Source organism: Citrobacter freundii complex sp. CFNIH2, assembly GCF_002880615.1.
GTDB classification, from domain to species: Bacteria; Pseudomonadota; Gammaproteobacteria; order Enterobacterales; family Enterobacteriaceae; genus Citrobacter_A; species Citrobacter_A amalonaticus_F.
The window spans coordinates 402,101-632,786 of record NZ_CP025757.1; the positions used below are offsets into that span (position 1 = coordinate 402,101).

Consider the following 230,686-nt stretch of genomic DNA (forward strand, 5'->3'; position numbering starts at 1 on the left):
GCTCGCCGTCGGGACCGGCCTGTTTGGGGCCCGGGTAACCTGGATTAACACGGCTGACCGGACAGGCGGTGGTACACACCGTGCATTTGATGCAACTTTCAAAACTCGTATCGCTCATTGCTCACCTCCTGCACGTGCTGCAATGTGATGGGCGGCGTGTAACGCGGTGACTGCGCAGACGCCGCCTCCGCATCCCTGGGCAATGGGGTCGAATCCGCCGAGAACCGAGCCAATAGCATAGAGGTTGTCTACGGTCTGTCCGGCCAGCGACGGGCGCAGCGCCTCATCGGTGGTAACACCAAACTGTTGCCAGGGTTGCGCATCAAAGAAATCGCGTTGATACCATTCGGCGCGGGTCGCCGCTTGCTGAACGTCCAGCCCCAGGATCGGCTCGCGGATCCCTTCACGTTCGGCAATCAGGCCACTGCTAAAGAAACTTCCGCTGGCGAGCACCGCGAAACGCGGGCGCAGTGGGATATCTGCGTGGTTGCGCGTCCAGATTTCGCTGACCACGCCATTTTTACAGGTGACGTTTTTCACCTCATCGCCGGGCATCCAGATCCCGCCCTGACGAACGAACTGTCGCTGTAGTTGATTATGCAGTCGGATCCCCAGCACCGATGGCGGTAGCGTAGGCAGTAGCATGAGTGAACAGGGCAGACGCTCGTTGAGCCAGCGCCAGAGGCTGTCATCCGCCAGACCAAAGCAGGCGGGCATGATGATCATTTCGCAGGTTTTTGCTACCGGCAACAGTGCGTCATACAACAAGGGCCATTTATCTTCGTTATCCAGAAAACGCGCAATATTAACCGCCCGAAATTCGGTGGCGTTGTCGCGCAACACATCCAGTTCCGGCAGGTCGATTTCGGCGGTATCAACCTCCCGATCGTGTTGCCGTAAAGAGGCCGCAGCCAGGTGCGCCTGAAAATCGAGTAAGCCGCTAATGCCCACCACGCAGAGGCGTTTTGCCGCCAGCGGCCAGACGGGAACTTCCGCTGAGCTGAGCCAGGTTGAACGCAGTGTGCCTAACGGGGTGACCCGCTGGTGCGACTGCTGAACCTCGCCCTGTAGATGCGCGCCGGATGCGTTCAGCAGCGTCTGTGCTTGCCCGGCGAGCGCCAGGACTCGCTGGGCACCAAGCGTGGCGTAAGGATGTGCAGGTGCCTGCTCACTCAGTGCGTTCAGGCCTGCAGTGATGTCATTCACCGGTTGTCCATCCGGCAGCGCGCTGAGCAGATCCAGCGAGCCGGAGGAGAAGTGCAACGCGCTCTGGCCGCGGGTGACCACCGCACAGCGTAACCCGCTCTTTTGTAACTGCAGACCGCATAGCAGCCCGGCAAGACCGCCGCCCATAATGACCGTATCAAATCTCATCGCGCGACTCCTTTTCCAGACCACATAATCCCTGGTATACCCAGCGGGTAAATTCGCTTTCGCGCAAGGCATCACCCCAGGCGATCGGTTGTACGCCTTTCCAGCGTTCGTTGAGGAAGTCTGACAACTGGGTAATGGACTGCGCGGCGGTGGTGATGTTAAAACGCTGCAGCAACCCGGCGGCACGGCAGGCGCAGAGTTCGCCCTGACAGGTGCCCATCCCCACGCGGGTGCGACGACGGAGATCCAACAGGCTGTTGACGTTTAAATTTTCGACGGCGTACTGCACTTCACCGGCGGTGACGGCTTCACATTCACAGACCAGACTGCGGTGCTGGCGACCATGACTCAGCCACGCCGGCGTGCGGTCGCCGTGGCGATACACCGCGGAGCCCCGCAGTGGGGCCGGCAGGGAGATCACGCGCTTCAGCGTGCTTTCCGTGGGCTCCTGCGAGCCCGGTAGCGGCGTGTCTGCAGTGATGCAAGGACGCGTGTTACCCAGTTTCCGGCAGACCGCGTCGGTGGCCCACTCCGCCATCAGACGATAAGTCATCAGTTTGCCGCCGGTAATCGTGATAAACCCGTCCAGGCCGTCGCGTTTCGCGTGATCGAACAGCACAATGCCGCGACTGACGTTACGACCGCTGGGATCGTCATCGCTTGCCACCAGTGGACGTACCCCGGAGTATGCGCGCAGAATGCGCGTTTTCGCCATGATCGGCGCCAGCTTTTCACCTTCACGCAGCAGAATATCGACCTCATCCGCGGTGACGCGGTTGCTGTCGATATCATTGTAATCAATGTGGGTTGAGGTGGTGCCAATCAGCGAAATGGTATCGCCGGGGACCAGAATATCGGCGTCGGAAGGTTTGCGGCAGCGGTTAATCACGTGCTGGTTGATGCGATGGTCCATAATGAGCAGCGACCCTTTCGCCGGGAACATGCGGATACTCAAATCGGCATATTCTGCGATCCGCTGTCCCCAGATCCCGGCGGCGTTAACCACCACCGGCGCATGCAGCGTTTGCGTTTCACCATTGAGATGGTTGCGCACATGGACGCCGCTGACGGTCGCGCCTTCGCGGATCAACCCGGTCACTTCGTGAGCGGTCAGGATAATGGCGCCGTGCTCTTTCGCATCGAGCATGTTGGCTGCAGTCAGGCGGAACGGATCGACCGTTCCGTCCGGCACTTTGACCGCGCCGATCAGTTGTGGATTCACCGACGGTTCGATAATCCGCGCCTGTTGCGGATCGATCGCTTCTGCCCGAATGCCTGCTTCTTCGCAGGCACGGATAAAGGTGGCCTGAAAGGAAAGCTCATCCTCGGGCAGGGTAATAAACAGACCGTCCGTCGGCTCAACGCAGTGGCGGGCGATACGTTTCAGAATTTGGTTTTCGCTGATGCATTCACGGGCAGATTCCGCGTCAGTCACGGCATAACGCGCGCCGCTGTGCAGCAGTCCGTGGTTACGGCCGGTCGCACCGGTCGCAATATCGTGACGTTCGACTAAGATGACACGCAGACCGCGCAGCGCGCAGTCACGGGCAATTCCTGCGCCTGTGGCACCGCCCCCAATGATAATCACGTCACTTGTTTGCGAGTCGCGAGTTTTCATTGTTTTCCCTCACAGTTCGTTTTTTATCATTTAGCCACATAAAAAGCATGGTTTGTTTGATTTCGCGCATATTCGCTCATGATTCGAAAATGAAACGTGATTTCGTGCGCCTTTCTGAACATTTGTCATAAATCTGTAACAATATGTGCTGTAATTCACATTCACGACATGTATCTTTGCATAACATCGCGACCACACTGGAAGCAGCGGGGTTGCGTGTACCACCTGCGGTGTTTACTACTTATAAAAGACGGGCCACGGAGGCTACATTATGTTGAGTATTTTTAAACCAGCGGCGCATAAAGCTCGCTTGCCTGCAGCGGAGATCGATCCGACATACCGTCGGCTTCGCTGGCAAATATTTTTGGGGATATTCTTTGGCTATGCCGCGTACTATCTGGTGCGCAAGAACTTTGCTCTGGCGATGCCGTATCTGGTTGAGCAGGGGTTTTCCCGAGGTGATTTAGGCTTTGCGCTGTCGGGGATCTCTATTGCCTACGGGTTTTCGAAATTCATCATGGGGTCGGTTTCGGATCGCTCGAATCCGCGCGTTTTCCTGCCGGCCGGTCTGATTCTGGCGGCGGCGGTGATGCTGTTCATGGGCTTTGTGCCGTGGGCGACATCGAGCATCGCCGTGATGTTTGTGCTGCTGTTCCTTTGCGGATGGTTCCAGGGAATGGGCTGGCCGCCGTGCGGACGTACCATGGTGCACTGGTGGTCGCAGAAAGAACGTGGCGGGATCGTCTCCGTCTGGAACTGCGCGCATAACGTCGGTGGCGGGATCCCTCCGCTGTTGTTCCTGCTCGGGATGGCCTGGTTTAACGACTGGAAAGCGGCGCTGTATATGCCAGCGTTCGGCGCCATTCTGGTGGCGATTTTCGCTTTCGCGCTGATGCGTGATACCCCGCAATCCTGTGGTCTGCCGCCAATCGAAGAGTACAAAAACGACTACCCGGATGACTACAACGAAAAAGCGGAAGAAGAACTGACGGCGAAGCAGATCTTCATGCAATACATCCTGCCGAACAAATTGCTGTGGTACATCGCTATTGCGAACGTGTTCGTCTATCTGCTGCGTTACGGCATTCTCGACTGGTCTCCGACCTATCTGAAAGAAGTGAAGCACTTTGCGCTGGATAAGTCCTCCTGGGCCTATTTCCTCTATGAATATGCGGGGATCCCGGGGACGCTGCTGTGCGGCTGGATGTCGGACAAAGTGTTCCGTGGCAACCGTGGCGCGACCGGCGTGTTCTTTATGACGCTGGTGACAATTGCCACCATCGTTTACTGGATGAATCCGGCTGGTAACCCGACCGTCGATATGATTTGTATGATTGTGATCGGCTTCCTGATTTACGGTCCGGTGATGCTGATTGGTCTGCATGCGCTGGAACTGGCACCGAAAAAAGCCGCGGGCACGGCAGCGGGCTTTACTGGTCTGTTTGGCTACCTCGGCGGTTCCGTGGCGGCCAGCGCCATCGTCGGCTACACCGTGGACTTCTTCGGCTGGGACGGCGGCTTCATGGTGATGATTGGCGGCAGCATCCTGGCGGTGATTCTGTTGATTGTGGTGATGATCGGCGAAAAACGCCACCATGCTGAGATGCAACAGAAACGCAACGGGGGCTAAGTGAATGAAAACAGCACTGAAAAACCTGAGTCTGACGCTGATGATGGCGGGCGCGGTGATGGGAAGCCATGCCCTGGCCGCCAGCAACACGGATAAAGTGGTGATTGCCCACCGTGGCGCAAGCGGCTACCTGCCGGAGCATACGCTGCCCGCGAAAGCGATGGCCTATGCGCAGGGAGCGGATTATCTGGAACAGGATCTGGTGATGACCAAAGATGACCAACTGGTCGTCCTGCATGATCACTATCTGGATCGCGTGACGGATGTCGCTGAGCGTTTTCCGAATCGTGCGCGCAAAGACGGTCGCTACTACGCTATCGACTTTACGCTGGACGAAATCAAATCCCTGAAGTTTACCGAAGGGTTTGATCTGGAAAATGGCAAGAAGGTACAGACCTATCCTGGTCGTTTCCCGATGGGTAAATCGGACTTCCGTGTGCATACCTTTGCTGAAGAGATTGAGTTTATTCAGGGGCTGAACCATTCCACCGGCAAGAACATCGGTATCTATCCGGAGATCAAAGCGCCGTGGTTCCATCATCAGGAAGGGAAGGACATTGCGACGAAGACGCTGGAAGTGCTGAAACAGTACGGTTACAGCGACAAGCAGGACAAGGTCTGGTTGCAAAGTTTTGATGTAGCAGAACTCAAGCGCATCAAAAATGAGCTGGAACCTAAAATGGGAATGGACCTGAACCTGGTGCAACTGATTGCCTATACCGACTGGAATGAAACCCAGGAGAAGCAACCGGACGGCAGTTGGGTCAATTACAACTACGACTGGATGTTCAAACCGGGGGCGATGAAGCAGGTGGCGGAATACGCGGACGGCATCGGTCCGGATTACCACATGCTGATTGATGAGAAGTCGACGAAAGGCAACATCGTACTGACGGGCATGGTGCAGGACGCCCATCAGAATAAGATGACGGTTCATCCTTATACGGTGCGCGCCGATCAGTTGCCGGACTACACGACGGATGTGGATCAGCTGTACGACATTCTGTACAACCAGGCGGGGGTGGACGGGCTGTTCACCGACTTCCCCGACAAAGCGGTGATGTTCTTACGTAAAGAGTAAAAACCGCGTTATCCCTCTCCACTGCACCCCAAAGGCGGGCAACCGCTGAGTAAGGTGCAGTTTTTTTTATCTCTTTTCCTGCCTGCTAAAGGCTAAAAAGCGCGCACCAGATCAAGAAATTCAGCCCACAGCATAAATATCTTAAGAAATCCTTAAGCAGAAGATTTATATTAAACGTCTGAACAGTTTATGCCGTTATTGTAACGGATGAGGCCGAAATGGTGCAGGAAGAGTTTAATCACTGGTGGGCAACGGAAGGCGATTGGGTCGAAGAACCGAATTATCGACGCAAAGGGATGAGCGGTGTGCAATGCATCGAACGTGACGGGAAGAAACTGTATGTGAAGCGGATGACACAACACCTGTTTCACTCGGTACGCTATCCCTTCGGACGTCCGACGATTGTGCGCGAAATCGAGGTGATCAACGAACTGGCCCGCGCAGGCGTTATCGTGCCGAAAATTGTCTATGGCAAAGCGACAAAAATTGACGGTGAGTGGCGTGCGCTGCTGATCACCGAAGATATGAAAGGCTTTGTGAGCATCGAGGAGTGGTATAAACAGCATGCGGTGACGCCGTATCCTGATGAGGTGCGCGAGGCAATGCTAAACGCGGTCGCGCTGGCCTTTAAAAAGATGCACAGCGTCAATCGTCAGCACGGCTGCTGCTACGTACGTCATATCTATGTGAAAACGGAAGGAACGGTGGAAGCCGGGTTTTTAGATCTGGAAAAAAGCCGTCGTCGTTTGCGTCGCCATCAGGCGGCACACCATGACTTCTCCCAGCTTGAGAAATACCTGAGTCCCATCCCGAAAGCGGACTGGGAACAGGTGAAAGCGTATTACTACGCGCTGTAACGCACGCTACATCTCAATTTCGATGTCGCCTTTTGCCCTGCAACAGCAGGGCAAAATTTCGCCTGGCTGAATGAACGCTAAAGGCTCGGCGATCCAGTCGACCTGCCCGGCAATCAGTCGGGTGCGGCATGAGCCGCAATAGCCTTCGCGACACTGGTATTCCACTTCAACGTTGTGCGACTCAAGCGCGGCAAGCAGGGAAGGGTGTTCATCCTGGCACAACAACTGTGTGCCAGTGATGCGCAGCGTGACGCGTCCCATCAGAGCTGGAAGTTACTCAGATCGTCGGTATCGACTTCAGCGTCGATCTGCCCGACCAGATAGGAGCTCACTTCCACTTCCTGCGGAGCCACCTGAACGTTATCGGACACCAGCCAGGTGTTGATCCACGGAATTGGGTTGGAGCGGGTCTGGAACGGCAGATCCAGACCGACCGCCTGCATACGAATATTGGTGATGTATTCGACGTACTGGCAAAGAATGTCTTTGTTCAGGCCAATCATCGAACCGTCGCGGAACAGATAGTCTGCCCACTCTTTTTCCTGCAGGGCGGCCTGCACAAACAGGTCATAGCACTCCTGCTTACACTCTTCGGCAATTTCCGCCATTTCCGGATCGTCAACGCCGCTGCGCAACAGGTTCAGCATGTGCTGAGTGCCGGTCAGGTGCAGCGCTTCGTCACGGGCAATCAGACGAATGATTTTAGCGTTGCCTTCCATCAGTTCGCGCTCGGCGAAAGCAAATGAGCAGGCGAAGCTGACGTAGAAGCGGATGGCTTCCAGCGCGTTGACGCTCATCAGGCACAGATACAGTTTTTTCTTCAGCGCGCGCAGGTTCACGGTGACGGATTTGCCGTTCACGGTGTGCGTCCCTTCGCCCAGCAGATGCCAGTAGCTGGTCATCTCAATCAGCTCATCGTAATAGCTGGAAATGCCTTCCGCACGTTTTTGGATCTGCTCGTTGGTGACGATGTCATCAAACACAATAGCCGGATCGTTAACGATATTACGGATGATATGGGTGTAAGAGCGCGAATGAATGGTTTCGGAGAAGGCCCAGGTTTCGACCCAGGTTTCCAGTTCCGGAATGGAGATCAGCGGCAGCAGCGCCACGTTCGGGCTACGTCCCTGAATAGAGTCCAGCAGCGTCTGATACTTCAGGTTACTGATAAAAATGTGTTTTTCATGTTCCGGCAGCGCCTGGTAGTCAATACGGTCGCGGGAAACGTCAACCTCTTCAGGACGCCAGAAGAACGAGAGCTGCTTTTCGATCAGCTTTTCGAAGATGTCATATTTTTGCTGATCGTAGCGGGCCACGTTAACCGGCTGACCAAAAAACATCGGTTCCAGCAGTTGATCGTTTTTCGTCTGTGAAAATGTGGTGTATGCCATTGAAGTGAGTCCTGTCAACTGTGTAATGCCGGATGGCGTTTCGCTTATCCGGCCTACAGCATCCGAGTGATTTTGTAGGCCGGATAAGGCTTTTTGCCGCCATCCGGCAACAGATTAAATCTTACATGCGCCGCTTTCGCAGCCATCATCCTGAATGGATGGCACCAGATCGTCCTGGGCATCTTCTGCGCCATCGCGGGTGTTCTGATAATACAGCGTTTTGACCCCGAACTTATAGGCGGTGAGCAGGTCTTTGAGCAACTGCTGCATCGGCACTTTTCCTGACGGGAAGCGTGACGGATCGTAGTTGGTGTTGGCTGAAATCGACTGATCGATAAATTTCTGCATCACGCCAACCAGTTGCAGATAACCGTCGTTACCCGGCATTTCCCACAGCAGCTCATAGGCGTTGCCCAGGTGCTCGTAGTCCGGTACGACCTGACGCAGGATCCCGTCTTTCGACGCTTTAATGCTGACGTAACCGCGCGGCGGCTCAATACCGTTAGTGGCGTTCGAGATCTGCGAAGAGGTCTCGGACGGCATCAGGGCAGAGAGCGTTGAGTTACGCAGACCGTGGGTCTTGATGGACTCACGAAGCGCTTCCCAGTCATGATGCAGCGGCTCGTTGGTGATGGCATCCAGATCTTTCTTGTAGGTATCGATCGGCAGAATGCCCTGTGCGTAGGTGGTTTCGTTAAACCACGGGCAGGCACCTTGTTCGATCGCCAGTTCGTTAGAGGCCTTCAGCAGATAGTACTGAATGGCTTCAAACGTTTTGTGCGTCAGGTTGTTGGCGCTGCCATCGGAGTAACGTACGCCGTGCTTCGCCAGATAATAAGCGTAGTTAATCACGCCAATACCCAGCGTACGACGCCCCATCGCACCACGTTTGGCGGCCGGGATCGGATAGTCCTGATAATCTAACAGCGCATCGAGGGCGCGAACGGCCAGCACCGCCAGCTCTTCCAGTTCCTCGAGGCTGTTAATCGCCCCCAGGTTGAACGCGGAGAGCGTACACAGGGCGATTTCACCGTTTTCGTCGTTCACATCCATCAGCGGTTTGGTCGGCAGGGCGATTTCCAGACACAGGTTGGACTGGCGTACCGGGGCGACCTGCGGATCGAACGGGCTGTGGGTGTTGCAGTGGTCAACGTTCTGAATGTAGATACGACCGGTTGAGGCGCGCTCCTGCATCATCAGCGAGAACAGTTCAACGGCTTTCACACGCTGTTTGCGGATGCTGTCGTCTTTCTCGTATTTCGTGTACAGACGCTCGAACTCGTCCTGATCGGCGAAGAACGCATCATACAAACCCGGGACGTCGGACGGGCTGAACAGGGTAATGTCTTCACCTTTCAGTAGGCGGGTGTACATCAGTTTGTTGATCTGTACGCCGTAGTCCATGTGACGTACGCGGTTGCCTTCCACACCACGGTTGTTTTTCAGTACCAGCAGGCTTTCCACTTCCAGATGCCACATCGGGTAGAACAGCGTGGCCGCACCACCGCGTACGCCGCCCTGAGAGCAGGATTTCACCGCGGTCTGGAAGTGCTTATAGAACGGGATACAGCCGGTATGGAACGCTTCGCCGCCGCGAATCGGGCTACCCAGCGCACGGATACGACCAGCGTTGATACCGATACCGGCGCGCTGGGAGACGTATTTGACAATCGCGCTGGAGGTGGCGTTGATCGAGTCCAGGCTGTCGCCGCACTCGATCAGCACGCAGGAGCTGAACTGACGCGTCGGAGTACGAACGCCGGACATGATCGGCGTCGGCAGAGAAATTTTGAACGTCGACACCGCGTCATAAAAACGTTTTACGTATTCCAGACGGGTGTCGCGCGGGTAATTCGAGAACAGACAGGCTGCCACCAGAATATAGAGGAACTGAGCGCTTTCGTAGATCTCACCGGTCACACGGTTCTGTACCAGATATTTCCCTTCCAGCTGCTTAACGGCGGCGTAGGAGAAGGTCATATCACGGTCGTGTACGATGAACGAGTCCATCTGCTTGAACTCTTCTTCCGTGTAGTCTTCCAGCAGATGATTGTCGTATTTGCCCATTTCAACCATTTTCACCACATGGTCAAACAGTTTCGGCGGTTCGAATTCGCCGTAGGCTTTTTTACGCAGATGGAAAATCGCCAGACGCGCAGCCAGATACTGATAATCCGGCGCATCACGGGAGATCAGGTCCGCCGCCGCTTTAATGATCGTTTCATGGATATCGGAGGTCTTGATACCGTCATAAAACTGGATGTGGGAGCGCAGTTCGACCTGAGAGATCGATACGTTATTCAGTCCTTCTGCCGCCCAATCCAGAACCCGATGGATTTTGTCGAGATTGATGCGCTCTGTACTACCATCACGCTTTGTCACCAGCAGACTCTGATTCATGTGGTTTTTTACCTGTCCGTGAAAGAAAAAATATCCCCTGCATTATCCACAATGCCACCTTGTGACTAACTCTGTGGATAAATACTATATGTAGGGGTTGAGTGTTAAAGTAAACGCTATATGGTGAGTATTCTAGTAGGGATTCTTTTCAGCACAAGAGTTGATTTTGAGGTTAAATTGAGGTTGCAAAAGGGTAAGAAAGGCTAAGTGCACGTGGTATAAGGCCTGGCGGGGATGTCAATAATTCATAAAAAAAATAGATAATTTGATCGAGTGCTGATTTCTTCAACGAAGGTGAAGAAAGTTCTCATGATCTGGCGCAAATTTTGTGACCTGGATCCAGGCGAGGGAGGCCGGATGGCGACGTAAATGTGTTATCCGGCCTGCAGGGCCTATTTCCGTAGGCCTGATAAGCATAGCGCCATCAGGCATTGTTCCCGTCAGCATGCCGGATGGCGGCGTTGAACGCCTTATCCGGCCTACAAGAGCGGCTAACCAACCCTGGCGGTAGTGTGCACCATATAGTTAACATCAACGCCGGGGCCAAGCTTGAAGGTGTTGGTGATGGGGTTGAAATGCAACCCGGTCATATGGCGCTCCTGCAATACCGTCTGATCCACCCAACCTAACAGCTCCGCAGGTTTAATAAATTTTTTCACATCATGGGTCCCTTTCGGCACCATACGTAAAATATATTCCGCACCGACAACGGCCATCAGCCAGGATTTGCCATTGCGGTTGAGCGTTGAGAAGAACACCTCGCCGCCGGGTTTCACCAGTTGCGCACAGGCTCTGACCACCGATTGCGGATCGGGCACATGTTCCAGCATCTCCATACAGGTTACCACGTCATACTGATGGGCATGTTTTGCCGCGTGTTCTTCCACGGTTTCCTGCACGTAATCCACCTGAATACCACTTTCCAGCGCATGCAGTTTTGCCACCTGTAAGGGCTCAAAACCCATGTCCAGACCGGTCACCGTGGCGCCTTCACGGGCCATGCTCTCTGCCAGAATGCCGCCGCCGCAGCCGACGTCGAGCACCTTTTTACCAAACAGGCCGCCTGAGCGTTCAGCAATGTAACCCAGCCGTAGCGGGTTAATACGATGCAACGGCTTAAATTCGCCTTCCAGATCCCACCAGCGCGACGCGACTGCTTCAAATTTGGCAATTTCTTCATGGTCAACGTTGTGGTTTACCGGTGGTTTTACGGCATTCATCGGGGCTTTTACTCCTTATAGGGCAAGACGAATGAGTATATCAGGCATTCACTCTGAATAAAGCGTATAGGTTTACCTCAATCTCTGCGGTTGTGTTATAATTTGCGACCTTTGAATCCGGGATACAGTAGAGGGATAGCGGTTAGATGAGCGACCTTGCGAGAGAAATTACACCGGTCAACATTGAGGAAGAGCTGAAGAACTCTTATCTGGATTATGCGATGTCGGTCATTGTTGGCCGTGCGCTGCCGGATGTCCGAGATGGCCTGAAGCCGGTACACCGTCGCGTACTTTACGCCATGAACGTATTGGGCAATGACTGGAACAAAGCCTATAAGAAATCAGCCCGTGTCGTTGGTGACGTAATCGGTAAATACCACCCGCATGGCGACTCTGCGGTATACGACACCATTGTCCGTATGGCTCAGCCGTTCTCGCTGCGATATATGCTGGTGGATGGCCAGGGGAACTTCGGTTCCATCGATGGCGATTCCGCAGCGGCGATGCGTTATACGGAAATCCGTCTGGCGAAGATTGCCCATGAGTTAATGGCCGATCTGGAAAAAGAGACGGTTGATTTTGTCGACAACTATGACGGCACGGAAAAAATCCCTGACGTTATGCCGACCAAAATCCCTAACCTGTTGGTGAACGGTTCGTCCGGTATCGCAGTAGGTATGGCGACCAACATCCCGCCACACAACCTGACGGAAGTGGTTAACGGCTGCCTGGCATATATCGACGATGAAGACATCAGCATTGAAGGGCTGATGGAATACATCCCGGGTCCGGACTTCCCGACGGCGGCGATCATCAACGGTCGTCGCGGTATTGAAGAAGCCTATCGTACCGGTCGCGGTAAAGTGTACATTCGTGCCCGCGCGGAAGTGGAAGCTGACGCGAAAACCGGTCGTGAAACCATTATCGTGCATGAGATTCCGTATCAGGTGAACAAAGCGCGCCTGATCGAGAAAATCGCGGAACTGGTAAAAGACAAACGCGTTGAAGGCATCAGCGCGCTGCGTGACGAGTCTGACAAAGACGGTATGCGCATCGTGATTGAAGTGAAACGCGACGCGGTCGGGGAAGTGGTACTGAACAACCTCTACTCCCAGACTCAACTGCAGGTCTCTTTCGGTATCAACATGGTGGCACTGCACCATGGCCAGCCGAAGATCATGAACCTGAAAGACATCATTTCAGCGTTTGTGCGCCACCGCCGTGAAGTGGTGACCCGCCGTACCATTTTCGAACTGCGTAAAGCCCGCGATCGTGCGCATATCCTTGAAGCACTGGCAATTGCGCTGGCGAACATCGACCCGATCATTGAGCTGATTCGTCGCGCGCCGACCCCGGCGGAAGCGAAAGCGGCATTGATCGCACGTCCGTGGGATCTGGGCAACGTGGCTGCGATGCTGGAACGTGCCGGTGACGACGCTGCGCGTCCGGAATGGCTGGAGCCAGAATTCGGCGTGCGTGACGGTCAGTACTACCTGACAGAACAGCAGGCCCAGGCGATTCTGGATCTGCGTCTGCAGAAACTGACTGGCCTTGAGCACGAAAAACTGCTCGACGAATACAAAGAGCTGCTGGAACAGATCGCGGAACTGCTGCACATTCTGGGCAGCGCCGATCGCCTGATGGAAGTGATTCGTGAAGAGCTGGAACTGATCCGCGATCAGTTTGGCGATGAGCGTCGTACCGAAATCACCGCCAACAGCGCCGATATCAATATCGAAGATCTGATCAACCAGGAAGATGTGGTTGTCACCCTGTCTCACCAGGGCTACGTGAAGTATCAGCCGCTGACCGACTACGAAGCACAACGTCGTGGTGGGAAAGGCAAGTCGGCTGCACGTATTAAAGAAGAAGACTTTATTGACCGTCTGCTGGTGGCCAACACCCATGACACGATCCTCTGCTTCTCCAGCCGGGGTCGTCTGTACTGGATGAAGGTTTATCAGTTGCCTGAAGCGAGCCGTGGTGCGCGTGGTCGTCCGATCGTCAACCTGCTGCCGCTGGAAGCCGACGAACGTATTACCGCTATCCTGCCGGTTCGTGAGTACGAAGAGGGCGTGAACGTCTTTATGGCGACCGCCAGCGGTACGGTGAAGAAAACCGCGCTGACCGAATTCAGCCGTCCGCGTTCTGCCGGTATCATCGCGGTGAACCTGAACGATGGCGACGAACTGATTGGCGTGGATCTGACCTCCGGTTCTGACGAAGTCATGCTGTTCTCGGCGGCGGGCAAAGTGGTGCGCTTTAAAGAAAATGCCGTCCGTGCAATGGGCCGTACTGCGACCGGTGTACGTGGTATCAAGCTGGCGGGCGAAGACAAAGTCGTCTCCCTGATTATTCCACGTGGCGAAGGCGCGATCCTGACCGTGACGCAAAACGGTTACGGTAAGCGTACGGCGGCGGAAGAGTATCCGACTAAATCTCGTGCGACGCAGGGCGTTATCTCTATCAAAGTGACCGAGCGCAACGGTTCTGTTGTTGGCGCGGTGCAGGTTGATGATTGTGACCAGATCATGATGATCACCGATGCCGGTACGCTGGTGCGTACTCGCGTGTCGGAAATCAGCGTGGTAGGGCGTAATACCCAGGGCGTGATCCTCATCCGTACTGCGGAAGATGAAAACGTGGTGGGCCTGCAGCGTGTGGCTGAGCCGGTGGATGACGAAGACCTCGACTCCATCGACGGTAGCGCGGCGGAAGGGGACGATGATATCGCCCCGGAAGCGGAAACCGACGACGATGTCGCCGATGACGCAGACGAGTAATCTGCGGGTTTAACGACCACACAGAAGGGAGGCGCTGCCTCCCTTTTTTACGTCCTGAATTCACCCTTTCCCCTTGTCAAAAGTCATGTTCGGGGAGTTTTGCTTTCAATGTATAAAAATACAAAATAAAATGAATAATTATAACTCTGTGAAGGTGCTCACTGTTTGTTCAGCCATTTACCGTTAACTTTCCTGTTACCAAATCGCGATATTTACGATCCCTTACTGGCAGGAGAACTGAAAAATTATTAAATAAAATCCCCTAAAAATTTAAAGACAAAAGCGTTGGCTGCCTTCATCTGTCAGTTCACTTCTGACGGATGAATATACTTATACCTACACGTTGGGAGTTAACTATGATAGTTGAAATTGCAGAAGGCTTTATCCATCTTTTCCAGAGCGCAGGAAAGATATTCTCCGGGATGATCGTCAGTACCATTCCGATGCTGATAACCTTAATTTTGACCGTTAATTTTATTATGAAATTAATTGGCCAACAGCGAATGGAAAAAGTCGCCACCCTGATGGGGAAATCAAAAATATTAACCTACGGAATTTTGCCGAGTTTTGCCTGGTTCTTCCTTAGCAGTCCGGGCGCGCTGACGATGGGGAAATTTCTACCCGAACGTTGTAAACCCGCTTATCAGGATGCGCTGGGTAGCACCGTACACCCGCTGACGTCTCTGTTCCCACACATTGTGCCATCTGAACTCTTTATCTGGCTGGGGGTAGCCGCTGGTCTGACGCGACTCGATTTGCCGGTTGCCGACCTGGCATTACGCTATATCGCCGCGGGTATTCTGCTCGGCTTTATCCGTGGTTTTCTTACGGAATATATCTTCACCCGGCTGGAGAAACGCGAACTTAATCAGGAATAAGGGAAAACAATGAAAGTACTATTTTCGGCTGACGTCGTAAAGGCTGGAAGAAAAGTGGAAGAGGGACTGCTTAATGGCATGTTGATTACCTTTAATGACCGCGCTCCGGAAGATTATCTCGATTATGTACTGGTCATTAAGAATATTGTTTGTGATGTTACCCCATTACAAAAAGCAATGGATTATGTTCTGCAGATTAATCATCAGACCTGGAATATAACCTGCTGGGGAGAGGCGGCATGGCAAAATTTATGCGAGTTAGGTCATGTGACGGTGGTATTTGACGGGGCTGAAAAGCCAATAGCCTATGGTTCATTACACGTAAAAAGTCATTGTTCTCCATCCGTAAATGAATTGATTGGCCCATTGACAATAATGAGGAAAACCAATGAAAACCGTACTGATTAAAAAAGGTCATTCAGGGATTGGCGATGACATGTATTTATATCGCGATACCCGCATGGTGATCCTGTCGCTAACCGGGAAAACCATTGATCCGGTCGCGAAAAAACTGGGTGAAATGCTGGAGATGACCGTGGTTAACGGCTTTGACGCCATGCCGGATGATAAGAAAATCCTTTGTGTGGTCATCAACTGTGGCGGTTCATTGCGCTGTGGCATTTATCCACAGAAAAGAATCAAGACAATCAACGTGCTACCGACTGGCGCGATGGGCCCGCTGGCGAAATATATCACCGAAGATATCTATGTCTCTGATGTCAGTCTTGAATCGCTTTCGCTGATTGAAACCATTAATCAACCGGTCACAGGGGAGGAAAACGTTGAGCTCAGTGAGCCTCTTCCGGCAGGCAATGCCGGTGCCGTAGCACACGATCGGGTGGAGGCAAAACCACGCGGTTCCGCGACCAACACCGCGCTGGAGTTGATGACGCGTTTTGCGACGGGGATCGGTAACTTTGTCAGTCTGCTTTACTCCTCGGCGCGTGAATCGGTCGAGCTGTGTATTAAAAACGTGATCCCTTTTATGGCCTTTATCTCGGTTCTGATCGCTCTGGTTCAGGAGACCGCGATTGGTCAGTGGACCGGGAATGCGCTGTCGCCGCTGGCCGGCTCGTTAACCGGCCTGTTTGTGATTGCCATTATCTGTGGTCTGCCCTTCATCTCTCCCATTCTGGCTCCTGGCGCGGCGATTGCGCAGGTCGTTGGCGTACTGGTAGGAACGCTAATCGGTAGCGGGGTGGTCTCACCGCTGATGGCGTTACCGGCGCTGTTCGCGATTAACGTCCAGGTCGGTGCCGACTTCATTCCCGTAGGGCTTTCCATGCAGGAGGCGAAAGAGAAAACCATTCGTCTTGGTGTGCCCTCTTTCTTGTTGTCACGGATGATTACCGCGCCTCTGGCGGTGGCCATCGGTTATCTGTTTTCGTTTGGTTTGTTTAACTGAGGAAGTGCGTAATGAACAAAATCAATGCTGCGGTGGTGGGGGCCGGTATTTATGGCAAACATCATATCAATGCGTATCACTATAATCCGTGGGTGAACCTGGTGGGGTTTTGTGAGATCAATCCGGATATCCGCGCCAACGTTGCGGCGGAGTTTCAGGTGCCTGGCTATGCCTCACTTGAAGAGTTGTTTGCCGCAACGGACGTTGATCTGGTGTCAATCGCTACGCCGGATCCGTTCCACTTTGATGCCACGATTGAGGCCATCAGCGCGGGCAAACATGTGCTGATTGAAAAACCGATGGCGACGACGTCAGCGGAATGTCGGGAAATCATCCGCTGTGCGCAGCAACAAGGCGTGAAGATTGGCGTCGATTACCACAAGCGTTGGGACGGGATGGCACAGCATATTCACCATGAGCTGTTGAAACCCGAAACTGGCCAGGTCCTGCGTGGCTATATGAGCATGGACGATATTATCGACGTGCCGAAAAACTGGCTGTCATGGGCGAATGAGAGTTCTCCCGTTCATTTCCTCGGAACGCATTGTTTTGATTTAATTCGATATTATATGAACGGCGCCAATGCTGTGAGCGTCTATGCGATAGGGCAGAAGAAGAAGCTGGTAGCGGAAGGCATTGATTCCTGGGACACCATTCAGTCTTTCGTCACCTTTGATAATGGCGCGCAGTGGACCGTTGAAGTGGGGTGGTGCTTACCACCTTCATTCCCCAAAGCAAATGATGGTCGCAGTTTTGTTATTACCGAGAATAACTATTATCGTGCCGACGCACAGTTGCGGGGATATGAAATGTTCACCCCTCAGCGCAGTGCAACGCCAAATTATAATTTTATTAATTACGTTAATAATAAAGCCAGTGGCTATGGGATTCAGCCAATACATGATTTTGTTGAACACATATTATTTGATACCCCTTATCTGGCAACCGCAGATGATGGGCTGCAGGCGACCTTAATTTGCGAAGCCGTGCATCATTCGTTATCGACAGGACGTATTGTGCAGTTATAATTAATCAGTAGTTTACGCCTCATAAACAGTTTTTCTGGCTTTAATTTCTCTGATTAAGGCAGGGTTATTTATTCCCCCACAACCCGGTCGATGATCAGCGTTTATGAGGCGCCTTTTCATTATTCATATTCAGATAGCAATATTGCAGCGCGTGGAAAAAAAGCGTGTGTAATGACATTTTCAGTGCGGCGAAGCTGAGGGGGCTGACGCTGGACTGGGGCGTATATAAGGTTACATCGGCAAGCGTCGCGCCGCTCTGATGGCTGGCGACAGCCAGTGAGGCGGCTTCATGCTCACGAATCAAGGTAATCAATTGATTATCCGGCTCATCTTTGAGTCCAGGCAGCAGGATCACGGAATCACAATCCGTCAGGGTGTTTGTCAGCAATGAATGGGCATTCTGGTACTCCACGGGAATGCAGACTTTGCCAATATCACTATAGTCCTGAATGATATTGCTGAGTAATGAACTCAGTTCTCGCGGATGACAGAAATAGAGGTTACGGCTGGAATTAATAATTTCAAAGAAAGTATTAAGGGCCGCAGGGTTATTATTATTAATAAACTCGCCAAGAATAACATTGTTTTTCGTTGCCTGGGCCGGAAGCAGTGCCTCAGGTTCGCTGCGCAGACACTTAATTAAATCATATTTAAATGAAGTAAAACCGGTATAACCGAGAGATTGTGCAAAGCGAACGATGGAGGGTTGACTGGTTTGCGTCTTTTTTGAAATTGCCGTCGACGTCAGTTTTTCCGCGCCCGATAATGTAGCCAGAATGTAACGGCTAATTGTTTGTTCCGCGTGCGTACCTGTTTTTACCAGTAACTGAAGTTGTTCGATAATGTTCATTGAGGTCCCTCGGTTTTGTTTATTATGACAGATACACTTTATCCTTCAAGCAGCCTCTGTATTGGCTGCGGAACGACTCGGTTCATCCATGAACCTCACCCTGACGGCCCGTCGCTTTGCGACGTATAAATCTGTACCTGACAGATTTGTCAGAATCCCCGGCCACAGCGTGATCTCAGTGTCCGGGGATGACAGGAGAGGCGTCCATGCCATCTGAATGATTTTGTGTATAACCGGGGGACGCAGGAGTTAATTCATCCTTTCCACAATCATTGCAATACCCTGACCGCCGCCGATGCACAGCGTCGCCAGCCCTAACGTTTTATCCCTGGCGGAAAGCGCATGCAGCAATGTTACCAGGATCCGCGCGCCGCTGGCGCCGATAGGATGCCCAAGCGCAATCGCGCCTCCGTTCACGTTCACCTTTTGTGGGTCGAAGCCCAGCGTCTTGCCGACGGCAAGGAACTGCGCGGCAAAGGCCTCATTGGCTTCAATCAGATCGATATCTGAAAGCTGCAATCCGCATTGTTGCAGTGCCTTCTGCGTGGCGGGTACCGGCCCCATCCCCATCAGCGCTGGCGCGACGCCGCCGCTGGCATATGCCTTAATGCGCGCCAGCGGTTTCAGCCCTGCCGACAGGGCGGCGGATTCTTCCATGACCACCAGCGCCGCCGCGCCGTCGTTGATCCCTGAGGCATTACCGGCGGTGACGGTACCGGCCTTATCAAACGCCGGGCGCAGTGCGGCAAGACCTTCCGCGGTTGAGTCAGCCTTGGGGAATTCATCGCGGTCAAAGACAATGGTTTTTTTACGCGACGTGACGCTGACCGGCACAATTTCGGCCTGGAAGGCACCAGAATGGATGGCGGCGACTGCTTTTTGCTGAGAGAGTAGCGCCAGCTCATCCTGCATTTCGCGGCTGATACCGTATTCGCGGGCGACGTTTTCGGCGGTGATCCCCATGTGATAGCCATGGGTGGCACAGAGCAGACCGTCACGCAGAATCACATCCGACAACTGGCCGTCGCCGAGACGATAACCCCAGCGGGCTTTCGCATCCAGCAGATAGGGGGCCAGACTCATGTTTTCCATGCCGCCAGCGACCAGCGCCTGTGCCTGACCGGCCTGAATCGCCTGGGCGGCCAGTGCGACGCTTTTAAGCCCTGAACCGCAGACTTTGTTGACGGTAAACCCGCAGACGGTTTCGCTAAGGCCGCTTTTTAACAGCGCCTGGCGTGCCGGGTTTTGTCCCAGACCGGCCTGCAACACGTTGCCCATGATCACTTCATCCACACGCTGCGGATCGAGGTGCGCGCGTTCCAGCGCGGCGCTAATCACGGTTGCGCCAAGTTCGATGGCGCTGGTGGTAGCCAGCGCGCCGTTGAAACTGCCGATGGCGGTACGTACCGCGCTGACGATGACACAATTTTTCATCTTCTGTTCCTTAAAAGTGAGTCGCTGCCGTCAGAAAAAGGTCAGGCCGACAACAAAAATGACGCCGGAGAAAAGCAGGGCGGTGATGCAGTACCCCATTATGTCGCGAACCCCCAGCCCGGCGATGGCCAGTGCGGGAAGCGCCCAGAAGGGTTGCGCCATGTTCATCCACTGCTCGCCGTAGGCAATCGCCATCACGGATTTACCGAGATCGGCACCTAGCGCCTGCGCGGCTGGCATGACAAACGGTCCCTGAATAACCCAGTGACCGCCGCCTGACGGCACAGCAAAGTTGATCAGCGCAGAGCTAAAGAAGGTCATGACCGGGAAGGTGTCTTTATTGGCGACGTTGATGAAGAATTCGGTGATGAGTCCTCCGAGACCGGAGTGCTCCATCATCAACTGGATACCGGCATAGAACGGGAACTGCACCAGGATACCGGCGGTGCTGCGCGCGGCGGCACTAATCGCGCGCATATAGGCCATCGGCGTTTTGTGCAGCAGCAGACCGGCAATCATAAACATCAGGTTGACAGTGTTGATGGTGATGTTGAACCCTTTCTCGGCGAAGTAGATCCCGAGATAAGCGATGCCTAACGCCCCAATGATCAGCGCCAGGATACGGCTCTCTTCCAGTTTTTCTGACGGAGGCGCATCTGCCGGCAAGGTTTTCTGGAAATCAGGCTCTTCCATCAACAGTTTCGGATCGACGCTGACAACATCCGACGGTTTTGGCGTCATCATGCGAGTGATAAACGGCATGACCACAATCAGACCGAGGGTGATGAAGAGGTTGAAACCGGTAAACAGGGTGTCGCTGACCGGAATCAAGCCCGCAATGTGTTCAACCGGGTTACCCGGCGTTGCCGCCAGCAGGGGCATCGAGCCGGAGAAGCCGCCGCCCCAGGTCAGAAAACCGATATAGGCGCAGGCAATCAGTAGCGGATAATCGGATCCTGGCACGCGACGGGCAACTTCACGGGCAAACATCGCCCCCACCACCAGACCGAAGCCCCAGTTGATGACGCAGGCGACGGAGCCGAAGAACGTCACCAGCATCACGCCCTGCGCGGGCGTTTTCGCGGCAGAGGCAGCGGTGCGCAACAGGTTTTTCACCGGACCAGAACTGGCCAGCGCGTGACCTGTTACGATGATCAACGCCATCTGCATCCCGAAGGCCAGCAGATTCCAGAAGCCATCCCCCCAGAAACGCACCATACTGATCGGCGTTTGCGGCGTCAGCCACAGCGCGATGCCGAACGTCAACAGCGTCAGCAGCATGGCGAAAATCAGGGGATCGGGCAGCCAGCGGCTGACGAAGCGCGTCATGAAACGCGAGATGCGGCCGATCATGCTTCACCTCGCTGAACGACCAGATCGGCGGCAACGTCAAACTGCGCTTCTGTTTTTGCTCGCAGAGTATCGAGGTCGCACCCGTCGACGATTTCCGTCAGCCACATTTTGCCGTCGATAAAGCGGAACACGGCGAGTTCGGTGACCAGCATATGCACCGCATGCTGGGCCGTCAGCGGCATGGTGCAGTGGCGAAGGATTTTCGCCGAGCCGTCTTTCGCGCAGTGTTCCATCGCGATAATCACTTTGCGCGCTCCGGTTACCAGATCCATTGCGCCGCCCATACCAGGGACCATTTTGCCGGGCACCACCCAGTTCGCGAGGTTAGCCTGTTCATCAACCTGCAACCCACCCAGTACGCAGGCATCCACATGACCGCCACGAATCAATGCGAATGACATCGCGCTATCGAACATCGCCGCACCCGGCAAAATCCCGCAGGGTTGACCACCGGCGTTCACCAGATCGGGATGCGCGGTCGTGACCGGTCCCAGTCCGAGAAATCCGTTCTCTGATTGCAGGGTGATATGAATGTCATCCGGCAGATAGTTGGCGACCATCGTCGGCAGGCCAATGCCTAAGTTCACAACATCACCATCGCGAAGTTCTTGCGCCACACGGCGCGCAATACGTTGTTTCGCATCCATTATTTGCTCTCCTGTGGAATGACGATATGGTCGATAACGGCGCCGGGGGTGACTATCTGGTCAGGCAACAGATCGCCTGTCTCCACGAGTTCGTCAGGTTCCACCAGGGTGATATCGGCGGCGAGGGCAATAAGCGGGTTGAAATTGCGGGCGCTGAGTTGGTAGGTCAGGTTGCCGAGAGGGTCGGCACGGTGCGCGCGGATGAGTGCCAGGTCGGCGCGCAATGGTCGCTCCAGCAGCCAGGTTTTGCCGTCGAGCGTCAGGGTTTGTTTGCCATCTTCCACAATGGTGCCGACGCCGGTAGGGGTCAGGAAACCGCCGAGCCCAGCGCCGCCGCAGCGGATCTGTTCAATCAGCGTACCCTGCGGCACCAGCTGAACGTCCATCTCTTTGGCAATCATCCGACGCCCGGTTTCCGGGTTGGTGCCGATATGGGACGCAATGACTTTGTTCACCCGGCCATTGACGATCAGTGGGCCAATACCGGTATCGACAAAGGCGGTATCGTTGGCGATCAGTGTCAGGTCTCTGACGCCGGATTCAAGCAAGGCTTCGACAAGGCGGGGCGGGGTCCCTACCCCCATAAAACCGCCAACCATGATGGTCATGCCGTCACGAAAGAACCCGGCAGCGTTCTGTAAGGTAATCAGTTTTGTTTTCATTATGTTTCCCTTTTGCATACTCCATTTTGGGTACGCAAAGGGAATAGCAAGCGGGATGCCAGAATGGCTAACGGATGAGAAAATTAATTAATTTGTTGAATAACAAAGATTATTTAAACTGGTTTTGCGCGGGGAGTCAGCGGAGGCTATGCAGAATTTTGCGCACTGTGCAAAATTCTGCATAGCAGATTCTGGTGCTATAAACCTGCCGTATCGATACCGTATTCCTGCAGTTTATACATCAGGGCGCGTCGACTGATGCCTAACATCAGGGCGGCGCGGGTGCGGTTTCCTTCATGTTGTTCAAGCACCTCGATAATGATCCGCTTTTCTTCGCGTTTAATCTCTTCTTTCAGATTGCGCTCACTGGGCTGCGTGGCTTTTATCTCGCTGCCACCACTCACCGGCTGGCGGAGCGGGGCGGGCAGATCTTCTGCAAAAATGACGGCACCGGTATTCATCACCACCGCCCGCTCAATGACGTTCGAGAGTTCGCGGATGTTTCCGGGCCAGGGCCAGGTAGTAAGCATTGACATGGCCGCCGGATCGATCTCAATAATGTCACGCTGATTTTCCGAACTGAATTTCTGCAGGAAGTGGTTAGCCAGCAGCGCAATGTCTTCCCGTCGTTCGCGCAGCGGGGGAAGTTGCAGATGAATCACATTCAGACGGTAGAACAGGTCTTCACGGAAAGCGCCTTCTTTCACCATCGCATGGAGATCCCGGTTGGTGGCGGCGACCATGCGGATATCCACCTGAATCGTCTGATGTCCGCCCACGCGTTCGAATTCCCGTTCCTGTAGGATGCGCAACAATTTTGCCTGGAGCACCAGCGGCATTTCGCCAATTTCATCGAGCAGCAGCGTTCCCTGATGGGCGCGTTCGAACAGCCCCTGACGCTGAGTTTGTGCGCCAGTGAAGGCCCCTTTTTCATGACCGAACAACTCGCTTTCCAGCAGTGACTCCGGTAACGCGGCGCAGTTGATTTTGATAAACGGACCGTTTGCCCGGCGCGAGTTGTAGTGAATGGCGCGCGCAATCAACTCCTTACCGGTGCCGCTTTCACCACTGATCAGGACGTTGGCCTGTGACAGGGCAATTTTCGCTGTGTCTTTGCAGATATCCATCATCCGTGGGCTGTTGGTCAGAATATGTCCCCATTGCCAACTGGTGCTCAGAGCCTGATGCAGGCTGCGGATCTCCTGTTTCATCGCCTGCAGCTGCAGGGCGCGTTGGATCAGTAAATTCAGTTCATCGAGATCGAAAGGTTTGATCACGTAATCAAACGCCCCGCTGCGTAACGCTTCGACGGCAGTTTCGACTTCGGCGTAAGCGGTCATCAGGATCACGGGGATGCGTGGTTGCTGAGTGCGCATGACTTTCAGGGCGTCAATCCCGTTCATTTCCGGCATGCGGATATCCATCAGCACCACATCCGGCGGGGCGTCGGCAAAGCGCTGCAACGCTTCCTCCCCGTTGCTGGCACAGTGTGTTTCATGCCCCTGTAGCGAAAAGGCGGTGGTAAGCATGCGACGAACGTTATCTTCGTCATCCACAATCAGGATACGGTAGCGGGTTTTCATACTGACAAGTTTCCTTGCGGGTTAACCGGTAAAATAAGGGTAAACGTCGCGCCACATCCGGGTATGCTGGCAACGCGAATATCGCCCTGATGGGCATTAATAATGCGCTGGCTGAGCGCGAGTCCAAGCCCCGTGCCAGAGGCTTTGGTCGTGAAAAAGGGATCAAAGATCTTTTTCTGTAGCGCGATATCGATCCCACAGCCGTTATCTTCAATCATGACGGCTTGTTGTGTGGCGGAGTATTGCCAGGTGCGAATGCGGATTTCGCCGCGTGCGCTGATGGCTTGCACGGCATTTATCAAAATATTGAGGATCACCTGTTTTAACAGTTCACGATCGGCAACGATGGCTGGCAGCCCTTTATCCTGTTCGACGTTGAACGCGATCCGCGCCTGTACGCCGGAGGTTTGTACCAGAATCAGCGTCTCTTCGATCAGCGAATTGAGCAGTACTTGCTGCCACTGGCTTTGTCGTGGTCGGGAAAAATCCAGCAACTGTTGAATGACACGATTAATAGAATCAATTTCTTTCAGCACCACAGACAGATATTCCTGATGTACCGGCAGGCTGGTTTGCTGACGAATGATCTGCACATAGCCACGGATGGCGGTGAGCGGATTACGCACCTCATGCGCTACCCCGGCCATCAGTTCACCCAGCGTGGCGAGTCTCTCGGTTTGCGCCAGACGACGCTGCGTCTCTTTACGCGCGGTCAGATCGGAAAAAATCACCAGCGCTCCGATCAGTTCACCATCAGGGTTATGGATCCGGCTGGTGGTGACGCTGAGTTCAATGGTGCGATCACGCGCCGGAAAGCTAACTTCCTGTGCCAGATGCTCCGTCCCATGCGCCAGGGTATCGAGAACCGGGCTGGCAAAATGAGGGTCGGAGAAGAGGGTGGCATAGGGGCGACCAACCAGTTCATTGAGCGTATACCCGGTAATCATTTCTGCCGCAGGGTTCATGGTGGTGACATCGCCCTGTCTGTCGATTGCGATCACCCCGTCGGCGGCGTTTTCAATGATCAGATCGTTAAGGGTTTTGGTTTCACGCAGCGTTTGCGCCAGTGCGTTAACGCTGCGGCTAATTTGCCCCAGTTCGCCAGGCAGATTGGGAAGTTGTGCCGGCGTTTTCTGCGCCAGCGTCGACAGACCGTCCGTGATGATGTCGATATTGGCGCTAAGGCGTCGGGAAAACAGCACGATCAAGAGCAGGCTACAGAGCAGACCTGCCGCCAGCACCGCAATGATGCGCACGTCCATCCTCCACGCCTGACGCTGGATATCTTCCGTCAATTCATTCGCCCAGATGTAGCCCAGCACGTCGCCATCCCGGGTGATGGGGATCATGGAGTTAAGAATATCGCCGCGCACCTGGCGGCCGGAAAAGACGACCGGGGCATTGCTGCGCATCACTTCGCGTCCGGGGTGATCGGCAGCAATCGTCACGCCAACGTTATTTTGGTACAGCGCGGAAGGGGCGTAGGTCACAATCGCATCCAGCGCTTTGTTATAGTAGCCCGCCCCAATGCCCGGAAACGCCTGGGTGATCCGCTCGGTGATGGGGCCGAGTTCGGCATTCAACGCCTGAATACGTTCGTCCCGCGGCAGCGCCGTAAAATGGGTAAAGCGATCGCCCAGCGCCTGATCGAGCAGGTGTACAACGGCAGATAATTTTTTCTCTTTTTCAGATAAGACTGCTGACCGTCCTTCGGTTTCTACGATATAACCAATCGATAGCGTCGGCACGATGACCATCAGGATCGCCATCAGGATCATCTGATTGCGTAAGCGTCGCGGGTATAACCCTCTCAAAAAGCGCATGCTGGCATCCCTGTGACCCATTTTCTGACAAACGCCAATTATCGGGGGTTGCGGCAACGGTTTCTCAGCGGTGTATCATATTCCCGCAAACGCAGGCGCGGGCATTGCGACGCCGCGCATTTACCGCTACCTTAACCACACTCCATTTATCGCCTGAGGCGGAGCTTCGCCCTTTTGAAATACCTTGCATCCTTTCGCACGACCCTGAAAATCTCGCGCTACCTGTTCAGAGCGTTGGCGCTGTTGATTTGGCTGCTCATTGCCTTTGCCTCGGTGTTCTACATCGTGAATGCCCTGCATCAGCGGGAGTCTGAGATCCGCCAGGAGTTTAACCTTAGTTCCGATCAGGCCCAGCGTTACATTCAGCGCACGTCGGATGTGATGAAAGAACTCAAGTACATCGCGGAGAATCGCCTGACGGCGGAGAACGGCGTGTTGTCTTCGCGGGCGCGTGACGATAAAACCGAGGTGCCGACCTTTCAGCCGCTGTTTGCCGATTCCGACTGCGCGGCAATGGGCAACGCCTGGCGCGGATCGCTGGAGTCGCTGGCGTGGTTCATGCGCTACTGGCGTGACAACTTTTCTGCTGCGTACGATCTGAATCGTGTTTTTCTCATCGGCAGCGATAACCTCTGCATGGCGAATTTCGGCCTGCGCGATATGCCCGTCGAGCGCGATAATGCGCTGAAAACGCTGCACGAGCGGATTATGAAGTACCGCAATGCGCCACAGGATGAATCCGGAAACAATCTCTACTGGGTGGCGCAGGGGCCGCGTCCGGGGATCGGCTATTTCTACGCGCTGACGCCGGTTTATCTGGCAAATCGCCTGCAGGCGCTGTTGGGCGTTGAACAGTCCATTCGGATGGAAAACTTCTTTACGCCGGGCAGTCTGCCGATGGGCGTGACCATTCTGGATGAAAATGGGCATGCGTTGATTTCACTGACCGGGCCGGAGGGCACCATCAAGGCGGAACCTCGCTGGATGCAGGAGCGCTCCTGGTTTGGCTATACGCCGGGCTTTCGTGAGCTGGTGCTGAAGAAAAATCTGCCGCCGTCTTCGTTAAGCATCGTCTATTCCGTTCCGGTCGATCTGGTGCTGGAACGGATCCGGATGCTGATTCTGAATGCCATTCTGCTGAACGTGCTGGTGGGGGCGGCGCTGTTTACCCTCGCGCGGATGTACGAACGACGGATCTTTATTCCGGCGGAAAGCGACGCCCAGCGTCTGGAAGAGCATGAGCAGTTTAACCGTAAGATTGTCGCGTCCGCGCCTGTCGGGATTTGTATTCTGCGCACCGTTGACGGTATTAACATCCTCAGTAACGAGCTGGCGCACACCTACCTGAACATGCTCACCCATGAGGATCGACAGCGGCTGACGCAAATCATCTGTGGGCAGCAGGTGAACTTTGTCGATGTGCTGACCAGCAATAACACCAATTTGCAGATTAGCTTCGTCCATTCTCGCTATCGCAATGAAAACGTGGCGATCTGCGTGCTGGTGGATGTCTCCGCCCGCGTCAAAATGGAGGAGTCGTTGCAGGAGATGGCGCAGGCGGCTGAACAGGCGAGTCAGTCGAAATCGATGTTCCTGGCGACCGTCAGCCATGAGCTGCGCACCCCGCTGTATGGCATCATCGGTAACCTCGATCTGCTGCAAACCAAAGAATTGCCAAAAGGGGTCGATCGCCTGGTGACGGCGATGAATAACTCCTCCAGTTTGCTGCTGAAAATCATCAGTGACATTCTCGACTTCTCGAAAATTGAATCGGAGCAGTTGAAAATTGAGCCGCGCGAATTCTCGCCACGTGAGGTGATGAGTCACATTACGGCGAACTATCTGCCGCTGGTGGTGCGCAAGCAGCTCGGGCTGTACTGCTTTATCGAACCGAATGTGCCGGTTGCGCTTAATGGCGATCCGATGCGCCTGCAGCAGGTGATTTCTAACCTGCTGAGCAATGCGATTAAATTCACTGATATTGGCTGCATTGTGCTGCATGTCAGCCGCGACGATGATTATCTCAGCATCCGGGTACGGGATACCGGCGTCGGGATCCCGGCGAAAGAGGTGGTGCGCTTGTTCGATCCGTTCTTCCAGGTCGGTACGGGCGTGCAGCGCAATTTCCAGGGAACGGGGCTGGGACTGGCGATTTGCGAAAAGCTGATCAGCATGATGGATGGTGACATCTCGGTCGATTCCGAGCCAGGGATGGGTAGCCAGTTTACGGTGCGTATTCCACTGTATGGCGCGCAGTATCCGGCGAAAAAAGGGTTTGATGGACTTGCCAGAACACGCTGCTGGCTGGCGGTGCGTAATGCTTCTCTGTGCCAGTTTGTTGAAAACAGCCTGACGCGTAACGGTGTCGAGGTGATGCGTTATGAAGGGCAGACACCGGCGAGTGACGACGTGTTGATCACCGACGATGCCCTGGAACAGCCGTGGCAGGGGCGGGCGGCGGTGATTTTCTGTCGGCGCCATATTGGCATTCCACTGGAAAGGGTGCCGGGTGAATGGGTGCACAGCGTGGCGTCGCCGCATGAACTGCCGGCGCTGCTGGCCCGGATCTACCGTATTGAGCTGGACGATGAGGCGCTCTCCTCCGCGTTACCGGCCCCGGAAAAAGCGGCGGCCACCAATGATGACATGATGATCCTGGTGGTTGACGATCATCCGATTAACCGCCGCCTGCTGGCCGATCAGTTGGGATCGCTCGGATATCAGTGCAAAACCGCCAATGACGGCGTGGATGCCCTGAACGTGCTGAGCAAAAACCATATCGATATCGTGCTGAGTGACGTTAACATGCCGAATATGGATGGCTATCGTCTGACGCAGCGCATACGTCAGTTGGGGCTGACTTTACCGGTTGTTGGGGTGACGGCCAACGCCTTAGCCGAAGAGAAGCAGCGCTGTCTGGAGTCGGGGATGGACAGTTGTCTGTCGAAGCCGGTTACGCTGGATGTTATCCGGCAGACGCTGGCGGTGTATGCGGAGCGGGTCAGGAAAACGCGAGGGTAAAAATGCCGGATGGCGGCTTTGCCTTATCCGGCCTACAGAACGTGTATGTTTTCCGTAAGTAGGCCTGATAAGCGGAGCGCCATCAGGCATTTTGCAACTGAAAGAGGAATTAGTCTTTATCTGCCGGGCTCAGGGTCACGGAAGAGAGATAGTTCAGCAGTGCAATATCGTTTTCAACGCCCAGTTTCATCATCGCTGATTTCTTCTGGCTGCTGATGGTTTTGATACTGCGGTTCAGCTTCTTGGCGATTTCAGTCACCAGGAAACCTTCAGCAAACAGACGCAGAACTTCACTCTCTTTCGGAGAGAGACGTTTGTCACCGTAGCCGCCCGCGCTGATTTTTTCCAGCAGGCGAGAGACGCTTTCCGGGGTGAACTTTTTGCCTTTCTGCAGTGCTGCCAGCGCTTTCGGCAGGTCTGTTGGCGCGCCCTGTTTCAGGACGATCCCTTCGATATCAAGATCCAGCACCGCGCTCAGGATTGCCGGGTTATTGTTCATGGTCAGAACAATGATCGACAGGCTCGGGAAGTGACGCTTGATATATTTGATCAGAGTGATCCCATCGCCGTACTTGTCGCCCGGCATAGAGAGATCGGTAATCAACACGTGTGCATCTAATTTTGGCAGGTTGTTGATCAGTGCTGTGGAGTCTTCAAATTCGCCAACAACATTCACCCACTCGATTTGCTCAAGTGATTTGCGAATACCGAACAGTACAATCGGATGGTCATCGGCAATAATTACGTTCATATTGTTCATGTAAAGGCTACCTTGCTACAGCAAGCTCTTGACGTAGGCGTCAATGTCGCTGATGTATTTTTCTATTCCTGGAGCATCTTTCTCACGAATCAGATGTTCCAGCGTTTCACATAACTGCTTGCCGGGTACCAGATTTAGCATGGCAAACACGCCTTTCAGGCGGTGAGCCGTTTGGGCTAGCGCAGCAAAATCGCTGATTGCAGCCTCAGTATACAACCTCTTAACATCATCCGGTACTGTGTCTACAAATAGTGCGTAATAACCGCTGGCATGAAGTTCGGCGTTTTCATTACCTCCCAGAGGGGATTCCGGGATCGCTTCCTGCGCCAGTTGCTCTTCAATTAGTTGTAGTACAGCTTCCTGCATAGCGTTGCTCATATTAAAGTTGACGCGAAGCTGGCCAGGGCCAATTTTCCGCACGCCTGACTCATCATCGCTTAAAAGCAAGCCGGAGGCAGTAAGATTAGACGGATTATCAGTTAAAAAGAGATCATATTCTTGACTTATGAGTCTCTCATCCGGAGTGATGCAGGTTGCTCCCCAGTTTTCCAGTTGGCGAAGCACGATGTTGCGCACCTCGTTAGAGGTCACGTCGATCATTACGCTGACATCATCCAGCAGACGCTCTTCGTCTTCTTTATGCTGGTCGAGCGGCGTCATTTTAACATGGACTGTATAGCGTGTACCCAGCGCATCTCGCGCTTTTATGCTCAAATGTCCGCCAAGTTTACGCGCCAGCTGGTCGCATAACCAGAAGGCCAGCGGATTGGCTTTGCCGTAACGGTCTTTCTGCGTCTCACTGATGAACGGGAAATGCAGGTTGTCGATTTCGCTTAACGTCACGCCTTCGCCGGTATCCAGAATGCGGAACGTCAGGCGCTCGGCCACCGATTCATCCTGATCCACCTCGAGCGTGATTTTGCCAATCTGGGTGGTTGTTACCGCGTACTGCATCAACAGCAGTAAGATCCGTCGCAGTGCATCGCGATCGCCATGTCGTTCGTCGTTTGCCTTCAGATGGTTGTTGATGAGCAGTTGCAGCCCTTTACGCTTCATCGCGGGCAGCACTTGCGGGACGACTTCGTCAATCAGCGCCTGAACCGAGAAGAGGGTCGGCTCGCTCTTCCAGCTGTCACTTTCCAGCATATTTGCCAACTGAATTTCATCAATCATACGGACCATCACGTCAGCATGATTCGCCAATTGCTGGGCATCCGGCGTTTGCAACTGGGCAACCTCTGCCGCCAGCGTTTTGACCGGCTCTTTTAACGCCTCGCTGATGTTTTGCATAAAGGCGACGCGGCCCTGCTGATTTTTTTCGTATAACCGCTGTGCCTGTTTAAGCTTTTTGTTCACCAGTACTTCACGATCCTGGTCGCGGATAATAAAGATCTGGGTACGCGGGGCGACCTGGCTGCGGAACAGGCGAATCTCATACAGCTCGTTATTGACGGTTGCCTGGATCACGCCCTGATGCTGTTCCGCCATGCTGGTGATATTTTGCAGATTCAGATGCGGTAACAGATGGTCGGCAATTTTGTTGCTCATCACCGTGCGGTTCGCTTCCTGATCATGCACCAGCAGACCCAGCGGCAGTAGGGAAACAATCTCTTCGTTAATCGCGCGCAGAATACGTAGCTCATTATTTGCTGCGGTATTCGGCGCGACTTCCGTTGTGCGTCCAGGCTGGTTACGAAAGGTGGTATAGCCAAACAGCGCGAGGGCCAGCAGGCCGATATTCAGCAACAGCGGCAACAGGATGTTTTGCAGCGTATCGAGCAGCAGGGTGCCAAACGGCACCTGCCAGACCAGGCGCATTCCCGTCGAGTTCAGCGCCGACGAGATTTCAATTTTCGAACTGTTAAAGCTGATACTTACGCTGTCGGGTGATTCTTTATCTGCATTGCGTGCGCTGACGGGTGTCGTGTCAGGCTCAAGACGGAAGCTGTCCAGCGGCATGCCGGGAGGAATTAAGTCATTGATGGGCAGATCAAATGCGACAACGGTCGCCAGGTGTCCCGGCTGGTTAAAGGTGGTTCGCAGCGTAAAATAGTGGCCGTTTTGCCATGCCAGTCGACGCAGCGATGAGAAACTTTCCCGTTCGTCCAGCGCATTGGCCTGCTGGAGCATCTCCGCCCGACGGGAATCGACAATACTGCCGATGGTCGACTCTTTAAATCCCGAAGAGAGATCTTTTAACGGCAACGTCGAGATGAGCGTCAGGCTGTTATCCTGCCCGTTGAGATAATACATGGACCACGGCACCGTCTCCGCGCCCCACAGCGTGTCGAGGTAGGACGAGATGCGCTGCGTCATTTCCAGCGTTGAACTGTCATGCGAGCCAAAGATCAGCGCTTCGGTTTTACGCCGCGGTTTTTCAAGATAGTAAACGTCCTGTTTCAGGCGCGTTTCCTGCAATCCTTCGCTGCTTGAGGGATTCGTGGTCGCGGCGATGTTGTCATAGATTTGCCAGGTCGCGTAACGCCAGGTATCGATCCGCTTATGGATTGCATGGGTGATATCGACGATTTGATAGCTCTTATCTTTCAACCAGGCGTTAACCGCGCTTTGCACCATCACGCCCATCGTCACCAGCAATACAATGATCAGTAATAAAAAGAAACGGGTAATGCTTCCCGGCAGGAGGGAAAATCGGGACGTAGCCGTTGTATCAGACTGACTCATTCGTGGTTATGACCTGTAAAACAACGCAGAAGGTGAAAGGGCAGTATAAAGGGTACGGTGTGAATTTCCACACTCTCTACTCATTGATGTTCTGCATTTTTTGCCAAAAAGAATTCATCAGTTAAATGGCGTAAAAGTGTACAGACCCACCAGAGGCGTACAAATATTGCCCGTTCAGTGAGAAGAAATAGCACGAAATAACAAGAAATCGGTTTCTGATATCAGTCAGTGACTGAATGAAGGTAAATAGTTAATAGTTGTTATTATTTTTGTGCGGTAGCACATAAAGCGAAAGTAAGTGTAAAGAAGGGTAAAAAAAAACCGGACGCATCGCATCCGGTTGAAATAGGGGTAAACAGACATTCAGAAATGAATGACGGTAATAAATAAAGTTAATGATGATAGCGAGAGATATTTTAGTGATGCATGACGATTTTGTTTTGTCATTCAGTGCTATCAAATTTATTTATGTAATTAATTGTTTTTTATGGTTTTTTTATATTTCTTGAGTGATCGTGCTTATTTTTTATCTTTTTGAAGCAAAAAAAAAGTTCCCTCGCATTTACATTTTGAAACACCTATGTGGATAAATGAAACATCTTAAAAGTTTTAGTATCATATTCGTGTTGGATTATTCTGCAATTTTGAGGAGAATGAACTTGCCGACTGGTTAATGAGGGTTAATCAGTATGCAGTGGCATAAAAAAGCAAATAAAGGCATATAACAGAGGGTTAATAACATGAAAGTTAAAGTACTGTCCCTCCTGGTACCAGCACTGCTGGTAGCAGGCGCAGCAAATGCGGCTGAAATTTACAACAAAGACGGCAACAAATTAGACCTGTTCGGTAAAGTCGACGGTCTGCATTATTTCTCCGATGATAAAAGCGCTGATGGCGATCAGACCTATATGCGTATCGGCTTCAAAGGTGAAACCCAGGTTAACGATCAGATCACCGGTTACGGCCAGTGGGAATATCAGATCCAGGGTAACGCGCCTGAATCCGAAAACAACTCCTGGACTCGTGTCGCATTCGCAGGTCTGAAATTCGGCGATGCGGGTTCTTTCGACTACGGTCGTAACTACGGCGTTGTGTATGACGTCACGTCCTGGACCGACGTCCTGCCAGAATTCGGTGGGGATACCTACGGTTCTGACAACTTCATGCAGCAGCGTGGTAACGGCTTCGCGACTTACCGTAACGCTGATTTCTTCGGTCTGGTTGATGGCCTGAACTTTGCCCTGCAGTATCAAGGTAAAAACGGTAGCCCGTCTGGTGAAGGTGCTGATGGCTTAGCTTACACCGGCGTGACTAACAACGGTCGTGAAGCTCTGCGTCAGAACGGCGACGGCGTTGGCGGTTCCGTCACTTATGACATCGGTGAAGGCTTCGGTCTGGGTGCAGCAGTGAGCAGCTCCAAACGTACTGATGAGCAGAACAAAGCGGCTTATCTGGGTAACGGCGATCGCGCTGAAACCTACACCGGCGGCCTGAAATACGACGCTAACAACGTTTATCTGGCAGCACAGTATACCCAGACCTATAACGCAACGCGTGTAGGCGGCGAAGGTTGGGCAAACAAAGCGCAGAACTTCGAAGTGGTTGCTCAGTACCAGTTCGACTTCGGTCTGCGTCCGTCCGTTGCTTACCTGCAGTCCAAAGGTAAAAACCTGGGGACTCTCAACGGTCGTAACTACGACGATGAAGATCTGCTGAAATATGTTGATGTAGGCGCAACCTACTACTTCAACAAAAACATGTCCACCTACGTTGATTACAAAATCAACCTGCTGGATGACAACAGCTTCACTCGTGATGCCGGTATCAGCACCGACGACATCGTTGCACTGGGTCTGGTTTACCAGTTCTAAGTTTGCTTAATGTCGATAAAAGGCCCTGCGGGGCCTTTTTTTTGTGTGGTTTTACGGCGTACAACCGCCGGTTTTTGGTGTACTCTTGCGCCTCTTTCGCAGGAGGACAATCACGTATGGAAATGAACATTGCTCGTGTGGCCTTATTGGCGGCGACGATCTTTTTTACCGGGTGCGATAACGCGCCGGACGCAGCGAAAACGCCTGTCGCGGCTCCGGTCGTGCTGGAAGGGAAAACAATGGGCACCTTCTGGCGCGTGAGCGTGGTCGGAGTCGATGCCAAATCAGCATCGGCGCTACAAACGAAAATTCAGACGCAACTGGATGCTGACGACCAACTGCTCTCCACTTATAAAAATGATTCGGCGCTGATGCGCTTCAACCAGTCGAAAAGTCTTTCTCCCTGGCCTGTCAACGAGGCCATGGCGGACATTGTTACCTCCGCGCTGCGCATTGGGCAAAAAACGCAGGGGGCGATGGACATCACCGTCGGGCCGTTGGTGAATTTGTGGGGATTTGGCCCCGACAAGCAGCCGGTCCAGATCCCGACGCAGGCGCAAATCGATGCGGCAAAAGCCAACAGCGGGTTGCAGCACCTGACGGTGATCAACCAGGCGAAACAGCAGTACCTGCAAAAAGATCTGCCGGATTTATTTATTGATCTCTCCACCGTCGGCGAAGGTTACGCCGCCGACCACCTGGCGCAGTTGATGGAACGGGAAGGTATCGCCCGCTATCTGGTCTCTGTCGGCGGGGCGCTGAACAGTCGCGGGATGAACGCTGAAGGGCATCCGTGGCGGGTGGCGATCCAGAAGCCTACCGACCGTGAAAATGCGGTTCAGGCGGTGGTGGATATTAACGGGCACGGTATCAGTACCTCCGGCAGCTATCGCAACTATTACGAGCTGAATGGCAAACGCCTCACTCATGTTATCGATCCGCAGACGGGACGCCCCATTGAGCACAATCTGGTGTCAGTCACGGTGATAGCGCCAACGGCGCTGGAAGCGGATGGCTGGGATACCGGGCTGATGGTACTCGGCACGGAGAAAGCCAAAGAGGTCGTACGCCGGGAAGGGCTGGCGGTGTACATGATCATCAAAGAGGGGGAGGGATTCAAAACCTGGATGTCTCCGCAGTTTGAAAGTTTCCTCATCCGTGAACAAAATTAGAAAGCAAGATTGCGGGTTTTCGTGTGATGGGTTTCGGACACACTGCCGCTAAGCAGGCACTATGCTTAACGAAGGAGTCCAGTATGAAAAATTCTCTATGCGTAAATGACGATCAGCGCTGGCAGTCGGTGTTAGAACGCGATTCTGATGCTGACGGACAGTTTGTCTTTGCGGTGCAGACGACCGGCATCTTTTGTCGACCTTCCTGCACGGCAAAACATGCGCTGCGTAAAAATGTCCGCTTCTTTCCCGACGCGCAGGCCGCGTTGATGGCCGGATTTCGCCCGTGTAAACGCTGTCAGCCGGATAAAGCCAACGCCCGGCAGCATCGGCTGGATAAAATTACACTTGCCTGTCAGCTTCTGGAGCAGGAGAACCCCATCACGCTCGATGCGCTGGCTGAACAGGTGGCGATGAGTCCGTACCATCTGCATCGCGTGTTCAAAGCCACGACCGGGATGACGCCAAAAGCGTGGCAGCAGGCGTATCGCGCCCGCCGCCTGCGCGACGCCCTGAGTCACGGCGAAAGCGTGACGCAGGCGATTCTGAATGCCGGATTCCCGGACAGCAGCAGCTACTATCGTAACGCCGATGCGACGCTTGGGATGACGGCAAAGCAGTTCCGTCGTGGCGGTGACAAGCTGGCGGTGCGCTATGCACTGGCGGATTGCTCGCTTGGGCGTTGTCTGGTGGCGGAAAGCGAGCGGGGGATCTGCGCCATTTTGTTAGGGGATGACGATGCGGCGCTGATGGCTGAACTGCAGACGTTGTTCCCGGCCGCTCAGGCTCAACCCGCCGATGCCGTATTCCAGCAGCGCATTCACCACGTTATCGCCAGTATTGACGGGCGTGACGTCGCGCTGTCGTTGCCGCTGGATATTCAGGGTACCGCATTTCAACAACAGGTCTGGCAGGCGCTGCGGGCGATCCCTTACGGTGAGACCATCAGTTACCAGCAACTGGCAAAAGCTATCGGTAAGCCGAACGCGGTTCGTGCCGTCGCCAGCGCCTGTGGCGCGAATAAACTGGCGATCGTCATTCCTTGTCACCGCGTTGTGCGGGGCGACGGTTCGCTTTCCGGCTATCGCTGGGGCGTGTCGCGTAAGGCGCAAATCCTGCGACGAGAGTCGCCAGATGAGGGGGCATAATGCTCGATCTGTTTGCCGATTCGCAGCCCTGGCAGGAACCGCTGGCGCCCGGTGCCGTCATTTTGCGCCGCTTTGCCTTCAGCACAGCGCTGCAACTGGTACAGGAGATTGAGGTGGTCGCCCGTCGGTCTCCGTTTCGCCAGATGATCACCCCTGGCGGTTACACCATGTCGGTGGCAATGACTAACTGTGGACGGCTGGGCTGGACGACCGACAGCCACGGCTACCTCTATTCGCCGATCGATCCGTTGACGGGGCTCGCCTGGCCGGATTTTCCGCCGTCTTTCCTGAGGTTATGTCAGCAGGCGGCAACGGCGGCAGGCTATGCGGATTATCAGCCGGACGCCTGCCTGATCAACCGCTATGTCCCTGGCGCAAAGCTTTCGTTGCATCAGGATAAAGACGAGCCGGATCTGCGGGCGCCGATTGTTTCTGTTTCGCTGGGATTACCGGCTGTCTTTCAGTTTGGCGGCCTTAAACGTAGCGATCCGCTGACGCGCGTTCTACTGGAGCACGGCGATGTGGTGGTCTGGGGCGGTGAATCGCGCCTGTTTTACCACGGTATTCAGCCGCTGAAGGCCGGGTTCCATCCGGCGACCGCCGACTGTCGTTATAATCTGACTTTTCGCCAGGCGGGTAAAAAAGAATAAAAATAAGAATTATTATTGCTGAACGCGTTGAGACGTTTAAACTGCGGGCTGTTATTCCTTGTCCGGGTTGTATGAATGGAACTACTTCTTCTTGTCTGGCGGCAGTATCGCTGGCCATTTATTAGCGTGATGGCGCTCAGCCTCGTCAGCGCGGCGCTGGGGATTGGCCTTATCGCTTTTATCAATCAGCGTCTTATTGAGACTGCGGATCCCTCTCTGCTGGTTTTACCGGAATTTCTGGGGCTACTGTTACTGCTGATGGCGGTGACGCTGGGTTCACAACTGGCGCTCACCACGCTGGGACACCACTTTGTCTTCCGTCTGCGCAGTGAATTCATCAAGCGTATTCTTGATACGCACGTGGAACGTATTGAACAACTGGGCAGCGCCTCTCTGCTGGCCGGGTTGACCAGCGACGTGCGTAATATCACCATCGCTTTTGTTCGTCTGCCTGAACTGGTGCAGGGGATTATTCTGACCGTCGGTTCGGCGGCGTATCTGGCGATGCTGTCGACTAAAATGCTGTTGGTGACAGCTATCTGGATGGTGATCACTATCTGGGGCGGTTTTATGCTGGTGTCGCGGGTTTACCGGCACATGGCGACGCTGCGCGAAACCGAAGATAAGCTGTATAACGACTATCAGACGGTGCTGGAAGGGCGCAAAGAGCTGACGCTCAACCGCGAGCGAGCAGAGCATATCTTCAACAACCTCTATATTCCGGATGCCAAAGAGTATCGTCACCACATTATTCGCGCTGATACCTTCCACCTCAGCGCAGTAAACTGGTCGAACATTATGATGCTCGGCGCGATTGGCCTGGTGTTCTGGATGGCAAACAGTCTCGGCTGGGCGGATACCAACGTCGCGGCGACCTACTCCTTAACGCTGCTGTTCCTGCGTACGCCGCTGCTGTCGGCGGTGGGAGCACTCCCTACGCTGCTGACGGCGCAGGTTGCTTTCAACAAGCTGAACAAATTCGCGCTGGCGCCGTTTAAAGCGCAATTCCCGCGCCCGCAGGCGTTCCCGGGATGGAAAACCCTCGAGCTGCGTAACGTCATGTTCCACTATCAGGACAACGCGTTCTCCGTGGGGCCAGTGAATCTGACGATTAACCGCGGTGAGTTGCTGTTTTTAATCGGCGGTAATGGCAGCGGTAAATCGACGCTGGCGATGCTGCTGACGGGGCTGTACCAGCCGCAATCCGGGGAGATCCTGCTGGACGGTAAGCCTGTCATCGCCGAAAAGCCGGAAGATTATCGCAAGCTTTTTTCAGCGGTGTTCACCGACGTCTGGCTGTTTGACCAACTGCTGGGACCGGAAGGCAAACCGGCCGATCCTGCACTGGTTGAGAAGTGGCTGGAGCACCTGAAAATGGCGCACAAACTGGAACTGAGCGATGGCCGGATCCTGAATCTGAAACTGTCGAAGGGGCAGAAAAAGCGAGTGGCGCTGCTGCTGGCGCTGGCGGAAGATCGCGACATTATCCTGCTCGATGAGTGGGCGGCCGATCAGGATCCGCATTTCCGCCGCGAATTTTACCAGGTCTTGTTGCCGCTGATGCAGGAGATGGGGAAAACCATTTTCGCCATCAGTCACGACGATCACTATTTTATTCACGCCGATCGTTTGCTGGAAATGCGTGACGGACAGTTGAGTGAACTGGTGGGCGATGAGCGTGATGCTGCGTCACGCGATGCGGTCGCGCGCACGGCCTGATTCATCTGACCGTTGTCCCGATGGCGCAAGGCTTTTCGGGGCAACGGTTGTTTTTTTATCCATCTGACGCCCCCGTTTATTGTTATTTACAGAACCTCGCGCCATGCTTAATGGCATCTCGTATCATGGATTTATGATTAATGTTCGCAAAACACCAAAACAGCGCAAGGCTGCGCGATGAAGAGCGTGCGCGGCTGATCTGGCTGCTCACCACCGATAAAGCCATTGTTTCCACCCTGTTAGGCAAGCTCACCCTGGCTGAGCAATATGATGTCGGAACGCTATCCGACGATATTGCTGAGGTAGGCGCGCTGGTCGACCATCTTCCACCACCTGACCTGGCGGATACCCTTGAAGCGCTCCCGTCAGAAGAACGTCACGCCCTCTGGCGGCTGATCGAAAGCGAAAAGCGCGGTTACGTCCTGCTCGAAGCCTCGGAAAATGTCTGGGACGACCTGATCGATGAAATGACCGACCGGGAGCTACTTGAGGCGCTGCAATATCTCGATATCGACGAACAGATTTACCTGGTGCAGCACCTGCCACGTAACCTCACCGGCCGGTTACTGGCGACGCTGCCGCCCGAAGAACGGGCTCGCGTGCGTCAGGTCATGCATTACGAAAAGAATCGCGTCGGCGCGATCATGGAGTTCGAGGTTATTACCGTCCGACCGGACGTGACGCTGGAAGTGGTGCAGCGCTACCTGCGTCGTCTGGGCAAGATGCCGGAAAACACCGATAAACTGTTCGTCACCCGCCGCGACAAAACGCTGGTCGGCGAGCTAACCCTGACCTGTATTTTGCTCAATGACGTGCAGCGCAAAGTCAGCGAGGTGATGGATGACGATCCGCTGACCTTCGCCCCGGAAGATAAAACGGAAAATGCGGCGCGTACCTTCGAACGTGACAACCTGGTCAGTGCGGCGGTGGTCGATCCTGCCGGTAAACTGATGGGGCGCTTAACGATCGACGAGATCGTCGACGTGGTGTATGAAGAGACGGACACCGATCTGCGTCGGATGGGCGGGTTAAGCGCCGAAGAGGACGTTTTTGCCCCCGTTCCCAAAGCGGTGAAAACGCGCTGGGCGTGGCTGGCTATCAACCTGTGTACTGCGTTCATCGCCTCCCGCGTGATTGATGGCTTTGAACATACCATTTCACAGCTGGTGGCGTTAGCGTCGCTGATGCCCATTGTCGCCGGGATCGGCGGGAATACCGGCAATCAGACCATCACCATGATTGTTCGGGCGCTGGCGTTACAAAACATCCAGCCGGGCAACCTGACGTTTCTTATTCTGCGCGAGATGGGGGTGGCGTTGGTCAATGGTCTCGTCTGGGGCGGGATTATGGGCGGGATCACCTGGTGGCTGTACGACGACATGGCGCTCGGCGGGGTGATGACCCTGGCAATGATGCTGAACCTGTTAATGGCGGCGCTGATGGGGGTCATCATCCCGATGACGATGGTGAAGCTCGGACGCGACCCGGCGGTCGGCTCGAGCGTGATGATCACCGCGATTACCGATACCGGCGGGTTCTTTATTTTTCTTGGGCTGGCGACGCTGTTTCTGATGTAGCGCGTCGTTTACGCTTCACGACGCGAGGCAGTAATCCCATCGCTACCACTCCGGCAACCACGCCAATCGCCAGGTTGCCGGTGGAGACCGTTGCGCCAACGGTAATGACCATCACCAGCGTTTCCACCACGGGCAGTGTCGTCAGGGTGGCGGGCCGGATGCTGTGCCAACTGAACGTTTTCACTGCCACAATCACCATGATCCCGGCCAGAACCGACATCGGGATTTTCGCCATCACGTCGCTTAGCGCAGTGACCAGCAGCAGTAAAACCAACCCGGCAGCAATCGTCGACACGCGGCTGCGGCCTTTTCCCATCTCCACGTTTACGATGGTCTGGCCGATCATCGCGCAACCGGCAATGCCGCCGTAAAAGCCCGCCAGAATGTTGGCGAACCCCAGACCCGCGCTTTCACGATTTTTGTTCGACGGCGTGACCGTCAGGTCATCAACCAGTTTTGCCGTCAGCAGCGACTCCATCAGGCCCACGAAGGCGATACTCAGTGCGCAGGGCCAGATAATTGTCAGCGTTTGCAGATTCAGCGGCACCAACAGCTGCGTCAGTCCCGGTAGTCCGCCGCTCATTGCGCCTTCATCGCCGACGGTCGGCAGCAATTGCCCGCTGGTTGCGGTAAACAGCGTCAATAAAACAATGGCAATCAGCGGCGCAGGAATGCTTTTAATCACCCGCGGCACCCACAACACAATGAGCAGCGTTAAGGAAAACAGTCCCCAGATGAGTGGACTTTTGCTCCAGAAATGAGGGACCTGGGCGAAGAAAATCAGAATACCGAGGGCGTTCACAAACCCGGTCATGACGGCGGCGGGAATAAAACGCATCAGGCGCGCCATCCCGGTAACACCAAACAGAATCTGGATAAATCCGGCTAACACGACCGCCGGCAGAATGTACTGTACGCCATGCTGGTGCACCATCGGGCCTATCACCAGCGCAACGGAACCGGCAGCCGCTGTGACCATCGCCGGGCGACCGCCCATGAAAGACATTACCAGACAAAGAACCACGGAGGCGATCAGGCTGACTTTCGGGTCAACACCGGCAATCACCGAAAAAGAGATCACTTCCGGGATCAACGCCAGCGCGGTGATCACCCCTGCCAGCGTTTCGCGTACCAGCAGACGTGGGGCGCGAAGGACGCCACTGACAGTGTGTTCTGCTGCCAGAGCAGGAGACGAAGGGGTTACAGACATATTTACTCTCAGGTCGGAAAAGGCCTGATAACAGCAGACCGACAGGCGTCCGTGCGGTGAATAACAAAGCGCCGCATAGTACCTTTCTGGAGCGTCTGTTTCCAGAAAATATTGCGAATAACCCTATAAAGATTCAACGTATTTTTAACGTTTTAAAATCTTAATATAATTTATAAACAATATTTAAATATTATTGCTGAAATGTTAACGTTGGTGCCGCTCGATTTTCACCTGCAAAAAGCAAAAAAACGATACTAAAAGTAAGGCATTAACAATATGAAAAAAGTGACTGCCATGCTCTTCTCGATGGCCGTAGGGCTGAATGCTGTCTCGATGGCGGCAAAAGCGAAAGCGACGGAAGAGCAGGAGACGGACGTACTGTTGATCGGCGGCGGCATCATGAGCGCCACACTGGGAACTTATCTACAGGAACTGGAACCCGACTGGTCGATGACCATGGTGGAGCGCCTGGACGGTGTCGCGCAAGAGAGTTCAAACGGCTGGAACAACGCCGGTACCGGGCACTCCGCGCTGATGGAACTGAACTACACGCCGAAGAAAGCCGACGGAAGTATCAGTACCGAAAAGGCAGTCGAAATTAACGAAGCTTTCCAGATTTCCCGTCAGTTCTGGGCCCATCAGGTCAAGAACGGCGTGATGCACGACCCGCGCGCCTTCATCACCACCGTCCCGCACATGAGCTTTGTCTGGGGTGATGAGAACGTTAACTTCCTGCGCGCTCGCTATACGGCACTGCAGCAGAGCACGCTGTTCCGTGGTATGCGCTATTCCGAAGATCACGCGCAAATCAAAGAGTGGGCGCCGCTGGTGATGGAAGGGCGCGATCCGAAACAGAAAGTCGCCGCCACGCGTACTGAAATGGGAACGGACGTGAACTACGGCGAAATTACGCGTCAACTGATTGCTTCGTTGCAGAAAAAACCTAACTTTGCACTGGAGTTGAGCACTGAAGTTCGGGGTTTTCAACATAACGACGACAACACCTGGACGGTGACCGTCGTCGATCTGAAAAACGGCGAAGCGGAACATAAAATCAAAGCCAGATTCGTCTTTATCGGCGCGGGCGGCGCAGCGCTGAAACTGCTGCAGGAAACCGGTATTCCGGAAGCCAAAGAGTATGCGGGCTTCCCGGTCGGCGGTCAGTTCCTGGTCGCAGAAAACCCGGACGTAGTGAATCGCCATCTGGCGAAAGTGTACGGCCAGGCTTCCGTCGGGGCGCCACCGATGTCGGTTCCGCATATCGATACCCGTATTCTGGACGGCAAACGCGTCGTGCTGTTTGGGCCGTTCGCCACCTTCTCCACCAAATTCCTGAAAAATGGTTCACTGTGGGATCTGCTGAGTTCAACCACGCCTTCCAACTTCATGCCGATGGTCAACGTCGGGATGGATAACTTCGATCTGGTGAAATACCTGATTAGCCAGGTGATGCTGAGCGATGATGACCGCTTCGACGCGCTGAAAGAGTACTATCCGCAGGCGAAGAAAGCGGACTGGCGTTTGTGGCAGGCGGGCCAGCGCGTCCAGATCATCAAGCGTGATGAAGACAAAGGGGGCGTGCTGCGTCTGGGGACGGAAGTGGTGAGCGACAAAGAGGGGACCGTTGCCGCATTGCTGGGCGCATCACCGGGCGCATCCACTGCGGCGCCGATCATGCTCCACCTGATGGAAACCGTCTTTAAAGATAAGGTGAATACGCCGCAATGGCAGGCGAAGCTGAAAACGATTATTCCGTCTTACGGTACAAAACTGAACGGCAACGTTGAGGCGACGCAACAGGAACTGCAATACACCAGTGAAGTGTTGGGACTGAAATATGACAAGCCGCAAACGGTAGATATCCCACCGAAAGCGCAGCTCAAGCCTCAGGCTCAGCCCGCGCGTAAAGAAGTCGCCGATATCGCACTGTAACCGCATTGCCGGATGGCGTTGCGCTTATTCGGCCTACGTTTAGTTCCTGTAGGCCGGATAAGGCGGTACGCCGCTATCCGGCATCATTAGCGACTTATCGCGTTACCGCGTTCTGCACGTTGTCTTCCGCTTTCCAGATGCGGAATTTCACATCAACATTTGCCGGGGTATACACCACGATTGGCAACTTGCTGTTGTAACGCAGCATGCCGTCATCACCCAGATATGCGGTCACAAATTTCTGCTCTTTTTTGCCGTCCGGGCAGGCCATCATGGTCGAGACCGGGGAGGTAACTTTGTCAAAGACGTAGTAGTCATAGCCCCAGCCTTCCAGCGTTTTGCTTTCCAGTTCCCCTCCCAGACGATGCTGGTTGCAGTCAACCTCCAGCGTCTGGCCGATCATCAGTTCCACTTTCAGAGTAGATTCATCTTCCTGATGGGGTAGCTGAATAACCTGGCGTTTCATTCCTTTTTCCGCCTGCGGATAAGGGGCGATTTTTTCCAGTGGTTGCGGGTTAGTCTCAGCGGATGCCGCCCACGCAGAGGTGCTGGCGAAGGCAGCGAACAAAACGGCAGGGACCATTGTCTTCATTTTTGAGTTCACAGGTTTTCCTTTTTTATCTTATGAACGATTTCACGGCAGATTAACATGTTCACCAGAGTCATTGATCTGTCTTTACGTATTTTTAAAGTTCATTGGTTGTGATTGTATAAAATGAGTAGTCATTTATTCTGTTTTTTACCTTTGGGTATGAGTGATTATCCTGACGGTCATTTCGATATATAAAATATTACATAACCCTTTGATATGTGCGGAGAAGCACATTCTGACAAGCTTCATTAACACTCTTTTGATCCAACCACTGGTTTTACCCCGATTGGGGTATGCACCTGGAACCCATCCTTTACTATCTTACCGATCATAATAATGACTTAGTAGTAACACGGTTTTTATTGTCGTTCACCCAGCCGGGGGAGCGTCGTTTATGGAAGGGCGATGCCATGGTTGATCTATCCCGTCGAGGCATACTGACTGGCAGTTGGCGTAATGCCAACCGTGGGATCCGTCCGCCATGGAGCATGGAAGCCTCTCAGTTTCTGTCCCAGTGCACCCGTTGCGACGCCTGTATTCAGGCTTGTGAACACGATGTTTTGCAGCGTGGTCCGGGTGGCTATCCGAGCGTTAATTTCCAACAAAACGAATGCACCTTCTGCTACGCCTGTGCGCAGGCTTGCCCCGAATCTCTCTTTTCTCCGCGCCACACCAGGGCATGGGATCTGATTTTCACCATTGGGCAAGCGTGTCTGGCGTATCAGTCCGTAGAGTGCCGCCGCTGTCAGGATAGCTGTGAACCGCAGGCGATCCTGTTTCGCCCAACGTTGTCCGGCATTTATCAGCCACAACTCGATAACCAGAACTGTAACGGATGCGGCGCGTGCGTCGCCAGTTGCCCGGTGTCAGCCATTACCGCGGAGTATAACCATGCACATTAACTGGCAGGTCTGCAGCCTGATTGTTCAGGCCAAAGGCGAACAGGTACAGGATATCAGCACGCAGTTAAATGCTTTGCCGGGCTGCGAAGTGGCCGTAAGCGACGAGCAAAGCGGTCAGATGATTGCCGTGGTTGAAGCAGAACACAGCGAAACGCTGATGCAAACAATTGAGTCGGTACGCAACGTTGCGGGCGTGCTGGCGGTGTCGCTGGTTTATCACCAGCAGGAAGAACAAGGTGAGGAAACACCATGAAACTCAGTCGTCGTAGCTTTATGAAAGCTAACGCCGTTGCGGCCGCTGCGGCGGCTGCCGGGCTAAGCGTGCCGGGCGTTGCCCGCGCAGTTGTCGGTCAACAGGAAGCCATTAAGTGGGATAAAGCCCCGTGCCGTTTTTGTGGTACCGGCTGTGGCGTTCTGGTCGGAACTCAGCAGGGGCGTATTGTCGCCTGTCAGGGCGATCCGGAAGCCCCGGTTAACCGTGGTCTGAACTGCATCAAGGGCTATTTCCTGCCCAAAATTATGTACGGAGAGGACCGTTTAACGCAGCCGCTGCTGCGTATGAGAGACGGTAAGTACAGCAAAGACGGTGAATTTACGCCGATAAGCTGGGATCAGGCTTTCGATGTGATGGAAGAGAAGTTTAAAACCTCACTGAAAGAGAAAGGCCCGGAGTCTGTCGGCATGTTTGGCTCCGGTCAGTGGACCATCTGGGAAGGGTACGCTGCCTCTAAACTGTTTAAAGCCGGTTTCCGCTCGAACAACCTCGATCCGAACGCGCGTCACTGTATGGCGTCAGCGGTGGTAGGCTTTATGCGTACCTTTGGCATGGACGAACCGATGGGCTGCTACGACGATATCGAGCATACCGATGCGTTTGTTCTGTGGGGCGCCAACATGGCGGAAATGCACCCGATCCTCTGGTCGCGCATCACCAACCGTCGTCTCTCCGATCCGAATGTTAACGTCTCCGTGCTGTCCACCTTCCAGCACCGTAGCTTTGAGCTGGCGGACAACGGGATGGTGTTTACGCCACAGTCTGACCTGGTGATCCTCAACTACATCGCTAACTACATTATCCAGAACAACGCGATTAACCAGGACTTCTTCAGCAAGCACGTTAACGTCCGCAAAGGGGCAACGGATATCGGCTATGGCCTGCGTCCGACGCATCCACTGGAAAAAGCCGCGAAAAACCCAGGTTCTGACGCCTCCGAGCCGATGAGCTTTGAAGACTACAAAGCGTTTGTGGCGGAGTACACGCTGGATAAAACCGCTGAAATGACCGGCGTGCCGAAAGATCAGCTGGAGCAACTGGCGAAGCTGTATGCCGACCCGAACAAGAAAGTCATCTCCTACTGGACGATGGGCTTCAACCAGCATACGCGCGGCGTGTGGGCCAACAACCTGATCTACAACATCCACCTGCTGACCGGCAAAATTGCGCAGCCGGGCTGCGGACCGTTCTCGTTAACCGGTCAGCCTTCTGCCTGTGGTACCGCGCGTGAAGTGGGAACCTTTGCTCACCGTCTGCCTGCGGACATGGTGGTCACCAACGAAAAACACCGTGAGATCTGTGAAAAGCACTGGAATATCCCGGCCGGGACGATTCCGGCGAAAATCGGTCTCCATGCGGTTGCTCAGGACCGGGCGCTGAAGGACGGCAAGCTGAACGTCTACTGGACGATGTGTACCAACAATATGCAGGCCGGTCCGAACATCAATGAAGATCGTCTGCCGGGCTGGCGCGATCCGCGCAACTTTATCATTGTCTCCGATCCCTATCCGACCGTCAGCGCGCTGGCCGCGGACCTGATCCTGCCAACCGCAATGTGGGTAGAGAAAGAAGGGGCTTACGGTAACGCCGAGCGTCGTACCCAGTTCTGGCGTCAACAGATTAAAGCACCGGGCGAATCGAAATCCGACCTGTGGCAGTTGGTTCAGTTCTCACGTCGTTTCAAAACGGAAGAGGTCTGGCCCGAAGAACTGCTGGCACAGAAACCGGAACTGCGCGGCAAAACCCTGTATGACGTGCTGTTTGCGACCCCGGCGGTAAGCAAGTTCCCGCTGACGGAGTTGAAAGAGGATCAGCTTAACGACGAATCCCGCGATCTGGGCTTCTATCTGCAAAAAGGGCTGTTTGAAGAGTACGCCTGGTTTGGGCGCGGACACGGTCACGATCTCGCCCCGTTCGATGACTACCACAAGGCGCGCGGTCTGCGCTGGCCGGTGGTTGACGGGAAAGAGACGCAATGGCGCTACAGCGAAGGTCACGATCCGTACGTCAAAGCGGGTGAAGGCTACAAGTTCTACGGTAAGCCAGACGGTAAAGCGGTGATCTTCGCGCTGCCGTTTGAACCGGCCGCAGAATCGCCGGATGCCGAGTACGACCTGTGGCTTTCCACGGGGCGTGTGCTCGAGCACTGGCATACCGGCAGTATGACGCGCCGCGTGCCGGAACTGCACCGCGCGTTCCCGGAAGGGGTCCTGTTTATCCATCCGTTAGATGCGAAAAAACGGGATATGCGCCGTGGCGACAAGGTCAAAGTGATCTCACGTCGTGGCGAGGTGATTTCCATTGTTGAAACCCGTGGACGTAACCGTCCGCCGCAGGGGCTGGTCTACATGGCGTTCTTCGATGCCGCACAGCTGGTGAATAACCTGACGCTGGATGCGACGGATCCGCTCTCTAAAGAGACGGATTTCAAGAAGTGCGCCGTGAAACTGGCGAAGGTGTAACACGCCATGTCCAGGTCAGCGAAACCCCAAAATGGCCGCCGCCGCTTTCTGCGCGATGTTGTTCGCACAGCGGGTGGGCTGGCTGCCGTTGGCGTGGCGCTGGGGTTACAGCAGCAGACCGCACGCGCTACGGGCGTGCGGTTGCGCCCGCCTGGGGCCGTGAACGAGAACGCCTTTGCCAGCGCCTGTGTGCGCTGCGGGCAGTGCGTTCAGGCATGTCCGTATGACACCTTAAAACTGGCGACGCTTGCATCAGGGTTGTCGGCGGGTACGCCGTATTTTGTTGCCCGCGATATTCCTTGCGAAATGTGCGAAGACATTCCGTGCGCCAAAGTCTGCCCCAGTGGGGCGCTGGACCGGGAGATTGCCTCCATTGACGATTCGCGGATGGGACTGGCGGTTCTGCTGGATCAGGAAAACTGCCTGAACTTCCAGGGATTACGCTGTGACGTCTGTTATCGCGAATGCCCAAAAATCGATGAGGCCATCACGCTGGAACTGGATCGCAACATGCGAACCGGCAAACATGCGCGATTTATCCCGACCGTTCACAGCGACGCCTGCACGGGTTGCGGGAAATGTGAAAAAGTCTGCGTGCTGGAGCAGCCGGCAATAAAAGTGTTGCCGCTGGCGCTGGCGAAAGGGGAGTTGGGTCACCATTACCGCTTCGGCTGGCTGGAGGGGAACGATGGCAAATCGTAAACGTGACGCCGGGCGTGAAGCGCAGGCGAAAAAAGGCCTCTGGCGGAGTCATCGCTGGCTGATTTTCCGCCGTCTCAGTCAGTTTATGGTGCTGGGGATGTTTCTGAGCGGCCCGTGGTTTGGCGTGTGGATCTTGCACGGGAACTACAGCAGCAGCCTGCTGCTGGAGTCGATCCCGCTGACGGATCCGTTGATTACCCTGCAAAGCCTGGCGAGCGGTCATCTGCCCGCAGCGGTAGGGCTTACGGGCGCGGCGATTATTACGGCGCTGTACGCTCTGGCAGGAAAGCGATTGTTTTGCAGTTGGGTCTGCCCACTGAACCCGATTACCGATTTTGCGGCCTGGCTACGCAGAAGGTTTGACCTGAATCAGTCCGCAACCATTCCACGTCATATACGGTACGTACTTCTGGTTGTCGTGCTGGTGGGTTCAGCACTGACCGGGACGCTACTGTGGGAATGGATTAACCCTGTTTCACTGCTGGGGCGTAGCCTGGTAATGGGATTCGGTAGCGGCGCACTGCTGATTATCGCTCTGTTTTTATTTGATTTGCTGGTCGTTGAACACGGCTGGTGCGGGCATCTTTGTCCTTTAGGCGCACTGTATGGCGTGCTGGGTAGCCAGGGCGTATTAACCGTTGCGGCAAAAGACCGACAGAAATGTAACCGCTGTATGGACTGTTTTCATGTTTGCCCGGAACCGCATGTATTACGTGCCCCGGTGCTGGATGAGCAAAGCCCGGTACAGGTCACCAGCCGCGATTGCATGGCCTGCGGTCGCTGCGTGGATGTCTGTTCTGAGGACGTATTTACAATAACTACACGATGGAGTTCGGGAGCGAAATCATGAAAAGCCATGACCTGAAGAAAGCGCTGTGTCAATGGACAGCCCTGCTGGCCCTGGTGGTGAGCGGTGCGGTTTGGGCGGCAAACGGAGTGGATCTTAGCCAGTCTCCGGAAGTGTCGGGGACACAGGAAGGGGCGATTCGTATGCACAAAGAGCAAGAACGTATGCCGCTGAACTACGTGAATCAGCCGCCGATGATTCCCCATAGCGTCGATGGTTACCAGGTGACCACCAACACCAACCGCTGCCTGCAATGCCACGGCGTTGAAAGCTATCGTACCACCGGTGCGCCGCGTATTAGTCCGACGCACTTTATGGACAGCGACGGCAAAGTGCTGGCCGAAGTGGCGCCGCGTCGATACTTCTGCCTGCAGTGCCATGTGCCGCAGACTGACGCCCCGCCGATTGTGGGTAACAGCTTTACCCCATCGAAAGGTTACGGGAAATAAGAGGTCATTATGGAAAATTCTAACCGTAAACCAGGCCGGATTAAGCGCCTCTGGCAATGGTGGCGTCGCCCCAGTCGTCTGGCGCTGGGTACGCTGCTGTTAATCGGGTTCGTCGGCGGGATTATTTTCTGGGGTGGGTTTAACACCGGGATGGAAAAGGCCAACACCGAAGAGTTCTGCATTAGCTGCCACGAAATGCGCAATACCGTGTATCAGGAATACATGGAAACCGTGCACTACAACAACCGTAGCGGTGTGCGTGCGACCTGTCCTGACTGCCACGTACCGCACGAGTTTGTGCCGAAAATGATCCGCAAGATCAAGGCCAGTAAAGAACTGTACGCAAAAGCGTTGGGACTTATTGATACACCGCAGAAGTTCGAAGCGCATCGTCTGACGATGGCGCAGAATGAATGGCGAAGAATGAAAGATAACAATTCTCAGGAGTGTCGTAACTGTCACAACTTTGAGTTCATGGACTTAACGGCCCAGAAGAGCGTCGCCGCGAAAATGCACGATCAGGCGGTGAAAGACGGGCAAACCTGTATTGACTGCCATAAGGGGATTGCGCACAAGCTCCCCGATATGCGTGAAGTCAAACCGGGCTTCTGACGGGATGATAATGAGTGGGTAGTATGCTTGAAGCCAGAAAGCTCCTCTGTGAGCGGGATGAACGAGTCCTGTTTAGCGATTTGTCGTTCCAGGTCAACGCAGGGGAGTGGATACAGGTCACCGGCGGCAACGGCGCAGGGAAAACCACCCTGTTGCGGTTGCTGACAGGGCTCTCTCGTCCTGATGCCGGGGAGGTGTGCTGGCAGGAGCAACCGCTACATCGTGTGCGGGACAGCTACCATCAAAATTTGTTGTGGATTGGACATCAGCCGGGGATCAAAACCCGGCTGACGGCGTTGGAGAACCTGCGTTTTTTCCATCAGGACGGCGACATTGCAAAATGTCTCGCGGCGCTGGCGCAGGCCGGCCTTGCCGGTTACGAAGATATCCCTGTGAACCAGCTTTCTGCCGGACAGCAGCGCCGGGTAGCGTTGGCGCGTCTCTGGCTGACCCGCGCCACGCTCTGGATCCTCGACGAACCCTTTACCGCCATTGATGTGAACGGCGTTGAACGCCTGACGCAGCGGATGGCGCAGCATACCGAAGAGGGGGGGATTGTCATCCTCACCACCCACCAGCCGATGAACGTCGCTACAGACCGCATTCGCCGGATTGCGCTGACTCACGAGAGGGCAGGGCAATGATGTGGCGTATCTTCCGTCTTGAACTGCGCGTTGCCTTTCGCCATAGCGCTGAGATTGCCAACCCGCTGTGGTTCTTTCTGATTGTTATTACGCTGTTCCCGCTGAGCATTGGGCCGGAACCGCAGCTGCTGGCGCGCATTGCGCCGGGCATTATTTGGGTTGCTGCGCTGCTGGCCTCGCTGCTGGCGCTGGAGCGACTGTTTCGCGATGACCTGCAGGACGGCAGCCTTGAGCAACTGATGCTGCTGCCGATCCCACTGCCGATGGTGGTGCTGGCAAAAGTGATGGCCCACTGGATGGTCACCGGTCTGCCGCTGTTGATCCTCTCTCCGCTGGTGGCGTTGCTGCTGGGGATGGACATCTACGGCTGGAAAATTATGGCGCTGACCTTACTGTTGGGGACGCCAACGCTCAGCTTTCTCGGCGCACCGGGGGTAGGGTTAACGGTCGGACTAAAACGCGGCGGCGTATTGCTGAGCGTACTGGTATTGCCGTTGACCATCCCGTTGTTGATTTTTGCGACCGCCGCGATGGATGCGGCATCCATGCATCTTCCTGTGGATGGATACATGGCGATTTTGGGCGCGTTACTGGCGGGGAGCGCGACGTTGAGTCCTTTTGCGACGGCCGCAGCGTTACGTATTAGTTTGCAGTAATGAGTTGCCTGATGGCACTGCGCTTATCAGGCCTACAAGAGCAGAGTATGTAGGTCGGATAAGGCATCAGCCGCTATCCGGCATGACGGTAACTTTATTCGTTTGAGTCTGGTGACTGAACTATGTGGAAAACACTTCATCAACTGGCTATGCCCCCACGGCTGTATCAGCTTTGCGGCTATTTTGTGCCGTGGCTGGCCGTCGCCTGCGTCCTGGTTCTGGCTACGGGCTGGATCTGGGGATTCGGTTTTGCGCCAGCGGATTACCAGCAGGGGCAGAGCTACCGCATTATTTATCTGCACGTTCCGGCGGCGATCTGGTCAATGGGGATTTATGCCTCAATGGCGGTAGCGGCGTTTATCGGTCTGGTCTGGCAGATGAAGATGGCAAACCTGGCGCTGGCTGCGATGGCGCCGGTTGGCGCGGTGTTTACGTTTATTGCGCTGGTCACCGGCTCGGCCTGGGGTAAACCGATGTGGGGTACCTGGTGGGTGTGGGACGCGCGGCTGACGTCGGAACTGGTGCTGCTGTTTCTCTACGTCGGCGCGATTGCCCTGTGGCATGCCTTTGATGACCGTAAGATGGCGGGGCGTGCGGCGGGGATCCTGGTGCTGATTGGCGTGGTGAACCTGCCGATCATTCACTATTCGGTGGAGTGGTGGAACACACTGCATCAGGGCTCAACCCGTATGCAGCAAAGCATCGACCCGGCCATGCGCACGCCGCTGCGGCTGGCGATTATCGGCTATCTGCTGCTGTTTATCACGCTGTCGCTGATGCGGATGCGTAACCTGATTCTGATAATGGAAAAACGTCGCCCGTGGGTGAGTGAACTGATCTTAAAAAGAGGCCGCCAATGACCACTGCATTTGCATCCTGGAGTGATTTTTTTGCGATGGGCGGCTACGCCTTTTACGTCTGGCTGGCCGTGGCGCTGAGCGTCATCCCGCTGGCGGTACTGGTCATTCATACCGTGACGCAGCATCGCGCGATTTTGCGTGATGTCTCCCGACAACGGGCGCGTGAAGCCCGCCTGCGTGCGGCGCAGACACAACGGGAGGCGGCGTGAATATTCGACGTAAGAACCGTTTATGGATTGCCTGTGGCGTGCTCGTCGGGTTAGCGCTGACGATTACGCTGGTGCTTTACGCGCTGCGCGCCAATATCGATCTGTTCTATACGCCAGGCGAGATTCTCTACGGCAAGCGCGAAACGCAGCAAATGCCGGAAGTGGGCCAGCGCCTTCGGGTGGGCGGTATGGTTATGCCCGGTAGCGTGAAGCGCGATCCCAACTCGCTGAAGGTGAATTTCAGCATCTATGACGCCGAAGGCGTTGTGGATGTTACCTACGAAGGCATTCTGCCGGACCTGTTCCGTGAAGGGCAGGGCGTGGTGGTGCAGGGGGAACTCGGCGAGAAAAACCATATTCAGGCGAAAGAAGTTCTCGCCAAGCACGATGAAAACTACACGCCGCCGGAAGTTGAAAAAGCGATGCAGGAAAACCACCGCCGTCCGGAGAGCGTCTATAAGGATAAAACATCATGATGCCTGAAATTGGCAATGCGCTGTTATGCCTGGCACTGGGCGTTGCGTTGTTACTCTCAGTCTATCCGCTGTGGGGCGTGGCGCGTGGCGATGCGCGGATGATGGCGTCGGCAAGACCGTTTTCCTGGCTGCTGTTTATCCTCGTTATGGGTGCCTTTCTGGTGCTGGTCAACGCCTTTGTCGTGAATGATTTCACCGTAGTTTATGTCGCCAGTAACTCCAACACGCAGCTGCCGGTCTGGTACCGCGTCGCCGCTACCTGGGGGGCGCATGAAGGCTCGCTGCTGCTGTGGGTGTTGCTGATGAGCGGCTGGACCTTTGCCGTCGCGCTGTTTTCCCAGCGGATGCCGCTGGATATCGTCGCCCGCGTGCTCGCAGTGATGGGGATGGTCAGCGTCGGTTTCCTGTTGTTCATCCTGTTTACCTCCAACCCGTTCGCCCGCACGCTGCCGAATTTCCCGATAGAAGGGCGCGATCTCAACCCGTTGCTACAGGATCCTGGGCTGATCTTCCATCCGCCGCTGCTGTATATGGGCTATGTCGGTTTCTCGGTCGCCTTCGCGTTCGCTATCGCGGCGCTGATGAGCGGTCGCCTGGACAGCACTTTCGCCCGTTTTTCTCGTCCGTGGACGCTGGCCGCGTGGGTTTTCCTGACGCTGGGGATCGTGCTGGGTTCGGCATGGGCTTACTACGAACTGGGCTGGGGCGGTTGGTGGTTCTGGGATCCGGTGGAAAACGCCTCGTTTATGCCATGGCTGGTGGGAACCGCGCTGATGCACTCGCTGGCGGTCACTGAACAGCGCGGCAGTTTCAAGGCGTGGACGCTGCTGCTCTCCATCTGCGCGTTTTCGCTCTGTCTGTTGGGGACGTTCCTTGTGCGCTCGGGTGTGCTGGTGTCGGTGCATGCGTTTGCTTCCGACCCGTCTCGCGGGATGTTCATTCTGGCCTTCATGGTGCTGGTCATCGGCGGCTCGCTGCTGCTGTTTGCTACGCGAGGACATAAGGTTCGATCCCGGGTGAATAACGCGCTCTGGTCACGCGAATCGCTGCTGCTCGGTAACAACGTGCTGCTGATTGCCGCCATGCTGGTGGTGCTGCTCGGAACGCTGCTGCCGCTGGTGCATAAGCAGCTTGGATTGGGCAGCATCTCCATTGGCGAGCCGTTCTTTAATACCATGTTTACCTGGCTGATGGCGCCGTTTGCCCTGCTGCTGGGCATTGGCCCGCTGGTCCGCTGGGGACGCGATCGACCGCGTAAACTGCAACGACTGCTGGTTATCGCGCTGGTCAGCACTTTTGTGCTCTCTCTGCTGCTGCCGTGGCTGTTTGAGAACAAGATTGTTGCCATGACGGTGGTCGGGCTGGCAATGGCCTGCTGGGTGTTTGTACTGGCGATGGCAGAGCTTGCGCAGCGTATTTCGCGTGGCACGAAAACAACTCTTAGCTACTGGGGAATGGTGGCCGGGCACGTTGGTCTGGCGGTGACGATTGTCGGGATCGCCTTCAGCCAGAATTACAGCGTCGAGCGCGATGTCCGCATGAAAGCCGGTGATAGCGTCGATATTCATGAATATCGCTTCACCTTCCGTGAAGTGAAAGATATCACCGGACCAAACTATCGCGGTGGTGTGGCGATTATCGGCGTGACCCGTGATGGCAAGGCGGAAGCGACGTTGCATGCCGAAAAACGGTTCTACAACAGCACCAGCTCGATGATGACGGAAGCGGCGATTGACGGTGGCATCACCCGCGATCTGTATGCCGCGCTCGGTGAAGAGCTGGATAACGGCGCGTGGGCTGTCCGTCTGTATTACAAACCGTTTATTCGCTGGATCTGGGCGGGTGGGATATTGATGGCGCTGGGGGGGCTGCTATGCCTGTTTGACCCGCGTTATCGCAAACGCGTACAACCGCAAAAATCGGTGTCGGAGGCGGTATGAAGCGCAACGTACTTTTGATTCCTTTTGTGATTTTTCTCGTGATTGCCGCGGCGCTGCTGTGGCAACTGGCGCGTAATGCTGAAGGCGATACGCCGACGAATCTGGAGTCGGCGCTGATTGGCAAACCGGTACCAACCTTCCGGCTTGAGTCGCTGGAGAACCCCGGTAAGCATTATGAGGCGGACGTGCTGACTCAGGGTAAACCGGTCTTACTCAACGTCTGGGCGACGTGGTGTCCCACCTGCCGCGCTGAGCATCAGTATCTGAACCAGCTGTCGGCGCAGGGGATTCGCGTGGTGGGGCTGAATTATAAAGACGATCGCCAGAAGGCCATCGTCTGGCTGAAAGAGTTGGGCAATCCCTACGCGCTGAGCCTGTTTGACGGCGATGGTATGCTGGGTCTGGACCTTGGGGTCTATGGCGCACCGGAAACCTTCCTTATCGACGGTAAAGGCATTATTCGCTATCGCCATGCCGGGGATTTAAACGCCCGCGTCTGGGAGAGTGAAATCAAGCCGCTGTGGGAGAAATACAGCAAGGAGGCCGGGCAATGAGAATTTTGCTGAGTGTGTTGATGCTGCTGTTTTCTGCCAATGCGCTGGCCACCATTGATGTGATGCAGTTTAAGGATGAGACCCAGGAGCAACAGTTCCGCCAGTTGACTGAACAACTGCGCTGTCCGAAATGCCAGAACAACAGCATCGCGGATTCCAATTCGATGATTGCGACCGACCTGCGACAGAAAGTTTATGAGCTGATGCAGGAAGGGAAAAGTCAGAAAGAGATCGTCGACTATATGGTGGCGCGCTATGGTAACTTCGTCACCTATGATCCGCCGCTGACCCCCCTGACTGTCCTGCTGTGGGTGCTTCCTGTGGCGGCAATTGGCGCGGGAGGCTGGATTATCGTTGCCCGTTCGCGTCGGCGGGTACGCCTGAAACAGGAGGTGTTCCCGGATGAGATGGCGTTACCGGAGGGTAAACGAGCCGGGTTGGCGGTTTATCTGCCGGGGATTGTGATTGCCGTCATCGTGGGGGCCGTCAGTTATTACCAGACCGGGAGCTATAAGCAAGTGGAAATCTGGCAGATGGCGACGGCACAAAGCCCGGCACTGCTGGAACGCGCGTTGGATCCAAAAGCACAGCCGCTGGATGAGGAAGAGATGACGCGTCTGGCGCTGGGGCTACGCACTCGTCTGCAAAGTGATGCGACGAACGTGGAAGGCTGGATCATGCTGGGGCGGATCGGTATGGTGCTCGGCAATGCCAGTACCGCTACCGAAGCATATGCCAATGCCTATCGACTCGATCCAAAGAACAGCGATGCGGCGCTGGGCTATGCCGAGGCGCTGACCCGTTCTTCCGATCCTGATGATAACCGTCGTGGAGGGGAGCTACTGCGAGAACTGGTCCGTAGCGATCACGCTAATGTGCGGGTTCTGAGCATGTACGCCTTCAATGCCTTTGAGCAGGAACGTTTTGGCGACGCGGTTGCCGCCTGGGAGATGATGCTGAAGATGCTGCCGGCGAACGATACGCGTCGTGCGGTGATTGAGCGTAGTATCGCGCAGGCGATGCAGCACTTATCGCCTAAGAGTGAGTAACCACCCGGCCGGATTGAATGCTCCGGCCGGGTGTCGCTGATTCACTGTAATCCGCGGGTTTGTAAAAATAAAATAGTCGCGGCAACGCGTGAGCGTACGTTGAGCTTGCGCAGCAGGTTGCGAATATGCACTTTTACGGTTTGTTCGGAAATGTTGAGGACCGAGGCAATCTGCTTGTTGGACAGTCCCTGTGCCAGCTCGTGCAGAACATCCAGCTCCCGCTCGGTCAGCATGCTGAACGGATCGTCCTCCTCACCAAACATTTCGCGCTCGCGCAGATAATCACTGACGCGTTCGCTGAAAACCTTGCCGCCATTGGCGCCTGTGCGAATGGCGTCCAGCAGAACTTCCGGATCGCTGTCTTTCAGCAGATAGCCATCTGCGCCGGCGTCAATCAGGGCGTAGATGTCGCTGGCCGAATCCGAAACGGTGAGAATGATAATCTGCGCCGTGATCCCATCGCGTCGCAGGGCGTTCAACGTATCCAGACCGCTCAGCCCTTTCATATTCAGATCAAGCAGGATTAAATCCAGATCGAGACGGTTTGCCAGATCAATCGCCGTTGCGCCATCGCCCGCTTCGGCAACCACCTCAAATGTCGGATCCAGCTCCAGTAATTGACGGATACCACGACGCATAAGAGGGTGGTCATCTACCACCAGCACCTGAAAAGGCGTTGCTTCAGGCATAGTTATCTCCCGAGATTTTATTAGAATCATTATTGTTATTCGATCGCGAATCGTCCAGATTCACCGCATCGATAAGAGGGAGAAATATTACCCCAGATTACGCATGGGTAAGAAGTAAAACCTGTCGGGAAAAGGGGGGAGCCTCTCATCGCGATGAGAGGCTCTTGCATTCAGGGCAGCAGCGCGACGTGAGTCACTTCTGCTTTTGGGATGGCGCTGAAATACCAGTATTCATCGTTAATTTTCGCGGCGGTAAAGCGCGCAAGCGAACGCGACGTGTCGGACGATTCAGTCTTCACCTGCACGGTACCGGCTAACGGATGTTTGCTCACCAGCATTAAATCGCCGCTGTTATTGAACCAGGCCACGGTATTGTCATCGATGGCTTGTTGTTTACCGTTTACGAGTACGGAATAGTCGAAGTTAACTTTTTCCTTTGCCACATTCCCTGCGCCAAAATAACGGCCATAGACCTGCGGATCGTGAAAGAAACCGAAATGTCCTCCGCTGTTTTGCATTTTCAGGAAGTGGAAGTCAGGCACCGTAAAGTCCTTGTGACCCTGGCTGAGTTGGTGCTTAACGATATTCACACGAACAAAATCCTGCTCATAAACGCGCGTATAAGCGGCATACATTAAGGCGTATGACCAGATGAATACCGCAGCCATCAGGCCCGTAACGGCATAGACTCCCTTCATGACACGCGGTCCGGCTACCGTGACGACTTCCCGCGCAAGGAACGAGAGGGCAAGCAGGAAAAATAAAAATGTCGACAGCATGACCCGGTCAGGATACGACGGGGAGGCCACCATAATTAAAGAGGTCCCCAGCCCCACCAGCAGCATTAACCCGACCATACCCAAATTCGCACTTTTAATGCGATGTCCTTGCCGTTTCGCCACGAACAGAAGAATTGCGAGCAAGACCAGTACGACATAAGAAATCCAGACCAGCGCCAGGTGGTTAAAGAAGCGCTCGCTCAGATGAATCGTGATTCTTTCAAGGAGCGATTTATCGTACCAGACGGTATGGGCGCCCTGAGCGCGAATAAAATTGCCTGGCGAGAAAATCAAAATACTGGCGCCCACCAGTGCGGACAAAAAATACGCGACCTTGTTCGCGTAGACGCGTTTCGCTTGCCAGTAATCGTACACGATAGCCAGAAGGGCGAGACCCACGACAAATGGCGCGACGCTTTCATTGGAGCAGCCCGCCAACAGTCCGAGCAACAGCATACCAACGTGCGTACGCTCTTCGCGCTGGAGCTGTATGCGGTACAGGTTCCAGATCCATGCGGCGACGAACAGATTCGTCCACAGGTAGTTCGCGCTGCCAACGATCCAGAAAACCGTTTGTCCGATATTCGGATTAGCGACCCAAAAGGTCAGAAAAATAAGGGTAAAAATCAGCGCGTCATGTTTTTTCCATTTCAGCGTGCCCGTCGGCGTTTTCACAATGAAATAGCAGAACGCGACGACGACAAGGCCGGTCATGGTTGAGATAAATCCGCGAGAGCCGGTGGTGAGCAAAAGCGAGCTGACAAAATCAGCCACCACGCGCCCGCTCCAGGTCAGGTAGTGATGCAGGTGCGCATCAAATGAGATGCCAAGCAGGGCATAACGGTAATCATCGGAGTGAATAGGGGTGAACCACTCCAGGATAAATACCGCAAAAAAGGCAATTAAAAGAATGCTTTTATTAACATGCTTTAACATCAGTTATCCTTGTCTGAATCGTGGTCCACAGTTTTACGTTTTTTCAGGATGTATCGAGGCCGCTTCTTGGTTTCGACATAGATTCGTCCGATATACTCACCCAGCACGCCAATGCCAATAAGCTGCACGCCTCCCAGAAACAGGATTGACACAATCAGGGAAGAATAGCCACGCACGGGATTTCCCCACAGAAGCGTATCTATCACCATTCCCGCGCCGTAGGTGAAAGAAAGCAGGGCAACCGCCAGACCAATGTAGGTCCAGATACGCAGAGGGAAGGTGGAAAAAGAGGTGATCCCTTCCAGTGCCAGGTTCCACAGTTTCCAGCCGTTGAATTTACTTTTCCCGGCACAGCGAGTGCCGCGCGCGTAGAGGACGATGTCAGTATTGCCGCCAACCCAGGATAAAATCCCTTTCATGAACAGATTTCGTTCTGGCATTTGTTTAATGTTATCCACCACTTCACGACTCATCAGCCGAAAATCGCCGACGTTTTCTTCGATATGCGGCGTACTGATTTTATTGTGCAGCTTATAGAACCACTCGGCGGTTTTTCGCTTCAGGCGACTATCGACGGAGCGATCGGAACGTTTAGCCAGCACGATGTCCGCCCCTTCCTGCCATTTTTGAATCAGGTGCGGCAGGACTTCGACAGGATCCTGGAGATCAACATCCATCGGAATGACGGCATCGCCACTGGCATTGTCGAGCCCGGCGAGCAGTGCCGGTTCTTTGCCAAAATTTCGCGTAAACGAGAGCGGGACAACGAGCGGGTCGGCAACGGCGAGGGCGTTGATGATGGATTCCGTTGCGTCGGTGCTACCATCGTTGATGAACACAATTTCGACATCATGTCCTTTCAGCGCGTCATATTCGCGCACTGTCTTGTAAAAGAGGCCAATGGTTTCTTCTTCGTTGAAGACAGGAACGACCAGTGAAATTTTCATCGTGCGTCCTTGAATACAATGAATCTGGAATAGATAAAGCCACAAATGAGACTAATGGCGGAGAACGCGACCAGCGTCACCAGCGGCGGGAAACCGCACTGTTCCGCCCCCCAGCCCGTCAGGATACTGAGCAGGCCCATAAAGCCGACATACAGCAGATAGCGACGCGTTGTGGTCGATTGCTTAAAGGTAAACCGGGCGTTGGCGTAAAAAGAAAAACTGACCGCCACACTGAAGCCCAGGAAATTCGCCAGCGCCTGATGGGTATGAAAGGCGTAGATGCAGATAGCAAAAACTATCCAGTGGATCAATGTGTTGATCACGCCTACGGAGGTGTACTTGATGAAGTGATGCCACATAAGCAATAAGGTCGGCTGTGCAAAACCGGAAGTGTAACATCATTTCCGTCCATAACTCGAATCGAATTCAATTCCGGTGGATGGAAATAATAAAAAAAACCAGCCATAAAAGGCTGGTTCTTAAGGGGAATTTTGGTCGGCACGAGAGGATTTGAACCTCCGACCCCCGACACCCCATGACGGTGCGCTACCAGGCTGCGCTACGTGCCGACTTGTGGGAGGTAATACTACCGCTTTCCGCACCGAATGCAAGGGGACATCCAGCTAACTGATTAATAATAAATCAGTTAGCGATAAAACGCTTCTCGTCAGTCAGCACCTGTAATAACAGACTCAACTGCGGCTTCTGATCTTTAATCTTCTCGCCGCGTAAATCGTAAGTCTGGTACTTGCCATTGTTGTTCAAAACCAGCGTCATTTCAGGCGTGGTGATCGCCAGCGTACTGAGATCGGCCGCCGTTACCCAGTAGTGACGACGATTGGCATTGAACAGATCCTGCCCCTGCGAATATTCATTGGCAGGCGTGCTGACGTGGAGCAGACGCTGCATCAGTGTGGTCATGACGTCTGTGTGATCGGTCAGGCTGTTGATCCGCTGCGCGGGAGTCCCCGGCCAGTGAATGATGAGCGGAACCTGCAGGTGGCCGCGCGACCAGGCGAAGTTTCTCTCTTCATCGCTCAGCGCAACGCCGCGACCAGCGGTGATTATCACCACCGTGTTATCCAGTTTGCCGGACTCACGCAGCGCGCCAAGCACACGGTTGATCTGCTTATCAACATCTCCCGCTGCGCGAGCGTAGCGGCGAACGAAGTTAGTCTGGTTGCTGTCGTCAACGTTGGTGCCGTTAAACGAAACCCACGAGAACCAGCGGTTGTCTTCCTGTGCGTAACGCCCAAGCCAGTTAATCCACTGGCTGGCGGTCTGTTCGTCAGACTGCGTCTGTACGCTTGGCATCGAGAAGTCAGACAGCAACGCCTGGCGGTATAGCGGACTGGTAAAGCCGTCGGAAGAGAACAGTCCCAGCTGATAGCCTTGCTGATTCAGTGCCGAAATCAGCGCAGCGGGCGTTCGGGTGGACAGAATCCCGTCCATATAGCTCGGCGACACGCCATAGAACAGGCCAAAAATACCGTTATCGGTAGAGTTGCCGGAACTCATATGTCGCGTGAAAGCAATGTTCTGCTCGGCAAATCCGGCGAGGGCAGGCATCTGCTTTTCATAGCGCGAATAGTTCAGGCCATCGACTGTGATCAGCAGGACGTTTTGCCCGGTGCCCATATCGCGATAGCGTAATTCGCTCAACGGATACTGCACGGACACCGCTTCTGGATTTCCCTGTTCGACCAGACGGCGCTGATACTCCTGCGCATCCAGCAGACCATGTTTTTCCAGAAACCGGCGCGCGGTCATCGGATAGGAGAGTGGCAGATTAGCGCGTTGCATGGTGATCGGACGATAGAAATTGGCATCCGCCCAGATATAGACCACATGGGAAGCAATAAATGACACAAAGAAGAAGGCGGCCAGCGGCTTGGCGAAGTGACGACGACGCGTCAGGCTGCGCAATTTTTGCCAGCTCCAGGTCGCAAACAGCATTTCAATCAACAAGATAACCGGCACGCTGATAAACATCAGCTGCCAGTCGCGCGCCATCTCGTTCTGGTCGGGGTTAATCACCAGTTCCCAGACGATGGGATTAAGATGCAGGTGGAAACGGGTAAACACTTCGCTGTCGATCAGCAGAAGCGTCATTCCGGCCGTCGCCAGAATGGCTGACAGGAAACGCATCAGCCTCTGGGACATCACAATGAACGTCAACGGGAACAGAATCAGCAGATAGGTGGCAAACACCAGAAAGCTGAAATGGCCGACGATACTCAGATAAGAGTAAACGCGACCGGCCAGCGTTGTCGGCCAGTCGGCGACAAACAGGTAACGGCTGCCGAGCACGATAGCCAGCAGAATGTTGAACAGTGCAAACCAGTGCCCCCAGCTAACCATCTGGGAGACTTTTTCACGGTAGCGCTGACGATGAGTTACCATAACTTGTCGTTCGTTTCCCCGAAGTCGGCTTTTAGTGCGCGTTGTCGTCGTTAACCGAGGACTGCAATGCGCGGGCAAAAGAGTTCGCAATCGCCTGGCGCTGAGCCGGGGCAATGCTGGTATTAATAAGGTTGGTGACCATGTTTCCCAGCACCATCAGGGAAAGGTCAGTCGGTGCCTTATGTTTTTCCAGTACGTTGAGCATCTCGGTGAGCAGTTGTTCAACGTGTTCGTCACTATAGCGGGAGATTTGTGGCATAAATCGAAATCAGTTTATTCATGAAAGGGCAACATATTACCGTAGCAACAGTTTTTTTTCCGCTTTTTTATCCTCAATAATTCGCGTTACCGTGCGACAGGCAAAACGGCGCAGCATCTTCTGTTGCGTCGCCTCGCCGGTGGTGGTTGAATACCGCCCGGTCTTTAAGGAGAGTTTATCATGAGTCTGGATATCAACCAGATTGCCCTGCACCAGCTTATCAAGCGTGATGAGCAAAACCTTGAGCTGGTCCTGCGCGATTCATTACTGGAACCGACAAACACCGTTGTCGATATGATGGCTGAGCTGCATCGGGTCTATAGCGCGAAAAACAAAGCGTATGGTCTGTTCAGCGAAGAGAGCGAACTGGCGCAAGCGCTGCGCTTACAGCGCCAGGGTGAGGAGGATTTTCTCGCCTTTAGCCGTGCGGCGACCGGACGTTTGCGTGACGAGCTCGCCAAATACCCGTTTGCCGACGGCGGCATTGTGCTGTTCTGTCACTATCGCTATCTGGCGGTAGAGTATTTACTGGTGGCGGTGCTGAACAACTTAAGCAGCATGCGCGTCAATGAGAATCTGGATATCAACCCGACGCACTATCTGGATATCAACCATGCGGATATCGTCGCGCGTATCGATCTGACCGAGTGGGAAACCAACCCGGAATCCACCCGTTATCTGACCTTCCTGAAGGGGCGGGTAGGGCGTAAAGTGGCCGACTTCTTTATGGATTTCCTCGGGGCCAGCGAAGGTCTTAACGCTAAGGCGCAAAACCGTGGACTGCTGCAGGCGGTCGATGACTTCACCGCTGAAGCGCAACTGGATAAGGCCGAGCGTCAGAACGTGCGCCAGCAGGTGTACAGCTACTGCAACGAGCAGCTTCAGGCCGGTGAAGAGATTGAGCTGGAGTCGCTGTCAAAAGAGCTTTCTGGCGTCAGTGAAGTGAGCTTTAGCGAATTTACGGCAGAGAAGGGCTATGAACTGGAAGAGAGCTTCCCGGCCGATCGCAGCACGCTGCGCCAACTGACCAAATATGCTGGCAGCGGCGGCGGGTTAACCATTAACTTTGACGCGATGCTGCTGGGCGAGCGTATTTTCTGGGATCCGGCAACGGATACGTTGACCATTAAAGGCACGCCGCCGAACCTGCGCGATCAGCTTCAGCGTCGTACGTCAGGCGGTAATTAAACGCCATAAAAAAACCCCGCCGGAGCGGGGTTTTCTTCAACTTGTTGGCGATTACGCGCGAACGAAGTCGATGTGAGTCAGCTTCGGCTTGAACGCGTGACGCTGTACAGCCTGAGCTTTAACTTTTACTTCTTTACCGTCAACAACGATGGTCAGAACGTCGCTATAGAAACCTTCTTTAGCTTGCATGTTCATGATGGAATCGTGGTCCAGTTCGATAGCAATCGGGGCTTCTTTGCCACCGTAGATGATTGCCGGGAACTTGTTAGCGGCACGCAGGCGGCGGCTCGCACCCTTACCCTGCTCTTTACGTACTTCAGCGTTGATAGTAAACATTTAAATCTCTCTTTAATAATTCCTGCTACAGGCGACCCAGCAACAGGTAAGTGATCTGCTTTGCGTATGCAAAAGCGGGCGAGATTCTATACTCAAACGCCCGTTACATCAATCAAAAGTACGATTATCCGCGTAATTCATGTGCCCGACGGAAGCGTCCCTCATAATCGAACACTTTTTCCCGCACCTGCCAGTACTGACCTTTCATCCGTGCTACCACAAAGTCGGGATGGCGTAACAATGGTTGCTGCGCGAGGATATCCGCCGCCGTGATCCAGCGTAGCGGCACGCCTGGCGTGCGGGTATGCGGGCGGATAAACAGTTGTTCAAATGCCGTACGCTGGGCAGGAGTTTGCAGGCGAAAGCGTTCGCTGACGTCCGCACCGTCTTCGTCATAGTAGGTGATTTTCAGCCATTCGCCTTTCTCGTCATGGCCGTGCTGCAACGTCATGCCGCTACAGCGGAGCACCAGGGCGTCTTTCAGTTTCAGCGCGGCTTTCAGCATGTCGTCGGGATCGACAAGGATCGTATCGCATTCCCGGCAGCGGCGGGCGGCAATGTCGTTTTCGGCATTGCACTGCGGACAGTTTTTAAAGCGGAAGCGAAAATCGCACTGCTCGCGGTGTCCTTCATCATCTTCAAACCAGCCCTGACAGCGGCGGCCGAAATGTTCGATCAGCGTACCGTCAGCGGTGGTTTTGCCCCAGAAGGTATTCGCGAAACCGCAGGCCGGGCAGAAGACCTGGACCGGCACATTATCACTTTTGCCTTTCGGACTCCCCACCTCTGGAGAATAGAGATCGTGCGGGTTACCGGCGTAATCAAGAATCAAACAGTCCGTTTTTCCCGGTGCGAGACGCAGGCCACGGCCCACAATTTGTTGGTACAGACTGACTGACTCGGTGGGGCGCAGAATGGCAATGAGATCGACATGCGGGGCATCGAAGCCAGTGGTTAAGACGGAGACGTTGACCAGATAACGAAAACGCTCGGCTTTAAACGCGTCTATCAGCTCATCGCGTTCAGGACCCGGCGTGTCGCCGGTAATCAGCGCGGAATCCTCTTCAGGCAGCAGCCCGGCAATCTCTTTGGCATGCTCGACGGTGGCGGCAAAAATCATCACCCCTTTGCGGGTCTGGGCGAATTCAACAATCTGGCTGATGATGTGCGGCGTGATGCGCTGCTGCTTTTTCAGCTCACGGTTCAGATCGGCTTCGCTAAACAGACCGTTGCTTTGCGCCTGCAGGCGGCTGAAATCGTACTGCACCACCGGCATGTCGAGGCGTTCCGGCGGTGTGAGATAGCCGTGCTTAATCATATAGCGCAGCGGCAGTTCGTAAATGCAGTCGCGAAACAGTGCCTTATCGTCGCCGCGTACCATACCGTGGTAGTGAAAATGATAGATCCAGCCTTTGCCCAGACGAAAAGGGGTAGCGGTCAGCCCCAGCAGGCGAATGTGGGGATTGGCGTTGCTCAGATGGGTGAGGATCTGCTGATACTGGCTCTCTTCGTCATCACCGATACGATGGCATTCATCAACAATCAGCAGCGAAAACTCGCTCTGGAAGGCGTCCAGATTGCGAGCCACGGACTGAACGCTACCGAACACCACTTTACCGTGGCTCTCTTTGCGCTTGAGTCCGGCGGCAAAAATATCGGCTTCCAGCCCCAACGCGCAGTATTTGGCATGGTTTTGCGCCACCAGCTCTTTCACGTGTGCCAGTACCAATACGCGACCTCTGGCGACGCGCGCCAGTTCGGCAATCACCAGGCTTTTACCGGCGCCAGTAGGCAGCACAATCACCGCAGGCGTGCGATGGCGACGGAAATGGTTGAGCGTGGCATCCACGGCTTCTTGCTGGTAGGGGCGAAGTGTAAAAATCATGGTCTCACAATACGTAACGAACTCGGGTATAGTATGCCACGAATCGTTTTCCCTTGAGGGATGTTGTTAGCCCGCTATACTGGGCAGATAACGGCTCCACTTTTCGGGTGATGCGCCCGATTCCCGTATTTTTACAGGCAAAATCACACTCATGCGACTTGATAAATTTATCGCTCAGCAACTCGGCGTCAGCCGCGCTATTGCCGGGCGTGAGATCCGCGGTAGCCGTGTTACCGTGGATGGTGAAATCATCCGGAATACCGCGTTCAAACTGCTGCCAGAACACGACGTAGAATATGATGGCAACACGCTGGTTCAGCAAAACGGCCCGCGTTACTTTATGCTTAATAAACCTCAGGGCTACGTATGTTCGACCGATGACCCGGATCATCCGACGATCCTGTATTTCCTGGATGAGCCGGTCGCGCATAAATTACACGCTGCGGGTCGTCTGGATATCGACACCACCGGTCTGGTGCTGATGACTGACGATGGGCAGTGGTCGCACCGCATCACCTCTCCGCGTCACCACTGCGAGAAAACGTATCTGGTCACCCTGGAGTCGCCCGTCGCCGAAGATACCGCAGCGCAGTTTGCGAAAGGCGTGCAGTTACATAATGAAAAAGATCTCACGAAGCCGGCTGTGCTTGAGGTTATCACCCCGACGCAGGTGCGTCTGACCATCAGCGAAGGACGCTATCATCAGGTAAAACGGATGTTTGCCGCCGTGGGTAACCATGTGGTCGAACTGCACCGCGAACGGATAGGCGCTATTACCCTTGATGCTGACCTTGAACCTGGTGAGTATCGCCCATTGACTGACGCAGAAATTGCCAGCGTCGGCATGACGTCCAGCTAAATTCAGGAGTTTTTTTGTGACCACCCGGCAGCACTCGTCCTTTGCCATTGTTTTTATTCTCGGTCTGCTGGCTATGTTGATGCCGCTGTCGATCGATATGTACCTTCCGGCGCTACCGGTGATCTCCGAGCAGTTTGGTGTGCCGGCGGGCAGTGCGCAGATGACGCTAAGTACCTATATTCTGGGCTTCGCCGTCGGGCAGTTGCTGTACGGGCCGATGGCGGATAGCCTCGGGCGAAAACCGGTGATCCTCGGCGGCACGTTGGTATTCGCTGCTGCCGCCGTAGCCTGTGCGCTGGCGCAGACCATCGATCAGCTGATTGTGATGCGATTCTTCCACGGTCTGGCGGCGGCCGCTGCCAGCGTGGTGATCAATGCGCTGATGCGCGATATGTATCCTAAAGAAGAGTTCTCCCGCATGATGTCGTTCGTCATGCTGGTGACCACGATCGCGCCGCTGATGGCGCCAATCATCGGCGGTTGGGTGCTGGTGTGGCTGAGCTGGCACTCTATCTTCTGGATCCTGGCGATTGCCGCGGTTCTGGCCTCAGTCATGATCGCAACGCTCATTAAAGAGACGTTACCGGTTGAAAAGCGCCAGCCGTTTCATATCCGCACGACGATAGGTAATTTTGCTTCGCTTTTTCGCCATAAGCGGGTGCTGAGCTATATGCTGGCAAGCGGCTTTAGCTTTGCCGGGATGTTCTCCTTTCTCAGCGCCGGGCCTTTCGTATATATCGAAATCAACCACGTATCGCCGCAGGATTTTGGCTACTACTTTGCGCTGAATATCGTCTTTTTGTTCATTATGACGATTTTTAACAGTCGCTTCGTGCGCCGGATCGGTGCGCTGAACATGTTCCGTACTGGATTGTGGATCCAACTGGCGATGGCGGTGTGGATGGTGCTGAGTGCGCTGTTTGGCGTCGGTTTCTGGGCGCTGGTGCTGGGGGTGGCGGTCTTTGTCGGCTGCGTGTCGATGATCTCCTCCAATGCGATGGCAGTGATCCTCGATGAGTTCCCGCATATGGCGGGAACGGCCTCATCGCTGGCGGGTACCTTCCGCTTTGGCATTGGCGCGCTCGTTGGCGCATTACTCTCCCTGGCAACGTTTAACTCAGCCTGGCCGATGATTTGGTCTATAGCCTTCTGTGCAAGCTGTTCAATTTTGTTCTATCTCTATGCGAGCCGCCCGAAAAAACGGTGATCAAATACACAACATGGAAGCCGTTTGGCTTCCTTTGTTGATGTACGTCAACGACGATTCCATCATTTCCCCGATATATGTTTATTTTATGTAAAATCAATTTATGTAAAAAGTCACATCATTGTAGTTAAAAAGGTTGAGTTAGATCGCAGAAACGGGTACATATAGCCCGCGCTCCTGTCCCGACTGGAAACATCTATTTTAATAAAGGCCATACCGACCATACTGGCCACGCGGGATAAGGATTGCCACGTTATGCAACCGTTTAAGGACGGATTGTCAATGATGTGTTAATATGGATGTAAATAAATTGTGAAGTGATTGTACTTCCGGGGAAAGAAAGTGACAACATTACAGCTCTCAATCGTTCATCGCTTACCACAGAACTATCGTTGGTCAGCGGGTTTCGCAGGTTCGAAAGTTGAACCGATTCCGCAAAATGGCCAAAGCGTTGAAAACAGTCTGGTGGCGCTTAAACTGCTGAGTCCGGATGGCGATAGCGCCTGGCCGGTGATGCATAAACTCAGTCAGGCGCTCAGTGATATCGAAGTGCCATGTTCCGTACTGGAATGTGAAGGCGAACCGTGCCTGTTTGTGAATCGTCAGGACGAATTTGCCGCGACCTGTCGTCTGAAAAACTTTGGCGTGGCCATTGCCGAACCGTTTTCTAACAACAATCCATTTTGAGCGTCAGCTTAGCGTGAGAAGCTGACGCGTATACGCCTGTTGCGGTGCGCTAAAGACGTGCTCGCATTGCCCCTGCTCGATAACCTCTCCCTGTCTCAGTACAATCACCTGATGGCATAACGCGCGCACCACGTGCAGATCGTGGCTTATGAAGATATAGGCCAGGCGATGCTTTTGCTGTAGCGATTTCAACAGCGCGAGAATTTGCGCCTGCACGGTCCGGTCGAGAGATGACGTCGGTTCATCAAGAACAATCAATGACGGCTTCAGGATCAACGCTCTGGCAATCGCAATCCGCTGGCGCTGACCGCCGGAAAACTCCGCTGGATAGCGGTGGCGCGTGTCGGCATCCAGTCCCACTTCCGCCATCACCGCCATGACCTGCTGCTCGCGCTGTTCGGCTGAGAGTGCTGGCTGGTGAACGCGCAGCCCCTCTTCAATGATTTGCAACACGCTCAGTCGCGGATTCAACGAGGAGTTGGGATCCTGGAAGACCACCTGGATACGATGACGCACGGGCAACAGCTGTCGGCGTTTAAGATGTTGTAACTGTTGGCCGTCAAACTCTATGCTGCCCTGGGAGCCGATAAGCCGCAGGAGCGCCAGCCCGGTGGTACTTTTCCCCGAACCTGACTCACCGACCAGCCCCAGCGTTTCACCCGGTTGCAGACTGAAACTGATGCCTTTCACTACCTCATTGTTTGCCACCACACGCTTAAGGATGCCTTTACGAATGGGAAAGGCGACGCGTAAATCCTCGACCCTGAGAAGGGGGGACTGCCCCTCCGTCAAAGGGACTGGATCGCCCGCCGGTTCGCTGTTGAGCAATTTCTGCGTATAGGGATGCGCAGGCGCGTGGAGCAGGGGAGCCGCCCGGTTTTGCTCAACGCATTGCCCGTTTTGCATCACTGCTACGCTGTCGGCAAGTTTCCTGACAATACTGAGGTTATGGGTGATGAATAGCATCCCCATATTCAGCTCGCGCTGGAGTTCACGCAGCAGTTGCAGGATCTGCGCCTGTACCGAGACATCCAGCGCGGTAGTCGGTTCATCGGCGATGAGCAATTCGGGTCGCGTTAACAGCGCCATCGCAATCATCACTCGCTGACGCTCGCCGCCGGAAAGCTGGTGTGGATAATCGCCCAGCCGGGTTGCCGCCTGCCGAATACCGACCCGATCGAGACAGCTTAATATCTCTGCGCGTGCCGCTTCCCGGCGCATACCCCGGTGTAGGGAAAGTACTTCATAGAGCTGTTTTTCGAGGTTATGGAGCGGGTTCAGCGACACCATCGGCTCCTGGAAAATCATGGCGATCTTGTTGCCGCGCACGCCGCGCAGGGTCTGCTCACTGGCGCGCAGTAAGGACTCGCCGTGAAAACGGATATCGCCGCCGAGATACACGGCGGGCGGAGTCGGTAGCAGGCGCAGAATCGACAGCGCGGTAACACTCTTGCCGGAACCGGATTCTCCTACCAGCGCCAGCGTTTCGCCGGCCTCCACGCGCAACGACACCGCGTTAACCACCGTGCGGACGGTTTCCTGCTTACGAAATCCCAGCGTCAGATTGTCAATGGCGAGCAAAGGTTGCGTCATGTTACACCGCCTTGTTGGGATCGAATGCGTCACGGACGGCCTCGCCAATGAAAATCAGCAGCGAGAGTAAAATGGCCACGGACAGGAAGGCGGTAATGCCCAGCCACGGCGCCTGGAGGTTATTTTTGCCTTGCAGGAGCAACTCGCCCAGTGAAGGAGAGCCTAACGGCAGACCGAAACCAAGGAAATCCAGCGACGTCAGAGTGGTAATGGAACTGCAGAGAATGAACGGCAAAAAGGTTAGCGTGGCGACCATTGCGTTGGGAAGCATGTGACGAAAAATGATACTACGGTCGCTGACGCCGAGTGCCTGGGCGGCCCGGATATAGTCGAAGTTCCGCGTGCGTAAGAACTCCGCACGCACCACGCCTACCAGACTCATCCAGCCAAACAGCACCGTAATCGCCAGCAGCCACCAGAAGTTGGGTTGTACGACGCTGGAGAGCAAAATAATCAGGAACAGCGTCGGCATACCCGACCAGACCTCGATAAATCGCTGGCCCCAGAGATCCACTTTGCCGCCGTAATAGCCCTGTAGCGCCCCGGCCAGCACACCCATGACGCTTGAACACAAGGTCAGCATCAGGCCGAAAAGAATGGAGATACGCGTGCCGTAAAGCACTCGCGCCAGCACGTCGCCGCCGTTGGCATCGGTACCCAGCCAGTTCTGCGCCGAAGGGGGCGAGGGAAAGGGTTTGTCAGTTGCAAAGTTGATGCTGTTCGCCCCAAAGCGCACCGGTGCCCAGAGGACCCAACCTCGGTTTTCCAGCTGTTGCTTCAGCCACGGATCCTGGTAATCCGCCCTCGTCGCCAGCGGGCCGCCAAAATCGCTCTCACTGTAGTTTTTGACCAGCGGGAAATACCAGCTTCCGTCGTAGCGCACTAACAGGGGTTTATCGTTAGCAATCAACTCAGAGCACAGACTCAGACCAAACAAGACGAGAAAAATCCACAGCGACCAGAAGCCACGACGATTATGGCGAAAACGCGCCCAGCGGGCCTGATTGACGGGGCTTAAATGGGCCATTAACGTCCCTCAAAATCAATACGCGGGTCGACCAGCGTATAGCTGATATCACTGAGAATATTCAGTAGCAGGCCGATCAGGGTGAAGATGTACAGCGTGCCAAACATCACCGGGTAGTCCCGTGACACCGTTGCCTCATAGCCCAGCAGTCCCAGACCGTTGAGTGAAAACATCACTTCAATCAGCAGCGAACCGGTGAAAAACATACTAATGAAGGTGGCAGGAAAACCGGCGATCACCAGCAGCATGGCGTTGCGAAAAACGTGCTTCCACAGGATATTCCCTTCACTGACCCCTTTGGCACGGGCGGTGACGACGTACTGTTTACGGACTTCATCGAGAAAGGAATTTTTGGTCAGCATGGTCAGCGCGGCAAACCCGCCAATGACCGTCGCCAGGACGGGTAAGGTGATGTGCCACAGATAGTCGGTGATTTTCTGATACCAGGGCAGCGAGTCAAAATTCGCCGAGACCAGACCACGCAGCGGGAAGAGGTCGTAATAACTGCCGCCGGCAAAGAAGACTATCAGCAGTATTGCGAACAGAAACGCCGGGATAGCATAGCCGATGATAATAAACGCGCTACTCCAGACGTCGAACCGGCTGCCGTTATGTACGGCTTTGCGGATCCCTAACGGAATCGACACCAGATAGATGATGAGCGTACTCCACAGCCCCAGGGTGATCGACACCGGTAGGCTCTCTTTGATGAGCGTCAGTACCGACGCGCTACGAAACAGGCTGTCGCCAAAATCGAAGCGGATATAGTTCCACAGCATGGTGAAATAACGCTCGTGCAGTGGCTTATCAAAACCGTAGCGTTGGGTGATTTCGGCTATCACTTCCGGATCAAGGCCACGTCCTCCGCGATAGTTACTGTCGCTGATATTTCCCACCCCGGTTCGGGCATGGCTGGCGCGAACACCTTCGCTCCCGGCGCCGGGCAGCGCGCTCGTCTGACCAAATTCGATGGCGGCTATCGCCTGATCGACCGGGCCGCCGGGGGCAATTTGCACGATAAAAAAGTTGATGGTGATGATCGCCCAGAGCGTCGGGATAACCAGCAACAAACGACGAATCAGGTATGCGCCCATTTATTCTCCCTGTCGTCTGGCGGCAGGTAACTTCGCTGCCCGGTTTACGTCATACCACCAGTTATCCAGGCCAATGGTATAAATTGGACGAATGCCCGGACGGGAAAATTTATCCCACCAGGCCAGTCGATCTTCCGCCATGTACCACATCGGCAACATGTAGTAATTCCAGGTCAGCACGCGGTCCAGCGCGCGTCCAAGCGGCAACAGTTTGTTTTTATCGCCCTGCGCGGCGATGATTTGCTTGATCAGTTTGTCGACCACCGGACTTTTCACGCCAGGAGCATTATAGCTAGAGTCGATGTACTCGGACGCCCAGGAGATTTGCAGATCGGAACTGGGCCAAGGCATCGCCCGCCACAGGGTCGGCATCATGTCGTAGTCCCGGCTGCGCAGGCGATTGGTGAGTTGTGAGTTATCGACCTGACGAATGGTCATCGTAATCCCCAGACGCTGGAGATTATGCTGGAAGGGCAGGACCCACTGGCTGTTACTGGCGGCGGAAATGAGCAGTTCAAAGTTCAGCGGTTTGCCGGTGGCGGTGTTAATCCGTTGCTGACCTTTCAGTTCCCAGCCCGCGTCTTTCAGTAATTCATCGGCTTTTAACAGGTTTTCCCGATCGTAACCGTCACCTTTGGACACGGGAGGTTGATAAATCTGGCTGAAGACCTCCGGCGGCAAATCCTTTTTCATCGGCGCCAACAGGACCAGTTCGGCCGCATCGGGGTAGTTTCTGGCCGCATACTCAGTGTTCTGGAAATAGCTGTTTGCCCGGCTCCAGGCGTTGTAGAACAGCGCTTTATTCATCCATTCAAAATCAAATGCCAGCGTAACGGCTTCACGGACGCGTCGGTCGTTGAAAACGGGGCGCTGCGTGTTGAACGCCAGCCAGCGCGTATCCTGCGCCGATTCATTTTTCTGCTCATCTTTGATGATGTACTGATTATCAAAGTTTTTACCGACATAGCGCGTCGCCCAGTTTTTGGCGTCGCTCTCCAGACGCAAATCAAACGCGCCAGCCTTAAAGGCCTCAAAGGCCACGTTGTCGTCGAGATAATAGTCGTAGCGAATGACATCGAAGTTCCAGCGGCCACGATTGACCGGCAGATTGGCCGCCCAGTAATCCTTCACGCGCGTATAGACAATATACTGACCCATCTTCCACTGGCTAATGCGATAAGGACCACCACCCAGCGGCGGTCTGGACAACGGGTCGCTGAGCTTATGATCTTTCCAGTACGCTTGTGGCATCACGGGTAATGAGAACAGACTGAGCATATCCTCTTTACCCGGCTTCGCGAGCTCCATGCGTACGGTTAGTGGGGCAATGGCTTTAACCGTTGTGCCTTTGTAGACCAGACGAAACTGTGGCACGCCTTCGGTCATAAATTTGTTGAAGGTGAAGGCGACATCTTTGGCCATGACGGGCGAGCCATCATGAAAACGGGCGCGGGGGTTGATCGTGATTTCAACCCACGAATAATCCTCCGCATAGCGTGCGCTCTCGGCGATCAGCGGATAATAGCTGCCGGGCTCGTCATCAGAGGTGGTAAACAGAGTGTCGTAAAGCTGTTCGGTCCGGGCACCGGGATTACCTCGCAGGGCGTAGCGGTTGAAGTTGTCGAAGGTGCCGAGAGCGGAAAGGGTGATCTGACCGCCTTTGGGGGCGGCGGGATTTGCGTAATCAAAATGATCAAAATTGAACGCGTATTTAGGCTCTCCCAATACCGCGAAGGCATAGCTCTCTTTGATCGCCTGCGCCTGGGCACTTGCGCTCATCAACATGACAAACAGCAGCAATATGCGAACGATTATCTGCAAAGGGATTCCTTGTCTTGCTTACCTGCCTGCGCAGGTCACTCTGATGCCTGAATAATAGGGCAGGTGGCGTCTGTTGTGAATCCGCGCGTCGGTGCTTTACCATTTCAGCGCGTGTGGCTGTGAAACCCAATCGACAAATTCGTCGAGCGGCAGCGGGCGGCTAATCCAGTAGCCCTGAAGGAAGCGAACCCCGCGTTCATGTAGCCATTTTGCCTGCTCAGGCGTTTCCACCCCTTCGGCTACCGTCATCATATTGAGGCGTTTAGCGAGTGTCAGCACCGCATCCAGCACCGGCGAGGTGACGGTTTCTGTACCAATGGCGTTAATAAAACCGCGATCGATTTTCAGATAATCCAGGGTGTAGCGTTCCAGATAAATCAGCGCGCTGTGGCCGGTACCGAAGTCGTCTATCGCAATTTCGAAGCCTGCGGCGTGCAGCCACTCAAATAACTGTGACGCTTCATGCTGCTGAAGCATGTCGCGTTCAGTAATTTCCAGCACGATCTGGAAGTGGTTGGGTGGCATCGCGGCGACTAACTGACGAACGTCGTCTTTAAAACTGTTGCTGTGCAGGTGGTCAGGCGCAATATTAATACCGTACTTAGCGCCGACCGGAAGGACTTTTTGCAGCGTAGGGGCGTCCCGCGCCACCAGCTTAAACAGATGCTGGGTCAGTGGCACAATCATGTGCTGGGCCTCAGCGTAATGAATAAACGCATCAGGCGGGATTTCTCCTGCAGTTGGATGTTTCCAGCGTAGCAACACTTCCAGCCCGGTGACCTTCAGCGATTGCGTATCCACGACGGGTTGATAGACGACATAGAACTGATCGCGTTTGATCCCGGTGAGGATCTCTTTTCCGGGCCGCAGGCGAATGCTCATGACGTAGTAGCAGAGTAAACCCGCAATGATGCCCCCCATCCCGCCGAGAAGCAGAGCGTACCATAAGTCGGGCCAGGTCCAGTTGGTTGCGTATAGCCTGATCGTCACCGGAACACCGTTGATTTTTGCTTCGCGCTCCGGTGAACCGTCGAGTTCATCAACGGTGAGCAGATGGTCGGAAAAGGTCGACAAGACGGTGTTGCCGACGATGATGGCAATCCCGTCAAAGTCTTCCTGGCGGGCGGTATAGAGCAGATACGGCGTAAGATTGATATTCAGGGAGGTGAAAACGCCGCTATTCACCATCAGGGGATTACGATACCAAATCACCATTGCGGGTTTATTGGGCATCATCGGCGTTCCCGGGATAATCGCCATATCGATATCTTTACCAATATCGAGGCTGGGGACCAGTTCAGTCAGCAGCGCATCCATGCCCCCGGTTGCTGATGAGCAAAAGGCTTTCTTATCCTTGACCAGCAAAAAGGCACGAACGTTCAGGCTAAAGGCAGCACGGGAAGTGAGCTCTGCGCCGACTTGTTTACAGGTATTTAAAGTCAACGGCTGGAGAATGTCGGCAGTACTTTTGAGATCGGCAAAATAGCTAACCAGGTAATGCTGAATGTCAGAAACCAGCGTGTCGTATTTAACTTCCCGCTTATGCCACGCCATCACGAATTGTAGGCTACTGATAACAATAGCAACGACAACCCCGGTAATCAGGCAGGTAAGCACGATTTTTCGACCAGTCGTTAAGGCGTGTGTGAACATGATGCCTGGCTTTACCCTGAGATTGCGATGATGATAAATGTGATGGAATAACAAGACTATAGCCTGGATTGATTCAGCGAGTCATGCTTTTCCACAGGGACAAAAAGGGAATCAAAAAAAAAGCACCGCCGAAGCGATGCTTTTCGTCTGTCTCGTCAGGGTCGCCAAGGGATAGCAACCAAACGATTAACTGCGGCTCAGAACCCGACGCGCTTCGTTATAGCGCTTCTTCCAGTATGGCTCGTTCATGCTGGAGATGATAACACCGCTGCTGGTAGAGGCATGAACAAACTGGTTGTTGCCAATGTAGATACCAACATGACGGCCCGTCGAACCTGCGCGGAACAGAACCAGATCGCCGGTACGCAGATTAGTGCGTGAAACGGACTTACCGGTTTCCTGTTGCTCGTAGGTGGAGCGTGGGAGTTCTAAACCAAACTGTTCACGGAATGTACGCTGTACAAAGCTGGAACAATCAATACCTTTTTTGGAGTTGCCGCCGAGACGATAGCGCACGCCTTTCCAGTCAGCATACTGATCCATAATCCGCGATTTAACATCGAGGTTACGTACCATACTCTCAAATTCATCCTGAGAAGCTTGCAGTGAGGAAGCTTCTTGATTCACACCAAGCGTCTCAGAATGCGTGTTCTTTGCGGTGTTTGTGGTAGTGCTACATGCAGAAAGCAGTACCGCGACTGCTATCGCGGGAATCCCGCGCAAGATATATCTCAAGATCGGTTGAGATTTGACCATTTTGTTTGTTTTCCCTTGAAGTCCTTAACGATAAATATCGTTATAAAAAATGCCAAACGTGACGAGACTAATTACCTGCGCACAATGAGACAATTCTTTAAGCGCAAAACTGTGGCAGAACGCACAAATTTATTCGCGAAGAGAATAATAACCCAGCGAGGCAAAACGAGTTCGAGGTTACCCGATCGTTACAGGCTTGGCGAGTGATTTTATCTGAATTTTAATAAGAAAATGTGATACAGAAAGTGAATAAACGGGATTGGTCAATTTAAGCGCAAAATGGCGGAAAAACAGGCAACTTATTCATTCTCAAGGGTAATGTTATGACTAAATAATGACGATGAGATGAATAATTTATCTTAACGCATCATCAGGGCGTAAGAATAAACCCTGATGATGTTAATAACTGTGAGTTATTTGTTTAAGATTTGTTTGTTTTTGCCAGGAAGATAATTGTCGAAAAGCGCGATAAGACGATCGCTTAACGGGGTCAGGAGACACCAGGGCAGGCCAATTAGAACCACGGTTAATGATCCTACTGCGATATCGGTGAACCAGTGGGCGCCGATCATGACGCGCGGAAAAGCAAAAACCACAACAATAATAAGGCCGATAAACCCTGCGGCTTTTCCGAAATAGCGCAGCATAAATGCGGCGAAAATAAGCAGCATCATCCCATGATCGCCAGGGAAACTGTCTTTGGATGCATCCTTCGTCGAAATATGCAGCAATTCGCTGACGCGATAAATATTCGTGAAACTGAGCGTCGGACTTGCGCGTTTGACGGGCAGCAGCGCCTGACCGGCCTGGTTCAGAACCACGGCGGTAAGCAGCATCACCAGACCGATGATGACAATACGTCGGCGGCCTGCGGGCGTCTCTTTCAGCCAGAAACTCAACATCAGACAACCCATCGCCAACAGAGAACAGGCATCAAACGCCCGATTATTGGTGATGGCGACCAGCCACAGGAAGGCCTGGCTCTCTACCAGTTTCTGGTTAAAGAAGTGGAAAATGCCGGCGTCAACCGGGAACCAGAATCCATGATTCACGGGCATATACCAGCTCATGAATAAAGCCAGACCGGCAACATTCAGCAGAAGTATCAGTGGTAACCGGATTTTCATATTTAACGTGTTCACTGTTCAATAAATCGCAGGCAACCTTACGCGTGTTCAGCTAAACGAAGCTTCAACAATGCGCTCTGCAACGTATTCCAGTCTGCCTCGGTACTGGAAATCAGTTCAATACGACTGTCCGGCGGCGCGACGTTCTGCGTTTCAATGTGCAGATCCTCGCCCTGGCGATTAATGCGCACGAGGCCTTCCGGAATACGCATGACTCCCTTCACCCGGCCAACCGGCGCCAGTCGCGCCCATTCCAGCAGTCCGATGGTGTCAAAGACCGTATCGGCATCAAAAATCCAGCCGCAGGCCTGATGCCCTTGGCCGCTGTTCAGGCTGCGACGCCAGCGTTGTTGAGTTGGCAGGCTCAGCGCCGCCAATCCTCGCTGTTCTGGATGGCTGTGCGAATGCGCAGCGCTGGTGGGCAATTCGGCCAGATTCAGACGCGGTAAATCGAGTAACTGTCCGTCAATCTGACCGTGAGCGGCCTGCACCAACTGACGGTTGCCGCCAAACTGTTGCCACCAGGTTTGCAGCGCGCGTTCACTTTCCGTAGTCGCACGATCGGTTTTATTCGCCACGATGATATCTGCAGCAGCTAACTGATCGCGGAAGTTCTCATTGGTGACGCTTTTTTCATCCAGCAATCCGCGTGGGTCAAGAATGCACAACGTGGCGCGCAGGTCGATCCAGGGCTCATACACCGGTGCGGTGAGGAGGGAGAGGATCTGTTTCGGGTGCCCCAGTCCAGTTGGTTCGATCAGCAGGCGGTCGGGTTTCCCCTGTCGCAACAGAGTATTCAGTCCAACCTGCATGGGCAGGCCGTTCACGCAGCACATGCAGCCGCCAGGGATCTCTTTGAGCAACGCGCCGCTATCAGCAAGCAGAGCGCCGTCAATGCCGACCTCACCGAACTCATTGACCAGTACCGCCCATTTTTCGGCGGGGTCTTTATGTGCTAACAGATGAAGGATCGAAGTGGTTTTTCCGCTGCCGAGGAAACCAGTGATGAGGTTAGTTTTGGTCACGCCTGCTCCAGAATAATGTACCGTAACGGTTTCCATTAATCCTGGCGAAAAAAAGTGAAAAAGAGAAGGGCGGGGCGAACGAAGACGGTCTCCGTCCGCCTTAATGGCAGAAATTGTTAACTTTTTAACGTATCAATCACCGCCTGATGTGCACCGTGTTGCGCGATACGCTGCCAGGCCGCTTCAATCGCCTGGACAAAAACAGGATTGTGCGGGAGGTCGTTGCCAAAAATTTCCGATAAGGAGAGCAGTGCCGACACGCGCTGATCTTCATGATGGGTGGCCACGATAGCGCGGATTTTATCATTCAGCGGGTCGCGAACGTCGATGGTCACACCGGCGTCATCGACGCCGCTGACGTAGCGCATCCATCCCGCCACGCCCAGCGCCAGTAATGGCCATGCACTTTCGCGCGCCAGATGAAGGTGAATACCCGCCAGCATCCGCTGAGGCAGCTTCTGACTGCCGTCCATCGCGATTTGCCAGGTTTTATGCTTCAGTGCCGGATTCGCAAAGCGTTCAATCAGGCTTTGCGCGTAGCCGGTCAAATCCACGTCAGTAATAGTCAGCGTCGGCGCCTGTTCATCCATCATCAGTCGGTACGCGGCTTCGCGGAACGCGCTGTCCTGCATGCACTCATTAATATGCTGAAATCCGGAAAGATAACCGAGATACGCGAGAAACGAGTGGCTGCCATTAAGCATCCGCAATTTCATCTCTTCCCAGGGACGCACATCGCTGACCATCTGCACGCCAGCCGCTTCCCATGCGGGACGACCGGCGACAAAGTGGTCTTCAACCACCCATTGAATGAACGGTTCACAGCTGATGGCGCAAGGATCGGTCACGCCCAGTTCGCGGGTGATTTCAGCCAGAGAGTCTTCCGTGGCGGCCGGAACAATGCGGTCGACCATCGTGGCAGGAAAGCTGACGTGCTCGCGGATCCAGTCTGCCAGCGCGGGAGAGCGTTTTTCCGCCATCCCTAGCACGGCGTTCTTCACCACGTGGCCGTTATCAGGAATGTTATCGCAGGAGAGTACAGTGAAAGGTGCCAGGCCGCGTGCCTGTCGACGCGACAGCGCTTCCACCAGAATACCCGGTGCTGAATGGGGTTCATCAGGCGATTGCAGGTCGTGAATAATGCGCGGATTTGTCAGGTCCAGCGCGCCGGTTGCCGGATCGATGCAATACCCTTTTTCGGTGATAGTCAGCGAGACAATCGCCACCTGAGGTTCGCAGAACTTTTCGATAATGGCGACGAGCGAATCGAGTTTCGCATTCAGGCATTCGTTGACGGCACCGACGATAATCGCCTGATTGCCGTCTGCGCCTTTTTCCAGCACGGAGTATAAATGATCCTGTTCGCGGAGTTGACGCATCAACGTGTCGCCGCTGAACAGGCTGATTTCACAAATTCCCCAATCTCCGCCCTGGGCATTCAGCACCCGATCGGTCAGTAATGCCTGATGCGCACGATGAAAGGCGCCAAAACCGAAATGCACCATGCGGGTTTTCAGCTGCTGGCGGTCATAGCGTGGCGTTTGTACGCCATCCGGCAATATTGCTGAGGCAATTGTAGTCATTTATTACACACCTGATTAACCATAAATTAACAACGGCAGTGTAAAGTTATATGACAACAAATTAAATTGGTAAGCCGAATTTATCCGGGTAATGTGAGCTGGATCAATCAATCACGCCCCTTTTATTGATCAGTGCGCAGAAGCCTGTATGGTAGTCGTCATTCAGGTAAACTAATTTGGTATAACAACTTTGTGAGGTAAAGCAATGGAACAAACCTGGCGTTGGTACGGGCCTAACGATCCGGTATCGCTTGATGATGTGCGTCAGGCTGGCGCAACGGGCGTTGTGACAGCATTGCACCACATTCCGAACGGCGAAGTATGGCCGGTCGACGAGATTAAAAAACGTCAGGCGATTCTGGCGGAAAAAGGATTAACCTGGTCGGTCGTCGAAAGTATTCCGGTTCATGAAGAGATCAAGACCCGCTCCGGTCAGTATCAGACATGGATCGCGAATTATCAGCAGAGCATCCGCAATCTGGCGGCCTGCGGCATCGACACCGTCTGCTATAACTTCATGCCGATTCTGGACTGGACGCGTACCGATCTCGAGTTCGAATTGCCGGACGGCTCGAAAGCGCTGCGTTTCGATCAAATAGCCTTCGCCGCTTTTGAGTTACATATCCTCAAACGTGCGGGCGCGGAAGCAGACTATAGCGAAGAAGAACAGCGTCAGGCGCTGGCTTATTTCAATGCTATGAGCGACGCGGATATCGAAAAACTGACCCGTAATATCATTGCCGGTCTGCCTGGCGCGGAAGAGGGTTATACGCTCGATCAGTTCCGTGCGCGTCTGGCCGAGTATGACGGCATCAGCAAAGACGATCTGCGTGACAATATGGCCGTGTTCCTGCGTGCGATTGTACCGGTGGCTGAAGAGGTTGGCGTGCGTCTGGCGGTGCATCCTGACGATCCGCCGCGCCCGATTCTCGGGTTACCACGCATTGTCTCCACCATTGAAGATATGCAGTGGCTGAAAGAGACCGTCGACAGCATCTACAACGGTTTCACCATGTGCACAGGCTCTTACGGCGTTCGTGCGGATAACGATCTGGTGAAAATGATTGAAACCTTTGGCGATCGTATCCACTTTACCCACCTGCGCTCGACGTGCCGCGAAGCGAATCCGAAAACCTTCCATGAAGGCGCGCATCTGCAGGGTGATGTGAATATGGTGGCGGTGGTGACGGCGATTCTGACCGAAGAGCAGCGCCGCAAGAAGGCGGGGGATTTGCGTCCGATTCCGATGCGTCCCGATCACGGTCATCAGATGCTGGACGATCTGCATAAGAAAACTAATCCGGGTTATTCCGCGATTGGCCGTCTGAAAGGGCTGGCGGAAGTGCGCGGTGTTGAACTGGCGCTGAAAATGACCCAGTTCCGCGACCTGCTGTAATGGTTGATGAAGGGGCGAGTTTATCGCCCCTTATCGCTCACTAAAGCGGTAATAATGCCCGCATTTCCTGCTCAAGAACGCTCAGTACTTTTCTGAGTTGTTGCACCTGTAACCCGCCAAAACCGAAGAACATCACCCCATCCTGATTATTTTTCCGCCATGGCGTTTCTGAGCCGTTTTCAATTTCCTGCAATGTATCAAACCGTACGCCGGCCAGCAGGCAGCGCTGGCGCAATTGCGTCACGCGATCCTGCGACCAGGGCAGACGCAGGGAGAGATGCAATCCGGCACAAGCGCCGTCGATCTCGCCTTCCGTGAATAAAGAGGAGAGGCCATCCCGCAATAAGGTGAGACGCAGTGCATAGTCGCAGGCCAGTTTGCTGAGATGGGTATAGAACACCTGATTTTGCATCAAATCGGCCAGAAACTGCTGCAACAACCACTGACTGCCGTTGTTATTGAGTGCTTTGATCGTATGCAGGGTTGGAAGAAGTTCATCCGGACAGATCAGATAACCCAGTCGAGCACCTGGACCAAGCGTTTTGGAAAAGGTCCCCATGTAGATGACCCGATCGTGAAAATCCATCGTTTTCAGCGGCGGTAAGGGATTTTCTCCATAGGAAAATGCTGAGTCATAATCATCCTCGATGATATAAGCCCCGACACGTAAGGCCCAGGTCAGCAGTATCTTACGTCGTTCGAGCGAAAGTGTGCCGCCCATCGGATATTGATGTGCGGGTGTGACATAACACAGTTGCGTATCGCTCTCAGGCAGTTTATCTGTACAAAGACCGTTTTTATCCACTTCAATTGCGGTAACAGTGGCACCATGATAATTAAACAGATGCCACGCACCAGAATAGCAAGGTGACTCGGTCACAATGTGACATTTCTTTTTATGACGAATTGTGTAATGTGTAATAAATATCTGACTGAGAAGAGAGAGTCCCTCCTGAATGCCATTGGTAATAATGATGCTTTCTGGATTGCAATTAATCCCTCTTGATAAATTCAGATAACGAACGACCTGCTCACGGAGAGAAAGCAATCCATTTGGTGAATGATATTGGGTAAATAATTGTTCCTTGAGTGCCGTGGGTGCATTATTCCATTTTCGCCAACTAGACCATGGAAACGCATTCGGATCCGGGATGCCCAAACGACAGTAATATTCCCGACTGGCCTCAGCATAAACATCCGTTGAGATCCCTGCAGGCTCAGGCTTCGCAGGAGGAGAACCCGTGTCAGAAATGGCATGAAAAGGGATATTCCGCATAGGCGTCGCGAACACGACCTCATAGCCTATACCCTGCCGACTCTTGATCAATCCTGCGCTGACAAGTTTTTCGTACGCCATGACGACCGTAATCTTCGCCACGTTTAATCTCTGGGCTAGCTCGCGTATTGACGGAAGTTTATCGCCACGGAGAACATCGCCATGCTGGATTGCCTGGAAATAATACTGAAAAATTTGTAGTTGCAAAGGGAGATGGCTTTCTCTGTCCAGAGGTAACGTTAGCATGAGGAAATCCTTGTTTGAGCATTGATAATACATTATGCGTTTTCCTTTCGCCTTATTTTGATGTTCCTCATAGACGATGGGCTGTTCCTATTCTCTGAGGCGGGTGTCACTATTATTACGATTTAATATCCCTTAGCGTTCCGTAATTAAAATAACGGAGGCCGCTATGTCGAGGATTAGGAAAAATGCCCTTTGGTATGTATTAGGAGGCGCGATAGCAATGGCGCTTGTCCTGTGGGGAACGTGGCAAGGCGTTCATTACACCAGCAGTACCGAATTTTGTGTATCGTGCCATTCGATGCGCACGGTCGGCCAAGAATACGAGAGCAGTATTCACTTCCGTAATGCTTCAGGGGTACGTGCAGAATGCAAAGATTGTCATATTCCGCCGGGCGTTATCCCCACCCTTGAGCGCAAGACGGAAGCATTAAGCGATCTGTACCACACCTTTATCTCACCCTCTATCGACACGCCTGAAAAATTGAGCCAGAAGCGTGCAGAACTGGCACAGCGGGAGTGGACGAGAATGAGTGCCAACCATTCCGCAGCGTGTAAATCCTGCCACAGCTATGACGCCATGGATCACGCAAAACAGTCATCCAACGCGATGGCGCAAATGACCGCTGCGGCGGCAAAAGACAGTAACTGCATTGATTGTCATAAGGGGATCGCGCACCACAAGCCAGACATGAGCAGTGGTTTTCGCGAGCGCTATAAGCAATTGCAGAAGCAGGGAGAGCAATTCCCGGATGCGACCACGCTTTATTCGCTGACGGAAAAAGCGCTGACCGCCACGGCGGAGGAACCGGCAGGGAAAGCCCTGCTTTTTCCGGCGACCGAAGTCAGGATCCTCAAAAAAGTGGGCAATCAGGTGCAACTTGAGCTGACGGGTTGGCGAGAGAGTAAAGGGCGCGGGAGAGTGATTACACAGTACCGGGGAAAACGCGTGTTTTCTGCCGTCCTGGATGCCGCGCTGATGGCGAATGTCAAAATCCTGCAGACCCAAACCGACCCCGATTCTCATGCGGAGTGGCAGCAGGTCAGCATCACGGCCTGGACTTCTGCAGATGGGCTTATCGATCGCATCGACCCCGTCTGGCAATACACCGATCAGATGTTGCAATCCACCTGTAGCGCATGCCACAGCACGCCACCGACCGACCGTTATACCGCTAATGGCTGGATCGCCGGGTTGAAAGCGATGTCCAGCTATTACCGGCTCAATCCGGTAGAGGAACGGACGCTGTTGAAATACCTCCAGACACATGCCAGCGACGTATCGGCAACCACAGATAAATGAGGATAACGTATGGATAGTTACGATTTTAATCCGGCACGACGCCGTTTCTTGACCGGCATGCTGGCCGTCGGTGCCGCCAGTGCATTAGGGCCAAATCCACTCATCAAAAAAGTCTGGGCGGCAGGTGAAAACCCGCAGCAGTGGATCCAGTCCGGTTCGCATTTTGGCGCGTTTGAAGCGCGGGTAGAGAACGGTGAGTGGGTTGAAACTCGCCCCTTTAAACATGATAAATACCCCTGCGATATGCTTAATGCCGTGCGTGAAGTGGTCTACAACCCCTCCCGAGTCCGTTATCCGATGGTTCGGCTGGACTGGCTGCGTAAGCGTGAGAAATCAGATCGCAGCCAGCGCGGGAATAATCGCTTTGTCCGTGTGAGCTGGGATCAGGCGCTGGACCTGTTTTATGAAGAGCTGGAGCGAGTACAAAAAACGTATGGATCCTCTGGTGTATTTACCGGGCTGGCCGACTGGCAGATGGTGGGAAAATACCACAAAGCGGGCGGAGCGATGGATCGTGGGCTGGGGTTGCACGGCAGTTACGTGACGACCGTCGGCGATTACTCGGCCGCAGCGGCACAGGTTATCCTGCCGCGTGTCATCGGTGCGCTGGAAGTTTACGAGCAGCAAACGTCATTGCCGCTGGTCATTGAACACACGGATACCATCGTGCTGTGGGGATGTGATCCGATTAAAAATTTACAGATCGAGTTCCTGGTTCCCGATCATGACGCTTTTGGCTACTGGCAGCAGATAAAAGAAGCCATCGTGCAGGGAAAAATGCGCGTTATCAGTGTGGATCCTGTTCGCAGTAAGTCGCAGAACTTCCTCAACTGTGAACAACTCGCGCTTCGGCCGCAAACTGATGTTGCCCTGTTGCTCGGGGTTGCGCATACCCTGTATGACGAGAAACGGTATGATGTCGGGTTTATCAATGACTACACTGTGGGTTTTGAGCAATTTATCCCTTATCTGACGGGGGAAACCGACAAGCAGCCGAAAAACGCCGAGTGGGCGGCGGAAATTTGTGGACTGACGGCAGATCAGATTCGTCAGTTTGCCCGTCAACTGGTGAAAGGGCGTACGCAGTTTATGGGGGGATGGTGCGCGCAGCGTATGCACCACGGCGAACAATATCCCTGGATGCTGGTGGTGCTTGCCAGCATGGTGGGGCAAATTGGTTTGCCGGGGGGAGGCGTGGGCTTTGGCTGGCACTACAACGGCGGTGGGACGGTCACATCTGCCGGTCCTGTATTGTCGGGGCTTGGCAGCATCAACAATCCGCCAGCGGCGAAATATCAGGCCGATTTCCGCGGCGCCTCGGAGCATATACCTACCTCACGTATTGTTGACTGCCTGCTGGACCCAGGGAAAGCCATCGCCTTTAACGGCGAAACGATCACATATCCGGACATTAAAATGGCGATTTACAGCGCCGCCAATCCTTTCCATGCGCAACAGGATCGTAACCGGATGATCGAGGCATGGAAGAAGCTGGAAACCGTGGTGGTGCTGGATCATCAATGGACGGCGTCCTGCCGGTTCGCCGATATTGTCTTGCCCGTGACGACGCGTTTTGAGCGCAACGATGTTGAACAGTTCGGCACGAACTCGAATAAAGGGCTGATGGCGCTGCATCAGGTGGTGAAACTGCAGTTCGAGGCGCGGCATGATTTTGATGTGTTCGCCGGGCTGTGTAAGCGTTTTGGTCAGGAAGCGGTTTACCGTGAAGGCCGTGATGAAATGCAGTGGATAAAAGCGATTTATGACGAAGGTGTAAAAATGGGAAGCTCGCTCGGCATCAACATGCCCGAGTTTGACACCTTCTGGCAGGGAGAGGGCTATTTCGAATACCCGGCCGGGAAACCCTGGGTTCGTCACAGTGAATTTCGCGATCAGCCCGATTTAAATCCATTGGGCACGCCTTCCGGTCTGATCGAAATTTACAGCAAAACGATCGCTGATTTTCAGTATCCGGACTGTCCGGGACACCCTGTCTGGATGGAGCCTTTCGAGCGCAGTCATCGCGATAGCAAAGATAACTATCCACTGCATCTGCAGTCTTGTCATCCTGACAAACGCCTTCATTCGCAGCTTTGTTCCAGCGATGCGTTTCGCCATACCTACGCAGTCGCGGGGAGAGAACCGCTGTACATCAGCGAACAGGATGCCACCGCGCGAGGCTTAAAGGCTGGCGATATTGCCCGTGTATTTAACGCGCGAGGCCAGATACTGGCTGGCGTGGTGATTAGCCCTGACTATGCACCTGGCGTCATTCGTATCCATGAAGGGGCATGGTATTCGCCGCTGGAAGGTGGAAAAGCGGGAACGCTTTGTACCTATGGTGATCCGAATGTGCTGAGTGCGGATATCGCCACGTCGCAACTGGCGCAAGGGCCTTCAGCGCATACGTTGCTGGTTGAGGTGGAGCGGTATACGGCGCACGTTCCGAACGTCACCGGATTTGGCGGGCCGGAAGAGATCAAAGAGGAGGGGGCGCATGCAGGCTGAAAATATCGTACAGCAACGGGCCTCGATATATCAGTGGTTCTCCCAACTGCTGTTTCAGGAACTGACGGAAGAGCAGCTTGTAGGGCTGGCGAGTCCTCAACACCGCGCCTGGATTGCATCGCTGGATTCTGTTCCAGGATTGTCGCGTGATGTTAAGCGTTTCGAGCATAGCCTGAATCAGGCGCTGCAGCGAGATTGCCGACAACAGGAACTGGCGGCGGATTTCGCGTCCTTATTCTTGCTTGCTCCGCCACAGGGGATTTCACCCTACGCCGGTCATTATCCGCATACGTCTGCGCCGCAGGAGCGCCGGCAGATGAATGGATTGCTGGTTGAATACGGGCTGGCTCCACGGGATAACGAAACGAGCGATCACGTTGCGGTGCAACTGGCCCTGATGGCAAGGATGGTTGAAAAAGACAAGCCCGTTTCTGTGCAGTATGGTTTCTTACACCACCACCTGCTGCGCTGGTTGTCGCTGTTTCGTGATGGTTGCCTGCAGAGGGATACGTTGGGGTTTTATGCCGAAGCGGTCAGCATCATTGTTGGTTTTATGTGCGAGGATGAGCGGTATCTGCAGTCGCTGCTGATGGAGGATTTTTATCGCAGCAGCCAGAGTTAGACATGAAAAGGGACAGCATTTGCTGTCCCTTCCGATATCGTTATCCTGGCTGGTGTTAATCCGCGCGGCCCATATAGCGGCGCTCTTCGATATGAATGCGGATTTTCTCACCGGCGCTCAGGTATTCTGGCACCTGAATAACCAGACCGGTGCTCAGCGTCGCGGGTTTGTTACGTGCACTGGCGGAAGCGCCTTTAATGCCTGGAGCGGTTTCTACGATTTCCAGATCTACCGTCTGCGGCAGTTCGAGCGCCAGCAACTGGCCGTCCCAGATCAGCACCTGCATATCCGGCATTCCGCCTTCCGGGATAAACAGCAGCTCTTCTTCGATCTGATCTTTGGTGAAGGTATAAGGCGTGTAGTCTTCTTTATCCATGAACACGTATTCGTTGCCATCGATATAGGAGAAGTCGACGCCACGGCGGCTCAGGGTCACGGTATCTACAATGTCGTCGCCCTTGAAACGTTCTTCCACTTTCAGACCGGTACGGACATCGGAGAAACGCATTTTGTACAGCGTAGCCGCGCCACGGGCGGACGGGGATTGAATATCGATATCTTTCACAATCAGCAGTTTGCCGTTGTAATTCAGTACCATACCTTTTTTGATTTCGTTCGCTCTTGGCATCGAAAAGATCCTGTTATAGAGATTCGCTAAATTATCGCGTCAAACTACTCGCGCCGGGCCATTCAGGCAAGTGGAATTCACCTTTAGCTGGTGCAAAAAAGGTGGTACTGTGCGCGCCTGTCCGGTGGTCACAATAAAGAGAGTCAGATGATGGAATGCCGTCCGGATTGTGGGGCGTGTTGTATTGCCCCTTCTATTTCCAGCCCCATCCCCGGCATGCCGCAGGGTAAACCGGCAAACGTCAGGTGCGTCCAGCTCTCGGATGACAACCTGTGCCGCCTCTTTGGCTCCAGTCTCCGCCCCAACGTCTGTCGCAGCCTCAAACCATCCCTGGAAATGTGCTTAACGAATCGCGACGAGGCGATGACCTGGCTTATTGATCTTGAAGCGCTGACCGCGCCCTAAACATCCTTAATGCGCGTCAGGCAGGCCATAGTGGCGATAATCATCACCAGCGCAAACCAGAAAACGGCATGGTAGTTCCAGATTTCAGCGGCAATGCCCGCCAGCGATCCGGCGATAATCCAGCCGACGCGGATGGTGTTGGTGTAGAGCGTGGTGGCGGAACCTGCCTGACCTGGCATCAGATCCTGAAAATAGAGCATACCGATGCCGCCGAGAATACCGATATAGATGGCATTCAGCAGTTGTAAACCCAGCAGCACAACAGGGGAGTGCGCGACCAGCATTCCGGCGTAAAAGCAAAAACCGGCAGCGACCGCAATGCACATCAGCAGACGTTTACCCAGACGTTTTGCGAAGTAGCCCGCAATCAACATTGTCGGGATCTCCAGCCCGGCCGCTGTCCCCATCATCACGCCCGCCAGTTTCTCCGGCAGGTGCAGTTCATTAATAATAAACAGCGGCATATTAATGATATACAGGCTGTTGGTACCCCACATTAAGGTACAAATGGCAAACAGCAGCAGGGTATCGCGACGGTTGCGACGCGGCGCTTCCAGCGTACCGGTCGCCAGCGCGGTCTCTTTGCGCATGGACGGTAAGAAAAACCATACCATTGCCCCGCAAACCACAAACGCCACCGCGGCACTGAGGTACATCACCGTAAAGCTGAAGCCCATTGCCAGCGCGTAAGCCAGCGGCGGGCCGATCACCCACGCGAGTGAAACCTGGGCGCGCAGTATGGAGCTGAACATCACCGCTTCACGGCCTGTGCGGTCAGCATGTTCACGGGCCAGGGCAAACATTTGTGGGTTGGCGGTCGAACCAAAACTGCTGAGAAACACCCCGACAAACAGCAAAATAAAGTAGTTACGATTCCAGGCAAATAACACGCACGCCAGCATGCCCAGCGCACAGCAAAAGACGATCAGCTTTTTGCGATCGCCTTTTTTATCTGAACGCCCCGCCAGAAACTGACTCACCAGGATGCCGATCACTGCACTGCCGGTAAAAAAGAAACCGACCATTGCTGGGCGCGCATGGACTTCATCGGTCAGAAAAAGGCTCAGCGTAGGGGTCTGTAGCGCACCGGCGATACCGGTGAGAAAGGCGACAATAAGGAAAGCCGTAGACGTCAGGTCAAACGCTTTTGGCGAGGCGGCAGCGGGGGTATTGTGCATGTTCGGATATCAGTAGTGTGACGAGACGCGGAGTTTACGCCGCTTAGTGAGAAATAAACAGATGACCAAATCAAAATCGCCACGAAAAATCAAAATGGCATTTCACTCTGTCAATGTTGTTAGCTGACGCTGCTGAACCTTAAGCAAAATAGCGCTGATTTGACTTCAGCAACATACCGCCTGTGAGGCAAAAATGTGCATTGCTTCTAAATTTTGCGATCAAAAATGCAACTTTACTTGCGTGCTGATGCAGAAAGCGCAAGACTCCTTGAAACGTTTCAGCGCTGTCGAGTTTCAGTTGAGTGAACCGTATAGCGTCTTTTTTCTCATGTAAGCTGAATCGTTTCAATTCAGCAGGAGAGGAGAACCATGTTTCAGTTATCCGTTCAGGACATTCATCCGGGCGAGCAGGCCGGAGACAAACAGGAAGCCATCCGTCAGGTTGCCGCTGCGTTAGTGCAGGCTGGTAACGTTGCGGACGGCTACGTAGACGGCATGCTGGCTCGCGAGCAGCAGACGTCCACTTTTCTCGGCAACGGGATTGCGATTCCGCACGGCACCACCGACACCCGCGATCAGGTGCTGAAAACCGGCGTTCAGGTTTTTCAGTTCCCGCAGGGCGTAACCTGGGGTGATGGTCAGGTGGCTTATGTGGCGATTGGTATCGCCGCCAGCTCCGATGAGCACCTGGGCTTGCTGCGTCAGCTGACGCACGTGCTGAGCGATGACTCCGTGGCTGAACAGCTTAAGTCAGCGACCACGGCTGAAGAACTGCGTGCGTTGTTGATGGGCGAAAAGCAGAGTGAGCAGCTGAAGCTCGACAACGACACGCTGATGCTGGATGTCGTCGCGACCGATTTAGTGACGTTGCAGGCGCTGAACGCGGCGCGTCTGAAAGAGGCTGGCGCAGTAGATGCGGCGTTTGTCGCGAAGGTAATTAACGAACAGCCGATGAACCTGGGTCAGGGGATTTGGTTGAGCGACAGTGCTGAAGGCAACCTGCGCAGCGCCGTGGCGGTGAGTCGCGCGGCAAATGCTTTTGACGTACAGGGCGAAAAAGCGGCACTGCTGGTGACCGTTGCCATGGCTGACGACCAGCCCGTCGCAGTGCTGAAGCGCCTGGGCGATCTGCTGCTGGAGACCAAAGCTGACCGTCTGCTGAACGCCGACGCGGCGACCGTTCTGGCGCTGCTGACCAGCGATGACGCACTGACTGATGATGTGCTGAACGCCGAGTTTGTGGTTCGCAATGAACACGGCCTGCATGCCCGTCCGGGGACCATGCTGGTCAATACGATTAAACAATTCAACAGTGAAATTACCGTGGCAAACCTTGATGGAACCGGCAAACCGGCAAATGGACGTAGTCTGATGAAAGTGGTGGCGCTGGGCGTGAAGAAAGGACATCGTCTGCGCTTTACGGCGCAGGGGGCTGATGCTGAACAGGCGCTGAAAGCGATTGGCGATGCCATCGCTGCCGGTCTTGGGGAGGGCGCGTAATGAGCAGACGTGTTGCGACCATCACGCTAAACCCGGCCTACGATCTGGTGGGGTTCTGTCCTGAAATTGAGCGTGGTGAAGTTAACCTGGTGAAAACGACCGGTCTGCATGCGGCGGGGAAAGGGATCAACGTAGCCAAAGTGCTGAAGGATCTCGGGATCGACGTGACGGTCGGCGGTTTCCTCGGCAAAGATAACCAGGACGGTTTTCAGCAGTTGTTCAGCGAACTGGGCATTGCTAACCGTTTTCAGGTGGTGCAGGGGCGTACCCGCATCAACGTTAAGCTGACGGAAAAAGATGGTGAAGTCACCGACTTCAACTTCTCTGGTTTTGAGGTCACGCCTGCAGACTGGGAGCGTTTTGTTAATGATTCCCTGAGCTGGTTGGGTCAGTTCGACATGGTGTGCGTCAGCGGCAGTCTGCCATCCGGTGTGAGTCCGGAAGCATTCACCGACTGGATGACGCGCCTGCGCAGTCAGTGTCCATGCATTATCTTTGATAGTAGTCGTGAAGCCTTGGTTGCGGGACTGAAAGCCGCGCCGTGGCTGGTGAAACCGAACCGCCGTGAACTGGAAATCTGGGCCGGTCGCAAACTGCCAGAAATGAAAGATGTGATTGAGGCGGCGCATGCGTTACGTGAACAGGGTATCGCACATGTGGTGATCTCCCTGGGGGCAGAAGGCGCGCTGTGGGTGAACGCCTCGGGAGAATGGCTCGCTAAACCGCCTTCGGTTGACGTGGTCAGCACCGTGGGCGCCGGGGATTCGATGGTTGGCGGCCTGATTTACGGTCTGCTGATGCGCGAATCCAGCGAACATACGCTGCGTCTGGCGACAGCCGTCGCTGCGCTGGCAGTCAGTCAGAGCAATGTGGGTATTACCGATCGTCCTCAGTTGGCCGCAATGATGGCGCGTGTCGACTTACAACCGTTTAACTGACAGCAGGAGAGGCATAATGAAAACGCTGCTGATTATTGACGCTAATCTCGGGCAGGCTCGCGCTTACATGGCGAAAACTCTGCTCGGTGCGGCGGCGCATAAAGCAAATCTGGATATCATCGACAATCCAAATGACGCTGAACTGGCGATCGTACTGGCCGATGCCATCCCTAATGACAACGCGTTGAACGGCAAAAAAGTCTGGCTGGGTGATATTGCCCGGGCGGTGGCGCACCCTGAGCTGTTTCTTAGCGAAGCCAAGGGGCACGCGAAGCCTTACAGCGCACCGGTTGCTGCTGCACCTGTTGCCACAACCAGCGGTCCGAAACGTGTCGTGGCCGTGACGGCGTGCCCGACCGGCGTGGCACATACCTTCATGGCGGCGGAAGCGATCGAAACCGAAGCGAAAAAACGCGGCTGGTGGGTGAAAGTCGAAACCCGCGGTTCTGTGGGCGCTGGCAATGCCATTACTCCGGAAGAAGTGGCGCAGGCGGATCTGGTGATTGTGGCGGCAGACATTGAAGTGGATCTGGCGAAATTTGCCGGTAAACCCATGTACCGTACCTCTACCGGTCTGGCGCTGAAGAAAACCGCGCAAGAACTGGACAACGCCGTGGCGCAAGCCGTGGTATATGAGCCCACCGGCAAAGTGCAGGCGGCGGCGAATGAGGGGAAAAAAGAGAGTGCCGGCGCGTATCGTCACCTGCTGACGGGCGTGTCATACATGCTGCCGATGGTGGTTGCCGGCGGCTTGTGTATCGCACTCTCCTTCGCCTTTGGTATCGAAGCGTTTAAAGTCGAAGGGACGCTGGCGGCCGCGCTGATGCAGATTGGCGGTGGTTCAGCCTTTGCACTGATGGTGCCGGTTCTGGCGGGATACATTGCCTTCTCGATTGCTGACCGTCCGGGTCTGACGCCGGGTCTTATCGGCGGTATGCTCGCCGTAAGCACGGGTTCTGGCTTTATTGGCGGGATCATTGCAGGTTTCCTTGCAGGATATGTGGCGAAGGCCATCAGCACGAAGCTGAAGCTGCCGCAGAGTATGGAAGCGCTGAAACCGATCCTGATCATTCCGCTGATTTCCAGCCTTGTGGTGGGTCTGGCGATGATCTACCTCATCGGTAAACCGGTCGCCGGGATCCTCGAAGGGTTGACGCACTGGCTGCAAACCATGGGGACGGCGAATGCGGTGCTGCTGGGTGCGATCCTGGGCGGGATGATGTGTACCGACATGGGTGGTCCGGTTAACAAGGCGGCATACGCGTTTGGCGTCGGTCTGCTGAGTACACAAACGTATGCGCCAATGGCGGCCATTATGGCGGCAGGCATGGTGCCACCGCTGGCGCTGGGTCTGGCAACGATTGTTGCGCGTCGTAAGTTCGACAAGGCGCAGCAGGAAGGGGGTAAAGCGGCGCTGGTACTGGGCCTGTGCTTTATCACCGAAGGGGCCATTCCCTTCGCCGCGCGCGATCCAATGCGTGTTCTGCCGTGCTGTATTGTTGGCGGCGCGTTGACGGGGGCGATCTCAATGGCGGTCGGGGCGAAACTGATGGCACCGCATGGTGGTCTGTTTGTTCTGCTGATTCCTGGGGCGATTACCCCGGTGTTGGGATACCTGATTGCCATTGTTGCCGGTACGCTGGTTGCGGGTCTGGCCTATGCCTTCCTGAAACGTCCGGAAGAGGATGCTGTCACCAAAGCGGCATAACGTCATCACTTCACACGAGGGCAGAGATTTCTCTGCCCTTTTTTTATCTTCGTTTTGTGCCCTTCCTCGCAAATATTTCCGCGCTTGCAAACTGTATCTATAAAAAATTGTGATTCTGTTCATGTCTGGCGGTTTTTGCTCTTGCCAGTGCGTTTACTTTCATAAAAACAAGCTTACTATAAACACATGTTTGAATATAAACATGTGCTCTAATAAGTCGTTTGAGCCGTGAATAGTCTTAACAATCTCAAAGTCATGGTATTTTCGTACCAGGAGATGTGCTATGCGCGAAAAGGAATACATCATCACGATTGGTTCCGCCAATATGGACGTTGCAGGATATTCGCATGCTTCCTTGAATTATGCGGACTCAAATCCGGGGAAAATTAAATTTACGCCTGGCGGGGTCGGTCGCAATATCGCCCACAATCTTGCTCTGCTCGGGAAAAATTCCTGGTTAATGACGGCGGTTGGCAATGATTTCTATGGACAATCGTTATTGGCGCAGACGAATCAGTCGGGCGTGCATGTGGATAATTGCCTGATTGTTGCCGGTGAGAACACCTCAAGTTATTTATCGCTTCTCGATAATACCGGTGAAATGCTGGTGGCAATCAATGACATGAGCATTACGGAACATATTTCGGCGGCGTTTCTGGCGCAGCATCTCGATTTTATCCGGGGTGCCCGTGTCATTGTGGCGGATTGTAATATCAGTGAACAGACGCTCGCCTGGTTACTGGATAACGTCGGGGATGTCCCGGTGTTTGTTGACCCGGTATCGGCGTGGAAATGCGTCAAGATCCGCGAGCGTCTGGCCCAAATTCACACCCTCAAACCTAACCGTCTTGAGGCGGAAACTCTCAGCGGCATTGCGCTTTCAGGGCGTGAAGATGTTGCGAAAGTCGCTGCCTGGTTCCATGCGCGTGGCCTGCATCGCCTGGTTCTCAGCATGGGGGGTGATGGGGTTTATTACAGTGAGAGAGACGGTGACAGCGGTTGGTCGCTACCGATAAAAACCCATGTCGTTAACGTTACCGGAGCGGGAGATGCCATGATGGCGGGACTCGCTTCCTGCTGGGTTGAAGGCATGCCTTTCATTGATTCTATTCGATTTGCGCAGGGTTGTTCCTCCATGGCGCTGGCCAGTGAATATACCAACAACCCTGAATTATCTGTTGCGAACGTTAAAACCCTTGTGGAGAACACAGAATGTCTGAATTAACGATTTCCTCTGAATTACTGCATATTTCGCCAGAAGTCCAGGACGCTATTAACAGTAAAAAACCGATTGTTGCGCTTGAATCGACAATTATTTCTCACGGTATGCCTTTTCCACAAAATGCGCAGACGGCAATTGAAGTCGAAGAAACTATCCGTAAGCATGGTGCCGTGCCGGCAACGATTGCCATTATTGGCGGAGTAATGAAAGTCGGCTTGAGTAAAGAAGAAATTGAATTATTAGGTCGCGAAGGACATAGCGTAACTAAAGTCAGTCGTCGTGATTTACCGTTTGTGGTAGCCGCCGGAAAAAATGGCGCGACTACCGTCGCTTCAACCATGATTATTGCCGCCCTTGCCGGTATTCACGTTTTTGCCACCGGGGGTATTGGCGGTGTTCATCGCGGTGCTGAACATACGTTTGATATTTCCGCCGATCTTCAGGAACTGGCTCATACCAATGTGACCGTGGTTTGTGCCGGCGCGAAATCTATTCTCGATTTAGGTTTAACCACGGAATATTTAGAAACGTTCGGTGTGCCGTTAATTGGTTATCAGACCACTGCGTTACCGGCATTTTTCTGCCGTACGAGTCCGTTTGAGGTCAGCATTCGTCTCGACAGCGCGAAGGAAATTGCCCGCGCGATGGCAGTGAAATGGCAAACCGGCCTGAACGGAGGTCTGGTGGTCGCCAATCCAATCCCGGAAACCTACGCCATGGCGGAAGAGAAAATCAACGCGGCGATTGACCAGGCCGTCCGGGAAGCGGAAGAGCAGGGCGTTATCGGTAAAGAGAGCACGCCGTTCCTGCTGGCGCGCGTTGCTGAATTAACCGGAGGCGACAGCCTGAAGTCCAACATCCAACTGGTGTTTAACAACGCCGTACTGGCCTGCGAGATCGCGAAGGAATATCAACGCCTCGCCTGATCGAAACGAACGGGCAGCTTGCGGTCGCCCGAAACCACCAAAACCTGGCTTCGCGCCGGGTTTCCTGGCATGAAGGGAAATCATTATGGATATAATGAGAAGTGTTGTGGGTATGGCGGTACTGCTGGTGATCGCATACTTACTGTCAGTGAATAAAAAGCACATCAGCTTACGTACCGTGGGCGCCGCGCTGGTGCTGCAAATCGCGATTGGCGGGATTATGCTCTATTTCCCGCCGGGCAAATGGCTGGTTGAACAGGCCGCGCTGGGCGTGCATAAGGTCATGTCATACAGTGACGCGGGCAGTGCCTTTATTTTTGGCTCTCTGGTTGGGCCAAAAATGGATGTGTTGTTTGATGGCGCCGGCTTTATCTTCGCCTTTCGCGTGCTCCCGGCGATCATTTTTGTCACCGCGCTTATCAGTCTGCTGTACTACATTGGCGTGATGGGACTGCTGATTCGCCTCCTGGGTGGGATTTTCCAGAAAGCCCTGAACATCAGTAAAATTGAATCATTCGTTGCGGTCACGACGATTTTCCTCGGGCAAAACGAGATCCCGGCGATCGTGAAGCCGTTTATTGACCGTCTGAACCGCAACGAACTGTTTACCGCGATCTGTAGTGGGATGGCCTCGATTGCGGGCTCGATGATGATTGGTTACGCCGGTATGGGCGTGCCGATTGATTATCTGCTGGCAGCCTCGCTGATGGCGATTCCTGGCGGGATCCTGTTTGCGCGTATTCTGAGTCCGGCTACAGAAGTGTCAAAAGTCACTTTCGAAAACCTCTCTTTCACCGAGACGCCACCAAAAAGCATTATCGAAGCCGCGGCAAGCGGGGCGATGACCGGGCTGAAAATTGCCGCAGGCGTGGCAACGGTGGTCATGGCGTTTGTCGCGATTATCGCGCTAATTAACGGCATTATCGGTGGAGTTGGCGGATGGTTCGGCTATGGTCATGCAACGCTCGAAGGGATCTTCGGCTGGGTGTTAGCCCCGCTGGCGTGGATTATGGGCGTTGACTGGAGCGATGCCACCCTGGCAGGGAGCCTGATTGGGCAGAAGCTGGCAATCAACGAATTCGTTGCTTACCTCAATCTCTCGCCTTATTTGCAGGATGGCGGCACCCTGGATGTGAAAACCATCGCTATCATCTCTTTTGCGCTGTGTGGGTTTGCCAACTTTGGTTCCATTGGCGTGGTGGTCGGGGCGTTCTCGGCTATTTCACCTCAGCGCGCGCCGGAAATCGCCCAGTTGGGTATGCGAGCGCTGGCGGTAGCCACGCTCTCTAACCTGATGAGTGCAACCATTGCCGGGTTCTTTATTGGTTTAGCGTAGCCATTGAGATTGTCGGATGGTGACGCTGTGCGTCTTATCCGGCCTACAGGGATGGGCCTGTAGGCCGTGTCGTCTTCCAGTATTAAGTTCAGTTCTGGCTTGTTTTTAACAGATACAGCGCGTTATCGGCGGAAAGGGTGGGGTTGTTGATACTGACGCTGGCGCGTGACAGGGCCGCACAGGCCATTGCGAAATTCGCGCTTTCACGAAACGCGCTTCCTTCCAGAAAGCAGTAAATCAGCCCGGCCATAAAACCATCGTCGGCGCCGAAGCTGTCGACCACCGTATGAGCAGGCGGCGTGAGTAAGAACTGTTCGCCATCTTTCTCGCTACAGAAGACCGATTCATCTTCCAGACAGACAAAAATCTGCTGAATGCCCTGTTGATGCAGGGCGTTCACCGCATCGCGTCGATCGGCATCGCTGTTGATGGGATGGCCCCATAAGATCTCCAGCTCTTTTTGCGTCGGTTTCAGCGTATGGATGCGCGTAAACCAGGTTTTCACCTTCGTCGCCTTGAACTCGGAAACGGTATCAATAAATACCGGAATGTCATCAGCAACCGTAAAGACCCATTCGATGGCTTCGGGCGTCAGGTTACAATCCGCCAGTACCACACCGGCGTGACGGATTAAATCCCGTGAGCTGTTCAGCAACTGCGGTGTCAGCTGTTGCAGGATATGGGTATCGTTAATTGCCAGCACCGTCTCTTCCTGCTGATTGGCGATGGAGAGATAAGTCGAGGTGTTATGTCCGTGCAGGCGAATACAACTGGAGATATTGACGCCTGCCTGGCGCGTTTGCTCCAGCAACGTCTCGCCGTAAAAATCACTGCCGACAGCGGAAATCAGATGCACATCGCGACCCAGTAGGGCGAGGTTATGGGCAATGTTGCGCCCGACGCCGCCCGCAGAACAGTGGATACTGCCCGGGTTAGACGCGGCCTGCGGGTAGTGGATATCCGCCATCCCGCGAATATCCATGTTAATCGCCCCCACCACCACGCAATAGGCCTGTTCGGTAAGGATGTAACCTTTTCCTTTGATCGCCCCTTTACGCATCAGGTCCATGATGTGCGCGGCTACGCGTGAACGGCTGATCTGCAAAATATCCGCGATTTCGTTTTGCTGAATCAGCGGGTTGCGGCGCAGAATTTTGAGTATCTGTTTTTCCCTGTCGTTCATGATTACGCAACCGCCTTTTCAGTCTGCTGCGCTTTCAGCCAGGCGATCTCTTCTGCCCAGATGTCGGGATTGATGGTTTCCAGCACCAGCGGAATGCCGTCGAAACGGGCGTCCTGCATGATCCAGCGGAACGCGTCATGACCAATGTTGCCTTCACCCAGACTGTGGTGACGGTCGACCCGGCTGCCAAAGGCACTCTTGGCATCGTTCAGGTGCATACCGCGCAGATACTGAAAGCCGACGATGCGCTCGAATTCGGCAAAGGTTTTTTCGCATTCGGCGGCGGAACGCAAGTCGTAACCCGCGGCGAAAGCGTGGCAGGTGTCAATGCAAACGCCGACGCGTGATTTGTCTTCCACGCCATCGATGATGGCGGCAAGGTGCTCAAATTTGAATCCGAGGTTGCTGCCCTGACCGGCGGTATTTTCAATCACCGCAGTTACCCCTTCGGTCTGGGCGAGTGTGATGTTGATAGACTCGGCAATCTTTGCCAGACACTCGTCTTCCGAAATTTGCATCAGGTGGCTGCCTGGATGGAAGTTCAGCAGGGATAAACCGAGCTGTTCACAGCGCTGCATTTCATCAAGAAAAGCGGCGCGGGATTTTTCCAGCGCCTCGCCGACCGGGTGACCCAGGTTGATCAGATAGCTATCGTGCGGCAGGATTTGAGCGGATGTGAAGTGGTATTTCTCACAGGCGGCTTTAAAGTCATCGATGATTTGCGCGGTAAGAGGGGCGGCGCGCCATTGACGCTGATTTTTCGTGAAGAGTGCAAACGCGGTTGCCTCGATTTCAGCGGCGCGAATTGCGGCATTTGCCAGCCCGCCAGCTGCGCTGACGTGTGCTCCGATGTATTTCATTAAAGACTCCTGTTAACCCGCCAGATATAGCCTGGAGGCTTTGTGTATCCGGAAATTGAATCTTGCCAATCATAGCGGGTTAACAGGGTCAGGATGTAGCGAATTATGCAATAACGTGCTGGACCAGGACGTTAATCACGCCACCGCCGACAATCAGCCAGATGAACAGCACCAGCGCCATCAACAGCGGTTTCGCCCCGGCTTTTTTCAGCGCGCTGACGTGAGTCGTCAGCCCCAGAGCCGCCATTGCCATAGCCAGCAGTACCGTATCCAGTGTGACCAGCATGCTCACCACCGCCTGCGGTAACAGGTGGAACGAGTTGAAAATGGCGACCACAATGAACAGGATGGCAAACCACGGAATGGTGATTTTGCTTTTTTCCCCACTGTTGGCGGGTGACAGTTGCTTAACGCGAGCGGCCATAAAGATGAGGAACGGAGCCAGCATCATGACGCGCAGCATTTTGGCAATCACCGCCGCGTTTTCGGCGTCCGGGCTAATCGCGTGTCCTGCTGCCACAACCTGAGCAACTTCATGCATGGTGGAGCCAATGAAGATCCCGTAGGTTTCCGGACTAAACCAGTGCGCCAGCAGCGGATACATTGCCGGGTAGAGGAAAATCGCCATTGTCCCGAAGATCACCACCGTCGCGACGGCGACCGTGACTTTGCTGGCTTCGGCTTTCACGACCGGTTCTGTCGCCAGTACCGCCGCCGCGCCGCAAATGCTGCTACCCGCGCCGATCAGCCAACTGGTCTGGCGATCCAGACCAAAGACTTTCTGACCCAGAAAGCACGCCAGCATAAAGGTGCTGGACAGCGTCAGGATGTCGATCAGAATGCCACTGACACCTACGTCAGCAATTTGCGCGAAGGTGAGGCGAAAGCCATAGAGGATGATCCCCAGGCGCAATAAATGTTGTTTGGCAAACAGGACGCCGCCGTCACAGCTTTTCCAGATCTGGGGGTAGACGGTGTTACCGATCACCATCCCCAATAAAATCGCTAAGGTGAGGGCGCTGAATCCGGCACCTGCCACGGCGGGAATGGACCCGCCCCATAAGGCAACTCCGGTAATCACTGCACTCAGGGCAAGCCCCGGAATAAAATGCCACATTGTTCGACGATGATTCGTTAAGGTGAGTTCTGTCATTGCCTTCTCCTCTTTTATGGGCAAAAGGTTACGGCGAACTGGCTTAAAAATAAAATTGATTATATATTTATAATTAATCTTTATAAGTGGTAAGCGACCATGCACATCACCCTGCGACAACTTGAAGTATTCACCGAAGTTTTGAAAAGCGGCTCAACCACGCAGGCATCGGTGATGCTGGCGCTGTCGCAATCGGCGGTCAGCGCGGCGCTGACCGATCTGGAAGGTCAACTGGGCGTTCAGCTTTTCGACCGCGTGGGTAAACGGCTGGTGGTGAATGAGCACGGGCGCTTGCTCTACCCGCGGGCGCTGGCGTTGCTGGAGCAGGCGGTGGAGATCGAGCAGTTGTTTCGCGAAGACAACGGCGCGATCCGCGTGTATGCCAGTAGTACCATCGGCAACTATATCCTTCCGGGGGTGATTGCCCGTTATCGTCGCGATTTCCCCGCGCTTCCGCTGGAGCTCAGCGTCGGCAACAGTCAGGATGTGATAACAGCGGTGCTCGATTTTCGGGTCGACATTGGGCTTATCGAAGGGCCGTGCCACAATACGGAAATCATCTCGGAGCCGTGGCTGGAAGATGAACTGGTGGTATTCGCCGCGCCATCCTCGCCGCTGGCGCAGGGGCCGGTGACGCTTGAACAACTCGCATCCGCCCCCTGGATCCTGCGCGAACGCGGTTCCGGCACGCGCGAAATAGTGGATTATCTGCTGCTGTCGCATTTACCCAAATTTGAAATGGCGATGGAACTGGGAAACTCCGAAGCCATCAAGCATGCCGTACGTCATGGGTTGGGAATTAGCTGTCTGTCACGACGCGTCATTGATGAACAACTCCAGGCGGGAACGCTGAGCGAAGTCGCGGTGCCGCTTCCGCGGCTAGTACGTACGCTCTGGCGGATCCATCATCGCCAGAAACACCTCTCTAATGCGCTCCAGCGCTTCCTCAGTTATTGCGAATAATGCCTCCCGGGGACCGATCGCCTGACGGTGATAAGTCCTGGGGGCAGTAAGTTCACCATTCTCTGCTATTACTTATAATCCGCGGCCAGTCATGAAGGTCTCTTATAACAGCGCATTTGTGCCAGAAGACGAGCGTTTCGTCTGCTACAATCGCGCCTCATTTTTTGGATGGATAGCATTTTCACATGGTTTCCGAAACTAAAACCACAGAAGCGCCCGCGTTACGTCGCGAACTGAAGGCGCGTCACCTGACGATGATCGCGATTGGCGGTTCTATCGGTACAGGTCTTTTCGTGGCATCTGGCGCCACCATTTCCGCAGCGGGTCCAGGCGGTGCGCTGTTTTCCTATATTCTGATTGGCCTGATGGTGTACTTCCTGATGACCAGTCTTGGCGAACTGGCGGCGTATATGCCGGTGTCCGGTTCGTTTGCGACCTACGGTCAGAACTATGTTGAAGAAGGCTTCGGCTTCGCGCTGGGCTGGAACTACTGGTACAACTGGGCGGTGACCATCGCGGTTGACCTCGTGGCGGCACAACTGGTGATGAGCTGGTGGTTCCCTGATACGCCAGGCTGGATCTGGAGTGCGCTGTTCCTCGGCGTCATCTTCCTGCTGAACTACATCTCGGTCAGAGGCTTTGGTGAAGCGGAATACTGGTTCTCTCTGATCAAAGTGGCGACCGTGATTATCTTCATCATTGTTGGCGTCATGATGATTGTCGGTATCTTCAAAGGTACTCAGCCAGTGGGCTGGAGCAACTGGACGACGGGCGATGCGCCGTTTGCCGGTGGCTTTGCGGCGATGATTGGCGTGGCGATGATTGTCGGTTTCTCTTTCCAGGGGACGGAGCTTATCGGTATTGCCGCCGGTGAATCTGAAGATCCGGAGAAGAACATTCCGCGTGCGGTGCGTCAGGTGTTCTGGCGAATCCTGCTGTTCTATGTCTTTGCGATTCTGATTATCAGCCTGATCATCCCGTACACCGATCCGAGCCTGCTGCGTAACGATGTGAAAGACATCAGCGTCAGCCCGTTCACGCTGGTCTTCCAGCATGCCGGTCTGCTCTCTGCGGCGGCAGTGATGAATGCGGTGATCCTGACGGCGGTGCTGTCGGCGGGTAACTCCGGGATGTACGCCTCTACCCGTATGCTTTACACCCTGGCCTGTGATGGCAAAGCCCCGCGTATTTTCGCGAAGCTGTCTCGCGGCGGTGTTCCGCGTAATGCGCTGTATGCCACGACGGTGATTGCCGGTCTGTGCTTCCTGACCTCGATGTTCGGTAACCAGACGGTGTACCTGTGGCTGCTGAATACCTCCGGGATGACGGGCTTTATCGCCTGGCTGGGGATTGCTATCAGCCACTATCGTTTCCGTCGCGGGTATGTTCTGCAAGGGCATGACGTGAAGGATCTGCCGTATCGTTCCGGTTTCTTCCCGCTGGGGCCGATCTTCGCGTTTGTTCTGTGTCTGATCATCACGCTGGGCCAGAACTACGAAGCGTTCCTGAAAGACACCATTGACTGGGGCGGCGTGGCGGCAACCTATATTGGTATCCCGCTGTTCCTGATTATCTGGTTCGGCTATAAGCTGACCCGCGGGACTCACTTCGTACGTTACAGTGAAATGCACTTCCCGGAACGCGTGAAGAAATAGTCGTCACCGCGTGAATGAAGCGATAAAAAAAGCCTCCGTTGCGGAGGCTTTTTGTTGGGGGAGACTCAGAAGTTGTACGTCAGACCTACCGTATAACGACGACCATCGAGAATGGTGTCGTAGGTATCGTAATCAATCTGTTTATCCAGCGCGTTGTACACCCCGGCGGTCACCAGCAGGTTTTTGTTCGCGTTGTAACGCAGACCGACATCTACCTGCGTATAGGACGGCGTGCCCTGCGACATTGAGGTGCGGCTCAGGTATTCAGACGTTTTACCGCGGAAGTTCAGACGACTCCAGAAGCCGACGGTCTCAGTCGCCTGCCAGTCCAGCGTGGTGTTAAACATATGCTTTGGCATTTTGTTTAACGGTTTGCCCTCGAACTGACCGCTTTTCTGTTCTGACTCGGTATAGGTGTAGTTAGCCGTCCAGTTAAGGTCGCGGGTCATCTTCCAGCCGAATGTGGATTCCACGCCGCGCATGTTGGCTTTATCAACGTTCACGCGATCGCTGACAAAATCATAGCTTTCGCTGCCAATCGTACAGGCCGGATCGGCGCTGCTGTTACAACGGCGAACTTCGGTGATCTTGTCTTTGAAATCGGTATTGAACAGGGTGATGCCGGCGTTAAGGTTATCGCCATTATCCCACAGCAGTCCCAGCTCTTCGCTCAGGCTCTTTTCCGGCTTCAGATCCGGGTTACCGACAATAATGCCATTCAAACGACCACCACCGGTGACCTGACCCCAGTTTGCGGAGGACTGACGCAGATCGGGTGCGCGGTAGCCTGCGGAGACGCCGCCTTTTAAGGTCCATTGATCGCTCAGATGCCAGACGCCATAACCGCGCGGCGTCCAGTTGTCGCCGTAGTTTTCATCTTTATCCATGCGGATCCCGCCGGTCAGGGTAAAGCTGTCGGTCATCGCCCATTCGTCTTCTGCAAACAGCGCCCAGCTCCAGCGGGTCAGCTTATTCAGACCGTCCGCCGCTTTCAGTTGGTTGCCGTTATCGCTCAGTTTTTCATAACGGTACTGACCGCCCAGCGTCATAGTATGGGCGCCGAGGAAAATCTGGTTCTGGTTATTGAAGATCGTGTTGTACGACTTCATTTCACGACCCGGGTTGTTGGTCTCTTCCTGCTGGATATAGCTGGTGCTGTTGAAATCATCGTAATAGCCGCTGTGCGTCAGTGAATATGTGGTGTGTTCATAGCGGTTTTCACTTTTCGTGTTTGGCTTACAGGAGCCATTCCGGCAGGTTTCCTCGGCCATAGACTTGCCGGGCGTACTGTCGCGATCCTGCAATTCACGAGCGATATCAAAATCGATGTCGTTTTTATCGTCCGGTGTAAAGTTAAGGGTCAGACCGCCGTTACGCAGGCGTTGCTCATTGTAACCGTTGACGATCTGGTCTTCTGCGCGGCGAGACAGCAGCCCGGTGACTTTCGCGCCCAGCAAACCGTCGATCAGCGGACCCGAGGCATAGGCATTAGTCTGGAACAGATCGCCGGAGTCGCTGTTTTCCTGGAAGGTCGCGTCGCCGTGCAGAGAGCCAGTCCAGCCTTTGGTGTTAGAGACTTTTTTGGTGATCACGTTAATCACGCCGCCCATCGCATCGGAGCCATACAGCGAGGACATCGGGCCACGGATGACTTCGATACGCTCGATGGACTCCAGCGGCGGCAGCCAGCCCTGCTCGATCCCAGAATTATCGCTATTCGGACGCGTACCGCGAGTGCTGATGCGTTTACCGTTCACCAGGAACAGCGTGTATTGCGACGCCATCCCGCGGATGCTGATATCACTGCTGCTGCCCCCGCCGGTGACGACCACGCCAGGGACATCTTTCAGTGCATCGGTAACGTCACGGTAAGCTTTGTCTTCAATTTGCTGTTTTGAAATAACCGAAATCGAAGCTGGGGCATTCTGGATTTTCTGCTCAAATCCCGTCGCGGTAACAACAACGGTATCCTGATCGGCAGCATGAACGAGCGATGGGAGGCATGCCGCGCTGACGACGACGGCAATAGCCTTAACGTGAGGTATGGTCATTTTGTCATTCCATTAAACGAGTAAAAACCGCGTGTCATGTAAAAAGGCCATGACAACTGTATGTGTTTGTCTTTTAAGAACTCTTAGCGGTAAAGAAGCGGGGGAAATTGTACAAAAGAATGAATATTTGTAAACACTAATGATAATTGAAATCATTTGCGTTTGGTTGATTTTTAAGAGAAAACCTTTGAAGTCAATAAGATAGAGGAACGTAAATGTGAGGAAAAAATGAAGAAATCATGGAGAAGTGGAGAAGAAAAAGGAGGGCACATTGCCCTCCTGCGGTTATTTCATCAAATGTTCGGCATGGAAGCGCAGATGATCCTCAATGAATGAGGCAATAAAGTAATAGCTGTGATCGTAACCAGGCTGAATACGCAGCGTCATCGGCCATGCGGTCTGGCGTGCGGCTTCAGCCAGAACGGCGGGTTGCAACTGATCGGCCAGAAACTGATCGCTGTCGCCCTGGTCAACCAGCGTCGGGATAGCGTCTTCCGGTTGGCTGGCGTACATCAACGCGCAGCTGTCCCATTGGGCCCATGCGGTGCGATCCTCGCCCAGATAGGCGAGAAACGCTTTTTCGCCCCACGGGACGCGGCACGGGTTAACGATGGGAGCGAAAGCAGAAACGCTGGTGTATTTGCCTGGATTTTTCAACGCCATGATCAGCGCACCGTGACCGCCCATGGAGTGTCCACTGATCGCGCAGCGATCGCTGACGTTAAAATGCGCCTGAATCAGCGACGGGAGTTCGTCCCGCACGTAATCATACATGCGGAAATGGGCAGCCCAGGGTTGCTGGGTTGCATTGAGATAAAAACCGGCCCCCTGACCCAGATCATATCCCTCATCGTTGGCGACCTGTTCGCCGCGTGGGCTGGTATCCGGCATGACTAAAACGATACCTAATTCAGCCGCGATACGCTGCGCACCGGCTTTGGTGGTAAAGTTTTCATCATTACAGGTTAACCCGGACAGCCAATACAGAACTGGCGGAGGGGTAGTATCGCGAGGGGGAGGGAGAAAAATGCTGAACGTCATTGCACAGTTCAGCGTGGTGGAGTCGTGACGCCAGCGTTGCTGCCAGCCTTCAAAACAGCGGTGCTCTTCGAGCATTTCCATGCGTGGCTCCTTGTTGTGTTGAACCTGAATGTGTTCGCAAACTCCCCATAATACAGATAATTCATGGCACTGTGAGTAACTTTCACTTCCGCATCACGCAGACTTGCTTCATCATCGAGAACACGCCGATGTAACCCTTCCCGTCGCCTTTTGCGAAACACAGTTTGAAAGGCAACGGCGATTTCAATAATTATCGTTGTGAATACTGGATTATGTGCGCGGCCTCACGCACAATAATCAGGCTGTCTACAGCCTACAAACTTTGCCCCACGTAGGGCAGAGGCGCCACACCTGCAGGAGAAGAATAAATGTCATCACTCAGTAAAGAAGCGGCCCTGGTTCATGAAGCGCTGGTAGCGCGAGGGCTGGAAACGCCGCTGCGCCCGCCCGTGCATGAGATGGATAACGAAACGCGCAAACGTCTTATCTCAGGCCATATGACCGAGATCATGCAGTTGCTGAACCTCGACCTGAGCGATGACAGCCTGATGGAAACGCCGCATCGTATCGCCAAAATGTATGTCGATGAGATTTTCTCAGGCCTGGATTACGCCAATTTCCCGAAAATCACCGTCATTGAAAACAAAATGAAAGTCGATGAGATGGTCACCGTACGCGACATCACTCTCACCAGCACGTGTGAACACCATTTTGTGACCATTGATGGTAAAGCCACTGTGGCCTATATTCCGAAAGAGTCGGTGATTGGTTTGTCGAAGATCAACCGCATCGTCCAGTTCTTTGCCCAACGTCCGCAGGTACAGGAGCGTCTAACGCAACAGATCCTGACCGCGCTGCAAACTCTGCTGGGAACCAATAACGTGGCTGTATCGATTGATGCGGTGCATTACTGCGTGAAAGCGCGCGGTATTCGCGATGCGACCAGTGCGACGACCACCACCTCGCTTGGCGGTCTGTTTAAATCGAGCCAGAATACGCGTCAGGAATTTTTGCGCGCTGTCCGTCATCACAACTGATTAAGGCAGGAGCTATGGAGCGTAATGTCACGCTGGATTTTGTTCGTGGCGTTGCCATCCTCGGCATCCTGTTATTGAATATTAGCGCCTTTGGCCTGCCAAAGGCGGCTTACCTCAATCCCGCCTGGTATGGAACTATCACGGCTTCCGATGCCTGGACATGGGCCATTCTGGATCTGTTCGCGCAGGTAAAATTCCTCACTCTGTTTGCACTGCTGTTTGGCGCGGGCCTGCAAATGCTGCTGCCACGCGGCAAGCGCTGGATCCAGTCTCGTTTGACCCTGCTGGTGCTACTCGGTTTTATTCATGCCTTGCTGTTTTGGGATGGTGATATTCTGCTGGCCTATGGGTTGGTAGGGCTGATCTGCTGGCGACTGGTACGCGATGCGCCATCGGTGAAAAGCCTGTTTAACACCGGCGTGTTGCTCTATCTGGTCGGCATTGGCGTTCTGCTGTTGCTTGGCGCGATCTCTGGCAGTGAAACCAACCGCGCCTGGACACCGGATGCCTCGGCGTTGCTGTATGAACGATACTGGAAGGTGAATGGCGGCGTGGAAGCCGTCAGCAACCGGGTCGATGCCTTATCGAACAGCCTGCTGGCGTTGGGAGCGCAGTACGGCTGGCAACTGGCGGGTATGATGTTGCTCGGGGCGGCACTGATGCGCAGTGGCTGGCTGAAAGGGCAATTTCGTCTTTCGCATTACCGGCGCAGCGGTTTTTTACTGATCGCCGTGGGTCTGCTGATTAACCTGCCTGCCGTGGTTGCACAGTGGCAACTGGACTGGAACTATCGCTGGTGCGCGTTCTTGTTACAGGCTCCGCGCGAGCTTAGCGCACCGTTTCAGACGCTCGGCTATACCGCCCTGATGTTTGGTTACTGGCCGCAGCTAAGCCGCAGTAAAATCGTTCTTGCGATTGCCTGCGTCGGGCGAATGGCGCTGACAAATTATCTGCTGCAAACCGTGATTTGCACCATGCTGTTTTATCAATTCGGCTTATTTATGAAATTTGACCGACTGGAACTTCTGCTGTTTGTCTTCCCTGTGTGGCTGGCAAACCTGCTTTTCTCCGTGATCTGGTTACGATTCCTGCCTCAGGGCCCCGTGGAGTGGCTCTGGCGGCAATTAACCCTGCGTGCGTCAGGGACATCATTGTCCCATACATCCAGATAACGATCTGGATCACAATCATTAACAAAATGGATGTAAGCGCTTTCATCGCTGTGACCGCACTCACGTAGTCCTTTTCCCTCCGCTGACAAAATAGCCGCCAGTTATGCAGCGAGTGGCTGCAATTCCAGACAGGGTAGTGAATATGATCACCATTCGTGATGTGGCGCGTCAGGCAGGCGTATCCGTAGCGACGGTTTCCCGCGTATTAAATAACAGCGCGCTGGTCAGTCCCGATACGCGCGAGGCGGTAATGAAGGCGGTGACGCTGCTGGGCTATCGACCAAATGCCAATGCCCAGGCACTGGCCACGCAGGTCAGTGAAACCATTGGCGTGGTGGTGATGGACGTGTCCGATGCGTTTTTTGGCGCGCTGGTGAAAGCGGTGGATCTGGTCGCCCAGCAGCATCAAAAATATGTGCTGATCGGTAACAGCTATCATGAAGCCGAAAAAGAGCGTCACGCCATTGAGGTGTTGATCCGCCAGCGCTGCAACGCGCTGATCGTCCACTCAAAAGCGTTAAGCGATCGGGAACTGGGCGAGTTTATGGATCAGATCCCCGGTATGGTGCTGATCAACCGCATTGTCCCCGGCTACGCCCACCGCTGCGTCTGTCTGGACAATATCAGCGGCGCGAAAATGGCGACCCGCATGTTATTGAATAACGGTCATCAGCGCATTGGCTATCTGGCTTCCAGCCACCGCATTGAAGATGACGTCATGCGCCGGGAAGGGTGGAGCAGTGCGCTTAAGGAGCAGGGCATTATTCCCCCGGAAAGCTGGATTGGCATCGGATCGCCGGATATGCAGGGCGGTGAGGCGGCAATGGTTGAGCTGCTGGGGCGCAACCTGCAGCTAAGCGCCGTGTTTGCCTATAACGACAATATGGCCGCCGGCGCGCTGACCGCGCTAAAGGACAACGGCATTTCCATTCCCTTACACCTTTCAATCATTGGTTTCGACGATATTCCCATCGCCCGTTACACCGATCCCCAGTTGACAACGGTGCGCTATCCCATTGCTTCTATGGCAAAACTGGCGACAGAACTTGCCTTGCAGGGGGCCGCCGGAACGCTGGATTTATCCGCGACCCACTGCTTCATGCCGACCCTCGTACGGCGTCATTCGGTTGCTGTACGACAGAATGCGGCGGCGATCACTAACTTATGATTTCGCCGGATGTAACCGCTTTCAATATGTGAGTAAATTCACAGTATCTTAACATTGTCGTCGCTATGATGGCACCGCTTGTCGCACTGTAACTACGATGTAACTGTGAGTAATCACTTTTACCGAGGTAAAAGCGCTTTAAGCGAAATTAAAGCCTATTTCTGGAGCGTTACCGGGCAAGGAAGAGAGATTTTTTTAAAATGAGCTTCGGCGTTCACATAACACTTCATTAACGTTTTGTCCCGCCGGGCATTTATCTTACGTACTACCCTGCATAATAAAACCGGAGTTACCATGAATAAGAAGGTGTTGACCCTTTCTGCCGTTATGGCAAGCATGTTATTCGGCGCGGCTGCGCACGCTGCTGATACTCGCATCGGTGTGACAATCTACAAATATGACGATAACTTTATGTCCGTGGTGCGTAAGGCTATCGAAGCAGACGCAAAAGCAGCGCCTGACGTTCAGCTGCTGATGAACGACTCCCAGAACGACCAGTCCAAACAAAACGATCAGATTGACGTGCTGCTGGCAAAAGGTGTGAAAGCGCTGGCCATCAACCTGGTTGACCCGGCGGCGGCGGGCACTGTTATTGAGAAAGCGCGCGGTCAAAACGTTCCTATCGTATTCTTCAACAAAGAACCTTCCCGTAAAGCGCTGGACAGCTACGACAAAGCTTTCTATGTGGGTACCGACTCCAAAGAATCCGGTATTATCCAGGGCGATCTGATTGCCAAACACTGGGCGGCAAACCAGGGCTGGGATCTGAACAAAGACGGTCAGATTCAGTTCGTGCTGCTGAAAGGCGAGCCGGGTCATCCGGATGCTGAAGCGCGTACCACTTACGTTATCAAAGAGCTGAACGACAAAGGCATCAAAACCGAGCAGCTGCAGTTAGATACCGCAATGTGGGACACCGCAATGGCGAAGGACAAAATGGATGCGTGGCTTTCCGGTCCGAACGCCAACAAAATTGAAGTCGTTATCGCCAACAACGATGCGATGGCAATGGGTGCCGTTGAAGCGCTGAAAGCGCACAACAAAACCAGCGTACCGGTATTTGGCGTCGATGCGCTGCCAGAAGCGCTGGCACTGGTGAAATCCGGCGCACTGGCCGGTACTGTGCTGAACGATGCGAACAACCAGGCGAAAGCGACCTTTGACCTGGCGAAAAACCTTGCCGATGGCAAAGGTGCGGCTGACGGCACTGAGTGGAAAATCGAAAATAAAATCGTCCGCGTTCCTTACGTAGGCGTTGATAAAGATAACCTGGCCGAGTTCACCAAGAAGTAAGTTTGTGGGGCGCGATGTTATCGCGCCCTTTCATCACGCACTCTGCGAGGCCAACAAGGTATAATTATGGTCAGCACAACTACTCAGCCGTCAGGCGAATTCTTGTTGGAAATGAGCGGCATCAACAAGTCTTTTCCCGGCGTTAAGGCACTTGATAATGTTAATTTAAAAGTCCGCCCACATTCGATTCATGCATTAATGGGAGAGAATGGCGCAGGAAAGTCGACACTATTAAAATGTCTTTTTGGGATCTATCAAAAAGATTCTGGCAGCATATTATTTCAGGGTAAAGAAATCGATTTTCATTCAGCCAAAGAAGCGCTGGAGAATGGTATTTCAATGGTACACCAGGAGTTAAACCTGGTATTACAACGTTCTGTTATGGACAACATGTGGCTGGGACGTTATCCCACCAAAGGCATGTTTGTCGATCAGGAGAAAATGTACCGCGATACCAAGGCGATTTTTGACGAGCTGGATATTGATATCGATCCGCGTGCGCGCGTTGGAACATTGTCCGTGTCGCAAATGCAGATGATCGAAATTGCCAAAGCGTTTTCGTATAACGCGAAAATTGTGATTATGGATGAACCGACCTCTTCGTTAACCGAAAAAGAGGTCAACCATCTGTTCACCATTATTCGTAAGCTGAAAGAACGCGGCTGCGGTATTGTCTATATCTCCCACAAAATGGAAGAAATTTTCCAGTTGTGTGATGAAATTACCGTGCTGCGCGACGGGCAGTGGATTGCGACGCAACCGCTGGAAGGGCTGGATATGGACAAGATCATCGCCATGATGGTTGGTCGTTCCCTGAACCAGCGATTCCCGGATAAAGTTAACAATCCGGGTGAAGTCATTCTGGAAGTGCGTAACCTGACCTCGCTGCGCCAGCCGTCGATTCGGGATGTTTCCTTTGATTTGCATAAAGGCGAGATCCTCGGCATCGCAGGACTGGTCGGCGCTAAGCGCACTGACATCGTTGAAACGCTGTTTGGTATCCGTGAGAAATCATCGGGTACGATTACGCTGCACGGCAAAAACATTAATAACCACAGTGCGAATGAAGCCATTAACCACGGTTTCGCGCTGGTCACAGAAGAGCGTCGTTCCACCGGGATTTACGCTTATCTGGACATTGGTTTTAACTCCTTAATTTCCAATATTCAGAATTACAAAAATAAAGTGGGTCTGTTAGATAACTCGCGAATGAAAAGTGATACCCAATGGGTTATTGACTCCATGCGGGTAAAAACGCCAGGTCACAAGACGCAAATTGGTTCGCTTTCGGGCGGTAACCAGCAGAAAGTGGTTATTGGTCGCTGGCTGCTGACGCAACCGGAAATTTTAATGCTCGACGAACCCACCCGTGGGATCGACGTCGGTGCGAAGTTTGAAATTTATCAGTTAATTGCGGAACTGGCGAAAAAAGGTAAGGGGATCATTATTATCTCCTCCGAAATGCCGGAATTGTTAGGGATAACGGATCGTATTCTGGTCATGAGCAACGGCCTCGTTTCTGGAATTGTTGATACAAAAACGACAACGCAAAACGAAATTCTGCGTCTTGCGTCTTTGCACCTTTAAGATCAGGGGCTCCTCATGAGTGCGTTAAATAAGAAAAGTTTTCTTACTTATCTGAAAGAGGGCGGTATTTACGTCGTTCTTTTAGTCTTGCTGGCCATTATTATTTTCCAGGATCCCACGTTCTTAAGTCTGCTTAACTTAAGTAATATTCTGACCCAGTCTTCCGTGCGTATTATTATTGCACTGGGGGTCGCCGGTCTGATTGTCACCCAGGGGACAGACCTGTCAGCGGGTCGTCAGGTAGGTCTGGCGGCGGTGGTAGCGGCAACGCTGCTGCAGTCGATGGAGAACGCCAATAAAGTGTTCCCCGAAATGGCGACCATGCCGATTGCGCTGGTGATCCTGATTGTCTGCGCTATTGGCGCGGTCATCGGTCTGGTGAACGGGATTATTATTGCTTACCTGAACGTAACGCCATTTATTACGACGCTCGGCACGATGATTATCGTCTACGGGATCAACTCCCTGTATTACGACTTCGTGGGGGCCTCGCCGATTTCGGGCTTTGATAGCGGCTTCTCGACGTTCGCGCAGGGCTTTATCGCACTGGGCAGCTTCCGGCTTTCGTATATCACGTTCTATGCGCTAATCGCCGTCGCGTTTGTCTGGGTCCTGTGGAATAAAACTCGCTTCGGTAAAAACATTTTCGCCATCGGCGGTAACCCGGAAGCGGCGAAAGTATCAGGCGTGAACGTGGCGCTGAACCTGCTGATGATCTATGCGCTGTCCGGTGTGTTCTATGCCTTCGGCGGTCTGCTGGAAGCGGGGCGTATCGGCTCGGCAACCAACAACCTGGGCTTTATGTACGAACTGGATGCGATTGCGGCGTGCGTGGTTGGCGGTGTGTCGTTTAGCGGCGGGGTGGGTACCGTGTTCGGCGTGGTGACCGGTGTGATCATCTTTACCGTCATCAACTACGGTCTGACCTACATCGGCGTTAACCCGTACTGGCAGTACATCATCAAAGGCGGCATCATCATCTTCGCGGTCGCGCTGGATTCACTGAAATACGCGCGTAAGAAGTAATCCCTTCAGGGCAGAATCAAACCGGTGCAGACATGTTCTGCGCCGGTTTTTTTATTTGATAAAAACCAACCAGATGCCGACAAGCAGCGCACCGACCGAAAGGCCAAAGTAGACGCCAATATAGCTCCAGTAAGCGCCAGGTTCCGCAGCGCGCTGAATTAAGCGCGGCGTTTGCGAACCTTTAACCGTTTTCTCAACGACGCCGGAGCGTAACCCTTTAATGCCTTCCCGCAAGGTCCAGGCGACGATCATCAGTACGCCAATCACGATAAAGAGAGTTTTGTCTTCCATGCTTATTTTCCTTGTCTCTTTTGCAGTTCAAGCAATTGTTCTGGCGTCACGGCCGGATATCCCTGGGCATCGTCGGGAACCTGATGCAGGGTGGGGATGGGCACTAACGGGCCGAGAAACCGGGGTTCACGTTTAAACAGATACAGATCGGCCAGCGCGCCAAAGCGTGCGCCAAACTCGCGTACCCGAACCGTCAGCATATCTTTTGGCGACGGCACGGCGTAGCACTGCGCCTGAATCCCCATATGCAGGGCGATAAACAATGCGCGCTCGCAGTGGAAGCGCTGGGTAATGATGATGAAGTCATTAGTGTCGAAGACTTTACGGGTGCGGACAATCGAATCGAGCGTGCGGAATCCGGCGTAATCTAACACGATGTCGGCAGGATCGACGCCAGCGGCAATCAGGTCTTTGCGCATCGTCATCGGTTCGTTATAGCTTTGCAGGGCGTTGTCGCCGCTGAGCAGCAGATAGTTAACCTTGCCGCTGTTATAGGCGTTCAGCGCGCCCTGAATACGGTAGCGATAATACTGGTTGATCACCCCGGTGCGATAATATTTAGCCGTGCCGAGCACCACGCCAACCTGGCGGTAGGGCAGGTCCTGAAGCTCGTCGTAAATATAGGGGGCGGTTTTCCAGCTCATCCAGCGATCAAGGCCCAGCACGATCAACAGCAGCAAGCCGATCAGGACCAACAGGCTGTAGAGTGCGCGCTTTAGCATGAAGAAAACTCTGTCACTGGATGAAATTTCAATCAGGCTACTGTACCCGCTGGCGAAGCGCAAGAAACAGCAGTCTGATTGGGGGGATTTTCAGCAATACCGCATGAAACAAACGTAGGCCTGATAAGCGTAGCGCCATCAGGCGGTTAGACCGGATAGCGGTGAAAACGCCTTGTCCGGCCTGTGAACGGGCGTCATTAGACCTTTAACCCAACAGCACGCGATCGATGTTGCTGCAGCCCAGCGCTTTCAGCGTCGCGGCGGTGGCATCCCACTGGATCAGCGGCGCATCGGCTTTTTCCGCCAGAACCGCACGCTGAATATCGGCATAACTGTAGCCGTTCAGATTCAGCATAATCAGTGCCCCCTGCAACGGTGGCAGCGTCGGGTTAAACGCGGCGTTTTCGCCATAGCTTCCACTAAAGATACGTCCGTCTTTGCACTCCAGCGCCACACCGCTCGGTGACTGGCTGTATGGCATATGACTACGGCTCGCGGCGGCAATGGCCGCTTGCGTCAGCGCATCTCCCTGAGGGGCAAAACCGTGATCCTGTTCGTCCATCAGCAGCGTCTTGATGTCGAGATCTTTCGGCCCAAACGCGTCCGGCAAATAGTCGCGCAGCGTATGCGGTTCACGACCGGGCAGATGAATGCGCAGATCCAGTCCGCTGTTCAGTTCGTTCATAAACTGGCGGCAGTGGCCGCACGGCGTGTAGTTAACGGTGATCGCCGCGAGACCTTTTTCTCCGCGCAACCAGGCGTGGCTGATGGCGCTTTGTTCCGCATGAACCGTTTGTTGCATGGTCGCGCCGAGGAATTCCATGTTGGCACCGAAATACCACGTTCCGCTCACGCCGCGCGCAATCGCGCCAACGTTGAAGTTCGACAACGGCGTACAGGCGCAGGCCGCCGCCAGCGGCAGCAGCGCGAATGCCAGCGCGTCTTCGTCCAGTCCCGTTGCGCTTTTAAGCATTGATACCTGCTCAGCCGTCAGCGAAGCGGGGAAATGCGTATCTGCCAGAATGGGCGCCAGCGCGGATTGCAGGTTGTCCGCGAGTTGGCTAAAGGCAGTTTGAAAACGTGGGTGCATGGCGTTGCCTCATAACAATGTATTGGGATCGTAGTGTACGGGCCTGTTACGGCTATATGTGTGATATTATTCTCATTGTGTATGCAACTTATGAAACATAAATTAAAAATGTGCGACGTATCGCAAATTTTAGCCCGCGACCGCGAGAATAATCGGAAACAGGAACGGGGCGATCAGCGAGGTAATAATCCCGCAAATCACCAGCGCCAGCGAACTGAACGCGCCTTCCTGATAATCCAGCTCCGCGCAGCGGGCGGTGCCGAGGGCGTGGGACGCGGTGCCCATCGCCAGTCCGCGCGCGGCTTTAGTTTTAATGCGCATCGCGTTTAACAACGTATGACCAAAGACGGCGCCGAGAATACCGACGAAAATCACGCACACGGCGCTAACCGCCGGGATACCGCCGATGCTGCCGCCCACGGCCATCGCAATCGGCGTAGTGACGGATTTCGGTAACACGGAGGCGGCGATTTCAGGCGTGGCGCCCATCAGCAGCGCCACCGAGGTGCCGGTGACCATAGCCACAACGCTGCCGACAAAGCAGATGGTAATGATTGACTTCCAGCGGGCGCGAATCTGATGCAGCTGTTCGTACAGTGGATAGGCCAGCGCCACGACTGCCGGTTGCAGCAGGTCATTCAGTACTTCGCTACCTTTAAAATAGCTGGCGTAGGGGATACCGGTCAGCAGAAGGAATGGGATAATCACCACCATCGCCACCAGCAGCGGATTCAGTAAAGGAAATTTAAACCGTGCAGCCAGTTTGCGCGCGCCGAAAAAAACCGCCAGCGTCAGCGGTAAAGACCACCAGATTGACGACATCATTCTTTAGATCCTTTCTGACCGACCACTTTCCGTTCACCGTGAACCAGGTGTGAACTCCAGCTCACTACCAGAAACACCACCAGCGTACTGATTGCACACGACACCACCACCGGGCCGAACTGCGCGCGCAGCAGATCGAAGTACTGCATCACGCCGACGCCAATCGGCACAAACAACAGCGCCATATAGCGAATCAGCACATAGCAGCCAGGGTTCACCCATTTCGCCGGGATGATTTGCAGCGCCAGCAGCACAAACAGGATCAGCATCCCGATGATGCTGCCAGAAATCGCGACGGGCAGCAGGGACGCAATAAAAATTCCTGCATACAGACAGGCATAAATCAGCACGAAAGCGCGTAAGTATTGCCAGATGATATTCAGTGTCTTGCTCATGTTGAAATTCCTTGAAGCGACGGATTCATCATACAATTAAACTTTAAAACGTGCTATCGATCACATCATGAATTCTTAGCATACTGAACATAGACAGCGGGAACATTGGGCAATATCCCCAATACGTGATGCTAAACTTGTGCCAGCAGTTGCAGAAAACGACTCAGCGCGCTGGACGGCGTCTCATTATTGCGCCAGAACACGCCCACGCTGCCTTTCTGTTCAATCTTCGGCAGGTTGAGGATCACCAGCTGTCCCTGACTGGCATAGCGCTGCGCCAGCCGTAAAGAAAGGATAGAGATCATATCGCTGCTTTGCAGCAGGTTAGTACTGACGTTCATTGATGCCGACTCGATGGTGTTTTCCGGCAGCATCACGCCGTTATCGACCAGCGCGTTATCAATACTCAGGCGGATAGGCGTCCCCGTCGGCCAGACGATCCAGCGCCAGTGCGCGAGATCGGCCCAGCTCAGGGTGTCAAACTTCGCTAGCGGATGGTGGGGACGGGCGACAAAGCAAACGGGTTCGGTATACAGCACCTGATAATTGAGCGGAAGCTGCAGCGCTCGCCCACCGACGCGGCCGACCACGACATCCACGGAACCGGCAAGCAGGTCGTGTAACAGCGGCGTCATGACCTTTTCTTCAATGTTAAGGTGCAGCGTCGGCATCTCAACGAGCAGATTGAGGATCGCCTGCGATACACAGTCGGTCGCCACCGGCGAGCAGCCAATCTTCAGACTCCCTACCAGCCCGCCTTCTTTAAAGCGCGCCATTTCATACTGCGAGCGCTCCATGTCATTGATTAAACGCTGGGCGTGTTGCAGCAGCAACTTGCCGCCTTCCGAGGGGCGCAGGCCTTTACTGTGACGCTCAAAGAGCGTGATCCCCATCTCATCTTCGAGCTGTGAAAGCCATTTCGACAGCGCGGGCTGGGTGATATTCATCATTCGCGCTACGTGCGTGAGATTCCCTTGTTCGCCCAGCGCCACCAGCATTTGCAGATGGTGCAGCTTCAGTTTTTGCGCCCAGTTTGCCATCAGCGATAACCTCCAGGTTATGTCTCTGCATGAAATGTCATTGTACATTTTATCGCCCAGTCTACAAACTCGTAACATACCAAAAACAAAACAACATCTGTCCCTACCTGCACCGAGGCATTCACTATGACTCAACGACGTGAACTACAAGCCCTGATCGATGCTGCTCCTGTCAGCAAGACACAGTGGCGGGTGATCATCTGCTGCTTTCTGGTGGTCATGCTTGATGGTTTTGATACCGCAGCCATCGGCTTTATTGCACCCGATATTCGTACCCACTGGCAGTTAACTGCCGGAGACCTCGCCCCGCTGTTTGGCGCAGGTCTGTTAGGCCTTACCGCCGGCGCCTTACTTTGTGGACCCCTGTCTGACCGCTTCGGTCGCAAACGGGTGATTGAGCTCTGCGTGGCGCTGTTTGGCGCGCTGAGCCTGATTTCCGCCTTTTCGCCGGATCTGCAAACGCTGGTTATCCTGCGCTTTCTGACCGGTCTTGGCCTGGGCGGCGCCATGCCCAACACCATCACGATGACCTCTGAATACCTGCCCGCCCGCCGCCGCGGCGCGCTGGTCACCCTGATGTTCTGCGGCTTTACGCTCGGTTCAGCGATGGGCGGGATTGTCAGCGCGCAGCTGGTGCCGGTTATTGGCTGGCACGGGATTCTGGTCCTCGGCGGCGTGTTACCGCTGATGCTGTTCTTTGTCCTGCTCGCGGTCCTGCCGGAATCTCCGCGCTGGCAGGTACGTCGTCAGCTACCGCAGGCAACCATCGCCAGAACGGTCAGCGCGATCACCGGCGAGCGTTACGACAATACTCAGTTTTACCTCCAGGAGGCGGCGGCGATTGCCAAAGGCAGCATTCGTCAGCTGTTTGTTGGCCGTCAGTTGCCCATTACCCTGATGTTATGGGTGGTGTTCTTCATGAGCCTGTTAATCATCTATCTGCTGTCGAGCTGGATGCCGACGCTGTTGAACCATCGTGGGATTGACCTGCAGCAGGCTTCCTGGGTGACGGCGGCGTTCCAGATTGGCGGTACGCTCGGCGCGCTGGCATTGGGCGTGCTGATGGATAAACACAATCCCTTCCGGGTGCTGGCCGTGAGCTACGCGCTGGGAGCGGTATGCATCGTCATGATTGGTCTGAGCGAAAACGGTTTATGGCTGATGGCGCTGGCGATTTTTGGTACCGGGGTGGGTATCAGCGGATCGCAGGTGGGCCTCAATGCTTTAACCGCCACGCTCTATCCCACCCAGAGTCGGGCGACGGGCGTGAGCTGGTCCAACGCGGTGGGGCGCTGCGGAGCGATTGTCGGTTCGCTTTCCGGCGGCGTGATGATGGCGATGAATTTCTCTTTCGACACCTTGTTTTTCATTATCGCTGTTCCGGCGGCCATCAGCGCGGTGATGTTAGCCGTACTCACGGTCGTTGTCCGCCAGTCAGCCTCTGTCCCTGATGTTATGCCGCACGCAAGCGTCGTGAACGAATAAGGAGAATCCCTATGTCAGAACATAATCAGGATGTTAAAAACAGCCGTCAGCAGTTTTACCAGCATATTTCGGGGCAGAATCTGACCCCGCTGTGGGAATCGCTGCACCATCTGGTTCCGCAAACGCCGAATCCGACCTGTGCGCCAGCCTACTGGAACTACCAGGAAATTCGGCCGTTGCTGCTGGAAAGCGGCAACCTGATTGGCGCGAAAGAGGCGATTCGTCGCGTGCTGGTCCTGGAAAACCCGATGCTGCGCGGTCAGTCCTCTATAACGTCAACGCTCTACGCGGGACTGCAGCTAATCATGCCGGGCGAAGTCGCCCCCAGCCATCGTCATAACCAGTCGGCGTTACGCTTTATTGTGGAAGGGAAAGGGGCATTTACTGCCGTGGACGGCGAGCGGACCCAGATGCACACTGGCGATTTTATTCTGACCCCACAGTGGCAATGGCACGACCACGGCAACCCTGGTGATGAGCCGGTGGTCTGGCTGGACGGTCTGGATCTGCCGCTGGTTAACATTCTGGGCTGCGGCTTTGCCGAGGATTACCCGGAAGATCAGCAGGCGGTCTCGCGTAAAGAGGGAGACTACTTGCCGCGCTATGCCGCCAACATGCTGCCGCTGCGCCATCAGAAAGGCAATTCATCACCGATTTTCAACTATCGCTATGACCGCAGTCGTGAAGCGCTGCACGACCTGACTCGTCTCGGCGATGCCGATGAGTGGGATGGCTACAAAATGCGCTATGTCAACCCGGTGACTGGCGGCTACCCGATGCCATCGATGGGGACGTTCCTGCAACTGTTGCCAAAAGGCTTTACCTCGCGGGTGGCGCGTACCACTGACAGCACCATTTATCACGTGGTTGAAGGGGCGGGGGATGTCACCGTCGGCAACGAGACGTTCCATTTCTCAGCCAAAGATATTTTTGTGGTTCCGACCTGGCACGACGTGTCGTTCAACACCACCGATGAAACCGTTTTATTCAGTTTTTCGGACCGACCGGTACAGGAAGCCCTCGGGTTGTTCCGCGAAGCCCGCTATTAATTTGGGAGAGAGCTATGACTCAGTATGTATTTGCACCACAGGCCCCCATCAGCGTACCGGTTGTCGGCAGCGATGCGCAGTTCCCCGTTCGTCGCGTGTACTGCGTAGGGCGTAACTATGCCGCCCATGCCCGCGAAATGGGGTTTGATCCGGACCGTGAGCCGCCGTTCTTTTTCTGTAAGCCTGCCGATGCGATTGTGCCGGTAGCCGCAGGCGAAACGTTAGCGCTGCCATACCCGGCGCAAACGGATAACTATCACTATGAAATTGAGCTGGTGGTCGCCATCGGCAAAAAGGGCAGCGATATCCCGTTAGAAAACGCCCATGAGTATATCTGGGGCTATGCCACCGGGCTGGATATGACCCGCCGCGATCGCCAGATGGAGATGCGTCAGATGGGGCGTCCGTGGGAAATCGGCAAAGCGTTCGATCTTTCTGCGCCCATCGCGCCGCTGCATAAGGCGGATGAAATTGCAGATATCACTTCCGCGCCTATCTGGTTACAGGTGAACGGCGACGATCATCAGCGCAGCGACATCCGCCATCTGATCTGGTCGGTGAATGAAACGATCAGCTATCTGTCCGGCTTCTTCGAACTGCAACCGGGCGACCTGATCTTCACCGGCACGCCGGAAGGCGTTGGCGCCGTGGTGAAAGGGGATGTGATCACCGGTGGCGTGGACGGACTGACGCCTGTCGCTGTGAAGATTGTCTGAGGTGATGTATGAAGCTGTACAGTTTTTTTAACAGTTCGGCGTCGTACCGCGTGCGTATCGCGCTGGCATTAAAGGGGATCGACTACCACACGGTGGGCGTCAATATCCGTATCGGTCAGCAAAATGAACTGGCCTACCGGCGGATGAATCCGGTGGGGCTGGTACCGACGCTGGTGACCGATGATGGCGAAGCGCTGGGCCAGTCGCTGGCGATTATCGACTGGCTGGACCGGCATTTTCCGCAATCACGTTTGCTGCCCGTCAGCGATCCGGCGCGCACGCAGGTGCTGGAGATCGTCTATGCCATCGCTTGCGATATTCACCCGGTGAATAACCTGCGGGTGTTGCGCTATCTGAGCGAGGAACTGAAGGTCAGTGAAGAAGAGAAAAAACGCTGGTACGCGCACTGGATCCAGCAGGGGTTAAGCGCCGTCGAACAACTGTTGCGTCAGAGTCAGTCGCAGAACTACTGCGTGGGTCATGCACCGACGCTTGCCGACTGCTGCCTGGTCCCGCAATGGGCGAATGCGTTAAGAATGGGGTGCGATCTGAGCGGCTATCCGCGCTGCAAAGCCGTGTATGATGCCTGCACACAGCTCCCGGCGTTCATCGCCGCCGCCCCGGAAAATCAACAAGATAAAATCTCAGCCTGAGAAGGAGAATGACAATGGCTAAAGTGACGAGCGCAATTATTGTCGGCGGCGGAATTGGCGGGGCAGCCACCGCGCTTTCGCTGGCGCGTCAGGGTATCAAAGTGATGCTGCTGGAAAAAGCCCATGAAATTGGCGAGATCGGCGCGGGTATTCAGCTCGGTCCAAACGCCTTCTCTGCGCTGGACAGCCTCGGCGTCGGCGACGTCGCGCGTCAGCGTGCGGTGTTTACCGATCACATCACCATGATGGACGCCGTGAACGCGGAAGAAGTGGTGCACATCGAGACCGGACAGGCCTTTCGCGACCACTTCGGCGGTCCGTACGCGGTCATCCACCGGGTCGATATTCACGCTTCCGTCTGGGAATCAGTACTGACGCATCCGAACGTTGAGTACCGGACCTCGACCAATGTGGTCGACATTCGTCAGACGGCGGACGACGTAACGGTGTTCGACGAGCAAGGGAATAGCTGGACCGCCGATATTCTGGTCGGTTGTGACGGCGTGAAGTCGGTGGTGCGTCAGAGTCTGCTGGGCGATTCGCCGCGGGTGACCGGTCACGTAGTCTACCGTGCGGTCATTGACTGTGCGGATATGCCGGAAGACCTGCGCATCAACGCGCCAGTGCTCTGGGCCGGACCGCACTGCCACCTCGTGCACTACCCGCTGCGCGGCGGTAAGCAGTACAACCTGGTCGTCACCTTCCACAGTCGTCATCAGGAGGAGTGGGGCGTGAAAGACGGCAGTAAGGAAGAAGTGCTGTCGTATTTCGCCGGGATCCATCCGCGCCCGCGGCAGATGCTGGATAAACCCACGACCTGGCGTCGCTGGTCAACCGCCGATCGCGAACCGGTGGAGAAATGGGGCACCGAACATATCACGCTGGTGGGCGATGCCGCGCACCCGGTGGCGCAGTACATGGCGCAGGGGGCCTGTATGGCGCTGGAAGATGCTGTCACGCTGGGTAAAGCGCTGGAGCAGTGCGACGGCGATGCGGCGAAAGCCTTTGCGCTGTATGAGTCGGTGCGCATTCCACGCACGGCGCGCATCGTCTGGTCGACCCGCGAAATGGGGCGCGTCTATCACGCGGCAGGCGTGGAGCGCCAGGTGCGAAATCTGTTGTGGAAAGGCAAATCACAGGCGGAGTTTTATCGCGGCATGGAATGGCTGTACGGCTGGAAAGAAGATAACTGTCTTCTGCCACGCTGAGAAAAAGGGCCTTTGCCGGGAGGCGCTTCGCTTACCCGGCCTACAAGCAGGATGGAATGTAGGTGCTTCGCTTGCCCGGTCTACCAGCAGGATGGAATGTAGGCCGGATAAGGCGCTTTACGCCGTCATCCGGCAAAAGGTTTTGCTCATCGCACAGAGGCGCTATGATAGCGCCTCTTTTTTTTGCGGGTGACGATATGCGGGTTTTACTGGCGCCGATGGAAGGCGTACTGGATTCACTGGTGCGCGAACTTCTGACGGAAGTGAATGATTATGATCTTTGCATCACCGAGTTTGTGCGCGTGGTGGATCAACTCTTACCAGTAAAAGTCTTTCATCGTCTCTGCCCTGAGTTGCTCAACGGCAGCCGGACCCCTTCCGGCACCTTAGTCCGTGTGCAACTGTTGGGGCAGTATCCCCAGTGGCTGGCGGAAAATGCGGCTCGCGCCGTGGAACTGGGATCTTACGGCGTCGATTTAAACTGCGGTTGCCCGTCAAAAATGGTGAACGGCAGCGGCGGCGGGGCGACGTTACTCAAGGATCCTGAACTCATCTACCAGGGCGCGAAAGCGATGCGTGAAGCGGTGCCCGCGCATCTGCCGGTGACGGTAAAAGTGCGTCTGGGCTGGGACAGCGGCGACAAGAAGTTTGAGATTGCGGATGCCGTCCAGCAAGCCGGGGCGAGCGAACTGGTCGTACACGGGCGCACCAAAGAGCAGGGCTATAAGGCGGAGCACATCAACTGGCAGGCGATTGGCGAAATTCGCGAGCGGCTGTCTATTCCGGTGATTGCCAACGGTGAAATCTGGGACTGGCAAAGCGCTCAGAAATGTCTGGCCGTTAGCGGCTGTGACGCGGTGATGATTGGTCGCGGAGCATTGAACATTCCCAATCTCAGTCGGGTGGTGAAGTATAACGAGCCGCGAATGCCATGGCCGCAGGTTGTCGAGCTACTGAAAAAGTATACCCGTCTGGAAAAACAGGGCGACACCGGCTTATATCACGTTGCGCGTATTAAACAATGGCTGGGTTATTTGCGTAAGGAATACCGTGAGGCCACGGATGTCTTTCAGGATATTCGCGCGTTAAATCATTCACCGGATATTGCCCGCGCGATCCAGTCGATTGAAGTTTAATATTATTGAAGTGTTTATATTCCGCTGGAATATATTTTGCCAGGTGTGACTTTTCATTGCCGAAGATGTTATGCCACGCGTAACTAAAAAACCGGTCACAACAACGGGTAAGCTCCGCACACCTTTTCTTAGCAGAATATCTTCATGACTCGTTACTCTTTTCACGCGCTGACAGCGTGCTTTCCGCTGGCTGTTTTGCTCGCGGGATGTGCCCCCATGCATGACAGCCAACCGACGCTGACTCAGCGACCTCCCGCCTCTCATGTGGATTCAACGCTGCCTCCGGCGCTGAATAACGGGTGGCCCGGGAGCCAGTGGTGGCAGGATTATCATGACGCACAGTTGAACGAGTTAGTGAAGAACGCGATCGCCAGTTCCCCGGATATGCAGGTGGCGGAACAGCGGATCACGCTGGCCGAAGCGCAGGCCAAAGCGGTCGAAGCGCAGGGGGGGCCGCAGGTTGATTTCTCTGCGAATGCTGAACGGCAGAAAATGTCAGCAGAAGGGGTCATGGGGCCGTTTGCGCTTACCGATCCGGCCGCAGGCACGACCGGGCCGTGGTACACCAACGGTACGTTTGGCCTGACAGCCGGTTGGGATCTCGATTTGTGGGGTAAGAACCGTGCGGAAGTGACGGCGCGCATCGGGGCGGTGAAAGCGCGGGAAGCTGAACGTGAGCAGACCCGCCAACTGCTAGCCAGCGGCGTTACGCGGCTTTACTGGGAATGGCAAACAGATGCGGCGCTCAGCAAGCTGCTGACTCAAATTGAACGGGAGCAGCGCAACATCATTGATACCGATCGCCAACTGTACCAGAACGGCATCACCTCTTCGGTGGAAGGTGTGGAAACGGATATTGATGACGGTAAAACTCAGCAGCAGTTGAATGATATCGCCGGGAAGATGAAGGTCATTGAGGCGCGTCTGAGCGCGCTGACCAACACGCAATCGACATCGCTGAAACTGCATGAAGTGAGCCTGCCGCAGGTGGAGAGCCAGCTTCCTGGACAACTGGGCTACGCCCTGCTGGCGCGCAGAGCGGATTTGCAGGCGGCGCACTGGGTGATTGAATCCTCCATGAGCAGCGTGGAGGCGGCGAAAGCGGCGTTCTATCCCGACATCAATCTGATGGCCTTTTTGCAACAGGATGCGCTGCATCTGAGCGATCTGTTCCGCAGTTCCGCCCAACAGATGGGCGTGACCGCTGGCCTGACGCTGCCGATCTTCGACAGTGGCAGACTGAATGCAAACCTTGATATCGCCCAGGCGCAGAACAATTTGTCGATCGCCAGTTATAACAAAGCGGTGGTTGATGCGGTGAACGACGTGGCGCGCACGGCCAGTCAGGTGGCGACGCTGATGCAGAAAAATCAGCATCAGCAGCAGATTGAACATGATGCCGATCGGGTGGTCAGCCTGGCGCAGGCGCGCTATGACGCCGGGATTATCGCTGGCTCTCTCGTCAGCAAGGCCAGAATACCCGCGCTGCGCGAGCAGGGTAACGGACTGATTTTACACGGTCAGTGGCTGGATGCGTCCATCCAGCTTACCAGCGCGCTCGGCGGCGGCTATCATCACTCCTGAGCCTTCTTCGCCTTACTGCGGCGCTTCAGCCACCAGCGAGCGCCGATCACCAGCACCACCGCCAGAATCAGCCAGATCCAATGTTTGAGATGCTGATCGAGGTGATGTAACCATGGCGCGACCACTTCACCTCCCACATAACCCAGGGTGGTGAAGATCAGCGCCCAGACCAGTGCGCCGAGGATATTCAGCGGTAAAAATATCTTTGGCGGCAGATGGCTGGCGCCAATCAACAGCGGGCCGATCACGCGAAACCCGTACATGAAACGGGTGCCGATCACGAACAGGTACGGGCGACGCTGAATCATCTTCTGCGCCTGACGAATTTTGTCACGATGACGTGCAAAGCGGCGCAGGATCCTGCCACCAAAGCGGCGTCCCAACAGGTACAGTAGCTGATCGCCTATCATGCCGCCTAAGGCCACGGCCACGACCACGAGGGGGAACTTGAGTAATCCCTGATGTGCGGCAACGCCCCCCAGCAGGGTGATGGTTTCGCCTTCAGCCAGACTCCCGACCACCAACGCGGCATAACCGTATTGCGCAATAAGACTGTTTATATCCATACGTCTGTATGACCTCCACGAATGTAAGCATACACCCTCTGAATTCGTGATGCTCAAAAAGGGCCATCAGGCGCGGCGGCATTTCTTTGTCTGTACAATAAATAATCGCAAAGCTGAATTATACTTGAAGTGTTAGGTCCACAGCTGACAACAAGGGGGCGGTATGAACCATGTCTGGGGGCTGTTTTCCCATCCCAATCGTGAAATGCAGGTGATCAACAGCGAGAACGAAACGGTTTCGCATCACTACACCCACCATGTGCTTTTGATGGCGGCCATCCCGGTCATTTGCGCCTTCATTGGTACGACCCAAATCGGCTGGAATTTTGGCGACGGCACTATCCTGAAGCTTTCTCTGTTTACAGGCCTTGTGCTGGCAGTCCTGTTCTATGCCGTGATGCTGGCGGGCGTGGCGATCATGGGGCGCGTGATCTGGTGGATGGCGCGGAGTTATCCACAGCGTCCGTCTTTGACGCACTGTATGGTGTTTGCCGGTTATGTGGCGACGCCGCTGTTTCTCAGCGGTCTGGTGGCGCTGTATCCGCTGGTGTGGCTTTGCGCATTTGTCGGGACGGTAGCGCTGTTCTATACCGGCTATCTGCTTTATCTGGGCATTCCGACATTCCTGAATATCAATAAGGAAGAAGGGCTGAGTTTCTCCAGCTCGACCCTGGCTATCGGCGTACTGGTACTGGAAGTGCTGCTCGCGCTGACCGTCATCCTCTGGGGATACGGCTATCGCTTGTTCTGATTACCGTGCTGCATTGTTGGTGCAAAAGCCAGCAATGCAGCATTTCCTGACGATTCTCTTCTGGCGGCAAGGTCATTAGCTCGCTATGATTCCTCTGCTAGCCTGAGCCATCCTGACTCCGGCGGTGCGTGTCATCACGCGTGAACCATTTTCTGAAATCTCATCATGCTGAAATTCCGAGTTTCCATACTGAGCCTGGCGCTGATGCTGGCTGTGCCTTTTGCACCGCAAGCGCTGGCAAAAACGGCGGCGACTGCCGCGGCGTCTCAACCTGAGATTGCCTCCGGTAGTGCGATGATCGTGGATCTGAACACCAATAAGGTGATCTATTCGAACCATCCGGACCTGGTGCGTCCGATTGCGTCGATAACCAAATTAATGACGGCGATGGTGGTGCTTGATGCACGGCTGCCGCTGGACGAAAAACTGAAAGTGGATATCAGCCAGACGCCAGAGATGAAAGGGATCTACTCTCGCGTGCGGCTGAACAGTGAAATCAGCCGTAAAGATATGTTACTGCTGGCGCTGATGTCCTCGGAAAACCGGGCCGCAGCAAGCCTGGCGCATCATTATCCGGGCGGCTATAACGCGTTTATTAACGCCATGAACGCGAAGGCAAAAGCGCTGGGTATGACCCAGACCCGTTTTGTGGAACCGACCGGTTTGTCGATTCACAACGTGTCGACCGCGCGCGATCTCACCAGACTGCTGATCGCCAGTAAGCAGTATCCGCTGATTGGGCAACTGAGCACCACGCGTGAAGATATGGCGACCTTCGCCAACCCGGCGTATACGCTGCCGTTTCGCAATACCAACCATCTGGTGTATCGCGACAACTGGAATATTCAGCTTACTAAAACTGGCTTCACCAACGCTGCAGGGCATTGCCTGGTGATGCGCACGGTAATCAATAATAAACCGGTGGCGCTGGTGGTGATGGATGCATTCGGCAAGTACACCCATTTTGCCGATGCCAGTCGTTTACGCACGTGGATCGAAACCGGGAAAGTAATGCCGGTTCCGGCAGCGGCATTGAGCTATAAAAAGCAAAAAGCCGCACAGATGGCCGCGGCGGGCGGCAATGCGGGTGAGCAAACCGCGCAAAACGACTGATGCGGCTATAGGCCGAATAAGGTGAAGTCGTCCTGGGAAATAGCCTGATGACGCTTCGCTTATCAGGCCTACGAAAATATCTCAACCGTAGGCCGGATACGGCATTTATGCCGTCATCCGGCATGGATAACAAAACCTTACTCCGGCAGCGTCCAGTCACCTTCGTTGAGTGGGCGCTGCATAATCAACGTATCCCGCCAGTCTCCCTTCTTATACCCGACGCTACGCAATTGTCCGGCAATCTCGAAACCGTGTTTTTTATGCAACCGCAGCGAGCCGGGATTGCTATGCCCGTCACCTATCACCGCCACCATCTGCCGCCACGGCCCTTCCTCGCAGCGGGTGATTAACGTCTGCATCAACAGGCTGCCGATGCCGCGTCCGGTCATGCTGGCATCGACATAAATCGACTCTTCCAGGGTAAAGCGATAGGCCGGGCGCGGGCGATACTGCGTGGCGTAGCAATAACCGACCACCACGCCGCGATAGAGCGCCACCAGCCACGGCAGACCATACTGCGCGACTGTACGCATACGTCGGCGCATCTCATCGATTGTCGGGGGCGTTTCTTCAAAAGAGGCGCGACCATTCAACACATGCCACGCATATAACGAGGAGATCGCCTCTACGTCGTCGGGCAGCGCGTCACGCACTGCGATATCGTGATCAGAAAGCGTATCGGCAACAGACATGGTTCTCACCTTTGCGAAGAAAAACCGGAGTCATTACGACTCCGGTACATCTCATTACTTTTGCACGATATTTCGCGCAAATCCAGCCCATGCCATCAGGCCTGGTTGCTGGAGCTAATCAGAAGAGGGGACTTTCCAGAATTTCTGCTTACTGGTTTTGCCTATTCCGGGATTCATACTGTTGGTCGGGTCATTTTCGCGATAAAAACGGGTCAGCGCGGGCGGTGCTTCATACAGATGCCCGACGTTATGCTCAGCCGGGTATTGCGCGCCACGCTGTTTCAACAGTTCCAGCATTTGCTCTTTCAGCGCGTGAGCATCCACGCCTTTCTTCACGATGTAATCCTGGTGGAAGACGTAGCACATAAAGTGACCGTAATAGAGTTTATGCACCAGTTGGCTGTCAATTTCCGCTGGCAGATGTTCATACCACTCGGTGTCATTGCGGCGCAGAGCGATATCCAGCGCCAGAATATCCTCCACCTCATCGGCATGAACCGCCTGGTAGCGAATGGCCGCGCCAGCCGCTGCAAAGCGGTGCAGGAAGGCCTTGCTGCCTTCTTCCGGCGTGCAGGCAAAGAAGTCGCCTTCTGCGGTTTTAAAGAATTCCGTGAGCCAACTTTGTGCTTCAGCGACGCCATCGCCCGCCATTTTTAACAGCAGATGATGTTCATATTTATCGCGCCAGCTTTTCATGCGCGGCGGCAGATGACTCGGGAACAGGTGACCAAACTTTTGCATCGCGCGGTCGGTAAAGTGCGGACGGAAGAATTTCACCTTTTCCAGCATCGCATCGGTGCGGCCTTTCAGCGTGAAGAAGAACGGCATTTTGTCGGTGCCGAGCTTGTCAATCATCAGGAAGGTGTCTTTGCCGTACTGTTCAGCAATGTCGTAGATATCGCGGTGCATGTATTCACCCGCTACCGGCAGATTGTTGAACGTCGCCAGAATATGACGGCGGATCTCCGTCAGCACCTCGGGTTGGTTGGTGCCAATGTAAAACACCTGCTGGTTTTTTTCCGCTTCAAAGGTGTCGAGACGCACGGCGAAGACCGCCAGTTTCCCGGCACAGCCAGAGGACTCGAACAGGCGATCCGGATCGGCGTTATAGCGCGCCGGGGTGTCGGCATCAATGTCTCTGACGCGGGTGACGTAGTCGTGATCGTGCGCGTGACGCCCGTCGTGGCGGACATTTTCTTCTTTGATCCGCTCATCGTCCAGCTGACTCAGGATCTGCTCAGGCGTTTGCCCCAGATCGATCCCCAGATGGTTAACCAGCTGCAGCTTGCCGTTTTCATCGATGCGGGCAAACAGGGACATTTCGGTATACGCCGGGCCTCTTTGCACCAGCGAGCCGCCGGAGTTATTACAGATCCCGCCAATGACCGACGCGCCGATACATGATGAACCAATCACCGAGTGCGGTTCACGTCCCAGTGGTTTCAGTGCTTTTTCCAGTGAGTACAGCGTGGTGCCTGGATACGCCAGCACCTGTTCGCCTTTGCCCAGCACGTGCAGTTTGTCGAGACGCAGGGTGCTGATAATCACAATTTCGCGGTCATAATCATTGCCGTTCGGCGTGGAACCTTCGGTCAGGCCGGTATTGGCGGCCTGCATCAGGATAATTTTATCGGCGTTGACGCAGGCGTTCAGCACGCGCCAGAGTTCCAGCAGCGATCCGGGAAAGACCACCGCCAGGGCGTCGCCCTGACCGGAACGGAAGCCCTTGCGATAGCGGGCGGTTTTAGCAGGTTCGGTCAGCAGGTGTGAATGTCCCACCAGGCGGGCGAGCTCATTCAGGAAGGTTTTATTATCAGTTGTTGTAATGGAAGACATTCTCCACTCCTTGTGGTGGGACAAAATATCAGGTTCAAGCATAGCGCTTTGTATGACAATACGCTTTCTCATTCGCGCTGTCTTTGAATTGGCGGCGTTGAAAATTAAGAGAATAACCTTAGCTTTCTGCCGCGCTGCCGTTTAGGCTTATGGCAAAATGCGGTTTTTGTTATATTTTCGCTGCCACGTCGGGCTTTAGAGAAAGAGAGAATCAACATGAAATGGCTATGTTCTGTAGGTGTCGCGGTCAGTCTGGCGGTGCAACCCGCGCTGGCGGAGGAGCTGTTCGGTAACCATCCGCTGACGCCGGAAGCGCGGGATGCGTTTGTCACCCAGTTGCTGACGAAAATGACCGTCGATGAAAAAATTGGTCAGTTGCGTTTAATCAGCGTCGGCCCGGATAATCCGAAAGAAGCGATCCGCGAGATGATCAAAGATGGCCAGGTGGGGGCGATTTTTAACACCGTCACCCGTCAGGACATCCGCAAAATGCAGGATCAGGTGATGGAACTGAGCCGCCTGAAAATCCCTCTCTTTTTTGCCTATGACGTGCTGCATGGCCAGCGTACCGTCTTCCCGATTAGCCTCGGGCTGGCATCCTCTTTTAACCTCGACGCGGTGAAAACCGTCGGACGCATCTCGGCGTATGAAGCCGCCGACGACGGTCTGAACATGACCTGGGCGCCGATGGTCGATGTCTCCCGCGATCCGCGCTGGGGACGCGCCTCGGAAGGCTTTGGCGAAGATACGTATCTGACTTCCATTATGGGAAAAACGATGGTGGAAGCGATGCAGGGCAAAAGCCCGGCAGATCGCTATTCGGTGATGACCAGCGTTAAGCACTTCGCCGCCTACGGCGCCGTGGAGGGCGGTAAAGAGTACAACACCGTGGACATGAGTCCGCAGCGCCTGTTTAACGACTATATGCCGCCGTACAAAGCCGGTCTGGACGCAGGCAGCGGCGCGGTGATGGTGGCGCTGAACTCACTGAACGGCACGCCAGCGACCTCTGATGCCTGGCTGCTGAAAGGTATTCTGCGCGACAAGTGGGGCTTTAAAGGCATTACCGTCTCTGACCATGGTGCGATCAAAGAGTTGATTAAACACGGCACCGCCTCCGACCCGGAAGATGCCGTCCGTGTGGCGCTCAAGTCCGGCATTAACATGAGTATGAGCGACGAGTATTACAGCAAGTACCTGCCAGGACTGATCAAATCCGGCAAAGTGACAATGGCGGAGCTGGATGACGCGGCGCGGCACGTACTCAACGTGAAATATGACATGGGGCTGTTTAACGATCCGTACAGCCATCTGGGGGCAAAAGAGTCTGATCCGGTGGATACCAACGCCGAAAGCCGTCTGCACCGGAAAGAGGCGCGTGAAGTGGCGCGTGAAAGTCTGGTGCTGTTGAAAAACCGCCTCGACACGCTGCCGCTGAAAAAGTCGGGGACGATTGCGGTTGTCGGCCCACTGGCGGACAGCAAACGCGATGTGATGGGCAGTTGGTCCGCCGCAGGCGTCGCCGATCAGTCCATCACGGTGCTGACCGGCATTAAAAATGCTCTCGGTACAAAGGGGAAAGTGGTGTACGCCCATGGGGCCAACGTCACTAACGATAAAGACATTGTCACCTTCCTCAATCAGTACGAAGAGGCGGTGAAGATGGATCCGCGTTCACCTCAGGAGATGATTGATGAAGCCGTCAAGACGGCGAAGCAGTCTGACGTAGTTGTCGCCGTGGTGGGTGAGGCGCAGGGCATGGCGCATGAAGCGTCAAGCCGTACCGATATCACACTGCCGCAGAGCCAGCGCGATCTGATTGCGGCACTGAAAGCGACCGGCAAACCGCTGGTGCTGGTGCTAATGAACGGTCGTCCGCTGGCGCTGGTGAAAGAGGATCAACAGGCCGATGCGATTCTGGAAACCTGGTTTGCCGGTACGGAAGGCGGCAACGCGATTGCCGATGTCCTGTTTGGCGACTACAACCCGTCGGGCAAACTGCCAATGTCCTTCCCGCGTTCGGTAGGGCAAATCCCGACCTATTACAGCCACCTCAACACCGGTCGTCCGTATAACGCCGACAAGCCGAACAAATACACCTCTCGCTATTTTGACGAAGCCAACGGCCCGCTCTATCCATTTGGTTATGGTCTGAGTTACACCACGTTTGACGTTTCTGACGTGACGCTTTCTGCGCCAACCCTGAAACGCGACGGCAGCGTGACGGCGAGTGTGAAGGTGACCAACACCGGCAAGCGTGAAGGTGAGACGGTGATTCAGCTGTATGTGCAGGACGTCACGGCTTCCCTGAGTCGTCCGGTGAAAGAGCTGAAAGGCTTTAAGAAAGTGAACCTGAAACCTGGCGAAACGCAGACCGTCAGTTTCCCGATTGATATCAATGCGCTGAAGTTCTGGAATCAGCAGATGAAGTTCGACGCCGAACCCGGCAAGTTCAACGTCTTTATCGGCGTCGATTCTGCCCGCGTGAAGCAGGGATCGTTTGAATTGTTGTAACCGTTACAGGGGGAACTTAGGCATGGGTTCCCCCTTGTGGGTACCGTGAAAAAACGGAAATGTCGGGTTAACAGAACACTTTTCGACTATGCTTTCCCCTCAAGTCGCTGAAAAAGGCGGCAAAAAGATGAGGAAAGCATCATGACAATCTCAAAGATTTGGGCCGGTTCGCTGGCGCTGTTAGCGGCAATGAGCTTACCCTTGCAGGCGGCGTCGCCGGTGAAGGTCGGATCGAAAATTGACACCGAAGGTGCGCTGCTCGGCAACATCATTTTGCAGGTGCTGGAAAGCCACGGCGTCAAAACGGTCAATAAAGTCCAGTTGGGGACCACGCCGGTCGTGCGCGGCGCGATCACCTCGGGCGAACTGGATATCTACCCTGAATATACCGGTAACGGCGCGTTCTTCTTCAAAGATGAAAACGATCCGGCGTGGAAAAACGCGCAAGCAGGCTTTGAGAAAGTCAAAAAACTCGATGCAGAGCAAAATAAGCTGGTCTGGTTAACGCCGGCGCCAGCCAACAATACCTGGACTATCGCGGTACGTAGCGATGTCGCCGAAAAAAATAAACTCACTTCACTGGCCGATCTCGGGCGCTATCTGAAAGAGGGCGGCACTTTCAAACTGGCCGCCTCCGCTGAATTTATCGAGCGTGCTGACGCGCTGCCCGCTTTCGAAAAAGCCTACGATTTCAAACTCAGTCAGGCGCAACTGCTTTCGCTGGCGGGCGGTGACACCGCCGTGACCATTAAAGCGGCCGCGCAGCAAACGTCCGGCGTCAACGCCGCGATGGCCTACGGTACGGATGGTCCGGTCGCCGCGCTGGGCTTACAGACCTTAAGCGATCCTAAAGGCGTTCAGCCCATTTATGCGCCAGCGCCTGTGGTGCGTGAGGCGGTACTGAAGGAGTACCCGCAGATGGCGGAATGGCTGCAACCGGTGTTTGCCAGCCTCGATGAAAAAACGTTGCAACAACTTAATGCCAGCATTGCCGTTGAAGGGTTAGACGCCAAAAAAGTGGCGGCGGACTATCTGAAACAAAAGGGATGGGTGAAGTAAAAGGGCTGAAAAAGGTTGGGTGACGTGTCAAAAGTCAGTATTCAGCGCGTACTGTTGCTGCTGGTTATTCTTTCAGCCGCTGCCGTCGCGCTGCCGTTTGTAAACTATGCGCCGAATCGCCTGGTATCGGGCGAGGGACGACAGCTCTGGACGCTCTGGCCCGGTTCGGTGTCGATGCTCACCGGCGCGGGTTGCGCCTTGCTGGCATTATGCTTTGTGCCGGGAAAAAAGGGAGCCGTGTGCACGCTGGTGGTGGCGCAACTGCTGGTGATTCTGATGCTGTGGAGCGTAGGCAAGGCGGCGACGTATCTGGCGGAAACCGGGACGCCGCTGGCGCGAACCAGTGTGGGAAGCGGTCTGTGGCTGGGGCTCGCGCTGGGATTGCTGGCCTGTAGTGATGCCATCCGGCGGATTACCGCGCAACCTCTCTGGCGCTGGGTGTTACATGCGCAGATGGCGATTGTTCCCGTCATACTCCTGTTGACGGGGACGTTCGACGACCTCTCATTGCTCAAAGAGTACGCTAACCGCCAGGATGTCTTTGATGATGCGCTGGCTCAACATTTGACGCTGTTGTCAGGGACCGTATTGCCCGCGCTGGTGATTGGCATTCCCCTCGGTATCGGATGTTATTTTTCACCCTCCCGCCAGGGACCGGTGTTTACCGTCCTCAATGTGATCCAGACCGTTCCTTCCGTTGCCCTGTTTGGCTTGTTGATTGCGCCGCTTGCCGGACTGGTAAAAGCGTTCCCCTGGCTTGCCTCGGTGGGTGTGGCGGGAACCGGTATGACACCGGCGTTGATCGCGCTGGTGCTGTATGCGCTTTTGCCGCTGGTGCGTGGCGTGGTGGCCGGATTGAATCAGGTTCCCCATGATGTTCTGGAAAGCGCACGTGCGATGGGTATGAGCACCGTTCAGCGTTTCCTTCACGTGCAGTTGCCGCTGGCCTTGCCGGTCTTTTTACGTAGCCTGCGGGTGGTGATGGTACAAACCGTCGGGATGGCCGTCATCGCGGCGCTGATTGGCGCAGGCGGTTTTGGCGCGCTGGTTTTTCAGGGGCTGCTCAGCAGTGCCGTGGATCTGGTGCTGCTGGGGGTGATCCCGGTTATCGCGCTGGCGGTACTGATTGATGCGCTGTTTGATTTAGGGATCGCTCTGCTGAAGGTAACCCACCATGATTGAATTTAGCCACGTAAGTAAAGCTTTTGGTGAGCACAACGCGGTTAGCGACCTGAATCTGCACATTAAAGAAGGCAGTTTCTCGGTACTGATTGGCACTTCGGGCTCGGGGAAATCCACGACCCTGAAAATGATTAACCGACTGGTGGAACATGACAGCGGCAGGATCCGCTTTGCTGGCGAGGAAATTCGCAGTCTGCCGGTGCTGGAACTGCGCCGACGGATGGGCTACGCGATTCAGTCGATTGGCCTGTTTCCGCACTGGACGGTGGCGCAGAACATTGCCACCGTGCCGCAACTGCTGAAGTGGCCGCGCAGAAAAATGGATGAGCGGGTGGATGAATTAATGGCGCTGCTCGGGCTGGAAGAGGGATTGCGCGAACGCTATCCGCACCAGCTTTCCGGCGGACAGCAGCAGCGCGTGGGCGTGGCGCGTGCGCTGGCCGCCGATCCGCAGGTGCTGCTGATGGATGAACCGTTTGGCGCGCTGGATCCGGTCACGCGCGGGGCGTTGCAGCAGGAGATGACCCGTATTCACCGTTTGCTGGGGCGAACCATTGTGCTGGTGACGCACGACATTGATGAAGCGCTGCGACTGGCGGAGCATCTGGTGCTGATGGACGGCGGTGAGATAGTCCAGCAGGGGACACCGTTGGCGATGCTGACGGCCCCGACGAATGACTTTGTGCAACAGTTTTTCGGTCGCAGTGAACTGGGGGTACGACTGCTGTCACTGCGAACCGTGGCGGACTATGTTCGCCGGGATGAGCATATTGACGGAGAGGCGCTGACGGAAGCGATGACGCTGCGCGATGCGCTTTCGGCGTTTGTCGCGCACGGCCGCGATGTGTTACCGGTGGTCAACCCGCAGGGCAGGGTTTGCGGGACACTGCATTTTCGCGATCTGCTATCGGAGACGCTGACGCATGAAACGACGGCGTGACCCGCTGCTCTGGCTGATCGCGCTTTTCCTGCTGATGCTGGCAGGTTTACCGCACAGTCAGGTGATTTTCGCCAGCCTGTTTCCCGAACTTCCACGTCCGGTCTATCAGCAGGAGAGCTTTCTCGCACTGGCGCTGGCCCATTTCTGGCTGGTGGCGGTGTCGAGCCTGTTTGCCGTGGCGATTGGCGTGGGGGCCGGGATTGTGGTGACCCGGCCATGGGGAAAAGAGTTTCGTCCGCTGGTAGAGACCATTGCCGCCGTTGGACAAACTTTCCCGCCCGTCGCGGTGCTGGCGATTGCGGTGCCGGTGATGGGGTTTGGCCAGCAACCGGCCATTATTGCGCTGATTCTGTACGGCGTGTTACCCATTCTGCAGGCGACGCTGGCGGGGATAGGATCGATCCCGGAAAGTGTGCGCAGCATTGCCAGCGGCATGGGGATGAGTCCGGGACAACAGTTACGCAAGGTTGAGCTGCCGTTGGCGGCGCCGGTGATTCTGGCAGGTGTGCGAACGTCGGTGATTATCAATATTGGCACTGCGACTATCGCCTCGACGGTAGGGGCCAGCACGCTCGGTACGCCGATTATCATCGGGCTGAGCGGGTTCAATACGGCGTATGTCATTCAGGGCGCGCTGCTGGTCGCGCTGGCGGCGATCATCGTAGACCGCCTGTTCGAACGGTTAGTGCAGCACCTTAGCCGGCACGCAAAATGAAGGTATAGCCTGCGAGCATCACGCCGCCAATGCCGCCGATGGCCATGAGTAAAAAGAGGGTGATGACACCGATTTTCGCTATGCTCATGATGTTCTCCTTATGTTAACCCAGAGATTATACAGAGAAGCGTAGCTGTTAATGAATCATTAAATGCCAAGCGGGTAAATATCGTGCCCTTCCGCACGCCAGGCATTCAACTGCTGCTGCTGCGCCGATGTCTGATTTTCGCCGCACCACACCAGTAAGGTGCGCCCTTCGAACAGGTCCGGGCGAAACTGGCTCAGCGAATGGGCCAGTACGTCAACCCGCCATCCCTGCTGACTGGCGACCCAGCCTTCCAGCCACAAACGGGTGGTATCGTGAATATTCCAGCCCACCACCAGCGCATCTTTCCCTTGTTTTTTTCTGGCAGAGGCGAGGCAAATGGCGATGTAGTTGATCAGTACGCCATCGAGGATCCCCAGCAGCGCCAGTAGCGTCGGCTGTTGGCACTGCAATCGTCGGCGTAGCGGAAGAAAAAGATGGGTGGTCAGCGTTTGCGCGGGGTAATCCTGGCCACGCTCTTTCAGCCAGACCCGCAGGCTGTGCAGATTGTTGTTTTGCAGATAGTGCAGCAGGGTTTCCTGTTGTTCACGCCAGCCGTTTTGCAGGTCTACGTTCTCATTGCTCAACAGCATTTTGACTTTGCTGACCTGCACCCCGTTATCTATCCAGCGCTTGATTTCGCGGATCCTGTCGATATCCGAATCATTGAACAGGCGATGCCCCCCGTCGGTACGCTGGGGTTTCAATAATCCATAACGCCGTTGCCATGCGCGAAGCGTAACGGGGTTAATATCACAAAGCAAAGCCACTTCACCTATGGTGTAAAGCGCCATCATTTTATCCTTGCTCGCGAGGTCCCAGTCTAACTTTAGTCGCTCTTTTTCGAACCAGGTAGTTTTGTCTGTTTTTTGTTCAGGTGAGGGGGGTTTTAGCAGCACACGGGCATTTTTGTGTGATATCTCTTACGAATTTCTCATTTTATGCAGCAGTTCAAAGACAGATCCCGCGAGTCGATGTATGTTACGCGGTTTTAGTCGAAGTGTGGTCTGCAGGTATGTACGAGTTTAATCTGGTGTTGCTGCTGCTTCAGCAGATGTGCGTGTTTTTGGTTATCGCATGGCTGATGAGTAAAACTCGTTTATTCATACCATTGATGCAGGTAACCGTTCGTTTGCCGCACAAACTGCTGTGCTACGTGACCTTCTCCATTTTCTGTATCCTCGGTACCTATTTTGGTCTGCATATTGACGATTCCATCGCCAACACACGGGCAATTGGCGCGGTGATGGGCGGTCTGCTTGGCGGGCCGGTCGTGGGTGGACTGGTAGGGCTGACCGGGGGCCTGCACCGCTACTCGATGGGCGGCATGACGGCGCTCAGTTGTATGATCTCCACCATCGTGGAAGGATTGCTGGGCGGCCTGGTGCACAGCGTGCTGACGCGGCGGGGACGCACCGATAAAGTCTTTAATCCGCTGACGGCCGGGGCGATCACCTTTGTTGCCGAAATGGTACAGATGCTGATCATTTTGCTGATTGCCCGACCGTTTGACGATGCTTACCGACTGGTCAGCAATATCGCCGCCCCCATGATGGTCACCAACACCGTCGGCGCGGCGCTGTTTATGCGTATTTTGCTCGACAAGCGGGCGATGTTTGAAAAATATACCTCCGCGTTTTCCGCCACGGCGCTGAAAGTGGCGGCCTCCACCGAGGGGATCCTGCGCCAGGGATTCAACGAAGTGAACAGCATGAAGGTGGCGCAGGTGCTGTACAAAGAACTCGATATCGGCGCGGTGGCAATTACTGATCGCGAACGACTGTTGGCCTTTACCGGGATTGGCGACGATCATCATCTGCCGGGCAGGCCGATCTCCTCCGGTTACACGCTGCGGGCCATCGAGACGGGTGAGGTGGTTTACGCTGACGGCAACGAAGTGCCGTATCGCTGCTCGCTGCATCCGCAGTGCAAGCTCGGCTCTACGCTGGTCATTCCCCTGCGCGGTGAAAACCAACGGGTGATGGGCACCATCAAACTCTATGAAGCGAAAAACCGGTTGTTCAGTTCCATTAACCGAACGCTGGGTGAGGGGATTGCACAGCTACTTTCTGCGCAGATCCTCGCTGGACAATATGAACGTCAGAAAGCGATGTTGACGCAGTCAGAAATTAAGCTGCTGCATGCGCAGGTCAATCCGCATTTTCTGTTTAATGCGCTCAACACTATCAAAGCGGTGGTGCGCCGCGACAGTGAACAGGCGAGCCAGCTGGTGCAGGATCTCTCCACCTTTTTCCGTAAGAACTTAAAGCGCCCGTCGGAGATTGTTACGCTGGCCGACGAAATTGAGCACGTGAATGCCTATCTGCAAATCGAGAAAGCGCGATTCCAGGCGCGGTTGCAGGTGAGTTTAAACGTGCCGGATGCGCTGGCCCATCAACAGTTGCCGGCCTTCACCCTGCAACCTATCGTCGAAAACGCCATTAAGCATGGGACGTCGCAACTGCTGGGGACGGGGGAGGTGTCCATCACCGCCCGTCAGGAAGGGCAGTACCTGATGCTGGATATTGAAGATAACGCCGGGTTGTATCAGCCCTCCGCAAACGTCAGCGGTCTGGGCATGAATCTGGTGGATAAGCGCCTGCGTGAACGGTTTGGTGATGATTATGGTATTAGCGTAGTCTGCGAACCAGATTGCTTTACCCGAATAACCCTACGACTGCCCCTGGAGGAGACGCATGATTAAAGTGCTGATTGTGGATGATGAACCGTTAGCGCGGGAAAATCTGCGGATCCTGTTACAGGAACAAAGTGATATCGAGATCGTCGGTGAGTGCGCCAACGCCGTTGAAGCGATTGGCGCGGTGCATCGACTGCATCCGGACGTGCTGTTTCTGGATATTCAAATGCCGCGTATCAGCGGGCTGGAAATGGTGGGTATGCTCGACCCGGAGCATCGTCCGTATATTGTTTTTCTGACCGCTTTTGACGAATACGCGATTAAAGCCTTTGAAGAACACGCCTTTGATTATCTGCTTAAACCGATAGAAGAGGCGCGACTGGAGAAAACCCTTAGCCGCCTGCGCCAGGAGCGGAGCAAACAGGACGTATCGGTATTACCGGAAAACCAGCAGTCGCTGAAGTTTATCCCCTGTAGCGGCCATAGCCGGATCTATCTGCTGCAAATGGATGATGTCGCTTTTGTCAGCAGTCGCATGAGCGGTGTTTTTGTCACCAGCAGCGACGGCAAAGAAGGCTTTACGGAGCTGACGCTCAGAACGCTGGAAAGCCGCACGCCGTTGCTGCGCTGCCATCGACAATATCTGGTTAACATGGCGCAGTTACAGGAAATTCGTCTGGAAGATAACGGCCAGGCGGAGCTGATACTGCGTAACGGGCTAACCGTTCCGGTCAGCCGCCGCTATCTGAAAAGTTTGAAAGAGGCGATTGGTCTGTAAAACTGATACACTGCGCGCCATTGCATCATCGACAGTTGAAGGCTCTATGCTTAGTAACGATATTCTTCGTAGCCTGCGCTACACCCTGAAAGCCAATAATAATGACATGGTGCGCATTCTTGCGCTGGCCGATATGGAATCCACCTCTGCCGGTTTCGACACCTGGATGACCAAAGAAGATGAAGACGGGTTTGTCCGCTGCCCGGATATTATCCTCTCCGGATTCCTGAACGGCTTGATCTACGAGAAGCGCGGCAAAGATGATTCGGCGCCTGAACTGGCGCTTGAGCGTCGGGTGAATAACAACACGGTGTTGAAAAAGCTGCGTATCGCTTTTTCACTGAAAACGGATGATATTCAGGCGATCATGACCCAGCAGAACGTTCGCGTTTCAATGCCGGAAATTACCGCCATGATGCGTTCTCCGGATCATAAAAACTACCGCGAGTGCGGTGATCAGTTTATGCGTTATTTCCTGCGCGGGCTGGCGGTGCGTCTGCACGGCAATAAAGGCTAAAATAGAAAGCGACGACCCGGCCGGATGCCAGGTCGTCGTTGTTTGATTATTTCACTTCTTTAAAGCCAGCGGTTTCCAGCATTTTCTGGCTCTGCTTCATGCTGATACCATTGCTCGGGTCACCCGAAAATTGCGTGCCCATCACGCCCTGCAGCTTTTTAAAGTCAACTTTTTCCATGTCAACAGAAACGGTTTCTTCCGCGTAGCCGTCCTTATAGGTCAGCTTCTCTTCCACGCCGGGAATGTTTTGATATTTTTCGCTGATCGGATCCAGGATCTTCGCCGCATCTTCTTTGGTTTTTACCCCGATAGAGGCATAGTTGATTTTGTTCTCTGAGGTCTGCTTAATGACTTTGTCACCCTTGTAGGTATAGGTCATTACGATCTCAGTGCCATTGACGTCTGCTTTGAATGTTTTGCTTTCTTCCTTGTCGCCACATCCAGCGAGAGAGAAAACGAGAACTGACGCGAAAACGACAGAAAAAAACGTATTTAATGCTTTCATGTAAAACTCCATTTTATTAAACGTCTGGTGCTCAAAAATAAACCTTGCAGGGTATGTATACCAGAAGTAAGGCAGGACGGGGAGAAATGGCTACTGGATATGTCTGAAAATGATTGTTGAAAAATCTGAAATTACGCGAGCTATTGTCTGAATTGACCTGTCGCGGAAGAAAAAGCGCCGCGAGTGCGGCGCTTTAGAGAGGCTTATTTAACCTGGTGTCCTGGCTTCGCGCCTTCATCCGGGGTCAGCAGGAAGATGTCTTTCCCGCCTGGACCGGCGGCCATCACCATCCCTTCTGAGATACCGAAGCGCATTTTACGCGGCGCCAGGTTTGCCACCATGACCGTATGACGACCAATCAGCACCTGTGGGTCCGGATAAGCAGAGCGAATGCCGGAGAAGACGTTACGCTTCTCGCCGCCCAGATCCAGCGTCAGGCGCAGCAACTTGTCCGAGCCATCAACGAATTCAGCGTTTTCAATCAACGCTACGCGCAGATCGACTTTAGCGAAATCGTCAAAGGTAATGGTTTCCTGAATGGGGAAGTCCGCCAGCGGGCCGGTTACCGGAGCCGCCATGGCTTTCACCTCTTCTTTAGAGGCTTCCACCAGCGCTTCCACCTGCTTCATATCGATACGGTTATACAGAGCTTTGAAAGTATTGACCTTATGGCCCAGAAGCGGTTGCGCGATAGCCTCCCAGCGCAGTTCGGTGTTCAGGAATGCTTCAACGCGCTCGCTCAGCGTCGGCAGTACCGGTTTCAGGTACGTCATCAGCACGCGGAACAAGTTGATGCCCATCGAGCAGATCGCCTGCAGATCGGCGTCGCGACCTTCCTGTTTCGCCACCACCCACGGAGCCTGTTCGTCAACGTAGCGGTTCGCGACATCCGCCAGCGCCATGATTTCACGGATCGCTTTGCCGAACTCACGACTTTCCCACGCCTCGCCAATGACAGCCGCTGCATCGGTAAAGGTTTTATACAGCGCAGGGTCAGCCAGTTCAGCCGCCAGTACGCCATCGAAACGTTTGTTAATAAAGCCAGCGTTACGGGAGGCGAGGTTCACCACCTTGTTGACGATATCGGCGTTAACGCGCTGGACGAAGTCTTCCAGATTCAGGTCGATATCATCAATGCGCGAAGAAAGCTTCGCGGTGTAGTAGTAACGCAGGCTATCGGCATCAAAATGGTTCAGCCAGGTGCTGGCCTTAATAAACGTGCCGCGGGATTTGGACATCTTCGCGCCGTTGACCGTGACATAACCATGCACGAACAGGTTCGTCGGTTTACGGAAGTTGCTGCCTTCCAGCATGGCTGGCCAGAACAGGCTGTGGAAGTAAACGATATCTTTGCCGATGAAGTGATACAGTTCGGCAGTTGACTCTTTCTTCCAGTATTCGTCAAAGCTGACGGTATCGCCGCGCTTATCGCACAGGTTTTTGAAAGAGCCCATGTAGCCGATTGGCGCATCCAGCCAGACATAGAAATATTTGCCTGGCGCATTCGGGATTTCAAAACCAAAGTATGGGGCATCGCGGGAGATATCCCACTGCTGCAGGCCGGATTCAAACCATTCCTGCATTTTGTTCGCCACCTGCTCCTGCAACGCGCCGCTACGGGTCCACGCCTGCAGCATTTCGCTAAAAGAGGGCAGGTCAAAGAAGAAGTGTTCGGAATCACGCATCACCGGCGTCGCGCCAGAGACCACGGACTTCGGCTCAATCAGCTCCGTCGGGCTGTAGGTCGCGCCGCACACTTCGCAGTTGTCGCCGTATTGATCCGGTGATTTACATTTCGGGCAGGTGCCTTTCACAAAACGATCCGGCAGGAACATGCCTTTTTCCGGATCGTAGAGCTGAGAAATGGTACGGTTCTTAATAAAACCGTTCTCTTTCAGACGGGTATAAATGAGCTCAGACAACTCCCGGTTCTCGTCGCTGTGCGTGGAGTGGTAGTTGTCATAGCTGATGTTGAACCCGGCGAAATCCGTCTGATGCTCCTGACTCATTTCACCAATCATCTGCTCCGGGGTGATGCCAAGCTGTTGTGCTTTCAGCATGATTGGCGTGCCGTGGGCGTCGTCGGCGCAGATGAAGTTAACCTCGTGGCCGCGCATTCGCTGGTAACGGACCCAGACATCAGCCTGGATGTGCTCCAGCATATGGCCGAGGTGGATTGAGCCGTTGGCGTACGGCAGCGCGCACGTTACCAGAATTTTCTTCGCGACTTGAGTCATAGTAGGTGTTACTTCTTCTCTGTTGAAAGGGGGTTCTGATGTTACCTGAAAGGGAATAACTACGCCAAGAATTAAGGGCATCAAACCACAAATGAATAATTGTTACCGCTGGAGTACACTACCTCACTACAATTGACCTTTTCAGAACAACAAAAAGGAGTCGGGATGAACGCACAATCCCAGGCCAAATCACCAGAAACCCTGCGCGCCATGGTCGCCGGGACGCTGGCGAATTTTCAGCACCCCACCCTGAAGCATAACCTGACAACGCTGAAGGCGTTGCACCACGTCGCCTGGATGGATGACACGCTGCACGTTGAACTGGTCATGCCGTTCGTCTGGCACAGTGCATTTGAGGTGTTAAAAGAGCAATGTAGCGCTGATCTGCTGCGGATCACCGGGGCGAAGGCGATCGACTGGAAGCTTTCTCACAACATCGCCACCCTGAAGCGCGTGAAAAATCAGCCGGGCGTGAACGGCGTGAAGAACATTATCGCCGTCAGTTCCGGCAAAGGCGGCGTCGGTAAATCGTCGACTGCGGTAAACCTGGCGCTGGCGTTGGCGGCAGAAGGGGCGAAAGTGGGGATTCTGGACGCCGACATTTATGGTCCGTCGATCCCAACCATGCTGGGTGCGGAAAACCAGCGCCCAACCTCGCCGGATGGTACCCACATGGCGCCGATCATGTCTCACGGGCTGGCGACAAACTCTATCGGTTATCTGGTCACTGATGATAATGCGATGGTGTGGCGTGGGCCGATGGCCAGTAAAGCGCTGTTGCAGATGCTACAAGAGACGCTGTGGCCGGATCTGGATTACCTCGTGCTGGATATGCCGCCGGGTACCGGTGACATTCAGCTGACTCTGGCGCAAAACATTCCGGTCACGGGAGCCGTGGTGGTCACCACGCCGCAGGACATCGCGCTGATCGACGCTAAAAAAGGCATCGTCATGTTTGAAAAAGTCGAGGTGCCGGTTCTGGGCATTGTCGAAAACATGAGCATGCATATCTGCAGCAACTGCGGTCATCATGAGCCGATCTTTGGTACCGGCGGCGCGCAGAAACTGGCGGAGCAGTATCACACGCAACTGTTGGGGCAAATGCCGCTGCATATCAGTCTGCGTGAAGATCTCGATCGCGGTACGCCAACCGTTGTCAGCCGTCCGGACAGTGATTTCACCGTAATGTATCGCGAACTGGCGGGACGTGTTGCCGCGCAGCTTTACTGGCAGGGTGAAGTCATCCCAGGCGAAATTGCCTTTCGCGCTGTCTGATTTCGGCTAAACGGTTTTATTATCTCTATTCACCGCATTGATTTTATATTGATGTGGTGAATATCTAATTTAAATAACACTCTCTGAATTATGTAGCGCCACTGAATAACGTTGGCGTTTTTCTTAAAAAAACAGCAAAACTCACCATTTAAATTGCTCATTCCGGCACGATTAATTTATTATTTCTATTGGTATGGCAATGGAGTCGTGACCATACTTTACAGGCAGACGTACTGCGCTGTAACTATTTTTACTACAGGGATTGCACGCGATATGAAGAATTATCTGCTGTCAGGAATCATAGTTTTGGCTTACGGAATGAGTTCCTCTGCTTTTTCTTCCGATACCGCAACATTAACTATCAACGGTAGAGTGGCGCTGCCAACGTGCAGTACCGACGTCGTTAACAGTCAGTTGCAGCAGCGTTGTGGTGATACTCTCTCTTCGTTTAATACGCAGGATGCAAAAATCCTCCCATCCGCAAAGGGCGTAACGACCGAAATCACCCATCTTCCCGGCGATACGACCCGACAGATTGTACTTAATCGTTACGATTAATCAGACGGCGGTTTGATTAAACAGACTTTCTTTTAACCGAAATCATCATCGTGAATGATTTCGGTATTTTTATTCCTATCTTATATATTGCTGTACAGTAATTAACTAAATTCAATCACTGTTGAAAATAATTATTTCTCCTTTTATTTACTTGGCCTATATTGCATTATTAAATTTGCGTTAAATCAATAAAACAATGCGGTTACATTGCGGTAACGTACTGTCTGTGAGAATTTACGCCCCGAGATAAGCCTTTTCTTATCAAATAGAAATAATTCAAATCAGGAAAATACTATGAAGCGTTCAATTATGGCCATCGCTGTTCTTTCATCTTTTATTATCAGCGCAAGTGCCGTTGCTGCATCAGGGGGAAACTCTGATTCCGGCGTACTGAAAATTAACGGCAGAGTGGTTGGGACGACATGTCAGTTTATTGACTCAAATACCGCTGAGATCAGCCTGAATGAAATAGGCATGGATAAACTAAGTGATTTAGATGATGGTCAGATTTATACTCCCGTAGTTAATGGGACTCAGCAACCGTTGAGAATTAAATGTCAAGGGAATAACACGCCGCGGGTAACTTTCTCGGCCAGTCAATTTGGTGATAAAAAAATTACGTTTAATAATGGTGATGCAAAAGGGGTGGGTTTTGCGGTTTATTATGGTAATGACAGTAAACAAATTGACCCTGCCGGGAAAATGGATCTTGATCTTGTTAAAAATGCGAATGATGAATATGAGCTCAATTTCTTCGCCCGTTATGCCCGTCTGGGTACGAATGATGTTACAGCAGGTAGTGTAAGTTCAACGTTGACGTTGACGGTCGTGACAGACTGATATATGACACCGGCGGTGTTCGCCGCCGGTTCCTGGTGAGTAAGGTCGCGCAAATAAATATGAAACGTCTGGTTGCAGTATTATTATCTGCCATGATTCTCCCTGCCCACGCAGGCATTATCATTTATGGTACTCGAGTCATTTATCCGGCAGAGAAAAAAGAAGTGGTTGTGCAATTAATGAATGAAGGCAGTAGTGCTTCGCTTGTACAAGCGTGGATTGATGACGGTGATACGTCACTACCACCGGAGAAAATCCATGTTCCTTTTATGTTAACCCCACCGGTAGTGCGTGTCCCTGCCAGCTCCGGGCAGCAGCTTAAAATTAAAAAAGTAGCCAATGTATTACCAGAAAATAGAGAAAGTCTGTTTTATTTGAATGTCCTGGATATTCCGCCAAATAGCGCGGAATCGACAGGTAAAAACATGCTTAAGTTTGCCATGCAAAACAGGATAAAACTGATCTGGCGGCCAAAAGGCATTTCTGCTGTTAGCGAAGACAGCTTTCGACAGTTAGGCTTATCTGCTACCGGCAGGACTCTGGCTTTGAAGAATGACACGGCAAACTGGATTACGGTTGCCGATATTAATGCAGGAACGGTAAAGATAAATGATAAAGCACTCCTGCTGGAACCGTTTTCTACGCAGACCATCAATACGACGTCTGCTGTTGAAAGACAATATGAATTAACTATTATTGATGATAGCGGTAATTACATTAGCAGTAAAATGAGTGTGAAATAAGCAGGAGTTAATTATGCCGCGGATGACCCCTGTTGCATCTATTATATTATTTTCTTTATTTTCTCATCAACTTCACGCTACAGCGACAGAAACATTCGATACCCATTTCATGATGGGAGGCGCAAAAGATCAGAAGGTTTCAAATTTTAGTCTTGATGAAAGTAAACCACTACCGGGTCAGTATGAACTGGATATTTACGTCAACAAACAGTGGCGAGGCAGATATGAGATCACCGTTGATGATGAACCCGATGATGTTTGTCTTTCTGACGATATTTTGCATAACCTCGGTGTTATCACCGACGATCTGAAACCCCAGATACCTGCCCGTTGTATTACCTTAAAGAGTGCGATCCGCAGCGGAAGTTATATGTTTGACATAGGCATTTTCCGTTTAGATCTGAGTGTCCCGCAGGCCTATGTTAGCGAAGTGGAGTCGGGTTACGTTTTACCTGAGAATTGGGAACGCGGAATTAACGCCTTCTATACGTCATATTATGTGAGTCAGTATTACAGCGATGATCGACGTTCAGGAAGTAACAAGAGCACTTATGTCCGGTTTAATAGCGGATTGAACCTACTGGGATGGCAGGCGCATGCGGATACCAGCTTTAATAAAGCCGATGCCAGCCAGGGGGAGTGGAAAAGCAATACGCTGTATCTGGAACGTGGTCTGGCGCGCATCCTTGGTACATTGCGCGCCGGGGATATGTATACGTCACCGGATATCTTCTCTTCGGTACGATTTAGCGGTGTTCGCCTGTTTCGCGATATGCAAATGTTACCAAACTCAAAGCAAAATTTTACGCCGCGAGTGCAGGGGATCGCGCAGAGTAATGCGTTGGTTACTATCGAGCAGAATGGTTTTATCGTTTATCAAAAAGAAGTTCCACCGGGACCATTCTCGATTGCTGATATGCAACTGGCAGGAGGCGGGACCGATCTGGATGTGACGATACGTGAAGCGGACGGTTCAGTCACCACCTATCTGGTACCGTATGCTTCCGTCCCTAACATGTTACAGCCGGGGGTTTCAAAATATGATTTTGCGGCCGGGCGCAGCCATATCGAAGGGGCTACAAACCAGTCCGATTTTGCGCAGGCCAGTTATCAGTACGGATTAAACAATGTGCTGACGTTGTTTGGCGGCACTCTGTTTTCTAATCACTACAATGCGTTCACCTTAGGAACCGGATGGAATACGCGCATCGGTGCGATTTCTGTGGATGCCACCCAGTCGCACAGTAAACAGGACAGCGGCGACGTATTCAATGGTCAGAGTTACCAGCTCGCCTATAACAAATATGTGGCGCAAACCGCGACCCGTTTTGGGCTAGCGGCATATCGCTTTTCATCGCGTGGCTATCGGACATTCAACGATCACGTCTGGGCGAATAACAAAAACAGTTATCATCGTGATGAGAACGACGTTTACGATGTCGTTGATTATTATCAAAACGATTTTGGGCGTAAAAATACTTTCTCGGCAAATATCAGTCAGCCTTTGCCAGAAGGATGGGGTTCGGTTTCATTGAGTTCACTGTGGCGAGATTACTGGGGGCGAAGCGGCAATAGTGAAGATTATCAGCTCAGTTATTCGAATAGCTGGCAGCGGATTAGTTATACGTTTTCAGCCAGTCAGACTTACGACGAAGACCATCATGAAGATAAACGGTTTAACCTGTTTTTTTCTATCCCATTTGACTGGGGAGACGGTATTACCACGCCGCATCGTTACCTGAACATGTCCAATTCAACCACGTTTGATGAGAATGGACTGACTTCAAATAATATCGGTTTAAACGGAACGGCAGGCGATCGCGATCAATTTATTTATGGTGTTAACCTGAACCACCAACGGCAGGATAATGAAACGGCCATGGGGGAAACGTCACCTGGAATACCCCAATCGCCGCTATTAATGGCAATTACAGTCAGTCGACACAATATAATCAGGCTGGCGGCAGTCTTTCTGGAGGCGTGGTGCTGTGGTCTGGTGGTGTGAATTTATCGAATCGACTGTCGGATACGTTTGCCATTATGCAAGCGCCGGGTCTGGAAGGCGCCTACGTTAATGGACAAAAATATCGGACGACGAATGCCAACGGAACCGTCGTTTACGATAGTCTGACACCCTATCGTGAAAATCACCTGCTGCTCGATGTTTCGCAAAGCGACAGTGAAACCGAGCTTCGTGGCAACCGTAAAATTACTTCGCCTTATCGTGGTGCGGTTTTGCTGGTACGTTTTGATACCGATCAGCGTAAGCCGTGGTTTATTAAAGCCCAACGCCCGGATGGCTCGCCCTTAATCTTTGGCTATGAAGTGAATGATATCCATGGGAACAATGTGGGCGTTGTGGGGCAGGGAAGCCAGCTTTTTATCCGTCTGAATGAAATGCCGCCGAAAATCAGCGTAGCGGTAGATAAAGAAAAAGGGCTTTCATGCTCAATCACCTTTGGGAAAATGATTGATGAAAGTAAAGTTTATATTTGTCGATAATGACGGACACTGTTTTGAAAATTAATTTTTGGCTTTTAATGATTCTGATGACGGTGCTACCTGCCTCTTATGCTGGATGTAAAGGAAGTCTCTCTTATGAGGATACACTCACTCTCCGAGAAGATTTTGCTATAAATCCTTCACAGTCAGAGTCCTATAATCACCAGTTTAACGATCTGACTTGCGCGGGAACGAATACTATTACCCCGTTAAAAACATCGGATATTGTCGTTGGGTTATATAATGATACCGTAAAGCTAGCATTGAAAGTGACGTGGTTAAATAGTTCCGAGGTGAGTTTATCCGCTGGGAAAGGTGACTTTTCAGCGGGTTATAGAGTCGATGTTTCGCCTGCAAACAGTGGCGCGTCTGTGAACATTTCGGCGGGTTCCGGGAACAGCGTCTATATCAAAGATGTCGCTTCGCTTTCCAGCGCCACAGCGACGTCTCAGAGTTCCGCATTCTTCACCTTAGTGGTTTGCTTGCTGTCAGGTAAATCATGGGAACCCTGCATAACCAGCTACCATAACTCGCTGGCAAAGGACGGCGGATTTTATTCTTCGAATTTGCGTGTAACCTACAACAGGAAGCAAACGACCTGCAAACCAGAGGATTTGAATATTACATTGCCTGATATTGCGCTTTCTGAACTGACTGTTAACGGAAAGGTCGCCCGCAAAAACGCGAGCGAAAATATTCGATTGCAATGTGATAATCTTTTTGGTGACCGTAAGCAGACGTCGCGTAAAATGGTCGTTTATCTCTCCAGCAGCGATCTATTAGCGGGAAGCGGTTTTATTCTTCGTGGTAATAAAGACAATGGCGTTGGGTTTACCCTGGAGAACAATAATCAAGTCGTCAATATATCCAGTGTGACTGAACAAGGTGGCGCCACCCTGTTATGGAAAGTTGATAAGCCAGGAGACGTGGTGAGCAGCAATACAGTGAGCATTCCCATCCTTGCCAGTTATTACGTGTATGACAAGAGTAAAGTAAAACCGGGTAACCTCAGCGCCACCGCGCTAATTTACGTGAAGTATGACTGACTGTGCCGGGGTTATCCTGATGACCTTAATGATAAAGTAAGCGTTGGATTCCCCCTCAGCCTGAGGGGGTGAATCTCAACGGTGATAGAAAATCTCGCCGTCGTAGGCTTTAATAATTTTACCGTCAGCATCATTGATCAGCACGTATGCGCCGCCCATGTAGGTCCAGTGCGTCCCGGCATCTGGCGCAGGTAAATTACGCAGATTCCACTGCTTAATGGTGTACTCGTCAGTGCGATACATCTCTGGCACCGTATCGCCAGGCTTGAAGTGGGTGAAGTCAGCGATGAAGCCACTGAGTTCATACTGATCAATCCCCTTCGCGGGGACGGCTGTAGCTGGTGCGGCCCAGACCGCGCTGGATGCGAGCAGCAGCGCGCCTATCACCAATTTATTCTTCATACTTCTACGCTCTCCACTGTTAGGACCCTCAAAATCAGTCGTGTATCTTTCCCGGCCTTCATGATAACTGACAAGCGCGGGTTTGTTAGATTCCCGAAAAATTCGTAAAAAATGTAAATACTTTTTCTCGACTGACACTGCACTATAGAAGAATTCGGCTAAAAATGATGGGTCGTTCGAACATTTTTGGACCGCTGACAACAAATATCAGTGACCCCAGATGCAGAAACGCAAGCGTTCGGCGTACATGACCCCTGCCGTAAAACCCACCAGTATCATAAGGAGATTCAGGCAGACATGAAGAATGATAAATTTCGACATAATAGATTTCATTTAAAAATATGCATAAAGGACTCAGGTGATTATCATTTTTATTTATAACAAATTATTAATGTCAACATATAAATAGATTTGAACCCAAACTATGATTTAGCCAAAACCCTTACATATTGATAAAGATCATGAATTTAATCTTATTTAAATTGCATGCCTCGAAACGATTGATGACATTGGTTTTTTGTATTTGCATCGTTAATTGATTGCTAATGTAAGAATCAAAGAAAAAACATTTAGATAGGATTATTCTTAATGTTGTCGATTAAACGTTTTTTCCAGAACCCGGAAGGTATAACGATATTGACAGAAAGAAATAGTATAAATATTCTGCAAATCAAATATTGATATATTAATAAATCTGCCTGTTCAGGCAGGTTTGTATTATTTTGTTAATTAATGATGGTGATGGCAGTGATGAACGTGTTAAGTGTGAAAAAAATCGTTTATATGCTCCTTGCGAGCAGTATTTTGTCTGGCTGTGTATCGGAAGAACAGCGCCTCGCACGCTGCGAAGCCAAAGGCGTGAGTCGTGATGTCTGTTATCAGGTTGAACAGTCTCATCAACAGATGATGATCAATAACGCGGAGCAAAACGCATATGCCAATGCGCGTAAAGCGGTAAAGCAATATGCTCAGGCGGCAAAGAAAAAAACGGTATATCACTTTGAAGGCATGGAAATTAAAAAGGTGAGTACAGGGTTAGATATTGATGGTGTTCCGGCCGCCGTCGATGAGAAAGCGGATAAAGCGACAATCTATCAGCAAGGTTTACATTATTTTGTCGTGTATACCAACGGGCGGTTAGCCGTGCTGAACGATCAGCGTCAGATGCTGGGGTGGGCGAAATGAGAAATACGCTTTTAGGACTTATTCTGCTGACGTCCTTTTCTGCAGGTGCTTCTGAGATTGCAGAGGCACAACAAGCCGTTGCTCATGCCCAACGAATGGTTGACGCGGCAAAAGGAGATGTCGTCGCCGCGCAAGCGAATTATGGTAAAGGGAGTGTGTCAAGTTGGGCAGATGCGTCAAATCGCGCAGGCGCATTTCAGTCGCAGGCCTTCTCGAATTTAAAGGCGGCAGAGGATGATCTTGCTAACGCGATAAAAGCCCACGACGAGGCGATGGCCAAAGCTAATGTAATTGGTGCCATTGGCACGGGGAAAAATACGATTAATGTGGCTGCAGGGAGTCTGAAACCAACAGCACTGGTGCAAACATCGCATGGTCTGGTGCCTGCGGGATCGTTGCCAAAGCATGCGCAGGTAGCGGTTGCTTTTAATAGTGCATTTGGCCCGACAGCTAAAGGCGGAAATTCTCGTTCTGCAGGGGCCAGTCACACAGAGCATGGCACCGGAAATGGTAGCAATAATGCGGCGAATTCACATAGCGCGCATGGCTTAGGCGGCGGCGATCATATTGGCGGCGGCCGTGCGGGTGGCGGTTTTCACTATTAATGTTCAGGCTGAAAAGGTAAATGCAGAGTAGCGAAAGGGTTACAAATCGGGCCGGTGAGGGTATCATCACGCGGGTGACTTAACTCGTCACGCAGACAAATTTCGTTAATGACTCGGGGTGCCCCTTTTCACGAAGGGCTGAGAAATACCCGTACCACCTGATCTGGATAATGCCAGCGTAGGGAAGTCAGACACTGCTCGTGTCCCTTCTTCGCGCGGGCAGGAGCGTAACCATGCAGCCTGACCTGCACAGCCGCGAACATGCGGTTCGTACCTTACAAGATTTTCGCGCCCTCTCTCCGTTAACACATTGTATGACCAACGATGTCGTACAGAGTTTTACTGCCAATGCGCTACTGGCGCTGGGGGCTTCTCCGGCGATGGTGATTGAGCCTGAAGAAGCTCGCCAGTTTGCAGCCCTTGCCAGCGCGTTGCTCATCAACGTCGGTACGCTGACGCAACCACGTGCGCATGCGATGCGGGCGGCGGTTGAGCAGGCGAACAGCGCCAAAACCCCCTGGACGCTGGACCCGGTCGCCGTAGGCGCGCTTGAATATCGTCGCCGTTTCTGCCTTGAACTCCTTGCCTTAACACCGGCAGCCATTCGCGGTAACGCCTCTGAGATCCTGGCGTTAGCCGGCGAAAGCGCGAGGGGGCGCGGAGTGGACGCCACCGATCCGGTTGCAGCGGCTCTGCCGGCGGCGCAGATTCTGGCACGCCAGACCGGCGCTGTTGTGGTCGTTACTGGCGAAGTGGATTACATCACCGACGGCGAGCGCACTCTGAGCGTCACCGGCGGCGATCCGCTGATGACGAAAGTCGTGGGCACCGGCTGTGCGCTTTCTGCCGTGGTCGCCGCCAGTTGCGCGCTACCTGGAAGCCGGATCGAAAACATCGCGTCCGCCTGCGGATGGATGAAACTGGCAGGGCAGCGCGCCAGCAAAATCTGTCACGGACCGGGCAGTTTTGTTCCGGCGTTTCTCGACGCGCTCTACGCCCTGGATACGGAGGTCGCAGCATGAAACGGATTAATGCACTGACCATTGCTGGCACTGACCCCAGCGGCGGCGCTGGCATTCAGGCCGATCTGAAAACCTTCTCGGCGCTCGGCGCTTACGGCTGTGCGGTAATTACCGCGCTGGTGGCGCAGAATACGCGTGGCGTGCAGTCGGTGTATCGCATTGAACCGGATTTTGTCGCCGCCCAGCTCGATTCGGTATTCAGTGATGTGCGCATCGATACCACCAAAATCGGCATGCTGGCGGAAACCGATATCGTCGAGGCGGTAGCGGAGCGACTGGAACGCCATCAGGTGCAGAATGTGGTACTGGACACGGTCATGCTGGCGAAAAGCGGCGATCCGTTGTTGTCGCCTTCCGCCGTTGAGACATTGCGCAGGCGGCTGTTGCCACGGGTTTCGCTGATTACGCCCAACCTGCCTGAAGCGGCGGCGCTGCTGGATTGCCCGCACGCGCGAACGGAAAAGGAGATGCTGGAACAGGGGCGGGCGCTGCTGGCGATGGGCTGTGGCGCGGTGCTGATGAAAGGCGGTCATCTGGACGATGAGCAAAGTCCTGACTGGCTCTTTACGGCGACCGGTGAACAGCGCTTTACCGCACCGCGGGTGATGACCAAAAACACGCACGGCACCGGATGTACGCTCTCTGCGGCGCTGGCCGCGCTGCGTCCACGCCATCGTGACTGGGCCGGGGCGGTGCAGGAGGCTAAAATCTGGCTGTCGGCGGCGCTGGCGCAGGCCGACACGCTGGAAGTCGGGCACGGCATTGGGCCGGTTCATCATTTCCACGCGTATTGGTAGCGTATATACTGGCAGCAGACTGGCTGTCAGGAAAAAGACTCATGGAACAAGCGCATACTCAACTTATCGCGCAACTGAACGAACGTATTTCAGCGGTGGACAATACCCCGCTGTATATCAAGTTTGCCGAGACGGTGAAAAATGCCGTGCGCAGTGGTGCGCTTGCGCATGGCAACATCTTGCCCGGCGAGCGCGATCTCAGTCAGTTAACGGGCGTCTCGCGCATCACGGTACGCAAAGCGATGCAGGCGCTGGAAGAAGAGGGCGTGGTGACGCGTGCGCGCGGCTACGGCACGCAGATCAACAACATCTTTGAATATTCGCTCAAAGAGGCGCGTGGGTTTTCTCAACAGGTGGTTCTGCGCGGGAAAAAACCGGATACCTTATGGGTCAATAAACGGGTGGTTAAGTGTCCGGAAGAGGTGGCGCAACAGCTGGCGATTGCCGCCGGCAGCGATGTGTTTTTGCTTAAGCGCATCCGCTACGTTGATGAGGACGCGGTTTCTATCGAAGAGTCATGGGTACCCGCGCATCTTATTCATGATGCCGATGAAATTGGCATATCGCTGTACGACTATTTCCGCAGCCAGCAGATTCATCCCCAGCGCACCCGCTCACGGGTGAGTGCAAAGATGCCGGATGCCGAGTTCCAGTCGCATATCCAGATGGACAGCAAAGTGCCGGTGCTGGTGATCAAGCAGGTGGCGCTTGACCAGCAGCAGCGACCCATCGAGTACAGCATCAGCTACTGTCGAAGCGATTTATACGTCTTTGTGTGCGAGGAGTAACTCCTCGCGAAACGGCGCGCAGTCACCGCCGCGATGTCCAACCACCCACGATGCCACGGCGTTGCCGAGCAGTACGGCATCCGCCAGCGACCAACCCGACGCCAGCCCGGCCAGCATGCCGCCCGCGTGGCTGTCACCTGCGCCAATCGTATCAACGACCGTTGTCGGGAAGGCGGGTACGCATCCGGAAGATTGCGCGCTGAAATACCAGGCGCCTTCTTTGTCATGGCGCACAATTAATGGCGCAGCAAATCGCTTCACCCATTGCGCACCTAAACCTTCCACATCCAGGCTCAGACCAAACCGTTCCGCCGCGATTTCGGCTTCCTGACGATTGAGCGATACCAGCGGACGACAGGCCAGAATGCGTGCCATTAGCGCATCAGGAATATCGCCAATGCGCGGGCCAAAATCGATAAATGGCATAACGCGATCCAGTCCTTCCAGCCATTGCACCAGCAGCTCGCCGCAGGGCGAGGCCAACTGATAGCCCGAAAGATAAATCAGGCTGTCAGGTGGGATGGTGAGCTGAGCCAGCCAGTCGGCATTCCACTGGTTTTCAACGCCGCTGAATGACATGAATGTACGCTCGCCATCCGGTTCGACCAGCGCCAGGCACCAGCCGTTGTCGCCTTGCGTGGTCTCAATGAGGCTGTGTAACCCTTCTTTCGTCATCCGGTTACGAATGATCTCCGCCCACACGCCCTGGCCCAGCGGCAGGGCGTTACCGGCATCAATACCCAGCCGTTTCAGCGCCACGGCGATGTTCAGCGCGCAGCCGCCGACGTTAACGCCTTGCTGTTTCAGCTCAATATCACAACCACGCCAGGGCAGGGCATAAGCATCAGCGATGACATCGATGACCGCCGCGCCGACAACCGTGACCGGCTGGCGAGTCATTAAACCCGGCAACAGTTCGGCTAAACGTGAAGTGTTCATGACGCCTCCCGACGTTGGCGAAGACGAGCAAGCGCCGTCGCATAGCGGCTGAAATCGAGCTGATTGACCGTATCCAGCTCTTGTTTCCATACCGGGTTGATGGCGCTTACACCTTGCAACGCGCCGCAAATGGCCGTTGCCATTGCCCCAATGGTATCGGTATCGCCGCCGAGATTGGCACACAAAATGGCGCAGCGATTGGGATCCGTTTGCGCCAGTTCGACCATCGCGATGGCGCAGGCCACCGATTCGATCGTGCTGGTTCCGGCGCCAATCACCTGATACAACTGTTCGCTTGCCGCTTCGGCTCCGTCAGCATGGCGCACAATTTTGAGCGCCATCTCCAGACGCGCACAGAGCGATGCGCTAAACGTGGTAATGCGCTTTTGCTGGGCGTGCAGGGCGATGGCGGGAAGCGAGTCAACTATCGTGGCCCAGGAATCACCCTCGACCGCCCGTGAAATCGCCCATGCCACCACCACAGCACCGGCAATAGCCAGATCGGATTTGTGCGTCGGGCTGGAGGCCAGCGCGACATCATCAATAAACGCATCCAGATCGCGGGCGGGCAGCAGACATCCCAATGGCGATACGCGCATGGCCGCGCCGTTGGTGACGCCGTTATTCTCCAGTTCTGCGACCGGCTTCCCGTCGCGAATCGCGTTCAGGGCGATTTTCGACGTCGGCCCGAGGACGTTTTTATTGAAGGCGTCAAAGCGCAACGCCCAGTCGAGAATGTTACGTCCAATCAGGTCCGGGTCGATCTCGCCGTCGCGTTCCAGCAGAGCATCCGCCAGACAGAGCGCCATTGAGGTATCGTCGGTAAATTCTGCGCGGCCAAAATAACAGGCCGCGTTATTTTCTTTTGGGCCCGGCAGAAAGCGGTCAATCCAGCCAAAGTGTGCTTTGACGCGGGTTCTTGGCCACAGTTCTGACGGCATACCCATCGCATCCCCTAACGCCTGCCCGTAAAGAGCACCGAGAATACGTTCTGCTTTCATTTTACTTCCCCTTGTGTCAACGCAGTCTCGCGAACCTCAATAGCGGTAATTTCTTTGTCCGATTCGCGAAAGAAAATCATAAATAGTACGGCTATCACGGCGATCATCACCGCCCCGAATGTCCACATGCCAGCCCAGTTGAAGGTCAGGCCATTGACCGGCTCCGGATAAGCAAACATTTTTTCCATCATCACGCCGCCAAGACGGTAGCCCAGCAGGCTGCCGAAACCCTGACAGCAGAGCGTAATCAACCCCTGTGCGGCGGTACGCATGTGCACTGGCGCTTTTTTATCGACGTAGATATACGCCGTCACGTAGTAGAAGTCGTAGCTCACACCGTGCAGCAAAATACCGAGGAACAGCAGGGCATAGGTGAAGTATTCGTCTGCGCCGCCGTAGATGAAGAAACCGTAGCGGATCGCCGCTGTGATAAGACCAAGTAACAATACCTTCTTAATACCAAAGCGTTTCGTAAAGAAGGGCAGCGCCAGCATAAAGAAGATTTCGGAGAACTGACCGAGGGTCATCCAGCCAGTGGCGTTTTTCATCCCCACTTCGGTCAGATACCCATTGGCGAAGATGTAATAGAACGCCAGCGGCATCGCGAACAGGAACGAGCAGAAGAAAAAGACGAGGAAGTTTTTATCACGCAGCAGGATCAGCGCATCCAGACCCAGCATGACTTTTACGTCCATCTTGCCGGTGCTTTTCGGCGGGGTATCCGGCAGGAAGAAGGCAAACACACCCAGCAGCGCAGAGCTGGCCGCCGTCACCAGCAGCGGGATGTTGGTTGGCGAGATGTCGTTATAACCCAGCATCTGTGGCAGAAATCCACAGGCGAGACCAGAGGCAATCCAGCCGATGGTGCCCATCACGCGGATGCGCGGGAAGTCACGCTCCACGTCCGGCACGTTAGCAAACGCGATGCTGTTGGTCAGCGCAATGGTTGGCATATAGGTGAGCGAGTAGGCCAGCAGCAGCGGGAAGAATCCACCGAACGTCGTCTGCTGAGCGGCAAAATACATCAGCACTGCACCGGCGAACATCAGGACTGCCAGCACTTTTTGCGCCGAGAAGAAGCGGTCGGTCAGCGAGCCCACGAGGATCGGCGACAGAATCGCGGCGATCGCTGTACAGGCATAAGACCAGCCAATCTCACCGGCGGTAAAACCACTTTTACTCAACCAGAGCCAGAGTGGAACAAACCAGGCTCCCCAGATAAACCATTCAACGAACATCATGAACGACAGTTTCACTGTAGTTTTCATCTTTAAATCCTTCATGACAGATAAGGTACGTCATGACAGTACCATTTAATAATACCTTTTAAATACCTTTGAGGCGAAACCTTGACCGTCTTAACACTTTATCGTCAGTGAATCGTGCCAGCAGATAGCGCTGAAAAATCCCCGAAAGATGGAAAAAATGGCCGGTTGGTACCAGACTTATGGCTGCCCGCAAAACGCGGGTCAGGACAATCCACATTCCGACTCATTCGGAACTTACGGGAGCATAACTATGACTGATATTGCGCAGTTGCTTGGCAAAGACGCCGACAGCCTCTTACAGCATCGTTGCATGACCATACCCTCTGACCAACTCTATCTGCCCGGACATGATTACGTCGACCGCGTGATGGTGGATAACAACCGTCCGCCTGCGGTATTGCGTAACATGCAGACGTTGTATAACACCGGGCGTCTGGGGGAACGGGTTACCTGTCCATTTTACCGGTCGATCAGGGGGTTGAACACTCGGCAGGTGCGTCGTTTGCCGCCAATCCGCTCTATTTTGACCCGAAAAACATCGTTGAACTGGCGATCGAAGCCGGATGTAACTGTGTAGCCTCGACCTATGGCGTACTGGCTTCCGTCTCGCGCCGTTATGCGCATCGCATTCCGTTTCTGGTGAAACTCAACCATAACGAAACCCTCAGCTATCCGAATTCCTACGACCAGACACTGTATGCCAGCGTGGAACAGGCGTTCAATCTGGGGGCGGTGGCCGTAGGCGCAACCATCTACTTTGGTTCAGAAGAGTCACGTCGGCAGATTGAAGAGATTTCCGCCGCCTTTGAACGGGCGCATGAGCTGGGTATGGTCACCGTGCTGTGGGCCTATCTGCGAAATTCCGCGTTTAAAAAAGAGGGCGTCGATTACCACGTCTCTGCCGACTTAACCGGGCAGGCGAACCATCTGGCGGCAACGATTGGCGCGGATATCGTCAAACAGAAAATGGCGGAAAATAACGGCGGATACAAAGCCGTGAATTATGGCTATACCGACGATCGCGTCTACAGCAAACTGACCACGGAGAACCCGATCGATCTGGTGCGCTATCAACTGGCAAACTGCTATATGGGGCGTGCCGGGTTGATCAACTCCGGCGGCGCGGCAGGCGGTGAAACTGACCTGAGCGACGCGGTACGTACGGCGGTCATCAACAAACGCGCAGGCGGGATGGGGTTGATTCTCGGTCGTAAAGCGTTCAAAAAATCGATGGCTGACGGCGTGAAATTGATCAACGCCGTGCAGGATGTCTATCTCGATAACAAAGTGACGATTGCCTAACGCAGTAGCGGGCAATCCGGCGGCAGTCGACACCGCAACGCGGCGGGCAGGATTTCGATATGAAATTCCTGTCCGCTCAGCGGTTCGCCATCAAGATTAAAGGTAATGTCATGCGGTGCCCGGATATCGAACCAGGCCGAAGCGCCGTCGATGATATTGGGGTTTTCCTCCTGCGGTTTCAGGGTCGAAAACAGCGCGGGCAGGATCTCTTCCCCGGTGAAAATCCGCAGTTGCAGCAAACCGTCGTTGATCAACGCATTTGGACACAACTGCTGACCGCCGCCAGCCTGACGCCCGTTACCAATCCCAATCACCAGCGCATCACCCTGCCAGTGGAAATTCTCACCACGGATTTCGCAGCGGTCCGGTTTTAGCGTATCCATGCGCATCAGGCCGTGAATGATGTATGACACGCCGCCCAGCGCCGCTTTCAGTTTTTCCGGCGTCTCGGTGGTGATGCGCGTACCAAAACCGCCGGTCGCCATATTGATAAAACAGGTCTTATCGTTGACCTGCGCCATATCAATCTCAATGGCGTTACCGACAATCGCCAGTTTCAGCGCCTTATCTAACTCCTCGGGGATCCCGACGCTGGTGGCAAAGTCATTGGCGGTGCCCAGTGGCAGAATGCCCAGCGCGGGAATATCGGGCCCCTCACACTGGATCAACGCCGTCGACACTTCGTTAATCGTACCGTCGCCGCCGCCGGCGATCACCGTTTCAACGCCCAGACGACGGGCCTCTTCGACATAGCGTTCGGCATCGCCTTTTTCCCAGGTGACGCGAACGTGAATCTCTACTCCTTCGTCGCGGAGCAGCCCAATGGCCTCCCGCAGTACGGGGTTATCAGCACTTTTACCATTCAGAATCAATACGCTGGAGGGAAAATGATCCATTCCTTTTTTGCCTGTTTGTTTTTGGAATCTATGAAGAAAGTGTATAGCAGAAACGAAAAGGGGAGGTCAGAACAGGCTTAAAATACCCACACAATATACGATCAGGCCGCAAAAAAAATAAGCCTGCGTAAGGGAGATTACGCAGGCTAAGGAGGTGGTTCCTGGTACAGCTAGCATTTATGGGTTATGTTTTTCAGCGAAACGGATAATACCCTTAATGAACGAAGCGGTATGTGATCGGTTTCTAAGATTCCTCCTGGCGTGAAAAAATAACCCTGATTAACTATTTAGCGTGCGGATTTCGCGTCGATTCGCCGGAAAAATTGCGCATTAACAGTGCATAATCCAGCATCAGATCCTGCGGAACAGGGATCCATACGGTATAACCGTCACCCGGCGCCACCGGCATTGGCTCGCCTTTGGCGTTTTCCATCTGCGCTAACGTGAAGTTCACGTTGCCCTGCGGGGTCATCAGTTCCAGGCTGTCGCCGACCGAGAATTTATTTTTCACCGCCACGGCTGCGAGGTCGCCTTTGCGCTCACCGGTAAACTCGCCCACGAACTGCTGACGCTCGGAAACCGAGTAACCGTATTCGTAGTTTTGATAATCGTCATGGGTGTGGCGACGGAGAAAACCTTCGGTGTAGCCACGGTGCGCCAGACCTTCCAGCGTTTCCAGCAACTGCGGGTCAAACGGTTTGCCGGCAGCGGCGTCGTCAATCGCTTTGCGATAAACCTGTGCGGTACGCGCGCAGTAGTAGAAGGATTTGGTGCGACCTTCAATTTTCAGCGAGTGCACGCCCATCTGCGTCAGGCGTTCAACGTGGGCGATGGCACGCAGATCTTTCGAGTTCATGATGTAAGTGCCGTGCTCGTCTTCGAACGCGGTCATGTATTCGCCCGGACGCTGGGCCTCTTCAATCATAAACACTTTATCGGTTGGCGCGCCGATACCCAGCGTCGGCTCCACGTTTTGTACCGGGATCGGCTCGTATTTGTGGACGATATTACCGACCACATCTTCTTTGCCTTCCTGTACGTTATATTCCCAACGGCAGGCGTTGGTACAGGTGCCCTGGTTCGGGTCGCGCTTATTGATGTAACCGGAAAGCAGGCAGCGACCGGAATAGGCCATGCACAGCGCGCCGTGAACGAAGATCTCAATCTCCATCTCCGGTACCTGGTTGCGGATCTCTTCAATCTCTTCCAGCGACAGTTCGCGCGACAGAATCACGCGGGTCAGCCCCATCGAATGCCAGAATTTCACCGTCGCCCAGTTCACGGCGTTGGCCTGCACGGAGAGGTGAATCGGCATCTGCGGGAAGTGCTCACGCACCAGCATGATAAGGCCCGGATCAGACATGATCAGGGCATCCGGACCCATTTCCACTACCGGCTTCAAATCGCGGATAAAGGTTTTCAGCTTTGCGTTATGCGGCGCGATGTTGACCACCACGTAGAATTTTTTCCCCAACTCGTGGGCTTCATTAATGCCGCGCTGCAGATTCTCGTGATTGAATTCGTTATTGCGCACGCGCAGCGAGTAACGCGGCTGGCCCGCATAGACGGCATCTGCGCCATAGGCGAAAGCGTAACGCATATTTTTCAGCGTTCCCGCCGGGGAAAGGAGTTCCGGTTTAAACATAGTGTTCTCGTTCTGATGACAGGTCAGATCCGCTTCACCTGATGAAGCGGCTAGAGGAGAGTCCTCACGTTAAGGGCGGGCATTGTAGCGCTGCGGACAAACGAGGTAAAGGAAAACGCCAGGCCCGATAACGCGGCGTTATCGGGCCACTATTTGCGCTGCCGTGTCAGGCAATCCGGCAGGCATCCGCTTCCCAGCGATACCCGACGCCATACACCGCACGGATAAACGACTGCTCTTCATCAAGCGCTTCCAGTTTGCGACGCAGGTTTTTGATATGGCTGTCGATGGTGCGGTCGGTGACCACGCGATAATCATCATAGAGATGATTCAGCAACTGCTCGCGGGAAAAGACTTTCCCCGGCTCATGAGACAGCGTTTTGAGCAGACGGAATTCCGCAGGCGTCAGGTCGAGCATTTTATTGCGCCAGGAGGCCTGGAAACGGCTTTCATCGACGATCAGCGGGCTTTCGGCGTCCAGTTGCTGCAGTTCACGCTGCGGCTTACAGCGGCGCAGAATGGTTTTCACGCGGGCGACCACTTCGCGCGGGCTGTAGGGTTTGCAGATGTAATCATCCGCGCCAATTTCCAGCCCCAGCAGGCGGTCGATCTCCTCAATTTTGGCGGTGACCATTACAACTGGCACCTCGGAGAAGCGACGAATTTCGCGACACAGGGTCAGACCGTCGGTCCCCGGCAGCATCAGATCTAGCAGGATTAAATCCGGCGGTGTCTGGCGCACATAAGGCAGTACCTGATCGCCATGGCTAATCAGCGTCGGGGCATAGCTCGCGGCGCGCAGATAGTCGATAAGTAACTGTCCCAGCTTGGGTTCATCTTCCACAATCAGGATGCGTGGCGTGTTTTCATCAATGGGTAACTCAGTCATACGTCTCTCTGTAAATCGCGTTCCAGCGGTAGCTCTACTGTAATGCTAACCCCGCCAAAAGGCGAATGGGCAGCGTGGATGTGACCATTATGCGCGTCGACGATGTTGACGCAAATCGCCAGTCCCAGTCCGGACCCTCCGCTGGCGCGGTTGCGCGATCCCTCGGTACGGTAGAATCGTTCGAACAGTTTGTGCAACTGCTCGTCGCTGACTCCCGGCGCGGAGTCGGCGAAGGTGATCAGCACGCGTTTGTCGCGCTGCTCTGCGCTGATAAGCAAGCTACCGCCGCTGTCGGTGTAACGAAGGCTGTTTTCTAACAGGTTGTTGAATAACTGCATCAGGCGATCGCGATCGCCGAACACGGTAACGCTATCGGGCAGGGAAAACTGTAGCGTCAGACCACGGCTGGCAAAACGTTCGCGGAATGCGCCGCCCGCTACTTCCAGTAGTGGGATCAGGTCGACGGTGGTTTTTTGGTAGGCCAGCGCGCCTTCGTCAGACATCGAAAGCTGGTGCAGATCGTCGACCAGTTTGGTCAGTGTCCCCACTTCCGCCTGTAACGAAGCCACCGATTCCGGCGTGAATTTTCGCACGCCATCCTGAATCGCTTCCAGTTCACCGCGCAGGACTGCCAGCGGTGTGCGCAGTTCATGCGAGATATCGGCCATAAAATCGCGACGCATCTGCTGGTTCTTTTCCAGGGTACTGGCGAGCTGGTTAAAGTCCTGCGCCAGTTTGCCTAGCTCATCGGCGCTGGTGGCGGCAACACGGGTGGTGAAATCCCCGGCGGCCAGTTTGTGCGTGCCTTCGACCAGCCGTTTGACCGGGGCCAGCAGTCCGCGCGCGAGGGGAAAGGTCGCCAGCGCCGCCAGCAAGGTTGAGAGCGCCACAATAAGCCAACTGGTGCGCCGCTGCTGTTTATCGAAATTGATGTCGGTGTTACGCGTCAGGCGTTCAACAGGAGAGGCAATGACGGCACCGACCTCCTGGCCGTTCACCAGAATGGGCCGCCGCGTGCCGTCTCCGGGAACCGGACCGCGCGGGCCAACCATGACATGCGCATCCTGGTCCACCACCCAGAACTGTGTACGCCAGCCATGCGGCGGCATACCAGGGCCTTGTCTGTCATCGTCTTTGTCATGTTCAAAGGAGCGGAGGATCTGAAACACAAAGCGGTCATTATTGCGTAAAAAGCGCCAGCTACCGTGCTGTTGGTACTGTTCACCTAACGCGTCGCTGAGCATGGTCAGACGCTGCTCGTTGCCGTTTTTGATGTAGTCAATGAACCCTCGTTCGAAGCTGATGCGTACCGCCCAATGCATACTGATCAACAACACAATGCAGGTGGCGAAAATCGCCAGAAACAGTTTGCCGGTAATACCGGGTCGCCAGAGCTTCATCAGGTTCTCCTTTTGCGTCGCGCAATGACGACATTTTTATGGGTATCGTTTGGGACGCGGGCAAAGATCACAGCGGGCAACGCGATGATAAAAGCCATACACAGCCAGGTGTACATAAAGACGGTATGCGACGTTCCGCTATCCACCGTCATATGCTGCTGTGCGAACATCCCTAGCAGCAGACCGGCAACGGTGACGCCAATACTCATCGAGAGTTGCATAATCATCGACAGCAGGCTGTTCCCGCTGCTGGCTAACTCATCCGGCAGATCTTTCAGGGTCAGGGTGTTCATGGAGGAGAAACGCGTCGAGTTGACCATGCCCTGAACAAACAGCACCAGCGGCAGCACGTAATACCAGCCCAACAGCGCAGTGGACATAAACAGCAGGGTTACCACCGACAGTCCGAGCGTGGTGGCGACCAGCACCCGCCGATAGCCAAAACGGTTAACCACCTGTACGACAATCCGTTTCATGCCCATACTGCCGAGCACCATGGGGATCATCATCAGCCCGGCATGAAACGGGGAAAAGCCGAGACCAATCTGCAAAAAGACCGGCGTCATGAAAGGCAACATGCCGCTGCCGATGCGTCCGGCAAAGCTGCCAAACAGCCCCAGCGAGAAGGTTGGCGTGCGGAACAGGTGGAGACTGAACAGCGCCCGCGGGTTATCGTTGGCGTGCTTCAGGTAGAGCAAAATGGCCGCCACGCCGCACACCACCAGCGCACCGAGCGCGAACGACGACATCCCCATCCCTTTGCTGCCGTCCAGCGCGATGGTCAGAACCGCCATCCCAGCCGCCAGCAGCAGAAAACCCGAGAGATCGAAGCGTCGGGTTTGCATGGTGTAGTTGGGCATCAGCATCAGCGTGGCGATCGCGCCGACAATACCGACCGGAAGGTTGATCAGGAAAATCCAGTGCCAGGAGGCATATTCCACGAGGATCCCGCCCAGCGCCGGGCCCAGCAACGGGCCTATCTGGCCCGGCAGCGTGACAAACGTCATCGCCGCCATGTACTGCTCGCGCGGGACAATCTTCATCACCGTCAGCCGGCCGACCGGTACCATCATGGCACCGCCAACGCCCTGTAACACCCGCGCCATGACCAGTTCATTCAGCGTGCCGGAACCAGCGCAAAACAGCGAGCCCAGGGTAAACAGTACAATGGCGGTAAAGAAAATATTCCGCACGCCGATTTTGTCCGCCAGCCAACCGCTGGCAGGCAGCATGACCGCCACGGTCAGCACATACGAGACCACGACCATATGCATGTGCAGCGGGCTTTCCCCGAGGCTTTTCGCCATCGAGGGAAGCGCAGTATTGACGATGGTGGTATCCAGCGACTGCATAAAGAAGCCAAATGCCACAATCCACAGTTGCCAGCGGGTGCTGTTGGGAAGTTCTGTCATGTCTCTGTTATCGGTTTACGGTGTTTACGCGAAAAACGCAGCCGCAGACGGTCGAAAAAGAGGTACACCACCGGAGTGGTATAGAGCGTTAACAACTGGCTCATCACCAGACCGCCGACAATGGTAATCCCCAGCGGCTGGCGCAGTTCAGAACCGTCGCCGCCGGAAAGCACCAGCGGCAGCGCGCCAAACAGTGCGGCCAGCGTGGTCATCATAATCGGGCGAAAACGCAGCAGACAGGCCTGGAAAATCGCCTGTTCCGGGGTGAGGTTGCCATGCCTCTGCGCTTCCAGCGCAAAATCGACCATCATGATGGCGTTTTTCTTCACGATGCCAATCAATAGCATGATCCCTATCAGGGCGATTAGGCTGAACGGGGCATCGAAAATCTCCAGCGCTAACAGTGCGCCCACCCCTGCGGAGGGAAGGGTGGAGAGGATGGTCAGCGGGTGAACATAACTTTCATACAGCATGCCGAGCACAATATAGACCGTGGCAATCGCGGCAATAATCAGGATCACCTGAGAATTCATCGTTTCCTGGAAGACCTGCGCGGTCCCGGCAAAACTGCCGCGCACGGTGGACGGCACGCCAAGTTGGGTCATCGCCCGATTAATGGCGTCACTGGCTTCTGACAACGAGGAACCCGTAGGCAGGTTGAAGGAGACGGTGGACGCTGCTGACAGCCCCTGATGATTCACTGACAGCGGCGCGTTCGCCGGTTGCCATTTGGCAAACCAGGAGAGCGGAATCGCCTTGCCGTCACTGTTAATGACGTACATTTTCTCCAGCGCGCTGATGTCCTGTGTGTAGCGCGGATCGACTTCCATCACCACTTTATACTGGTTCATCGGCTGATAGATGGTGGAGATCTGCCGCTGACCAAAGGCGTTGTTTAACAGGCTATTAGCCGCCTGCACGTCAATACCCAGCCGCGCCATGGTTTCACGATCGTAGATAAGGTTCATCTCCGCGCCGTTATCCTGTTGGTCGGAGTTGACGTCCGCCAGTTGGGGGAGGGCGGCTAAGGCTTTGCGGATCTTCGGTTCCCATTCGCGTAGCGCAGCCAGATCGTCTGACAGCAGCGTGTACTGATAGCTGGCATTGGACTGGCGTCCGCCGACGCGAATATCCTGTACCGCCATCAGGAACAGATTGGCGCCAGGCTCTTTTGCCAGTTTCACCCGCAGACGGTCGATCACCTGCTGCGCAGTCTCCCGACGTTCGTCACGGGACTTAAGGGTGATAAACATCATCCCGCTGTTGACTCGCGAGCCGCCGGTAAATCCGGTGACATTATCCACGGCCGGATCATCGCGAATAATCTTCATAAAGTCCTGAAGCTTACCGCGCATCGCCTGAAACGAGATGCTCTGGTCAGCCTGAATCCCGCCCATCAGTACGCCGGTGTCTTGCTCCGGGAAGAAGGTTTTCGGAATTGAAATGTAGAGCCAGATATTCAGTGCAATAGTGCCGAGCAGCACCACGCCGACCAGTCGCGTATGGTTGAGCACCCATTTCAGCGACTTACCGTAGCCCTGTTGCAGCGCGACCAGCATGCGGCCAAATCCGCGCAGCCGTTTCTGCTCCCGCGGCTGGCTGGATTTCAGCATCCAGCCGCACATCATTGGGGTGAGCGTGAGCGAAACCAGCAGCGAGATACCAATCGCCACCGACAGCGTGACGGCAAATTCACGCAGTAATCGTCCCGGCAGCCCGCCCATCAGCAGCAGCGGCAGGAACACGGCAACCAGCGACAGGCTCATAGACAGCACGGTAAAGCCCACTTCACGCGTCCCCTGCAGCGCGGCCTGCAAGGGTTTCATTCCGGCTTCCAGATGACGTGAGATATTTTCCAGCACCACGATGGCGTCATCTACCACAAAGCCGGTGGCGATGGTCAGCGCCATCAGCGACAGGTTATTGAGGCTGAATCCGCACAGATACATCGCGGCAAAGGTGCCAATTAACGAAACCGGAACCGCCACGGCGGGGATCAGCGTGGCGCGTCCGGAGCGCAGGAACAGAAAGACCACCAGAATGACCAGCGCCACGGAAATGACCAGCGTCTGCTCAACCTCTTCCAGCGAGGCGCGGATGGTTGGCGAGCGATCCTGGGCGATTTGCATATCAATCGACGCCGGGATAGTGGACTGCAACTCCGGGAGTCTGGCCCGAATGCTGTCGACCGTCTGGATAATGTTGGCTTCCGGCAGTTTGCGGATCATCAGCAAAATCGCCGGCTTGGCGTTGGTCATCCCGGCGTTGCGGACATCCTGTACCGAGTCCGTCACCGTGGCGACATCACCCAGCCGTACGGCGCCGCCATTGTTGTAATGAATCACCAGTGGCTGATATTCCGCCGCCGTTTTGAGTTCGTCATTGGTCTGGATCTGCCAGCGATGCGTGGAATCTTCCAGCGCCCCTTGCGGTTTGCGCACGTTGGCGTTACTGATGGCGGTGCGTACCTCATCCAATGAGACGCCCTGGTTAAACAGCGCCTGCGGATTCAACCCGACGCGCACGGCGGGCAGCGAGCTGCCGCCTACGTCGACGTCGCCGACACCGTCGATTTGCGCGATGGTCTGCGCCAGTTGGGTTGAGGCGAAGTCGTATAGCTCACCTTGCGAATATGTCTCCGAGGTCAGCGTCAGAATCATGATCGGCGCGTCGGACGGATTGGCTTTGCGGTAAGTTGGTCGACTCGGCATGCCGCTTGGCAGCAGACTTTGCGCCGCATTTATCGCTGCCTGCACATCTCGTGCCGCACCGTTGATATCGCGATCGAAGTTAAATTGTAAAATGATGCGCGTGCTGCCGAGGGAACTGCTTGAGGTCATCTCACTGACCCCGGCAATGCGCCCCAGTGAGCGCTCCAGCGGCGTTGCGACGGAGGACGCCATGGTCTCCGGCGAGGCTCCCGGCAGCGAGGCGCTGACCATAATCACCGGAAAATCGACCTGCGGCAGCGGGGCGACAGGCAACAGTCGAAACCCCAGCACGCCGCAGAGGGTGATGGCGAGAGAGATTAAAATCGTCGCCACCGGACGGTAAATGAAAAGCGCGAAAAACTTCATTTACGCCTCCTCTTCCCGGTGAGAGAAGCGGTTTTTCATATACAGCGACAGGCGATCAAACAACAGATAGATAACCGGGGTGGTGAACAGCGTCAGCACCTGGCTGACCAGTAAACCGCCCACCATACCGATCCCCAGCGGACGGCGCAGTTCTGCCCCCACGCCGGTGCTCAGCATCAGTGGCAGTGCGCCCAGCAGCGCCGCCAGCGTGGTCATCAGAATCGGACGAAAACGCAGCAGACAGGCCTGGAAAATCGCCTCGCGCGGCGCCATCCCCTGTTCGCGCTCAGCAGCAAGGGCAAAGTCGATCATCATGATGGCATTTTTCTTCACGATGCCGATCAGCAAAATAATGCCGATAATGGCGATCACGCCGAGTTCGCTCCCGGCAATCATCAGTGCCAGCAGCGCGCCGACCCCCGCCGTGGGCAGCGTAGAGAGAATGGTGATCGGGTGAATAAAGCTTTCGTACAGCACGCCGAGCACGATGTACATCGCCACCACCGCCGCGACAATCAACCAGATGGTGCTGCTCAACGCCGCCTGGAAGGCGAGGGTGCTACCCTGGAACTGAGTGGTGATATCCACGGGCAGATTCAGCGTTTTTTCGGTGTCGAGAATTGACTGGACTGCATCGCCCAGCGAATAACCGTCCGGAACGTTAAACGAGATAGTGGTGACCGGGAACTGATCCAGATGGTTAATCGAGAGCGGCGCGAAGCGCTGCTCAATTTTAGCGATGGCGCTGAGCGGCACCATGCCGCCGTCGCTGCTGGTCAGACGGATCGAATCGAGCGCCGCCAGCCCTGGTGTATTTTCGGTATTGTGTTCCAGCACCACGCGATACTGATTCGCCTGGGTGTAGATCGTAGAAATCAGGCGCTGACCGAAGGCGTTATACAGCGCATTATCGACATCCGCCATGCTGATCCCCTGCCGACTGGCGCTGTCGCGATCGACATTCACATACGCCACCAGGCCCTGATCCTGCCAGTCACTGCTGACGTCAGAAAGCTGCGGCAACGCCTGCAGTTTTTCCATCAGTTGCGGCACCCAGGTGCTGAGGGCATCCAGCGAGGTGGCCTGAAGCGTGAACTGATACTGCGTGCGGCTGACCTGTGTATCGATCGTCAGATCCTGCGTCGGTTGCAGATACAAGTCGACGCCCGGTACTCTCGCCACGGCGTCCTGCAAACGGGCGATCACCTTCTGGACGCGATCATCACGTTCGTCGAGCGGTTTCAGGTTGATTTGCAGACGCGCGCTGTTCAGCGACGGGTTGGTGCCATCGACGCCGACGAAAGAGGTCAGGCTCTCAACCGCCGGATCTTTCAGTATCACGTCCGACACCTGCCGTTGGCGCTGGGCCATACTGGTAAAGGAACTGGACTGCGGCGCCTGCAACGTGCCCTGAATGATGCCGTTATCCTGGATCGGGAAGAAGCCTTTTGGAATAAACACCCACAGCATGATGCTTAACAGCAGGGTGCCCAGCGCCACGTTCAGCGTCAGCCACGGATGGTTCAGCACCTTCGCCAGCCAGTGTCCGTAACCGGCAATCACACGGTCAAACATTTTCTCCGACGCGCGGGAGAAGCGGTTTTGCTTACGCAGTGACTCCTGGCTCAGCATTCTGGCGCACATCATCGGCGTCAGGGTTAGCGACACCACCGCAGAGATTAAAATCGCCACCGCCAGCGTCACGGCAAATTCGCGGAACAGACGCCCCACGATATCGCCCATGAACAGCAGCGGAATCAGGACCGCAATCAGCGAGAAGGTCAATGAGATAATGGTAAAGCCGATTTCTCCGGCCCCTTTCAGCGCGGCCGTCAGCGGTTTTTCCCCTTTTTCGATATAGCGCGAAATGTTTTCGATCACCACAATCGCATCATCCACCACAAAGCCGGTGGCAATGGTCAGCGCCATTAGCGTCAGATTGTTGATGGAGAAATCGAGAAACACCATCACTGCAAACGTGCCGATCAGCGACAGCGGGACGGCAACGCCGGGGATAATGGTGGCGGGAATATTGCGCAGGAACAGATAGATGATCATCACGACCAGCGCGATGGCCAGCATTAACTCGAACTGGGTGTCGCTCACCGAGGCGCGGATGTTGGTGGTGCGGTCGGACAGTACCGTCACGTTCACCGATTTCGGCAGGCTCTCTTTAAGCTGTGGCAACATCTGATGAATGCTGTCTGCCGTTGAGATGATGTTAGCGCCAGGCTGGCGCTGGACGTTCATCACAATAGCCTGTTCTTTATTTGCCCATGCGCCGAGCCAGCTGTTTTCCGCCCCTTGTTCAACGGTCGCGACATCGCCCAGACGAACCGGCGCGCCGTTCTGGTAAGCAATAATGAGCTGGCGGTATTCGTCGGCAGACTGCATCTGATCGTTCGCCGAGAGCGTCACCGCGCGAGTAGGGCCATCAAGGCTACCCTTGGCGGAGTTGACGTTCGCGCCGGTAATCGCCGTGCGGACGGTTTCGCTGGTCAGGCCCAGCGCGGCAATGGCCTGCGCATTGAGCTTCACGCGGACCGCCGGACGTTGACCGCCGGAGAGCGTCACTAACCCGACGCCGGAGACCTGGGAGATCTTCTGCGCCACGCGGGTTTCAACCATGTCTTCTACCTGGGTCATCGGCATGGCGGTAGAGGTCACCGCCAGCGTCATGATCGGCGGATCGGCAGGGTTGACCTTGCTGTAGACCGGCGGGTTCGGCAGGTCGCCCGGCAGCAGGTTGGTGGCGGCGTTAATGGCCGCCTGAACTTCCTGTTCGGCCACATCCAGCGGCAGGGTCAACTGGAACTGGAGCGTCACCACCGACGCGCCGCCGGAGCTTTGCGACGACATCTGTTTCAGTCCGGACATCTGGCCAAACTGACGTTCCAGCGGCGCGGTGACCGCAGAGGTCATCACATCCGGACTGGCGCCAGGATACAACGTCACCACCTGAATGGTGGGATAGTCCACCTCCGGCAGCGCGGAAACGGGCAGGAAACGATAGCCGATGATCCCGGCGAGGAGAATCGCCACCATCAGCAGCGTGGTGGCGACAGGACGCATAATAAACAGGCGCGACGGGCCGCCCGTGCTGCTTGGAGGTAACACCTGCATCAGGAGCGCGCTCCTTTCTTACCGTATTCACGGCTGGTGGCTTTTGTATCGGTTGTGGCGGCGGCCTGCGCGTCTACCACTTCCACTTTCGCCCCTTCCGTCAGGCGGTCAATCCCGTCGGTGACGACGCGATCACCGGCTGAAATCCCGGCGCTGATCACTACCTTCTGGCTGTCCTGAATACCCGTTTTGACCAGGTGCTTACTGACTTTGTTTTCATCGTTCAGCACCCAGACGAAGTGACCCTCGTTACCCATTTGCAGGGCGGCAGTCGGGATCACTACGGCGTTTTGTTCGGTGTCGACCAGCATTCGGGCATTCACAAACTGATTCGGGAACAGCGCGTCATCCTGGTTATCAAAGCGAGCTTTGACTTTGATTGTCCCGGTAGTGACATCGATCTGATTGTCCAGACTCAGCAATACGCCCGCGCTAAGCTTTTTCGAATTGGTTCGATCCCAGGCTTCAACGACCAGCGGCTGTCCGCTTTTTTGCGCCTGCACGACGGTGGCGATATCGCTTTCCGGTAGGGTGAAAATCAGGTCGATGGGATGCGTCTGGGTGATCACCACAATACCGTTGGTGTCACCACTGGAAATCTGATTGCCGACATCTACCTGTTTCAGACCGACGCGACCATCGACCGGCGCGGTGATGCGGCTCCAGTCGAGTTGCAGCTGCGCGCTGGCGACGCTGGCTTCATCGGCCTTAATCGTGCCTTCGGATTCGCTCACCAGCGCCTGCTGGGCGTCCAGCTCCTGGCGGGAGACTAAGTTGCTTTTGACCAGTTGCTGGTAACGGGCCAGATCGCGACGGGCGTTAGCGAGGGTGGCTTTGTCTTTCGCCAGCACGCCCTGCGCCTGTGCCAGTGCCACTTTAAACTGGCTGGGATCGATCTCCGCCAGCAGGTCACCGGCTTTAACCTGTTGACCCTCCTGGAAATGCAGCGCCAGCAGTTGTCCATCCACGCGGCTACGTACGGTGACGGTGTTGGCTGCGGTCATCGTGCCCAGACCAGTGAGATAACGCGGAACGGCCTGCTCCGTGGCGGTCGCGGCCTGCACCGGCGCGAGTGGACCGGAGCGCATACCGCGACGACCTGCGCCAGCCGTTGACTTCGCTTGTCCGGTAGCGCCGGGCGCGGTGCTCTGCGGTTCGCCCCGGTTTTGCCAGAACCAGAATGCGGCGATGGCGGCGATGACCACCACGATGGCTATCACCCAGCGGGATTTGTTACTGCCTTTCATCGTTATGAGTTTCTCATCCTGAAACGTTTCGCGGAATGATACTAGTTTAGTCAGCCAGGAAGGGAGAAAAATGGAGGAATTATGAAACCCTGTACGGATTCATCCGAATGGCGGCGCGCTTTGCGAGGCGTTACGCAACAATCATCGTTGAAAAAGGCGCATGAGAAATTGTGCGCTACAGTGGCGGCACGGCAAAAAGGAGGTAAGCCACGGATTTCAGCAGGACGCTGAAACGGGAAAGCCCCTCCCGAGGAAGGGGCCAAAATAAGGAAAGGGTTATGATGAAGGCAGTCATCATACTGGTGATACTCTTAGTCATTAGCTTACCGGCTTACTAAGACACCAGGGGGAGGGGAAACTCTCCCTAACCCTCACTCCTGAAACTAAGCCACATGAACCTTAATGTCAATCCATCCGCGTTCAGCTTGCGAGGCGTTTAGCGGAATACCACCTCAGCCCAGCGGGCCAGACCCGCGGTGACGGAACCGAAGTCATCGCCACCGGCAATGGGAATACCCGGCAGTTTGGCGGCCAGCGCTTTTTTGATCAGCGGCGAGCGGGCGCTGCCGCCGGTCAGATAGATGACGTCTGGCTTTTCCTGGGCGTTATCCAGCGCCAGTTGCACCTGTTCCAGTATCCGGGAAAGCGGCTGATCCAGCGCGCTCTCCAGCCCCTGTTGGCTGATGACAGTGGCCAGATCGTCGCGGATAAACGGGAGCGCTGCGTTAACGTCGGCTTGTGCGGACAGCGTAATTTTGCTCTCTTCGGCGCTGCGGACCAGTCGATAACCGAGACGTTGACGCCAGACTTTCAGCAGCAGCGCCACCTGTTCCGGTTCGCGGGCATCGCGTACCAGGTCGTTCAGCAGACGCCCCGTGGCGCTGCTGTAGAAATCGCTTTGCGCCGGAACGTCGTTGATCGCCACTGCGTTCCACCACGGCAGCACGGGCAGGGCGATTCCTTTCTCGGTTTCGCCTCCCATCCCCAGCAGCGGCATCAGGTGTTTAAACGCCAGCGCGATATCCAGATCGTTCCCGCCAACGCGACAGCCGCTGTGCCCCAACAGGCTGGATTCGCGATCGGCGCGGTGATGCCATTGTGGCCCCATCAGCAGTAACGAACAGTCGGTGGTCCCCCCGCCGATATCCACCACCAGGACGCGTTTCTCTTCCTGTAATGTCGCTTCGTAATCCAGTCCCGCCGCCACCGGCTCATACTGGAAAACGACATCCTGGAAGCCGGCTCGTTTGGCCGCGCGCTCCAGAATGCCCTGTGCCTGGCTGTTCGCCTCATCGCCGCCTAATCCCTGGAAGTTAATGGGGCGTCCAATCACGGCCTGGGTGATGGTTTCGGGGAGCTGGTTTTGTGCCTGTTGACGGATGTGCAGCATCATTGCGCAGACTAAATCTTCGAACAGTGCGACCTGCTGCGGTTTTAGCCCGCTGGCGCCGAGGAACGATTTCGGCGATTTAACGAAGTACACCTCTTCCGGGTCGTCAATATAGTGTCCAAGCGATGACAGGCCAAACTGTACGCTGCTGGCGTGAACGTCAATATCCTCGTCGCGATTGAAGCGAATGGCCCGACGCAGCAGCGCCTGTGTTTCATCGTCCGGTGTCGGAACATCATGATGGCGGTAGAGCCATTCGCTCACCGATTCACGCGTCGGCGCGCAAAGCATGGAAGGCAGCAGCGTACTGCCATTTTCCATTTTCAGCAGTTGCGGCTTGCCGTCGCGCATGACGGCGACAGAACAGTTAGCGGTACCGTAATCAAATCCAATAAACACCTTGAAAATCCCCATGCCAGTGAAGAAGGGGCGTGACTTTAGCGAAATGTCGTCGTCGCGACAACTGGAATATGAAAGCAAAGCACAACGCCTGAATAGCGTTTATGCTGAAGGTTTGCAGAAAAAGGAGAGAATGATGTTTACCCTGAGCTGGCAACCGCCTTATGACTGGTCATGGATGCTGGGTTTCCTTGCCGCCCGTGCGGTCAACGGTGTGGAAACCGTAGAGGCGTTACGCTACACGCGGAGTCTGGCGATAGGGCAACACACGGGAATTATCACTGTCGTCCCCGACACGGTGACAAACACGCTTCAGGTCACGTTGAGTGAAGGGTTATTGCCGGTCGCGGATATTTGCCTTGAAAAAATGGAGCGACTGTTTGATTTGCGCTGTAAACCGCAGCAGATCAGCCATGCGTTAGGTGAACTGGGCGCGGCGCGCCCTGGGCTGCGCCTGCCAGGTTCAGTGGACGCCTTTGAGCAGGGCGTTCGGGCGATTCTTGGCCAACTGGTGAGTGTGGCGATGGCGGCAAAGCTGACGTCGAAGGTCGCACGATGGTATGGCGACGTGTTAGCGGACGCCCCGGAATACGTCTGTTTCCCAACGCCTGAACAGCTGGCCGCAGCCGATCCGCTGGACCTGAAAGCGTTGGGTATGCCGCTGATGCGCGCCAACGCGCTTATCCATCTGGCGCAGGCCGCGCGGGATGGGATACTGGTAACTCAGCCGCCGGAAGATATTGAACAGGGAATTAAAACGCTACAGGGATTTCCGGGGATTGGTCGCTGGACGGCAAACTATTTTGCCCTGCGCGGCTGGCAGGCGAAGGATGTGTTTTTGCCTGACGACTATCTGATCAAACAACGTTTTCCGGGAATGACGCCTGCGCAGATCCGTCGCTATGCGGAGCGCTGGAAACCCTGGCGCTCCTACGCGTTATTGCACATCTGGTATACCGAGGGATGGCAGCCGTCAGTTGATCGCGAAGTAACTGGTGTTGAGTAGCAGATCCAGCGGCTGCGCGTCGGCGATGATGTCGCCATAAATCTGGTCGATACCAATACCTGACAGCGTATCCATGACGATCGGCGTTTGCACCGGCCCGGCAATGGTTTTCATCCCCAGGCGCTGGGCGTGACCCTGGATGATCGACACCAGCATTTCATCCATCATGTTGCCGTGAATGCTGGCGCTCAATTCACTGTCGAGCAGCAGGTAATCCGCCATACTTTTGGTCATCAGATTGAAGATCTGCAGATCGCGGCCAATCTGGCTCACAATGATGTGACACCCTGCCTGGCGTAATGTCTGGATTGCCGCGGTGCTCTCCTGCGGGTGTAGTAACAGCGCTTCCGCAGGCACAATCAGATGTAGCAAGCGTCCCGGCAGAGCGCTCTGCTCCAGTTGAGCCAGAAGTTCGTCAATGAGCGTTGTGCTGATTAATCCCGCCGCCGAAAGCGGCAGAGCGACGCTGAGTCCTTTGCTGGCAACCGCTGGCGCCGCATGATGGAAAAATTCATGGAGCACGCGACGATCCAGCGCATGGCTGAGTGCCGGATCGGCTAAGCTTGCCCGAAAGGCCTGCTCTTCCATGACTTCACCTTCACTGGTCCACAGTCGCAGCGAGATCAGCCAGAAATTACGTGCTTCGGGAATGCGTGGTGACGCGACGCCGCGGGCGACCATCAGCAAGTGGTTATCTTTAATCATCCGCCACTGTTCATCCAGCGACATCATCGCGCGTTCGTGATGCGCCAGTTCCTGCTGCGGTTCATACACGGTTACCTGACCACGCCCGCCGTTTTTAGAGGCATAACAGGCAATATCCGCCTGCGACATCACCTCAACCGCCTGACAGTTGTTCTCGTCGATGAGCGTGATCCCGGCGCTGGCGCCAATGCGATGCAGGCGGCCTTCCCACATAAAGTGGTAGTCGTTGACGGCGTTAATGATCCGCGTGGCAATAAAGCGTGCGCTTTCGATATTGCACTCCGGCAGCAGCAGGCCGAACTCATCGCCGCCCAGACGCGCCAGCACGTCGCTGGAACGCAACATGCTGAGCATCAGTTGCGCCAGTTCGCGCAGCAGCGCATCGCCCGCCGCGTGACCAGCGCTGTCATTTACCGCTTTAAAGCGATCAAGATCGATAAAGACCAGCGCGTGGCGCTGATGCGCACTGCGTACGGTTTGCAGCAGCAGCTTCAGTTTGTTTTCAAAGCTGGCCCGGTTGGTCAGGTGGGTGAGGGCATCGTGGGTGGCGCTGTAGCTCAGCTGGCGCAACATCTTACGTGACTCGGTGACATCCTGAATCACCAGCACCGAACCGATATTACCGCCGTCCAGGGTGCTGAGCGGGGTTATGCTGTAGTGAATATCGTAACTGCCGCCGTTGCGACAATGGAGAACCACATCCTGTTCGATAGCGGAACGGGACATATCGGCGCTGTAGATGTTTTCCATCAGCGGACCGTTATCGCCAAAGGTGATCCGCAGTACCGTCAACAGCGGCACGCCAATGGCATTCTCTTGTTGCCAGCCGCTCATCTTCTCGGCGACCGGGTTCATAAAGGTCACCTTCATATCAACGTCAATACACACCACCGCTTCCCCGATGGAGTCGAGGGTAATGTGTAGACGTTCTTTTTCCTGAAACAGCGCTTCATTCAACTGCTTCACTTCGGTCATGTCCATATTGATACCGAGCAGTCGCTCGACTTCACCGTCTTTATTTAACACCCGATTCGCCAGTGAGCGGATATGGCGGACGCCGTCTTTCACCGCAATGCGGAATTCCATCTTAAAGGGCAGGCGCGCGGCTAAGGAGTCGCGAACCACTTTTTCCGCATACTCGCGGTCTTCCGGGATAACGCAGTCGTACCAGACCGACCAGGTAGGCTTAACATGGGCGGGAACCTCATACAGTTCGAACATGCGCTTATCCCAACTGATGACGTCGGGTTGCAGTTCCCATTCCCAGATCCCAATGCCGCCAGCTTCGTTTGCCAGCGTGATGCGTTCCATCAGCCGCTTATTAACCCATTCGGTATGTTTGAGATCGTTGATGTCTTCAATTTGCGCGATAAAGTAAAGCGGCGTGCCATCAGGATGGCGGACCAGCGAGACGGCCAGCAACGCCCAGACGACCTCACCCGCCCGGGTGTAATAGCGTTTCTCCATTGAATAACTATTAATGTCGCCGCTCACCAGCATGGTGAGTTGTTCCAGATCGTTATTCAGGTCCTCCGGCCAGGTGAGTTGCTGAAAGGTCAGCGCGCGCAACTCATCCTGGTTGTAGCCAAGAAACTGGCATAACGCTTTGTTGGCCTGCAGCCATTGTCCTTCCGTACCGACCAGCGCCATGCCGATCGCCGAATACTCCATCGCATTGCGAAAACGTTCTTCGCTTTCCGTAATGTGCTTACGCTCGGCGCGAAAAGCATACATCACCATGGTCATGATATTCGCCGGCAATAAAATCATTAAGAACGGCAGCCACGGCAGGTTGTTCATGACATGCACTTTGGGGGTAACCAGCAGTGACGGGTCGGCCGCCATCATCAGCGACACCATCATGACGGTGGCGAGGAAGATGAGGAAGGCTTCCATCCGCGGTAATCGCACGGCGCTCCACATCAGCAACACGATCACTAATGTGAAGGGCCATGGAACATATTTCATGGCAAACCAGCTCAGGATCAGGGTCACCGTCAGCGTCAGCAGGGTTTCAAGGAGCAGTCGTGGGTCGCGGTGACGCAGCAGGTAGTGTGGTTTGAACAATAAGCCCAACGGCACCAGCGCCAGAGCGCCGATGGACTCCGACAGCACCCAAATCAGAAACGCTTTCATCGGCGTTTCATGCGGCGATAGCATCCAGACCAGAATGCCACCTAACAGCGGCGGGATAACCGCACTGCCGAAGGCGAGACGTATCCAGTCATTGAGATTCTGCAACGGATTGTACCAGGGTAACAGCTTACGCAGCAGCATTGCGCCGACCGCGGCTTCAATGATGTTGATCGCCGTGTAGGTAAAATTCAGCGCGCTGGGCGGAAACAGGACCAGCGATGCGCCAATGCTCCCTAACGAACAGGCGAGCGCAATTCCCGGCCACATCCGTCCGGCGTGACGGTAAAAGGCCACCATCATGATCGACGTCGGGAACCAGAGCGGGGCGAGCTGGGTACCAAACTGGGATAATTCCAGTGAGAAAAGGGTAAAAATAAAAGCCGTCAGCCCTAAACTGACGAAGCGCAGCAGAGGATGCGGCAAGGTAACTAAAACATGTTGGGATGGTTTACTCATTACCCTGTATCCGAGTGGCCGGAACGTCGCGGAACGCCCGGACGCATCGTAGTATTCTCTGTTTATGCTAGTACAAACAATTTACAATTTATATCCCGGTTGCTCATAATTTGACATTATATGGCGATTAATTACTGCGAAATCGGGTTAATTCCGCGGGTTGCTCCAAATCTGAACAAATAAATTTGCGACAGGGAAACATTGGGCGCTAAATACACTCCCTGCTATCTCGACTGGTATCGCACGCGCGAAATCCCTATAATTGCCGCGTTTGACGCCCATGCGGCGTCGTCTTTCCTAACCAGGTTATTCAGGTCGCTAAATTTATGACTGATCAGTCCCATCAGTGCGTCATTATCGGTATTGCTGGCGCATCGGCTTCCGGCAAGAGTCTTATTGCCAGTACCCTTTATCGCGAGTTGCGTGAACAAGTCGGTGACGAACATATCGGCGTTATTCCCGAAGACAGCTATTACAAAGATCAAAGCCATCTGTCGATGGAAGAACGCGTTAAAACCAACTACGACCATCCGAATGCGATGGATCACAGCCTCCTGTTTCAGCACCTGCAGGCCCTCAAACGGGGTTCGGCGATTGAGTTGCCGGTTTATAGCTACGTTGAACATACCCGCATGAAAGAGACGGTTCGCGTTGAGCCGAAAAAAGTCATCATTCTTGAAGGGATTTTGTTGCTGACCGACGCGCGTTTGCGCGAAGAGATGAACTTCTCTATTTTTGTCGATACCCCGCTGGATATCTGCCTGATGCGCCGTATCAAGCGTGATGTTAACGAACGCGGTCGTTCGATGGATTCCGTCATGGCGCAGTATCAGAAGACCGTGCGTCCGATGTTCCTGCAATTTATTGAACCGTCTAAACAGTACGCCGATATTATCGTGCCGCGCGGTGGGAAAAATCGCATCGCCATTGATATTCTGAAAGCGAAAATCAGTCAGTTCTTTGAATAAGCCCGGCGAATTGTGTACCGTTCAGTGATAACCTGGTTTGCCCTTAATGCACAATGCGTTAAGCGCCCGATGCACGAAAGGAGAAAGTGCCATGCGTCTGTGTGACCGAGATATTGAAGCCTGGCTTGATGAAGGCCGTTTGTCGATCAACCCGCGTCCGCCCGTTGAGCGCATTAATGGCGCAACCGTGGATGTGCGCCTGGGCAATAAATTTCGTACATTTAGTGGACATACCGCTGCCTTTATCGATTTAAGCGGACCGAAAGCGGAAGTGAGCGCTGCGCTGGATCGCGTAATGAGCGATGAGATAGTCCTGGCGGAAGGGGATGCATTTTACCTGCATCCGGGCGAACTGGCGCTGGCAGTGACTTATGAGTCGGTGACCCTGCCGGCGGACCTGGTGGGGTGGCTGGACGGGCGCTCTTCGCTGGCGCGCCTTGGTCTGATGGTTCACGTGACCGCGCACCGTATCGATCCGGGCTGGTCTGGCTGTATCGTACTGGAATTCTATAATTCCGGTAAATTACCGCTGGCTTTGCGCCCGGGGATGCTGATCGGCGCGTTAAGTTTCGAGCCGCTATCGGGGCCTGCGCTTCGACCTTACAACCGTCGTGAAGATGCGAAGTATCGCGATCAGCAGGGCGCTGTCGCCAGCCGGATTGATAAAGACTGAGTCTAATCCATTGAGGATAGCATGAGACGATTTCTGACGACGCTGATGATTTTGCTGGTCGTGTTGGTGGCTGGCTTCTCCGCGTTAGTATTGTTAGTCAATCCGAACGATTTCCGCGCCTATATGGTGCAACAGGTGGCTGCGCGAAGCGGTTATCAACTGCAACTGGACGGCCCACTGCGCTGGCACGTCTGGCCGCAGCTCAGCATCCTCTCCGGGCGCATGGTGTTAACCGCGGAAGGGGCCAGTGAACCGCTGGTTCGTGCGGATAATATGCGCCTGGATGTCGCACTGTGGCCGCTGCTGAGTCATCAGCTCAGTGTCAAACAGGTGATGCTCAAAGGCGCGGTGATTCAGCTAACGCCGCAAACGGAAGCGGTACGCCGCGAAAACGCCCCGGTGGCCCCGAAAGACAACACGTTGCCGGATGTTGCCGAAGATCGCGGTTGGTCGTTTGATGTCGCCAGTCTGCGTGTGGCGGACAGCGTACTGGTCTTTCAGCATGAAGATGATGAACAGGTAACCGTTCGCGATATTCGTCTACAGATGGAACAGGATGCGCAGCATCGCGGCTCCTTCGAATTTTCAGGCCGCGTGAATCGCGACCAGCGCGACCTTACCCTTGCTTTCAACGGCACCGTTGACGCGTCCGATTATCCGCATAACTTAACCGCGGGCATTCAACAGTTAAGCTGGCAGTTGCAGGGCGCCGATCTGCCGAAACAGGGCATCCAGGGTCAGGGACAACTGCAGGCGCAGTGGCAGGAAGAGAAGAAAGCGCTCACCTTCAGCCAACTCAACGTGACGGCGAACGACAGCGCCCTGGCCGGAAACGTGCAGGTGACGCTGAAGGAACAACCCACGTGGCTCGTCAATCTGCAATTTGCCCGCCTGAATCTGGATAACCTGTTAGCGCCGCCCGAAAATGCCAGCAGCGCCAACGGTGCGGCGGCGCAGGGGGGAAGTCAGCCGCCGCTGGCGCGTCCGGTGATTTCAAGTCGTGTGGATGAACCCGCCTATCAGGGCCTGAAAGGCTTTAGTGCCGATATCGCGCTGAAAGCGGATACCGTGACCTGGCGTGGAATGAATTTTACCCACGTCAGCAGCCGTATGACCAATCAGTCCGACGTGCTGACGATCGCCGAACTGCAAGGTAAACTCGATGACGGGATGATATCGCTGCCGGGGACGCTGGATACGCGTGCGCAAACGCCGCAAATGGTGTTCCAGCCGCGTCTGGACGACGTCGAAATCGGTACGATCCTTAAAGCATTCAACTACCCGATTGCCCTGACCGGCAAGATGTCGCTGGCGGGGGATTTCTCCGGTGCGGATATCGATGCCCAGTCATTCCGTCACAGCTGGCAGGGGAAAGCCCATGTTGACATGCGCGACACGCGGATGGAGGGCATGAACTTTCAGCAGTTGATTCAGCAGGCTGTGGAACGCAGCGGCGGCGATGTACAGTCGATGCAAAGCGTTGATAACGCAACGCGTCTGGCCCGCTTTGTAACGGACCTGACGCTGGATCACGGTAAACTGACGCTGGATAACATGGAAGGCGAGTCCGCGATGCTGTCCCTGACGGGGCAGGGAACGCTCGACCTGGTCGGGCAAACCTGCGACACGCAGTTTAACGTGCGGGTGCTGGACGGCTGGAAAGGTGAAAGCAAGCTGATCGATTTCCTGAAGGCGACTCCGGTTCCGCTGCGGGTTTACGGCAACTGGCAGGCGCTGAATTACAATCTGCAGGTGGATCAGTTACTGCGTAAGCATATGCAGGATGAAGCGAAGCGTCGTCTGAATGACTGGGCGGAACGCAATAAAGATTCCCGCAACGGCAAAGATGTGAAGAAGCTGCTGGATAAACTCTGATTCGGCAGGGTGTGTGTGCCGGATGGCGACGCTCCGTGTCCTATCCGACCTGGAAACGGATAATGATCATATGCCGGGCGGCGCGTTCGTCACCCGGCATCGTTTCATGTTAAACCTCGTAATCCATCTCGTCCTCATTGCGTAACGGCACAATTTGAACCTTCTGTACGCGATGGCTTTCCACCTGCAACGTTTTGAGCAGGAAATCGCCCACCTGAACTTCTTCTCCCGGCTTTGGCACGCGCTGCAATTCTTCCATCAGCAGACCCGCAATGGTGTGATACTCCCGTTTTTCATCGAGCGGCAGCGGGACATATTGCACCAGATCTTCCAGCGGCATGTGGCCGTTAACGGTCCATGAGCCGTCCGGATTTTTCTGGATGTCATGGCGGGCATCAATCTCTTCCGCCTCGTTCGGCAGATTACCGGCGATGGTTTCCGTGACGTCACTGAGCGTCACGATCCCTTCCACCGAACCGAATTCATCGACGACAAAAGCAAAGTGCGTCCGCGCATTGCGGAACTGCTCCAGCGCCGGAAGCAGCGGCAGCGTCTCCGGGAACACCAGCGGCTGACGAATCAATACCCGCAGGTTGAGCGGTTCACCGCGCAGCGACTGCTGCAGCAGGTCAATAACGTGCACCACGCCCAGCAGATCTTCTTCATCGTGACCACCGGTCACCACCAGGCGCGTATGCTGATTTTTTTCCAGCAGCGAGCGAATTTCTTCTTCCGGCGCGGTGAGGTCGATATGCTCGATGTCGTGGCGCGAGGTCATAATGCTGCTGACCGTACGCTGATTGAGATTGAGCACCCGCTCAATCATCCGACGCTCTTGCGGGTTGAAAATCTGGCTGTCGTCATGGTCAACCAGCAGGGAGGCGGTTTCCGCATCCAGTTCGGCCTCTTCTTTCTGTCCGCTCAGCAGACGCATGACCGCCTCGGTCGTCCGTTGGCGCAGGGTATGATTGGCCGACAGGAAACGACGACGATTAAAGATAGCCAACTGGTTCAGCGCTTCGATCATCACCGAGAAGCCAATGGCGGCGTACAGATACCCTTTCGGGATCCGGAAGCCGAAGCCTTCCGCCACCAGGCTGAAGCCGATCATCAGCAGGAAGCTGAGACAGAGGATGACAATGGTCGGGTGACTGTTCACAAAGCGGGTGAGTGACTTACTCGCCAGGAGCATCAGGCTGATGGCAATAATCACCGCCGCCATCATCACCGCCAGGTGATCCACCATACCGACGGCTGTGATCACGGAGTCGAGCGAGAAGATGGCATCCAGCACCACAATTTGCGCCACCACGCCCCAGAATTTCGCCCCTTTACGCTGAGTGGGGTTGTCGCTGTCTTTCCCTTCGAGTCGTTCGTTCAGCTCCATCGTGGCTTTAAACAGCAGGAAGAAGCCCCCAAACAGCATGATCAAATCGCGGGCGCTAAAGCTCAGCCCCTGCACGCTAAACAGCGGTTTGGTTAGCGTGACCAGCCACGAGATCGATGCCAGCAGCAGCAGGCGCATCAGCATTGCCAGGATAAGCCCGGTCACGCGCGCACGGTCGCGCTGCGCAGGCGGCAGTTTTTCTGCGAGGATGGCAATAAAGACTAAGTTATCAATGCCGAGGACTAATTCGATCACGACCAGCGTGACCAGTCCGGCCCAGATTGACGGATCGGCGATCCATTCCATAGTAAACGTAATACCTTTCGTTATATGACAATTGTCACAATTCGATCATGGATAAAGCGGGCGGAAAATGCAATGGCGAGAAGGGATTTCTCACGTATTCACCTTGCTGATTGCGCTGAAAATAACCATAAAGTTTCTGCCGGGAATAATTAAATATGGCAAAAAGCTATTTAGGAAATATCGCAGGATGAATGGAGGAAATAGATTCTGTCAACATCAAGTAATTCCTAAAAACAGGCCAATATATCGCTTAATATTAATCTTAAAAACAGAGAATAGCAGGCTTGTTACCTTGCCTGCAATTACGTTAGCTGTAACAATTCTTCCAGCGTTAATGATGGAAGCGAAAATATATTACGTGGGATCCCGGTTCATTAATGGCTGACATTCAGAATGCCTTAACGCTTTCTCAGTTACGACAAAAGCGCGAAATGACAAGGCTTACAAAAACATAATCTAATCAGTGTATTGGTAGCTAAAAAGCCAGGGGCGGTAGCGTGCCTGAATGCCTGATGACGAGTCTGCATTATTCTGTCAATAGCTTACGGATGAATTCAATTTTTTTAGGACTGATGCCAGTTAAATTTCTTTTCAATTAACTGCAATGTAAATGTGTACGGCGAAGTTGCTATTTAAATTGCACAGGATAATTACTCTGCCAAAGTGATAAATAATCAATGATGAAATCCAAAATGAAATTGATGCCATTATTGGTGTCGGTAACCTTGATAAGCGGTTGCACAGTACTTCCGGGCAGCAATATGTCTACGATGGGCAAAGACGTGATTAAACAGCAAGACGCTGATTTTGATCTCGACCGGATGGTTAACGTGTATCCACTCACGCCGCGACTGGTAGAACAATTACGCCCGCGCCCGAATGTTGCCCAGCCGAATATGTCGCTGGACCAGGAGCTCGCCAGCTATCAGTACCGCGTTGGCGCGGGGGACGTGCTGAGTGTGACCGTCTGGGATCACCCGGAACTCACCACGCCAGCGGGGCAATACCGTAGCTCCAGCGATACCGGCAACTGGGTTCAGCCCGATGGCACGATGTTTTATCCCTACATCGGCAAGGTCAGCGTGGTCGGAAAAACGTTGGCAGAGATCCGCAGTGATATTACCGGGCGCTTAGCGAAGTACATTGCTGACCCGCAGGTGGACGTTAATATCGCCGCTTTTCGTTCGCAAAAAGCCTACATCTCCGGGCAGGTGAATAAATCCGGGCAGCAGGCGATCACCAACGTGCCGTTGACCGTACTGGACGCCATTAACGCCGCCGGCGGCCTGACGGAAGTGGCTGACTGGCGCAACGTGGTGCTGACGCACGAGGGCAAAGAACAACGTATTTCGCTGCAGGCGCTGATGCAAAACGGCGATCTCAGCCAGAACCGTCTGCTCTATCCGGGCGATATTCTCTACGTGCCGCGCAATGACGACCTGAAAGTGTTCGTGATGGGTGAAGTGAAAAAACAGAGCACCCTCAAAATGGACTTCAGCGGCATGACGCTGACCGAAGCACTGGGTAACGCCGAAGGTATCGATCTGACCACCTCCAACGCCAGCGGCATCTTCGTGATCCGTCCGCTGAAAGGCAAAGGCCCGGGCGGCAAGATTGCCAACATCTATCAGCTCGATATGTCTGATGCGACCTCTCTGGTCATGGCGACGGAATTCCGTCTGCAACCGTATGACGTGGTGTATGTCACCACTGCACCGGTCGCGCGCTGGAACCGTCTGATCAATCAGTTGCTGCCGACCATCAGCGGTGTCCGTTACATGACGGATACGGCCAGCGACCTTCATAACTGGTAATCGTCATGTTTAACAAAATATTAGTGGTTTGCGTGGGGAACATTTGCCGTTCCCCGACGGCAGAACGCCTGCTTAAACAGTATCACCCGCAGATAACGGTGGAATCCGCCGGTCTGGGCGCGTTGGTGGGAAAAGGCGCTGACGCCTCGGCGATGAGTGTCGCAGCCGGCCATGCACTTTCTCTCGAAGGACACTGCGCACGGCAGGTCACCGGACGACTGTGTCGTGGCTATGACCTGATCCTGGCGATGGAAAAAAGACATATCGCCTCTCTGCACGAACTGGCGCCCGAGATGCGTGGCAAGGTCATGCTTTTCGGTCACTGGGACGATGAGCGCGAAATTCCCGACCCGTATCGCAAAAGCCGTGAGGCGTTTGAAGCGGTGTACGCATTACTTGAACGGTCTGCTCGCCAGTGGGCGCAGGCATTGAACGCAGAGCAGGTAAAATAATGACAGAAAAAGTAAAACAGTCTGCCGCTCCGGTAACGGGCAATGATGAGATCGATATCGGTCGTCTGGTGGGAACCGTCATTGAAGCGCGCTGGTGGGTGCTGGGCATTACGGCGGTTTTTGCGCTGTGCGCGGTGATTTACACGCTCTTCGCTACGCCTATCTACAGTGCGGATGCGCTGGTACAGATTGAACAAAACACCGGCAACTCGCTGGTGCAGGATATCGGCTCTGCGTTATCCAACAAGCCGCCCGCCTCGGAAGCGGAAATTCAGCTAATCCAGTCGCGTCTGGTTTTAGGCAAAACGGTGGACGATCTGGATCTGGATATTTCGGTCACCAAAAACACCTTCCCGCTGTTTGGCGCGGGCTGGGAACGGCTGATGGGGCGACAGAATGAATCGGCAAAAGTCACCACCTTTACCCTGCCGAAAGGGATGAACGAGCAGATCTTCACCCTCAAGGTGCTGAACGATAAAAGCTATGAGCTCAGCAGCGACGGTGGTTTCAGCGCGCGTGGCCAACTCGGTCAAACCCTGAGTAAAGACGGCGTTACGCTGGTGGTCAGTGAAATTCATGCCCGCCCGGATACTGAATTTACCGTCACTAAATTCTCCACGCTGGGGATGATCAATAACCTGCAAAACAACCTGACGGTGGCGGAAAACGGCAAGGATACCGGTGTGCTCAGCCTGAGCTTTACCGGTGAGGATCGCGAACAGATCCGCGACATCCTCAACAGTATTACCCGCAACTACCTGGAACAGAACGTTGAGCGTAAATCAGAAGAAGCGGCGAAGAGTCTGGCCTTCCTGGCGAAACAGTTGCCGGAGGTGCGAAATCGTCTGGACGTGGCGGAAAATAAACTGAATGCCTTCCGTCAGGATAAAGATTCCGTCGATTTACCGCTGGAAGCCAAAGCGGTACTGGACTCGATGGTTAACATCGATGCGCAGCTCAACGAACTGACCTTTAAAGAAGCGGAAATTTCTAAGCTCTTCACCAAAGCGCACCCGGCGTACCGCACGCTGCTGGAAAAACGTCAGGCGCTGGAAGATGAAAAAGCCAAACTGAACGGACGCGTGACGGCGATGCCGAAAACGCAGCAGGAGATTGTGCGCCTGACGCGTGACGTTGAGTCGGGTCAGCAGGTCTACATGCAGCTGCTGAACAAACAGCAGGAGCTGAAGATCACCGAGGCCAGCACCGTGGGTGACGTACGTATCGTTGACCCGGCGATTGCTCAGCCCGGCGTGCTGAAGCCGAAGAAAGCGCTGATCATTCTCGGCAGCATCATTCTGGGCCTGATGCTCTCCATCGTTGGCGTGCTGTTGCGTTCACTGCTCAACCGCGGTATCGAAAGCCCGCAGGTGCTGGAAGAGAATGGCATCAGCGTGTACGCCAGCATCCCGCTGTCGGAATGGCAGAAAGCGCGGGATAGCGTCAAGACCATTAAGGGCGTTAAGCGTTACAAGCAGAGTCAACTGCTGGCAGTGGGCAACCCGACCGATCTGGCGATTGAAGCTGTGCGCAGTCTGCGCACCAGCCTCCACTTCGCCATGATGCAGGCGCAAAACAATGTCCTGATGCTTACCGGGGTGAGTCCGTCTATCGGGAAGACCTTTGTCTGTGCCAACCTTGCGGCGGTGATCAGCCAGACCAACAAGCGTGTGCTGCTGATCGACTGCGATATGCGTAAAGGCTATACCCACGAACTGCTCGGCACCAACAACGTCAACGGTCTGTCCGAGATTCTGGTCGGCAAAGGGGATATCGCCTCCTGTGCGAAACCGACGTCCATTCCTAATTTTGATCTCGTACCGCGCGGGCAGGTACCGCCAAACCCGTCTGAACTGCTAATGAGCGAGCGCTTTGGTGAGCTGTTGCGTTGGGCGAGTAGCCACTATGACCTGGTGCTGATCGATACGCCGCCAATCCTGGCTGTCACCGACGCCGCGATTGTCGGACGTCACGCAGGCACGATCCTGATGGTCGCCCGCTATGCCGTCAACACCCTGAAAGAGGTGGAAACCAGCCTGGGCCGCTTTGAGCAAAACGGCATTCAGGTGAAAGGGGTGATCCTCAACTCCATCTTCCGTCGCGCCACCGGGTATCAGGATTACGGGTACTACGAGTACGAATACAAGTCAGACACAAAATAAAAAATCGTGAGTGGCCTGCTAATTCAGCAGGCCTGATAAGCGAAGCGCCATCAGGCATAGCTGCCGGATGGCGGCGTAAACGCCTTATCTGGCTTACACGTTGGGCCATCCGGCAAGACTTCCTGGGAAATGAAGATGAAAACAGACAAGCCATTGATTTCCATTTATATGCCAACCTGGAACCGGCAGCAGCTCGCCATTCGGGCGATTAAATCGGTGTTGCGCCAGGACTATCCCCATTGGGAGATGATCATTGTTGATGATTGCTCTTCCTCTTATGAACAGCTACAGCAGTTTGTTGAGGGATTAAACGACCCGCGCGTACGTTATACCCATAATGCGATCAACTCTGGCGCCTGCGCGGTGCGTAATCAAGCCATCGTCCAGGCGCAAGGACATTACATCACCGGCATTGATGATGATGATGAGTGGACGCCCAACCGTCTGAGCGTGTTCCTTGCACATAAACATCAACTGGTGACGCACGCATTTTTGTACGCCAACGATTATGTCTGCGAAGGCGAAGTTTACTCGCAGCCGGCGAGCCTGCCGCTGTATCCGAAATCTCCTTACTCGCGGCACCTGTTCTATAAACGCAACATCATTGGCAATCAGGTCTTTACCTGGGCGTGGCGGTTTAAAGAGTGCCTGTTCGATACCGAACTGAAAGCCGCGCAGGATTACGACATCTTTCTGCGGATGGTGGTGGAGTATGGCGAACCGTGGAAGGTGGAGGAGGCGACGCAGATCCTGCACATTAATCATGGCGAAATGCAGATCACCTCATCGCCGAAGAAATTCTCTGGTTACTTCCATTTTTACCGCAAGCACAAAGATAAATTTGACCGCGCCAGCAAGAAATATCAGCTGTTTACGCTCTATCAGATCCGCAACAAACGCATGACCTGGCGCACGCTGCTGACGCTGTTTTCACTGCGCAACGGCAAGCGTCTGGCTAACGGACTGCGAGGACGTTAAGCATGCTGGAAGATATCCGCGCGAACAGCTGGAGCCTGCGCCCGTGCTGCATGGTGCTGGCTTACCGGGTCGCCCATTTCTGCTCCGTCTGGCGCAAAAAAAACGTGCTGAACAATGTGTGGGCTGCGCCGGTGCTGGTGCTGTATCGGCTGGTAACCGAATGTCTGTTCGGCTATGAAATTCAGGCGGCGGCTACCATCGGACGACGCTTCACCATTCATCACGGTTATGCCGTAGTGATCAACAAAAACGTGGTAGCCGGTGACGATTTCACGGTTCGTCATGGTGTCACTCTCGGCAATCGCGGGGCGGAGAGCCTGGCCTGTCCGGTGATTGGCAACGGCGTGGAACTGGGTGCCAACGTGATCGTGCTGGGTGACATCCGCATCGGAAATAACGTGACGATTGGCGCAGGCAGCGTGGTGCTCGACAGCATCCCGGACAATGCGTTGGTGGTGGGCGAGAAGGCCCGGGTTAAGGTAATTAAATGAATATTCTGCAATTTAATGTGCGGCTGGCGGAAGGCGGTGCGGCTGGGGTGGCATTAGATCTGCATCAGCGCGCGCTGCAAAAAGGGCTGGCTTCGCAATTTATATACGGCTACGGCAAAGGCGGGAAAAAGAGCGTCAGCCATAGCCACTATTCCCATGTCATCAAACAGACGCCGCGTCTGACGTCAGTGGCTAATATCGCTCTGTTTCGTCTGTTCAATCGCGATCTGTTTGGCAATCTGAACAATCTCTACCGTACCGTGACCCGCACGTCAGGCCCGCTGGTGTTGCATTTTCACGTCCTGCACAGCTACTGGCTGAATCTGGCTGACGTCGTGGCGTTCTGCGAAAAGGTGAAAAACCACAAGCCGGACGTCACGCTGGTCTGGACGCTACACGATCACTGGAGCGTCACCGGGCGCTGCGCCTTTACCGACGGCTGCGAGGGGTGGAAAACCGGCTGCCAGAAATGCCCGACGCTAAGTAATTACCCGCCGGTGAAAGTTGACCGTGCGCATGAGCTGGTCGACGGAAAACGCCAGCTATTCCGCCAGATGCTGGTGCTGGGCTGCCGGTTTATCTCTCCAAGCCAGCACGTTGCCGATGCGTTTAACAGCCTGTACGGCGCAGGGCGCTGCCGCATTATCAACAATGGTATTGATGTGGCAACCGAAGCGATTCTGGCGGAGTTGTCTCCGGTCAATGAGATGCAGGGGAAACCGAAAATTGCGATTGTGGCTCATGACCTGCGCTACGACGGGAAAACCAATCAGCGTCTGGTACGCGACATGATGGCGTTGGGCGATAAGGTTGAGCTGCATACCTTTGGCAAATTCTCGCCGTTTGACGGGGCAAACGTGGTAAATCACGGCTTCGAAACCGACAAACGCAAGCTGATGAGCGCGCTCAACCAAATGGACGCGCTGGTGTTCAGCTCTCGTGTGGACAACTACCCGCTGATTTTATGTGAAGCGTTGTCAATCGGCGTGCCGGTGATCGCCACTCACAGCGACGCGGCGCAAGAGGTGTTGCACAAGTCGGGCGGAAAAACGTTTGCCGCTGAAGAGGTGCTGTCACTGGTGCAGTTGAACAAAACTGACATCGCACAGACGGTTTTTGGTACGTCGCTCAGTGAATTTCGCGAGCGCAGTCGTGCGGCATACAGTGGTCAACAGATGCTGGAGGAATATGTCTCGTTCTATCAGAATCTGTAGCTATCTGCTGCTACCGCTGATCTACCTGCTGGTCAACGTCAAAATTGCCCAACTGGGCGAAAGTTTCCCCATCACCATCGTCACTTTTTTACCCGTTTTGTTGCTGCTGTTTGTTGAGCGAATCAGCATTAAGAAGCTGATGATTGCGTTAGGGATTGGGGCAGGGCTTACGACGTTTAACTATCTGTTCGGTCAGTCGCTGGACGCCAGCAAGTACGTCACCTCGACGATGCTGTTTGTCTATATCGTGATCATTATCGGCATGGTCTGGAGCATTCGCTTCAAAACCATTTCACCGCATAACTACCGTAAGATCTTGCGCTTTTTCTATCTGGTGGTGGCGCTGGTGGTGATGCTGGCGGCGGCGGAAATGGCGCAAATTATCCTGACCGGCGGCAGCAGCCTGATGGAAGGAATTTCGAAGTATCTTATTTACAGTAATAGCTATGTACTGAACTTTATTAAATTTGGCGGCAAGCGAACCACCGCGCTCTATTTCGAACCGGCATTTTTTGCTCTGGCGTTAATCTCAATTTGGCTCAGCATCAAACAGTTTGGTATCAAAACGCCTAAAACCGATGCTATGATTCTGGCAGGGATAATATTATCAGGATCGTTTTCAGGGGTAATGACATTTATCCTGTTTTACCTGCTGGAATGGGCGTTTCAGTATCTGAATAAGGATGCGATAAAGAAAAAACTACCGCTGGCGATAATCTCATTAGCCGTGTTTTTAGTAGGGGTGATATTCGCATTCCCATATATCTCTACGCGTCTGGGTGATTTAGGTACGGAAGGGTCGTCTTCTTATTATCGCATTGTCGGTCCGTTAGTGATGGTCGGTTATTCTTTAACCCATATTGATGGCGTAGTCAGATTTGGCTCACTTTATGAATATGTCGCATCATTCGGAATCTTTAACGGTGCAGATGTCGGGAAAACAATAGACAATGGTTTGTATCTGCTGATTATTTATTTTTCCTGGTTCGCCGTGTTAATGACGCTGTGGTACATGTGGAAAATCTTAAAAATGACGTTAAACGCATTTGGCGATAATCGGAATTTTCGGGTGCAACTTTATCTTTTTACACCGGTGTCACTGTTTTTTACCGGTTCGATATTTAGCCCGGAATATGCATTTTTAATTGTGTGTCCGTTTATTTTGCGCAAGGCGCTGAATATTACAAAAGTATGATGAGGCTAATCCTATGCTGCTCAGTATTATCACCGTCGCATTTCGCAATCTGGACGGCATCGCCAAAACCCATGCGTCTCTGGCGCATCTGGCAAAGGCGAACGACATCAGCTTTGAGTGGATCGTGGTGGATGGCGGCTCAAATGACGGTACGCAAGAATTTCTGGAAAACCTCTGCGGTAACTATCAGTTACGCTTTGTCAGTGAGCCGGACAACGGCATCTATGATGCGATGAACAAGGGCATTGAAATGGCGCGTGGCAAGTTCGCGCTGTTTCTCAACTCCGGCGATATTTTCCATCCAGATGTCGCCCATGTTGTGCGTCAGTTACAGACACAAAAAGATGACGTGATGATTACCGGTGATGCGCTGCTCGATTTTGGCGATGGCCATAAAACAAAACGTAGCGCGAAACCTGGCTGGTATATCTATCACAGTCTGCCGGCAAGCCATCAGGCCATCTTTTTCCCACTGGCGGGACTAAAGGTCTGGCACTACGACCTGCAATATAAAGTGTCATCCGATTATGCGCTGGCCGCCAGATTGTATAAAGAAGGCTATGACTTTAAAAAACTGGACGGTCTGGTGTCTGAATTTTCAATGGGTGGCGTGTCAACGACGAATAATCTGGAATTATGCGAAGACGCCAAAAAAGTGCAGCGTCAGATATTACGCGTGCCGGGTTTTTGGGCTGAATTATCGAAGCTATTACGCTTACGTACAACGGGTAAAACGAAAGCCTTATATAACAAAGCCTGAAATATAAGGATTAATGATGCAGGACTTACGAGGTTTCTCCGTACCGAAAGGATTTCGCGGCGGAAATGTCATTAAAGTGCAATTGTGGTGGGCGGTACAGGCAACATTATTTTCCTGGTCGCCGCAGGTGTTGTATCGCTGGCGCGCTTTTTTGCTCCGTCTGTTTGGCGCAAAAATAGGAAAAAACGTAGTGATTCGACCGTCGGTAAAAATTACCTATCCATGGAAATTAACCATTGGCGATTATGCCTGGGTGGGGGATGACGTCAATTTATATACGCTCGGTGATATTACGATTGGCGCTCATGCGGTGGTTTCGCAGAAAAGTTATTTGTGTACCGGCAGTCACGATCATACCAGTGCGCATTTTGATATTAACGCCACCCCGATTGTGATTGGTGATAAATGCTGGCTGGCAACGGATGTGTTCGTGGCGCCAGGCGTAACGATAGGCGATGGCACTGTCGTCGGTGCGCGCAGCAGTGTTTTTAAATCGCTACCGGCAAACACGGTTTGCCGTGGTAATCCCGCAGTTGTGATACGCGAACGCGTTGAAAAGTAATCCGTTTCCCCGTCATGTCTCGGGCTGTAGCGGTGTTGGCTTTCCTCGCTTACCCAGTCACTTACTTCAGTAAGCGCCTGGACAAGCTGCGTCGCCGCCTTGCTACAACCCGAACGGGTTAGGGGATAATAAAGAGGTAATAAAATGTCTAAAGTCGCTCTCATTACCGGTGTAACCGGGCAGGATGGTTCTTACCTGGCAGAACTTCTGCTGGAAAAAGGTTATGAAGTTCACGGTATTAAGCGTCGTGCGTCTTCATTTAACACCGAGCGCGTGGATCACATCTATCAGGATCCTCATGCGAGCAACCCGAAATTCCATCTGCACTACGGTGACCTGACGGACTCCTCAAACCTGACGCGCATCCTGCAGGAAGTGCAGCCGGATGAGGTCTACAACCTGGGCGCCATGAGCCACGTGGCGGTCTCCTTCGAATCGCCGGAATACACCGCCGATGTTGATGCGATGGGAACGCTGCGCCTGCTGGAAGCCATCCGCTTCCTCGGCCTGGAAAAGAAAACCCGTTTCTATCAGGCATCGACCTCTGAGCTGTACGGTCTGGTGCAGGAAATCCCGCAAAAAGAGACCACGCCGTTCTACCCACGCTCGCCGTATGCGGTCGCCAAACTGTATGCCTACTGGATCACCGTCAACTACCGTGAATCCTATGGCATCTATGCCTGTAACGGCATCCTGTTTAACCACGAATCGCCGCGTCGTGGCGAAACCTTCGTCACCCGTAAAATCACCCGCGCGATTGCCAACATCGCTCAGGGTCTGGAGTCCTGCCTGTACCTCGGCAACATGGATTCCCTGCGTGACTGGGGCCATGCGAAAGACTACGTCAAAATGCAGTGGATGATGCTGCAACAGGAACAGCCGGAAGACTTTGTGATCGCCACCGGCGTGCAGTACTCCGTGCGTCAGTTCGTCGAAATGGCGGCGGCTCAACTGGGGATCAAACTGCGCTTTGAAGGCGAAGGCGTGGAAGAGAAAGGGATTGTGGTTTCTGTCACCGGTCATGACGCGCCAGGCGTGAAACCGGGTGATGTGATGGTGGCCGTTGATCCGCGCTACTTCCGTCCGGCGGAAGTGGAAACCCTGCTGGGCGACCCGACCAAAGCGCATGAGAAGCTGGGCTGGAAACCGGAAATTACGTTGCAGGAGATGGTCTCCGAGATGGTCGCCAAAGACCTGGAAGCGGCGAAGAAACACTCCCTGCTGAAATCTCACGGCTACGAGGTCGCCATCGCGCTGGAGTCCTGAGAATGAGCAAACAACGTATCTTTATTGCCGGTCATCGCGGAATGGTGGGTTCCGCGATTGCCCGACAGCTTGAACAGCGTGGCGATGTGGAACTGGTGCTGCGTACGCGCGATGAGCTGAACCTGCTGGACAGCAAAGCGGTGCTGGATTTCTTTGCCACTGAGCGGATCGATCAGGTTTATCTGGCGGCGGCGAAGGTCGGCGGCATTGTCGCGAATAACACGTATCCGGCAGATTTCATCTTTGAGAACATGATGATGGAAAGCAACATCATTCACGCCGCGCATCTGCACAACGTGAATAAGCTGCTGTTCCTTGGTTCATCCTGTATCTATCCCAAACTGGCAAAACAGCCGATGGCGGAGAGTGAACTGCTGCAGGGCACGCTGGAACCAACCAACGAGCCGTACGCCATTGCCAAGATTGCCGGCATCAAATTGTGCGAGTCATACAACCGCCAGTACGGGCGCGACTATCGTTCCGTGATGCCGACCAACCTGTATGGTCCGCATGACAACTTCCATCCGAGCAATTCGCACGTGATCCCGGCGCTGCTGCGTCGTTTCCACGACGCGACCGTGCAGAGTGCGCCGGACGTGGTGGTGTGGGGAAGCGGGACGCCGATGCGTGAGTTCCTGCACGTCGATGATATGGCTGCCGCCAGCATCCACGTGATGGAACTGGACCGCGAAGTCTGGCAGGAGAACACCCAGCCGATGTTGTCGCACATTAACGTCGGTACGGGCGTGGATTGCACCATTCGCGAACTGGCGCAGACCGTCGCTCAGGTTGTGGGCTACAAAGGCCGCGTGGTGTTTGACGCCACGAAGCCGGACGGTACGCCGCGAAAACTGCTGGATGTGACCCGTTTGCATCAGTTGGGCTGGTATCACGAGATCTCACTGGACGCGGGCCTTGCCAGCACATACCAGTGGTTCCTTGAGAATCAGCATCGGTTCCGGGGGTAAACATGTTTTTACGTCAGGAAGATTTTGCCACCGTTGTGCGTTCCACGCCGCTTGTCTCCATCGATTTGATCGTGGAAAACGCGCAGGGGGAATTTCTGCTGGGTAAACGACTGAACCGACCCGCGCAGGGCTTTTGGTTCGTGCCCGGTGGCCGGGTGCAAAAAGATGAGCCGTTGAGCGCGGCCTTCGAACGCCTGACCGAAGCCGAACTGGGGCAACGTTTGCCGCTGTCCGCCGGGGAATTTTATGGCGTCTGGCAGCATTTCTATGACGACAACTTTTCCGGTGAAGACTTCTCAACGCATTACATCGTGCTCGGTTTCCGTCTGCGGGTGCAGACGCGCGATTTGGCTCTGCCTGACGCGCAGCACGACGCTTACCGCTGGCTGACGCCCGAGGCGTTGCTGGCGAGCAACAACGTCCACGATAACAGTCGGGCGTATTTTTTGCCGGAATGTCAGGCTAAGGCGCCGGGATTATGAGGATCCTCGTTTATGGCATCAACTACTCACCGGAGTTAACCGGCATCGGTAAATACACCGGTGAAATGGTGGAGTGGATGGCGCGTGAAGGCCATGACGTGCGGGTTATCACCGCGCCGCCGTATTACCCGCAGTGGCAAGTGGGCGAGCGTTATTCAGCCTGGCGCTATCGCCGGGAAGAGGGTGATGCCACCGTCTGGCGCTGCCCGCTGTATGTGCCAAAGCAGCCGTCAACACTGAAACGATTATTGCATCTGGGCAGCTTTGCCCTCAGCAGCTTTTTCCCGCTGATGGCGCAGCGTCGCTGGAAGCCGGATCGCATTATCGGCGTGGTGCCTACGCTGTTTTGCACGCCGGGAATGCGTCTGCTGGCGAAACTCTCTGGCGCCCGCACGTTGCTGCACATTCAGGACTATGAAGTCGATGCGATGCTGGGCCTCGGTCTGGCGGGCAACGGTAAAACCGGCAAAGTGGCGCAACTGGCGACCGCTTTCGAGCGCAGCGGTCTGCATAACGTCGACAATGTCTCCACCATCTCCCGCTCAATGATGAATAAAGCCCAGGCGAAAGGGGTGGCGGCAGAAAAAGTGATCTTCTTCCCTAACTGGTCAGAAGTCGCCCGTTTTCAGAACGTTAACGATGATGAGGTTATCAGCCTCCGCCAACAGCTCGGTTTGCCGGATGACAAAAAAATCATTCTTTACTCCGGCAATATCGGCGAGAAGCAGGGGCTGGAAAACGTGATTGCGGCGGCGGAACAACTACGTGAGCAGCCGCTGATTTTCGCCATCGTCGGGCAGGGTGGCGGCAAAGCGCGTCTGGAGAAAATGGCCCGCGAGCGCGGTCTGCACAACGTTCTGTTTTTCCCGCTGCAGCCGTACGAGGCGCTGCCTGCGCTATTGAAGATGGGCGATTGCCATCTGGTGGTGCAAAAACGCGGGGCGGCGGATGCCGTTCTGCCCTCCAAACTGACCAATATTCTGGCGGTGGGCGGCAATGCGGTGATTACCGCAGAACCGGAGACGGAACTCGGTCAGCTTTGCGACCGCTACGCCGGCATCGCGGTGTGCGTTGAGCCGGAATCGGTCGATGCGTTGGTGGCAGGGGTAACCATGGCGCTCGCCATGCCAAAAAACAACACGGTGGCACGTGAATATGCCGAACGCACGCTCGATAAAGAGAATGTGCTACGCCAATTTATGAATGATATTTCCCCAAAATAATTCGAGTTGCAGGAAGGCGGCGACGCAGTGAATCCCCAGGAGCTTACATAAGTAAGTGACTGGGGTGAACGAGGAAAGACAACGCACCTGCAACGTGAAGAATGAAGGGGATTCGGGGATTAATTATGAGTCAGACAACACTCTATCCGGTTGTAATGGCCGGTGGCTCCGGTAGCCGCTTATGGCCGCTTTCCCGTGTACTTTATCCTAAGCAGTTCCTGTGCCTGAAAGGCGATCTCACTATGCTGCAAACGACCATTTGTCGTCTTAACGGCGTGGAGTGTGAAAGCCCGGTCGTGATCTGCAACGAGCAGCACCGTTTTATCGTCGCGGAGCAATTGCGTCAGCTTAACAAACTGACTGAAAACATTATTCTCGAACCGGCGGGACGCAATACCGCGCCGGCCATTGCGTTAGCAGCGCTGGCGGCAAAACGGCACAGTCCGGACTGCGACCCGCTGATGCTGGTACTGGCGGCAGACCACGTGATTGCCAACGAAGAGGCCTTCCGTGACGCGGTACGACACGCGATGCCGTACGCCGAAGCCGGAAAGCTGGTCACATTTGGTATCGTTCCGGATCTGCCGGAAACGGGCTACGGCTATATCCGTCGCGGCGATGTCTCGCCAGGTGAAAACGATGCCGTGGCGTTTGACGTTGCGCAGTTTGTGGAAAAACCAAATCTGGAAACGGCGCAGGCCTATGTCGCCAGCGGTGATTATTACTGGAACAGCGGGATGTTCCTGTTCCGCGCCGGACGCTATCTGGAAGAGCTGAAAAAATACCGTCCCGATATCCTGGAAGCCTGTGAAAACGCGATGAGCGCGGTCGATCCGGATCTCGATTTCATCCGCGTGGATGAGGCATCGTTCCTGGCGTGTCCGGAAGAATCCGTCGATTACGCGGTGATGGAGCGCACGGCGGATGCGGTGGTGATGCCGATGGATGCGGGCTGGAGCGATGTCGGCTCCTGGTCCTCGCTGTGGGAAATCAGCGCCCATACCGCCGAGGGAAACGTCCATCACGGCGACGTCATCAGCCATAAAACCGAAAACAGCTACGTCTATGCCGAATCGGGACTGGTGACCACCGTCGGCGTGAAAGACCTGGTGGTGGTGCAGACCAAAGACGCTGTACTGATCGCCGATCGTAATGCGGTACAGGATGTGAAAAAAGTGGTTGAGCAAATCAAAGCCGATGGCCGCCACGAACACCATATTCACCGCGAAGTGTACCGTCCGTGGGGGAAATATGACTCCATCGACGCCGGTGACCGCTATCAGGTCAAACGCATCACCGTGAAACCAGGGGAAGGGCTGTCGGTACAGATGCACCACCACCGCGCTGAACACTGGGTGGTGGTGGCCGGTACTGCCAAAGTCACCATTGACGGTGATATCAAATTGCTCGGTGAAAACGAGTCTGTCTACATTCCGCTGGGAGCCACCCACTGTCTGGAAAATCCAGGGAAAATTCCGCTCGATCTGATTGAAGTGCGCTCGGGCTCGTATCTTGAAGAGGATGACGTGGTGCGGTTTGAGGATCGCTACGGCCGGGTGTGACGCCTTTATTGCGCCCGGGCCTGCGATTTTGTTGCATGTAGGCCTGATAAGGCGCGTAGCGTCGCCATCAGGCGAAGACTGCCGGATGGCGCGTTGCTTATCCGGCCTACGAAGCTACGGAACTGTGCTTACCGGGCCTGCGATTTTGTAGGTCGGATAAGCGAAGCGTCATCCGACAACGATAAAAAACATTTTTTGGCCATTTTCTGGTCAGGGACAACTGTTGCCTGAAGAAGGGTAAAAGCATGACGAAATTAACCTGTTTCAAAGCCTACGATATTCGCGGCAGGCTGGGCGAAGAGCTGAATGAAGAGATTGCGTGGCGGATTGGTCGCGCTTACGGCGAGTTTCTGAAGCCGAAAACGATTGTGCTGGGCGGCGACGTGCGTCTGACTAGTGAGGCGCTGAAGCTGGCGCTGGCGAAAGGGTTGCAGGATGCGGGCGTTGACGTGCTGGACATCGGCCTGTCGGGTACCGAAGAGATCTATTTTGCCACCTTTCACCTCGGCGTGGACGGCGGGATTGAAGTGACCGCCAGCCATAATCCGATGGATTACAACGGGATGAAACTGGTGCGCGAAGGCGCGCGTCCCATCAGCGGCGACACCGGTCTGCGCGACGTGCAGCGTCTGGCCGAGGCCAACGACTTCCCGCCTGTGAACGACGCGACGCGCGGACGCTATAAGCACATCACGCTGCGTGACGCCTATATCGATCATCTGTTCGGCTACATCAACGTCAAAAATCTCACCCCGCTGAAGCTGGTGATCAACTCCGGTAACGGCGCGGCAGGCCCGGTGGTGGATGCCATTGAAGCGCGTTTTAAGGCACAAGGCGTGCCGGTGGAATTTATCAAAGTGCACAACACCCCGGACGGCAACTTCCCGAACGGCATTCCTAACCCGTTGCTACCAGAGTGCCGCGCCGATACCCGTAATGCGGTGATCGAACACGGCGCGGATATGGGCATTGCGTTTGACGGCGATTTCGACCGCTGCTTCCTGTTCGATGAGAAAGGCCAGTTTATCGAGGGCTACTACATTGTCGGCCTGCTGGCGGAAGCGTTCCTCGAGAAACAGCCGGGCGCCAAAATCATTCACGACCCGCGTCTGTCCTGGAACACGGTGGATGTGGTGACGGCTGCAGGCGGCACACCAGTGATGTCGAAAACCGGCCATGCCTTTATCAAGGAACGGATGCGCCACGAAGACGCCATCTACGGCGGTGAGATGAGCGCCCACCACTATTTCCGGGATTTTGCTTACTGCGACAGCGGAATGATTCCGTGGCTGCTGGTGGCGGAACTGGTGTGTCTGAAGGGACAGTCGCTGGGGGAACTGGTACGTGACCGGATGGCGGCATACCCGGCGAGCGGTGAAATCAACAGCACGCTGGACGAACCGGCGGCGGCACTATCGCGGGTGGAACAACACTTCGCCCGCGAGGCGCTGGCGGTGGACAGAACCGACGGAATCAGCATGTCGTTCGTCGACTGGCGTTTCAATCTGCGCTCCTCCAACACCGAACCGGTGGTGCGCCTGAACGTGGAGTCACGCGGTGATATTCCGCTGATGGAAGCGCGAACGCGCACTCTGCTGGCGTTACTGAATCAGTAAAGTCAGATCTTCCCTTACCCGCCAGCGGGTAGGGGGCTAATAACAGGAACAACGATGACAAATCTAAAAAAGCGCGAACGGGCCAAAACCAATGCATCGTTAATCTCTATGGTGCAACGCTTTTCAGATATCACCATCATGTTTGGCGGGCTGTGGGTCGTCTGCGAAGTCAGTGGATTGCCTTTCCTGTATATGCACCTGTTGGTGGCGCTGATCACGTTGGTTGTTTTTCAGATGCTGGGTGGCATAACCGATTTCTATCGCTCATGGCGCGGCGTCAAAATTTCCACTGAACTGACTCTCCTGCTGCAAAACTGGACGCTGAGCCTCGTCTTCAGCGCCGGTCTGGTCGCGTTTAATGCCGATTTTGATAACCGTCTCGCCATCTGGCTGGCGTGGTATCTGCTGACCAGCGTCGGGCTTGTCTTTTGTCGATCATTTATTCGCTACGGCGCAGGCTGGCTGCGTCATCGTGGCTATAACACGCGTCGGGTGGCGGTCGCGGGCGATCTGCCTGCCGGGCAGTCGTTGCTCGACAGCTTTCGCAATGAACCGTGGCTGGGATTTGAAGTGGTCGGCGTCTATCACGACCCGAAACCGGGTGGCGTGACGTCAGACTGGGCAGGGAACTTAGATCAGCTGGTTGAAGATGCCAAAGCCTCACGCATTCATAACGTTTATATCGCCATGTCGATGTGCGACGGTGCGCGGGTGAAAAAACTGGTGCGCGAACTGGCGGATACCACCTGTTCGGTGATCCTCATTCCGGACGTGTTTACCTTTAACATTCTGCATTCCCGTATCGAAGAGGTGAGCGGCGTGCCGGTGGTGCCGCTGTATGACACGCCGCTGTCGGGTATCAATCGCCTGCTCAAGCGTGCGGAAGATATCGTGCTGGCGTTGCTGATTCTGCTGCTGATCTCCCCGGTGCTGTGCTGCATTGCGCTGGCGGTGAAGCTGAGTTCGCCGGGGCCGATCATCTTCCGTCAGACCCGTTATGGCATGGACGGTAAACCGATCAAAGTATGGAAATTCCGCTCAATGAAGGTGATGGAAAACGACAAGGTCGTCACACAGGCGACGCAGAACGATCCGCGTGTTACCCGAGTGGGGAATTTCCTGCGTCGTACCTCGCTGGATGAACTGCCGCAGTTTATTAATGTGCTGACCGGTGGGATGTCTATCGTCGGGCCGCGCCCACATGCGGTGGCGCATAACGAACAGTATCGTCAACTGATTGAAGGCTACATGCTGCGCCATAAGGTCAAGCCGGGGATCACCGGTTGGGCGCAAATCAACGGCTGGCGCGGTGAGACCGACACGCTGGAGAAAATGGAAAAACGCGTGGAGTACGATCTGGAGTACATCCGCGAGTGGAGCGTGTGGTTCGACATCAAGATCGTTTTTCTGACGGTGTTCAAGGGCTTTGTTAACAAAGCGGCGTACTGAGGAACGGTCATGAGCTTACGTGAAAAAACCATCAGCGGCGCGAAGTGGTCGGCTATTGCCACGGTGATCATTATCAGTCTTGGGCTTATCCAGATGACGGTATTGGCGCGGATCGTCGATAACCACCAGTTCGGCCTGCTGACCGTATCGCTGGTGATCATTGCGCTGGCCGATACATTGTCTGACTTCGGTATTGCCAACTCCATTATTCAGCGCAAGGAGATAAGCCATCTTGAGCTGACCACGCTGTACTGGCTGAACGTCGGGTTGGGAATCATCGTCTGTGTGGCGGTCTTCCTGCTTAGCGATGTGATTGGCAATGTGCTGCATAACCCGGATCTGGCGCCGCTGATTAAAACGCTGTCGCTGGCGTTTGTGGTGATCCCGCACGGGCAGCAGTTCCGCGCGCTGATGCAGAAAGAGCTGGAATTCAACAAGATTGGGATGATTGAAACCAGTTCCGTACTGGCGGGCTTTACGTTTACCGTTGTCAGCGCGCATTTCTGGCCGCTGGCCATGACCGCCATTCTCGGTTATCTGGTAAACAGCGCGGTGCGCACGCTGTTGTTTGGCTATTTTGGTCGCAAGATTTACCGTCCAGGTCTGCACTTTTCGTTGGCGTCCGTCTCGTCCAATTTGCGCTTTGGCGCGTGGCTGACGGCGGACAGCATCATCAACTACGTCAATACCAACCTTTCCACGCTGGTGCTGGCGCGCATTCTCGGGGCCGGCGTCGCAGGGGGCTATAACCTGGCGTACAACGTGGCGGTGGTGCCGCCGATGAAGCTTAACCCCATCATCACCCGCGTGCTGTTTCCGGCGTTTGCCAAAATTCAGGACGACACCCAGAAGCTGCGCGTGAATTTCTACAAGCTGCTTTCCGTGGTGGGGATCATTAACTTCCCGGCGCTGCTTGGCCTGATGGTGGTTGCCAATAATTTTGTGCCACTGGTCTTTGGCGAGAAGTGGAACAGCATTATTCCTGTGCTGCAACTGCTGTGCGTGGTGGGGCTGCTGCGCTCGGTCGGCAATCCGATTGGCTCGCTGTTGATGGCGAAAGCGCGCGTGGACATCAGCTTTAAATTCAATGTCTTTAAAACGTTCCTGTTCATCCCGGCGATTATTGTCGGCGGGCAGATGGCGGGCGCAATTGGCGTGACGCTGGGCTTCCTGCTGGTGCAAATCATCAACACGATTCTGAGCTACTTCGTCATGATCAAACCGGTGCTGGGCTCCAGCTATCGTCAGTACATTCTGAGTCTGTGGCTGCCGTTCTATCTCTCATTGCCGACGCTGGCAGTGAGTTATGGGCTGGGTATTGCGCTGCAGGGACATCTGTCACTGAGCGTGCTGTTGGCGACGCAAATTGTCGCCGGTGCGCTGGCGTTCGCGGTGATGCTTGTACTTTCGCGCCATCCACTGGTTGTGGAGATGAAGCGCCAGTTTTGTCGCAGCGAAAAAATGAAAACCTTGCTTCGTGCAGGATAAGTTTTGCCGGATGGCGACGGTTACACGTCTTATCCGGCCTACGAAGTCAATGACCTGTAGGCCGGATAAGGCAACAGCCACCATCCGGCAACGATTTTAAGAGGGTGAAATGAAATTATTGATTCTGGGCAACCATACCTGCGGCAACCGTGGCGACAGTGCGATTTTACGCGGTCTGCTGGACGCCATTCATCGCCTCGAACCTGACGCGGAAGTGGATGTCATGAGCCGCTACCCGGTGAGTTCGTCCTGGCTTTTGAATCGCCCGGTGATGGGCGATCCGCTTTTTTTACAGATGAAACAGCACAACAGCGCGGCAGGCGTGGTCGGGCGAGTGAAAAAAGTCCTCCGTCGTCGCTATCAGCACCAGGTGCTGCTTTCCCGCGTTACCGATACCGGCAAGTTGCGAAACATCGCGATTGCTCAGGGTTTTACCGATTTCGTGCGTTTGCTTTCGGGTTATGACGCTATCGTTCAGGTGGGCGGTTCGTTCTTCGTCGATCTGTATGGTGTTCCGCAATTTGAACACGCGCTGTGTACCTTTATGGCGAAAAAACCGCTGTACATGGTCGGCCACAGCGTCGGTCCGTTCCAGGATCCGCAATTTAATCAACTGGCTAACTATGTTTTCGGCCACTGTGATGCGCTGATCCTGCGGGAGTCGGTCAGCCTGGAACTCATGAAACGCAGTGAAATCACCCGCGAAAAAGTGGAACACGGCGTGGATACCGCGTGGCTGGTGGATCATCATGAAGCGGACTTTGAGCCGGGGTACGCGGTGCGCCACTGGCTGGATGTGGCGGCGCAGCAGAAAACGGTGGCGATTACCCTGCGCGAACTGGCGCCGTTTGATAAACGGCTGGGTACCACGCAGGAGGCTTATGAGAAGGCCTTCGCCGGTGTGGTAAACCGCATCCTGGATGAGGGATACCAGGTCATTGCGTTGTCCACCTGTACCGGCATCGACAGCTATAACAAAGATGACCGCATGGTGGCGCTGAATCTGCGCCAGTACGTCAGCGATCCGACGCGTTACCACGTGGTGATGGATGAACTGAATGACCTGGAGATGGGCAAGATCCTCGGCGCATGCGAGCTGACGGTCGGCACACGACTGCATTCCGCCATTATCTCGATGAACTTCGCGACGCCTGCTATCGCGATTAATTACGAGCACAAATCGGCGGGCATCATGCAGCAACTGGGGATGCCGGAGATGGCGATAGATATCCGTCATCTGCTGGATGGCAGTCTGCAGGCGATGGTGGCGGATACCCTCGGACAGCTACCGCAGATCAATGATCGTCTTGCGCAGGCGGTGCGTCGCGAGCGCGAACAGGGATACCGCATGGTGGAGTCAGTGTTAACGCGCATCGGGGAGGGGAAATGAAGGTCAGCTTTTTTTTACTGAAATTTCCGCTGTCGTCGGAAACCTTCGTCCTCAACCAGATTACCGCGTTTATCGACATGGGTTTTGACGTTGAGATCGTCGCCCTGCAAAAAGGCGACACGCAAAATACACATGCCGCCTGGGAAAAATATGGCCTGGCGGCCAGAACGCGCTGGTTGCAGGACGAGCCGCAGGGTCGTCTGGCAAAGCTGCGCACTCGGGCGGTGAAAACGCTGCCGGGACTGCACCGGGCGGCGACGTGGAAATCGCTTAACTTTTCTCGCTACGGCGATGAATCGCGCAATCTGATCCTCTCGTCGATCTGTGCGCAGGTCAGTCAACCCCTGCGCGCGGACGTCTTTATCGCCCACTTTGGCCCGGCGGGCGTGACGGCGGCGAAGCTGCGCGAGCTGGGCGTTATTCAGGGCAAGATTGCGACGATTTTTCACGGTATTGATATTTCCAGTCGGGAAGTGCTTAACCATTACACCCCGGAGTACCAGCAACTGTTCCGTCGTGGCGACCTGATGCTGCCGATTAGCGATCTCTGGGCCGGACGGCTGAGAAGCATGGGCTGTCCGCCGGAGAAGATTGCCGTTTCGCGGATGGGCGTGGATATGACGCGCTTTACGCACCGGCCAGTGAAAGCTCCCGGTACGCCGCTGGAGATGATCTCTGTTGCGCGGCTGACTGAGAAAAAAGGGCTGCATGTGGCGATAGAGGCCTGCCGCCAGTTGAAGGAGCAGGGCGTGGCGTTTCGTTATCGCATTCTGGGCATGGGGCCCTGGGAACGGCGATTGCGCACGTTGATTGAGCAGTATCAACTCGATGATGTGATTGATATGCCGGGATTTAAGCCCAGCCATGAAGTGAAAGCAATGCTGGATAATGCGGATGTCTTTCTGTTGCCGTCGATTACCGGCACGGATGGCGACATGGAAGGGATCCCGGTGGTGCTGATGGAAGCGATGGCGGTGGGGATCCCGGTGGTCTCTACCGTTCACAGCGGGATCCCGGAACTGGTGGATGCCGGAGAATCCGGCTGGCTGGTCCCGGAAAACGACGCCCGTGCGCTGGCGCAACAGCTCGCGTCGTTCAGTCAACTTGACCACCAGACGCTGGAACCGATCATCCAGCGCGCGCGTGAAAAAGTTGAACATGATTTTAACCAGCAGGTGATCAATCGTCAGTTGGCCAGCCTGCTGCAAACGATGTAAACCGAGGTTGTATGCCAGAGAAAACACTCTCCCGACGTACCTTCCTGACGGCAAGCTCTGCGCTTGCCGTACTTCCTGTCCTCCATTCACCTTTTGCCCGCGCCGTTGCGTCCCGCAAAACCGTCAATATTCAGGATTACAATGCGAAAGACTGGATTGCCTCCTTTAAACAGGCCTTCAGCGACGCAGAGACCGTGGTGGTGCCAGCGGGACTGGTGTGCGAGAACATCAATACCGGCATTTTTATCCCACCGGGAAAAACGCTGCATGTGCTGGGCCGCCTGAGCGGTAATGGGCGCGGTCGCTTTGTGCTGCAGGAGGGATGCCAGGTCACTGGCGAGAAGGGCGGCAGCCTGCACAATATTACGCTGGATGTCCGCGGTTCCGACTGCGCGATTACCGATCTTACGATGAGTGGTTTCGGACCGGTGACGCAAATTTATATCGGCGGGAAAAAGCCGCGCGTGATGCGCAATCTGGTCATCGATAATCTCACCGTAACCCAGGCCAACTATGCGATTCTGCGCCAGGGATTCCACAATCAGGTTGATGGCGCGCGTATTATCCACTGCCGTTTCAGCGATTTGCAGGGTGACGCCATCGAATGGAATGTCGCCATTAACGATCGCAATATCCTGATTTCCGACCACGTCATTGAACGGATTAACTGTACCAATGGCAAGATTAACTGGGGGATTGGTATTGGGCTCGCGGGGAGCACCTACGACAACACCTATCCCGAACAGCAGACGGTCAAAAACTTTGTAGTTGCCAACATTACCGGATCTGATTGTCGGCAGCTGGTGCATGTCGAGAACGGCAAACATTTTGTGATTCGCAATGTGAAGGCGAAGAACATCACCCCGGATTTCAGCAAAAAGGCAGGCATCGACAACGCGACGGTCGCCATTTACGGCTGTGATAATTTCGTGATTGATAATGTCGATATGGTCAACAGTGCCGGGATGCTTATTGGCTATGGCGTAGTCAAAGGGAAATATCTCTCCATCCCACAAAATTTCAAACTCAATAATATCTCCCTCGATAACACGCAGCTTGAATACAAATTGCGCGGTATTCAGATTTCGTCGGGTAATGCCACCTCCTTCGTTGCACTGACCAACATCGAGATGAAACGGGCGACGCTGGAGTTGCACAATCAGCCGCAGCATCTCTTTCTGCGCAATATCAGAGTGATGCAGGCGTCGGCAACCGGCCCGGCGCTGAAGATGCACTTTGACCTGCGCAAAGATGTGCGCGGTAAGTTTATGGCGAAAGACGACACGCTGCTGTCGCTGGCAAACGTACACGCGGTGAATGAGAAAGGGCAAAGCTCAGTGGATATCGACCGCATAAACCATCATGTGGTGAATGTGGATGCGATCAACTTCCGGTTACCGGAGGGGAGGGGGGGATGCAACCCGCCATAATCTTACTGGATATCATGTGTTAAAAGATTATAATTGCGGAATTACCGTTAAAGCTGGGGCTGGGCAGCGCTGACTACTCAGGGAAGATTCTCATCTTTATCTTGTGTTTTTGTCTTAATAACCAGACTAAGTGATTTATGAACGATAACGTTTTGCTCATCGGAGCCTCCGGGTTTGTTGGAACGCGCCTCCTTGAAACCGCCGTTGCTGACTTTAACATCAAAAATCTGGATAAACAGCAAAGCCATTTCTATCCGGAAATCACACAAATTGGTGATGTTCGCGATCAACAAGCACTGGATCAGGCGCTTTCGGGTTTTGATACCGTAGTCCTGTTGGCGGCAGAGCATCGTGATGATGTGAGCCCAACCTCTCTTTACTATGATGTTAATGTCCAGGGGACGCGCAATGTTCTTGCTGCCATGGAGAAAAATGGTGTCAATAACATCATTTTTACGAGTTCTGTTGCTGTATATGGTCTGAACAAAAATAACCCCGATGAAACGCATCCACACGACCCCTTCAACCACTATGGTAAAAGTAAGTGGCAGGCTGAAGAAGTGCTTCGCGAATGGCATGCAAAAGCACCTGATGAGCGATCACTGACCATCGTTCGTCCAACGGTGATATTCGGTGAGCGTAACCGCGGCAATGTTTATAATCTGCTTAAGCAGATTGCGGGCGGGAAATTCATGATGGTTGGGTCTGGCACTAACTATAAGTCTATGGCTTATGTTGGCAATATCGTTGAATTTATTAAGTATAAGCTTAAGAATGTACAGCCAGGCTATGACGTCTACAATTATGTAGATAAACCTGATCTGAACATGAACCAGCTTGTTACGGAAGTTGAACAGAGTCTGGGCAAAAAGATCCCTTCGGCGCATCTACCGTATCCATTAGGCATGCTTGGGGGATACTGTTTTGATGTTCTAAGTAAACTCACCGGGAAGAAATTTGCGGTAAGTTCTGTTCGGGTCAAAAAATTCTGTGCTACCACGCAGTTCGATGCGACTAAGGTTCACTCTTCAGGATTTGTTGCGCCTTATACCCTTTCTCAGGGGCTGGACAGAACGTTAAAGTTCGAATTTGTCCATGATAAGAAAGACGACATTACGTTTGTTTCCGAGTAATACATGACGTTAAAGTGATTGCACTGCTACCTACGATAATTCGGAAAGCGACTAAGGTATTGTAAGCAGAGAAGGTTTTCCGAGTTATCTGAGTTAAACCTCACGTTGATGAAGTGTAGTGTGAGAAGACATTTTATCTCAACGGTGTGAGTTCAATTACGCCAAGAGAGAAGGAGGCCTGGAACTGACTAGCACATGGCAAGGGCCCAGACTTCATCAGCCATTCAAAGGTAGGATAGATAATGACGAATTTAAAAGCAGTTATCCCGGTAGCAGGACTCGGTATGCACATGTTGCCTGCCACCAAGGCAATTCCCAAAGAGATGCTGCCGATCGTCGACAAACCAATGATTCAATATATCGTTGACGAAATCGTAGCTGCAGGGATCAAAGAAATCCTCCTGGTCACTCACGCGTCTAAAAATGCCGTTGAGAACCATTTCGACACCTCCTATGAACTGGAATCACTCCTTGAGCAGCGCGTTAAGCGTCAACTGCTGGCAGAAGTGCAGTCTATTTGTCCACCTGGCGTAACTATCATGAACGTACGCCAGGCGCAACCGCTGGGATTGGGCCACTCCATTCTTTGCGCGCGTCCGGCGATTGGCGATAACCCTTTTGTAGTGGTTTTGCCAGATATCATCATTGATACTGCTAGTGCTGATCCGCTACGGTATAATCTTGCCGCGATGGTTGCACGTTTTGAAGAAACTGGACGTAGCCAGGTGCTGGCGAAACGTATGCCGGGTGACCTTTCCGAGTACTCCGTCATCCAGACGAAAGATCCGCTGGATAATGAAGGCAAGGTGAGCCGTATTGTCGAGTTTATTGAGAAACCGGATCAGCCGCAGACGCTGGATTCTGATCTCATGGCCGTTGGGCGTTATGTCCTCTCTGCGGATATCTGGGCTGAACTCGAAAGAACCGAACCCGGCGCCTGGGGTCGTATCCAGTTGACCGATGCGATTGCAGAACTTGCGAAAAAACAATCTGTTGATGCCATGTTAATGACAGGTGACAGCTACGACTGCGGTAAAAAATTGGGCTACATGCAGGCGTTTGTTAAGTACGGATTGCGCAACCTGAAAGAGGGGGCGAAGTTCCGCAAAGGCATTGAGAAGTTGCTTAACGAGTAAGCTTAAAAATTAAACGGTCCAGCAGATCGTAAAAACGAATAACGGTAGTCAACATTCGACGGGGTGATGCAGATATGCCCGAAATGTTGCTACCGTTTTTATTTTCAAAAATAATTCATAATTTCATTGGGTTAACTGCAAAATTTAGCACTGTTTTTTATAATATTTCTTCTTGTTTCTGACATCAATTGGTAAGACAATTAGGGTTTGAGTTTAGCGGCTTTGCACGAGAGAAAGCAGAGCTCAATGCGTCTGTGAGAGCACGCAGTGCACTGGTAGCTGTAAAGCCAGGGGCGGTAGCGTGGCAAAAAATAATTAGAACCGACTTCAGTTGCATTATCTTTTAAGAGAGCAGTAACTTCAATAACTATGTGGGTTTTATATACAAATCAATTAATTTTTGGTGGATATTCGTGAATAACAAAATAGTTGTGATAGTGGTGACATTTAATCGCAAAGAATTATTAAAAAAAGTGTTAAATTCACTTTTCAATCAAAGCTTAAAAATTGACCGCATTATTGTTGTTGATAACAACAGTAATGATGGTACAGAGGAGATGGTTTGTTCTTTAAATTCTGATCAAATCCAATATCATAATACTGGTGGAAATCTAGGCGGTTCAGGAGGTTTCTATGAAGGTTTCTCCTTGGCAGAACAACATGATTTTGATTATTTATGGTTAATGGATGACGATTTCTTACCAAATACAGATTGCCTTGAACGAATGTTGGATAAGCAACCTACAGGTATAGTTCAACCTGTCAGATATAATTTAGATGGAACTTGCGCTGAGTTATCACCTATAACTTATGATCTTCAAAAGACGTTTTCTCTGAGTCCGAAAGGAAAAACTGTCAAATCGTATATTGAAGAGCAGAATTCATTACCAGAATTAATTACAATTGAGGCTATACCATTTGAAGGCCCCTTAATTCCCAAAGAAGTTGTAAATATAGTTGGAAAACCTGAACCACGTTTTTTTATTTTTTGTGATGATATAGATTATGCCATCAGAGCTAAAAATGCAGGAGTCTCAATTGTTTGTGATATGGGGGCCAAGGCAACAAGATTATTAGTTAATAATCAAAATAATGATATGTTGTCATGGAAAGGATATTTCATGCTCAGAAATTTATTTCATCTCCATAAGAAACATGGTAAAAATTTTATAATTAGAAATAAACCGATAGTACTTGCAATTGGTTATGGAATGTTATGTTTTCTCAAAGGGGAATGGAAACAAATAAGGGTTGTTTGGAATGCCTTCTTAGACTCCACGAAATTAAAAAATACAGAAAGTCACAAACCACGTCCTAAAATAAAATCTTAAAAAGAAACCTTACATGAAAATAATTGTTACTGGAGGCGCAGGATTTATAGGTTCTGCTTTAGTGCGCTATCTAATCCATGAGACAGAACATACAGTTTTGAATATTGATAATTTGACATATGCTGGTAACTTACATTCGCTAGATTCCGTAAGGAATAATGAGCGTTATAGTTTTAAAAAAATAGATATCTGTGATTCTTCGAGTATTGAAAGTGCAATTAAGTATTTTTGTCCCGATGCAATAATGCATTTAGCCGCTGAAAGTCATGTTGATCGTTCAATATATGGACCCAAGAAATTTATAATAACTAATGTATTAGGTACATATTGTTTACTAGAAGGTGCGAAAAAGTATTGGATGAATTTAAATGGTGACAAAAAAAAGGACTTTAGATTTCATCATATATCAACTGATGAGGTATATGGCGACTTACCTCATCCAGATTACGACTGCTTTAATTATCAAAATTCTTTGCCTCTTTTTAAGGAAAGTTCAAATTATGATCCTAGTAGCCCATATTCAGCATCAAAAGCAGCAAGTGATCATTTGGTTAGGGCATGGTATCGAACTTATAATTTCCCAACTATTGTCACAAATTGTTCAAACAATTATGGTCCGTTCCATAACCCGGAAAAACTAATTCCAAAAATAATACTGAATGCAATAAATAAAAATAATATACCAATTTATGGCAAAGGTGATCAGATACGTGATTGGCTCTATGTAGAAGATCATGTCCAAGCATTATATGCTGTCCTAACTAAAGGGAAAATTGGAGATACATATAATATTGGTGGTTTCAACGAGGCAAGAAATTTAGATGTGGCGAATTTAATCTGTGATATTGTAGATGAATATTTGCCAATTTCAGGATTTAAAAGAAGAGAACTTATTACTTATGTAGAAGATAGACCAGGGCACGATAAGCGCTATGCAATCGATAGTTCAAAAATTAGTGAACAATTAAACTGGAAACCAAAAGAGACATTCGACTCCGGGATTAGAAAAACTATTGCATGGTATATGAATAATAGTGAATGGGTGAAAACCAATAATTGCTAATGGCTCACTTAATATAACTTACTGGAGGTGATACAAATGTTAACATATGCGATAGTGCCTGCCCGCTCAGGATCGAAAGGATTACCTAATAAAAACATTAAAGAAATAGCAGGTAAACCTCTGCTTTCCTATAGCATTGAATTTGCTAAGCGTTTACCAAGTGTTAGCAAAGTAATCTGTAGTACAGATTCGGAAATGTATGCAGACATTGCTCGGAAGTATGGCGCTGAAGTACCATTTTTGAGAAGTCCGGAAGCGGCTAATGATACAGCAATGGAACAAGATATATTAAAAGATCTACGTTTGAAATTTAAAGAGCACAATATCGCTGAACCGGAATTGATTGTCTGGCTTAGGCCTACATTTGTGTTTAGAAATATAAATGATATCGAACATGGGATCGATATTTTAAGCAAAGATTCTTCTTACACGGCAGCCAGAACTGTCGTAGGTGCTGAGAATCGATTGTATACAGTAGAAAATGATGTGCTTACGCCATTATTTGATGATCATGGTAAATCTATGATTAGACGCCAAAACATGCCTAACGCTTATACTGTATTTAGTACGGATATCATCCGTTTTAAGGACCATGAGATTACGGATGATTTCCTAGGTAGGAAGGTATATCCAATCATATCTAATAAAATATGTGGGTTGGACATTGATGATGCTTTTGATTTTGAAATCGTAGATTCTGTTCTTACTGTTAAGGGGAACAACCATGTTTTGTAAAACTGTGATCGATAAAATAAAAGAAAATCTTGAAGAGATCTTATTACTAAGAGATACAAAGGTTAAAAAAGAAGATGACAGTTATGTTTCTCAAGGCGACTTGTTAGTTCAAAAGATAATTATAGAACAATGTAGTGAGATGCTACCAGCGCACAAAATAATTTCAGAAGAAATGGCTCCATTTGATAATGAAAAATGGGATGTGAATGGATCTTATGTAATCATTGATCCTATTGATGGAACTGAAAATTTTGTCAGCGGCCTGAAGGAGTGGGGGGTTGGTGTCTCAGTCTTCACTGAAGGCAGACATACACAGTCTTGCATATTTTTACCTGAGCTAAATGATATTCTTATTACTGGATATTCAATTACTAAATTTGAATCAAGAATATGTGGCCTTTCATCCTCTTTAAATAAAGAAGATTTAATGAAATTACCTACTGGGTTTGAATATCGGATCATTGGCTGCTCAATGTATAATATGTTAAATGCAGTGAAAGGTGCTTATTCCAGATTCGATAATGTTAAGGGCGTTAACTGTTGGGATATACTACCAGGACTTAATTTAGCTCTTGAGCACAACGTACCAGCGTTTATTGATGGGAATCGTTATCAAGGGGAAATTTTATTTCCTGTTAAAAAATATAAAGTATCAATAGGGAGGGGCTGTGAATAACGAAATCAAAAAAGTAATCTCACTTTTTATGGATAGTGGGAAGAAAAAGATCGCAATTATTGGTAAAGGTCCCTCGCTAGATGAAATAGAACGTGAATCATTAGATGATTTCTTTATAATAAACATTAATGATTCTGAATTAATTAAACCCGGTGATGTTTGCCTTTATGTTCATGAATGGGTAAAAAAATATTTTGAAAAAAATGAAAGGCTTTGTAAACTATACCTGACAGCAGAACCTGTCAAAAATGATCAGCGATTCTTACAAGTAGGTTATATTCCAGAAAACCCGGAAAACTATCGTCCAATTCAAGAGCGATTTTTGAAAAAGAATTTGTCCTCGAAGACGCTTTAATTATATCAGCAATAAAACTGAGTAATATTATTGCCGATAGTATTCGGGAGCGCATTTCCGTATTTCTTTTAGGTTTTGATTTTTCGATTAAAGATGGCTTTTCCTCTAAAATAAACCGGAATATCCATTTTGGCGAAAATGATTATCTTGAGAACCTTCTTGATAGCCAACAGGAATACTTAGGACTGCTGTTAAATCATAAAAACGAACTAGCTATTGATATTATACATGTAGGAAACAAAAGTTTTAGCAGCTTAAGTGTATTAAGTTTTAAAAGAGAAGCCAGTAATAATAAAAATGATATTACTAAACTTGATCTTATCCAGAAAACAAGAAATGATACTATTGGTGCAAACAATAGCACGGCGCCTGTGAGCAAAAGAGTAAAAATAGTCGCTGAGATTACAACTAATCACTTTGGTGATTTAAATCTATTGCAACGTATGATCGCATCTGCGGCAGAGGCTGGTGCTGATTATATTAAACTGCAAAAAAGGGATGTCGAGTCATTCTATACTCAAGATGAACTTAACAAACCTTATAATTCACCATTTGGTAAAACATTTAGAGATTACAGGAATGGCTTAGAACTGGATGAAAATGGATTTAACCTAGTTGAAAAATGGTGCAAGGAATATGGAATTAAATGGTTTGCCTCCGTGCTGGATTGGAAATCATATAATTTTATTAAAAAATTCTCACCAGAAATGATAAAGTTGCCGTCGACAATCTCTGAACATTCTGATTTTTTGAAACATGTTGCAAATGAATTTGCAGGAGAAGTTGTTATTTCTACAGGCATGACAACTCCAGAGTATGAGCAATTTATTATAAGTGAATTTGCTAAATGCAAAAAAATCTATCTCCTTCAATGTGTCTCGTCCTACCCGACTATGAATGAAGATGCAAACGTTGCTGTTGTCAGACATTATCATGATTTAAGTGTTCATTACCCTCAGATAATCCCGGGTTACTCTAGCCATGATATTGGTTCGTTATGCTGTCAGCTTGCAGTTGCAGCCGGTGGGATGATGATCGAAAAACATGTGAAGTATGGGAATACGCCATGGGCTCATTTTGATAATGTCGCTATTGATATGCTAACCGATAAATTTAAATTATTTGTCAAAGATATAAGATTAGCTGAGGTATGCTTGGGCGATGGACAAAAAAAAGTATTAAAAAGTGAACATCATAAATATAGATTGTCTGGTAGCTTAAAGTGAGGAAAAATATGAAGGGAATTATTCTTGCCGGTGGATCAGGAACCCGCCTTTATCCTCTGACTAAAGGAATATCGAAACAACTTCTGCCGGTCTATGATAAACCAATGATTTATTATCCTATGTCCACATTAATGTTGGCTGGCATCAGGGATATACTTATCATTACAACTCCTGACGACAGTGATAATTTTCAACGCCTGCTTGGAGATGGTTCAGAATTAGGCATCAATTTGACATATGCCATACAGGAGGCACCGGAAGGATTAGCACAAGCTTTCATTATTGGCGAAAGTTTCATAGGCAACGATAGCGTTTGTCTTATACTAGGGGACAACATTTTTTATGGTCAATCCTTTGGTCGAACGCTTACCGATGCTGCAAAACTAACTGATGGCGCAATTGTTTTTGGGTACCATGTTAAGGATCCAGAACGTTTTGGCGTAGTCGATTTTGATGAAAACAAAAAAGCATTAAGTATTGAAGAGAAGCCGAAAGTCCCTAGGTCAAACTGGGCTGTTACAGGTTTATATTTTTATGATAATGATGTTGTCACATTAGCAAAACAAATTCAGCCATCTCCACGAGGTGAGCTAGAAATCACAAGTATAAATCAGCTATACCTGAGTAAAGGTAAGTTAAAAGTTGAACTGTTGGGAAGGGGATTTGCGTGGTTGGATACCGGAACACATGCGAGTTTAAATGAGGCCTCCTCATTTGTCCAATCTATCGAACATGTGCAAGGGCTGAAGATTGCATGTCCGGAAGAAATAGCTTGGTGCAAGGGGTGGTTAAGCAGTGATGATCTCGCTGGGATTGCAGAAGCAATGATCAAGACTGATTATGGTCAGTATCTTAAATCACTTCTGGAAGATAAAACTCTTCAACTTTCACTGAAGGTGAATCGATAATGAAAGTCATGACGACAAAATTAGCAGATTGCGTCATTATACAACCAAAGATCTTTAGTGATTGCAGAGGCTTTTTTTTAGAAACGTTTAATGCTAATCGCTATGAGCAAGATGCTGGATAAACCTAAAATTTGTACAAGATAATCGCTCCCATTCTACCCGAGGGGTGTTGAGAGGTCTGCATTATCAAAAAACGAAACCACAAGGTAAACTGGTGACGGTACTTTCTGGTGAAGTCTTTGATGTTGCCGTTGATCTTCGTCGGGATTCGCCTACCTTTGGTAAGTTTGAAGCAGTGCTACTAACCGGTGAAAATAAGCTGCAATTCTATATACCGCCTGGATTTGCTCATGGATTTTGTGTCATAAGTGAACAGGCTGATTTTTTCTATAAATGCACGGATTTCTACGCTCCAGCCGATGAAGGCGGCCTTTTTTGGGATGATCCAGAAATAAATATCCCTTGGCCTATATCAAATCCTATCTTGTCTGAAAAAGACAAAAAAAATCCTACATTAAGTATAGTAAGAAATGAATTAATGTCAGAGGGAAAATGAAATATACAGTCTTCGGCGCTTCTGGATTTATTGGATCAGAATTAGCATTGTTCTTGAGAGATAATAATATCGATGTTTATACTCCTAAGAGAGACGATCCTGGGATATATACTCAGGAACTGGGGATTGTCATTTATTGTGCTGGGAATGGTGATTGCGGAAAACAACCATTAAATGTTCTGAACGCCAATACAGTACTGCTTTCAAGTATAATTACACGATGCAATTTTACCCGCCTAGTGTATTTATCATCAACACGGGTGTATATGAATTCGATGGATTCTAACGAGTCCGCTGATCTTATTGTTGGTGAAAGTGACAACCGAAGATTATTCAATCTAACTAAACTGGTCGCTGAAGAACTGTGCCTAAAAAGTGAAAAAGATTGTGTTATTGTCAGACCGGCAAATGTATATGGTAAAGCATTTTCCAGTCCGCTATTTTTACCAGCTATAACCCGAGATGCTATCTTAAATGGCGTTGTTAATATGTATGTCAGCCCTGAATATAATAAGGACTACGTCTCGGTGCATGACGTCGTTGATGCAATTTACTTTTTATCCCAAAATACGCTTAAACACCGTATTTATAATATTGCATCTGGAATAAATACGCGAGCTATAGAAATTGCAGAAATATTGCAGAAGAAAACCGCTTGTCAGATTGTATGGCATGAATCTAAGCAGGAGGAAATATTCCCTGTCACGAATATTAGTCGCTTAAAATCCGAAATGAATTTCGAACCCAAAAATGTTTTGGATGATATGAGCGGCATGATTGATAATTTCAGGGCCATAATAAATGCATAGCGGAATGCCCAGCGGGGGAATCTTGTGAGCACTCATTTCATAATGATCCAGGATGCTATTAAAAGAATTCTCTCCATTGCTCTTTTTGTGGTTCTGGCAAGGTTACTAGATCAAAATATGTTTGGTCATTATCAACAAGTTATATTAGTAATTAGCTTTATGGCAATGATGTTTACTGGTGGGTTGCCTATTGCTCTAAGCTATTTTTTTGGACAAAATAACAGCGCTGAACTTCAAAGAAGTACATTTCAACGATTCTTTTTCTTCCAATTAATTGCAATAGTTGTCGGTGCAGTTTTATATCTTATCTTTTCCGGTTTTATATCTCGTGAGTTTAAAAATGTGTATCTCGATCGCTACTCGATATATATAATTTTGATCTTCATGGGTGTAGTATTACCTGATTTTTTGAGGAATTCTAGTGTGCTTTTCAACTCAATGAAGAGCTATACGATAATTACCTCAAGTATTCAAATAATTACCGTCTCATTGACTATATTAGTTGCTATTGAATCAAAAAATATTAAATCTCTGATTTTAATAACAGCGATATCGTCAATTGTTTTAATATTATCTTTGCTATGGCTAAATAAGAATAAAATCTATCCTCTAGCAAATTTATACCGAAAAGAGAATAATACCAAAGGTGAGATTAAGTATGTTATCGCAATGAGTGCCACATCATTAGTGGGGGTAGTGAATAGTTATACCGATCAAATTACGGCCTCAATATTGCTCAGTCCAGTAGATTATTCACTATTGAAAGTTGGTGCGTTTCAAATACCATTTATTAGCATTGTAACCGGCTCTATTTTAACTGCAATGATTCCGGTCGTCTCCAAATTGTTCAAGCAAAGAGCTCTTATTGATATTGAACAGTTATGGGCTCATTCGATTGAAAAAGCAACCATATTGCTTGTGCCTATTGTCATATTCTGTATGGTTTTTGGCAAAGAAATTATTGTGGGTTTCTTTGGCTCTAACTATTCCGCCTCTGGGCTGATATTTCAAATTTACATGTTCCAATGGTTACGTGCTGTGGTGGTTTTTGGTGGTGTTATGGGGGCTATTGGCCTTGAAAAAGAACTCTTTAAAAATACAGTGTTCATTACTATATTGAATGTTGTGCTTAATATTTTTATGATTTCAAAATTTGGTATTGTAGGTGCAGCAATAACTACAACCGCAATGAACTATTTTGGAGGTTACTTGCTAATCAAGAAAATAAACAACGTTTTGCCAAATAAATTTTTTAGCTACTTCCCTATTAAGTCCTATTTTCTTGTATTAATCTGTTCATTAATGCTTGCTTTGATCATGAAAACCATCATACCAATGAGTGGACTTATAGCCGTCATGGCTATGTCTGCGCTGTATTACTTTGTGATTTTAAGCCTTTGGATTAAATGGAAAGGAGATAAGCTAACTTTGTCGTCATACAAGAGATTGCTGTAATGGACAAATTTGAAAGGTACAAAAAGTTAAAATCACTACTTTCAGGATCCTATAAAGATTACCCATTAGCTGAAATACTTGCTGTTAAAATTGCGGCAATACCTTATAACAAAACAAACTATCGATTTGTAAACTTAATAAAATTGGTACGAATTCGAAAAGTTGAACTACCTGATTTTGATTCCAAAAAAACAATTTTCTCAATTGGTGAATATAATCGTCAGGATTACTATCAATTATTAGATTATATTAGAACCGATATCGATTCCTATGTAATAGACCTGGCAAAATCTAAATATGTGTACAGGCTAAATTTCCATGCAATATTTTTTTCATTGAAAAAAATCTTTCAGTGCTTTAAAGGATGTGAGTTAAATTTATGCGATAAAATTCACTTGTTTTATGATTTAACATATCTTATAAACACCATTGAACATTTAGAAAAAATAGTAGTCAAAAAAGAGAAAATACTTAACTTTTGCGCTTTCTGTAGTAATCTGTCAGGAGAAGCGGAACTAAATTATTTTTTCAAAAAACATCAGATCCCAACTTATACATTACAACATGGACTTTGGTTTTTATATCCAAAGCCAGAACCTATTGATGCTCTGGTATATGATAATCTTCTCGCTGATAAATTGCTATGTTGGGGCGATTATACCCGGGAGCAGTTCTCAGATGGCGGAATTGACAGTAAATCAATTCATGTAGCTGGTTATCCGAGGGTGCATTCCGAGAATCTCAACAAACGTGCGAATCTCTCCAGTCGAATTCTAATACTCTTCGCCAGAAACTCTTATGATAATAATAATAGGGCACTTATCGAACTACTTAGTATCTTAAAAGATCAGTACCAATTTGAATATAGACTTCATCCCTCGCTGGATAAGACAGAGTATGATCGAATTTTATCTAAACTGGGGGGGGAATCGGCTGAGGCTAAAACAATATCTGAACTGCTTGGCAATAATGAATATCTTTGCACAATTACTTATAATTCAACAGCCTATTATGACAGCTATGTAAATAATTGTATCTCATTGCGATATATTGATGAAGATGCTGATAATTCGATTTCTGTAATGGATGATGGATTTAGAAATGTAAATGAGTTACAGCGATTATTGTCAGCAATACCAGATAATGCGGCTAGTTCAATCTATTGGCAGGCTGTATCAACAAGACTTTCATTTATTTTGGGTTTCAATATCAACAGATATAAAGAGTTTTTGAGGGGGGAAGGTGGGTAGTCTGTCAAAAAAAATAATGACTTTTGTCTATAACCCCTGGAAATGTAAATCGTATTTACGATCTATCTATTGCAAATTGGTCATTAGACATTTTGCGAAAGAATGGGGTAAACGCTCTATATTGCAAAAACCATTATCATGCAGTTACAGGCATATGCGAATTGGTAATGACGTTACTATTGGCCACCATGCACGTATAGAGGCAGTAGAGACTTGGTTGGATGCCCATTTTAGGCCGGAAATTGTTATATGCGATAATGTGAGTATTGAGCAACGCTTACATCTTGTTGCAGCATCAAAGATTGTTATTGGTGCACACTCTACTATATCTTTTGATGTGATGATTACTGACGTCGATCATGAATATGAAAAAATTGACGTTGATATATCATTGCAACCACTAAGGGTCGCTAACACTATGATTGGTGCTAATTGCTTTATTGGTGCCGGTGCCAAAATATTAGCCGGCACAGTATTAGGTGATCAATGTATTATCGGCGCAAATTCTGTTGTAAGGGGCTCCTTTCCCTCATACTGTATTATAGCTGGCGCACCAGCACGTATAATCAAGAAATATGATAAATCAACTAATTCGTGGATAGCTGTCAATCATTTAAATGGATAGTTCAGCAATGAAATCTGTATTATTAATTATGCCATTTTTTAATTCCTATCATACTATCATAAAAGATGAAATTGAAAATATGGGATATAAAGTTAAAGTTGTCAGAGACAGCTCAGTTTTTGTAAAGCTTACACATTTACGCTTTTTATCAGAGCGAATTTATGACTTTTACATGAACACTATATGGCCAATTTTGTTTAAACTGAGGACGAAGGGGGAATATGACTATCTTTTTGTAATCAAGGGGCAGGAACTTACTCCAGCATTATGCGATTATTTACAGAATGGCTGCAAGACAAAAAATAGTATTTTATATCTTTGGGACTCTATTGCTCATAATCCTAAAGCAACTAAAATTATGGATTATTTTAAACATTGCTATACTTTTGATGACGCAGATAGCAATAAAGGAGTTTATAAACTTGAGCATATTCCATTGTTTTATGCTAATTTATTTAATACTGTTGAGCAAGAAGGGGCGGGGAATATCAGGTATGATTTCATTTGCATAGGTTCATTTAAGGAAGAACGCGCGTATTTTTTAGAACAGCTTGAAAATGAATACAAAAATGAAGGTTATTCATTTCTTTTTAAATTGTATCTTCCCTGGAATCAATACCTACGTAAAATTTTAACCAGTCCTGGTTTTTTTTCGAGGTATAGGAAATATATATTTGTGCGGAAAATGGGCCTTACATCTGTTTCCACACTGACAAAGCAATCGAGAATTGTTGTTGATGTACCTGATAAAATACAGAGCGGTCTGACTATGCGTACATTTGAAGCGCTGGGTGCCAGAAAAAAATTACTAACAACGAATATGAATGTCCGGTCATACAGTTTCTTTTTCTCAGGTAACATAGCAACAAATATCAATGAAGTGGATGATTTGTTTATAAATTCGGATTATACGGAACTTGATAGTGAATCATCTCGAGATTTACGTAGCGTAACTGAATGGGTAAGTTTAATGATGAGCAAGTTAACATCATAGATGCTATAAAAATGGTCAGTAAAATTATGCCTAATGCCAAAATAAAATCTCAGATCACTAATATTCTTATCATTGGTGCTTTCGCATTTCCATATATATTCTTAAATATACCTGGTCCAGGTGATTGGATTTCAGCAGAGATATTCGCAATATATGACACAGTATATAAAATAACTATATATTTTACGGTAAGCTTATTTATTATAATAAATGTATTAGCAAGCATACGTCAGATACCAAAAGTACTATTGTTCTTTTTTGTTTTTATAACACCATTTTTTGTTGTATTAAACTTGCAATTTGCTCCATATGTTCTCATGTTTGCTGCAGCATACTTCCTGATTGAAAATATTAAGCAAGGGCTTTACTCTTTGAATATCGTAAGAGTTATGATTATTCTCAGCTTACTATTTTCGTTTATCCAAAGTTTGTATTTTAGAAGTGAGGATGGCAGACCTGCATTAAGTTTTATCGATCCTAATTTTTCAGCATTTTATATTTTTATGTTGTTTGCCGTATCATATAATCTGCGTTTGAAAATTATTATGTATCTATGCTTTGCGCTGGGTATGTTTATGCTGAGTCGAGCTTTTTTACTTGCTGTAGTTGTTTTTTGGATTCTAAATAATACAACCTTTTTCTATACTTTTGCTAAAAGGTGTAAAGTATATCATCCTTTTGTTATGGTAATTCTTAGCCTGTTTTTAGTTTTTACTGCGGGAACCGCGCTACGTACTTTTGGTGGCAATGATGTTGCTGATTATGATTCTGGCATTTCACGATTTTCAACTATCAATGATGGATCTAACAGACTCAGGTTTCAATTAAACGATCAATTTTTATCTGCTCTTACCCAATCCCGGGAACTTCAGCTACATGGAGTAACAAAAGAGTTTTATACAGCTAACTTTGCGCCTTTAATTCCTCACAATGGCTTTTTGAGTTTGTGAGACTAAATGGACTCCTATTAGCTATTATTTATATATCTTTTGTGTTCTTATTTATTTTAAATAAGAGTGTAAAAAGCACTTTCCCGTTACTTTTTAGCTATATATTGTACATGTGCTTTTTACCTGTTATTCCCGCAGGGATAAGCTTATTACTTGTTTCGCTGATTTATGCTGTGACTATTTATAAAATGGAGTATAATCATGTTGGCAATAATTGTTCATAGCTTGAGCCGAGTCGGTGGAACTGAATCTGTCGTTAAATTATTGGCAAATAATCTATCATACTATACTAAAGTAATTATTATTGAGACAGAAAAATCTTCTTATAGAAAAAACAGTAACGACCGTTTTGATATCGTAAATTTAGCCAGTGATTTCCGTAATGAAAAAGTCAATATGTTTTTTTCGATGCTGAAGGTCCGAGCTTTTGTAAAAAAATTAGCTATTGAAAATGTATATTCCACGTTTGGTAATCTTAATCTTCTGTCTCTTTTGTTGTTACGAGGGCGAAATATAATTGTTTGTGACCATTTATGTTATAAACAATCTATGACAGGTTTTTTTGGTTCTCTCAGAAAAAAATTTTATAAGTATGCCAGTTATGTAGTGTCATTGACGAATAAAGATTTTGAGAATTATATCAATGATGGGTGCAAGTGCGTTGTTATAGAAAACCCAATGGATGTTGATAAAATTTATCCTGCTAACTCTTCTCGTTCAGATATTATTGCTGTGGGGCGTATTTGTTACCAAAAAAATTATGAGCGTATGCTCAATATTTTTTCCTGGCTTGTAAAGAAGATTCCTTCAGTACAGCTAAATATTTTTGGTAATGGTGAAGCAGAGTATATCGACTCCATTAACGAATTAATTGTCAAAAATAAATTAGCGACTAATGTTTTTCTTCATAAAGCCACTGAGGAAATTGGTATCTGGTATTCCAAAAGTAGCCTTTTAATGATGACTTCTCACTACGAAGGCTTGCCTATGGTTTTAATTGAAGCGCAAGCAAATGGACTTCCATGTGTTGCATTAGATGTGGATACAGGTCCTTCCGATGTGATTGTAAATAATAAAGTAGGTTTACTGCTGGATCCGAATGAGAACGATGAAGAAATTGCGAATAAAATATATCTGTACTATAAAAGTTTAGATGCTGATAATACGCATGCTGCGGTGCTAAACTCTCAGCGGTTTTTAATTGAACCAATTATTAAAAAATGGTTGGGCATTTTACATGTATAAAGTTGTCTTCCTCGATTTGTGCGGTACCCTCGTAAAAGAAAACACAACATTTGATTTCTTCAATAAGATGATACTACCAGAGAAATCTTTTCTCCTAAGAGCACTATGGAAAAGTAAATTTGTACAGCTTGTGACAAAAATTTTAACTGTATGCCATATAAAATACGATATGACCAAGAAATCCTGTCTTTTTATGATGAGGGGCCATACGGAAGGTGAGTTGAGAAGTTTAGCAAAATCTTATATGAGTACGCTTACATGGCGTAGGGATATTCTGTACAAGGTTGAAAAATTAGTTCAGCATGGATATAAGCCCGTTATTGTATCTGCATCACTTCCTTTTTTAGTCGAAGTCGTCAGCAATCACTTAATGATAAATACCTACATAAGTTCTGAGATGGAATATGAAGATGGAATATTTACTGGTAGGTTGCTGACGGATCTGCAGGGAAATAAACTGGATGTGCTTGCAAATAAAAATGTCGATAAATCTATTTTTATTACAGATAATCTGGACGATATCATTTGCAAAGATGTCGTAAATTACTTCATTGCAGTAACGAACGCTAAAAAACGTGCGTATTGGAAAGAGAATAAGGTGTTGATTCATGTGGTATAAATTTATAATGCCTTTAGGACCCTTCTTTTATCTCTATGCGAAAACAAGTAAAGAAAAAATAAGTTGGCTTCTTTATTATGTTATGCCATTTATTTCTATTGTCCTCTTTTATGATGTTAAGCCCGTAGCCGCCTGTATCGCCATACTGTTGATTTACTCAGCGTATGATATTGGATACATCTATAACAATGCTGAAACTATTAAAAGGGAAGATAATCCTACGTTGAGATTTACTGAGTTTGATCTTCAGTTTTATGAGCGTAACAAGATAGCCATTTATGCTTTGAAGATACTAATTTCGCTTTTTCTCGCTTTTCTGCTCTATTATTTATATGGTTATGCCTTTTCTGTATGGTTACTTTGCATTGTCATGCTTATTGGCTTTTTCTATATTTATAATACTACCCGCGGTGTCAGTAATTTTTATCTGCAATTTGTACTAAGTTTTACAAGATTCACCTTGCCATTGTTTATTTTGACACATTATGACCTGACTACTTTTGTAATCAGCATACTCATTTTCCCGTTACCCAATTTTTTGGAACGAACGAAGATTAAAAAAAACAATCTTCCTTTTACAATCCATAATACAGCACTATTCAGATTTTATTATTATCTGGTTTTATTGCTTTTGGTTATAGTTTTTTCATTTGTAATGAAAATTTTGTCATGGGAATGGCCAGTGTTGATTTGCGGCTACTTTTTTTCTTACAGAACACTTTTTTATATTTTTGAAAAGGTCAATAGATGAATATCGATTATTTAATAGTGGGTAGTGGGCTATTTGGTGCCGTTTTTGCTCATGAAGCACATAAGCGTGGAAAAAAAGTAAGAATTATAGAGAAAAGGGAACACGTTGGCGGTAATGTTTACTGTGACAAATTAGAAGGTATAAATGTGCACAAGTATGGTGCGCATATATTCCATACTAATGATAAAGATATTTGGGATTACGTTAATCAATTCGTTGAGTTTAACCGATTCACTAACAGTCCTATGGCAATTTCTGGCGGTAAGATTTATAACCTTCCTTTTAATATGAATACTTTTTCTCAGTTGTGGGGGATTGTACGCCCTGAGGAAGCGAAGGATATTATAAAAAAACAAAGCGCTGAATTTGCAAATAAAGAGCCTTCAAATCTTGAAGAGCAAGCTATATCTTTGGTTGGAAGGGATGTGTTTGAGTACTTCATCAAAGAGTATACTGAGAAGCAATGGGGGCGAGAGTGTAAAGATTTGCCAGCATTTATCATTAAGCGGTTACCAGTCAGATTCACCTATGATAATAATTATTTTAAAGATAAATATCAGGGTATTCCCGTTGGAGGCTATAATGAATTAATTAATGGACTGCTGGATGGTATAGATGTTCACCTTAATACCGATTATTTCTCGAATAAAGAATATTACGACAACTTAGCGGGTAAAGTAATTTATACTGGTCCTATTGACCGTTTTTTTGATTATTGCTTCGGGCGCTTAGATTACCGCTCACTTCGGTTCGAACATGAAATTCATGATACAGATAATTTTCAAGGTAATGCTGTAATCAATTATATCGATAAAAAATATAATTTCACAAGGATTATTGAACATAAGCATTTTGAGTTTGGGACTCAAGAAAAAACGGTCATAACCAAGGAGTATCCTAAGGAATTCGAGGATGGCGATGAGTACTATTATCCGGTAAATGACAGTAAAAATAATAAGTTGTTCTCTCAGTATCGCCAGCTTTCATTGGCTTTGGATAAATTTATCTTTGGTGGACGTCTGGCTGAATATAAATATTACGACATGCATCAGGTAATAGCTTCCGCGTTGCGACTTGTTTCTGATGAATTTTCTTGATTTTCATTGTGTGTTCCCTGTGACGCGAGAACACAGCTTATGCTGTCACTTTTCTTATTCCTGAGTTACCATTTCAGCACATTCAAGCCGCGCATACGTCGCGCGGTGACCACACCTGACAGGAGTATGTAATGTCCAAGCAACAGATCGGCGTCGTCGGCATGGCAGTGATGGGGCGCAACCTGGCGCTCAACATCGAGAGCCGTGGTTATACCGTCTCCGTGTTCAACCGCTCCCGTGAAAAGACCGAAGAAGTGATTGCCGAGAACCCTGGCAAGAAACTGGTGCCTTACTACACGGTGAAAGAGTTTGTTGAATCCCTCGAAACGCCTCGTCGTATCCTGTTAATGGTGAAAGCAGGCGCGGGTACCGATGCTGCCATTGATTCTCTGAAACCGTATCTGGATAAAGGCGATATCATCATTGATGGTGGTAATACTTTCTTCCAGGACACCATTCGTCGTAACCGCGAACTTTCTGCTGAAGGTTTCAACTTCATTGGCACCGGTGTTTCCGGTGGTGAGGAAGGTGCGCTGAAAGGACCGTCTATCATGCCTGGCGGGCAGAAAGAAGCCTACGAACTGGTAGCGCCGATTCTGACGAAGATCGCAGCAGTCGCTGAGGATGGCGAACCTTGCGTGACCTATATCGGTGCTGATGGCGCAGGCCATTACGTGAAAATGGTTCACAACGGTATTGAATATGGCGATATGCAGCTCATCGCTGAAGCCTATTCTCTGCTGAAAGGCGGTCTGAATCTCTCTAATGAAGAGCTGGCCAGCACCTTTACTGAATGGAACAATGGCGAGCTCAGCAGCTACCTGATTGATATCACTAAAGACATCTTCACCAAAAAAGATGAAGAGGGTAAATACCTCGTTGATGTCATTCTGGACGAAGCGGCAAACAAAGGTACCGGTAAGTGGACAAGCCAAAGTTCTCTGGATCTCGGCGAACCGCTGTCTTTGATCACTGAATCCGTTTTTGCGCGTTACATCTCCTCGCTGAAAGACCAGCGTGTGGCGGCTTCTAAGGTCCTGACCGGTCCGAAAGCACAGCCTGCGGGTGATAAAGTTGAGTTTATTGAGAAAGTGCGCCGTGCGCTGTACCTTGGTAAAATCGTTTCCTATGCGCAAGGCTTCTCGCAGCTACGTGCGGCGTCCGACGAGTACAACTGGGATCTGAATTACGGTGAAATCGCGAAGATTTTCCGTGCTGGTTGCATTATTCGTGCGCAGTTCCTGCAGAAGATCACGGACGCCTACGCGAAAAATGCAGGCATTGCCAATCTGCTATTGGATCCGTACTTCAAGAACATCGCTGATGAATACCAACAGGCGCTGCGTGATGTTGTTGCCTACGCGGTTCAGAATGGCATCCCGGTACCGACTTTCTCTGCGGCTGTTGCCTACTACGACAGCTATCGCGCTGAAGTATTGCCAGCTAACCTGATCCAGGCACAACGTGATTACTTCGGTGCGCATACCTATAAACGTACTGATAAAGAAGGCGTTTTCCATACCGAATGGATGGATTAATTACATTGTTTGTCAGAAGCCCGGTCTAAAGACCGGGCTTTTTTTTATCCTGATTCTTATTGCATAATCTTCATTGCTTAATATTAACTTAATATTGTCCCTTTAGGATGATAAAGATAATCCTAATTGTATTAGGCTTCGTTGACACATTATTCGCTCAGACGCTAAAACAATAATAACGTGTCAGGATGTGAATACATCATGATGTCTAATTAAGTTAATTCTGAGAGCATGCAATGAAAATCACCATCTCCGGTACCGGGTATGTCGGACTGTCCAACGGTCTGCTAATCGCACAGCATCATGATGTGGTTGCGTTAGACATAATCCCCTCCCGTGTTGAAATGTTGAATGATCGGATATCTCCGATTGTCGATAAAGAAATTCAGCAGTTCTTAACGTCGGAGAAAATTAATTTCAAAGCCACACGGGATAAGCATGACGCTTATAGAAACGCAGATTATGTTATTATTGCGACGCCGACCGATTATGATCCGAAGACCAATTACTTCAATACTTCAAGCGTCGAATCTGTCATTCAGGATGTAATAGCGATTAATCCAGATGCGGTGATGATAATTAAGTCTACCGTCCCGGTTGGGTTTACCGCCGCGATGGGTAAGAAATTTAATACGCAAAATATTATTTTTTCCCCTGAATTTTTACGTGAAGGTAAGGCGCTCTATG

At 52.8% G+C, this 230,686-nt stretch carries 198 protein-coding genes, 1 tRNA gene, 3 pseudogenes and 1 riboswitch (2 of these 203 cut by a window edge); of the genes and pseudogenes, 130 read left to right on the forward strand and 72 right to left on the reverse strand.

The features are described 5' to 3' along the window. The 3 genes in view from glpC to glpA are tightly spaced (each overlapping or abutting the next) and all read right to left on the reverse strand, a layout consistent with a single transcriptional unit that may run on beyond the window. Positions 1–118: the start of an anaerobic glycerol-3-phosphate dehydrogenase subunit GlpC gene (gene glpC, locus WM46_RS01960; protein WP_061074780.1), read on the reverse strand. It extends 1,073 nt beyond the left edge of the window; only the first 118 of its 1,191 coding nucleotides appear in the window; the start codon lies at positions 116–118; its stop codon lies beyond the left edge, outside the window. Then, complete coding sequence (gene glpB / locus WM46_RS01965) at positions 115–1,374, reverse strand: glycerol-3-phosphate dehydrogenase subunit GlpB (protein WP_061074779.1); 1,260 nt, start codon at positions 1,372–1,374, stop codon at positions 115–117. Before glpB ends, glpC begins: the two co-directional genes overlap by 4 nt. After that, positions 1,364–2,992: an anaerobic glycerol-3-phosphate dehydrogenase subunit A gene (glpA, locus tag WM46_RS01970; RefSeq protein ID WP_102601276.1), complete on the reverse strand. Its 1,629-nt coding sequence runs from the start codon at positions 2,990–2,992 to the stop codon at positions 1,364–1,366. The genes glpB and glpA overlap by 11 nt, the downstream gene beginning before the upstream one ends. Positions 2,993–3,263: 271 nt before the next feature. Here glpA and glpT point away from each other — a divergent pair, with 271 nt between their 5' ends. The 3 genes from glpT (at position 3,264) to inaA (ending at position 6,560) form a co-directional block, all read left to right on the forward strand. Continuing rightward, positions 3,264–4,622: a glycerol-3-phosphate transporter gene (glpT, locus tag WM46_RS01975; protein WP_102601277.1), complete on the forward strand. Its 1,359-nt coding sequence runs from the start codon at positions 3,264–3,266 to the stop codon at positions 4,620–4,622. 4 nt (positions 4,623–4,626) lie between these two features. Then, complete coding sequence (gene glpQ, locus WM46_RS01980) at positions 4,627–5,703, forward strand: glycerophosphodiester phosphodiesterase (RefSeq protein ID WP_102601278.1); 1,077 nt, start codon at positions 4,627–4,629, stop codon at positions 5,701–5,703. 218 nt (positions 5,704–5,921) lie between these two features. Continuing rightward, positions 5,922–6,560: a lipopolysaccharide kinase InaA gene (gene inaA / locus WM46_RS01985; protein WP_061074775.1), complete on the forward strand. Its 639-nt coding sequence runs from the start codon at positions 5,922–5,924 to the stop codon at positions 6,558–6,560. Between the two features lie 6 nt (positions 6,561–6,566). Here inaA and yfaE read toward each other — a convergent pair whose 3' ends face one another. The 4 genes from yfaE to ubiG all read right to left on the reverse strand — a co-directional run bounded on the left by yfaE (position 6,567) and on the right by ubiG (position 11,571). Continuing rightward, entirely contained in the window at positions 6,567–6,821 is a 255-nt protein-coding gene (gene yfaE / locus WM46_RS01990) for a ferredoxin-like diferric-tyrosyl radical cofactor maintenance protein YfaE (protein ID WP_042317864.1), read from the reverse strand. Next, entirely contained in the window at positions 6,821–7,951 is a 1,131-nt protein-coding gene (gene nrdB, locus WM46_RS01995) for a class Ia ribonucleoside-diphosphate reductase subunit beta (protein ID WP_102601279.1), read from the reverse strand. Before nrdB ends, yfaE begins: the two co-directional genes overlap by 1 nt. A 114-nt stretch (positions 7,952–8,065) precedes the next feature. Continuing rightward, positions 8,066–10,351, reverse strand: a complete 2,286-nt coding sequence (gene nrdA / locus WM46_RS02000; protein WP_061074773.1) for a class 1a ribonucleoside-diphosphate reductase subunit alpha — start codon at positions 10,349–10,351, stop codon at positions 8,066–8,068. Positions 10,352–10,842: 491 nt separating this feature from the next. Continuing rightward, positions 10,843–11,571, reverse strand: coding sequence for a bifunctional 2-polyprenyl-6-hydroxyphenol methylase/3-demethylubiquinol 3-O-methyltransferase UbiG (gene ubiG, locus WM46_RS02005; RefSeq protein ID WP_102601280.1), 729 nt, complete (start codon positions 11,569–11,571; stop codon positions 10,843–10,845). Positions 11,572–11,717: 146 nt separating this feature from the next. Here ubiG and gyrA point away from each other — a divergent pair, with 146 nt between their 5' ends. The 5 genes from gyrA to WM46_RS02030 all read left to right on the forward strand — a co-directional run bounded on the left by gyrA (position 11,718) and on the right by WM46_RS02030 (position 17,665). Continuing rightward, positions 11,718–14,354, forward strand: coding sequence for a DNA topoisomerase (ATP-hydrolyzing) subunit A (gyrA, locus tag WM46_RS02010; protein ID WP_061074771.1), 2,637 nt, complete (start codon positions 11,718–11,720; stop codon positions 14,352–14,354). Positions 14,355–14,710: 356 nt separating this feature from the next. Continuing rightward, on the forward strand, positions 14,711–15,232 hold the full coding sequence (locus WM46_RS02015; RefSeq protein WP_042317872.1) for a PTS glucitol/sorbitol transporter subunit IIC: 522 nt from the start codon (positions 14,711–14,713) through the stop codon (positions 15,230–15,232). Positions 15,233–15,241: 9 nt separating this feature from the next. Then, complete coding sequence (locus tag WM46_RS02020) at positions 15,242–15,640, forward strand: PTS glucitol/sorbitol transporter subunit IIA (protein WP_061074770.1); 399 nt, start codon at positions 15,242–15,244, stop codon at positions 15,638–15,640. Further along, positions 15,621–16,637, forward strand: a complete 1,017-nt coding sequence (locus tag WM46_RS02025; RefSeq protein WP_102601281.1) for a PTS glucitol/sorbitol transporter subunit IIB — start codon at positions 15,621–15,623, stop codon at positions 16,635–16,637. Before WM46_RS02020 ends, WM46_RS02025 begins: the two co-directional genes overlap by 20 nt. 11 nt (positions 16,638–16,648) lie before the next feature. Continuing rightward, positions 16,649–17,665, forward strand: coding sequence for a Gfo/Idh/MocA family protein (locus WM46_RS02030; protein WP_061074768.1), 1,017 nt, complete (start codon positions 16,649–16,651; stop codon positions 17,663–17,665). 94 nt (positions 17,666–17,759) lie between these two features. On the opposite strand, the gene WM46_RS02035 is transcribed toward WM46_RS02030, so the two are convergent. The 7 genes from WM46_RS02035 to atoS all read right to left on the reverse strand — a co-directional run bounded on the left by WM46_RS02035 (position 17,760) and on the right by atoS (position 26,017). Next, on the reverse strand, positions 17,760–18,515 hold the full coding sequence (locus tag WM46_RS02035) for a MurR/RpiR family transcriptional regulator (RefSeq protein WP_061074767.1): 756 nt from the start codon (positions 18,513–18,515) through the stop codon (positions 17,760–17,762). Positions 18,516–18,764: 249 nt separating this feature from the next. Continuing rightward, positions 18,765–19,949 carry an acetyl-CoA C-acetyltransferase gene (locus WM46_RS02040; RefSeq protein WP_061074766.1) on the reverse strand — a complete coding sequence of 395 codons (1,185 nt, stop codon included), beginning with the start codon at positions 19,947–19,949 and terminating at the stop codon, positions 18,765–18,767. Positions 19,950–19,979: 30 nt separating this feature from the next. Next, positions 19,980–21,302, reverse strand: coding sequence for a TIGR00366 family protein (locus tag WM46_RS02045; protein ID WP_061074765.1), 1,323 nt, complete (start codon positions 21,300–21,302; stop codon positions 19,980–19,982). Continuing rightward, on the reverse strand, positions 21,299–21,949 hold the full coding sequence (locus WM46_RS02050; RefSeq protein WP_061074764.1) for a 3-oxoacid CoA-transferase subunit B: 651 nt from the start codon (positions 21,947–21,949) through the stop codon (positions 21,299–21,301). The genes WM46_RS02045 and WM46_RS02050 overlap by 4 nt, the downstream gene beginning before the upstream one ends. Continuing rightward, positions 21,949–22,611 carry an acetate CoA-transferase subunit alpha gene (gene atoD, locus WM46_RS02055; protein WP_058586854.1) on the reverse strand — a complete coding sequence of 221 codons (663 nt, stop codon included), beginning with the start codon at positions 22,609–22,611 and terminating at the stop codon, positions 21,949–21,951. Before atoD ends, WM46_RS02050 begins: the two co-directional genes overlap by 1 nt. A 197-nt stretch (positions 22,612–22,808) precedes the next feature. Beyond that, on the reverse strand, positions 22,809–24,194 hold the full coding sequence (gene atoC, locus WM46_RS02060) for an acetoacetate metabolism transcriptional regulator AtoC (RefSeq protein ID WP_102601282.1): 1,386 nt from the start codon (positions 24,192–24,194) through the stop codon (positions 22,809–22,811). Beyond that, entirely contained in the window at positions 24,191–26,017 is a 1,827-nt protein-coding gene (gene atoS / locus WM46_RS02065) for a two-component system sensor histidine kinase AtoS (protein WP_102601283.1), read from the reverse strand. Before atoS ends, atoC begins: the two co-directional genes overlap by 4 nt. A gap of 174 nt (positions 26,018–26,191) precedes the next feature. Here atoS and rcsC point away from each other — a divergent pair, with 174 nt between their 5' ends. Further along, a complete protein-coding gene (gene rcsC / locus WM46_RS02070) occupies positions 26,192–29,038 on the forward strand; it encodes a two-component system sensor histidine kinase RcsC (RefSeq protein ID WP_102601284.1) in 2,847 nt (948 codons plus the stop codon). A 109-nt stretch (positions 29,039–29,147) separates the two neighbouring features. On the opposite strand, the gene rcsB is transcribed toward rcsC, so the two are convergent. Together rcsB and rcsD are read right to left on the reverse strand one after the other, a co-directional pair. Next, positions 29,148–29,798 carry a response regulator transcription factor RcsB gene (gene rcsB, locus WM46_RS02075; RefSeq protein ID WP_001061917.1) on the reverse strand — a complete coding sequence of 217 codons (651 nt, stop codon included), beginning with the start codon at positions 29,796–29,798 and terminating at the stop codon, positions 29,148–29,150. 15 nt (positions 29,799–29,813) lie between these two features. Next, complete coding sequence (rcsD, locus tag WM46_RS02080; protein WP_102601285.1) at positions 29,814–32,483, reverse strand: phosphotransferase RcsD; 2,670 nt, start codon at positions 32,481–32,483, stop codon at positions 29,814–29,816. Between the two features lie 740 nt (positions 32,484–33,223). Between rcsD and WM46_RS02085 the strand changes: the two genes are divergently transcribed. From WM46_RS02085 to mgtE, 6 genes are all read left to right on the forward strand, one after another. Next, positions 33,224–34,354 (forward strand): porin OmpC, encoded by a 1,131-nt coding sequence (locus WM46_RS02085; RefSeq protein ID WP_061074759.1) that lies wholly within the window; start codon positions 33,224–33,226, stop codon positions 34,352–34,354. A gap of 116 nt (positions 34,355–34,470) precedes the next feature. Further along, on the forward strand, positions 34,471–35,526 hold the full coding sequence (gene apbE / locus WM46_RS02090; protein ID WP_102601286.1) for an FAD:protein FMN transferase ApbE: 1,056 nt from the start codon (positions 34,471–34,473) through the stop codon (positions 35,524–35,526). A gap of 83 nt (positions 35,527–35,609) precedes the next feature. Continuing rightward, the gene (gene ada / locus WM46_RS02095; RefSeq protein ID WP_102601287.1) at positions 35,610–36,674 is read left to right on the forward strand and encodes a bifunctional DNA-binding transcriptional regulator/O6-methylguanine-DNA methyltransferase Ada; all 1,065 of its coding nucleotides are present in this window, start codon (positions 35,610–35,612) and stop codon (positions 36,672–36,674) included. After that, positions 36,674–37,324, forward strand: coding sequence for a DNA oxidative demethylase AlkB (gene alkB / locus WM46_RS02100; protein WP_102601288.1), 651 nt, complete (start codon positions 36,674–36,676; stop codon positions 37,322–37,324). The genes ada and alkB overlap by 1 nt, the downstream gene beginning before the upstream one ends. A gap of 75 nt (positions 37,325–37,399) precedes the next feature. Continuing rightward, the gene (locus tag WM46_RS02105) at positions 37,400–39,043 is read left to right on the forward strand and encodes a multidrug ABC transporter permease/ATP-binding protein (protein ID WP_102601289.1); all 1,644 of its coding nucleotides are present in this window, start codon (positions 37,400–37,402) and stop codon (positions 39,041–39,043) included. Positions 39,044–39,183: 140 nt separating this feature from the next. Beyond that, on the forward strand, positions 39,184–40,620 hold the full coding sequence (gene mgtE, locus WM46_RS02110; RefSeq protein ID WP_102601290.1) for a magnesium transporter: 1,437 nt from the start codon (positions 39,184–39,186) through the stop codon (positions 40,618–40,620). On the opposite strand, the gene WM46_RS02115 is transcribed toward mgtE, so the two are convergent. Next, a complete protein-coding gene (locus WM46_RS02115) occupies positions 40,583–41,830 on the reverse strand; it encodes a SulP family inorganic anion transporter (RefSeq protein WP_102601291.1) in 1,248 nt (415 codons plus the stop codon). The two genes, mgtE and WM46_RS02115, sit on opposite strands and share 38 nt — an antisense overlap. A gap of 276 nt (positions 41,831–42,106) precedes the next feature. Here WM46_RS02115 and mqo point away from each other — a divergent pair, with 276 nt between their 5' ends. Further along, complete coding sequence (mqo, locus tag WM46_RS02120) at positions 42,107–43,762, forward strand: malate dehydrogenase (quinone) (RefSeq protein ID WP_102601292.1); 1,656 nt, start codon at positions 42,107–42,109, stop codon at positions 43,760–43,762. 94 nt (positions 43,763–43,856) lie between these two features. Here mqo and eco read toward each other — a convergent pair whose 3' ends face one another. Then, positions 43,857–44,354 carry a serine protease inhibitor ecotin gene (gene eco, locus WM46_RS02125; RefSeq protein ID WP_102603758.1) on the reverse strand — a complete coding sequence of 166 codons (498 nt, stop codon included), beginning with the start codon at positions 44,352–44,354 and terminating at the stop codon, positions 43,857–43,859. Positions 44,355–44,764: 410 nt separating this feature from the next. Here eco and napF point away from each other — a divergent pair, with 410 nt between their 5' ends. From napF to WM46_RS02200, 15 genes are all read left to right on the forward strand, one after another. Continuing rightward, positions 44,765–45,256 carry a ferredoxin-type protein NapF gene (napF, locus tag WM46_RS02130; protein WP_061074752.1) on the forward strand — a complete coding sequence of 164 codons (492 nt, stop codon included), beginning with the start codon at positions 44,765–44,767 and terminating at the stop codon, positions 45,254–45,256. Continuing rightward, positions 45,246–45,509 (forward strand): chaperone NapD, encoded by a 264-nt coding sequence (gene napD / locus WM46_RS02135; protein ID WP_043000078.1) that lies wholly within the window; start codon positions 45,246–45,248, stop codon positions 45,507–45,509. The genes napF and napD overlap by 11 nt, the downstream gene beginning before the upstream one ends. Beyond that, positions 45,506–47,992, forward strand: coding sequence for a nitrate reductase catalytic subunit NapA (napA, locus tag WM46_RS02140; RefSeq protein WP_061074751.1), 2,487 nt, complete (start codon positions 45,506–45,508; stop codon positions 47,990–47,992). Before napD ends, napA begins: the two co-directional genes overlap by 4 nt. Positions 47,993–47,998: 6 nt before the next feature. After that, on the forward strand, positions 47,999–48,694 hold the full coding sequence (gene napG / locus WM46_RS02145; RefSeq protein WP_042317906.1) for a ferredoxin-type protein NapG: 696 nt from the start codon (positions 47,999–48,001) through the stop codon (positions 48,692–48,694). Further along, a complete protein-coding gene (napH, locus tag WM46_RS02150; RefSeq protein ID WP_061074750.1) occupies positions 48,681–49,544 on the forward strand; it encodes a quinol dehydrogenase ferredoxin subunit NapH in 864 nt (287 codons plus the stop codon). The genes napG and napH overlap by 14 nt, the downstream gene beginning before the upstream one ends. Beyond that, positions 49,541–49,990 (forward strand): nitrate reductase cytochrome c-type subunit, encoded by a 450-nt coding sequence (gene napB / locus WM46_RS02155; RefSeq protein ID WP_061074749.1) that lies wholly within the window; start codon positions 49,541–49,543, stop codon positions 49,988–49,990. The genes napH and napB overlap by 4 nt, the downstream gene beginning before the upstream one ends. A gap of 9 nt (positions 49,991–49,999) precedes the next feature. Beyond that, entirely contained in the window at positions 50,000–50,602 is a 603-nt protein-coding gene (gene napC / locus WM46_RS02160; protein WP_046481706.1) for a cytochrome c-type protein NapC, read from the forward strand. Between the two features lie 23 nt (positions 50,603–50,625). Further along, on the forward strand, positions 50,626–51,246 hold the full coding sequence (gene ccmA, locus WM46_RS02165) for a cytochrome c biogenesis heme-transporting ATPase CcmA (protein ID WP_042317910.1): 621 nt from the start codon (positions 50,626–50,628) through the stop codon (positions 51,244–51,246). After that, positions 51,243–51,902, forward strand: coding sequence for a heme exporter protein CcmB (gene ccmB, locus WM46_RS02170; RefSeq protein WP_042317911.1), 660 nt, complete (start codon positions 51,243–51,245; stop codon positions 51,900–51,902). Before ccmA ends, ccmB begins: the two co-directional genes overlap by 4 nt. A 122-nt stretch (positions 51,903–52,024) precedes the next feature. Beyond that, the gene (locus WM46_RS02175) at positions 52,025–52,762 is read left to right on the forward strand and encodes a heme ABC transporter permease (protein WP_102601293.1); all 738 of its coding nucleotides are present in this window, start codon (positions 52,025–52,027) and stop codon (positions 52,760–52,762) included. Continuing rightward, positions 52,759–52,971, forward strand: coding sequence for a heme exporter protein CcmD (ccmD, locus tag WM46_RS02180; protein ID WP_043000086.1), 213 nt, complete (start codon positions 52,759–52,761; stop codon positions 52,969–52,971). Before WM46_RS02175 ends, ccmD begins: the two co-directional genes overlap by 4 nt. Next, positions 52,968–53,447: a cytochrome c maturation protein CcmE gene (ccmE, locus tag WM46_RS02185; RefSeq protein WP_061074747.1), complete on the forward strand. Its 480-nt coding sequence runs from the start codon at positions 52,968–52,970 to the stop codon at positions 53,445–53,447. The genes ccmD and ccmE overlap by 4 nt, the downstream gene beginning before the upstream one ends. Continuing rightward, positions 53,444–55,387 (forward strand): heme lyase CcmF/NrfE family subunit, encoded by a 1,944-nt coding sequence (locus WM46_RS02190; protein ID WP_102601294.1) that lies wholly within the window; start codon positions 53,444–53,446, stop codon positions 55,385–55,387. The genes ccmE and WM46_RS02190 overlap by 4 nt, the downstream gene beginning before the upstream one ends. Beyond that, entirely contained in the window at positions 55,384–55,941 is a 558-nt protein-coding gene (dsbE, locus tag WM46_RS02195; RefSeq protein WP_043000089.1) for a thiol:disulfide interchange protein DsbE, read from the forward strand. Before WM46_RS02190 ends, dsbE begins: the two co-directional genes overlap by 4 nt. Beyond that, positions 55,938–56,990: a cytochrome c-type biogenesis protein CcmH gene (locus tag WM46_RS02200; RefSeq protein ID WP_061074745.1), complete on the forward strand. Its 1,053-nt coding sequence runs from the start codon at positions 55,938–55,940 to the stop codon at positions 56,988–56,990. Before dsbE ends, WM46_RS02200 begins: the two co-directional genes overlap by 4 nt. A gap of 41 nt (positions 56,991–57,031) precedes the next feature. Here the strand turns inward: WM46_RS02200 and narP are convergent, their stop codons facing one another. The 7 genes from narP to WM46_RS02235 form a co-directional block, all read right to left on the reverse strand. Then, positions 57,032–57,679, reverse strand: a complete 648-nt coding sequence (gene narP / locus WM46_RS02205; protein WP_061074744.1) for a nitrate/nitrite response regulator protein NarP — start codon at positions 57,677–57,679, stop codon at positions 57,032–57,034. Positions 57,680–57,849: 170 nt separating this feature from the next. Then, the gene (locus WM46_RS02210; RefSeq protein ID WP_102601295.1) at positions 57,850–59,394 is read right to left on the reverse strand and encodes a DUF6056 family protein; all 1,545 of its coding nucleotides are present in this window, start codon (positions 59,392–59,394) and stop codon (positions 57,850–57,852) included. Further along, the gene (locus WM46_RS02215; RefSeq protein WP_102601296.1) at positions 59,394–60,341 is read right to left on the reverse strand and encodes a glycosyltransferase family 2 protein; all 948 of its coding nucleotides are present in this window, start codon (positions 60,339–60,341) and stop codon (positions 59,394–59,396) included. Before WM46_RS02215 ends, WM46_RS02210 begins: the two co-directional genes overlap by 1 nt. Continuing rightward, complete coding sequence (locus WM46_RS02220; protein WP_044326632.1) at positions 60,338–60,700, reverse strand: GtrA family protein; 363 nt, start codon at positions 60,698–60,700, stop codon at positions 60,338–60,340. Before WM46_RS02220 ends, WM46_RS02215 begins: the two co-directional genes overlap by 4 nt. A gap of 133 nt (positions 60,701–60,833) precedes the next feature. Then, positions 60,834–60,910: transfer RNA gene (locus WM46_RS02225), tRNA-Pro, on the reverse strand. A 73-nt stretch (positions 60,911–60,983) separates the two neighbouring features. Then, positions 60,984–62,744, reverse strand: coding sequence for an LPS biosynthesis-modulating metalloenzyme YejM (yejM, locus tag WM46_RS02230; RefSeq protein ID WP_102601297.1), 1,761 nt, complete (start codon positions 62,742–62,744; stop codon positions 60,984–60,986). Positions 62,745–62,775: 31 nt separating this feature from the next. After that, a complete protein-coding gene (locus WM46_RS02235; RefSeq protein WP_102601298.1) occupies positions 62,776–63,003 on the reverse strand; it encodes a YejL family protein in 228 nt (75 codons plus the stop codon). Positions 63,004–63,183: 180 nt separating this feature from the next. On the opposite strand from WM46_RS02235, the gene yejK reads away from it, so the two are divergent. Beyond that, positions 63,184–64,191 (forward strand): nucleoid-associated protein YejK, encoded by a 1,008-nt coding sequence (yejK, locus tag WM46_RS02240; protein ID WP_044268661.1) that lies wholly within the window; start codon positions 63,184–63,186, stop codon positions 64,189–64,191. A gap of 51 nt (positions 64,192–64,242) precedes the next feature. On the opposite strand, the gene rplY is transcribed toward yejK, so the two are convergent. Both rplY and WM46_RS02250 read right to left on the reverse strand, forming a co-directional pair. Further along, on the reverse strand, positions 64,243–64,527 hold the full coding sequence (rplY, locus tag WM46_RS02245) for a 50S ribosomal protein L25 (protein ID WP_043000095.1): 285 nt from the start codon (positions 64,525–64,527) through the stop codon (positions 64,243–64,245). 124 nt (positions 64,528–64,651) lie between these two features. Beyond that, the gene (locus WM46_RS02250; RefSeq protein ID WP_102601299.1) at positions 64,652–66,412 is read right to left on the reverse strand and encodes a DEAD/DEAH box helicase; all 1,761 of its coding nucleotides are present in this window, start codon (positions 66,410–66,412) and stop codon (positions 64,652–64,654) included. A 151-nt stretch (positions 66,413–66,563) separates the two neighbouring features. On the opposite strand from WM46_RS02250, the gene rsuA reads away from it, so the two are divergent. From rsuA to WM46_RS02275, 3 genes are all read left to right on the forward strand, one after another. Further along, entirely contained in the window at positions 66,564–67,271 is a 708-nt protein-coding gene (gene rsuA / locus WM46_RS02260) for a 16S rRNA pseudouridine(516) synthase RsuA (protein ID WP_061074736.1), read from the forward strand. A gap of 16 nt (positions 67,272–67,287) precedes the next feature. Further along, positions 67,288–68,478: a Bcr/CflA family multidrug efflux MFS transporter gene (locus WM46_RS02265; protein ID WP_061074735.1), complete on the forward strand. Its 1,191-nt coding sequence runs from the start codon at positions 67,288–67,290 to the stop codon at positions 68,476–68,478. A 342-nt stretch (positions 68,479–68,820) separates the two neighbouring features. Further along, on the forward strand, positions 68,821–69,165 hold the full coding sequence (locus WM46_RS02275; protein WP_043000099.1) for a YejG family protein: 345 nt from the start codon (positions 68,821–68,823) through the stop codon (positions 69,163–69,165). A 3-nt stretch (positions 69,166–69,168) separates the two neighbouring features. Here the strand turns inward: WM46_RS02275 and yejF are convergent, their stop codons facing one another. The 9 genes from yejF to WM46_RS02325 all read right to left on the reverse strand — a co-directional run bounded on the left by yejF (position 69,169) and on the right by WM46_RS02325 (position 80,844). Further along, the gene (gene yejF, locus WM46_RS02280; protein WP_102601300.1) at positions 69,169–70,758 is read right to left on the reverse strand and encodes a microcin C ABC transporter ATP-binding protein YejF; all 1,590 of its coding nucleotides are present in this window, start codon (positions 70,756–70,758) and stop codon (positions 69,169–69,171) included. Position 70,759: 1 nt separating this feature from the next. Further along, positions 70,760–71,785 carry an ABC transporter permease gene (locus WM46_RS02285; protein ID WP_061074733.1) on the reverse strand — a complete coding sequence of 342 codons (1,026 nt, stop codon included), beginning with the start codon at positions 71,783–71,785 and terminating at the stop codon, positions 70,760–70,762. After that, positions 71,785–72,879 (reverse strand): microcin C ABC transporter permease YejB, encoded by a 1,095-nt coding sequence (locus WM46_RS02290; protein WP_102601301.1) that lies wholly within the window; start codon positions 72,877–72,879, stop codon positions 71,785–71,787. Before WM46_RS02290 ends, WM46_RS02285 begins: the two co-directional genes overlap by 1 nt. Continuing rightward, a complete protein-coding gene (locus tag WM46_RS02295; protein WP_061077906.1) occupies positions 72,880–74,694 on the reverse strand; it encodes an extracellular solute-binding protein in 1,815 nt (604 codons plus the stop codon). It abuts the gene before it with no gap. A 102-nt stretch (positions 74,695–74,796) separates the two neighbouring features. Further along, positions 74,797–76,353, reverse strand: coding sequence for a cyclic di-GMP phosphodiesterase (locus WM46_RS02300; RefSeq protein WP_102601302.1), 1,557 nt, complete (start codon positions 76,351–76,353; stop codon positions 74,797–74,799). Positions 76,354–76,539: 186 nt separating this feature from the next. Continuing rightward, positions 76,540–77,109: a bifunctional murein DD-endopeptidase/murein LD-carboxypeptidase gene (gene mepS / locus WM46_RS02305; protein ID WP_043000104.1), complete on the reverse strand. Its 570-nt coding sequence runs from the start codon at positions 77,107–77,109 to the stop codon at positions 76,540–76,542. Positions 77,110–77,522: 413 nt separating this feature from the next. Next, positions 77,523–78,236: a phosphatase PAP2 family protein gene (locus tag WM46_RS02315; RefSeq protein ID WP_102601303.1), complete on the reverse strand. Its 714-nt coding sequence runs from the start codon at positions 78,234–78,236 to the stop codon at positions 77,523–77,525. Between the two features lie 38 nt (positions 78,237–78,274). Further along, entirely contained in the window at positions 78,275–79,261 is a 987-nt protein-coding gene (locus WM46_RS02320; protein ID WP_102603760.1) for a CobW family GTP-binding protein, read from the reverse strand. Positions 79,262–79,377: 116 nt separating this feature from the next. Continuing rightward, the gene (locus WM46_RS02325) at positions 79,378–80,844 is read right to left on the reverse strand and encodes a mannitol dehydrogenase family protein (RefSeq protein ID WP_102601304.1); all 1,467 of its coding nucleotides are present in this window, start codon (positions 80,842–80,844) and stop codon (positions 79,378–79,380) included. A 205-nt stretch (positions 80,845–81,049) separates the two neighbouring features. Between WM46_RS02325 and uxuA the strand changes: the two genes are divergently transcribed. After that, positions 81,050–82,240: a mannonate dehydratase gene (gene uxuA, locus WM46_RS02330; protein WP_061074728.1), complete on the forward strand. Its 1,191-nt coding sequence runs from the start codon at positions 81,050–81,052 to the stop codon at positions 82,238–82,240. Positions 82,241–82,280: 40 nt separating this feature from the next. Here uxuA and WM46_RS02335 read toward each other — a convergent pair whose 3' ends face one another. Then, entirely contained in the window at positions 82,281–83,762 is a 1,482-nt protein-coding gene (locus WM46_RS02335) for a PLP-dependent aminotransferase family protein (RefSeq protein WP_102601305.1), read from the reverse strand. A 166-nt stretch (positions 83,763–83,928) separates the two neighbouring features. On the opposite strand from WM46_RS02335, the gene torC reads away from it, so the two are divergent. The 3 genes from torC to torD are packed head-to-tail and all read left to right on the forward strand — an operon-like array spanning position 83,929 to position 88,192. Beyond that, a complete protein-coding gene (gene torC, locus WM46_RS02340; protein WP_102601306.1) occupies positions 83,929–85,062 on the forward strand; it encodes a pentaheme c-type cytochrome TorC in 1,134 nt (377 codons plus the stop codon). Positions 85,063–85,071: 9 nt separating this feature from the next. Next, positions 85,072–87,570, forward strand: coding sequence for a trimethylamine-N-oxide reductase TorA (gene torA, locus WM46_RS02345; protein ID WP_102601307.1), 2,499 nt, complete (start codon positions 85,072–85,074; stop codon positions 87,568–87,570). Continuing rightward, positions 87,560–88,192, forward strand: coding sequence for a molecular chaperone TorD (gene torD / locus WM46_RS02350; RefSeq protein ID WP_102601308.1), 633 nt, complete (start codon positions 87,560–87,562; stop codon positions 88,190–88,192). The genes torA and torD overlap by 11 nt, the downstream gene beginning before the upstream one ends. Before the next feature lie 55 nt (positions 88,193–88,247). Here the strand turns inward: torD and yeiP are convergent, their stop codons facing one another. Further along, positions 88,248–88,820 (reverse strand): elongation factor P-like protein YeiP, encoded by a 573-nt coding sequence (gene yeiP, locus WM46_RS02355; protein ID WP_061074723.1) that lies wholly within the window; start codon positions 88,818–88,820, stop codon positions 88,248–88,250. A 150-nt stretch (positions 88,821–88,970) separates the two neighbouring features. Here yeiP and WM46_RS02360 point away from each other — a divergent pair, with 150 nt between their 5' ends. Beyond that, positions 88,971–89,225 (forward strand): YkgJ family cysteine cluster protein, encoded by a 255-nt coding sequence (locus WM46_RS02360; protein ID WP_061077904.1) that lies wholly within the window; start codon positions 88,971–88,973, stop codon positions 89,223–89,225. On the opposite strand, the gene setB is transcribed toward WM46_RS02360, so the two are convergent. Further along, positions 89,222–90,403 carry a sugar efflux transporter SetB gene (gene setB, locus WM46_RS02365; protein ID WP_102601309.1) on the reverse strand — a complete coding sequence of 394 codons (1,182 nt, stop codon included), beginning with the start codon at positions 90,401–90,403 and terminating at the stop codon, positions 89,222–89,224. The genes WM46_RS02360 and setB overlap by 4 nt on opposite strands. A 369-nt stretch (positions 90,404–90,772) precedes the next feature. Here setB and fruB point away from each other — a divergent pair, with 369 nt between their 5' ends. The 6 genes from fruB to WM46_RS02395 all read left to right on the forward strand — a co-directional run bounded on the left by fruB (position 90,773) and on the right by WM46_RS02395 (position 98,033). Continuing rightward, complete coding sequence (fruB, locus tag WM46_RS02370) at positions 90,773–91,903, forward strand: fused PTS fructose transporter subunit IIA/HPr protein (RefSeq protein ID WP_102601310.1); 1,131 nt, start codon at positions 90,773–90,775, stop codon at positions 91,901–91,903. Next, positions 91,903–92,841 carry a 1-phosphofructokinase gene (gene fruK, locus WM46_RS02375; protein WP_042317960.1) on the forward strand — a complete coding sequence of 313 codons (939 nt, stop codon included), beginning with the start codon at positions 91,903–91,905 and terminating at the stop codon, positions 92,839–92,841. The genes fruB and fruK overlap by 1 nt, the downstream gene beginning before the upstream one ends. Before the next feature lie 16 nt (positions 92,842–92,857). After that, positions 92,858–94,549, forward strand: a complete 1,692-nt coding sequence (gene fruA, locus WM46_RS02380; RefSeq protein ID WP_102601311.1) for a PTS fructose transporter subunit IIBC — start codon at positions 92,858–92,860, stop codon at positions 94,547–94,549. A 283-nt stretch (positions 94,550–94,832) separates the two neighbouring features. Next, positions 94,833–95,774, forward strand: coding sequence for a pseudouridine kinase (locus WM46_RS02385; RefSeq protein WP_102603761.1), 942 nt, complete (start codon positions 94,833–94,835; stop codon positions 95,772–95,774). Continuing rightward, positions 95,762–96,697, forward strand: coding sequence for a pseudouridine-5'-phosphate glycosidase (locus WM46_RS02390; RefSeq protein WP_044258629.1), 936 nt, complete (start codon positions 95,762–95,764; stop codon positions 96,695–96,697). Before WM46_RS02385 ends, WM46_RS02390 begins: the two co-directional genes overlap by 13 nt. Positions 96,698–96,782: 85 nt before the next feature. Next, positions 96,783–98,033, forward strand: coding sequence for a NupC/NupG family nucleoside CNT transporter (locus WM46_RS02395; RefSeq protein WP_102601312.1), 1,251 nt, complete (start codon positions 96,783–96,785; stop codon positions 98,031–98,033). An 88-nt stretch (positions 98,034–98,121) separates the two neighbouring features. Here WM46_RS02395 and WM46_RS02400 read toward each other — a convergent pair whose 3' ends face one another. The 3 genes from WM46_RS02400 to WM46_RS02410 form a co-directional block, all read right to left on the reverse strand. Beyond that, positions 98,122–99,216 carry a sugar kinase gene (locus WM46_RS02400; RefSeq protein ID WP_061074717.1) on the reverse strand — a complete coding sequence of 365 codons (1,095 nt, stop codon included), beginning with the start codon at positions 99,214–99,216 and terminating at the stop codon, positions 98,122–98,124. 2 nt (positions 99,217–99,218) lie between these two features. Next, positions 99,219–100,076, reverse strand: a complete 858-nt coding sequence (gene nfo, locus WM46_RS02405) for a deoxyribonuclease IV (protein ID WP_061074716.1) — start codon at positions 100,074–100,076, stop codon at positions 99,219–99,221. 103 nt (positions 100,077–100,179) lie between these two features. Next, a complete protein-coding gene (locus tag WM46_RS02410) occupies positions 100,180–101,229 on the reverse strand; it encodes a YeiH family protein (RefSeq protein ID WP_061074715.1) in 1,050 nt (349 codons plus the stop codon). Between the two features lie 99 nt (positions 101,230–101,328). Between WM46_RS02410 and yieE the strand changes: the two genes are divergently transcribed. Together yieE and lysP are read left to right on the forward strand one after the other, a co-directional pair. After that, on the forward strand, positions 101,329–102,192 hold the full coding sequence (gene yieE / locus WM46_RS02415) for a DNA-binding transcriptional regulator YeiE (protein WP_061074714.1): 864 nt from the start codon (positions 101,329–101,331) through the stop codon (positions 102,190–102,192). A 185-nt stretch (positions 102,193–102,377) separates the two neighbouring features. Beyond that, complete coding sequence (lysP, locus tag WM46_RS02420) at positions 102,378–103,847, forward strand: lysine-specific permease (protein ID WP_043000118.1); 1,470 nt, start codon at positions 102,378–102,380, stop codon at positions 103,845–103,847. A 65-nt stretch (positions 103,848–103,912) separates the two neighbouring features. On the opposite strand, the gene WM46_RS02425 is transcribed toward lysP, so the two are convergent. Both WM46_RS02425 and fghA read right to left on the reverse strand, forming a co-directional pair. Continuing rightward, the gene (locus WM46_RS02425; RefSeq protein ID WP_102601313.1) at positions 103,913–105,898 is read right to left on the reverse strand and encodes a ligand-gated channel protein; all 1,986 of its coding nucleotides are present in this window, start codon (positions 105,896–105,898) and stop codon (positions 103,913–103,915) included. 285 nt (positions 105,899–106,183) lie between these two features. Further along, on the reverse strand, positions 106,184–107,020 hold the full coding sequence (gene fghA, locus WM46_RS02430; RefSeq protein ID WP_102601314.1) for an S-formylglutathione hydrolase: 837 nt from the start codon (positions 107,018–107,020) through the stop codon (positions 106,184–106,186). Between the two features lie 308 nt (positions 107,021–107,328). On the opposite strand from fghA, the gene folE reads away from it, so the two are divergent. The 6 genes from folE (at position 107,329) to mglC (ending at position 114,243) form a co-directional block, all read left to right on the forward strand. Further along, the gene (folE, locus tag WM46_RS02440; protein ID WP_043000121.1) at positions 107,329–107,997 is read left to right on the forward strand and encodes a GTP cyclohydrolase I FolE; all 669 of its coding nucleotides are present in this window, start codon (positions 107,329–107,331) and stop codon (positions 107,995–107,997) included. Positions 107,998–108,011: 14 nt separating this feature from the next. Continuing rightward, entirely contained in the window at positions 108,012–109,169 is a 1,158-nt protein-coding gene (gene yeiB, locus WM46_RS02445; protein WP_102601315.1) for a DUF418 domain-containing protein YeiB, read from the forward strand. A gap of 142 nt (positions 109,170–109,311) precedes the next feature. Continuing rightward, positions 109,312–110,337 (forward strand): HTH-type transcriptional regulator GalS, encoded by a 1,026-nt coding sequence (gene galS, locus WM46_RS02455; protein ID WP_102601316.1) that lies wholly within the window; start codon positions 109,312–109,314, stop codon positions 110,335–110,337. A 294-nt stretch (positions 110,338–110,631) separates the two neighbouring features. Then, positions 110,632–111,630 carry a galactose/glucose ABC transporter substrate-binding protein MglB gene (gene mglB, locus WM46_RS02460; RefSeq protein ID WP_061074709.1) on the forward strand — a complete coding sequence of 333 codons (999 nt, stop codon included), beginning with the start codon at positions 110,632–110,634 and terminating at the stop codon, positions 111,628–111,630. A 66-nt stretch (positions 111,631–111,696) separates the two neighbouring features. After that, positions 111,697–113,217 carry a galactose/methyl galactoside ABC transporter ATP-binding protein MglA gene (gene mglA / locus WM46_RS02465; RefSeq protein WP_102601317.1) on the forward strand — a complete coding sequence of 507 codons (1,521 nt, stop codon included), beginning with the start codon at positions 111,697–111,699 and terminating at the stop codon, positions 113,215–113,217. A gap of 15 nt (positions 113,218–113,232) precedes the next feature. Beyond that, positions 113,233–114,243 (forward strand): galactose/methyl galactoside ABC transporter permease MglC, encoded by a 1,011-nt coding sequence (mglC, locus tag WM46_RS02470; protein ID WP_043000126.1) that lies wholly within the window; start codon positions 113,233–113,235, stop codon positions 114,241–114,243. Between the two features lie 51 nt (positions 114,244–114,294). Here the strand turns inward: mglC and WM46_RS02475 are convergent, their stop codons facing one another. The 6 genes from WM46_RS02475 to WM46_RS02500 form a co-directional block, all read right to left on the reverse strand. Continuing rightward, entirely contained in the window at positions 114,295–114,534 is a 240-nt protein-coding gene (locus WM46_RS02475) for a DUF2542 family protein (RefSeq protein WP_044258646.1), read from the reverse strand. A 2-nt stretch (positions 114,535–114,536) separates the two neighbouring features. Continuing rightward, complete coding sequence (sanA, locus tag WM46_RS02480) at positions 114,537–115,256, reverse strand: outer membrane permeability protein SanA (RefSeq protein WP_061074706.1); 720 nt, start codon at positions 115,254–115,256, stop codon at positions 114,537–114,539. 205 nt (positions 115,257–115,461) lie between these two features. After that, a complete protein-coding gene (gene cdd / locus WM46_RS02485) occupies positions 115,462–116,346 on the reverse strand; it encodes a cytidine deaminase (protein WP_102601318.1) in 885 nt (294 codons plus the stop codon). Positions 116,347–116,475: 129 nt separating this feature from the next. Continuing rightward, on the reverse strand, positions 116,476–117,171 hold the full coding sequence (locus WM46_RS02490) for a CidB/LrgB family autolysis modulator (RefSeq protein ID WP_102601319.1): 696 nt from the start codon (positions 117,169–117,171) through the stop codon (positions 116,476–116,478). Next, complete coding sequence (locus WM46_RS02495; protein WP_046481609.1) at positions 117,168–117,566, reverse strand: CidA/LrgA family protein; 399 nt, start codon at positions 117,564–117,566, stop codon at positions 117,168–117,170. The genes WM46_RS02490 and WM46_RS02495 overlap by 4 nt, the downstream gene beginning before the upstream one ends. Before the next feature lie 131 nt (positions 117,567–117,697). Then, the gene (locus WM46_RS02500; RefSeq protein WP_042317990.1) at positions 117,698–118,606 is read right to left on the reverse strand and encodes a LysR family transcriptional regulator; all 909 of its coding nucleotides are present in this window, start codon (positions 118,604–118,606) and stop codon (positions 117,698–117,700) included. 126 nt (positions 118,607–118,732) lie between these two features. On the opposite strand from WM46_RS02500, the gene WM46_RS02505 reads away from it, so the two are divergent. From WM46_RS02505 to mdtQ, 7 genes are all read left to right on the forward strand, one after another. Then, complete coding sequence (locus WM46_RS02505) at positions 118,733–120,091, forward strand: MFS transporter (protein WP_061074703.1); 1,359 nt, start codon at positions 118,733–118,735, stop codon at positions 120,089–120,091. A gap of 11 nt (positions 120,092–120,102) precedes the next feature. Continuing rightward, on the forward strand, positions 120,103–121,140 hold the full coding sequence (gene gtdA / locus WM46_RS02510) for a gentisate 1,2-dioxygenase (RefSeq protein WP_102601320.1): 1,038 nt from the start codon (positions 120,103–120,105) through the stop codon (positions 121,138–121,140). Between the two features lie 14 nt (positions 121,141–121,154). Beyond that, the gene (locus tag WM46_RS02515; RefSeq protein ID WP_102601321.1) at positions 121,155–121,856 is read left to right on the forward strand and encodes a fumarylacetoacetate hydrolase family protein; all 702 of its coding nucleotides are present in this window, start codon (positions 121,155–121,157) and stop codon (positions 121,854–121,856) included. An 8-nt stretch (positions 121,857–121,864) separates the two neighbouring features. Next, complete coding sequence (gene maiA / locus WM46_RS02520; protein ID WP_102601322.1) at positions 121,865–122,509, forward strand: maleylacetoacetate isomerase; 645 nt, start codon at positions 121,865–121,867, stop codon at positions 122,507–122,509. 14 nt (positions 122,510–122,523) lie between these two features. Beyond that, the gene (locus tag WM46_RS02525) at positions 122,524–123,717 is read left to right on the forward strand and encodes a 3-hydroxybenzoate 6-monooxygenase (RefSeq protein ID WP_102601323.1); all 1,194 of its coding nucleotides are present in this window, start codon (positions 122,524–122,526) and stop codon (positions 123,715–123,717) included. Positions 123,718–123,914: 197 nt separating this feature from the next. Further along, the gene (dusC, locus tag WM46_RS02530; RefSeq protein ID WP_102603762.1) at positions 123,915–124,853 is read left to right on the forward strand and encodes a tRNA dihydrouridine(16) synthase DusC; all 939 of its coding nucleotides are present in this window, start codon (positions 123,915–123,917) and stop codon (positions 124,851–124,853) included. A 144-nt stretch (positions 124,854–124,997) separates the two neighbouring features. Further along, a complete protein-coding gene (gene mdtQ, locus WM46_RS02535) occupies positions 124,998–126,437 on the forward strand; it encodes a multidrug resistance outer membrane protein MdtQ (RefSeq protein ID WP_102601324.1) in 1,440 nt (479 codons plus the stop codon). Here the strand turns inward: mdtQ and WM46_RS02540 are convergent. After that, positions 126,428–127,003 carry a DedA family protein gene (locus tag WM46_RS02540; protein ID WP_102601325.1) on the reverse strand — a complete coding sequence of 192 codons (576 nt, stop codon included), beginning with the start codon at positions 127,001–127,003 and terminating at the stop codon, positions 126,428–126,430. The two genes, mdtQ and WM46_RS02540, sit on opposite strands and share 10 nt — an antisense overlap. A gap of 163 nt (positions 127,004–127,166) precedes the next feature. Between WM46_RS02540 and WM46_RS02545 the strand changes: the two genes are divergently transcribed. After that, on the forward strand, positions 127,167–127,754 hold the full coding sequence (locus tag WM46_RS02545) for a Yip1 family protein (protein ID WP_102601326.1): 588 nt from the start codon (positions 127,167–127,169) through the stop codon (positions 127,752–127,754). A 165-nt stretch (positions 127,755–127,919) separates the two neighbouring features. Next, positions 127,920–128,867, forward strand: coding sequence for a D-alanyl-D-alanine endopeptidase (pbpG, locus tag WM46_RS02555; protein ID WP_061074694.1), 948 nt, complete (start codon positions 127,920–127,922; stop codon positions 128,865–128,867). Positions 128,868–129,004: 137 nt separating this feature from the next. On the opposite strand, the gene WM46_RS02560 is transcribed toward pbpG, so the two are convergent. Then, positions 129,005–129,559, reverse strand: a complete 555-nt coding sequence (locus tag WM46_RS02560) for a GNAT family N-acetyltransferase (protein WP_061074693.1) — start codon at positions 129,557–129,559, stop codon at positions 129,005–129,007. Between the two features lie 114 nt (positions 129,560–129,673). Next, positions 129,674–131,395: a D-lactate dehydrogenase gene (gene dld, locus WM46_RS02565; protein ID WP_102601327.1), complete on the reverse strand. Its 1,722-nt coding sequence runs from the start codon at positions 131,393–131,395 to the stop codon at positions 129,674–129,676. Positions 131,396–131,611: 216 nt separating this feature from the next. On the opposite strand from dld, the gene bglX reads away from it, so the two are divergent. The 5 genes from bglX to WM46_RS02590 all read left to right on the forward strand — a co-directional run bounded on the left by bglX (position 131,612) and on the right by WM46_RS02590 (position 137,805). Beyond that, a complete protein-coding gene (bglX, locus tag WM46_RS02570) occupies positions 131,612–133,909 on the forward strand; it encodes a beta-glucosidase BglX (RefSeq protein ID WP_102601328.1) in 2,298 nt (765 codons plus the stop codon). A gap of 141 nt (positions 133,910–134,050) precedes the next feature. Then, a complete protein-coding gene (locus WM46_RS02575; protein ID WP_102601329.1) occupies positions 134,051–134,968 on the forward strand; it encodes an ABC transporter substrate-binding protein in 918 nt (305 codons plus the stop codon). A 15-nt stretch (positions 134,969–134,983) separates the two neighbouring features. Further along, a complete protein-coding gene (locus tag WM46_RS02580; RefSeq protein WP_102601330.1) occupies positions 134,984–136,150 on the forward strand; it encodes an ABC transporter permease in 1,167 nt (388 codons plus the stop codon). Next, entirely contained in the window at positions 136,143–137,090 is a 948-nt protein-coding gene (locus WM46_RS02585) for an ABC transporter ATP-binding protein (protein WP_102601331.1), read from the forward strand. Before WM46_RS02580 ends, WM46_RS02585 begins: the two co-directional genes overlap by 8 nt. Then, positions 137,074–137,805 (forward strand): ABC transporter permease, encoded by a 732-nt coding sequence (locus WM46_RS02590; protein ID WP_061074687.1) that lies wholly within the window; start codon positions 137,074–137,076, stop codon positions 137,803–137,805. The genes WM46_RS02585 and WM46_RS02590 overlap by 17 nt, the downstream gene beginning before the upstream one ends. Here the strand turns inward: WM46_RS02590 and WM46_RS02595 are convergent. Both WM46_RS02595 and mlrA read right to left on the reverse strand, forming a co-directional pair. Beyond that, positions 137,786–137,893 (reverse strand): protein YohO, encoded by a 108-nt coding sequence (locus WM46_RS02595; protein ID WP_044258671.1) that lies wholly within the window; start codon positions 137,891–137,893, stop codon positions 137,786–137,788. The genes WM46_RS02590 and WM46_RS02595 overlap by 20 nt on opposite strands. A gap of 59 nt (positions 137,894–137,952) precedes the next feature. Next, positions 137,953–138,684, reverse strand: a complete 732-nt coding sequence (mlrA, locus tag WM46_RS02600; protein WP_042318017.1) for an HTH-type transcriptional regulator MlrA — start codon at positions 138,682–138,684, stop codon at positions 137,953–137,955. A gap of 221 nt (positions 138,685–138,905) precedes the next feature. Between mlrA and WM46_RS02605 the strand changes: the two genes are divergently transcribed. From WM46_RS02605 to WM46_RS02615, 3 genes are read left to right on the forward strand one after another with little or no spacing between them, the layout of a single operon-like run. Beyond that, positions 138,906–140,594, forward strand: coding sequence for a sensor histidine kinase (locus WM46_RS02605; RefSeq protein ID WP_102601332.1), 1,689 nt, complete (start codon positions 138,906–138,908; stop codon positions 140,592–140,594). Beyond that, complete coding sequence (btsR, locus tag WM46_RS02610; protein ID WP_061074685.1) at positions 140,587–141,306, forward strand: two-component system response regulator BtsR; 720 nt, start codon at positions 140,587–140,589, stop codon at positions 141,304–141,306. Before WM46_RS02605 ends, btsR begins: the two co-directional genes overlap by 8 nt. A gap of 46 nt (positions 141,307–141,352) precedes the next feature. Next, complete coding sequence (locus WM46_RS02615; protein ID WP_102601333.1) at positions 141,353–141,823, forward strand: DUF1456 family protein; 471 nt, start codon at positions 141,353–141,355, stop codon at positions 141,821–141,823. Positions 141,824–141,869: 46 nt separating this feature from the next. On the opposite strand, the gene WM46_RS02620 is transcribed toward WM46_RS02615, so the two are convergent. Together WM46_RS02620 and metG are read right to left on the reverse strand one after the other, a co-directional pair. Then, on the reverse strand, positions 141,870–142,328 hold the full coding sequence (locus WM46_RS02620) for a YehR family lipoprotein (RefSeq protein ID WP_043000154.1): 459 nt from the start codon (positions 142,326–142,328) through the stop codon (positions 141,870–141,872). Between the two features lie 203 nt (positions 142,329–142,531). After that, positions 142,532–144,565: a methionine--tRNA ligase gene (metG, locus tag WM46_RS02625; protein ID WP_061074683.1), complete on the reverse strand. Its 2,034-nt coding sequence runs from the start codon at positions 144,563–144,565 to the stop codon at positions 142,532–142,534. Positions 144,566–144,730: 165 nt separating this feature from the next. Between metG and apbC the strand changes: the two genes are divergently transcribed. From apbC to WM46_RS02655, 6 genes and pseudogenes are all read left to right on the forward strand, one after another. Beyond that, positions 144,731–145,840: an iron-sulfur cluster carrier protein ApbC gene (gene apbC / locus WM46_RS02630; protein ID WP_061074682.1), complete on the forward strand. Its 1,110-nt coding sequence runs from the start codon at positions 144,731–144,733 to the stop codon at positions 145,838–145,840. Between the two features lie 273 nt (positions 145,841–146,113). Further along, on the forward strand, positions 146,114–146,398 hold the full coding sequence (locus WM46_RS02635) for a DUF2574 family protein (protein ID WP_102601334.1): 285 nt from the start codon (positions 146,114–146,116) through the stop codon (positions 146,396–146,398). Between the two features lie 294 nt (positions 146,399–146,692). Next, on the forward strand, positions 146,693–147,238 hold the full coding sequence (gene yehD / locus WM46_RS02640) for a fimbrial protein YehD (protein ID WP_102601335.1): 546 nt from the start codon (positions 146,693–146,695) through the stop codon (positions 147,236–147,238). A gap of 59 nt (positions 147,239–147,297) precedes the next feature. After that, complete coding sequence (locus WM46_RS02645) at positions 147,298–147,981, forward strand: fimbria/pilus periplasmic chaperone (protein WP_102601336.1); 684 nt, start codon at positions 147,298–147,300, stop codon at positions 147,979–147,981. Between the two features lie 13 nt (positions 147,982–147,994). Continuing rightward, a pseudogene (locus WM46_RS02650) lies at positions 147,995–150,483 on the forward strand (fimbrial biogenesis outer membrane usher protein). Positions 150,484–150,497: 14 nt separating this feature from the next. Then, entirely contained in the window at positions 150,498–151,529 is a 1,032-nt protein-coding gene (locus WM46_RS02655; protein WP_262360443.1) for a putative fimbrial-like adhesin protein, read from the forward strand. Between the two features lie 75 nt (positions 151,530–151,604). Here WM46_RS02655 and rcnB read toward each other — a convergent pair whose 3' ends face one another. Beyond that, positions 151,605–151,931 (reverse strand): Ni(II)/Co(II) efflux transporter accessory subunit RcnB, encoded by a 327-nt coding sequence (gene rcnB, locus WM46_RS02660; RefSeq protein WP_061074681.1) that lies wholly within the window; start codon positions 151,929–151,931, stop codon positions 151,605–151,607. Between the two features lie 750 nt (positions 151,932–152,681). On the opposite strand from rcnB, the gene WM46_RS02665 reads away from it, so the two are divergent. The 5 genes from WM46_RS02665 (at position 152,682) to WM46_RS02685 (ending at position 156,328) form a co-directional block, all read left to right on the forward strand. Then, on the forward strand, positions 152,682–153,116 hold the full coding sequence (locus WM46_RS02665; protein ID WP_187394434.1) for a hypothetical protein: 435 nt from the start codon (positions 152,682–152,684) through the stop codon (positions 153,114–153,116). Next, positions 153,113–153,721, forward strand: a complete 609-nt coding sequence (locus tag WM46_RS02670; RefSeq protein ID WP_102601337.1) for a hypothetical protein — start codon at positions 153,113–153,115, stop codon at positions 153,719–153,721. The genes WM46_RS02665 and WM46_RS02670 overlap by 4 nt, the downstream gene beginning before the upstream one ends. A gap of 104 nt (positions 153,722–153,825) precedes the next feature. Next, positions 153,826–153,923: riboswitch (TPP riboswitch) on the forward strand. Positions 153,924–153,954: 31 nt separating this feature from the next. Next, on the forward strand, positions 153,955–154,743 hold the full coding sequence (gene thiM / locus WM46_RS02675; protein ID WP_102601338.1) for a hydroxyethylthiazole kinase: 789 nt from the start codon (positions 153,955–153,957) through the stop codon (positions 154,741–154,743). Then, the gene (thiD, locus tag WM46_RS02680; RefSeq protein ID WP_061074679.1) at positions 154,740–155,540 is read left to right on the forward strand and encodes a bifunctional hydroxymethylpyrimidine kinase/phosphomethylpyrimidine kinase; all 801 of its coding nucleotides are present in this window, start codon (positions 154,740–154,742) and stop codon (positions 155,538–155,540) included. Before thiM ends, thiD begins: the two co-directional genes overlap by 4 nt. 41 nt (positions 155,541–155,581) lie before the next feature. Continuing rightward, the gene (locus WM46_RS02685) at positions 155,582–156,328 is read left to right on the forward strand and encodes a GntR family transcriptional regulator (RefSeq protein WP_102601339.1); all 747 of its coding nucleotides are present in this window, start codon (positions 155,582–155,584) and stop codon (positions 156,326–156,328) included. Here WM46_RS02685 and WM46_RS02690 read toward each other — a convergent pair. The 3 genes from WM46_RS02690 to WM46_RS02700 are packed head-to-tail and all read right to left on the reverse strand — an operon-like array spanning position 156,302 to position 159,536. Continuing rightward, positions 156,302–157,267, reverse strand: a complete 966-nt coding sequence (locus tag WM46_RS02690) for a PfkB family carbohydrate kinase (protein ID WP_102601340.1) — start codon at positions 157,265–157,267, stop codon at positions 156,302–156,304. The two genes, WM46_RS02685 and WM46_RS02690, sit on opposite strands and share 27 nt — an antisense overlap. Beyond that, positions 157,264–158,268, reverse strand: coding sequence for an ADP-ribosylglycohydrolase family protein (locus WM46_RS02695; RefSeq protein ID WP_102601341.1), 1,005 nt, complete (start codon positions 158,266–158,268; stop codon positions 157,264–157,266). Before WM46_RS02695 ends, WM46_RS02690 begins: the two co-directional genes overlap by 4 nt. Next, positions 158,265–159,536, reverse strand: coding sequence for a nucleoside permease (locus tag WM46_RS02700; RefSeq protein WP_061074675.1), 1,272 nt, complete (start codon positions 159,534–159,536; stop codon positions 158,265–158,267). Before WM46_RS02700 ends, WM46_RS02695 begins: the two co-directional genes overlap by 4 nt. A 250-nt stretch (positions 159,537–159,786) precedes the next feature. Between WM46_RS02700 and fbaB the strand changes: the two are divergent. After that, positions 159,787–160,838, forward strand: a pseudogene (gene fbaB, locus WM46_RS02705) (class I fructose-bisphosphate aldolase). Here the strand turns inward: fbaB and yegS are convergent. The 8 genes from yegS to WM46_RS02745 form a co-directional block, all read right to left on the reverse strand. Then, positions 160,835–161,734 carry a lipid kinase YegS gene (gene yegS / locus WM46_RS02710; protein ID WP_061074674.1) on the reverse strand — a complete coding sequence of 300 codons (900 nt, stop codon included), beginning with the start codon at positions 161,732–161,734 and terminating at the stop codon, positions 160,835–160,837. The pseudogene fbaB and the gene yegS sit on opposite strands and share 4 nt — an antisense overlap. A 283-nt stretch (positions 161,735–162,017) precedes the next feature. Beyond that, positions 162,018–163,379 (reverse strand): tRNA 5-hydroxyuridine modification protein YegQ, encoded by a 1,362-nt coding sequence (gene yegQ / locus WM46_RS02715; protein ID WP_061074673.1) that lies wholly within the window; start codon positions 163,377–163,379, stop codon positions 162,018–162,020. A 166-nt stretch (positions 163,380–163,545) separates the two neighbouring features. Further along, positions 163,546–164,268 carry a two-component system response regulator BaeR gene (gene baeR / locus WM46_RS02720; protein WP_102601342.1) on the reverse strand — a complete coding sequence of 241 codons (723 nt, stop codon included), beginning with the start codon at positions 164,266–164,268 and terminating at the stop codon, positions 163,546–163,548. Further along, the gene (gene baeS / locus WM46_RS02725) at positions 164,265–165,668 is read right to left on the reverse strand and encodes a two-component system sensor histidine kinase BaeS (protein ID WP_061074671.1); all 1,404 of its coding nucleotides are present in this window, start codon (positions 165,666–165,668) and stop codon (positions 164,265–164,267) included. Before baeS ends, baeR begins: the two co-directional genes overlap by 4 nt. After that, entirely contained in the window at positions 165,668–167,080 is a 1,413-nt protein-coding gene (locus tag WM46_RS02730) for an MFS transporter (RefSeq protein WP_102601343.1), read from the reverse strand. Before WM46_RS02730 ends, baeS begins: the two co-directional genes overlap by 1 nt. Further along, the gene (mdtC, locus tag WM46_RS02735; protein ID WP_102601344.1) at positions 167,077–170,157 is read right to left on the reverse strand and encodes a multidrug efflux RND transporter permease subunit MdtC; all 3,081 of its coding nucleotides are present in this window, start codon (positions 170,155–170,157) and stop codon (positions 167,077–167,079) included. The genes WM46_RS02730 and mdtC overlap by 4 nt, the downstream gene beginning before the upstream one ends. Beyond that, positions 170,158–173,280 (reverse strand): multidrug efflux RND transporter permease subunit MdtB, encoded by a 3,123-nt coding sequence (mdtB, locus tag WM46_RS02740; RefSeq protein ID WP_102601345.1) that lies wholly within the window; start codon positions 173,278–173,280, stop codon positions 170,158–170,160. Beyond that, positions 173,280–174,527 carry an MdtA/MuxA family multidrug efflux RND transporter periplasmic adaptor subunit gene (locus tag WM46_RS02745; protein WP_061074667.1) on the reverse strand — a complete coding sequence of 416 codons (1,248 nt, stop codon included), beginning with the start codon at positions 174,525–174,527 and terminating at the stop codon, positions 173,280–173,282. The genes mdtB and WM46_RS02745 overlap by 1 nt, the downstream gene beginning before the upstream one ends. A gap of 278 nt (positions 174,528–174,805) precedes the next feature. Between WM46_RS02745 and WM46_RS26265 the strand changes: the two genes are divergently transcribed. Further along, complete coding sequence (locus tag WM46_RS26265) at positions 174,806–174,865, forward strand: type I toxin-antitoxin system Ibs family toxin (RefSeq protein WP_146109688.1); 60 nt, start codon at positions 174,806–174,808, stop codon at positions 174,863–174,865. Between the two features lie 98 nt (positions 174,866–174,963). Here WM46_RS26265 and yegD read toward each other — a convergent pair whose 3' ends face one another. Further along, complete coding sequence (gene yegD, locus WM46_RS02750; RefSeq protein WP_061077902.1) at positions 174,964–176,316, reverse strand: molecular chaperone; 1,353 nt, start codon at positions 176,314–176,316, stop codon at positions 174,964–174,966. A gap of 136 nt (positions 176,317–176,452) precedes the next feature. Here yegD and alkA point away from each other — a divergent pair, with 136 nt between their 5' ends. Next, positions 176,453–177,322, forward strand: coding sequence for a DNA-3-methyladenine glycosylase 2 (alkA, locus tag WM46_RS02755; protein WP_061074666.1), 870 nt, complete (start codon positions 176,453–176,455; stop codon positions 177,320–177,322). Here the strand turns inward: alkA and WM46_RS02760 are convergent. After that, positions 177,290–180,619 carry a diguanylate cyclase gene (locus tag WM46_RS02760; RefSeq protein ID WP_102601346.1) on the reverse strand — a complete coding sequence of 1,110 codons (3,330 nt, stop codon included), beginning with the start codon at positions 180,617–180,619 and terminating at the stop codon, positions 177,290–177,292. The genes alkA and WM46_RS02760 overlap by 33 nt on opposite strands. 326 nt (positions 180,620–180,945) lie before the next feature. On the opposite strand from WM46_RS02760, the gene udk reads away from it, so the two are divergent. The 3 genes from udk (at position 180,946) to asmA (ending at position 184,135) form a co-directional block, all read left to right on the forward strand. Beyond that, positions 180,946–181,587, forward strand: coding sequence for a uridine kinase (gene udk / locus WM46_RS02765; RefSeq protein WP_042318055.1), 642 nt, complete (start codon positions 180,946–180,948; stop codon positions 181,585–181,587). Positions 181,588–181,678: 91 nt separating this feature from the next. Next, on the forward strand, positions 181,679–182,260 hold the full coding sequence (gene dcd / locus WM46_RS02770) for a dCTP deaminase (RefSeq protein WP_043000174.1): 582 nt from the start codon (positions 181,679–181,681) through the stop codon (positions 182,258–182,260). 21 nt (positions 182,261–182,281) lie between these two features. After that, complete coding sequence (gene asmA / locus WM46_RS02775) at positions 182,282–184,135, forward strand: outer membrane assembly protein AsmA (protein ID WP_102601347.1); 1,854 nt, start codon at positions 182,282–182,284, stop codon at positions 184,133–184,135. A 109-nt stretch (positions 184,136–184,244) separates the two neighbouring features. On the opposite strand, the gene WM46_RS02780 is transcribed toward asmA, so the two are convergent. Continuing rightward, entirely contained in the window at positions 184,245–185,828 is a 1,584-nt protein-coding gene (locus WM46_RS02780; RefSeq protein ID WP_061074663.1) for a TerC family protein, read from the reverse strand. 677 nt (positions 185,829–186,505) lie between these two features. On the opposite strand from WM46_RS02780, the gene WM46_RS02795 reads away from it, so the two are divergent. The 42 genes and pseudogenes from WM46_RS02795 to ugd form a co-directional block, all read left to right on the forward strand. Beyond that, positions 186,506–187,642 carry a polysaccharide export protein gene (locus WM46_RS02795; protein WP_061074661.1) on the forward strand — a complete coding sequence of 379 codons (1,137 nt, stop codon included), beginning with the start codon at positions 186,506–186,508 and terminating at the stop codon, positions 187,640–187,642. 5 nt (positions 187,643–187,647) lie between these two features. After that, a complete protein-coding gene (wzb, locus tag WM46_RS02800) occupies positions 187,648–188,094 on the forward strand; it encodes a low molecular weight protein-tyrosine-phosphatase Wzb (RefSeq protein WP_061074660.1) in 447 nt (148 codons plus the stop codon). Then, positions 188,094–190,256, forward strand: coding sequence for a tyrosine-protein kinase Wzc (gene wzc, locus WM46_RS02805; RefSeq protein ID WP_102601349.1), 2,163 nt, complete (start codon positions 188,094–188,096; stop codon positions 190,254–190,256). Before wzb ends, wzc begins: the two co-directional genes overlap by 1 nt. Positions 190,257–190,391: 135 nt before the next feature. Continuing rightward, on the forward strand, positions 190,392–191,234 hold the full coding sequence (wcaA, locus tag WM46_RS02810; protein WP_102601350.1) for a colanic acid biosynthesis glycosyltransferase WcaA: 843 nt from the start codon (positions 190,392–190,394) through the stop codon (positions 191,232–191,234). A gap of 2 nt (positions 191,235–191,236) precedes the next feature. Further along, on the forward strand, positions 191,237–191,725 hold the full coding sequence (gene wcaB, locus WM46_RS02815) for a colanic acid biosynthesis acetyltransferase WcaB (protein WP_061074657.1): 489 nt from the start codon (positions 191,237–191,239) through the stop codon (positions 191,723–191,725). Next, the gene (gene wcaC, locus WM46_RS02820) at positions 191,722–192,939 is read left to right on the forward strand and encodes a colanic acid biosynthesis glycosyltransferase WcaC (RefSeq protein ID WP_102601351.1); all 1,218 of its coding nucleotides are present in this window, start codon (positions 191,722–191,724) and stop codon (positions 192,937–192,939) included. The genes wcaB and wcaC overlap by 4 nt, the downstream gene beginning before the upstream one ends. Continuing rightward, on the forward strand, positions 192,914–194,134 hold the full coding sequence (wcaD, locus tag WM46_RS02825) for a colanic acid polymerase WcaD (protein WP_102601352.1): 1,221 nt from the start codon (positions 192,914–192,916) through the stop codon (positions 194,132–194,134). The genes wcaC and wcaD overlap by 26 nt, the downstream gene beginning before the upstream one ends. A 13-nt stretch (positions 194,135–194,147) precedes the next feature. Further along, entirely contained in the window at positions 194,148–194,894 is a 747-nt protein-coding gene (wcaE, locus tag WM46_RS02830; protein ID WP_102601353.1) for a colanic acid biosynthesis glycosyltransferase WcaE, read from the forward strand. Between the two features lie 16 nt (positions 194,895–194,910). Continuing rightward, on the forward strand, positions 194,911–195,456 hold the full coding sequence (gene wcaF, locus WM46_RS02835) for a colanic acid biosynthesis acetyltransferase WcaF (protein ID WP_102601354.1): 546 nt from the start codon (positions 194,911–194,913) through the stop codon (positions 195,454–195,456). 144 nt (positions 195,457–195,600) lie between these two features. Beyond that, positions 195,601–196,722: a GDP-mannose 4,6-dehydratase gene (gmd, locus tag WM46_RS02840; RefSeq protein WP_061074652.1), complete on the forward strand. Its 1,122-nt coding sequence runs from the start codon at positions 195,601–195,603 to the stop codon at positions 196,720–196,722. A 2-nt stretch (positions 196,723–196,724) separates the two neighbouring features. Then, a complete protein-coding gene (locus WM46_RS02845) occupies positions 196,725–197,690 on the forward strand; it encodes a GDP-L-fucose synthase family protein (protein ID WP_102601355.1) in 966 nt (321 codons plus the stop codon). Positions 197,691–197,692: 2 nt separating this feature from the next. Next, entirely contained in the window at positions 197,693–198,172 is a 480-nt protein-coding gene (locus WM46_RS02850; RefSeq protein ID WP_061074650.1) for a GDP-mannose mannosyl hydrolase, read from the forward strand. Then, entirely contained in the window at positions 198,169–199,395 is a 1,227-nt protein-coding gene (gene wcaI, locus WM46_RS02855; protein WP_102601356.1) for a colanic acid biosynthesis fucosyltransferase WcaI, read from the forward strand. The genes WM46_RS02850 and wcaI overlap by 4 nt, the downstream gene beginning before the upstream one ends. A gap of 125 nt (positions 199,396–199,520) precedes the next feature. Continuing rightward, the gene (gene cpsB, locus WM46_RS02860) at positions 199,521–200,957 is read left to right on the forward strand and encodes a mannose-1-phosphate guanyltransferase (RefSeq protein ID WP_102601357.1); all 1,437 of its coding nucleotides are present in this window, start codon (positions 199,521–199,523) and stop codon (positions 200,955–200,957) included. 245 nt (positions 200,958–201,202) lie between these two features. Beyond that, entirely contained in the window at positions 201,203–202,573 is a 1,371-nt protein-coding gene (gene cpsG, locus WM46_RS02865; protein WP_102601358.1) for a colanic acid biosynthesis phosphomannomutase CpsG, read from the forward strand. 54 nt (positions 202,574–202,627) lie between these two features. Beyond that, positions 202,628–204,022 carry an undecaprenyl-phosphate glucose phosphotransferase gene (wcaJ, locus tag WM46_RS02870; RefSeq protein WP_102601359.1) on the forward strand — a complete coding sequence of 465 codons (1,395 nt, stop codon included), beginning with the start codon at positions 202,628–202,630 and terminating at the stop codon, positions 204,020–204,022. Positions 204,023–204,031: 9 nt separating this feature from the next. Then, on the forward strand, positions 204,032–205,510 hold the full coding sequence (wzxC, locus tag WM46_RS02875; RefSeq protein ID WP_061074645.1) for a colanic acid undecaprenyl disphosphate flippase WzxC: 1,479 nt from the start codon (positions 204,032–204,034) through the stop codon (positions 205,508–205,510). A 109-nt stretch (positions 205,511–205,619) separates the two neighbouring features. Beyond that, the gene (gene wcaK / locus WM46_RS02880; RefSeq protein WP_061074644.1) at positions 205,620–206,900 is read left to right on the forward strand and encodes a colanic acid biosynthesis pyruvyl transferase WcaK; all 1,281 of its coding nucleotides are present in this window, start codon (positions 205,620–205,622) and stop codon (positions 206,898–206,900) included. Further along, positions 206,897–208,117 carry a colanic acid biosynthesis glycosyltransferase WcaL gene (gene wcaL, locus WM46_RS02885; protein ID WP_102601360.1) on the forward strand — a complete coding sequence of 407 codons (1,221 nt, stop codon included), beginning with the start codon at positions 206,897–206,899 and terminating at the stop codon, positions 208,115–208,117. The genes wcaK and wcaL overlap by 4 nt, the downstream gene beginning before the upstream one ends. A gap of 11 nt (positions 208,118–208,128) precedes the next feature. After that, positions 208,129–209,547, forward strand: coding sequence for a colanic acid biosynthesis protein WcaM (wcaM, locus tag WM46_RS02890; protein ID WP_102601361.1), 1,419 nt, complete (start codon positions 208,129–208,131; stop codon positions 209,545–209,547). A 137-nt stretch (positions 209,548–209,684) separates the two neighbouring features. After that, complete coding sequence (locus tag WM46_RS02895; RefSeq protein ID WP_102601362.1) at positions 209,685–210,680, forward strand: NAD-dependent epimerase/dehydratase family protein; 996 nt, start codon at positions 209,685–209,687, stop codon at positions 210,678–210,680. A gap of 242 nt (positions 210,681–210,922) precedes the next feature. After that, on the forward strand, positions 210,923–211,816 hold the full coding sequence (galF, locus tag WM46_RS02900) for a UTP--glucose-1-phosphate uridylyltransferase GalF (RefSeq protein ID WP_102601363.1): 894 nt from the start codon (positions 210,923–210,925) through the stop codon (positions 211,814–211,816). Positions 211,817–212,229: 413 nt separating this feature from the next. Next, positions 212,230–213,147 (forward strand): glycosyltransferase, encoded by a 918-nt coding sequence (locus WM46_RS02905; RefSeq protein ID WP_102601364.1) that lies wholly within the window; start codon positions 212,230–212,232, stop codon positions 213,145–213,147. A 13-nt stretch (positions 213,148–213,160) separates the two neighbouring features. Then, on the forward strand, positions 213,161–214,210 hold the full coding sequence (rfbB, locus tag WM46_RS02910; RefSeq protein ID WP_102601365.1) for a dTDP-glucose 4,6-dehydratase: 1,050 nt from the start codon (positions 213,161–213,163) through the stop codon (positions 214,208–214,210). 36 nt (positions 214,211–214,246) lie between these two features. Continuing rightward, on the forward strand, positions 214,247–214,945 hold the full coding sequence (locus WM46_RS02915) for a cytidylyltransferase domain-containing protein (protein WP_102601366.1): 699 nt from the start codon (positions 214,247–214,249) through the stop codon (positions 214,943–214,945). Beyond that, entirely contained in the window at positions 214,935–215,621 is a 687-nt protein-coding gene (locus tag WM46_RS02920) for an inositol monophosphatase family protein (RefSeq protein WP_102601367.1), read from the forward strand. The genes WM46_RS02915 and WM46_RS02920 overlap by 11 nt, the downstream gene beginning before the upstream one ends. After that, entirely contained in the window at positions 215,614–215,976 is a 363-nt protein-coding gene (locus WM46_RS26550; RefSeq protein ID WP_262360445.1) for a hypothetical protein, read from the forward strand. The genes WM46_RS02920 and WM46_RS26550 overlap by 8 nt, the downstream gene beginning before the upstream one ends. Before the next feature lie 371 nt (positions 215,977–216,347). Continuing rightward, positions 216,348–217,202, forward strand: a complete 855-nt coding sequence (locus WM46_RS26555; protein WP_262360446.1) for an N-acetylneuraminate synthase family protein — start codon at positions 216,348–216,350, stop codon at positions 217,200–217,202. 8 nt (positions 217,203–217,210) lie between these two features. Next, positions 217,211–218,110, forward strand: a complete 900-nt coding sequence (rfbA, locus tag WM46_RS02930; RefSeq protein ID WP_102601368.1) for a glucose-1-phosphate thymidylyltransferase RfbA — start codon at positions 217,211–217,213, stop codon at positions 218,108–218,110. Continuing rightward, a pseudogene (rfbC, locus tag WM46_RS02935) lies at positions 218,110–218,666 on the forward strand (dTDP-4-dehydrorhamnose 3,5-epimerase). Before rfbA ends, rfbC begins: the two are co-directional and overlap by 1 nt. Beyond that, positions 218,663–219,475, forward strand: a complete 813-nt coding sequence (locus WM46_RS02940; protein WP_102601369.1) for an NAD-dependent epimerase/dehydratase family protein — start codon at positions 218,663–218,665, stop codon at positions 219,473–219,475. Before rfbC ends, WM46_RS02940 begins: the two are co-directional and overlap by 4 nt. Positions 219,476–219,499: 24 nt before the next feature. Then, positions 219,500–220,930: an oligosaccharide flippase family protein gene (locus WM46_RS02945; protein ID WP_187394435.1), complete on the forward strand. Its 1,431-nt coding sequence runs from the start codon at positions 219,500–219,502 to the stop codon at positions 220,928–220,930. Beyond that, a complete protein-coding gene (locus tag WM46_RS02950) occupies positions 220,930–222,180 on the forward strand; it encodes a hypothetical protein (RefSeq protein ID WP_102601371.1) in 1,251 nt (416 codons plus the stop codon). The genes WM46_RS02945 and WM46_RS02950 overlap by 1 nt, the downstream gene beginning before the upstream one ends. A gap of 154 nt (positions 222,181–222,334) precedes the next feature. Then, the gene (locus WM46_RS02955) at positions 222,335–222,805 is read left to right on the forward strand and encodes an acyltransferase (RefSeq protein WP_102601372.1); all 471 of its coding nucleotides are present in this window, start codon (positions 222,335–222,337) and stop codon (positions 222,803–222,805) included. 7 nt (positions 222,806–222,812) lie between these two features. Beyond that, entirely contained in the window at positions 222,813–223,799 is a 987-nt protein-coding gene (locus WM46_RS02960) for a hypothetical protein (protein ID WP_102601373.1), read from the forward strand. Next, on the forward strand, positions 223,763–224,749 hold the full coding sequence (locus WM46_RS02965; protein ID WP_102601374.1) for a hypothetical protein: 987 nt from the start codon (positions 223,763–223,765) through the stop codon (positions 224,747–224,749). The genes WM46_RS02960 and WM46_RS02965 overlap by 37 nt, the downstream gene beginning before the upstream one ends. A 201-nt stretch (positions 224,750–224,950) precedes the next feature. Next, entirely contained in the window at positions 224,951–225,994 is a 1,044-nt protein-coding gene (locus WM46_RS02970; RefSeq protein ID WP_102601375.1) for a glycosyltransferase, read from the forward strand. Continuing rightward, the gene (locus WM46_RS02975) at positions 225,987–226,613 is read left to right on the forward strand and encodes an HAD family hydrolase (protein ID WP_102601376.1); all 627 of its coding nucleotides are present in this window, start codon (positions 225,987–225,989) and stop codon (positions 226,611–226,613) included. Before WM46_RS02970 ends, WM46_RS02975 begins: the two co-directional genes overlap by 8 nt. Next, on the forward strand, positions 226,603–227,364 hold the full coding sequence (locus WM46_RS02980) for a hypothetical protein (protein WP_102601377.1): 762 nt from the start codon (positions 226,603–226,605) through the stop codon (positions 227,362–227,364). Before WM46_RS02975 ends, WM46_RS02980 begins: the two co-directional genes overlap by 11 nt. Beyond that, positions 227,361–228,461, forward strand: coding sequence for a UDP-galactopyranose mutase (glf, locus tag WM46_RS02985; protein ID WP_102601378.1), 1,101 nt, complete (start codon positions 227,361–227,363; stop codon positions 228,459–228,461). The genes WM46_RS02980 and glf overlap by 4 nt, the downstream gene beginning before the upstream one ends. Before the next feature lie 131 nt (positions 228,462–228,592). Then, on the forward strand, positions 228,593–229,999 hold the full coding sequence (gene gndA / locus WM46_RS02990; RefSeq protein ID WP_042318138.1) for an NADP-dependent phosphogluconate dehydrogenase: 1,407 nt from the start codon (positions 228,593–228,595) through the stop codon (positions 229,997–229,999). Between the two features lie 236 nt (positions 230,000–230,235). Beyond that, positions 230,236–230,686, forward strand: the 5' end (the start) of a protein-coding gene (ugd, locus tag WM46_RS02995; RefSeq protein WP_102601379.1) for a UDP-glucose 6-dehydrogenase. It continues 716 nt past the right edge of the window; only the first 451 of its 1,167 coding nucleotides appear in the window; it begins with the start codon at positions 230,236–230,238; its stop codon lies beyond the right edge, outside the window.

What these genes read in the sequence shown, in the direction of transcription:
- wcaI (WP_102601356.1), top strand. Translation starts at nt 198,169, where the DNA reads ATGAGGATCCTCGTTTATGGCATCAACTACTCACCGGAGTTAACCGGC.
- WM46_RS02215 (WP_102601296.1), bottom strand. Translation starts at nt 60,341, where the DNA reads ATGAAAATTTCACTGGTCGTTCCTGTCTTCAACGAAGAAGAAACCATT.
- glpQ (WP_102601278.1), top strand. Translation starts at nt 4,627, where the DNA reads ATGAAAACAGCACTGAAAAACCTGAGTCTGACGCTGATGATGGCGGGC.
- WM46_RS02500 (WP_042317990.1), bottom strand. Translation starts at nt 118,606, where the DNA reads ATGGCAAACTGGGCGCAAAAACTGAAGCTGCACCATCTGCAAATGCTG.
- dusC (WP_102603762.1), top strand. Translation starts at nt 123,915, where the DNA reads ATGCGGGTTTTACTGGCGCCGATGGAAGGCGTACTGGATTCACTGGTG.
- WM46_RS02665 (WP_187394434.1), top strand. Translation starts at nt 152,682, where the DNA reads ATGAACGTGTTAAGTGTGAAAAAAATCGTTTATATGCTCCTTGCGAGC.
- glf (WP_102601378.1), top strand. Translation starts at nt 227,361, where the DNA reads ATGAATATCGATTATTTAATAGTGGGTAGTGGGCTATTTGGTGCCGTT.
- mqo (WP_102601292.1), top strand. Translation starts at nt 42,107, where the DNA reads ATGAAAAAAGTGACTGCCATGCTCTTCTCGATGGCCGTAGGGCTGAAT.
- WM46_RS02605 (WP_102601332.1), top strand. Translation starts at nt 138,906, where the DNA reads ATGTACGAGTTTAATCTGGTGTTGCTGCTGCTTCAGCAGATGTGCGTG.
- WM46_RS02920 (WP_102601367.1), top strand. Translation starts at nt 214,935, where the DNA reads ATGTTTTGTAAAACTGTGATCGATAAAATAAAAGAAAATCTTGAAGAG.
- rcsD (WP_102601285.1), bottom strand. Translation starts at nt 32,483, where the DNA reads ATGAGTCAGTCTGATACAACGGCTACGTCCCGATTTTCCCTCCTGCCG.
- napA (WP_061074751.1), top strand. Translation starts at nt 45,506, where the DNA reads ATGAAACTCAGTCGTCGTAGCTTTATGAAAGCTAACGCCGTTGCGGCC.
- WM46_RS02965 (WP_102601374.1), top strand. Translation starts at nt 223,763, where the DNA reads ATGGGTAAGTTTAATGATGAGCAAGTTAACATCATAGATGCTATAAAA.
- rcnB (WP_061074681.1), bottom strand. Translation starts at nt 151,931, where the DNA reads ATGAAGAATAAATTGGTGATAGGCGCGCTGCTGCTCGCATCCAGCGCG.
- thiD (WP_061074679.1), top strand. Translation starts at nt 154,740, where the DNA reads ATGAAACGGATTAATGCACTGACCATTGCTGGCACTGACCCCAGCGGC.
- dld (WP_102601327.1), bottom strand. Translation starts at nt 131,395, where the DNA reads ATGTCTTCCATTACAACAACTGATAATAAAACCTTCCTGAATGAGCTC.
- WM46_RS02575 (WP_102601329.1), top strand. Translation starts at nt 134,051, where the DNA reads ATGACAATCTCAAAGATTTGGGCCGGTTCGCTGGCGCTGTTAGCGGCA.
- WM46_RS02795 (WP_061074661.1), top strand. Translation starts at nt 186,506, where the DNA reads ATGATGAAATCCAAAATGAAATTGATGCCATTATTGGTGTCGGTAACC.
- WM46_RS02690 (WP_102601340.1), bottom strand. Translation starts at nt 157,267, where the DNA reads ATGAACACTTCACGTTTAGCCGAACTGTTGCCGGGTTTAATGACTCGC.
- atoC (WP_102601282.1), bottom strand. Translation starts at nt 24,194, where the DNA reads ATGAAAACCCGCTACCGTATCCTGATTGTGGATGACGAAGATAACGTT.
- mdtC (WP_102601344.1), bottom strand. Translation starts at nt 170,157, where the DNA reads ATGAAGTTTTTCGCGCTTTTCATTTACCGTCCGGTGGCGACGATTTTA.
- WM46_RS02545 (WP_102601326.1), top strand. Translation starts at nt 127,167, where the DNA reads ATGAACCATGTCTGGGGGCTGTTTTCCCATCCCAATCGTGAAATGCAG.
- ccmD (WP_043000086.1), top strand. Translation starts at nt 52,759, where the DNA reads ATGACCACTGCATTTGCATCCTGGAGTGATTTTTTTGCGATGGGCGGC.
- maiA (WP_102601322.1), top strand. Translation starts at nt 121,865, where the DNA reads ATGAAGCTGTACAGTTTTTTTAACAGTTCGGCGTCGTACCGCGTGCGT.
- cpsB (WP_102601357.1), top strand. Translation starts at nt 199,521, where the DNA reads ATGAGTCAGACAACACTCTATCCGGTTGTAATGGCCGGTGGCTCCGGT.
- napB (WP_061074749.1), top strand. Translation starts at nt 49,541, where the DNA reads ATGAAAAGCCATGACCTGAAGAAAGCGCTGTGTCAATGGACAGCCCTG.
- yegQ (WP_061074673.1), bottom strand. Translation starts at nt 163,379, where the DNA reads ATGTTTAAACCGGAACTCCTTTCCCCGGCGGGAACGCTGAAAAATATG.
- uxuA (WP_061074728.1), top strand. Translation starts at nt 81,050, where the DNA reads ATGGAACAAACCTGGCGTTGGTACGGGCCTAACGATCCGGTATCGCTT.
- apbE (WP_102601286.1), top strand. Translation starts at nt 34,471, where the DNA reads ATGGAAATGAACATTGCTCGTGTGGCCTTATTGGCGGCGACGATCTTT.
- fruA (WP_102601311.1), top strand. Translation starts at nt 92,858, where the DNA reads ATGAAAACGCTGCTGATTATTGACGCTAATCTCGGGCAGGCTCGCGCT.
- mdtQ (WP_102601324.1), top strand. Translation starts at nt 124,998, where the DNA reads ATGACTCGTTACTCTTTTCACGCGCTGACAGCGTGCTTTCCGCTGGCT.
- WM46_RS02895 (WP_102601362.1), top strand. Translation starts at nt 209,685, where the DNA reads ATGAACGATAACGTTTTGCTCATCGGAGCCTCCGGGTTTGTTGGAACG.
- thiM (WP_102601338.1), top strand. Translation starts at nt 153,955, where the DNA reads ATGCAGCCTGACCTGCACAGCCGCGAACATGCGGTTCGTACCTTACAA.
- glpT (WP_102601277.1), top strand. Translation starts at nt 3,264, where the DNA reads ATGTTGAGTATTTTTAAACCAGCGGCGCATAAAGCTCGCTTGCCTGCA.
- wcaA (WP_102601350.1), top strand. Translation starts at nt 190,392, where the DNA reads ATGAAAACAGACAAGCCATTGATTTCCATTTATATGCCAACCTGGAAC.
- wcaL (WP_102601360.1), top strand. Translation starts at nt 206,897, where the DNA reads ATGAAGGTCAGCTTTTTTTTACTGAAATTTCCGCTGTCGTCGGAAACC.
- dsbE (WP_043000089.1), top strand. Translation starts at nt 55,384, where the DNA reads ATGAAGCGCAACGTACTTTTGATTCCTTTTGTGATTTTTCTCGTGATT.
- alkA (WP_061074666.1), top strand. Translation starts at nt 176,453, where the DNA reads ATGTTTACCCTGAGCTGGCAACCGCCTTATGACTGGTCATGGATGCTG.
- WM46_RS02760 (WP_102601346.1), bottom strand. Translation starts at nt 180,619, where the DNA reads ATGAGTAAACCATCCCAACATGTTTTAGTTACCTTGCCGCATCCTCTG.
- WM46_RS02585 (WP_102601331.1), top strand. Translation starts at nt 136,143, where the DNA reads ATGATTGAATTTAGCCACGTAAGTAAAGCTTTTGGTGAGCACAACGCG.
- mepS (WP_043000104.1), bottom strand. Translation starts at nt 77,109, where the DNA reads ATGGTCAAATCTCAACCGATCTTGAGATATATCTTGCGCGGGATTCCC.
- WM46_RS02730 (WP_102601343.1), bottom strand. Translation starts at nt 167,080, where the DNA reads ATGACAGAACTTCCCAACAGCACCCGCTGGCAACTGTGGATTGTGGCA.
- fruB (WP_102601310.1), top strand. Translation starts at nt 90,773, where the DNA reads ATGTTTCAGTTATCCGTTCAGGACATTCATCCGGGCGAGCAGGCCGGA.
- rplY (WP_043000095.1), bottom strand. Translation starts at nt 64,527, where the DNA reads ATGTTTACTATCAACGCTGAAGTACGTAAAGAGCAGGGTAAGGGTGCG.
- WM46_RS02105 (WP_102601289.1), top strand. Translation starts at nt 37,400, where the DNA reads ATGGAACTACTTCTTCTTGTCTGGCGGCAGTATCGCTGGCCATTTATT.
- WM46_RS02620 (WP_043000154.1), bottom strand. Translation starts at nt 142,328, where the DNA reads ATGAAAGCATTAAATACGTTTTTTTCTGTCGTTTTCGCGTCAGTTCTC.
- mgtE (WP_102601290.1), top strand. Translation starts at nt 39,184, where the DNA reads ATGTTCGCAAAACACCAAAACAGCGCAAGGCTGCGCGATGAAGAGCGT.
- WM46_RS02515 (WP_102601321.1), top strand. Translation starts at nt 121,155, where the DNA reads ATGACTCAGTATGTATTTGCACCACAGGCCCCCATCAGCGTACCGGTT.
- galF (WP_102601363.1), top strand. Translation starts at nt 210,923, where the DNA reads ATGACGAATTTAAAAGCAGTTATCCCGGTAGCAGGACTCGGTATGCAC.
- wzc (WP_102601349.1), top strand. Translation starts at nt 188,094, where the DNA reads ATGACAGAAAAAGTAAAACAGTCTGCCGCTCCGGTAACGGGCAATGAT.
- WM46_RS02300 (WP_102601302.1), bottom strand. Translation starts at nt 76,353, where the DNA reads ATGTTCACACACGCCTTAACGACTGGTCGAAAAATCGTGCTTACCTGC.
- WM46_RS02285 (WP_061074733.1), bottom strand. Translation starts at nt 71,785, where the DNA reads ATGGCCCATTTAAGCCCCGTCAATCAGGCCCGCTGGGCGCGTTTTCGC.
- gyrA (WP_061074771.1), top strand. Translation starts at nt 11,718, where the DNA reads ATGAGCGACCTTGCGAGAGAAATTACACCGGTCAACATTGAGGAAGAG.
- WM46_RS02780 (WP_061074663.1), bottom strand. Translation starts at nt 185,828, where the DNA reads ATGGAATGGATCGCCGATCCGTCAATCTGGGCCGGACTGGTCACGCTG.
- napD (WP_043000078.1), top strand. Translation starts at nt 45,246, where the DNA reads ATGCACATTAACTGGCAGGTCTGCAGCCTGATTGTTCAGGCCAAAGGC.
- napC (WP_046481706.1), top strand. Translation starts at nt 50,000, where the DNA reads ATGGAAAATTCTAACCGTAAACCAGGCCGGATTAAGCGCCTCTGGCAA.
- setB (WP_102601309.1), bottom strand. Translation starts at nt 90,403, where the DNA reads ATGCACAATACCCCCGCTGCCGCCTCGCCAAAAGCGTTTGACCTGACG.
- rfbB (WP_102601365.1), top strand. Translation starts at nt 213,161, where the DNA reads ATGAAAATAATTGTTACTGGAGGCGCAGGATTTATAGGTTCTGCTTTA.
- WM46_RS02685 (WP_102601339.1), top strand. Translation starts at nt 155,582, where the DNA reads ATGGAACAAGCGCATACTCAACTTATCGCGCAACTGAACGAACGTATT.
- btsR (WP_061074685.1), top strand. Translation starts at nt 140,587, where the DNA reads ATGATTAAAGTGCTGATTGTGGATGATGAACCGTTAGCGCGGGAAAAT.
- rcsB (WP_001061917.1), bottom strand. Translation starts at nt 29,798, where the DNA reads ATGAACAATATGAACGTAATTATTGCCGATGACCATCCGATTGTACTG.
- WM46_RS02590 (WP_061074687.1), top strand. Translation starts at nt 137,074, where the DNA reads ATGAAACGACGGCGTGACCCGCTGCTCTGGCTGATCGCGCTTTTCCTG.
- pbpG (WP_061074694.1), top strand. Translation starts at nt 127,920, where the DNA reads ATGCTGAAATTCCGAGTTTCCATACTGAGCCTGGCGCTGATGCTGGCT.
- dcd (WP_043000174.1), top strand. Translation starts at nt 181,679, where the DNA reads ATGCGTCTGTGTGACCGAGATATTGAAGCCTGGCTTGATGAAGGCCGT.
- WM46_RS02425 (WP_102601313.1), bottom strand. Translation starts at nt 105,898, where the DNA reads ATGACCATACCTCACGTTAAGGCTATTGCCGTCGTCGTCAGCGCGGCA.
- WM46_RS02645 (WP_102601336.1), top strand. Translation starts at nt 147,298, where the DNA reads ATGAAACGTCTGGTTGCAGTATTATTATCTGCCATGATTCTCCCTGCC.
- gndA (WP_042318138.1), top strand. Translation starts at nt 228,593, where the DNA reads ATGTCCAAGCAACAGATCGGCGTCGTCGGCATGGCAGTGATGGGGCGC.
- WM46_RS02950 (WP_102601371.1), top strand. Translation starts at nt 220,930, where the DNA reads ATGGACAAATTTGAAAGGTACAAAAAGTTAAAATCACTACTTTCAGGA.
- WM46_RS02635 (WP_102601334.1), top strand. Translation starts at nt 146,114, where the DNA reads ATGAAGAATTATCTGCTGTCAGGAATCATAGTTTTGGCTTACGGAATG.
- WM46_RS02940 (WP_102601369.1), top strand. Translation starts at nt 218,663, where the DNA reads ATGAAATATACAGTCTTCGGCGCTTCTGGATTTATTGGATCAGAATTA.
- cdd (WP_102601318.1), bottom strand. Translation starts at nt 116,346, where the DNA reads ATGCACCCACGTTTTCAAACTGCCTTTAGCCAACTCGCGGACAACCTG.
- mglC (WP_043000126.1), top strand. Translation starts at nt 113,233, where the DNA reads ATGAGTGCGTTAAATAAGAAAAGTTTTCTTACTTATCTGAAAGAGGGC.
- mglA (WP_102601317.1), top strand. Translation starts at nt 111,697, where the DNA reads ATGGTCAGCACAACTACTCAGCCGTCAGGCGAATTCTTGTTGGAAATG.
- mdtB (WP_102601345.1), bottom strand. Translation starts at nt 173,280, where the DNA reads ATGCAGGTGTTACCTCCAAGCAGCACGGGCGGCCCGTCGCGCCTGTTT.
- napF (WP_061074752.1), top strand. Translation starts at nt 44,765, where the DNA reads ATGGTTGATCTATCCCGTCGAGGCATACTGACTGGCAGTTGGCGTAAT.
- WM46_RS02845 (WP_102601355.1), top strand. Translation starts at nt 196,725, where the DNA reads ATGAGCAAACAACGTATCTTTATTGCCGGTCATCGCGGAATGGTGGGT.
- glpB (WP_061074779.1), bottom strand. Translation starts at nt 1,374, where the DNA reads ATGAGATTTGATACGGTCATTATGGGCGGCGGTCTTGCCGGGCTGCTA.
- WM46_RS02025 (WP_102601281.1), top strand. Translation starts at nt 15,621, where the DNA reads ATGAAAACCGTACTGATTAAAAAAGGTCATTCAGGGATTGGCGATGAC.
- WM46_RS02315 (WP_102601303.1), bottom strand. Translation starts at nt 78,236, where the DNA reads ATGAAAATCCGGTTACCACTGATACTTCTGCTGAATGTTGCCGGTCTG.
- WM46_RS02975 (WP_102601376.1), top strand. Translation starts at nt 225,987, where the DNA reads ATGTATAAAGTTGTCTTCCTCGATTTGTGCGGTACCCTCGTAAAAGAA.
- wcaF (WP_102601354.1), top strand. Translation starts at nt 194,911, where the DNA reads ATGCAGGACTTACGAGGTTTCTCCGTACCGAAAGGATTTCGCGGCGGA.
- baeR (WP_102601342.1), bottom strand. Translation starts at nt 164,268, where the DNA reads ATGACTGAGTTACCCATTGATGAAAACACGCCACGCATCCTGATTGTG.
- yejM (WP_102601297.1), bottom strand. Translation starts at nt 62,744, where the DNA reads ATGGTAACTCATCGTCAGCGCTACCGTGAAAAAGTCTCCCAGATGGTT.
- WM46_RS02220 (WP_044326632.1), bottom strand. Translation starts at nt 60,700, where the DNA reads ATGTGGCATCACTTCATCAAGTACACCTCCGTAGGCGTGATCAACACA.
- yfaE (WP_042317864.1), bottom strand. Translation starts at nt 6,821, where the DNA reads ATGGGACGCGTCACGCTGCGCATCACTGGCACACAGTTGTTGTGCCAG.
- yehD (WP_102601335.1), top strand. Translation starts at nt 146,693, where the DNA reads ATGAAGCGTTCAATTATGGCCATCGCTGTTCTTTCATCTTTTATTATC.
- WM46_RS02670 (WP_102601337.1), top strand. Translation starts at nt 153,113, where the DNA reads ATGAGAAATACGCTTTTAGGACTTATTCTGCTGACGTCCTTTTCTGCA.
- wcaK (WP_061074644.1), top strand. Translation starts at nt 205,620, where the DNA reads ATGAAATTATTGATTCTGGGCAACCATACCTGCGGCAACCGTGGCGAC.
- yegS (WP_061074674.1), bottom strand. Translation starts at nt 161,734, where the DNA reads ATGGATCATTTTCCCTCCAGCGTATTGATTCTGAATGGTAAAAGTGCT.
- rfbA (WP_102601368.1), top strand. Translation starts at nt 217,211, where the DNA reads ATGAAGGGAATTATTCTTGCCGGTGGATCAGGAACCCGCCTTTATCCT.
- WM46_RS02475 (WP_044258646.1), bottom strand. Translation starts at nt 114,534, where the DNA reads ATGGAAGACAAAACTCTCTTTATCGTGATTGGCGTACTGATGATCGTC.
- rsuA (WP_061074736.1), top strand. Translation starts at nt 66,564, where the DNA reads ATGCGACTTGATAAATTTATCGCTCAGCAACTCGGCGTCAGCCGCGCT.
- mglB (WP_061074709.1), top strand. Translation starts at nt 110,632, where the DNA reads ATGAATAAGAAGGTGTTGACCCTTTCTGCCGTTATGGCAAGCATGTTA.
- wcaJ (WP_102601359.1), top strand. Translation starts at nt 202,628, where the DNA reads ATGACAAATCTAAAAAAGCGCGAACGGGCCAAAACCAATGCATCGTTA.
- WM46_RS02335 (WP_102601305.1), bottom strand. Translation starts at nt 83,762, where the DNA reads ATGCTAACGTTACCTCTGGACAGAGAAAGCCATCTCCCTTTGCAACTA.
- nrdB (WP_102601279.1), bottom strand. Translation starts at nt 7,951, where the DNA reads ATGGCATACACCACATTTTCACAGACGAAAAACGATCAACTGCTGGAA.
- WM46_RS02615 (WP_102601333.1), top strand. Translation starts at nt 141,353, where the DNA reads ATGCTTAGTAACGATATTCTTCGTAGCCTGCGCTACACCCTGAAAGCC.
- yejF (WP_102601300.1), bottom strand. Translation starts at nt 70,758, where the DNA reads ATGACGCAACCTTTGCTCGCCATTGACAATCTGACGCTGGGATTTCGT.
- WM46_RS02980 (WP_102601377.1), top strand. Translation starts at nt 226,603, where the DNA reads ATGTGGTATAAATTTATAATGCCTTTAGGACCCTTCTTTTATCTCTAT.
- torD (WP_102601308.1), top strand. Translation starts at nt 87,560, where the DNA reads ATGCAGGCTGAAAATATCGTACAGCAACGGGCCTCGATATATCAGTGG.
- mlrA (WP_042318017.1), bottom strand. Translation starts at nt 138,684, where the DNA reads ATGGCGCTTTACACCATAGGTGAAGTGGCTTTGCTTTGTGATATTAAC.
- wcaB (WP_061074657.1), top strand. Translation starts at nt 191,237, where the DNA reads ATGCTGGAAGATATCCGCGCGAACAGCTGGAGCCTGCGCCCGTGCTGC.
- cpsG (WP_102601358.1), top strand. Translation starts at nt 201,203, where the DNA reads ATGACGAAATTAACCTGTTTCAAAGCCTACGATATTCGCGGCAGGCTG.
- WM46_RS02210 (WP_102601295.1), bottom strand. Translation starts at nt 59,394, where the DNA reads ATGTTAAAGCATGTTAATAAAAGCATTCTTTTAATTGCCTTTTTTGCG.
- WM46_RS02050 (WP_061074764.1), bottom strand. Translation starts at nt 21,949, where the DNA reads ATGGATGCGAAACAACGTATTGCGCGCCGTGTGGCGCAAGAACTTCGC.
- napH (WP_061074750.1), top strand. Translation starts at nt 48,681, where the DNA reads ATGGCAAATCGTAAACGTGACGCCGGGCGTGAAGCGCAGGCGAAAAAA.
- napG (WP_042317906.1), top strand. Translation starts at nt 47,999, where the DNA reads ATGTCCAGGTCAGCGAAACCCCAAAATGGCCGCCGCCGCTTTCTGCGC.
- WM46_RS02915 (WP_102601366.1), top strand. Translation starts at nt 214,247, where the DNA reads ATGTTAACATATGCGATAGTGCCTGCCCGCTCAGGATCGAAAGGATTA.
- asmA (WP_102601347.1), top strand. Translation starts at nt 182,282, where the DNA reads ATGAGACGATTTCTGACGACGCTGATGATTTTGCTGGTCGTGTTGGTG.
- WM46_RS02695 (WP_102601341.1), bottom strand. Translation starts at nt 158,268, where the DNA reads ATGAAAGCAGAACGTATTCTCGGTGCTCTTTACGGGCAGGCGTTAGGG.
- WM46_RS02960 (WP_102601373.1), top strand. Translation starts at nt 222,813, where the DNA reads ATGAAATCTGTATTATTAATTATGCCATTTTTTAATTCCTATCATACT.
- WM46_RS02850 (WP_061074650.1), top strand. Translation starts at nt 197,693, where the DNA reads ATGTTTTTACGTCAGGAAGATTTTGCCACCGTTGTGCGTTCCACGCCG.
- WM46_RS02595 (WP_044258671.1), bottom strand. Translation starts at nt 137,893, where the DNA reads ATGAGCATAGCGAAAATCGGTGTCATCACCCTCTTTTTACTCATGGCC.
- WM46_RS02235 (WP_102601298.1), bottom strand. Translation starts at nt 63,003, where the DNA reads ATGCCACAAATCTCCCGCTATAGTGACGAACACGTTGAACAACTGCTC.
- WM46_RS02020 (WP_061074770.1), top strand. Translation starts at nt 15,242, where the DNA reads ATGAAAGTACTATTTTCGGCTGACGTCGTAAAGGCTGGAAGAAAAGTG.
- eco (WP_102603758.1), bottom strand. Translation starts at nt 44,354, where the DNA reads ATGAAGACAATGGTCCCTGCCGTTTTGTTCGCTGCCTTCGCCAGCACC.
- ubiG (WP_102601280.1), bottom strand. Translation starts at nt 11,571, where the DNA reads ATGAATGCCGTAAAACCACCGGTAAACCACAACGTTGACCATGAAGAA.
- torA (WP_102601307.1), top strand. Translation starts at nt 85,072, where the DNA reads ATGGATAGTTACGATTTTAATCCGGCACGACGCCGTTTCTTGACCGGC.
- wzxC (WP_061074645.1), top strand. Translation starts at nt 204,032, where the DNA reads ATGAGCTTACGTGAAAAAACCATCAGCGGCGCGAAGTGGTCGGCTATT.
- WM46_RS02175 (WP_102601293.1), top strand. Translation starts at nt 52,025, where the DNA reads ATGTGGAAAACACTTCATCAACTGGCTATGCCCCCACGGCTGTATCAG.
- glpA (WP_102601276.1), bottom strand. Translation starts at nt 2,992, where the DNA reads ATGAAAACTCGCGACTCGCAAACAAGTGACGTGATTATCATTGGGGGC.
- WM46_RS02015 (WP_042317872.1), top strand. Translation starts at nt 14,711, where the DNA reads ATGATAGTTGAAATTGCAGAAGGCTTTATCCATCTTTTCCAGAGCGCA.
- ccmA (WP_042317910.1), top strand. Translation starts at nt 50,626, where the DNA reads ATGCTTGAAGCCAGAAAGCTCCTCTGTGAGCGGGATGAACGAGTCCTG.
- wcaD (WP_102601352.1), top strand. Translation starts at nt 192,914, where the DNA reads ATGTCTCGTTCTATCAGAATCTGTAGCTATCTGCTGCTACCGCTGATC.
- WM46_RS02190 (WP_102601294.1), top strand. Translation starts at nt 53,444, where the DNA reads ATGATGCCTGAAATTGGCAATGCGCTGTTATGCCTGGCACTGGGCGTT.
- folE (WP_043000121.1), top strand. Translation starts at nt 107,329, where the DNA reads ATGTCATCACTCAGTAAAGAAGCGGCCCTGGTTCATGAAGCGCTGGTA.
- ccmB (WP_042317911.1), top strand. Translation starts at nt 51,243, where the DNA reads ATGATGTGGCGTATCTTCCGTCTTGAACTGCGCGTTGCCTTTCGCCAT.
- WM46_RS02395 (WP_102601312.1), top strand. Translation starts at nt 96,783, where the DNA reads ATGGATATAATGAGAAGTGTTGTGGGTATGGCGGTACTGCTGGTGATC.
- galS (WP_102601316.1), top strand. Translation starts at nt 109,312, where the DNA reads ATGATCACCATTCGTGATGTGGCGCGTCAGGCAGGCGTATCCGTAGCG.
- WM46_RS02410 (WP_061074715.1), bottom strand. Translation starts at nt 101,229, where the DNA reads ATGACAGAACTCACCTTAACGAATCATCGTCGAACAATGTGGCATTTT.
- fghA (WP_102601314.1), bottom strand. Translation starts at nt 107,020, where the DNA reads ATGGAAATGCTCGAAGAGCACCGCTGTTTTGAAGGCTGGCAGCAACGC.
- ada (WP_102601287.1), top strand. Translation starts at nt 35,610, where the DNA reads ATGAAAAATTCTCTATGCGTAAATGACGATCAGCGCTGGCAGTCGGTG.
- WM46_RS02955 (WP_102601372.1), top strand. Translation starts at nt 222,335, where the DNA reads ATGCGAATTGGTAATGACGTTACTATTGGCCACCATGCACGTATAGAG.
- WM46_RS02970 (WP_102601375.1), top strand. Translation starts at nt 224,951, where the DNA reads ATGTTGGCAATAATTGTTCATAGCTTGAGCCGAGTCGGTGGAACTGAA.
- atoS (WP_102601283.1), bottom strand. Translation starts at nt 26,017, where the DNA reads ATGCGCTTTTTGAGAGGGTTATACCCGCGACGCTTACGCAATCAGATG.
- WM46_RS02525 (WP_102601323.1), top strand. Translation starts at nt 122,524, where the DNA reads ATGGCTAAAGTGACGAGCGCAATTATTGTCGGCGGCGGAATTGGCGGG.
- WM46_RS02290 (WP_102601301.1), bottom strand. Translation starts at nt 72,879, where the DNA reads ATGGGCGCATACCTGATTCGTCGTTTGTTGCTGGTTATCCCGACGCTC.
- nrdA (WP_061074773.1), bottom strand. Translation starts at nt 10,351, where the DNA reads ATGAATCAGAGTCTGCTGGTGACAAAGCGTGATGGTAGTACAGAGCGC.
- WM46_RS02495 (WP_046481609.1), bottom strand. Translation starts at nt 117,566, where the DNA reads ATGAGCAAGACACTGAATATCATCTGGCAATACTTACGCGCTTTCGTG.
- fruK (WP_042317960.1), top strand. Translation starts at nt 91,903, where the DNA reads ATGAGCAGACGTGTTGCGACCATCACGCTAAACCCGGCCTACGATCTG.
- WM46_RS02390 (WP_044258629.1), top strand. Translation starts at nt 95,762, where the DNA reads ATGTCTGAATTAACGATTTCCTCTGAATTACTGCATATTTCGCCAGAA.
- udk (WP_042318055.1), top strand. Translation starts at nt 180,946, where the DNA reads ATGACTGATCAGTCCCATCAGTGCGTCATTATCGGTATTGCTGGCGCA.
- baeS (WP_061074671.1), bottom strand. Translation starts at nt 165,668, where the DNA reads ATGAAGCTCTGGCGACCCGGTATTACCGGCAAACTGTTTCTGGCGATT.
- sanA (WP_061074706.1), bottom strand. Translation starts at nt 115,256, where the DNA reads ATGCTAAAGCGCGCACTCTACAGCCTGTTGGTCCTGATCGGCTTGCTG.
- alkB (WP_102601288.1), top strand. Translation starts at nt 36,674, where the DNA reads ATGCTCGATCTGTTTGCCGATTCGCAGCCCTGGCAGGAACCGCTGGCG.
- WM46_RS02250 (WP_102601299.1), bottom strand. Translation starts at nt 66,412, where the DNA reads ATGATTTTTACACTTCGCCCCTACCAGCAAGAAGCCGTGGATGCCACG.
- WM46_RS02540 (WP_102601325.1), bottom strand. Translation starts at nt 127,003, where the DNA reads ATGGATATAAACAGTCTTATTGCGCAATACGGTTATGCCGCGTTGGTG.
- WM46_RS02115 (WP_102601291.1), bottom strand. Translation starts at nt 41,830, where the DNA reads ATGTCTGTAACCCCTTCGTCTCCTGCTCTGGCAGCAGAACACACTGTC.
- WM46_RS02035 (WP_061074767.1), bottom strand. Translation starts at nt 18,515, where the DNA reads ATGAACATTATCGAACAACTTCAGTTACTGGTAAAAACAGGTACGCAC.
- torC (WP_102601306.1), top strand. Translation starts at nt 83,929, where the DNA reads ATGTCGAGGATTAGGAAAAATGCCCTTTGGTATGTATTAGGAGGCGCG.
- metG (WP_061074683.1), bottom strand. Translation starts at nt 144,565, where the DNA reads ATGACTCAAGTCGCGAAGAAAATTCTGGTAACGTGCGCGCTGCCGTAC.
- WM46_RS02700 (WP_061074675.1), bottom strand. Translation starts at nt 159,536, where the DNA reads ATGAAAACTACAGTGAAACTGTCGTTCATGATGTTCGTTGAATGGTTT.
- yeiP (WP_061074723.1), bottom strand. Translation starts at nt 88,820, where the DNA reads ATGCCAAGAGCGAACGAAATCAAAAAAGGTATGGTACTGAATTACAAC.
- WM46_RS02045 (WP_061074765.1), bottom strand. Translation starts at nt 21,302, where the DNA reads ATGATCGGCCGCATCTCGCGTTTCATGACGCGCTTCGTCAGCCGCTGG.
- yeiB (WP_102601315.1), top strand. Translation starts at nt 108,012, where the DNA reads ATGGAGCGTAATGTCACGCTGGATTTTGTTCGTGGCGTTGCCATCCTC.
- bglX (WP_102601328.1), top strand. Translation starts at nt 131,612, where the DNA reads ATGAAATGGCTATGTTCTGTAGGTGTCGCGGTCAGTCTGGCGGTGCAA.
- wzb (WP_061074660.1), top strand. Translation starts at nt 187,648, where the DNA reads ATGTTTAACAAAATATTAGTGGTTTGCGTGGGGAACATTTGCCGTTCC.
- atoD (WP_058586854.1), bottom strand. Translation starts at nt 22,611, where the DNA reads ATGAAAACAAAACTGATTACCTTACAGAACGCTGCCGGGTTCTTTCGT.
- inaA (WP_061074775.1), top strand. Translation starts at nt 5,922, where the DNA reads ATGGTGCAGGAAGAGTTTAATCACTGGTGGGCAACGGAAGGCGATTGG.
- yieE (WP_061074714.1), top strand. Translation starts at nt 101,329, where the DNA reads ATGCACATCACCCTGCGACAACTTGAAGTATTCACCGAAGTTTTGAAA.
- WM46_RS02385 (WP_102603761.1), top strand. Translation starts at nt 94,833, where the DNA reads ATGCGCGAAAAGGAATACATCATCACGATTGGTTCCGCCAATATGGAC.
- WM46_RS02085 (WP_061074759.1), top strand. Translation starts at nt 33,224, where the DNA reads ATGAAAGTTAAAGTACTGTCCCTCCTGGTACCAGCACTGCTGGTAGCA.
- WM46_RS02040 (WP_061074766.1), bottom strand. Translation starts at nt 19,949, where the DNA reads ATGAAAAATTGTGTCATCGTCAGCGCGGTACGTACCGCCATCGGCAGT.
- gtdA (WP_102601320.1), top strand. Translation starts at nt 120,103, where the DNA reads ATGTCAGAACATAATCAGGATGTTAAAAACAGCCGTCAGCAGTTTTAC.
- nfo (WP_061074716.1), bottom strand. Translation starts at nt 100,076, where the DNA reads ATGAAATACATCGGAGCACACGTCAGCGCAGCTGGCGGGCTGGCAAAT.
- WM46_RS02560 (WP_061074693.1), bottom strand. Translation starts at nt 129,559, where the DNA reads ATGTCTGTTGCCGATACGCTTTCTGATCACGATATCGCAGTGCGTGAC.
- wcaC (WP_102601351.1), top strand. Translation starts at nt 191,722, where the DNA reads ATGAATATTCTGCAATTTAATGTGCGGCTGGCGGAAGGCGGTGCGGCT.
- WM46_RS02490 (WP_102601319.1), bottom strand. Translation starts at nt 117,171, where the DNA reads ATGATGTCGTCAATCTGGTGGTCTTTACCGCTGACGCTGGCGGTTTTT.
- wcaM (WP_102601361.1), top strand. Translation starts at nt 208,129, where the DNA reads ATGCCAGAGAAAACACTCTCCCGACGTACCTTCCTGACGGCAAGCTCT.
- WM46_RS02325 (WP_102601304.1), bottom strand. Translation starts at nt 80,844, where the DNA reads ATGACTACAATTGCCTCAGCAATATTGCCGGATGGCGTACAAACGCCA.
- lysP (WP_043000118.1), top strand. Translation starts at nt 102,378, where the DNA reads ATGGTTTCCGAAACTAAAACCACAGAAGCGCCCGCGTTACGTCGCGAA.
- narP (WP_061074744.1), bottom strand. Translation starts at nt 57,679, where the DNA reads ATGCCTGAAGCAACGCCTTTTCAGGTGCTGGTGGTAGATGACCACCCT.
- WM46_RS02505 (WP_061074703.1), top strand. Translation starts at nt 118,733, where the DNA reads ATGACTCAACGACGTGAACTACAAGCCCTGATCGATGCTGCTCCTGTC.
- yejK (WP_044268661.1), top strand. Translation starts at nt 63,184, where the DNA reads ATGAGTCTGGATATCAACCAGATTGCCCTGCACCAGCTTATCAAGCGT.
- WM46_RS02400 (WP_061074717.1), bottom strand. Translation starts at nt 99,216, where the DNA reads ATGAACGACAGGGAAAAACAGATACTCAAAATTCTGCGCCGCAACCCG.
- WM46_RS02030 (WP_061074768.1), top strand. Translation starts at nt 16,649, where the DNA reads ATGAACAAAATCAATGCTGCGGTGGTGGGGGCCGGTATTTATGGCAAA.
- wcaE (WP_102601353.1), top strand. Translation starts at nt 194,148, where the DNA reads ATGCTGCTCAGTATTATCACCGTCGCATTTCGCAATCTGGACGGCATC.
- WM46_RS02745 (WP_061074667.1), bottom strand. Translation starts at nt 174,527, where the DNA reads ATGAAAGGCAGTAACAAATCCCGCTGGGTGATAGCCATCGTGGTGGTC.
- WM46_RS02200 (WP_061074745.1), top strand. Translation starts at nt 55,938, where the DNA reads ATGAGAATTTTGCTGAGTGTGTTGATGCTGCTGTTTTCTGCCAATGCG.
- apbC (WP_061074682.1), top strand. Translation starts at nt 144,731, where the DNA reads ATGAACGCACAATCCCAGGCCAAATCACCAGAAACCCTGCGCGCCATG.
- WM46_RS02360 (WP_061077904.1), top strand. Translation starts at nt 88,971, where the DNA reads ATGGAATGCCGTCCGGATTGTGGGGCGTGTTGTATTGCCCCTTCTATT.
- gmd (WP_061074652.1), top strand. Translation starts at nt 195,601, where the DNA reads ATGTCTAAAGTCGCTCTCATTACCGGTGTAACCGGGCAGGATGGTTCT.